The sequence below is a fragment of the Streptomyces sp. NPDC043685 genome (assembly GCF_056436585.1).
This window is the reverse complement of record NZ_JBWKCH010000008.1, coordinates 1-226,442: the sequence shown is the minus strand read 5'-3', so window position 1 is coordinate 226,442 and position 226,442 is coordinate 1. Positions and strand designations below refer to the sequence as shown.

Below are 226,442 nucleotides of genomic sequence, written 5' to 3'. Positions count from 1 at the left end.
CGCTCCGCAAGAAGATCAACGACATCGTCGCCCAGATCGCCCGCGAGGACATCGACACCGAACAGCTGCTCGGCTCGGGCTACCGCAAGGCCAAGAAGGACGGCGGCGGCACCAAGGCGCCCGTGCCCTCCCTCGGCAAGGCCGGCGGGACGGCCAAGGCCGCCAAGGGCAAGGCGAAGGAGACGGTGCCGACCGATCGCCCCGCGGCCGAACTGGCCGGGCAGATCGAGGAACTGACCGCGCGGATGCGGGCCGCCGCCGCGGAGCTCCAGTTCGAGATCGCGGCCCGGCTGCGCGACGAGGTCTCCGAGATGAAGAAGGAACTGCGCCAGATGAAGGAGGCGGGCCTGTCCTGACAGCGTGCCGCGTACGCGCAGTGTTGCAAGACCGACACAAAGTGCGGACGAGGGTACGTCGCTGTCAGTGCCCCTGCGTAGGGTTCTGGTCAACCGCGAGCACGCGGCAACAGGGGACGTTCGAGAGGGGAATCAGCGCGTGACCGTCAACATGACCAAGGGTCAGGCCATCAGTCTGCAGAAGAACGACGGTGGCAGCCTGACTGCGGTTCGCATGGGTCTCGGCTGGCAGGCGGCTCCCCGGCGGGGCCTGTTCGGCTCGCGCACGCGGGAGATCGACCTCGACGCCTCCGCCGTCCTGTTCGCGGACAAGCAGCCGGTCGACGTCGTCTTCTTCCGCCACCTGGTGAGCGACGACGGCTCGGTGCGCCACACCGGTGACAACCTCGTCGGCGGTGTCGGGCAGGGCGGCGACGACGAGGCGATCCTCGTCGACCTCGCGCGGGTCCCGGTCCACATCGACCAGATCGTCTTCACCGTGAACTCCTTCACGGGCCAGACCTTCCAGGAGGTGCAGAACGCCTTCTGCCGCCTCGTCGACGAGACCAACGGCCAGGAGCTCGCCCGCTACACGCTCGCCGGCGGCGGCCAGTACACGGCTCAGATCATGGCCAAGGTCCACCGGTCGGGCCCGGGCTGGACGATGACGGCCCTCGGCAACCCCGCCAACGGCCGCACCTTCCAGGACCTGATGCCGGCGATCCTGCCGGTGCTCTGACGCACCCCGTGCCCCGGACCGGCGGGCCCGGCGGGCGGCACACGACACCACACAACGACACAGGGGGACGAAGGCGATGACGGCCGAGCTGGTGCGGGGGCAGAACCACCCGCTCTCCCAGTCCCGTCTCGAGATCAGGATCTCGGCCGGTACGCCGATCGTGGCCGTGGCCGCGCTCGGCGATGAGAACGGCCGGATCCACGGCGTGGAGTGGGTGGCCCACCCGGGCGCACCCACCCAGCCGGGTCTCGAGGTCTCCAGGCAGGCCGCCGCCGACCACCGTCTCGCGGTGGACCTGGACGCCGTGCCGGAAGCCGTCCACCGTGTGAGTGTGCTGCTGGCTCTGCCCGCCGGGGGGACGGGGCCGCTCCGTTTCGGCGCGGTGGCGGCCCCCTTCGTCGCCGTCACCGGTCTCGACGGCGACGAGGTCGCCAGCTACACCATCACCGGCCTGGAGGCGGAGTCGGCCGTCGTCGCCCTGGAGCTGTACCGCCGGCAGGGCGCCTGGAAGGTACGTGCCGTCGGCCAGGGCTACGCGGGCGGTCTCGCCGAACTCCTCACTGATCAGGGCCTGCCCCAGGCCCACGAGCTCGCCGGGAGCATCAACGAGGCGGTCGCACAGGGGCTGGCCCGCTCCGTGCAGGCGCCCCCGCCGCGCACGGCGGACGGCGACCGCTCCCGCCAGGCGGCGGCTCCCGCCCTCGGACCCGACCAGGGCGGCGCGGCGTCCCAGCCGGGCCCCGTACCACCGACGTCGCCGTACGGCGGCGGGCAGACGCCCGGCGGCCCTGGGCAACCCGCCCCGCAGCAGCCGTCGTACCCCGGCGGCGCGCCCGACCCGCACGCCGTCACCCAGCCGTCCGCGCCGACGGCCGGCGGCCCGATCGACTACAGCCACCCGCGCCGCCAGAACACCGCTCCGCCCCCGCCCGCGCCGACCGCGCCCCCGGCCGCACCCGGACAGCCCGCACAGCCCGTCGCGGGTGACGCGACCGGCTGGTCCATGGAGGAGCGGCTCTACAACCAGGTGTGGGGCATGTTCGAGGACCTCGCCCGCACCACCGCCGCCTACCGCAGCGCCGTCGATTTCGCCGAGTCGCGCATGGACAAGGAGCTGGAGCAGGTCCTGGCCGACCCGCGCAGCCGGATCGGCGGGCAGGGCGACGCCGCCCGCGAGGAGGCCAGGGCGCGGCACGCCCGGCTCGTCGCGCAGGCCCGGGAGGCCCTCGACCGGGACCTCGCCCAGCTCGCCGCCGAGGCCGACGTCGTGGAACCGGCCCTCCCGCCGGCCTACGCCCGCTGGGACAACCCCGTCTGGCACGCCTACCGGGTGCCGATGGAGATCCCGATGGCCCTGCGCCTGGGCGACCTCCATCTCCCCGAGGCCGACGGGATCCGCATCCCGATGCTGGTCCGGCTGCCGCTGGAGCGCGGCCTGTGGATCGACAGCGGACCGGCCGGGGCGTCCGACGGTTCGTTCACCGACTCCCACGCCATGAGCCGTCTGGCCATGGAGACGGCGGTCGCGCACGCCGCCCGGCTGCTGGCCGTCTACCCGGCGGGCGAGTTCACCGTCCACGTCATCGACCCGGCCGGCTCCGGAGCGCAGCCGCTGGCGCCGCTGGTGCGGGCCGGCGTGCTCGCGGCCCCTCCCGCGCTCGGCGCCGCCGGGGTGGCGGACGTGCTGGGCCGGCTCACCCAGCGGGTCGACCTGGTGCAGATGGCGCTCCGGGGCGGCGTCGCCGACTCCCTGCCGCCCGGCTTCGACACCTCCCAGCAGCTCCTGATCGTCAACGACTTCCCGCACGGTTTCGACGACCGGGCCGTCAATCAGCTGCGCTACCTCGCCGACGAGGGTCCCGACGTCGGCGTCCATCTGATGATGGTGGCCGACCGGGAGGAGTCGTCCGGGTACGGGCCTTTGCTCGATCCGCTGTGGCGTTCACTGCTGCGACTGACGCCGGTGGCCGACGATCACCTCGCCGACCCGTGGGTCGGGCACGCGTGGACCTACGAGCCGTCGCTCCTGCCGCCCGGCAGCCAGGTCCTCCAGCAGGTGCTGGCGCAGGTCGCGGCCGCCCGCACCAAGTTCATGTAAAGCCCTTCGACCAGCGGATTTGGCCTTTCTTTTGCCAAGTGCTTTACCTGTTCTTGGCAATTGGGGTACTGTTGACGGCACGGAGGGGAGTACTCCCTGACTGCTGCGGCGTACCCGTCAATACGGATCAGGCCAGATCCCGGGGCGTCGGCCCATCTTGGGTGGAAGAGACCTCCGGCAGCGACGACGCTGACATTTGCCGTTACGACTGCCGGAGGCGCAGTGGATGTTTCCATGACCCTATGGGTCCTGACGATCGTGGGCCTTGCCGCCCTCATCGCGGTCGACTTCTTCATCGGCCGCAAGCCGCACGACGTGTCGATCAAGGAAGCCGGGATCTGGACAATCGTCTGGATCGTGCTGGCCGCCCTCTTCGGGTTCGGCCTGCTCCTGTTCGCCGGTGGGCAGCCCGCAGGTGAGTTCTTCGCCGGCTTCATCACCGAGAAATCGCTCAGCGTAGACAACCTCTTCGTCTTCGTCCTGATCATGGCGAAGTTCGCGGTGCCGTCGCAGTACCAGCAGCGGGTGCTGCTGATCGGTGTCCTCATCGCCCTGGTCCTGCGAGCGATCTTCATCGCCGCCGGCGCGGCGATCCTCGCCAGCTTCTCCTGGGTCTTCTACATCTTCGGCGCCTTCCTCATCTGGACCGCCTGGAAGCTCATCCAGGAGGCCCGAGCCGACGAGGAGGACGAGGACTGGGAGGAGAACAAGCTGCTCAAGGCCGCCGAGCGCCGCTTCGGCGTGGCGGACCGCTACCACGGCACCAAGCTGTGGATCCAGGAGAACGGCAAGCGGGTCATGACCCCGATGCTGGTCGTGATGCTCGCGATCGGCACCACCGACGTCCTGTTCGCCCTGGACTCCATCCCCGCGATCTTCGGCCTGACGCAGGACCCGTACATCGTCTTCACGGCCAACGCGTTCGCCCTGATGGGTCTGCGCCAGCTGTACTTCCTCATCGGCGGTCTGCTGAAGAAGCTGGTCCACCTCAGCTACGGCCTGTCGATCATCCTCGGCTTCATCGGCGTCAAGCTGGTGCTGCACGCGCTGCACGAGTCGGGCGTCCACGTCCCCGAGATCAGCATTCCGGTCTCTCTCGGCGTGATCTGTGCCGTCCTGATCATCACCACGATCACCAGCCTGCGCGCGTCCAAGAAGCAGGCGGCGGCCGAGGCGGCGCAGGGCAAGAGCGGAGGCACCGCGAAGGACAGCATCGACGTCTGACCGCGTCGGGCGGAGGAACGACCCGCACCGGGACCGGTGGCCGGCGAATTGCCGACCGCCGGTCCCGGTGCTTGCTTGTTTCCTGAGCGCGCTCCCCGGCCCGGGGGCGCCGAGGCCGGCTGGAGGTGCCATGAAGTTCGTGCAAATCATCGAGTTCGAGACCGAGCGCCTGGACGAGATGCGGCAGATTCTCGAAGAGGCGGGGCAGCGCAACGCCGACCGCGAGGGCGGCCCCACCCACAGCACGCTGCTGCAGGACCGGGACAAGCCCAACCGCTATCTCGCGCTGATCGAGTTCGAGTCGTTCGAAGAGGCCATGCGCAACAGCGACAACCCCGAGACGACCAGGCTGGCGGAGCGGCTGAACGAGCTGAGCCTCGGCGAGCGGGTGTACACCAACTGCGACGTCCTGGACGCACGTGTTCTCAAGTAACCCAACCGGCGGCCCCGCGGGGTTCGGCACGACCGGAGTGCGGGGCCCCTTCACCTCTGCGACGATCGCTGCATGATCGCTCGGCACATGCGGTTCGCGGCTCAGTGGACGACCCTCGTGCCCCTGCTGGCGGTCGTACTGCTGGCCCTGACCTGGGGACGGGATCTGCCCGTCTGGGTCGTCGCGCTGGTGACCCTGGTCCTCGCCGGGGCCGTGCTGGCCGCCGTGCACCACGCGGAAGTGGTGGCCCATCGCGTGGGGGAGCCGTTCGGCTCGCTCGTGCTCGCCGTCGCCGTCACGATCATCGAGGTCGCCCTCATCGTCACCCTGATGGCCGACGGCGGGGACAAAAGCTCGACCCTGGCCCGGGACACGGTCTTCGCGGCCGTGATGATCACCTGCAACGGCATCGTCGGCCTGTGTCTTCTGGTCGCCTCGCTGCGGCACCGCACAGCCGTCTTCAACCCGGAGGGCACCGGCGCCGCGCTCGCCACCGTCGCGACGCTGGCCACGCTCAGCCTGGTCCTGCCGACGTTCACCACGAGCAAGCCCGGACCAGAGTTCTCGACCGTCCAGTTGACCTTCGCGGCGCTGTCCTCGCTGATCCTGTACGGCCTGTTCGTCACCACACAGACCGTGCGGCACCGGGACTACTTCCTGCCGATCACCCGGCACGGCGACGTGATCACCACCGAGGAGCACGCCGAGGCGCCGACCGTCCTCACCGCCCGGGTCAGCCTGGCCCTGCTGGGCCTCGCCCTGGTCGGCGTGGTCGGTCTGGCCAAAGGCGTCTCGCCGACCATCGAGTCCGGAGTGGAGGCGGCGGGGCTCCACCACGCGGTCGTCGGTGTGATCATCGCGCTGCTGGTGCTGCTGCCGGAGACCATCGCCGCGCTGCGCTCCGCCCGCCGCGACCGTGTGCAGACCAGTCTGAACCTCGCCCTCGGCTCGGCCATGGCCAGCATCGGCCTGACCATCCCCGCCGTCGCGCTCGCCTCCCTCTGGCTCTCCGGCCCGCTCGTCCTCGGCCTCGGCGCCACGCACATGGTGCTGCTCGCCCTGACCGTGGTGGTGGCCTCGCTGACAGTGGTGCCCGGCCGGGCCACACCGCTTCAGGGCGGCGTCCACCTGGTGCTGTTCGCGGCCTACCTGGAGCTGGCGATCAACCCGTAGTCGCGCAAACGCTCACGCAAGCGTTTACGCGCATCCACCACGCACCACCGGCACCACCGACCGGTGACGAGACCGGGCCCTTGACCCGCTACCCACCACGAGGCCCGCCCCCGGCTCACCCCGCGGCCGCCTCCGCCGTCGCCCCCGCCCGTGCCGGACGCGTCTCCGGCAGCATCGCGAAGCAGCCGAGGCTGAACAGGGCGATCACCGTCAGATACGCGGCCACACCCCACGGCACCCGCCCGCCCTGCTCGGCCAGGGCCGTCGCCACGATCGGGGTGAGCGCGCCTCCCACGACCCCGCCGAGGTTGTAGCCGACGGCGGCGCCGGTGCAGCGCACCCGCGGCTCGTACAGCTCCGGCAGATACGCGGCGATCACGGCGAACATCGTGATGAACGCCAGCATCGCCCCGAGGAAACCCAGGAACATCGGCAGCGGCGCCCCGGTGGCCAGGAGCGCGACCATCGGGAACATCCACAGGGCGGCGGCAGCGCACCCGATCAGGCACAGCGGACGACGGCCGTACCGGTCCCCGAGCAGGGCCATCAGGGGGGTGAGCGCGCCCTTCACCAGCACCGCGCCCATGATGCAGGTCAGCATGACGGAGCGGCTCACACCGAGCCGCTCCGTGCCGTAGGCGAGGGACCAGGTCGTCACGGCGTAGAAGATCGCGTAGCCGATCGCGAGCCCTCCGCCGGTCAGCAGGAGGAGCCGCCAGTGGTGGCGGACGACCTCGGCGAGGGGCACGCGCGCGTGGTCGTCGATCTTCAGGAAGCTGGGGCTCTCGGCGAGCGAGGACCGCAGCCACAACCCCGCGACGGCAAGGACCCCCGCCGCCCAGAACGGCACCCGCCACCCCCACGCGGCGAACTGCGCCTCCGTCAGCGCCGAGGACAGCCCCAGGACGACACCGTTGGCGAGCAGGAACCCCAGCGCGGGCCCCACCTGCGGGAAGCTTGACCACAGGACGCGCCGTTCGGCGGGCGCGTGCTCCACGGCCAGCAGCACCGCTCCGCCCCACTCCCCGCCCAGCCCCAGCCCCTGGAGGAAGCGCAGCACCAGGAGCAGCAGGGGAGCGGCCACACCGATCGTCTCGTACGTCGGCACGCAGCCGACCGCGACCGTGGAGGCCCCGGTCAGCAGCAGGGAGGCGACCAGGACGGGACGCCGCCCGCGCCGGTCCCCGATGTGCCCGAACAGCACCGATCCGAGCGGCCGGGCCACGAAGCCCACCCCGAAGGTGGCGAAGGCGGCCAGCGTCCCGGCCACCGGGGAGAAGGTCGGGAAGAACAGCGGCCCCAGGATCAGGGCCGCCGCGGTCCCGTAGACGAAGAAGTCGTAGAACTCGATGGCGGTGCCGGCGAGGGAGGCGGCCGCGAGGCGCGGCATGGAGGGTGCCCTTACGGTGCGTACGTCGTGCATGCCGCGTCAACTACCCACCGTGATCGCCGGTTACGGGGGCGCGTGGAGGGCTTCGGGGCCCTCAGTACGTGACCGTGATGCGCCGGGCCGGCCCGTCCACGCGCACGGTTCCCCCGTACGGGATCACCAGTTGCGGATCGGTGTGGCCGAAGTCCACGTCGAAGACGATCGTGGTGCCGGGCGCGTAGGTCCGCATGGCGCGCAGGACGGCCTCGCGCTGCTCGGAGGCGTAACGGACGCCTTCCTCCGGGCTGGTTCGGCGCTCCAGGGACCAGGTCTTCGCACGGCCCATCAGCAGGGCCGGGAAGCGCTGGAGCAGCCCGCGCTCACCCATGTTCCGGAGGGTGCGGTGCACTTCCGTGGCGCTCGGCATGCCCTCGGAGGTCTCCAGCAGCAGGACACCGCCGTCGTACACGGAGAGGTCGTGCGAGACCTCCCGGTCGGCCACCAGCAGCCGGCCGACGATCTCCAGACAGCCGCCCCAACTGCGGCCCTCCACCACCCGGTCGGGGTTCACCCAGGTCCAGCCGGTGCCGGGACGGGTCTCCGGCTCGGCGAGGAAGGTCGCCGGGTCGGCCCAGTCCCGGTCGAAGTTCCGCCACCGCTCGGCGGGCCTCAGCTCGAACGGGCCCGACGTGAACAGGGCCGCTCTGAGGGACTCGGCGGTCTGCGGGTGCATGGCGCCGGGGCGGCCCAGCTCGCACATGACGCTGCCGCCGTGGTAGGCGACGATCCCGCTGTTGCGCAGGAACGCGAGCAGGTTGGTGTTGTCGCTCATCCCGAAGAACGGCTTCGGGTTCGCCCGTATCAACTCCCGGTCCAGGTACGGCAGGACGGTGATCTGGTCGTCGCCGCCGATCGACGCGATGATCGCCTTGACGTCCGGATCGGCGAAGGCGGCGTGGAGGTCGGCGGCCCGCTCCTGGGGCGTGGCTCCCATCCGGCGGGTCGTCGGGTACTCGACCGGCTCCAGCCCGAACTCCTCGCGCAACCGCTTGAGGCCCAGTTCGTAGGGGAGCGGGAAGAGCGCAGGCAGGCCGGACGAGGGCGAGAGCACGGCGATGCGGTCGCCGGGCGACGGCTTGGGCGGACAGGCAGGGCTCGTCATGCCGGGATGCTAGGCACCGGCGGGCTGCCGTCGCACCGTGATAAACCGGCTGGGAGCGGCGGTCCGTCACGGGCCGTCCGACCCCGAACGGACCGGAGGAACCGTGCCCCGCACCCTGGCCAACGCCCCGATCATGATCCTCAACGGGCCCAACCTGAACCTGCTCGGCCAGCGCCAGCCGGAGATCTACGGCTCCGACACCCTCGCCGACGTGGAGGCCCTGTGCGCCAAGGCGGCGGCCGCGCACGGCGGCACGGTGGACTTCCGCCAGTCCAACCACGAGGGCGAGCTGGTCGACTGGATCCACGAGGCGCGGCTCCACCACTGCGGCATCGTGATCAATCCGGGGGCGTACTCGCACACCTCCGTCGCCATCCTGGACGCCCTCAACACCTGTGACGGCCTGCCCGTGCTGGAGGTCCACATCTCCAACATCCACCAGCGCGAGTCCTTCCGGCACCACTCCTACGTCTCGCTGCGCGCCGACGGGGTCATCGCGGGCTGCGGAGTGCAGGGGTACGTCTTCGGCGTGGAGCGCGTGGTGGCGCTGACCGGGGCGGCACAGGCGGACGCCTAGGTGTGCTGTCCTGGGACGTCGCTGACAGGCCACACCGGCAGCCCGGCGAAGTAAGCCCCGCCGAGCGTGGTGAGCGCCCCTTACCGCCGCCGGGCTGCTCAGAGCCGCCCCGCCTCCACGATCCGCCGCAGGAACCGCCGCGTGCGCTCCTGCCGCGGATCCTCGAAGACCTGCGCGGCGGTGCCGCGCTCCAGCACCACGCCCCCCTCCAGGAAGCAGACCTGGTCGGCGACCTCCCGCGCGAAGCTCATCTCGTGGGTGGCCAGCACCATGGTCATGCCCTCGTCCTTGAGGCCGCGGACGACGGTGAGCACCTCGCCCACCAGTTCGGGATCGAGGGCGGCGGTGATCTCGTCGAGCAGGAGCAGCCGCGGGCGCACGGCCAGGGCGCGGACGATCGCGACGCGCTGCTGCTGGCCGCCGCTCAGCCGGTCCGGGTACGCGTCCGCCTTCCCGCCGAGCCCCAGCCGCTCCAGCAGCTCACGCGCGCGTGCCTCGGCCTCGGCACGGGGCACCCCGTGCACCCTGCGCGGGGCGAGCGTGATGTTCTCCAGGACGGTCATGTGCGGGAACAGGTTGTAGGCCTGGAAGACCACGCCGATCCGGCGGCGCACGGCGTCATGGTCGGCGCGCGGGTCGGTGATCTCCTCGTCGTCCAGCCAGATCGCCCCGTCGTCGATCTCCTCCAGCAGGTTCGCGCACCGCAGCAGCGTGGACTTGCCGGAGCCGGAGGCACCGATCAGCGCGGTGACGGTGTGCGGGGCGACCTCCAGGTCGACGTCCCGCAGGACGACCGCGTCACCGAAGGTCTTGCGCACGGACTCCATGCGCAGCACGGGCGTCTGGCTCATATGGCTCCTCCCTGGGCCTGCCGGCGGTCCATCCGGGCCGTCACCCAGTCCGTGAAGCGGGTCATGGGGATGGTCAGCGCGACGAAGACCAGACCCGCGACGATGTACGGGGTGTAGTTGAGGCTGCGGCCCACGATGATGTCCGCGGCCCGCACGGCGTCCACCGCACCGCCGATCGAGACGAGCCCGGTGTCCTTCTGCAGGGACACCAGGTCGTTCAGCAGCGGCGGCACCTGGCGGCGCACCGCCTGGGGCAGCACCACGTACCGCAGCGCCTGCCGGTTGCTCAGCCCCAGCGAACGGGCCGCCGCGCGCTGCGAGGGGTGCACGGACTCGATCCCGGCGCGGAACACCTCGGCGACATAGGCCGAGTACGTCAGGGTGAGCGCGGTGCCGCCGAGCAGTACCGGGTCCACGCTCACCCCCTGGAGCCGCAGCGCCGGGACGCCGAAGACCACGATCATCAGGTTGATGATGAGCGGCAGCCCCCGGAAGAAGTCCGTGTACGCGGCGGCCAGGAAGCGCAGCGGGAAGAACACCGGGCCGCGCAGCGTACGCGCGACGGCGATCAGCATGCCGAGGACGAGCACCGCGGCCCCGCACACCAGCAGCAGCCGGACGTTCAGCCACAGCCCTTCGAGGACCTTCGGCAACGCCTCGCGCGCGTACGCCCCGTCGAAGAAGGTCTCCTTGGTGCGCGGCCAGCCCGGGGCGTTGACGACGACCAGGTAGAGGACGACGGCGGTGACGAGGGTCGAGAGCGCGCCGAGCGCCGTCGCGCGCCGGGCCCGGGTGCGTTTGTGGCGCTCCCGCTCCAGGCGCCGCCGCGACGGGACGTAGCCGTCCGCGGCCTGGTGCCCGCCGGAGCCGGTCTCCGCCTTGTCGACCGTCACTTGAGCACCGGCGCGTCGACGGCGTCCGACAGCCACCGCTGCTCGATCTGCGCGAGCGTGCCGTCCTCGCGCAGCGCGTCCACGGCCCGCGAGACGCAGGAGGTGAGCGCGCTGCCCTTGTCGAGTACGAGACCGAACTGCTCCGGCGTGCCGCCCTGGTTCTCGAACTGCCCGACGATCGTCGCGTCGGTGACCTCGGCCCCGGTGATGTAGAACGCGGTCGGCAGGTCCACGATGATGGCGTCGATCTGGCCGTTCTTCAGGGCGGACTTGGCCTGGTCGTTCTTGCCGTACGCGGCGGGGGCCCGCGTCGGCCGGACCACGTCGTCGATGTAGTCGAGGCTGGTGGTGCCGACCTGCGCGCCCAGCCGCACGCCCTTGAGATCCGCGACGCTCTTCGCCTTCGCCGCCTTGGAGCCCTTCAGCGCCACGACGGCCTGGCGCACGTCGTAGTAGCCGGAGGAGAAGTCCACGGCCTTCTTGCGTTCCTCGCTGACGGACACCTGGTTGATGTCGAAGTCGAAGGTCTTCTCACCGGGCGCGAAGGCCTTGTTGAAGGGGACGGTCTGCCAGGTGACCTTGTCCTTGCCGTAGCCGAGCCGTTCGGCGACGGCGTAGGCGACCGCCGACTCGAAGCCCTTGCCGTTGGCGGGGTCGTCGTCCTTGAACCAGGGCTCGTAGGCGGGCTGGTCCGTGGCGATGGTCAGCTTGCCGGAGGTCCGGGTCGCCAACGCGCCCTTGGCGCAGGCGCTTCCGGTCGACGCCGGGGAGCCGCCCGACGCCTCCGGCTGCGGGGCGCAGCCCACGGCGGCGGCGAGGAGAACGACGGCGGCGGCAGCGTGGCGCAGGGCGCGCGGGGCAGGGTGCATGGCGGGAGATTGACAGCCGACGGTCTCGTTTGTCGAGGTCACGGCAACACTTGTCCGGATAGTGGGAACGGGTGTTGCGATCATGTGAACGGACTGCGGCAGCCGCCGTCTTTCGCCGTGTGCCGAGCCGCCGTCTTCGGCTGCGTGTGCCGGGCCGCCGCCTTCGCCGTGGTGCCGGGGCCGCCGGCCGAGGGCGGGGATCGACAGGCCGGCGGCCCATCCGCTCAGGAGCCGTCATCCTGCGCGGGGCTGAGACCAGTTGACTGCGCAACCAAGCAGGAGGGGAGCGCACGAGCGACACCGGTGTGTGCGAACGATTCACACGGGGCGCGTGCGCGACTCACCACCCCACGCGTGCGCGGCTCACCACCCCACGCGTGCGCGGCTCACCACCCCACGCGTGCACGCCCGCGACCCCACGCGTGCACGCCCGCGCGAGAACTCGCCCACCATGGCGCGGATTTCACCACCCGCGCGCGTGCCACTCCGGAAGGTGCGGGCGCTCCGCGCCGAGGGACGTGTCGTTGCCGTGCCCCGGGTAGACCCAGGTCTCGTCCGGGAGGGCGTCGAAGATCTTGGTCTCGACGTCGTGGATGAGACTGGCGAACGCCTTGGGGTCCTTGTGGGTGTTGCCCACACCGCCGGGGAACAGGCAGTCCCCGGTGAACACATGGGGATGCCCGTGCGGGTCGTCGTAGACGAGGGCGATGGAGCCGGGCGTGTGCCCGACCAGGTGGCGCGCGGTGAGTTCCACGCGCCCCACCCGGATGGTGTCGCCGTCGTCGACCAGCACGTCGGTCCGTACGGGGATGCCGTCGGCGTCGTGCCGGCCGGCGTGGGTGCGGGCGCCGGTGGCCGCCACGACCTCGGCGAGTGCCTGCCAGTGGTCGCCGTGGCGGTGGGTCGTGACGACGGACGCGATGCCGTCGCCGCCGATCATGCCGAGCAGCGTCTCCGCCTCGTTCGCGGCGTCGATGAGCAGCTGCTCGTCGGTGGCCCGGCAGCGCAGCAGATAGGCGTTGTTGTTCATCGGACCCACCGCGATCTTGGTGATCATCAGGTCCTTGAGCTCGTGCACATCGGCCGGCCCGCCGACCTTCACCTCTCCGCTGTACGTCATGTCCGCCAGCCTATAGCGGGGCGGCGGCCCCGGTCCCGCGGCCGGGGAGCGGCCCTACAGCGGGGGCAGGGCCGGAAGCGGGCCGCCGTCCGCTCTCAGCGCGGACCCGGTACGGCGGCCGGCGAGCCAGCCCAGCAGATCCGCGGGGGAGCCCGTGACCGTCACCTCCGGACCGTCCTGGGCGTCGCCTCCCGTGCTCCACGCGCGCGTGCCGTCCGTGAGGCGCGTGGGCGGTACGTCCGGGTGCCCGGCGAACCGGTCGGCGAGGAAGGCGATCTCCCGCTGCGTGAACTCCGCCGGAAGATCCTCCAGCTCGTACCCGATCCCCAGGTCCACGTGGTGCAGCTCCACCTCGACCCACCGCCGGAACGGCACCCGGGACGCTGAGTCGGTGACCCCGTTGCGCAGCTCCACCGTGCGCGACCAGTCCGCCGGTGCGTCCCCGGCGGACTGGAAGCGGGCCGCGCTCTCGCGCAGGTCGGCGAGCTGGACGTCGAGCCCGCGCGGGGCGTCCCGCTCGATGTCGGCGTCCCGGGCCTCCCCGGAGACATACATGGGGCGGCCCTGGAGGACGTTCACGAGGGCGTCCGCGTTGCGGGCGAGATGGGCCAGGACATGGCCGCGGCTCCAGCCGGGCAGCCGTGACGGGTGGGTCACAGCGGCGTTGTCCAGTTTGCCGACTGCGGTCAGCAGCCGGTCCGTCGCGTCACGTACAGACGCCAGGTCATGAGCGTGATCAATCATGGTCCTGACCCTAGCTCCGCCACTCCTTCGGGTGAAGGCGGCGAAGCGGTGCCGTAAATCGAAAGCACGTGCTATATGGTCGGACGTGGCGTCGGGCATGCTGGTAGAGCCGGGGTTTGTTGGCAACCCGTGAATCCGACCGGCGTTGTCAGTGGCTCCCCCTAGTCTGGGAAAGACGGGGGCCTCGCCCCTGTCACTTCTCTCAAGAAAGGTGCGGACCGGCGTGGCCGACCGTCTCATCGTCCGTGGAGCGCGCGAGCACAACCTCAAGAACGTCTCGCTCGACCTCCCGCGCGACTCGCTCATCGTCTTCACGGGCCTGTCGGGGTCGGGCAAGTCCTCGCTGGCCTTCGACACCATCTTCGCGGAGGGACAGCGGCGCTACGTCGAATCCCTCTCCTCCTACGCCCGGCAGTTCCTCGGCCAGATGGACAAGCCGGACGTCGACTTCATCGAGGGCCTGTCCCCGGCCGTCTCCATCGACCAGAAGTCGACCTCGCGCAACCCGCGCTCCACGGTCGGCACCATCACCGAGGTCTACGACTACCTGCGGCTGCTCTTCGCCCGCATCGGCAAGCCGCACTGCCCCCAGTGCCACCGCCCGATCTCGCGCCAGTCGCCGCAGGCCATCGTCGACCGGGTCCTGGAGCTGCCCGAGGGCAGCCGCTTCCAGGTGCTGTCGCCGCTGGTGCGCGAGCGCAAGGGCGAGTTCGTCGACCTCTTCGCCGACCTCCAGACCAAGGGCTACTCCCGCGCGCGGGTGGACGGCGAGACGGTGCAGCTGTCGAACCCGCCCACGCTGAAGAAGCAGGAGAAGCACACCATCGAGGTGGTCGTCGACCGCCTCACGGTCAAGGACGGCGCCAAGCGCCGCCTCACCGACTCCGTCGAGACCGCTCTCGGCCTGTCCGGCGGCATGGTCGTGCTCGACTTCGTCGACCTCCCCGAGGACGACCCCGAGCGCGAGCGCATGTTCTCGGAGCACCTGTACTGCCCGTACGACGACCTGTCCTTCGAGGAGCTGGAGCCCCGCTCCTTCTCCTTCAACTCGCCCTTCGGCGCCTGCCCGGACTGCACCGGCATCGGCACCCGCATGGAGGTCGACCCGGAGCTGATCGTCCCGGACCCCGACAAGAGCCTCGACGAAGGCGCCATCCACCCCTGGTCGCACGGTCACACCAAGGACTACTTCGCCCGTCTCATCGGAGCCCTCGCCGACGCGCTGGGCTTCCGCACGGACATCCCCTTCGCGGGTCTGCCGCAGCGCGCCAAGAAGGCCCTGCTGCACGGCCACAAGACCCAGGTCGAGGTGCGCTACCGCAACCGCTACGGCCGTGAGCGCCGCTACACCACGGCCTTCGAGGGCGCCGTCCCCTTCGTCAAGCGCCGGCACAGCGAGGCCGAGAGCGACTCCAGCCGCGAGCGCTTCGAGGGCTACATGCGCGAGGTGCCCTGCCCGACCTGTGAGGGCACGCGCCTGAAGCCGATCGTCCTCGCGGTCACGATCATGGGCAAGTCCATCGCCGAGGTCTCCGCGATGTCGATCAGCGACTGCGCGGACTTCCTGGGCGAGCTGAAGCTCACCGCCCGCGACAAGAAGATCGCCGAGCGGGTGCTGAAGGAGGTCAACGAGCGGCTGCGGTTCCTGGTCGACGTCGGCCTGGACTACCTCTCGCTCAACCGCGCGGCCGGCACCCTGTCCGGAGGCGAGGCCCAGCGCATCCGGCTGGCCACCCAGATCGGCTCCGGCCTCGTCGGCGTCCTGTACGTCCTCGACGAGCCGTCCATCGGCCTGCACCAGCGCGACAACCACCGGCTGATCGAGACCCTGGTCCGGCTGCGCGACATGGGCAACACGCTCATCGTGGTCGAGCACGACGAGGACACCATCAAGGTCGCCGACTGGGTCGTCGACATCGGCCCCGGCGCCGGCGAGCACGGCGGCAACGTCGTGCACAGCGGCTCCCTCAAGGAGCTGCTCGCCAACACCGAGTCGCAGACCGGCCAGTACCTGTCCGGCAGGAAGGCCATTCCGCTGCCCGACATCCGGCGCCCGCTGGACCCGTCCCGGCAGCTCACGGTGCACGGCGCCCGGGAGAACAACCTCCAGGACATCGACGTCTCGTTCCCCCTGGGCGTCTTCACCGCCGTCACCGGTGTGTCCGGCTCCGGCAAGTCGACCCTGGTCAACGACATCCTGTACACGCACCTGGCCCGCGAGCTGAACGGCGCGAGGAGCGTGCCCGGGCGGCACACGCGCGTGGAGGGCGACGACCTCGTCGACAAGGTCGTCCACGTCGACCAGTCGCCCATCGGCCGCACCCCGCGCTCCAACCCGGCCACGTACACCGGCGTCTTCGACCACATCCGCAAGCTGTTCGCCGAGACCACCGAGGCGAAGGTCCGCGGCTACCTGCCCGGCCGCTTCTCCTTCAACGTCAAGGGCGGCCGCTGCGAGAACTGCGCGGGCGACGGCACCATCAAGATCGAGATGAACTTCCTCCCGGACGTCTACGTCCCGTGCGAGGTCTGCCACGGAGCCCGGTACAACCGGGAGACCCTGGAGGTCCACTACAAGGGCAAGTCCATCGCCGACGTCCTGAACATGCCGATCGAGGAGGCCACGGAGTTCTTCGAGGCGGTCCCCGCGATCTCCCGCCACATGAAGACCCTGAAGGACGTCGGTCTCGGTTACGTCCGGCTCGGTCAGGCCGCGACCACCCTGTCCGGCGGCGAAGCGCAGCGCGTCAAGCTCGCCAGCGAGCTGCAGAAGCGCTCCACCGGCCGCACGGTCTACGTCCTCGACGAGCCGACCACCGGTCTGCACTTCGAGGACATCAGCAAGCTGCTGACGGTCCTGTCCGGACTGGTCGACAAGGGCAACACGGTCATCGTCATCGAGCACAACCTCGACGTGATCAAGACCGCCGACTGGATCGTCGACATGGGCCCCGAAGGCGGCGCCGGCGGCGGCCTGGTCGTGGCCGAGGGCACACCCGAGCAGGTGGCGGGCGTCCCGGCCAGCCACACCGGCAAGTTCCTGCGGGAGATCCTCGGCGCCGACCGCGTCAGCGACGCGTCCTCGGTGAAGGCGCCCCGCAAGACGGCGGCCCGCAAGACGGTCGCGGCCAAGACGGCCTCGGCCCGCAAGACCGCCACCAGGACGGTCGACGGCACGACCGCCAAGAAGACGGCCGCCAAGACCACCAAGGCAGCCGCGAAGAAGACGACCCGGGCCACGAAGGGCTGAGGTCCCTCCCGCCGAACGCGCCGTGCCCCACAGGCATCGTCCTGTGGGGCACGGCGCGTTCTCCGTGTGCGGTCAGGAGCTGTTCGGCTCCACGAACTGCATGTCGAGCTGGATCTTGACCACTTCGCCGAGCAGACCAGGGGCGAAGTCCAGCCCGAACTCGCTGCGGCGGATCTCGCCCGTCGCCTCGAACCCGGCGTGCCGGCTGCCGTCCATCGGCACGTCGACCAGCCCGCCGAACTCCACGGCGAGCGTGACCGGGCGGGTCACCCCACCGATCGTCAGCTCGCCCTCCATGGTCCAGTCCTCAGCCGCGCCCGACACCCGCGTCGAGCGGTACGTCATCGTCGGCCGCTTCTCCACGTCGAGCAGGTCGGAGGCGCGCACGTGCGCGTCCCGGTCGGCGTTGCCGGTGTTGATCGAGGCCAGGTCGACCGTCGCGGAGACCCGTACGTCCTCCACCCGCTCCCCGACGACCAGGTCGGCCTCCAACCGCTCGAAGCGCCCCCGCACCTTGGCGATGCCCAGGTGCCGGACGGTGAAGTTCACGGAGGAGTGGAACGGGTCGAGGGCCCACTGTCCGGGGGCCAGCGGCAGGGCGGTGGTGGCGGTGTCATTCGTCATGCCCTCCACCCTGGCGGCGGCGCGGCCCGGAAGGGAGACCGGCCGGAGCCTGGTAGTGACGGGGCCACCCTCCGCGCCCGCCCGCCCTGTACGTTCGCCGGGTGAGTGACAACGAGTTGGGCACGTTCCTGCGCACCTGGCGTGAAGCCGTCACGCCGGCCGAGGCGGGTCTGCCCGCGGGCCCCCGGCGCCGCACCCCGGGCCTGCGGCGCGCCGAGCTGGCCACCCTGGCCGGCGTCAGCGTCGAGTACCTCACCCGGCTGGAACAGGGCCGCGACCGCAACCCGTCCGCTCAGGTGCTCGGCGCCCTGGCCGACGCCCTGAACCTCTCCCTGCGTGACCGGATGCTGCTGCGCCGCCTGACCAAGGAGGCGGACGGCGGCGATCCGCTGGTGTGCGCCGCGGCCCCGTCGCTCAGCCGCACGGCGCGCCCCACCGTACGAGCCGTACTGGACCGCCTGGAGCCGGCTCCCGCGCTGGTCGTCAACTGGATCGGCGACGTCCTCGCGCACACCGCCGGCTACGGGCGGCTGGTCGGCCCCCTCGGCCTGCTCGACGACGAGCGGCCCAACCTGCTTCGGTACCTGTTCACCGACGAGCGGGCGCGCAGCGCCTACCGCGACTGGGACCGGGTGGCCGACGACCTCGTGGCCCGGCTCCGGCACGGCGCCCCCCTGCGGGACCCGTACCTCGCCGAGCTGGCCGACGAGCTGACGGTGACCGCGGGCGCGGACTTCGCCGACCGGTTCGCCGACCTGGCCATGACACCGCGGCGGACCGGCTCCCACGACATCGAGCACCCCGAGGCCGGTCCCCTGCGGCTGCTCCAGGAGACGCTCGCGCTGCTTGACGAGGGCCAGCAGGTCATCGTCCACCTGCCCGCGGACGAGGCCACGGCCGCGGCTCTCGACCGCCTCGACGGCCGCCGCCCCGGCGCGCTGCGGGCCGTGGCGATGGGGGAGACCGGCTGAGACCTCCGCGTCCCGCGAGGGCCTCCGGCCCGGCTCAGCCCTTCAGCTCGTGCGCGTACGGCGGTTCCGCCCCGGCCCGTGAGCAGGTGATGGCCGCCGCGCGGGCCGCGAAGCGCAGCAGTTCCGTCCAGCCGCCGGGGCCCAGGGCGGCCGGCGCGCGGGTGCCGAGGGCGTCGCGTTCGGCGAGCCCGTGCAGCAGGGCCGCGTTGACCGTGTCGCCGGCCCCGATCGTGTCCACGACCTCCACGCGTTCGCCCGGCACGGTGTACTCGCCGCCGTCGGCGGTGTAAGCGGTCAGTCCGTCGCCGCCCCGGGTGATCACGACCGCCGCCGGGCCGGCGGCCAGCCACTCCCGGGGAGTTCCGCCCAGCCACTCGGCGTCCTCCTCGGACAGCTTCAGCAAGGACACCGACGGCAGCCAGCTCTTGAACCGCGCCCGGTAGGCGTCCGCGTCGGGGATGAGACCGGCCCGGATGTTCGGGTCCAGCGCGGTGAACACGCCCTGTTCGGCCGCCCGGCGCATCAGCTCCTCGTAGGCGCTCGCCCCCGGCTCCAGCACCAGCGAGCAGGTGCCGAAGGAGACCGCACGGGTGCCGGACGGCAGGGCGGCGGGCGCCGCGAACAGCCGGTCCGCCGTCCCGTCGACGTAGAAGGAGTACGCCGCCGAGCCGTCCGCGCCGACCGTGGCGACGGCCAGCGTCGTCGGTTCGGCACCCCGCTGCACCGCGGACACCTCGACCCCGGTCTCGCGCAGCCGGTCCACCAGGGCCTCCCCGAAGGCGTCGGACGACACCCGGGAACAGAAGGCGACAGGGGAGCCGAGACGGCCCAGCGCCACGGCCGTGTTGAACGGGCCGCCGCCGAGCGCCGGCCGCAGCGGGGCCAGGGCACCCGTGCCCTGCGGTACCAGGTCGATCAGTGCCTCACCGGCGACGACGATCACGACGGGGTTCCTTCCTCGGACGAGCTGGGACAGCCGCACGACGTGCGGTGGACGAAGGTGCAGGGCAGCCGCAGGGCCCGCGCGGGACGCTCCGGCTCGGCGAGCCGCTCCAGGAGCACGCGCACGGCCCGGGCGCCGATGTCCTTGCCGGGCTGGGCGATCGCGGTGAGGCGGGGCGAGAACAGGTCCGCCCAGGCGAAGTCGTCGAAGCAGCACAGCGCGATGTCGTCCGGCACGGACAGGCCGTGTGCGCTCAGGGCGCGCAGCGCCCCGATGGTCATGGCGTTGTTGCCGGTGACCAGGGCCGTGGGCGGCACCCCCAGGGACAGCAGGGCCTCGGTCGCCTGCTCGGCACCGGCCGACTCGGAGTCTCCGTGCACCAGCAGCCGCTCGTCGTACGCCAGTCCCGCGAAGGCGAGCCCGCTGCGGTAGCCGGTGATGCGCTCGCTCGTGGTGCTGAGCCCCGGCCGCCCCGCCACCAGCCCGATCCGCCGGTGCCCCAGCCCGGCGAGATGCGTGACCAGCCGGGACATCGGTTCGGCGTTGTCGGCGCACACCTGGTCGAACCGCGGGACGCCATCGGCCCCCGGCGCGTCCACCAGCCGGTCCAGGAACACCGCCGGCACCGCATGCCGCCCCAGGTAGGCGAGCAGCCCGCGCGGATCCGCGGAGGGCGCGACGATCATGCCGTCCACGCGGCGCTCGTGCAGCAGCCGGACGACCTTGCGCTCGTGCTCGGGGTCGTCGTGCGGATCGGCGATCAGCAGGCTGTAGCCGGCCTCCAGCGCGGCGGCCTCCACCCCTTGGAGGATCTCCGTGAAGTACGGGTTGCTGATCGCCGACACCGCCAGCCCGATGGACCGGGTGCGGGACGTCACCAGCGAGCGGGCGAGTGTGTTGGTCGTGTAGCCGAGCTCCTCCACGGCGTCCAGGACGGCCTGCCGGGTGTGCGGCAGCACCGGCCGGGTGCCGTTCAGCACATGCGAGACGGTCGCCACGGAGACGCCGGCACTCCGCGCCACATCGGCCATGGTCGCCATGCCGCTCCCGCCTCCTCCGTCAGGTCACGTCAGGTCAGACGGGGAACGTATCGCATCCGGAGGCGGACGTAAACGATTGCGCAAGCGTTTACGTCCGGCCGTGGGCGGGACCCCCGCCGCGACGAGCCGTCCCGTCCGCCCCTACTCCCAGTCCCAGCCGATCCCCAGGAATCCCGCCCGCACCCGCGGCTCGACCACGTGCACCGACCGGTGCCGGCCGCTCAGCGCCAGCTCCTGGAATCCGCTGCGCGGCGCCGCCGCCGAGTGCTGGGTGAAGCGGTGGCAGCGCACCGGGAGGGCCGCCGCGTCGAAGGACACCTGGAGGGCGTACTGGCCGCCGGGGGAGTCGAAGCCGCGGACGTACTCGCGGGACACCTCCGCCGTGCCGTCCTCGACGCCGTAGCGGAACAGGAAGGTGTCCCCGGCGCGCAGCCGGGTGTCGAAGAGCAGCTCGGCGGCGAGCACTCCGGTGTCGTGGTGCCAGCGGACGCGTCCGGTGCGGCAGTTCTCCAAGGCGTGCACCCTCATGCGCTCCGGTGCGGCGCCCCGGTCGCCGTGGTGGACGGCCACGAAGCGGTCGACGCCGTCCCGGTGGGCGCGCACGATGTGGTGCGACTCGCGCTCGGCCAGTTCGCGCCGCGCCCCGATCCGGAGCCGTTCGTGGTGGCCGAGGGTGTGCAGGCCCCCGTCCGGCGGGCAGCCCAGCTCGGCCAGCAACCGGTCCAGGACCCCGGAGGCCTCGACGAGGGAGCGGTAGGAGTGGGTGGCCGGCCGCAGCCGGGACGGACTCTGCCCGGACTCGGCGAGCAGCCGGATCAAGGACTCCTCGGGAAGCCCCAGGATCTCCTCCAGCGCGCGCACGGCCCGCAGCGACTCCGGGCGCTGCGGGCGCCGGGCCCCCTGCTGCCAGTAACTCAGGCTCGTGACGCCGACTTTCACACCGTGGCGGGACAGGTGGTGCTGCACGCGCTGCAGCGGCAGTCCGCGGGCGGCGATCGCGGCCCGCAGGGCGACGTGGAAGGGGCCGCCTCGCAGGGCCGAGTCCAGTTCCACGGTGGCGACGTCCGCGTGCTGTGTGGCGTGCGGCATGCAGGGGCCTCTCTGTGAGTCGGCGACGGCTGGTCAGACCGTCGGCGCTGGCCGCCCGGGCCGCCCGCCGGCGCGGAGGAGGTCTTCACATCCGTACGCCGTCGTTCAGGTCCCGAGTTCCCCCGCATTGAAGCGTGTTGACCTGGTCCCGACAACACCTGATGCCGGACAGTGACGTCCCGCTCCGGCCGGCTCCCTCCGGACACGCGAACGCCCGGGGCGTGCGCCCCGGGCGTTCGCAGTGGACGTGCGCTTCTAGGAGCGGTCGTTCCCGCCCTGTTCCCGCAGGGCCAGGCGCTTGGCCCGCGCGATGTCGGGATCGCGCGGGTCCAGGGCGTCGCGCAGCGCCAACGGTTCGTCCGTGTACGTGCGGGCACGGACCGCCCGCCGGGTCTTCTCGATCCGCATCCGCTTCATGTGCGCAGCCCTCCGACCCGTGGCCCGCCCGTCCCGCACCGGGAACGACGGTCCGCACCGACAACCTGTGCCTGCACCGGGACGGACTCCGTCCGCCGGACGTCGCCGTGTCCCGTGGGTGAGCCCCATTCCCGCTCCTGGGGGGCCGTAACCCCTGAGCGGCACATGCCGTTGAAAACCGCCCTGCCGCCGGGACCGTGATCGTGCCCGTGGCCGCGCCGGACTGTCGGTGCTCGCCAGTAGGGTGTGAGACATGGCCGACCCCTCCAGCTACCGCCCCAAACCGGGTGAGATCCCCGACACGCCGGGGGTCTACAGGTTCCGTGACGAGCACCGCCGGGTGATCTACGTAGGAAAGGCGAAGAGCCTGCGCCAGCGCCTGGCGAACTACTTCCAGGACCTGGCGGGCCTGCACCCGCGCACGCGCTCCATGGTCACCACGGCCGCGTCGGTGGAGTGGACGGTGGTGTCCACGGAGGTCGAGGCGCTCCAGCTGGAGTACTCGTGGATCAAGGAGTACGACCCCCGGTTCAACGTCAAGTACCGCGACGACAAGAGCTACCCCTACCTCGCGGTGACGATGAACGAGGAGTACCCGCGCGTGCAGGTGATGCGCGGTCACAAGAAGAAGGGCGTGCGCTACTTCGGGCCGTACGCGCACGCGTGGGCGATCCGTGACACGGTCGACCTGCTGCTGCGCGTCTTCCCCGTGCGTACGTGCTCGGCGGGCGTGTTCAAGAACGCCGCCCGCACCGGCCGCCCCTGCCTCCTCGGCTACATCGGCAAGTGTTCGGCCCCCTGCGTCGAGCGCGTCTCCGCCGAGGAGCACCGCGAACTGGCCGACGAGTTCTGCGACTTCATGACCGGCCGCACGAACACCTACATCCGCCGCCTGGAGAAGCGGATGGGCGAGGCGGCCGAGGACATGGAGTACGAGCGGGCGGCCCGGCTGCGCGACGACATCGAGGCCCTCAAGAAGGCCATGGAGAAGAACGCGGTCGTGCTCGCCGACGCGACCGACGCCGACCTGATCGCGGTCGCCGAGGACGAGCTGGAGGCGGCCGTCCAGATCTTCCACGTGCGCGGCGGGCGGGTGCGCGGCCAGCGCGGCTGGGTCACCGACAAGGTGGAGGAGATCACCACCGGCGCCCTCGTCGAGCACGCCCTGCAGCAGCTGTACGGCGAGGAGACCGGCGACGCCGTCCCCAAGGAGGTCCTGGTCCCCGCCCTGCCCGACCCCGTCGAGCCGGTCCAGGAGTGGCTCACCACGCGGCGCGGCTCGGGCGTCTCCCTGCGCATCCCGCAGCGCGGCGACAAGAAGGCCCTCATGGAGACCGTGCAGCGCAACGCCCAGCAGGCGCTCGTGCTGCACAAGACCAAGCGCGCCTCGGACCTGACCACGCGCTCGCGCGCCCTGGAGGAGATCGCCGACGCCCTCGACCTGGACAGCGCCCCGCTCAGGATCGAGTGCTACGACATCTCCCACCTCCAGGGCGACGACGTCGTGGCGTCCATGGTCGTCTTCGAGGACGGGCTCGCCCGCAAGAGCGAGTACCGCCGCTTCCAGATCAAGGGTTTCGCCGGGCAGGACGACGTCCGCTCGATGCACGAGGTGATCACCCGCCGCTTCCGGCGCTATCTCGCCGAGAAGGAGAAGACGGGGGAGTGGACGGACACCGAGGGCGGCCGAGAGGGCCAGGACGGCCGGGGAGGCCAGGACCCCGACGGCGCGGAGGCGCCCCTCACCGGCACCGGCGTCCCGGCCGCCACGAACACCCTCACCGAGGACGACGGCCGCCCGAAGAAGTTCGCCTACCCGCCCCAGCTCGTGGTCGTGGACGGCGGCGCCCCCCAGGTGGCCGCAGCCCGGCGCGCCCTGGACGAGCTCGGCATCGACGACATCGCCGTGTGCGGCCTCGCCAAGCGCCTGGAGGAGGTCTGGCTGCCCGGTGACGACGACCCGGTGGTCCTGCCCCGCACCAGCGAGGGCCTGTACCTGCTCCAGCGCGTGCGTGACGAGGCCCACAGGTTCGCCATCAGCTACCAGCGCACGAAGCGGTCCAAGCGCTTCCGCTCCAGCCCCCTGGACGACGTCCCCGGGCTCGGGGACACGCGCAAGCAGGCACTTCTGAGGCACTTCGGTTCGTTGAAGAAACTGCGATCCGCCACCATCGACCAGATCTGCGAGGTCCCCGGCATAGGCCGCAAGACGGCCGAGACGATCGCCGTGGCTCTTGCCCGGTCCGCCCCGGCCGCACCCGCCGTCAACACGGCGACGGGAGAGATCATGGAGGAGGAACCCGGCACCATGGGTTCCAGTGGGGAACCCGTGACGACGGGCGCCCCGGACGAACGACGGGGGCAGGAGACATGAATGTGAACGAGCACCACGCGCAACACGAGCAAGCCGGAGACGGAGCACAGGTGAGTACGGGCACGCCCAACGACAAGGCCCAGGTCCCGGACGCGGCCATCCCCGAGTTGGTGATCATCTCCGGCATGTCCGGAGCCGGGCGCTCCACGGCGGCGAAGTGCCTGGAGGACCTCGGCTGGTTCGTCGTCGACAACCTGCCGCCCGCGCTGATCCCCACCATGGTGGAGCTCGGCGCCCGCTCGCAGGGCAACGTGGCGCGGATCGCCGTCGTCGTCGACGTGCGCGGCCGCCGCTTCTTCGACAACCTCCGCGAGTCCCTCGCCGACCTGGAGGCGAAGAACGTCACCCGGAGGATCGTCTTCCTGGAGTCCTCCGACGAGGCCCTGGTCCGCCGCTTCGAGTCGGTGCGCCGCCCGCACCCCCTCCAGGGCGACGGCCGCATCGTCGACGGCATCGCCGCCGAGCGCGAGCTGCTGCGCGAGCTGCGCGGCGACGCCGACCTGGTGATCGACACCTCCAGCCTGAACGTGCACGAGCTGCGCGCCAAGATGGACGCCCAGTTCGCCGGCGAGGAGGAGCCGGAGCTGCGGGCCACGGTGATGTCATTCGGCTACAAGTACGGCCTGCCCGTCGACGCCGACCTCGTCGTCGACTGCCGTTTCCTGCCGAACCCGCACTGGGTCCCCGAGCTGCGCCCGTACACCGGCCTCAACGAGGAGGTGTCGGGCTACGTCTTCAACCAGCCCGGCGCCAAGGAGTTCCTCGACCGCTACACGGAGCTCCTCCAGCTCATCGCCACCGGCTACCGCCGGGAGGGCAAGCGCTATGTGACCATCGCCGTGGGCTGCACGGGCGGAAAGCACCGCTCGGTCGCCATGTCGGAGAGGCTCGCCGCCCGGCTCGCCGCCGAGAGCGTGGAGACGGTGGTCGTACACCGGGACATGGGACGCGAATGACACGACGTACTCCTCGGCTGAGCCGGCTGCGCCGGGTGGTGCCCGAGGGCAACACGAGCGGCAAGGGCGGGCGGCCCGCCGAGGCCCGGGGCGGCAGGCCGCGCCGCCGCGGCACCCAGCCCAAGGTCGTCGCCCTCGGCGGCGGCATGGGCCTGTCCGCCTCGCTCGCCGCGCTGCGCCGGATCACCGGCGACCTCACCGCCGTCGTCACCGTGGCCGACGACGGCGGTTCCAGCGGCCGGCTCCGCGACGAGCTGGGCGTGCTGCCGCCCGGCGACCTGCGCAAGGCGCTGGCCGCGCTGTGCGGTGACGACGACTGGGGGCAGACCTGGGCGCGGGTCATCCAGCACCGCTTCCAGTCCAAGGGCGACCTGCACGAACACGCGGTCGGCAATCTGCTGATCGTCGCCCTGTGGGAGCAGCTCGGTGACCACGTCCAGGCCCTCGACCTGGTCGGACGCCTGCTGGGCGCCGAGGGCCGGGTGCTGCCGATGTCGGCCGTGCCGCTGGAGCTCCAGGCCCTGGTCAAAGGCCATGATCCGGAGCGTCCGGAGGAGGTCGACACGGTCCGCGGCCAGGCGACGGTCGCCCTCACCCCGGGCGAGGTGCAGTCCGTGCACCTGGTGCCGTGCGACCCCCCGGCTGTCCCCGAGGCGGTCGAGGCCGTCCTGGACGCGGACTGGGTGGTGCTCGGTCCCGGCTCCTGGTTCTCCTCGGTCATCCCGCACCTGCTCGTGCCCCAGCTGCTGGACGCGCTCTCGCAGACGAAGGCCCGCCGGGTACTCTCGCTGAACCTCGCGCCGCAGCCCGGAGAAACCGAGGGCTTCTCCCCGCAGCGTCATTTGGAGGTTTTGGGACGACACGCCCCTAAACTCGCCCTGGACGTGGTGCTGGCCGACGAGGCCGCCGTGCCCGACCGCGACTTGCTGACCGATGCCGCCAAGCGGTTCGGGGCCGCGGTCGAGCTGGCGCCGGTGGCCCGGCCCGACGGCACCCCGAGGCACGACCCGGAGCTGTTGGCCGCCGCGTACGACCGTATTTTTCGGATGCATGGAAGGATCGGCCCATGGCGATGACGGCAGCGGTGAAGGACGAGATCTCCCGGCTCCCCGTCACCCGGACCTGCTGCAGGAAGGCGGAGGTCTCCGCCATTCTGCGGTTCGCCGGCGGCCTTCACCTGGTGAGCGGTCGGATCGTGATCGAGGCGGAGCTGGACACGGCGATGGCGGCCCGCCGGCTCAAACGGGACATCCTTGAGATCTTCGGGCACAGCTCCGAGCTGATCGTGATGGCCCCGGGCGGCCTGCGCCGCGGCTCGCGCTACGTGGTGCGGGTGGTGGCGGGCGGCGATCAGCTCGCTCGCCAGACCGGCCTGGTCGACGGGCGGGGCCGCCCGATCCGCGGCCTGCCCCCGCAGGTGGTCTCGGGGGCCACCTGCGACGCCGAGGCCGCCTGGCGCGGCGCCTTCCTGGCGCACGGCTCGCTCACCGAGCCCGGCCGCTCCTCCTCCCTGGAGGTGACCTGCCCCGGACCCGAGGCCGCGCTTGCCCTGGTCGGCGCCGCCCGGCGGCTGTCGATCGCCGCGAAGGCCCGTGAGGTGCGCGGCGTGGACCGGGTCGTCGTCCGGGACGGTGACGCGATCGGCGCCCTGCTGACCCGCCTCGGCGCCCACGAGTCGGTGCTGGCCTGGGAGGAGCGCCGGATGCGCCGCGAGGTGCGTGCCACGGCGAACCGGCTCGCCAACTTCGACGACGCCAACCTGCGCCGCTCGGCCCGCGCGGCGGTCGCCGCCGGAGCCCGGGTGCAGCGCGCCCTGGAGATCCTCGCCGACGACGTGCCCGAGCACCTCGCCGCCGCCGGCCGGCTGCGCATGGAGCACAAGCAGGCCTCCCTGGAGGAGCTGGGCGCGCTCGCCGATCCGCCGCTGACCAAGGACGCCGTCGCCGGCCGGATCCGGCGCCTGCTGGCCATGGCCGACAAGCGCGCCTCCGACCTCGGCATCCCGGGCACGGAGGCCAACCTCAGCGAGGAACTGGCCGACAACCTCGTGGGCTGATCCCACAGATCGTCAGAACACCGGTGCCGACGCCCACTTGGGTGGTCGGCACCGGTGTGTGCGTGTCGCTGAGGCACCCTTGACTCGATCATGGTCTGTCATGAGCCTGGCATCTGTTCGCTGCTGTGGCGAACCCACGCTAGGGGGGTTCATGAGACGAAGAGCGAGATCGATCCTCGCTGTCGGCGCGCTCCTGATCGGCGGAGCGAGCTTCGCGCCCATCGCCCAGGCACAACCCGGGAGTTCGACCCCGTCCGACCCGGACGAGGTCAAGGTCTTCCGCGCCGACGTCAACCGCAAGCAGGTGCCCCTGCTGCTGGCGGCCGGCCAGGACGGCCACGAGCTGAGCGAGCGGGTGCCCGAGAAGGGCACCGCGACCGTCGAGGTCTACCTGACGGAGAAGCAGGCGAAGAAGCTGGAGAAGCAGGGCGTCGGCCTCACCGAGCACAAGGTCTCCGCCCGGGCCGAGGCCCGCGTCGAGGACGCCGCGGAGGGCGTGTTCCGCCCGTACAGCGGCAAGGGCGGACTGCGCGAGGAACTCCTGCGCACCGCCCAGGAGCACCCCGACCTCACCAAGGTCGTCTCCATCGGCAAGACGATCAAGGGCCAGGACATCCTCGCGCTGAAGCTCACCAAGGGCGCGAAGAGGACCAAGGACGGCTCCAAGCCCTCCGTGCTCTACATGTCCAACCAGCACGCGCGCGAGTGGATCACGCCGGAGATGACCCGGCGTCTGATGCACCACTACCTGGACCGGTACAAAAAGGACCGGCGGATCAAGAAGATCGTCGACTCCACCGAACTGTGGTTCCTGCTCTCGGCCAACCCCGACGGATACGACTTCACCTTCGCGGACCCGGCGAACCGCCAGTGGCGCAAGAACCTGCGCGACGTCAACGGCGACGGCGCCATCACCACCGGCGACGGCGTCGACCTCAACCGCAACTTCGCCTACAAGTGGGGCTACGACGACGAGGGCTCGTCCCCGAACCCCACCAGCCAGACCTACCGGGGCGCCGGACCGAACTCCGAGCCGGAGACCAAGGCGCTGGACGCCTTCCAGAAGCGGGTCGGCTTCACGTACGGCATCAACTACCACTCCGCCGCCGAACTCCTCCTCTACGGCGTCGGCTGGCAGGTCGCCACGCACACCCCGGACGACGTGCTGTACGAGGCGCTCGCCGGCACGCCCGACAACTCCGCGATCCCCGGCTACCACCCGCAGCTCTCCTCCGAGCTGTACACCACCAACGGTGAGGCCGACGGCCACGCGGCGAACGTCAACGGGCTGGCCATGTTCACCCCCGAGATGTCGACCTGCCAGACGGCCTCGGATCTGGACCCGAACGACGAGTGGAAGGCGGCCGACTGCCAGTCGGTCTTCACCTTCCCGGACGACGAGAAGCTGATCCAGCAGGAGTTCGCCAAGAACGTCCCGTTCGCGCTCTCCGTCGCCGAGTCCGCCGCCCACCCCGACCGGCCGTCCTCATCGGTCGGCCTGAACGCCGCCGACTTCACGCCGACCGCGTTCACCACCTCGTACTCCCGCGGCGCCGACCAGGAGGTCTCCGTCGTCGTCCGCAAGTCGGTGCGCGACAAGGAGCTCAAGTACCGCGTCAACGGCGGCCGCACCCTGGACATGGCGCTCAAGCCCTGGAAGGGCGGCGAGACCTACGGCGGCGAGGACAACCTCTACTTCGACGAGTACCGGGCCAAGGTGAAGGACGGCGAGCCGGGCGACAAGGTCGAGGTCTGGTTCACCGGCGAGGCGAAGAACGGCAAGAAGCTCTCCAGCGAGCGCTTCACCTACACCGTCGCCGAGCGGCCCCGGGCGAACACCCTCGTCGTCGCCGAGGAGGGCGCGACCGCCACGCAGGCGCAGACGTACGTGGACGCGCTCAAGGCGAGCGGCCGCAAGGCGATCGTCTGGGACGTCGCCAAGCAGGGCGCGCCGGACGCGCTCGGCGTGCTGAAGCACTTCGACACCGTCGTCCACCACACCGGCGCGAGCACCCCGGGGGTCGCCACCCAGCTCCAGCTGCGGGCCTTCCTCAACGAGGGCGGCCGGCTCATCGAGGCCGGTGAGCAGGCCGGCGGCAACGTCGACCTCGGCGGCGCGCTGTCGAACGACTTCAGCCAGTACTACCTGGGCGCCTACACCCGCACCACCACCCCCGGCGCCACCGGCTTCACCGGCTCCGGCGAGCTGGGCGGCGTCTCCGCCCCGCTGGGCGCGGCCCCCGGCAACCCGCTGGACAAGGCGGGCACCTACAGCGTGACCTCCGACGAACTGGCGCCCGACCGGTTCCCGCAGTTCGCGAGCAAGGGCGCCGGGCAGTTCGCCGGCACGGTCAACCCGTACGGTCCGTTCGCGGGCTCCTCGATGGCCGCCGCCGTCCACACCGACGACTCCTACAAGCGCCTCACCCGCACCGTGGACCTCACCGGCATCACCGCCGCCGACCGGCCCACCCTGAGCACCCGGCTGCTGTGGGACACGGAGTCCGGCTACGACCACGCCCTCGTCGAGGCACACACCACCGGCGCCGACGACTGGACGACCCTCCCCGAGGCGGGCGGCGCCACCAGGAACACCGTGCCGTCGGAGTGCCAGGGCGGGTTCTACGTCGACGAGCACCCCTGGCTGAAGCACTACCTGACCGTGGCGGCCGACGGCTGTGCCGCGACCGGCACCACCGGCACGTGGAACAGCCTCACCGGCGCCTCCAACGGCTGGCGGCAGGTGAACTTCGACCTGAGCGCCTACGCCGGCAAGACGATCGAGCTCTCGATCAGCTACGTCACCGACCCGGGCAGCGGCGGGCGCGGCGTCCTCGCCGACGACGCCTCGCTCGTCGTCGGCGGCACGGCCAGGGAGACCGAGGGCTTCGAGACCTCGCTCGGCGCCTGGAAGGTGGCCGGACCGCCCCCGGGCAGCCCGGCCGTCCTCAAGGACTGGGCCCGCACCGGCGCCCTGTTCCAAACGTACGGCGCGGTCACCACGGACGACACCGTGCTGCTGGGCTTCGGCCTGGAACACGTCACCACCGCCGCCGACCGGGCGGCGCTGATGAGGAAGGCACTCGCTTCCCTGGACGGGTGACATCCCTGGTCAACGGGGAACCCGTCCGATGGCGAGAACGATTGATCCTGCTTTCGGCGGTGGGCGGTCCGTACCCCTACTGGCGGGTACGGACCGCCCTGCCGTGTATGAGGCATCTGGATGTCACTACCAGGGCTTCAGGGAGGTAGGGTCGTAGGCGGTCGGGGACATCCCAAACAGAGCTCGCCGGCACTTCATGGCCGGCGTACCAACGAGGAGATCGGTTCGTGACGATCCGCGTAGGCATCAACGGCTTCGGCCGCATCGGTCGTAACTACTTCCGCGCGCTGCTGGAGCAGGGTGCAGACATCGAGATCGTGGCTGTCAACGACCTGGGCGACACCGCGACCACGGCTCACCTGCTGAAGTACGACACGATCCTGGGCCGCCTCAAGCAGGAGGTCACCCACACCGCCGACACGATCACGGTCGACGGCAAGACCATCAAGGTGCTGGCCGAGCGCAACCCCGCCGACATCCCGTGGGGCGAGCTTGGCGTCGACATCGTCATCGAGTCGACCGGCATCTTCACCAAGAAGGCCGACGCCGAGAAGCACCTCGCCGGTGGCGCGAAGAAGGTCCTCATCTCGGCTCCGGCCAAGGACGAGGACGTCACCATCGTGATGGGCGTCAACCAGGACACGTACGACCCGGCGAACCACCACGTCATCTCCAACGCCTCCTGCACCACCAACTGTGTGGCGCCGATGGCCAAGGTCCTCGACGAGAACTTCGGCATCGTCAAGGGCCTGATGACGACGGTGCACGCGTACACCAACGACCAGCGCATCCTGGACTTCCCGCACAAGGACCTGCGCCGCGCGCGTGCCGCCGCCGAGAACATCATTCCGACCACCACCGGTGCCGCCAAGGCCACCGCGCTGGTCCTGCCGCAGCTCAAGGGCAAGCTGGACGGCATGGCCATGCGCGTCCCGGTCCCGACCGGCTCGGTCACCGACCTGGTCATCGAGCTGTCCCGCGAGGTCACCAAGGAAGAGGTCAACGCCGCCTTCCAGAAGGCCGCGGAGGGCGAGCTCAAGGGCATCCTCGAGTACACCGAGGACGAGATCGTCTCGTCCGACATCGTGAACGCCCCGGCGTCCTGCACCTTCGACTCCTCCCTGACCATGGTCCAGGAGGGCAAGAGCGTGAAGGTCATCGGCTGGTACGACAACGAGTGGGGCTACTCCAACCGTCTCGTCGACCTCACGGTCTTCGTCGGTAACCAGCTCTGATCGAATAGACCAGGCACCACGGTGTGAGAGCAGGGCTCGGGCAGCGCGCGGTCGCGCTGCCCGAGCCCTGACTCACGTACAGATCAGAGCTGTTCGATCAAGAGCGCTTACGAGCGATCACGAGCTCTTTCAGGAGTCCCCTTCATGAAGACGATCGACGAACTCCTCTCCGAGGGAGTGGTGGGCAAGCGGGTCTTCGTCCGCGCCGACCTGAACGTCCCGCTGGACGGCACGACCATCACCGACGACGGCCGCATCCGCGCGGTGCTGCCCACGGTCAAGGCCCTCGCCGAGGCGGGCGCCCGCGTGGTCGTCGCCTCCCACCTGGGCCGTCCCAAGGGCGCCCCGGACCCGGCCTTCTCCCTGGCCCCGGCCGCCGCGCGGCTCGGTGAACTCCTCGGCGCCGACGTGGCCTTCGCGACCGACACGGTCGGCGAGTCCGCCCGGGGCGTCGTCGCCGCTCTCGCCGACGGCCGGGTCGCCGTGGTGGAGAACCTGCGCTTCAACGCCGGCGAGACCAGCAAGGACGACGCCGAACGCGGCGCCTTCGCCGACCAGCTCGCCGCCCTCGCGGACGTCTACGTCGGCGACGGGTTCGGCGCGGTGCACCGCAAACACGCGTCGGTCTTCGACCTGCCCGCCCGGCTGCCGCACTACGCCGGCCACCTCATCGCCACCGAGGTCGGCGTCCTGCGCAAGCTCACCGACGACGTCAAGCGGCCCTACGCGGTCGTCCTGGGCGGCGCCAAGGTGTCCGACAAACTGGCCGTCATCGACCAGCTGCTCGGCAAGGCCGACCGCCTGCTCATCGGCGGCGGCATGGTCTTCACCTTCCTCAAGGCCAAGGGCCACGAGATCGGCACGTCCCTGGTCCAGGAGGACCAGCTCCCGGCCGTCCGGGAGTACATCGAGCGCGCCGAGAAGAACGGCGTGGAGCTGGTCCTGCCCCTGGACGTCGTGGTCGCTCCGCAGTTCCCGGACCTCAAGACCAAGGCACCGGCGCAGGCCGGCACCGTGGCCGCGGACGCCATGCCGGGTGACCAGATGGGGCTGGACATCGGCCCCGAGTCCCGCAAGCTGTACGCATCGAAGATCGCCGACGCCGCCACCGTCTTCTGGAACGGCCCCATGGGCGTCTTCGAGCACCCCGATTTCGCCGAGGGCACCAAGGCGGTCGCCCAGGCTCTCCTCGACTCCCAGGCCTTCACGGTGGTCGGCGGTGGCGACTCCGCCGCGGCCGTCCGCATCCTGGGCTTCGACGAGAACGCATTCGGCCACATCTCGACCGGTGGCGGCGCCTCCCTCGAATACCTCGAGGGCAAGACGCTCCCCGGACTCGCCGCACTGGAGGACTGACCTCAATGAGCACGCGCACGCCGCTGATGGCGGGCAACTGGAAGATGAACCTCAACCACCTCGAGGCCATCGCGCACGTCCAGAAGCTCGCCTTCGCCCTGGCCGACAAGGACTACGAGGCCGTCGAGGTCGCCGTCCTGCCCCCCTTCACCGACCTGCGCTCCGTGCAGACCCTGGTCGACGGGGACAAGCTCAAGATCAAGTACGGCGCCCAGGACATCTCGGCGCACGACGGCGGCGCCTTCACCGGCGAGATCTCCGGCCCCATGCTGGCCAAGCTGAAGTGCACGTACGTCGCCATCGGCCACAGCGAGCGGCGCCAGTACCACGCCGAGACCGACGAGCTGGTGAACGCCAAGGTCAAGGCCGCCTACAAGCACGGTCTCACCCCGATCCTGTGCGTCGGCGAGGAGCTGGAGGTCCGCGAGGCGGGCAACCACGTCTCTCACACCCTCGCCCAGGTCGAGGGCGGTCTGAAGGACCTCCCGGCCGAGCACGCCGAGACCGTCGTGATCGCCTACGAGCCCGTCTGGGCCATCGGCACCGGCAAGGTCTGCGGCGCCGAGGACGCCCAGGAGGTCTGCGCGGCGATCCGCGGCAAGCTCGCCGAGCTGTACTCCCAGGAGCTGGCCGACAAGGTCCGCATCCAGTACGGCGGCTCGGTCAAGTCGGGCAACGTCGCCGAGATCATGGCCCAGGCCGACATCGACGGCGCCCTGGTCGGCGGTGCCTCGCTGGACGCCGACGAGTTCGTCAAGATCGTGCGCTTCCGCGACCAGTGAGTATGTCTTAGCGGCGATCCGTCGTACCCTTGCGGGGTCCAGCACTGTGCTGGGCCCCGCGTCGTCCGTCCGAATCCGAGGAAGTTGGTCCAGCCGTGGTTTTGGGGTTCTCGATCGCCCTGATCGTCTTCAGCCTGCTGCTGATGCTGCTGGTGCTGATGCACAAGGGGAAGGGCGGCGGCCTCTCCGACATGTTCGGTGGCGGCATGCAGTCCTCCGTCGGCGGCTCCTCCGTCGCCGAGCGCAACCTCGACCGGATCACCGTCGTGGTCGGTCTGCTGTGGTTCGCCTGCATCGTCGTGCTCGGCATCCTCATGAAGGTGAACAACTGACCGAGCCGCCATCCGCACGGAACTCGTACGTAAGGCCCCATGTTCGGTACGCGCAGCTGAGCGCGGCCTATCATGGGGCTTGCGTCTAGGTGTGAGGGTTGTAACTCCAATCACTGGACGCGCGTTGGGCCTTACGTAGACTGAGGCGCTCGCAGCGAAGCGGAACGCCGACTCGCTTCGCGGCACCATCACGCAGGGAGTTACGACCGTGGCAAGTGGCAACGCGATCCGGGGAAGCCGGGTCGGGGCGGGGCCGATGGGCGAGGCCGAGCGCGGCGAGTCCGCGCCGCGGCTGCGCATCTCCTTCTGGTGCTCCAACGGACACGAAACCCAGCCGAGCTTCGCCAGCGACGCGCAGGTGCCCGATACCTGGGACTGCCCCCGCTGCGGCTTCCCGGCAGGCCAGGACCGCGACAACCCGCCGGCCCCGCCGCGCACCGAGCCCTACAAGACGCACCTGGCGTACGTGCGGGAGCGGCGCAGCGACGCGGACGGCGAGGCGATCCTCGCCGAGGCGCTCGCCAAACTGCGGGGCGAGATCTAGATCTGAGAACCGGCCGGACACCCGTGGGTGCCCGGCCGAAGTCGCCTCCCGGCTCTTTCACCGACCGATTGTCAGTGGGGCCCTCTACGGTTTGTGCATCCAACGAACCATGAGGGGGAGCGGTGGTCGCGGTCGAGGTGGGGAGCGTCCGGGCGCCCGCGTGGCGCGGGGGCTTCGGACGGCTGTGGAGCGCCGCTGTGCTGTCCAGCTTCGGCGACGCGCTGCGCACGGCCGCCCTGCCCCTGCTGGCCGTGACCCTGACCGACGATCCGCTGCTCATCGCCTCGGTCACGGCCTGCGGCTATCTGCCCTGGATCGTCTTCGGCCTGCTCGGCGGGGCCGTCGCCGACCGGGTGGACCAGCGGCGGGCCATGTGGACGGTGGACGCCTTGCGCGGCCTGCTGGTCGCCGCCTTCGCGCTGGCCGTCGCCCTCGGGCACACCTCGATCGGTCTGCTCATCGCGCTGGCCGTCGCGCTCACCACCCTCCAGACCCTCTTCGACAACGCCGCCACGGCCCTGCTGCCCGCCCTGGTCGACCGGGACGCGCTCGGCAGTGCCAACGCCCGGCTGATGACCGGTCAGCGCATCGCGGGCGGTCTGCTCGGCGGCCCCGTCGTGCCCCTGCTGCTGGCCGCCGGGACGGCCGTGCCCTTCGCGGCCGACGCCGTGACCTTCCTCGCGGCCTCTGCCCTGATCGCCGCCCTGCCGGCCGCCGGACCCGCCCCGAAGCCCAGACCGGCGGGCAGCACACTGCGCCGGGAGATCGCGCAGGGGCTGCACACCCTGTGGCGCGACCGCGCCCTGCGCGCCCTGTGCGCCGCCACCGCCCTGTGCAACATCGGCATGGGCACCCTGCTCGCCCTGCTGGTCGTCCTCGTCACCGACTGGCTCCGGGCGGGCCCGGCCGGCTACGCGGCGGCGGGCACCGCCTTCACCCTGGGCAGCCTGGCCGGGGGAGTGGTGAACGGCCGGCTGGTGGCGCGGCTCGGCCGGCCGCGCTCGGTGCTGCTCGCCGGCTCGGTGCAGACCGCGCTCCTCGTGGTCATGGGCACCGTCCGGAGCCTGACCGTCCTGGTGGGCGCGCTGGCCCTGTTCGGGCTCCTGGGCATGGTGTGGAACGTCAACACCACGACGCTCATGCAGGAGCGCAGCCCCGCCGGGATGCTGGGCCGGGTCAGTGCGGCCTTCCGGACCCTGGCCTACGCCGGAGTGCCCCTCGGCGCCCTGCTGGGCGGAGCCGTCGCCGCCGCCCGGGGACCGAACACCCCGCCCCTGCTCACGGCCGCCTTCTTCGTCCTCGCCGTCATCGCGTTGATACCCGTGCTCCGGATGAACGTATCCGTTGTCGAGCCGGAGGACGGCGCCACGACGGCCGATGTCCCGCCCCGCTCCATTAGGTTGGGACCGGCAGCGGGGCAAGGTACGCAGGCAGGACAGGAAAGAAGGCTGAAGTCCCAGATGAACGCAGACGGCCGTACGAGGCTCAACCAGACGCCCGAGTGGACGGCACTGGCCAAGCACCGTGAGGAACTGGCCGAGGTCGGGTTGCGCGAGCTGTTCGCCGCCGACTCCGGCCGCGGCACCGCGTACACCCTGCGGGTCGGTGACCTGTACGTCGACTACTCCAAGCACCTGGTCACCGACGACACCCTGCGGCTGCTGCGCGAACTGGCCGCCGCCACCGATGTCTTCGGGCTCCGGGACGCCATGTTCCGCGGCGAGAGGATCAACACGACCGAGGACCGGGCCGTGCTGCACACCGCGCTGCGCGCCCCCCGGGACGCGGTGATCGAGGTCGACGGCCAGAACGTGGTGCCCGAGGTGCACGCCGTGCTCGACAAGATGGCGGACTTCGCCGACCGGGTCCGGTCGGGCGAGTGGACCGGCCACACCGGCAAGCGGATCCGGAACATCGTCAACGTCGGCATCGGCGGCTCCGACCTCGGCCCCGCGATGGCGTACGAGGTGCTGCGCGCCTTCACCGACCGGTCGCTGACGGTGCGTTTCGTGTCGAACGTGGACGGCGCCGACCTGCACGAGGCGATCCGCGACCTGGACCCGGCACAGACCCTGTTCGTCATCGCCTCGAAGACCTTCACCACCATCGAGACGGTCACCAACGCCACCTCCGCCCGCTCCTGGCTGCTGGACGCCCTCGGCGACGAGGCCGCCGTCGCCAAGCACTTCGTCGCGCTGTCCACGAACGCCGAGAAGGTCGCCGAGTTCGGCATCGACACGGCCAACATGTTCGAGTTCTGGGACTGGGTCGGCGGCCGCTACTCCTACGACTCCGCGATCGGGCTGGCCCTGATGATCGCGATCGGCCCGGACCGTTTCCGGGAGATGCTCGACGGCTTCCGCATCGTCGACGAGCACTTCCGGACCGCGCCCGCCGAGTCCAACGTGCCGCTGCTGCTGGGCCTGCTGGGCATCTGGTACGGCAACTTCCACGACGCCCAGTCCCACGCGGTGCTGCCCTACAGCCACTACCTGTCCAAGTTCACCGCCTACCTCCAGCAGCTCGACATGGAGTCCAACGGCAAGTACGTCGGCCGGGACGGGCGGGCGGTGGACTGGCAGACCGGACCGGTGGTGTGGGGCACGCCCGGCACCAACGGGCAGCACGCCTACTACCAGCTCATCCACCAGGGCACGAAGCTCATCCCGGCGGACTTCATCGGCTTCGCGAGGCCGGTGGGCGAGCTGAGCGATCAGCTCAAGGCCCAGCACGACCTGCTGATGGCCAACTTCTTCGCCCAGACGCAGGCGCTCGCCTTCGGCAAGACCCCGGACGAGGTGCGGGCCGAGGGCGTGCCGGAGGAACTGGTGCCGCACAAGACCTTCCGGGGTGACCATCCGACGACCACGATCCTCGCGCCCGAGCTGACGCCGTCCGTGCTCGGGCAGTTGGTCGCCCTCTACGAGCACAAGGTGTTCGTGCAGGGCGCCGTGTGGAACATCGACTCCTTCGACCAGTGGGGCGTGGAGCTGGGCAAGGTCCTGGCCAAACGCGTCGAGCCCGCCCTGACCGAGGGCGCCGAGGTCGAGGGCCTGGACGCCTCCACCAAGGCGCTGGTCGCCACGTACCGGGAGCTGCGCGGCCGGCAGTGACACGGCCCGACGGACAGCGGGCGGCAGTGAAACGGCCGCCCGGCGGAAGCGGGCGGCAGCGCGCCGTCCGCTTCCCGTAGAATCCCGGGCGATCATCACGGCGAGTGCTCGGGGGAGCGCGAAGTGGCACGCACACGCGGTAGTTGGACCGGCGGCACCCTGACGGCCCGGTCCCTGCTGAGACCCCAGGACGTGGCGCGGGCGGTGTTCCACCCCGCGTGGATACCGCAGCCCCTCGATCCGTCGGTGGAACGCCTCAAGCGGTTCCGCGTCATCGCCGGAGCGGTCACCTCCCTCGGGGTCTTCACCTTCGTCGAGGGCGGCTTCGACTTCACGGAGCTGTTGGAGAACGCGATGACGGCCTCCGTCGTCCTGCTCTTCCTCACCCCGCTGACGGTCGGGGCGATGCTGTGGGTCTGGCGGCGCGGCGGCACGGTGCGGCAGCTGCGGGTGCCCCTGGTCAACTCCCTGCTGCTGCTTGTGCTGTTCGTCGGTTGCGTGGCCGCTCTGCTGGGCCTGGTGCAGACCGTGAACGGGTCGGCGAACCCCGCCGTCATCATCGGGGTCGGGCTGACGATGATGTGGATGCTGATCTTCACGGCCTACGGGGCGCTGCGGGTCTCCGGCAACTTCTTCGGCACGGCCGCCGTGCACCGCGCTCTGCCGCCGCTGCTCGCCATCGTGACCAGCTGGCTGGTGGCCGTCCCGGACCTCGTCACCGGTGATCTGCACGGGCTCAGCCTCACCCTCGGGATCGTCTTCATCCTGGGCGCTCCGGTGACCGTGACCGCCATCGCGCTGCTGGAGATGGGGCGGCTCAAGCGGCGGTACGGGATCCGGCTGAAGGCCCATCCGGCGACTCTCGCACCGGCCCCCGGACTGGTCCCGCCGACGGCTTTCGGCATGCCCCCGGCGGGAGCGCCGCACCTGCCCCCACAGGGGAACCCGTACGCCCATCCCCACACGCCGGGCGGGCAGCAGCACCCCTACGCCCCGCCCCCTCGGCCGCCGTACACCCCGCAGCCGCCGTACACCCCGCAGCCGCCGTACACCCCGCAGCCGCCGTACACCCCGCAGCCGCCGTACACCCCGCAGCGCCCCTACGGCGGCTGACCTGCGGCGAGGTCAGGCCACCGCGCTGAGGGTGTCCGCGAGCCGGCGCCGTGCCGCCCGGGCGGCGGGGACGGCCGCCAGGGCCGCCGCGCAGAGCACCGCCGCCGCGCCGAGCAGCAGCACCAGCGGGGCGGACGGGCCCTGGGCGATCCCGGCGCCGATGCCGCTGGATCTGCCCTGGGCGTCGATCAGCCAGTGGGCGAGCGGCAGTCCCAGGGCGGTGGCGGCCAGGACGGCCGCCAGAGCCGTGAGGCCGGTGGCGGTGACCGTGATCGCGGTGATTTGCCGGGGGGACAGGCCGATGGCCTTCAGGGCCAGCAGGTCCCGTTCGCTCTCGCGGACGGTGCCGCCGATCGCGGTCAGCAGCTCGATGAGTCCGATGAGGGCGAGCACGGCGATCAGCCCGGCCACGACCGCCCGCAGCGGGGACAGCCCGTCCGCCGGGTTGGCCACCGTGTGCACGTCGAGATGGCCGCGCCCGGCCGCGGCGAGCCGGCCGGCGACCTCCCCGGGGTCGGCGCCGGGGTCCAGCCGGAGCTCGTAGAGCGTCGGGCGCAGGCCCGGATCGTTCGCGCGCAGGGTGTCGAGCGATGTGGAGATGACCCGGCCGGCGTTCTCCGGCTCGATGCTGCGGCCCACGATGTGCAGGATCTGCGGCTGGTCGCCGACGGTCATCCGGACCCAGTCACCGACCCGCACGTCCAGCAGGTCGAGCAGCCCCTGCCCGGCCACGGCCTCGTCGGCGCCACGGGCGGCGCGGCCCTCGGCCAGGGTGTACGGATAGGGGTCCCGGTGGGTGCCGAGGCCCCGCAGTGCGATGGTCGCCGTCTGGCCCGGGACCAGGGCGGCCGTCTCGACGCCCGGGTAGGCGGCGGCCACCTGCGGGTCCCGTTCCAGCAGCGTGCGGGTCTGCTCCTCGCTCCGGCCGGCGTCGGCGCGGACGCTGAGCGTGGTGGGCAGACCGATCCGCTCGGGCTCGCTGTGGAAGCGGTCCAGAGTGGTCCAGGCGCTCATCGCCACGACGATCAGCAGCAGCGGCAGCGCCAGGCGGGCGACGGTGGCCAGGGAACGGGGGCGGCGGGTGAACGCCTTGTGCCAGCCCAGCACCAGCGCGGGCGGGATCCGCACACCGAGCGCCCCGCGGGCCACGCCGGACAGCCGTCCGCCCGAGGGCGCGGCGGGTCGCGGCACGGGCACCGGCGGTACGCGCCCGGCCCGCCAGGCGGCCAGCCCGGTGGTCGCGCCGATGAACAGCACGGCGCCCGCGGGGACCACGAGCAGCGCCACGGTGTGCCCGGGCAGCCCCTGCCACACCCCGACCGCGTCCCCGAGCCGCCCCGGGATCCGGCTCCCCAGGACCTCGGCGAGGCCGGCGGCGGCCACGGCGCCCAGCAGGGCGTAGGCCAGGTGCTGGAGGAGGAAGATCCGGACCACCTGGCCGGGTGTGAAGCCGATGGCCTTCAGCACGGACAGGTCGCGCAGGTGGCCGCGGATACGGGTGCCGATCGCCCCGTGCACCGCGAATCCGGCCGCGACCAGCGCGCCCAGCCCGAACAGGCCCAGCACCTGACCGAGCAGCCGGTTGTCGCCCTGGGCCTCGGACCTGGCCTGCTGCCAGGTGGAGACCTCGCCGATCGTCCCGGCTCCCAGCACGGTCACGGCGCGCTGGACGAGGTACGAGGTGTCGCCCGGGTCCGTCAGGCGCAGTCCGATCACCTGGCCGCCCGGGTCCGGCACGGCCGACGGCAGCGCCCAGACCAGGCCCGGCTGCTCACCGGGCCGGTAGCGCGGCTCGGCACTGTCGGCGAGGCCCACGACGGTCAGCTCCCGGGCGGTGCCCGGCACGGTGAGGGTGTCGCCGGGCCCGGCCAGCAGGGCACGCGCCAGGCGGCTCTCCAGCACCACGCCGTTCGGGGTCGAGGGGTCCAGCCAGTGTCCTGAGACGAGCGGCGGGCGGCCCACGGAGGGCCGCTCGGGGGTGGCTCGCAGTTCGACGGAGGCGCGGCTGCCACGGGAGGAGACCGTGGTGGCGGCGGTGGGGTAGGGACCGGCGACGGCGTCGACACCGTCCAGCGCGGCCAGCTTCCCGGTGTCGGCCGCCGCGTCGGTGTGCAGCCACACATGCGCGCCGTGCGACTGCGTGAACACCCGCTGCCAGGGGTTGGTGGCGTACCCGAACAGGGCCGTGGCCAGCAGCAGGGAGGCGACGATGCCCGCGGTGGCGAGGACGAGGAACAGCGCCTCGCCGCGGTGCGTGCGCAGATCGGAGTGGGCCCAGCGCAGGGTGGCTCGCATCCGGGTCAGCCCCTTCGGGGGTCGTCGTACACCCGCATGTCAGTCCTTCAGCTCCAGCACGCCGGATATCCCGGAGCGGCGCGGTGGGGTGGTGCCGCCGTCGAGTTCCGCGTCGTCGGCGATCCGGCCGTCGAAGAAGCTGATCACCCGGTCCGCGGCGCTCGCCAGCCGGGCGTCATGTGTGACCAGCACGATCGTCTGGCCGCGCTGGTGGAAGCGGGACAACAGCCGCATCACCTCGCGGGTGCCCTTGGAGTCGAGGCTGCCCGCGGGCTCGTCGGCCAGCAGCAGCGGCGGGTGGTTGACCAGGGCCCGGGCCAGGGCGACGCGCTGCTGCTCACCGCCGGACAGCTCACCCGGCATGCTGCGCTCCTTGCCCGTCAGGCCCAGCTCGGCCAGCAGCGCCTCCCGCTCGGCGCGCGCCCGCTTCGGCGGGGTCCCGGCGAGCAGGGCGGGCAGCTCCACGTTGTCGGCCACGGACAGGTTCGACACGAGGTTGAAGAACTGGAAGACGATCCCGATCCGCTTCCTGCGCTCCACCGCCCAGCGGGCCTCGCCGTAGGTGTCGGTGGACTCGCCGTCCAGCCAGAGGTGACCGGCGTCCGGCCGCTGGAGCCCGCCGAGCAGATGCAGCAGCGTCGACTTGCCCGCGCCAGACGGGCCGGTGATCGCCACGAACTCGCCGTGCCTCACGCACAGGTCGACCCCGCGCACGGCGTGCGCCGGGGCGCCCTCGCCGTGGTGCGTCTTGACCAGCCCCTCGGCGCGCAGCACAGGAGCGGGACGGTCGTCGCTCACTCCAGCTCCTCCAGCTCTTCCTGGCACCGCTCCAGCCAGTCGAGGTCGGCCTGCAGGTGCAGCATCGCGCCCTCGATCAGCAGATGGGCGATGCGGTTGTCGCGGTCTTCGGCGGCGGTCAGCTTCGACAGCTGCCGCATGGTGTTCAGGTACTGGCGTCGCTGCTGGTTGATCAGGGTGATCTGCTCGGCGAGACCGGTCCGCGGAGCGAGCGCCAGCTTCATGAAGAACTCGTCCCGCACGCGCGGCTCGTCCTCGGGCGCCTCGAACCAGGCGCGCACCGCCTCCCGCCCGGCCTCGGTGAGGTGGTAGACCTTCTTGTTGGGCCGGCTGGACTGTGCCACGTCCTCGCCCTCGATCAGTCCCGACTTCTCGAGGCGGCCGAGGGTCACATAGATCTGGCCGACGTTCGGCTGAGGGTACGCGGAGCCCAGCAGTTGCTCAAGGTCCTGCTTGAGCTCGTAGCCGTGGGCGGGTCCGCGGGCGAGGAGTGCCAGGAGGGGCAGGCGCACGCGTGCAGTCCTCCTGTCCGGGCCAATGTGCTCCAGGCCCTAGTATCGCCCATACCTAACAGGTATACATGGCCTCTGTCCGGGCGAGGGTGCCCAGCGCCGGTGTACAGGGAGGAACCTATGCGGTGGATCCATGCCGCGGGTAGGGGCCTTCTCGTTCTCGTCGTGGTCCTGACCGGCTACGTCTCGGCAGGAGCACAGGCCGGAGAGCCCGCCGAGGGCGCCCGCGGGCCGCTCACCCTGGCCACCGCCGGAGACCTCACCGGCTACCTCGGCCCCCTGCTGGAGGGCTGGAACCGTACGCACCCCGGCGAGAAGGTCACCCTCGTCGAGCTGCCGGACTCCGCCGACGAGACCCGGGCCCAGATGGCCACCGACCTGCGCGACGGCGACCGCAGCCGGTTCGACGTGCTCAACATCGACGTCAACTGGACCTCGGAGTTCGCCGCAGCGGGCTGGATCAGACCCCTGCCCCGGGACCGCTTCCCGCTGAAGACCTTCCTCCAGCCGGTCGTGGACACGGCGACCTACGACCGGCAGCTCTACGCCGTCCCGTACGTCACCAACGCCGGCCTGCTGCTGTACCGCAAGGACGTCCTCGCGAAGGAGGGCGTCGCGCCGCCGCGCACCTGGGCGGAGCTGGAGCGGTACGCGAAGACCATCGCCCCGGAGTACGGCCTCGACGGCTACGCCGGACAGTTCCTGCCCTACGAGGGGCTCACCGTGAACGCGGCCGAGGCCGTTTACTCGGCGGGCGGCTCGATCCTCGGCGACGAGGGCGAGCGCGTCACCGTCGACTCGGCGGCGGCCCGCGAGGGCATCGGATTCCTGGCGCGCGGAGTGCGCGAGGGCTGGATCCCCAGGGAAGCGCTGACGTACAAGGAGGAGGAGTCCAAGCAGGCCTTCCAGGACGGCCGGCTGCTCTTCCTGCGGAACTGGCCGTACGCCTACGTGGGCGCCTCCGCCCCCGGTTCGAAGGTGGCGGGGAAGGTCGGCGCCGTACCCCTGCCGGGTCCCGACGGGCCGGGGACGAGCGTCCTGGGCGGCTCCAACCTGGCCGTCAGCGCGCACACGCGGCACCCCGACTCGGCGGCCCGCCTGATCGCGTACCTCACCGGTGAGCGCGTCCAGCGCCAGGTCCTCACCCGGGGGGCGCTGCCGCCCGTGCGGGCCGATCTCTACCAGGACCCCGCGCTCATCCGCAGGTTCCCCTACCTGCCGACCCTGCGCACGAGTGTGCTCGCGGCCGCGCCGCGTCCCAAGAGCGCGCACTACGACCAGGTCAGCCTGGTGGTGCAGGCGGTCGTGCACGACGCGATGGCCGGGCGGCAGACGTCCGGTGCGGCGGTGCGCCGGCTGGCGCGGGAACTGGCAGCCGTCTCCAGCCGCTAGTTACACGTTAGGTAACGAGGCCATTTCAACTGGCTTCGTTGTGTCCGGATAAGTCCCAGGTTGTCAGGCCGACCGGCCGGTTACTTCTGTTCTTTTCGTTGACACCCTTCTGACCCCGCTACCTAACATGCATGCATGCTCAGTAAGTACCACCACTGGTGGCGGGACGCGGTCATCTACCAGGTGTACGTCCGCAGCTTCCTCGACAGCACCGGCGACGGCATCGGCGATCTCGCCGGAGTCCGGGCCGGACTGCCGTACCTCAAGAAGCTCGGCGTCGACGGGATCTGGCTGAGCCCCTTCTACCCCTCGCCGCAGCACGACCACGGCTACGACGTGGCCGACTACTGCGACGTCGACCCGCTCTTCGGGGACCTCGGCGAGTTCGACCAGCTGGTCGGCTCCGCGCACCGGCTCGGCGTCAAGGTGCTGCTCGACATCGTTCCGAACCACTGCTCCAGCGAGCACCCCTGGTTCCGCGAGGCGCTGGCGGCGTCCCCCGGCAGCCCCGCCCGGGCCCGCTTCCACTTCGCCGACGGCCGCGGCCCCGGCGGATCCGAGCCGCCCAACAACTGGCACTCGATGTTCGGCGGCCCCGCCTGGACCCGGGTGACCGAACCGGACGGCCGGCCCGGCCAGTGGTACCTGCACATGTTCGCGCCCGAGCAGCCCGACTGGAACTGGCGCAACCCCGAGATCGCCGCCGAGTTCGACCGCATCCTGCGCTTCTGGCTGGACCGGGGCATCGACGGCTTCCGCATCGACGTCGCCGCCGGACTCTTCAAGCACCCCCGGCTGCCCGACTCCGACGACCCGGAGGCCGACGCCCGCACCCGTGACTCGGTCAACCCGCTCGCCTGGAACCAGCCCGAGGTGCACGACGTGTGGCGCCGCTGGCGCTCCATATGCGAGGAGTACACCGAGCGCGACGGCTGCGAACGCCTCCTCGTCGGCGAGGTCTCCGTACCCACCGCCCGCGAGCACGCCCGGTACGTGCGGCCCGACGAACTGCACCAGGCCTTCTTCTTCGACCTGCTGAGCGCCCCCTGGGACCCCGACGCCTTCCGCAAGGTCATCTCGGAGGCCATGCAGGACATCGCCGGCACCGGCTCGACCGTCACCTGGGTCCTCAACAACCACGACCAGGTCCGCACCGTCACCCGCTACGGCGAACCCGCCACCGAGCGCAGCGGCCTCGGCGCCGCCCGCGCCCGCGCCGCAGCGCTGCTGATGCTGGCCCTGCCGGGCGCCGCCTACATCTACCAGGGCGAGGAACTCGGCCTGCCCGAGGTCGTCGATCTGCCCGACGACGTGCTCACCGACCCGATCTTCCGCCGCACCGGCAGCCGGGCCCGCATCCGCGACGGCTGCCGCGTGCCGCTGCCCTGGTCGGGCCAGGCCTCGCCGTTCGGCTTCACCCCGGGCGTCGAGAGCGCCAAGCCCTGGCTGCCGCAGCCGGAGTACTTCGCCGAGTACGCCACCGACCGCGCCCTCGCCGACACCCGCTCCTTCTGGCACCTGTACCGCGACGGTCTGCAACTGCGCTCCGCGCTGCCCCAGTTGGGCGAGGGCACACTGCGCTGGCTGGACGCCCCGCCCGGCGTCCTGGCCTTCGAGCGCGGCGACCTGGTGTGCGCCGTCAACTTCGGTACCGCTCCCACACCGGCGCCGGTCCCCGGCTCCCCCCTGCTCGCCAGCGGCCCCTGCCCGCCCGGAGTGCTCTCCGGGTCGACGGCCGCCTGGTGGATCCGTTCCTGATCGCCCCGCGAGCGAACGCTTCGCAGGTCAACTCCCCGAAGGGACATCAACGATGATGCGACGACGTACCACCCTGCTCACCGGCTGCACCGCTCTCGCCCTCGCGCTCGGCGCGACCGCCTGCGGCGGCGGACCCGTCTCGGCCGGCGGCGGTGACAAGGCGCTCAGCGGCCAGTCGATCACCGTGGCCGGCGTCTGGTCCGGCACCGAGCAGAAGAACTTCCAGAAGGTGCTGGACGCCTTCACCGAGAAGACCGGCGCCAAGACGCAGTTCGTCTCCACCGGCGACAACGTCTCCACCGTCGTCGGCAGCAAGATCGAGGGCGGCAACGCCCCCGACGTCGTGATGGTCCCGCAGGTCGGCGTGCTCAAGCAGTTCGCGCAGAAGGGCTGGCTCAAGCCGCTGTCGAAGAAGACCGAGCAGGCCGTCGACGCGGGCTACGCCCCCGTGTGGAAGAAGTACGGCAGCGTCGACGGCACCCTCTACGGCCTCTACTTCAAGGCCGCCCACAAGTCGACCGTCTGGTACAGCCCCGACGCCCTTGAGCAGGCCGGCGTGAAGCCCCCGAAGTCCTACGACGAGATGCTGAAGGCCGGGCGGACCGTCTCCGACTCCGGGCTCGCCGCGTTCTCCGTCGCCGGGCAGGACGGCTGGACCCTCACCGACTGGTTCGAGAACGTCTACCTCTCCCAGGCCGGACCCGAGAAGTACGACGCCCTCGCCGCGCACCGGCTGAAGTGGACCGACGCCTCCGTCGTCGACGCCCTCACCACCCTCGGCAAGCTCTTCAAGGACAAGCAGCTCATCGCGGGCGGCCAGAAGGGCGCCCTGAACACCGACTTCCCCGGCTCCGTGGAGAAGGTGTTCGGCCCCGAGCCCGAGGCCGGCATGGTCTACGAGGGCGACTTCGTCGCCGGTGTCGCCAAGGACCAGTTCGGCAAGAAGGTCGGCCAGGACGCGAACTTCTTCCCCTTCCCGGCGGTCGGCGGCGGCGAGGCACCGGTCGTCAGCGGCGGTGACGCGGCCGTCGTCCTCAAGGACGGCAAGAACCAGAAGGCCGCCCAGGCCCTCCTGGAGTACCTGGCCACCCCCGAGGCGTCCGCGGTGTGGGCCGAGGCCGGCGGCTTCCTCTCCCCGAACAAGAAGCTCGACCCCGCCGCCTACGGCGACGACGTCACCCGCGCCACCGCCAAGTCCCTCGTCCAGGCCGGGGACTCGGTCCGCTTCGACATGTCCGACCAGGCCCCGGCCGCCTTCGGCGGTACCAAGGGCACCGGCGAGTGGAAGCTCCTCCAGGACTTCCTGCGCGACCCGTCCGACCCCAAGGGCACCGCGGCGAAGCTGGAGGCCGCGGCGGCCAAGGCGTACCAGGACTGATACGCCATGACAGCCACCCTCGTGAAGGACACGAGCCCCCCACCGCCGGGCCCGGTCGCCGACCGCACCCTGCGACTGCGCCGGCGCGGGAAGATCATCGCCCTGCTGTTCGTGCTGCCCGCGCTGCTCCTGCTCGGGGCGCTCGTCGTCTACCCCGTGCTGTTCAGCATCGGCCGCAGCTTCTTCGACGCCTCCGGGACGAACTTCGTCGGCGGCGACAACTACGCCGAGATGTTCCGCGACCCGGCGACCCTCAAAGCCGTACGCAACACGGCCATCTGGGTCGTCATCGCCCCGGCCCTGCTCACCGGACTCGGACTGATCCTCGCCGTGCTGGTGGAGAAGGTCCGCTGGGCGACGGCCTTCAAGCTGCTCCTCTTCATGCCGATGGCGGTCTCCTTCCTCGCCGCCGGCATCATCTTCCGGCTCGCCTACGACGAGGACCCCGACAAGGGCGTGCTCAACGCCGCGGTCGTCTCCGTCCACGACGCCTTCAAGGCGCAGTCCACCTATCCGACGGCCCGGGCGCGCGACGGTCAGGGCCTGACGAAGGACAAGGACGGCTCTTACCGCACGAGTTCGAGCGTGTCCCCCGGCGACGCGGTGACGCTGGGCCTGGTCGGCGTACAGCCCGGCGACCTGCCCGGCGGAGCCGAGCCGGCGTTCGAGGCGGCGGGGCGGAAAGCCGGCCCCGACGAACTGCGCGGTGTGGTCTACCTGGACTTCGTGCCCGGCGGGGGAGGGAAGCAGGGCGCGGTCGACCGGCGGGAGAGCGGCCTGCCGGAGACCAAGGTCGAGGCGGTCCGCGACGGCGAGACGATCGCCACGACCACCACGGCCGCCGACGGCTCCTTCCGCTTCGAGGGACTGGCGTCGGGCTCCTACCAGGTGAGGCTGCCTGCGTCGAACTTCGCCCAGCCCTACGAGGGCGTCTCCTGGCTCGGACCGGCGCTGGTCACCCCGGCGATCATCGGCGCCTACCTGTGGATCTGGACCGGCTTCGCCATGGTGCTGATCGGCGCCGGCCTGTCCACACTGCCGCGGGACGCCCTGGAGGCGGCGCGGATGGACGGCGCGAACGAGTGGCAGATCTTCCGGCGCATCACGGTGCCGCTGCTGGCACCCGTCCTGTCGGTCGTGTTCATCACCCTCGTCATCAACGTGATGAAGGTCTTCGACCTCGTCTACATCATCGCGCCCGGGCCCGTGCAGGAGGACGCGACCGTGCTCGCGACCCAGATGTGGCTGGTGTCGTTCGGCGGCGGCAACAACCAGGGGCTCGGCAGCGCCCTCGGCGTGCTGCTCCTGCTGCTGGTCGTCCCGGCCATGGTGTTCAACGTCCGCCGCTTCCGAAGGAGTCAGCGATGAACGCGGTCCGGCGCGGGTTGGGCCACGGGGCCGTGCAGGCCTTCCTCGTGGTGATCGGCCTGGTGTGGATGACGCCCCTGGCCGGGCTGTTCCTGTCCTCGCTGCGGTCCGCCGAGGACACGGCGAAGGGCGGCTGGTGGACGGTGTTCTCCAGCCCCGGGCAGCTGTCCTTCGACAACTACTCGTCGCTGCTCGGGAACGCCGGCATCACGCAGGCGTTCTGGAACACGGTGCTGATATCGGTGCCCACGACGGTGCTCGTCGTGGTGGTCGCGGCCCTCGCGGGGTACGCCTTCGCGTGGCTGGACTTCCCCGGGCGGGAGACGATCTTCCTGGTCGTGGTCGCGCTGCTGGTGGTGCCCGTGCAGATCGGCCTGCTGCCGGTCGCCAAACTCTTCGGCCAGCTGGGCTTGTTCGGCACCATCCCCGGCGTCGTCCTCTTCCACGTGGCCTACGGTCTTCCCTTCGCGGTGTTCCTGCTGCGGAACTACTTCGCCGAGATGCCGAAGGAGATGCTGGAGGCCGCGCGCATGGACGGCGGCACCGAGTGGCGCATCTTCACGCGGCTCGTCCTGCCCGTGGGCCGGCCCGCGATCGCGTCCCTGGCCATCTTCCAGTTCCTGTGGGTGTGGAACGACATGCTGGTCGCCCTGCTCTTCGCGGACAGCTCCTCACAGCCGCTGACCGTGGAACTCCAGTCCCAGATACGCCAGTTCGGCAGCAACATCGACGTCCTGGCCCCCGGGGCGTTCGTGTCCCTGGTCGTCCCGGTCGCCGTGTTCTTCGCGTTCCAGAGGCACTTCGTGCAGGGAGTCATGGCGGGGTCGGTCAAGTAACCCACACATACCGGGCCCCCGCTTCGCAGTGAAGCGGGGGCCCGGAAGCGTTCACGCCGAAGCCGGCGGATACAGCGAACGCGGCAGTTGGGAAGCCGCCGCCCCGTCCAGGAGCCACAGGGTCCGGCTCCTGCCGTACGCCCCTGCTGCCGGGGCCTGGATCTCCCCGGCTCCCGAGAGGGCGATCGCCGCCGCCCGGGCCTTGTCCTCCCCGGCGGCCAGCAGCCACACCTCACGAGCCGCTCGGATCGCCGGGAGCGTCAGCGTCACCCGGGTCGGCGGCGGCTTGGGCGCGCCGTGGACGCCGACCACCGTGCGGTCGGTCTCCCGCACCGCCGGCAGCTCCGGGAACAGCGACGCCACATGGGTGTCCGGGCCGACGCCCAGCATCAGCACGTCGAACGTGGGCACGGGCCCGTGGTTCTCCGGGCCCGCCGCCCGCGCCAGCTCCTCCGCGTACGCGGCCGCCGCCGCGTCCACGTCGGCGCCGTGGGGGCCGTCCGACGCGGGCATGGCGTGCACCCGCTTCGGATCGAGCGGCACCGAGTCGAGGAGAGCCTGTCTGGCCTGGGTGACGTTGCGCTCGGGATCGCCCTCGGGCAGGAACCGCTCGTCGCCCCACCACAGGTCGAGCCGGCTCCAGTCGATCGCGTCCCGGGCGGGCGCCGCGGCCAGGGCGGCCAGCAGGCCGTTGCCGTTGCGGCCGCCCGTCAGGACCACGGACGCCGAACCCCGGGAGGCCTGGGCGTCCACGATCCTGGTGATCAGCCGGGCCGCCGCGGCCTGCGCCATCAGCTCCTTGTCGCGGTGCACGACCAGCTGCGGTGCCGTACTCACTTCGTCGCCTTCCGTACCGGTTCCAGCTGGGGCGGTTCCCGCCTCACCGGTGCCTGCGCCGTCGCTTGCGCAGCGGGTGCTTTCGCAGCCGCTTCAACGGGAGCGGGAAGGGCGAGTCCTGCTCGCCCCTCACTTTTGGGCACCGACGACGGCGACGACGGGGACTTCAGCCGGTCCACCCCGTAGCGCAGGGCGGACGCGTACGTGTCGTCCGGGTCCAGCCGGCGCAGCTCCTCCGCCATCAGCTCGGCGGTCTCACGGCGCTTGAGCGCCACCGCCCGGTCCGGCTGGCCCTCGATGGAGAGCGTCGCGAGCGAGCCGTCGGCACGGTCCAGCTTGATCGGGCCGCAGTCGGTGTCCATCCGGACCGCCGTCAGGCCGGGGCCGCTGGACAGCGAGCGCTTCACGGGCACGTCCAGCCGGTCCGCGAGCCACATCGCCAGCAGCTCACAGCTCGGGTTGAACTCCTCGCCCTCCACCTCGACGGCCTTGACCTCACAGGCGACCTGGTCGAGCGCCGCCGCCAGCATGGAGCGCCAGGGCGTGATGCGGGTCCAGGACAGGTCGGTGTCGCCGGGGGTGTAGGTCGTGGAGCGGGTGGCCAGGTCCCGTACCGGCTGCTCGGAGGCGTAGGTGTCGGTCACGCGGCGCTGCGCGAGGGCACCCAGGGGGTCCTTCGCCGGGTCGAGCGGCGCGTTCACCGGCCACCACACCACCACCGGCGCGTCCGGCAGCAGCAGCGGCAGCACCACCGACTGGGCGTGGTCGACGACCTCGCCGTACAGCCGGAGCACCACCGTCTCACCGGAGCCCGCGTCCGCGCCGACCCGCACCTCCGCGTCGAGGCGGGACTGCGTGCGGTCACGGGGCGAACGCGAGACGCGCTTGATGACCACGAGCGTGCGGGCGGGATGCTCGTGCGAGGCGTCGTTCGCGGCCTTCAGCGCGTCGTAGGCGTTCTCCTCGTCCGTCACGATGACCAGCGTGAGCACCATGCCGACCGCCGGGGTGCCGATCGCCCGGCGGCCCTGCACCAGCGCCTTGTTGACCTTGCTGGCCGTGGTGTCCGTCAGGTCTATCTTCATGGCCGGCGCCAGCTCCGTCCGTGTCGCTCGAGCATTTCGTCCGCCTCGACGGGCCCCCAGGTACCGGCCTGGTACTGGGCGGGCTTGCCGTTCTTGTCCCAGTACTCCTCGATCGGGTCGAGGATCTTCCAGGAGAGCTCGACCTCCTCGGTACGCGGGAAGAGGTTCGAGTCACCGAGCAGGACGTCCAGGATGAGACGCTCGTACGCCTCCGGGCTGGACTCCGTGAAGGACTCGCCGTAGGCGAAGTCCATCGACACGTCCCGGATCTCCATCGAGGTGCCCGGCACCTTCGAGCCGAAGCGGACCGTCACGCCCTCGTCCGGCTGGACGCGGATGACGATCGCGTTGGAGCCGAGCTCCTCGGTGGCCGTGGAGTCGAACGGGGAGTGCGGGGCCCGCTGGAAGACGACCGCGATCTCCGTCACCCGGCGGCCCAGCCGCTTGCCGGTGCGCAGGTAGAAGGGGACGCCCGCCCAGCGGCGGTTGTCGATCTCCAGCTTCACCGCGGCGTACGTGTCGGTCTTCGACGAGGCGTCGATGCCGTCCTCGTCGAGGTAGCCGATCACCTTCGCGCCGCCCTGCCAGCCCGCGGAGTACTGCCCGCGCACGGTGTCGCGGCCCATGTCCTTCGGAAGCCGCACGGCACCGAGCACCTTGGTCTTCTCGGCGGCCAGCGCGTCCGCGTCGAAGGAGGCGGGCTCCTCCATGGCCGTCAGGGCCATCAGCTGGAGCAGATGGTTCTGGATGACGTCACGGGCGGCGCCGATGCCGTCGTAGTAGCCGGCCCGGCCGCCGATGCCGATGTCCTCGGCCATGGTGATCTGCACGTGGTCCACGAAGGACCGGTTCCAGATCGGCTCGAACATGGTGTTGGCGAAGCGCAGCGCCAGGATGTTCTGGACGGTCTCCTTGCCCAGGTAGTGGTCGATGCGGAAGACCTGCTCCGGGGCGAAGACCTCGTGGACGACCTTGTTGAGCTCCTCGGCCGAGGCGAGGTTGTGGCCGAACGGCTTCTCGATCACCGCGCGCCGCCAGGAGCCGCCCGTCTGGTCGGCCAGCTGGTGCTTCTTCAGCTGCTGGATGACCACGGGGAAGGCCGACGGCGGCACCGACAGGTAGAAGGCGAAGTTGCCGCCCGTGCCCTGTGCCTTGTCGAGCTCCTCGATCGTGGAACGCAGCCGCTCGAACGCGTCGTCGTCGTCGAAGGTGCCCTGCACGAAGCGCATGCCCTGGATGAGCTGCTGCCAGACCTCCTCGCGGAAGGGCGTGCGGGCGTGCTCCTTGACCGCGTCGTGGACCTCCTGCGCGAAGTCCTCGTGCGCCCATTCACGGCGGGCGAAGCCCACCAGCGAGAAGCCCGGCGGCAGCAGACCCCGGTTGGCGAGGTCGTACACGGCGGGCATGAGCTTCTTGCGGGACAGGTCGCCCGTGACGCCGAAGATGACCAGGCCCGACGGCCCCGCGATACGCGGGAGCCGTCGGTCCGCGGGGTCACGCAGCGGGTTGCTGCTCGACACCTGTTCAGCCCTCCGAGGGGGCGAGGCGCTTCAGCTCGGCCTCGGTCGACTTCAGCAGGTCGTTCCAGGACGCCTCGAACTTCTCGACGCCCTCCTCCTCCAGAAGCCGGACCACGTCGTCGTACTTGATCCCGAGCTTCTCGACCGCGTCCAGGTCGGCGCGGGCCTGCTCGTAGGTGCCGGCGACGGTGTTGCCGGTGATCTCGCCGTGGTCCTCGGTGGCGAACAGGGTCGCCTCCGGCATGGTGTTCACCGTGTTCGGAGCGACCAGGTCGGTGACGTACATGGTGTCGCTGTACGCCTTGTCCTTCACGCCGGTCGACGCCCACAGCGGACGCTGCTTGTTGGCGCCGGCCTTCTCCAGGGCGTTCCAGCGGTCCGAGGAGAAGACCTCCTCGTACGCCTGGTAGGCGAGGCGGGCGTTGGCGACGGCGGCCTTGCCGCGCAGCGCCTTGGCCTCGTCGGTGCCCAGGGCGTCGATCCGCTTGTCGATCTCGGTGTCCACGCGGGACACGAAGAACGACGCCACGGAGTGGATCTGCGACAGGTCCAGGCCGCGCTCCCTGGCCTTCTCCAGGCCCTCCAGGAACGCGTTCATGACCAGGCGGTAGCGCTCCAGCGAGAAGATCAGCGTGACGTTGACGCTGATGCCCAGACCGATGGTCTCGGCGATGGCCGGGATGCCCGCCTCGGTCGCGGGGATCTTGATGAGCGTGTTGGGCCGGTCCACCAGCCAGGCGAGCTGCTTGGCCTCGGCGACCGTCGCCCGCGTGTTGTGCGCCAGGCGGGGGTCGACCTCGATCGAGACCCGGCCGTCCTTGCCGCCACTGGCGTCGAAGACCGGACGCAGGACGTCGGCGGCGTCACGGACGTCGGCCGTCGTGATCATGCGGATGGCCTCTTCGACCGTGACCTCGCGGGCGGCGAGGTCGGTCAGCTGGGTGTCGTAGCCGTCACCCTGCGAGATCGCCTTCTGGAAGATCGACGGGTTGGTGGTGACGCCCACGACGTGCTGCTGGTCGATCAGCTCGGCGAGGTTGCCGGACGTGATCCGCTTGCGCGACAGGTCGTCCAGCCAGATCGCCACGCCTTCCTCGGAGAGGCGCTTGAGTGCGTCTGTCATGGAAATTCCATCTCCTACGTGTCGTATATGAGCGTCAGCGCTGGGCTGCGGCGATCGATTCCCGCGCGGCGGCGGCCACGTTCTCGGCAGTGAAGCCGAACTCGCGGAAGAGCACCTTGCCGTCGGCCGAAGCACCGAAGTGCTCCAGGGAAACGATGCGGCCGGCGTCCCCCACGTACTTGTGCCAGGTGAGGCCGATGCCGGCCTCCACCGCGACACGGGCCCGGACGGACAGCGGCAGGACGCTGTCCCGGTACCCCTGGTCCTGCTGCTCGAACCACTCCACCGACGGCATGGACACCACGCGCGTGGGCACGCCGGCGCCCTGGAGCTGCTCGCGCGCCTCGACGGCGACGTGCACCTCCGAGCCGGTGGCGATCAGGATGACCTCGGGCTCGCCGCCTTCGGCCTCGAACAGGACGTAACCGCCCTTGGCGGCGTCCTCGTTGGGCTCGTAGGTGGGCACGCCCTGCCGGGTCAGCGCCAGACCGTGCGGCTGGCCCTTGCCGAACTCCTTCGTCCAGCGCTTGAGGATCTCGCGCCAGGCGATCGCGGTCTCGTTGGCGTCCGCCGGGCGCACGACGTTCAGGCCCGGGATCGCGCGCAGCGCGGCCAGGTGCTCGACCGGCTGGTGGGTCGGGCCGTCCTCGCCGAGGCCGATGGAGTCGTGCGTCCACACGTACGTCACCGGCAGGTGCATCAGCGCCGACAGCCGCACCGCGTTGCGCATGTAGTCGGAGAAGACCAGGAAGGTGCCGCCGTAGATCCGGGTGTTGCCGTGCAGCGCGATGCCGTTCATCTCGGCGGCCATCGCGTGCTCGCGGATGCCGAAGTGGATCGTGCGGCCGTACGGGTCCGCCTCCGGCAGCGGGTTGTCCGCCGGGAGGAAGGAGCTGGTCTTGTCGATCGTGGTGTTGTTGGAGCCGGCCAGGTCGGCCGAACCGCCCCACAGCTCGGGGATGACCGCGCCGAGCGCCTGGAGGACCTTGCCGGAGGCGGCACGCGTGGCCACGCCCTTGCCGGTCTCGAAGACCGGGATCTTCTCCTCCCAGCCCTTGGGCAGCTCACCCTTGGCGACGCGGTCGTACTCGGCGGCGCGCTCGGGGTTGTTGTCCCGCCACTGCTGGTACGCCTTGTCCCACACCGCGCGGGCCGCCTTGCCCCGCTCCAGCGCCTTGCGGGTGTGCTCGATGACCTCGTCGGAGACCTCGAACGACTGCTCCGGGTCGAAGCCCAGGACGCGCTTGGTGGCCGCGACCTCGTCGTCGCCGAGTGCCGAGCCGTGCGCGGCCTCGGTGTTCTGCGCGTTCGGGGCGGGCCAGGCGATGATCGAGCGCATCGCGATGAACGAGGGCCGGTCCGTGACGGCCTGGGCCTTCTGGATCGCCTCGTAGATCGCGGCCGGGTCCAGGTCGCCGTCGGCCTTCGGCTCCACACGCTGCACGTGCCAGCCGTAGGCCTCGTACCGCTTCACGGTGTCCTCGGAGACGGCCGTCTCGGTGTCGCCCTCGATCGAGATGTGGTTGTCGTCCCACAGCAGGATCAGGTTGCCGAGCTTCTGGTGGCCCGCGAGGGAGGACGCCTCGGCGGAGATGCCCTCCTGGAGGCAGCCGTCACCGGCGATGCAGTAGACGAAGTGGTCGAACGGCGACTCGCCCTCGGCGGCCTCCGGGTCGAACAGGCCGCGCTCGTAGCGGGCGGCCATCGCCATGCCCACCGCGTTGGCGACACCCTGCCCCAGCGGGCCGGTCGTCGTCTCCACGCCGGTCGTGTGCCCGTACTCGGGGTGACCGGGGGTCTTCGAGCCCCAGGTGCGGAAGGACTTCAGGTCGTCCAGCTCCAGGCCGAAGCCGGCCAGGTACAGCTGGGTGTAGAGGGTCAGGGACGAGTGGCCGGCGGACAGCACGAAGCGGTCCCGCCCGACCCAGTCGGCGTCCGCCGGGTCGTGCCGCATCACCTTCTGGAAGAGGGTGTAGGCGGCAGGCGCCAGGCTCATCGCCGTACCCGGATGGCCGTTACCGACCTTCTGTACGGCATCGGCGGCCAGGACACGCGCGGTGTCGACGGACCGCTGGTCCAACTCGGTCCACTCGAGGTCTGTGGTGGTCGGCTTGGTGCTCACCCTGAGTCAGGGCTCCTCTCCACATGTCGGATGCCGGTGTATCGGGGCGCCCACCGGCCGCAGCCGAGCCTACCCCCGTGGGACGTGCGTTTTTTCGAGTCACTCCAGAGTGCCGGGGCGGATCGCGATCCGCCTCCTGACTGGGCCGTACCGCATTCGACAGGTGAATACGGAGCCGCTCATCCGGGTGCTCAATCGAGCTTCGGGGCGCCCGTCGGAAGGTGTCCGCCAACACGAGCCGACCCCCGCGAATGTCCGAGTCTGGGCAACGTCTAAAGTGGCGTGGTACGCGCGAGCCTTTACCGGGACTTCACAGGGTGAGGCTTGCTGGGATGTCTCTGTAGGGGTGTGCGTGACGGCCGTTGAATCCCGTCCAGCGGGGATGACCGGGACGGACCAGAGCCCGGCTCACCGGCCGCTCGGGGCCCGTGTCATGGCATTCGTGGCTCTCACCAAGCCGCGGATCATCGAACTGCTGCTGATCACGACGGTGCCGGTGATGTTCCTGGCGCAGCAGGGCGTGCCCGACCTGACGCTGGTGCTGCTGACGTGCCTGGGCGGTTACATGTCCGCGGGCGGCGCCAACGCGCTCAACATGTACATCGACCGCGACATCGACGCGCTGATGGACCGCACCTCGCAGCGCCCGCTGGTCACCGGCATGGTCAGCCCGCGCGAGTGCCTCGTCTTCGGCATCACGCTGGCGATCGCCTCGACGCTGCTGTTCGGCCTCACCGTGAACTGGCTGAGCGCCTGGCTCGCCCTCGGCGCGCTCCTGTTCTACGTGGTCGTCTACACGATGATCCTCAAGCGCCGTACCTCGCAGAACATCGTGTGGGGCGGCATCGCCGGCTGCCTGCCGGTGCTGATCGGCTGGTCCTCGGTCACGAACTCGATGTCGTGGGCGCCCGTCATCCTCTTCATGGTCATGTTCTTCTGGACGCCGCCGCACTACTGGCCGCTGTCCATGAAGGTCAAGGAGGACTACGCGCGCGTGGGCGTGCCCATGCTGCCGGTGGTCGCCTCCAACAAGGTGGTCGCCAAGCAGATCGTGATCTACAGCTGGGTCATGGTCGCCGTCTCGCTGCTGCTGACCCCGCTCGGCTACACCGGCTGGTTCTACACGTCGGTCGCGCTGCTGGCGGGCGGCTTCTGGCTCTGGGAGGCGCACGGTCTCCAGAACCGCGCGAAGGCGGAGGTGACGGGCGCGAAGCTGAAGGAGATGCGCCTGTTCCACTGGTCGATCACCTACGTCTCGCTGCTCTTCGTGGCGGTCGCGGTCGACCCGTTCCTGCGCTGACACCTCGACGTACGTCACACCGCCCCGCCCTCGCGAGTCGATCTACTCGTGAGTAGCATCCTGGTCATGGCAGAGACGCAGCAGGCAGACCCCAAGGCCGAGCGCAAGGCGGCCCGGCTGGCCCAGCAGATCAGCTCCTTCTCCAAGGCCCACGGCGGCGCCGAGGGCCAGGTCGCCTACCTCGGCGAGCGCGGCGCCCGCATCGTCCTGGTCGGCGAGGACGGCAACTGGGGGGACCTGGTCGCCCCCTCCTACGAGATCGCCGAGAAGGCCGTGGAGAAGTCGGGCATCACCCGCCACGAGTCCTTCGACGGCGAATTCGCCGCGAAGGTGAAGACGGGCCCCTACGAGTGGAGCCGGATGGCCGGGATCCAGGTAGGCGGACCCAAGAACGGTTGAGCAGTCGGCCCGGGGGCGCGGGGAACTGCGCGAGCGACCACATCCGGTCCGCAGCCGCCCGCTGACCCGCACCCCCCTCCGGTACCGCGACCTTCACCCCGGTTCACCCGTTAGGACCCTTGAGAGCAACAGGGTCCACACCGGGAGGCCCGGATGATCGAAACGCCGTCCTTAGTGGACCAGTACTGCCACGGAGTGCTGCGCACGGAGCTGGGCCTCGGCACCTTCGAGGCCCACCTCAGCCACACCGAGGGCCCGCCCGCTCCCGGCACCACCCTCTTCGACACCCAGACCGGCTTCGCCGTCAGGCGCTGGTGCCCGCCCCTGCTCGGCCTCGAACCGCACTGCACGCCCGCCCACTACCTGGCCCGACGGCGGGAACTGGGCGTCTGGGAGGCCGGCCGCCGGCTGCTGCGCGGCAGCGGCATCACCACGTACCTGGTCGACACGGGCCTGCCCGGAGATCTGACGGAGCCCGGCGAGCTGGCCTCCGCAGGAGCCGCCGAGGCCCGCGAGATCGTACGCCTGGAGCTCCTCGCCGAGCAGGTCGCCGACACCTCCGGAACCGTCGAGTCCTTCCTCGCCAACCTCGCCGAATCGGTGCACGCGGCCGCCGCGCACGCCGTCGCCTTCACCTCGGTCGCGGGCGTACGGCACGGCCTCGCGCTCGCGCCGGAGCCGCCCGGGCCGGGCGAGGTGCGCGGGGCGGCCGGCCGCTGGCTCGCCGGGCGCGGCGTCGGCGGGGAGCTGAGCGATCCGGTGCTGCTGCGGCATCTGCTGTGGAGTGCGGTCGCCTCGGGGCTGCCGCTCCAGCTGCACGCGGGGCTGGGCGGCCCGGGCCTGCGGATCGACCGTACGGACCCGGTGCTGCTGACGGACTTCGTACGGGCCACGGCCGGTCTGGGCACGGACCTCGTCCTGCTGCACGGCTACCCGTACCACCGGCACGCCGCCCATCTCGCCGGTGTCTTCCCGCACGTCCACGTCGACTGCGGCGCCGCCCTGGTCCGCACGGGCGCCCGGGCCGCGACCGTCCTCGCGGAGATCCTGGAGCTGGCGCCCTTCGGCAAGATCCTGTTCTCCACCGGCGCGCAGGGGCTGCCCGAACTGCACGTGGTGGGCGCCCGGCTCTTCCGCGAGGCCCTGGGACGGGTGCTCGGCACCTGGGTCGCAGAGGGAGCGTGGTCCCTGACCGACGCCCAGCGGGTGGCGACCATGCTCGCGTCGGGAAACGCGCGCCGGGTCTACGGACTCGGCTAGGCCTTGGTCAGGCTCGCCTCGGCGGCCGGGCCGGGCACGTCCGCGGCCGGCTCCGAGCGTTCGCGCAGGGACAGCACCACCCGCAGCACCCAGATCCACATCGCGGCCGAGCCCAGCATGTGCAGGCCGACCAGCACCTCGGGCAGGTCCGTGAAGTACTGCACGTACCCGATGACGCCCTGGGCGAGCAGGATCAGGAACAGCTCGCGGGTGCGGTTCAGCGGGCTCCTGGGCGCGTCGACCGCCTTGAGGACGAACCACAGGGCGAACGTCAGCGTCACCACGATCCACGCCAGCACGGCGTGCAGCTTGCTCACCGTCTCCCAGTCGACCGGCATCCGCTCGACCTCGCTGGAGTCGCCCGCGTGCGGGCCCGCGCCGGTGACGACCGTGCCGACCAGGATGAGCAGGACGGCCGCCGCGACCAGGAACCACACCAGCTGCTGCACGGCCTTGCCGACCAGCGGTCGCGCCGCCCCGTCGCCCTCCCGGGTGCGCTGCCACATCACCGTGGCCACCGCGATGAGCGCGGACGTCGCCACGAAGTGGGCCGCGACCGTGTACGGGTTCAGACCGACCAGCACCACGATGCCGCCGAGGATCGCGTTGCTCATCACGATCCAGAACTGCGCCCAGCCCAGCCGGACCAGGCCCCGCCGGTACGGCTTCTGCGAGCGCGCGGCGATGATCGCCCAGCCGACGGCCGCGCACAGCACGTACGTCAGCATGCGGTTGCCGAACTCGATGGCGCCGTGGAAGCCCATCGCGCTGGTGGCGGTGAGCGAGTCGTCGGTGCACTTGGGCCAGGTCGGGCAGCCCAGGCCCGAGCCGGTCAGCCGGACGGCGCCGCCGGTGACGACGATGATCACCGACATCAGGAGCGCGGAGAGAGCCGCGCGCCGGACCGTCCGGGGGTGTGGGGTCCAGCGCTCGGCGATGAAGGCGAGCGGGTTGCGCAGGGCGGCCTGGGCGTCGGCGCGGGTCAGGTGTGGCACGCCCACCATCGTAGGCCGCCGCTTGTGCACACTTTCACGAGGGTCCGTCACAGGACACCGTCCCTACTCCCAGCGGAAGAACGTCCCGGCCGCCGCCAGCCCCGCGACCGCCCAGACGGCCAGGATCCCCAGGTCCCCCCAGGGCATCCCGGCGCCGTGCTGGAGCACGTCCCGCAGCCCGTCGGACAGGGCCGCGATGGGCAGCAGGCCCAGCACGTCCTGCGCGGCGGCGGGGAACTTGCCGAGCGGCACGACGACCCCGCCGCCGACGAGCAGCAGCAGGAACACCAGGTTGGCCGCGGCCAGGGTCGCCTCGGCCTTCAGCGTCCCGGCCATCAGCAGGCCAAGGCCCGAGAAGGCCGCCGTGCCGAGGACCAGGAGCAGCAGCACGGCGAACGGGTTGCCGTGCGGCGACCAGCCCAGCGCGAAGGCGATCGCCGTCAGCAGGATCACCTGGAGCACCTCGGTGACCAGCACGGACAGGGTCTTCGCCGTCATCAGGCCCCAGCGGGGCAGGGGCGAGACGGCCAGCCGCTTCAGCACGCCGTAGCGGCGCTCGAAGCCGGTCGCGATGGCCTGGCCCGTGAACGCCGTCGACATCACGGCGAGCGCGAGGACGCCCGGCGCGAGGAAGTCGACCGCTTCGCCGGAGCCGGTGTCCACGATGTCCACGGTGCTGAACAGGGCCAGCAGCAGGGCCGGGATCACGACCGTCAGCAGCAGCTGCTCGCCGTTGCGCAGCAGCATCTTCGTCTCGAGCGCGGCCTGGGCCGCGATCATGCGGGGGAGGGGCGCCGCGCCGGGCTTCGGCGTGTACATCCCCGTGCCGGTGGCGGTCACGAGCGCAGCTCCTTGCCGGTCAGCTCCAGGAAGACGTCTTCGAGGGTGTGCCGCTCCACGGAGATCCTCTCCGGCATCACACCGTGCTGGGCACACCAGGAGGTGACCGTCGCGAGCAGCTGGGGGTCGACCTTGCCGGTGACCCGGTAGGAACCCGGGGTCAGCTCGGCGGCCGAGCAGTCGGCGGGCAGGGCCTTCAGCAGTGAGCCCACGTCCAGGCCCGGCCGGCCCGAGAAGCGCAGCGTGTTCTCGGCGCCGCCCCGGCACAGCTCCTCCGGGGAGCCCTGGGCGATGACCCGGCCCGCGTCGATGATCGCCACGTCGTCGGCGAGCTGCTCGGCCTCGTCCATGTAGTGGGTGGTGAGGATCACCGAGACGCCGTCGGCGCGCAGGTCCCGCACCAGGTCCCAGGTGGCGTGCCGGGCCTGCGGGTCGAGCCCGGCGGTCGGCTCGTCGAGAAAGACCAGTTCGGGACGCCCGACCACGGCCATGGCCAGCGCGAGGCGCTGCTGCTGCCCGCCGGACAGCCGCCGGTACGTCGTACGGCCGCAGGAGCCGAGCCCCAGCCGTTCGATCAGCGCGTCCACGTCCAGCGGATGCGCGTGCAGCCTGGCCACGTGCCGCAGCATCTCGTCGGCACGGGAGCCCGAATAGACGCCGCCGGACTGGAGCATCACGCCGATGCGGGGCCGCAGGGCGGAGGCGTCCCCGACCGGGTCGAGGCCCAGGACGCGCACCGTGCCGGAGTCCGGCTCGCGGTACCCCTCGCAGGTCTCGACCGTGGTCGTCTTGCCCGCCCCGTTGGGGCCGAGCACGGCGGTCACACCCGCCCGGGCCACCAGGTCGAGCCCGTCCACCGCGGTCTTCGGGCCGTACCGCTTCACCAGGGCCTGGACCTGGACCAGGGGCTCACTTCGCATGGGTCCAGAGTCTAGGTACGCGCGCGGCGGCCCGGACCGGGGGGTGCGGCTACTCCTCCTCGCGCGGCCGGTGGACCGCGAGCCACCGCTCGGCGTAGGCCACCGCGTCCGCCACCGGGAACAGCCGCGCCTGGGCCGCGCCGACCTTGCCGCGGACGACGGGACGGTCCCGCTCGAAGTCGTAGCCCAGCTCGTCGAAACGGTCCGAGTCGATCGACACCTCGGTCACGGTCTCCCAGCCGTCGGGACCGGGCCGGCCCACCACGACCCGCGGGGACGGGATGCGGTACTCGGCCAGGTGGAAGCTCGTGCAGGAGGCGTAGCCGGCCCCGAGCAGCAGGACGCGGGCACCCATCGCCTCCAGTTTCGCCAGCGGGCTGCGCTCGCCGAGGCGGCAGTCGGTCGCGTGCCCGTCGAGCACCTCCGCCGCGCGCGGGCCGAGCGCCGCGAACGAGGTCTGCGGATGCGCGCTGCGCAGGGCGCCGGGCCAGGTGCGCACGGTCTCCGGGACGACACCGACCCCGCGGGACGGCGTGATCCGCGGGTCGTAGCCCGGCATGGTGGCGCGGATGTCCGGCCACCACTGAGGGGGCACGGGCGGATTGCTCCACAGGGCCGGGTCGGAGAGCTCGCCGGTCTGGGTGGGGACCACGAGGGTGCCCTGCGGGCCGAGCGCGTCGAGCAGGCCCCGCACCACCGTGACGGCGCCGCCGTTGACCCAGCCGAGGGAACTGAGCGAGGAGTGCACGAGCAGCGTCTCGCCGGGGCGTACCCCGAGCTTGCCGAGCTGGGTCCGGAGCGTCTCGCGGGTGACAAGAGGGCCGGTCGGAGGGGGTGTGGGCATGGTTGTGGAGTGTCCCCGAAGCGGCTGCCGCATGCCAGCGGTTCGATCAAGCGGAGATCGTTTCCGCAGGTCAGATTAGGTATGCCTAAGTGACGCAGGGCACCTCGGGCGGAGACCGGGCGGCTTGCCCGGTCCGGAGGAATTACGCAACAATGGCGTTGTGAAAAACGTCGGCGAGGCACCCCACGAGGAGCTGGCGACCGGGGAGCGGTCCACCCGCAACCGGGTCGCGCGGTCCATCCTGGACCACGGCCCCTCGACCGTCGCCGAACTCGCCGAGCGGCTGGGTCTCACCCAGGCCGCCGTGCGCCGGCACCTCGACGCCCTCACGGGCGACGGTGTCGTGGAGGCACGCGAGCAGCGGGTGTACGGCGCGCGGACCCGCGGCCGGCCCGCCAAGGTGTTCGCCCTGACGGACTGCGGGCGGGACGCCTTCGACCAGTCCTACGACAAGCTCGCCGCGGACGCCCTGCGCTGGATCGCCGACCGCGAGGGCGGCAGCGAGGCGATCGCCGCCTTCGCCCGCGCCAGGATCGCCGCGCAGGCCGGTGCCTACCGCGCAGCGGTCGCCTCCGCCTCCCCCGAGGAGCGGACGGAAGCCCTCGCCAAGGCGCTGAGCGCCGACGGGTACGCTGCTACGGCGCGCAGCGCGCCCCACCCCCAGCAGGGTGAGCAGCTCTGCCAGCACCACTGCCCGGTCGCCCACGTCGCCGAGCAGTTCCCGCAACTGTGCGAGGCGGAGACGGAATTTTTCGCCGAGCTGCTCGGTACGCATGTCCAGCGGCTCGCCACCATCGCGCACGGCGACGGCGTCTGCACGACGTTCATCCCCAAGATTTCCCACAACGCATCTGCAAGCACGGCCGGGAGGAACCCCGCATGACTCTCCCCACGGAGACTGCCCACCCCGAGCTCGAGGGCCTGGGCAAGTACGAGTACGGCTGGGCCGACTCCGACACGGCCGGCGCCTCCGCCAAGCGCGGCATCAACGAGGACGTCGTCCGGGACATCTCCTCCAAGAAGAACGAGCCGGAGTGGATGACCAAGCTCCGCCTCAAGGGCCTGCGCCTGTTCGAGAAGAAGCCCATGCCGAACTGGGGCTCGGACCTCTCCGGCATCGACTTCGACAACATCAAGTACTTCGTGCGCTCCACGGAGAAGCAGGCGGAGTCCTGGGAGGACCTGCCCGAGGACATCAAGAACACCTACGACAAGCTCGGCATCCCCGAGGCGGAGAAGCAGCGCCTCGTCGCCGGTGTCGCCGCGCAGTACGAGTCGGAGGTCGTCTACCACCAGATTCGCGAGGACCTGGAGGAGCAGGGCGTCATCTTCCTCGACACCGACACCGCGCTGAAGGAGCACCCGGAGCTCTTCAAGGAGTACTTCGGGACCGTCATCCCCGTCGGCGACAACAAGTTCGCGTCGCTGAACTCCGCCGTGTGGTCGGGCGGCTCCTTCATCTACGTGCCGCCGGGCGTCCACGTGGAGATTCCGCTCCAGGCCTACTTCCGGATCAACACCGAGAACATGGGCCAGTTCGAGCGGACCCTGATCATCGTCGACGAGGGTGCCTACGTGCACTACGTCGAGGGCTGCACCGCCCCGATCTACAAGTCGGACTCGCTGCACTCCGCGGTCGTCGAGATCATCGTCAAGAAGAACGCCCGCTGCCGCTACACGACCATCCAGAACTGGTCGAACAACGTCTACAACCTGGTCACCAAGCGCGCCGTGGCGTACGAGGGCGCGACCATGGAGTGGATCGACGGCAACATCGGCTCCAAGGTGACGATGAAGTACCCGGCCGTCTACCTCATGGGCGAGCACGCCAAGGGCGAGACCCTGTCCATCGCCTTCGCGGGCGAGGGCCAGCACCAGGACGCCGGCTCCAAGATGGTCCACATGGCGCCGAACACGTCGTCGAACATCGTGTCGAAGTCCGTGGCGCGCGGCGGCGGCCGCACCTCCTACCGCGGTCTCGTCGAGATCGGCGAGGGTGCCCACGGCTCGAAGTCCAACGTGCTGTGCGACGCGCTGCTGGTGGACACCATCTCCCGCTCGGACACCTACCCCTACGTGGACGTCCGCGAGGACGACGTGTCCATGGGCCACGAGGCGACCGTCTCCAAGGTCTCCGAGGACCAGCTCTTCTACCTGATGAGCCGCGGCCTGAGCGAGTTCGAGGCGATGGCGATGATCGTGCGCGGCTTCGTCGAGCCCATCGCCAAGGAGCTCCCCATGGAGTACGCGCTGGAGCTCAACCGGCTGATCGAGCTGCAGATGGAGGGCGCGGTCGGTTGATCCGCCGCCGTCCATCAAGCCCTTACGTAACGGAAAGAGAGCACTACGACAGCCATGGCTGAGGCTCAGAACATCCCCGTGGGATCCACCACCGCGGGCTCGATCGCGGTCGCCGCGGAGTCGACCGTCGCCACCCGCATGAGCGCGCCCCCCTCCTTCGACGTGGCGGACTTCCCCGTCCCGCACGGCCGTGAGGAGGAGTGGCGGTTCACCCCGCTGGAGCGCCTGCGCGGCCTGCACGACGGCACCGCCCTCGCCACCGGCAACGGCCTGAGGGTCGACGTCCAGGCCCCCGAGGGCGTCACCGTCGAGGCCGTGGGCCGTGACGACGCGCGGCTCGGCAAGGCGGGCACCCCGGCGGACCGCGTCGCCGCCCAGGCCTACTCGGCGTTCGAGAAGGCCTCGGTCGTGAGCGTCCCCAAGGAGACCGTCCTCACCGAGCCCATCCGCATCACGGTGCACGGCGAGGGCGGCACCGCCTTCGGCCACCAGGTGATCGAGCTGGGCGCCTTCGCCGAGGCCGTCGTGGTCATCGACCACACCGGTGACGCGGTGCTCGCCGCCAACGTCGACTACCTCCTGGGCGACGGCGCCAAGCTGACCGTCGTCTCCGTGCAGGACTGGGACGAGAAGGCCGTCCACGTCGCCCAGCACAACGCGCTCGTCGGCCGCGACGCCTCCTTCAAGTCCGTCGTCGTCACCTTCGGCGGCGACCTCGTCCGGCTGCACCCGCGCGTGCGGTACGCCGGGCCCGGCGGCGAGGCCGAGCTGTTCGGCCTGTACTTCACCGACCAGGGCCAGCACCAGGAGCACCGCCTCCTGGTCGACCACAACGTCCCGCACTGCAAGTCCAACGTCGTCTACAAGGGCGCCCTCCAGGGTGACGCCGCGCACGCGGTGTGGATCGGCGACGTGCTCATCGAGGCCGCGGCCGAGGGCACGGACACGTACGAGATGAACCGCAACCTGGTCCTCACGGACGGGGCGCGCGTGGACTCCGTACCGAACCTCGAGATCGAGACGGGCGAGATCGTCGGCGCAGGACACGCCTCGGCGACCGGCCGCTTCGACGACGAGCAGCTGTTCTACCTCATGGCCCGCGGCATCCCGGAGCACGAGGCCCGCCGTCTGGTGGTCCGCGGCTTCTTCGCCGAGCTGGTCCAGCAGATCGGCCTCCCCGACATCGAGGAGCGCCTGATCGCCCGGATCGAGGAGGAGCTGGAGGCGGCCGTCGCATGACCTTCGTACGCGCCTGTGGACTGGGCGAGCTGGAGGAGGACACCCCCAAGCGGGTGGAACTCGACGGCACGCCCGTGTCCATCGTGCAGACCGAGGGCGAGGTGTTCGCGATCCACGACATCTGCTCGCACGCCAACGTCTCGCTGGCCGAGGGCGAGGTCGACGACTGCCACATCGAGTGCTGGCTGCACGGCTCGCGCTTCGACCTCCGCTCCGGAAAGCCCGACAGCCTTCCCGCGACGCGCCCCGTCCCCGTATACCCCGTAAAGATCGAAGGGGACGACGTGCTCGTCTCCCTCACCCAGGAGTCCTGAGGCACCCATGGCAACGCTTGAAATCCGAGACCTGCACGTCACCGTCGAGGCCGACAACGCCACGAAGGAGATCCTCAAGGGCGTCGACCTCACCGTGAAGCAGGGCGAGACGCACGCCATCATGGGCCCCAACGGCTCGGGCAAGTCGACCCTCGCCTACTCCCTCGCGGGTCACCCGAAGTACACGATCACCGGCGGCACCGTCACCCTCGACGGCGAGGACGTCCTGGAGATGTCCGTCGACGAGCGCGCCCGCGCCGGCCTGTTCCTCGCGATGCAGTACCCGGTCGAGGTTCCGGGCGTCTCCGTGTCGAACTTCCTGCGCACCTCCGCCACCGCCGTGCGCGGCGAGGCCCCCAAGCTGCGCACCTGGGTGAAGGAGGTCAAGGAGGCCATGCAGCGCCTCAACATGGACCCCTCCTTCGCCGAGCGCAACGTCAACGAGGGCTTCTCCGGCGGTGAGAAGAAGCGCCACGAGATCCTCCAGCTGGAGCTCCTCAAGCCGAAGATGGCGATCCTCGACGAGACCGACTCCGGCCTGGACGTCGACGCCCTGCGCGTCGTGTCCGAGGGCGTGAACCGCGTCCGCGAGACGGGCGAGGTCGGCACCCTGCTGATCACCCACTACACGCGCATCCTGCGCTACATCAAGCCCGACCACGTGCACGTCTTCTCCGGCGGCCGGATCGTCGAGTCCGGCGGCGCCGAGCTCGCCGACAAGCTGGAGAACGAGGGCTACGAGGTTTACACGAAGGGTGGCGCATCCGCGTGACACTGCTGCCGGGCCTCCTCGACACCGAGGCGATCCGCAAGGACTTCCCCATCCTGGACCGTCAGGTCCACGATGGGCGGAAGCTCGTGTACCTGGACAACGCGGCGACCAGCCAGAAGCCGCGTCAGGTGCTGGACGCACTCAATGAGTACTACGAGCGCTACAACGCCAACGTCCACCGCGGTGTGCATGTGCTCGCCGAGGAGGCCACGGCGCTGTACGAGGGCGCGCGCGACAAGGTCGCGGAGTTCATCAACGCGCCCTCGCGCGACGAGGTGATCTTCACCAAGAACGCCTCGGAGTCGCTCAACCTCGTGGCGAACATGCTGGGCTGGGCCGACGAGCCCTACCGCGTGGACTCCGAGACCGAGATCGTCATCACGGAGATGGAGCACCACTCCAACATCGTGCCGTGGCAGCTGCTCGCGCAGCGCACGGGCGCGAAGCTGAAGTGGTTCGGCCTCACCGACGACGGCCGCCTGGACCTGTCGAACATCGACGAGATCATCACCGAGAAGACGAAGATCGTCTCCTTCGTGCTGGTCTCCAACATCCTCGGCACCCAGAACCCGGTCGAGGCGATCGTGCGCCGCGCCCAGGAGGTCGGCGCCCTGGTCTGCGTCGACGCCTCCCAGGCCGCACCGCACATGCCGCTGGACGTGCAGGCCCTCCAGGCCGACTTCGTGGCCTTCACCGGCCACAAGATGTGCGCCCCGACCGGCATCGGCGTCCTCTGGGGCCGTCAGGAGCTGCTGGAGGACCTGCCTCCGTTCCTCGGCGGCGGCGAGATGATCGAGACGGTGTCGATGCACTCGTCGACGTACGCCCCGGCGCCCCACAAGTTCGAGGCGGGCACGCCCCCGATCGCCCAGGCGGTCGGACTCGGCGCGGCGATCGATTACCTCAACTCGATCGGCATGGACAAGATCCTCGCCCACGAGCACGCGCTCACCGAGTACGCGGTCAAGCGGCTGCTGGAGGTCCCCGGCCTGCGCATCATCGGCCCCACCACGGCCGAGGAGCGCGGCGCGGCGATCTCCTTCACGCTCGGCGACATCCACCCCCACGACGTGGGCCAGGTCCTCGACGAGCAGGGCATCGCGGTCCGGGTCGGCCACCACTGCGCGCGGCCGGTCTGCCTGCGGTACGGAATTCCTGCGACCACGCGAGCGTCGTTCTATCTGTACTCCACGCCGGCCGAGATCGACGCACTGGTCGACGGCCTGGAGCACGTACGGAACTTCTTCGGCTGAGGGGCGTGCTGAACGGTGAAACTGGACTCCATGTACCAGGAAGTCATCCTGGACCACTACAAGAACCCGCACGGGCGGGGCTTGCGGGATGGCGACGCCGAGGTGCACCACGTCAACCCGACGTGCGGTGACGAGATCACCCTGCGCGTGAAGTACGACGGCACCACGATCGAGGACGTCTCGTACGAGGGCCAGGGCTGTTCGATCAGCCAGGCGAGCGCGTCCGTACTGAACGACCTCCTCGTCGGCAAGGACCTCTCCGACGCGCGGAAGATCCAGGAGACCTTCCTGGAGCTGATGCAGTCCAAGGGGAAGCTCGAACCCGACGACGCGATGGAGGACATCCTGGAGGACGCGGTCGCGTTCGCCGGGGTGTCCAAGTACCCGGCCCGGGTGAAGTGCGCCCTGCTGAGCTGGATGGCCTGGAAGGACGCTACGGCCCAGGTGCTGGGCGGAGCCGACGCCGAGAAGGAGACGACGGCATGAGCGAGACCGTTGAGATGAAGCCCGCCTCGGAGGAAGAGGTCCGTGAGGCGCTGTACGACGTCGTCGACCCCGAGCTGGGCATCGACGTCGTCAACCTCGGCCTGATCTACGGCATCCACATCGACGACGCGAACATCGCGACGCTCGACATGACCTTGACCTCGGCGGCCTGCCCGCTGACGGACGTCATCGAGGACCAGGCGAAGTCCGCCACGGACGGCCTTGTGAGCGAGCTGCGCATCAACTGGGTCTGGATGCCGCCGTGGGGCCCCGACAAGATCACGGACGACGGGCGCGAGCAGCTGCGGGCTCTCGGGTTCAACGTCTGAGATCCACTGACGCACGTGAGGGCGGCACCCATTGCGGGTGCCGCCCTCACGCGTGCTCAGCCCAGCCCGTCCACCAGCTGGAACGCTGAGTCCGAGTGGAACAGGTGACTGTTCTCGTAGGGGTCCAGGCGGAGCTGGAAGTTGCGGTGGCGCAGGAAGCGGCCCGGGTAGTTGACCGACTCCAGCGTGATCGTGCCCGACGGGGACCAGACGTGCGGGCAGAACGTGGCGTCCTTGCCGAAGAGCGACGAGCCGTCGTGCGCGTCGGCGACCAGCACGAAGCTGCGGTGGCGCAGATAGCGGCCGTCGGCGGTGGCGAAGGAGTAGCAGGAGGAGTCGGCGAGGCCGGCGACGCGCCGGAAGGTGGCGTCCTCGCGCTGCTCGGAGCCCGAGCCGACCTGGTCCAGGCGCACGGAGCCGTCGCGCACCCGCCAGTAGCGGTCGGGGTAGTTGACCGAGCGTATGGAGATGCCGTGCGAGGCGGGCGCCTTCGGGGGCTTGGACGGTTCCGGGGACGCCTTGGGCGGCTTCGGGGCCTTCGTGGCGGGCTTCGGGCTCGCCGAGGCGCTCGGGGCGCTGGTGGTGGGAGTGGGGGACGGATCCGCGCGGCCCGCGCCGGGCTTCCCGGCCGCGGCGGCGGACGGTGTCGCGAAGGAGATCAGGCCACCCGGGGCCGAACTGCTGAGGGTGCTCGGCTCCGCCGCCGCCCGGCGTTCCGGCTCGCCCGACTCTCTGTTCATCACGGTGATGGCGGTGGCGCACGCGGTGACCGTCGCCAGCGCCAGCGCGCCCGCGAGCCAGAGCCGTCGCGTTCCCGGTGCCCGGGTGGTGTCCGGGGCCCAGTCGCTCTCCCAGGGGCGGTCCTGCGGCGGCCGGGACTTCTGTTCTGCCATGCGCTGTTCCTCCGGCGGGGCACCCTTGACGGCGGCGCAGTTGTGGTGACCCGGTGTGTGATCGGTGACACCGTAGTGGACGTGTGGGGCGGCTGTGACGCGTTTATGAGAGCGGTTTCTCTCCGATCTCACTTCGAGATCAAGGGTTCGCCGCCTCCTTCGCGCTGCTCGCGCAGACCCTGAAGACGGTCTCGGCCGGCACGGCCCCAAGCCGCCGGCATCGCGCTGATCATCGTCGGGGTCGTGGTGCTGAACCTGGGCGGGGCCCACTGATGCCCCGGCGTCACGACCCCGGGTGACGGCAGCGGATCATCGGCGCGGCGATCCGGGTCGTCGGGCGAAGGGGATCGCCGGACCGAGCCACCGCAGTGCCGCCGCCGAGACCGATGTGCCGCTCGGCTCGACGACCTACCACTTCAAGACCCTCGACGAACTGCTGGTCGCAGCGCAGCGGGAGGCCAACGAGGCTTCGCCAAGGTGGTCGCCTCGTGCGGCGGCCTGGAGGATCCCCGCACCGACCTGGCCGCCGAACTCGCCGGGTGGACGGGGGAGTGGCTCGCGGGCGACCGGACGGGGGTGGACCGGCCGGTGACCGGGGTGTCCGTGCTGCTGAGGGGCGTCTGGCGGGGTGGGTACGGGGTGGATACCGCCCGTCCCGTGAGACGCCCCCGCACCGGTTCGCATCCACCGGTGTCCGCCGGTTAGGTTGCCCTCATGACCGACACGACTGCTCCTCGCACCACCGGCGCCGTGGCCGCCGGCCTCGCCACGATCGCCGCCGACGGCACCGTTCTCGACACCTGGTTCCCCGCGCCCGAGCTGGCCGAGGCGCCCGGCCCGTCCGGCACCGAGCGGCTGTCCGCCGAGCGTGCCGCGGAACTGCTCGGCGGTGGCGCCACCGCGGCGATCGGCCCGGACGCCCGCCGGGGCGTCGAGGTGGTCGCGGTCCGCACGGTCATCGCCTCGCTCGACGAGAAGCCGATCGACGCGCACGACGCCTACCTGCGTCTGCACCTGCTCTCCCACCGCCTGGTCAAGCCGCACGGCCAGAGCCTGGACGGCATCTTCGGCTTCCTGGCCAACGTCGCCTGGACCTCGCTCGGCCCGGTCGCCGTCGACGACCTGGAGAAGGTCCGCCTGAACGCCCGCGCCGAGGGCCTGCACCTGCAGGTGACCTCCGTCGACAAGTTCCCGCGGATGACGGACTACGTGGCCCCCAAGGGCGTCCGGATCGCCGACGCCGACCGGGTCCGCCTCGGCGCCCACCTCGCCGAGGGCACCACCGTCATGCACGAGGGCTTCGTCAACTTCAACGCCGGCACGCTCGGCACGTCGATGGTCGAGGGCCGCATCTCCGCCGGTGTCGTCATCGGCGACGGCTCGGACATCGGCGGCGGCGCCTCGACGATGGGCACCCTCTCCGGCGGCGGCAACGTCATCATCTCCATCGGCGAGCGCTGCCTGATCGGCGCCGAGGCGGGCGTGGGCATCGCGCTCGGCGACGAGTGCGTCGTGGAGGCGGGCCTCTACGTCACCGCCGGCACCCGCGTCACCATGCCCGACGGGCAGATCATCAAGGCCCGCGAGCTGTCCGGCGCGTCCAACATCCTCTTCCGCCGCAACTCCGTCACCGGCACGGTGGAGGCGCGTCCGAACAACGCGGTGTGGGGCGGTCTGAACGAGATCCTGCACAGCCACAACTGATCATGGGCGGCCGTGACCTGCGGCCGCGTCATGGATCAACGCCCTGACCCGCTGCTGAGCTGTCGGCAGTTGTCGACGTTGGTCACCATGGAGCGCCCTTCCACGGCCCGAGGACGGCCCGGGAGGGCGCTCGTGTGGGGCACTCACTGCCGTGGCTCACGTCGGGGTGCCGGACCGGCGTGGTGCAGAGCGGCGAGTTCCTTCAGGTCGTTCGCGACCATGACCTGAGCGAGACGACCCGCGACCGCTACGACCGTCGGCCATGAGGGTGCCCGTAGATACTCCGCGTCGGTGTCGTTGGGTGCCTCGGCCGCCGCGGCGTTGAGAGCGGTGCCCAGCTCACGCATGAGAGCGACCTCTGCCTCACTTCTCAGGCTGACTCCGAGGTATCGCTCGGGCTCGTCGGCGTCGCAGAAGTCATCGAAGAGCGTGTGGAAGACATGGTCCAGGTTCTCGAACACCGAAGGATCGAGCCAGACGTCCTGCTGCCATGGCGGGTTGGACAGGGCCAGTACAGCGGGTACGACGTGGACTCGGTGGTGCGCTATGTGACGGGCGTCTTCGCTCACGGGGCCGAGCCTAGCGACGAGACGAGAACCTGAGCGTGCGCCGGCATCTCCCGGGAGCCGAGCGGAGCTCGCCTGACCGCCACCCCTGGGAGGATTCCCGTACGGATGACCCGGCGTGACCTCCTGGTGGGCTTGGCAGATGAACGGGTGGGCGCAGTGTCCGATCAGACGCCGAAACGACGAAACGAGGACCGGGGCATGAAGAACGAGCGGGGTCGGGCCGTGGTACACCGGCTGGCCGGGGTGGTCGCGGCGCTGGCGGTCTGCTGGCTGCCGGCGGGGGCCGCGCACGCCGACGAGACCAACACAGGCTCGCACAACGGGCATCGGGTGGGTCTGATCAACGTCAACGTGGGGCAGATCGACGACCCGGCGGAGGACGTGCTGGAGCACACGCTGCTGTTCGGGGACGGGTACGCCTGGAACTGAACAGAGGGAGCAGACGGGGACGGTCCGTATCGCAGCCTGGCTGCGGTACGGGCCGTCCTCGTCTTTTCTCCCGGCCGGTGGCATAGCGCGGCACGTCCGTACGCGTCACAGGAAGTACGGGGGGCGGGCACAGGGTTCGCCCCGGGGGAGAGCGAAGGTGACGATGGATGCCGAAGCGCAGGAGAGTTTCCGGGAGTTCGTGGCGAACCGGTCGTCCGCGCTGCTGAAGACCGCCGTCCTGCTGAGCGGCGGCGACCGGCACGCGGGCGAGGACCTGCTCCAGAACGCGCTGATCAAGGCGGCGGGCCGCTGGCACCGCATCGACGAACCCGAGGCCTACGTCCGGCAGATCCTCTACCGCCAGCAGGTCAGCCGCTGGCGGCTGAAGTGGCCGCGGCGCGAACTGAGCGTCGCCGAACTGCCGGAGACCGGCACCGACCCGGACGCCTCCGGCGCCGCCGAGCTGCGTCTGGTGATGCGCGGCGCGCTCGCCCGGCTGACCGCACGGCAGCGCACCGTGCTCGTGCTGCGCTATTTCGAGGACCTGCCGGAGGGCGAGGTGGCCCGCATCCTGGGCTGCTCCGTCGGCACCGTACGGTCCGCCACCCATCGTTCCCTCGCCCGGCTGCGCGCCCTCGCACCCGAGCTGGCCGCCCTCGGCCCGGCCGCCGCCGAACAGCGGCGCTCCCCTGACTACTCGCCCGTGGAGGTGCGGCAGTGAACGTCGACGAGCTCGTGCGTGACGCGCTGCGCGACCAGGCCGAAGGGCAGCCGCCCGCGGCCCCCGGCTTCGCCGAGCGGGTGCTGGCCGTCCGCCGGCGCCGCCGCAGCCGGCGGATCGCGTCCGTGGCGGCCGCGGCCGCCGCCGTGATCGCCGTGGCCGTGGCCGTGCCCGGCCTGGACTCCGGCGAGCGGGACGCACGCCCCTCGGGCGGTATCGAACAGACCGCCATCACCCCCCGCCCGGATCAGTCGCCGCCGCGCGACATCATCGCGGCGGGGCGGGTCGCGCTCGCCGCCTACTACACCACCAGGACGGTCGAGCAGTCCGCCGACCGTGCCGTTTCGGAACGTACGTACTGGCTGCTCGACCCCGGCACGAAGAAGTACGCGAAGGACGACCGCTGGTCCTACGTCGCGATCGCCCCCGGACTGAGGACCGCCGCCGTCCTGGAGCGGAACCTGCCGGTCCCGCGCATCGGACTGCTCGACCTGGCGAGCGGCCAGGTCAAGCGGTGGATCCCGGTCGACCGGCCGGTGGCGGGGGTGGAATTCTCCACCGACGGCAGGAAGCTCATCGCGACGTCGTACAGCAAGAATCCCGACCGCCGGGTGAAGATCGAGGGGTCGGAGGGCTGGAACGCCCCGTTCACGGAGTCGGACCGGACCGGTTTCCACGTCATCGACGTGGCCTCCGGGAGCAGTTCCTGGGCGGGGGTGAAGGTCGGCGGGGACGCGAACGACCCCACCGCGTTCCTCAACTCCCGTCAGGACTTCGCCTTCACCCACGACGGCCGCCTCGTCTGGTCCGGGATGCCCACCGATCCCGGTGAGATGTTCTACGACCTCGGCGGCAAGGAGGTCCCCGCTCCGGCGGCGGAGCGGTACCGGGACTGGTTCGTCGACGCGGGGATCTCACCGGACGGGCGGCTCGTCGCCGGTCAGTTCGCGGGGCGCAAGTGGAAGACGTCGTCCTACGTCCTCGACGGCCGCACGGGCGAGAAGCGCGAGGTGCGCGGTCAGCAGCTGCTGGCGTGGGCGGACGGGAACTCGCTCGTCGCCTGGGACATCGGGCCGGACGGGAACGAGTACCACCAGCGGCTGGTCCTGGTGACGCTCGGCGGGGCGAAGACCATCCCGCTCAGTGACTTCCGGTCGCCCAAGGACGGCACCGAGGGGCGGTGGGAGCCGGTGTTCGCGGTGCGGTGATCAGGACTCGGCAAGGGCCGCGTGGAGCGACAGCAGGGTGTCGGTCGTGGCCGCGTCGGCGGCCCGCAGCGGGGCGCGGACCGGGCCGGCGGGCAGGGCCAGGGCGTTCAGGAGTGCCTTGGCCGTGACGGTGCCCGGCAGGCCCGCCGACATGATCGCCTCGATGAGGGGTGTCGCCTGGTGCTGGAGGCGGGCCGCCCGGGTTGTCTCGCCCGCGTCGAACGCGTCCAGGACGGCGCGCAGGCGGGCCGGGACGACGTTGGCGACGGTGCTGACGTATCCCGCGCCGCCCACGGCGTACAGCGCGAGGTTGTGTTCGTCGCAGCCCGCGTAGTACGCCAGGTCCGTGCGGGCCATCACCTTCTGGGCGCCCAGGAAGTCGTAGGAGCAGTCCTTGACCGCGACGATCCGGGGGTGCCCGGCTAGGCGGAGGATCGTCTCAGGCTCGATGCGGGTGCCGGTGCGCGCCGGGATGTCGTAGAGCATGATCGGGAGTTCCGAGGTGTCCGCGATCTCCCGGAAGTGGGCCTCGATCGCGTCCTGCGGGGGCCTGCTGTAGTAGGGCGAGACCACCAGCAGGCCGTCCGCGCCCGCCTTGTGCGCTTCCCGGGCCAGTTCGGCGGTGTGCCGGGTGTCGGGGGTGCCGATGCCCGTGACGACCTTCGCGCGGTCGCCCACCGCCTCTCGGACGGCGGTGACGAGAGCCGACTTCTCGGCGTCCGTGGTGGTGGGGGACTCGCCCGTCGTGCCGGAGAGGACCAGGCCGTCGCAGCCGTTCGCCACCAGGTGGGCGGCGAGGTGCCGGGCGCCGTCGAGGTCCAGGGTGCCGGACGGGGTGAAGGGGGTGATCATGGCGCAGAGGGCGCGGCCGAAGAAGGGTGCGGGCGGTGTGGTCATGGGGGTAGTGTCGGCCCGTTCACCGTGTAGCTCCACTTAATTCCGCTTCGCTGTATTGTTAAGTGTTGCTTTATTGTGTGTGGCCCGGCCGTCCGGGTACCCGGGTGTTCCTGACTTCGAGAGGAGGCGGAACACGTGACCGGGATCATGGATCATCGGGCCGTGCACGAGGAGCGCCACTCCGTGGGCGAGCTCGTCGGGCAGGCCGCGGAGCAGCTCTCCACGCTCGTACGGCAGGAAGTGGCTCTGGCCAAGCAGGAGCTGGCCGAGAAGGGGCGGCGGGCCGGGCGCGGTGGCGGGCTGCTCGGGGCGGCCGGCGCCGTCGCGTACGCCGGGCTGCTCGTGCTGGCCGGTGCGGGTGTCGCCGCGCTCTCGCTGGTGCTGCCCGTCTGGGCCGCGGCGCTGATCGTGACGGGCGTGCTGTTCGTGATCGCGGCCGTGCTGGCGGCGACCGGGCGGGGCCAGCTGCGCAAGGCCGCGCCGCCCACGCCTGAGCGGACCCTGGGCAGCGTCAGGGCGGACGTGGAGGAGATCAAGGAGAGGGCGCATCGATGACGGACGCGATGGGTGGGGCGAAGGGGCCCGATGAGCTGCGGCGGCAGATCGAGCGGACCCGCAGTGAACTCGGCAACACGGTGCAGGAGCTGGCCGGCAAGGCGGATGTGAAGGGGCGTGCGCTGGCGCGGGCGGCCGATCTGCGGGACAAGGCCGGGGCGATGACCGTGCAGTTGCGCAGCACCGCCGCGCAGGCGGGGCACACGGTGCACGACAAGGCGACCCATGCCGGGCCTCGTCCGGTGCGGAACGTGGTCCAGGCGGGCATGCGGCATCCCGGGCCGGTGCTGGTGGCCTCGGCGGCGGGGGCCGTGGTGGCGGTCGGGGTGATGCGGTGGAGGCACGCGCACGGGCACAGGTGAGGGCCGGGTCGCGGTCCGAGTCCGTGTCCGCGCGCGGGTGGTCTCGCTCACCGCTCAGGCGGGAGCGGCTTCGGCCCGCCCGCCTCTCTCCCGCTGCCGCTTGACCTCAAGTTCGGTCGAGGTTGAAAGGTGGGGTTGTTCGCGACCGGCGCTACGACTGGAGTGTTCATGAGCCGTCGAACCGACCAGCACCCCGACCCCACCGACCCCCGTGCCGCTGCTCCGTTCTTCAGCACCTGGCGGGTCGGCACCCCAGAGCGGCAGCGGCAGACCGTGGAGGCCGTCGGGCGCACCTGGGAGCGGCGGCCCTGGCCCGCCGTGGATCTGCTGGCGTATCACGTGTACGCGGGGGACGACGGGTCCACGCTGATGCACTACTCGCAGTGGACCGGCGAGCAGGCCTATGAGTCGTTCGTGAAGGCTCACCGGCAGGAACGGGTCGACGAGATCGACACCGCCGTGCCGGGGATCGAGCGGGTCGGGCTCGGCCGGTACCGGCGGTACCGGAGCCGGGAACGCGCCGTGGGAGACGCGAGGGTGCCGGGGCTGATCGTCACCGTGCGGGTCGACTTCGAGGCCGGGGCGCAGCAGCGGCGCGAGGAGTGGGTCGATCTCGTGGTGAAGGCCCTGGACGACGACCCGGAGGGGCATGCCGGGCTGGTCTCCGCGCATTTCCACCTGAGTACCGACGGCGGGCACGTCCTGAACTACGCGGAGTGGGAGAGCGCCGACGCCTACGACCGGGCGCTGGCCGCCCCGACGAGCGAGCAGTGGGAGCGGGTGCGCGCGTACCCGGGACTGAAGGGGAGCACCGGCAGCCGGTACCGGCACGCTCTGGGGCTGGTGCCGGACTGATCAGGCGGGTGCGGGGCCGGCCGGGCGCAAGGCCCGGCCGGCCCCCGCCGATGTCACGGGCGGAAGCGCAGGACCTGCGGGTCGTGGTCGCTGATCTGGTCGTTGAACTCCGCGTTGACGTGCACGCTGTCGTACTCGAAGTCGCAGCCGCGCCGGATCGACGGGCTGATCAGGATCTGGTCGAGGACCTGGCTGTTGCCCTGGTAGACGTACGAGTAACGCTCGCTGCGCGGAAGCGATTTGATCGCCGACCAGAGTTCGCCGCTGCCCTCCAGGAGCTGCGCGGTCTTCGAGAACTCGAAGTCGTTGATGTCGCCCAGCGTGATGACGTCCGCGTTCTTCTGCGTGTCGAGGATGTCCTTGACGAAGGCGTTCACCACGGTGGCCTGCTGGTGGCGCTGGGTCTCGGAGCTGCGCGCCGGGGGCTGGTACTGGGAGGTGAAGCCCTGGTCGCCGCCCTTGGAGTTGAAGTGGTTGGCGATCACGAAGACGGTGCGGCCGCGGAAGACGAACTCGCCGGCCAGCGGCTTGCGGCTGTTCTTCCAGGCCTCGTCGGCGGGTGCGATGCGGCCGGGGCTGAGGGTGAGGTGGGCCTTGCCGCGGATCCTCTGCACGCCGGTGGCCGTCGTGGCGTCGCCGCCCGCGCGGTCCGCGAAGGACACCCGCTCCGGGTTGAACAGGAACGCCTGGCGGATGTTGCCGCCGGGCTCGCCGCCGTCGGTGCCGTCGGCCGGGTCGATCGAGCGCCAGTCGTACGCCGGGCCGCCGGCCGCGACGATCGCGTCGATCAGCTTCGTCAGGGTCTGGTCGGCCGCGACGGTGCCGTCGTTCTTCGCGCCGTTGTTGTCCTGGATCTCCTCCAGGGACACGATGTCGGGCGACTTCAGGTTGTTCACGATCGCGGATGCGTGCGCGGCGAACGTGTCGTCGGTCGGGTCGAGGTTCTCGACGTTGTACGTGGCGACCGCGAGTTCGGACGAGCGCTGCTCGCGGGTCGTCTCGCGCTCCAGGCCCGCGCTCTTCAGCGTGCCCAGCTCGCTCGCGACCAGGGTGTAGCCGCCGAACTGGTTGTAGTCCAGGGGGCCCGCGGTGCTGCCCGCGAGGGTGTCGCCCACGTTCGCCTTGGGGAAGTCCGCCGTCGCACCGAGGGACTGGATCTGGAGGCGGCCGGTGTTCTGCTCGTCGTAGGAGCCGTAGACCGTGCCGCCGTGGCGGTTGCGGTTCTCGTGCGGCTTCACCGTCACCCAGAGCTCGGTGTGCGGGTCGGTGGCGCCGACGACACGGGTGTCGGTGACCCGGACGGACATGCCCTCCAGCGCCTCGTAGTAGTCCAGGGCGTACTGCGCGGGCCGCAGGGGGAGCGCGTTGACCGAGCCGCCGGCGGCGGTGTCGCCGGCCGGGGCGTAGGCGGCCGGGACCTCGCGCGAGGTGATCGCCGTGGCGGCGGGCAGCGCGTTGCCGCCGGAGACGACGGTGGTCGCCGGCTTGGTGATCTCCGTCACCGACTGGTTGCCGGAGGCCGCACCGCCCGGGACGAATTCCGACACCGTGCCGCTGACCGTGACGGCGTCACCGACGGCGACACCCTTCGGCGCCGAGCTGGTGAAGACGAAGACGCCCTCACTGGTGGCCGGGTCGGCGTCCGGGTTCGGGTCCTGGATCCAGAAGCCGCGGGAGGAGCCGTAGGTCCGGATGCCGGTGACGATTCCGGCCACGTCCGTGACCTGCTTGCCGGCGTACGGGGATATCCGGGTGCTGCCCTGGATGTCGTGGATGCGGACCGATTCCGCGTGCGCGGGGCCGGTGAGGACGATCGTGGATGCCGCGGAGCACGCGGCGGCGACGGTGAGCGCGGCGAGACGCGCGGACGACTTGCTCGGCAACGGGATTCCCTCCGGGGACGTGACAGGGCGCCGGGACGAGGGCGGACACGTGTGGAACGGCTGGCTGCGCTACCTGTGGGGCGGCGTGTGACGCGCATGCGGGAAGAGGGCGGTGGGCCGGGTGGGCCGGCCCGGTGAACAACTGTCCGCCCACTTCTACGCGCGTCAATCTCCAGCCTGTGCATGTCACTTGTCAAGGTTTCGGCCATGTACGGCGGCCGACGGGGAGATGAAGTGGGCGGCATGGGTGGAAATCCGTCTAGGCTGAGCGGTTGAGTCACATGAGGCGCGCTAGGAGAACCAGCCGATGTCAGACAGCTCCCCCCTGCCGCCGGTGCGGCTGCACCCCGAAGCGGAGCTGGCGCGCGACGCGCTGTCCACGCCGTTGCTGTCCCGGGCCGCCCGGCTCGCCCGCTGGGCCGGAGAGGACACCCGCGTCGACGCCGGGGGAGGGCTCGTCGACGAGCAGCTGCCCGCGGCCGCCGAGGTGCTCGGGCTGAGCGGGGACGACGCCGCCGCCGACGCCAGCGAGGCGTGGCGGGTCGCCGTGGACGCGGGGCTCGTCGAGGTCGTCGACGAGGAAGAGGGCACCGTGACGGCCGGGGAGGACCTGGCCCTGCTCACCGGAGGCTCGCCGCAGGACGTGCTGGCCGTGTGGCTCGCCGCACTGGAGACCGTGCTCGCCGACGCGAGCGTGCCCGATCTGGACGGGCTCGTGGCCGGGGACGGCGAGGTCGACCTCTCCGCCCTCGACTGGGACCCCGAGGCCGAGGCCGAGTTCCTCGACGGCGTGCTCGGCAACCTCTATCTGCTGACCGCCGGCGAGGACGCCACCGGCGGCGCCCCCGTACCGCTGCCGGCACTGGCCGCCTCGGTGATCGTGCCCAGCGACATGGGCGAGCCCACCAACGACGTCCTGGAGCAGGTGTCCGACGCGATGATGCGGCTGGACGACCAGTTCCGGATGCTGGAGCCGGTCGGATTCGTCGAGTACCAGCCGGTCGACGAGGCGCTCCTGGTCGACGCCGACGAGGAGCCCGCGCCCCCCGTCGACGACACCGACGTCTCCCGCTACGGCATGGTCCGGCTCACCCCGCTCGGTGTGTACGGCATGCGCGCCCGGCTGCTGGAGGCCGGGTTCGCCGCGCCGGCCGTCGGGGACCTCGCCGACAAGGGGGCCGACGCGCTGCTCGACGGCACGGCCGAGTTCCCGCCCAGGGCCGCGCAGGCCGAGACCGAGCAGTGGCTGGAGCGCCGGGAATCGCTCGCCGCCGCGCGGGAGTTGCTGGCGGCGGCCCGCGGTTCGGACGCCGGGGCGCCGTTGCGGCGGCTGCGTTGTCAGCAGGCTCTGTCGCTGGTGGGGGCCTCGGCCGAGCCCGCGCTGCGAGAGGTGCTCGACGACGCCGAACTGGGCGGGCTCGCGCGGGTGTGGCTGACCGAGCACGGCGCGGCGGACGTGCCCGCGCCGTCCGAGGCGATGGTGTACTGGCTGACCATCGACACGGTGGCCGCGCAGCTGGCCGCGGAGGGGAACTCCGAGGAGCTGCGGGCGCTGGTGGAGGGGCTCGCGCGGCAGCACGGCGGGTTCTTCGACGCCGTGTGGCGGGTTGATCATCCGGCCACGGCCGATGTGCTGGAGGCCATGGGGCGGCTGCATCCCGACAAGAAGGTGGCGAAGGAAGCACGGAAGGCGGCGTTCAAGGCGCGATCGCAACAGGGGGGCTGATCCCGGTTCGCGGGTGCGGCGTCGTCTCGGCTTGTCGCGCAGTTCCCCGCGCCCCTGAGGTGTTGTTCAACCGGCGTTCATGGATGAGCGGGACGGTTTCGCCGAACGAGGTCCGCCACCTCCCACGGCATCCTCACCGTCTCAGGAGACTCCATGTCGCTCACCCGCAGGGACTTCGCCAGGAACACCGCGATCACCGGCGCCGGTGTCGCGCTGGCGGGCAGCGTCGGCGCCCTCGCCACCGCGCCGAACGCCCTCGCGTCCACCGACACCGACAGCGCGGCGGACGGGGCGGCGGACGCCCGGCACGGTGTCGGCTACGGGCCGCTCGTCCCCGACCCGCGGGGCATCCTCGCCCTGCCCGCCGGCTTCTCGTACCGGGTCATCACCTACAGCGGCAGGACCAAGCTGGAGTCCGGTGAGTCCACGCCGTCCCACCACGACGGCACCGCCGCCTTCGACGGCCCCCGCGGCACCACCCTGCTCGTCAACAACCACGAGCTGAAGGGCCCGCGCGCCAAGTGGGAACACCCGGTGCCGCTCGCGGAGGGCCTCGTCTACGACCCGGCGGCCGCCGGCGGCTGCACCGTCGTCGAGGTACGCCCCGACGGACGCGTCGCCGAGTGGGTCGGCATCGCCGGCACCTCCACCAACTGCGCGGGCGGCGTCACCCCGTGGGGCACCTGGCTCACCTGCGAGGAGAACTCCGACAAGGCCGGCGTCAACGGCATGACCAAGGACCACGGCTACGTCTTCGAGGTCGACCCCTGCGACCGGCGCGCCAACCGCGCCCCCAAGCCGCTGAAGTTCTTCGGCCGTTACGACCACGAGGCCGTCGTCATCGACCCCAAGCGCGGCCACGCCTACCTCACCGAGGACGCGGCAGGCCCCAACGGCCTCTTCTTCCGCTGGACTCCGCCCCGCGGCTTCGAGTACGGCCCCGGCAAGTTCCGGGAGCTCGCCGACGACGCCGGTGTCCTCCAGGCGCCCAAGTGCTTCGACTCCGGCGGCCAGTTCGTCGACGACCTGTCCCGCGCCACGAAGATCGGCACCGTCTACGGCGTCGACTGGGTGGACGTCCCGGACCGCGACGCCCGCACCACCCCCGTGCGCAAGCAGTTCCCGGACGACCAGGTCACCCGCGCCCGCAAGCTGGAGGGCATGTGGTGGGGCGACGGCGGCGCCTACATCGTCTCCTCCTACGCCCGGGAGGAGAGCCCCGTCCAGCACGACGGCCAGGTCTGGTTCTACGACCCCAAGCGCCGCACGCTGACCCTGAAGGTCCTGCTCGGAGTGAACCCCGACCCGTCGAAGGACGGCGCGTTCGACGGCCCCGACAACATCACCGTCTCCCCGTACGGCGGCCTGGTCATCGCCGAGGACGGCGAGGGCGTGCAGCACCTGTTCGGCGCCACCGACAGCGGGCGCACCTACCCGATCGCCCGCAACGAGCTGAACATCGGCACCGAAGAGGAGCCGGAGTACAGCGAGTTCACCGGCGTCACCTTCTCGCCCGACGGCCGGACCCTCTACGCCAACATCCAGACGCCCGGCATCATGCTGGCCATCACCGGCCCCTGGAAGCGCCAGAAGCGCTCATAAATTCGGTCGCCCTTCCCGAATCGCGCCTCCTACAGTGAGATCACAACGTCACGCACTTCCCGGTGCGATGGCAGCGGCTACTTCTCTTCCAAAGAATCCGACGCCGCCGCCGACTTGATCTCGGGAGGCGCGGCATGTGGTGGGTGCCCGGTGCGAAGGCAACGGTTACTTCCTGGATCGGACGGTTGCGGGTTCGAGTCCCGTCGGCGACTTCGGGTCGCCGTAGCTCAATGGGTAGAGCATCTGAATTGGTCCGTCGCCGGCTTCTGTCCTCGGGCACCCACCTCTTTTCCCGCATGCAGCGTCCCCCTCGGAACACGAATGAATTCGGGGGAATTCACCATGGCGCGATTCAATTCCAGAGCGGCCCGCGCGCGTCCCGTCTCGCGCGTGACGTCCACCGGGCGGGTGCTGCGCACCTACGAGGGCGGCCTGGGCCGTGAGCGGGACGCCCGCTCCGAACTCTTCCTGCTCGCCGTCTCCACCTTCGTCTCCCAGCAGACCTTCTACGAGACCGGCGCCGACCGCGACGACCGGTTCCAGCGGCTCGTGCGCGAACTCGCCGTCACCGACCCGGAGTGGACGGCCGGCCTGCTCGGCTGGCTGCGCGGCCCGGGCCATCTGCGCACGGCCTCCGTCGTCGGCGCCGCCGAGTACGTCAAGGCCCGCCTGGACGCCGGTGCGACCGACGGCCCGTCCAACCGGCAGGTCGTCGCCTCCGTGCTGCAGCGGCCCGACGAGCCCGGCGAACTGCTCGCGTACTGGACCGCGCTGTACGGCCGGAACGTGCCCAAGCCGGTCAAGCGCGGCATCGCCGACGCCGTGCGCCGGCTCTACCACGGCAAGGCGCTGCTGAAGTACGACACCGCCTCCAAGGGCTACCGCTTCGGTGACATCCTCAACCTCGTGCACGCGGCCCCGGACCCGGACAAGCCGTGGCAGGGCGAGCTGTTCCGCTACGCCCTGGACCGCCGTCACCACCCGGACACCGCCGTACCGCCCGCGTCGGACCGCGTCCTCACCGCGCACCGCGCGCTGATGGCGCTGCCCGTCGAGGAGCGGCGTGCGGTCGTGACCGCCGAGGGCGGTGCCGAGCGGCTGGCCGCGGCCGGGATGACGTGGGAGGCCCTGGCGGGCTGGCTCCAGGGCCCCATGGACAGGGCGGCCTGGGAGGCCGTGATCCCCTCCATGGGCACCATGGCGCTGGTGCGCAACCTGCGCAACTTCGACGAGGCCGGTGTCTCGGACGAGGTGGCCGAGCGGGTCGCCGCGCGGATCAGCGACCCGGCGGAGGTCGCGCGCTCGCGGCAGTTCCCCTTCCGGTACCTCGCCGCGTACCGGAACGCGCCGTCGCTGCGCTGGTCGTACGCCCTGGAGCGGGCGCTCGGCCACTCGCTGGCCAACGTGCCCGCGCTGCCCGGCCGGACGCTGGTGCTCGTCGACCGCTCGGGCTCGATGTTCTGGTCGCGGATGTCCGACCGCTCGGAGCTCAACCGAGCCGACGCGGCGGCGATCTTCGGTACGGCGCTGGCGCTGCGGGCGGAGCACGCGGACCTGGTCCAGTTCGGCTCGACGAGCGACCGCGTGACGTTCCGCGCGGGCGAGTCGGTGCTGAAGATCCTCGACCGCTTCGGCGACCTGGGCGGCACCGACACCACGGAGGCGGTGCGCCGGCACTACAGGAAGCACGACCGGGTGCTGATCGTCACCGACGAGCAGTACACGCACCACCACCGGGGCGACCCGACCGAGCAGGTCCCGGCCGACGTGCCGGTCTACACCTGGAACCTCGCCGGGTACCGGGCGGGCCACGGCCCGTCGGGGAAGGGGCACCGGCACACGTTCGGAGGGCTCTCGGACGCCGCCTTCCGGATGGTCCCGCTGATCGAGGCCTCCCGGAACGCCGACTGGCCCTGGGCGGCCTGAGGACCGTGGCCCGCACCGCGTGGGGAGTGCGGGCCACGGTTCGATGCGCGACCCTTGTCGGGCACTGAACTGACATCTAACATTTCAGTGCATGGAGGCCATCCGGCCCGTACCCCGCACCCTGCTCAGGGACCGGGCGTACGCGGCGATCAGGGACGCCATCGTGGCCGGGGAAATCGAACCGGGAGCGGTCGTGCGGGACGCCGAGCTGGCGCAGCGGCTCGGGCTGTCCCGGGCACCTGTGCGGGAGGCGTTCTCCCGGCTGGTGGACGACGGGCTGCTGGAGAGCAAGCCGCAGAGCTACACCCGGGTGACCCCTCTGGTGACCGCCGACGTGCGGGACGCCGCCGCCGTCGTCGGGGCCATGCACGAACTCGTCACACGGGCCGCCGTGCCCCGGCTGGACGCCGCCGGCATCGCCGCGATGCGCGCCGCCAACGAGCGGTTCGCCGCGGCCGTGGACACCGGGGACGTGGACACGGCCCTGCGCGCCGACGACGCCCTGCACGACGTCCTCGTCCGGGCGAGCGGCAACCGCGCGGCCGGTGCGACCGTCGCCCGCTACACCCCGCTCATCCGGCGCCTGGAGCGACGGCGCTTCGGCGAGGGCGGCAGCTGCCGCTCGGCCGGGCTGCACGAGCGGCTGATCGACGCCTGCGCGGCCGGTGACGTGACCACGGCGGTCCACGTCACGGCGGAGATCTGGCGGGGGCTCGAAGAGCTCGCCGACTGAGACCGACCCCCACCCAGGGAGGACCCATGTCCCTGTCCGCGTACGCGCGTTACCCGCTGCTCTTCGGCCCCTCGCCCGTCCACCGCCTGGAGCGGCTGACCGCACACCTCGGGGGCGCCGCGCTCTGGGCCAAGCGCGAGGACTGCAACTCCGGTGTCGCCTACGGCGGGAACAAGACCCGCAAGCTGGAGTACCTCGTCGCCGACGCCCTCGCCCAGGGCTGCGACACCCTGGTGTCGATCGGCGGGGTGCAGTCCAACCACACCCGCCAGGTCGCGGCCGTGGCCGCCCGGGCCGGGCTCGGGTGCGTGCTGGTGCAGGAGAGCTGGGTGGACTGGCCCGACGCCGTGTACGACAAGGTCGGCAACATCCTGATCAGCCGGCTCGCCGGGGCCGATGTGCGCCTGGTGAAGGCCGGGTTCGGCATCGGCTTCAAGGAGAGCTGGGAGCAGGCGCTGCGCGAGGTCGAGGAGTCGGGCGGCAAGCCGTACGCCATCCCCGCCGGTGCCTCCGACCATCCGCTCGGCGGCCTCGGCTTCGCCGGGTGGGCCTACGAGGTCGCCGAGCAGGAGCGCGAGCTGGGGGTCTTCTTCGACACCGTCGTGGTGTGCTCGGTGACCGGGTCGACCCAGGCCGGCATGGTGGCCGGGTTCGCCGAGCTGGAGGCTGCGGGCGGGCGGCCCCGGCGGGTGCTCGGCATCGACGCCTCGGCGAAACCCGCCGAGACCCGGCGGCAGATCGCCCGCATCGCCCATCGCACCGGGCGGCTCATCGGTGTGGAGCGCGAGCTGACCGAGTCCGACATCGAACTCGACGAGCGCTACCACGCGGGCGTCTACGGCGTCCCCGACGAGACGACGCTGGCGGCGATGCGGCTCGCGGCCCGGACGGAGGGGATGGTCACCGACCCCGTCTACGAGGGCAAGTCCATGGCGGGGATGATCGACCTGGTGTCGCGGGGCGAGATCGGCCGGGACTCCACGGTTCTCTACGCCCATCTGGGCGGGCAGCCGGCGCTGAACGCGTACAGCGCGCTGTTCTGACCGCCCGCCGAACGGGCGCACAGGGGAATCATCCGGCGGGGTGTCGGGTTGTGCCGGTCAAACGACGCCTCCCGGAGGAGCAGTGATGTCCGACGAACCCGCCGTCCGCCAACTCCGCCTGGTCGTGACCGCCGACGACTACGACGCCGCGCTGCACTTCTACCGGGACGTGCTCGGTCTGACCGAGCAGGCCGCGTTCGCCTCGGAGGACGGGCGGGTGACGATCCTCGACGCCGGGCGGGCCACCCTGGAGCTGACCGACCCGAACCACGCCGCGTTCATCGACGAGGTGGAGGTGGGGCGGCGGGTGGCCGGGCACATCCGGGTCGCCTTCCAGGTGGACGACTCCGCCGCCACGACGGCGAAACTGGCCGCCGCGGGAGCGGAGGTCGTGGCCGAGCCGACACGCACCCCCTGGAACTCCCTGAACTCCCGCCTCGAAGCGCCGGGCGCCCTCCAGCTGACCCTGTTCACCGAGCTCGGCGACTGAAGGGCTGACGTCGGTACCGGGCCCCGGGGTGTCCGCTGGCGCGGAGCCCAGTGGGGGCGGGTGTGCCGGAGGGAGGTCGTCCGGCCGCCCCTGCCGGGGTGGTCGCGGCGCCGGATACAGTGCTGACCGTGTGGACGGACGATCAGCGTGCGGAGCCGAGCGCGGAGCGGCCCGACGGCGCCCGGCGCCGGGCCACCATCCACGACGTCGCACGCCTGGCCGGAGTGTCGCGCCAGACGGTCTCCCGGGCGGTCAACGACAAGGGCGAGATCGACCCCGGCACCAAGGAGCGGGTCCTTCAGGCGGCCCGGCTCCTGGACTACCGGCCGAGCCGGTTCGCCCGTGGGCTGGTCCAAAAGGGCGCCGTGACGGCGGGCCTGGTCATCCCTGACCTGCGCAACCCGTTCTTCCCCGAGGTGGCCGCCGGGGTGCTGGAGGCGGCCGAGCAGCGTGGCTGGCAGGTCGTCGTGTGGGACTCCCGCATCGACCAGGCCCGGGAACGGGAGGCGCTCGACGTGCTGTCCCACCAGGCCGACGCGGTCGTGGGCTACTTCAAGGACCCGGACGACGTGCTCGCCCGGCACCTGGGGGGCGTGCCGCTGGTGCTGCTGGAGCGCGGCCCCCGGCAGACCCGGTTCGCGGCCGTGGGCATCGACGCCGCCACCGGCGTCGAGCGGGGCATGCACCATCTGTTCCGGGCCGGGCACCGCAGGATCGGCATGCTGGACGGCGTGCAGGGCCCCGGCCCTCGCCGGCAGGCCTTCCTCGAGCAGGCGCGGCGGCTCGGTCTGTCCGTCGACGAGCACTGGGTCGTGGTGTGTCCCGAACACAGCGTGGCGGGCGGCGAGGTCGGCATGGAACGACTGCTGGCCCAGCGGCCCGAGGTCACCGCGGTCTTCGGGTTCAACGACCTGATCGCGATCGGGGCGATGCGAAGCGCCCGACGCCGTGGCCGGAGGGTTCCGGACGACCTGGCCGTGCTCGGCTTCGACGGCCTGTCCCTGGGCGAGCTGGTCGAACCCGCCCTGACCACCCTGCACATCGACAAGCGGCAGCTGGGGCGGCTGGCCGTGGAGCAGGTGGCCCGGCTGCGCGCGGGCGAGGAGCCGCTGCGGGGCGCGGACGCGTGGGTGACACCCGAACTGGTGGTCCGCGACTCCGCCTGACGGTCCGACCGCCGGCCCGGCGTCACCGGCCTGCCACGCCACGCAGGGCCCGCGGGGGCCGCCGGACCGCAGACGCGGCGCCTTTGATCGGTTCCGGCGAGCGGGTCCCCAGGGGGCTGACGGCCTTCGGCACCACCCGGGCCAGGAGGCCGGTCCCGGTAAGGTGCGAAGGGAGTCCCCGGTGCGTGAGGAGTGGTCGCGTGGTGCAGGTCAGGCCCATGCGGGCGGACGCCCGGCGCAACCACGAGCGGTTGCTGAGGGTGGCCGTGGAGGCGTTCGCCGAGCACGGGGAGGGCGCCTCGCTCGACGACATCGCCAAACGGGCCGGGGTCGGATCCGGCACGCTGTACCGGCACTTCCCGACCCGGCAGGCGCTGCTGGAGGCCGCGTATCTCGACCGGGTGGAGGCGCTCGCGGCCCGGGCCGATGCGCTCGCGGCCGAACTGCCGCCGCACGAGGCGCTGGTGGAGTGGCTGTACGAACTGGGCGCCGGAATGATCCGGATGCGGGGGCTGAAGGCGCTGCTGGGCCCGGCGGTCACGGACTCCGGCTCCCTGGTGAGCACGGGCTGCGGCGACTCGGTCAGGACGGCGGCGGGGCGACTGGTCCGGGCGGCGCAGCAGGAGGGCGCGCTGCGGCGGGACGTCGAGCCGATCGATGTGCTGCGGCTGGCGCACGGCGTGGCGACGGCGTCGGAACTGGCGGACGGGCAGGACCGGCACCTCCGGCGCTATCTGACGCTGCTGGCGGAGGGGCTGGGGGCGGAGGGCCGCTGAGCCGGTGAGCCCGGACGCCCCCTGGTGAGGGGGGCGTCCCGGGAGGCCGGCCGGTGGGTCACAGGGCCTGGGCCGCCGGCTTCACCATCCCCCGCACCGTGCGGGACTTCACGAAGTCGCCCATCGCCGTCATCTCCCACTCGCCGGAGAACTGGCGGATCAGCTTGGCCATCAGGACGCCGGTCTGCGGCTCGGCACCGGTGAGGTCGAAGCGGACCAGCTCCTCGCCCGTCGCGCCGTCCAACAGGCGGCAGTACGCCTTGGCGACCTCGGTGAACTTCTGGCCGGAGAAGGAGTTGACCGTGAAGACCAGGCCGGTGACCTCCTGGGGCAGACGGCCCAGGTCGACCATGATGGTCTCGTCGTCCCCGCCGCCCTCCCCCGTGAGGTTGTCGCCGGAGTGCTGGATCGCACCGCCCACGATCTGGAGCTTGCCGAAGTAGCAGCTGTCGATGTGGTTGCGCTGCGGCCCGTAGGCGATGACCGACGCGTCCAGGTCGATGTCCTTGCCGCGGTACGCCGGCTCCCAGCCGAGGCCCATCCTGACCTGCGAGAGCAGGGGACGGCCGCCCTTGATCAGGGAGACCGTCTGGTTCTTCTGGAGGCTGACGCGGCCCTTGTCGAGGTTGATCTTCCCGGCGCCGGGCGCGGGCGGGGGCGGTGTCGCCGGGGCGGCCGGGGGCGCGGCGGGGGTGGAGACGGGCGGAGCGGGCGGCTGCACGGGGGCGGGCGGCGGGGTCACCGGCTGGGGCGCGGCGGCGGCCGGTTCCTCCACCGTGACTCCGAAGTCCGTGGCGATGCCCGCGAGGCCGTTGGCGTATCCCTGGCCGACGGCTCGGGCCTTCCACTGCCCGTTGCGCCGGTAGACCTCCACGATGACCAGGGCCGTCTCGCTGCCGAGCTGCGGGGGCGTGAAGGAGGCCAGGACGGAGCCGTCGTCGGCGTTGCGGATCGTGGCCGTCGGCTCGATGCCCTGGAAGGTCTGGCCCGCGGCGTCGGGGCTCGCGGTGACGACGATCTTCTCGATGCCCGGGGGGAGGGCCGAGGTGTCGACCACGATCGCGTCGGGCGCGCTGCCGCCGCCCGAGCGGTACGTCACGCCCGGGCCCGACGGCTGGTTGTAGAAGATGAAGTCGTCGTCGGAGCGCACCTTGCCGTCGGCGGTGAGCAGCAGGCCCGATACGTCGAGCCGCACCGGAGCGGCGACGTCCACCGTCACGCGGGCGGCGGACAGGGGGATGTTCGAGCCGGGGGTCATAGCTGTCATGCCGGGTGAACGAGCGAGGCGGTTTTGCCGTTCCCTTACCAAGCGGCCAATCGGGTCACCGGCGATTGCGGGGGTGGTCGCGGGCGGCGCGTTCGTTGCCCCGCTTGTAGTTGCCGGTCCAGCGGGCCATGACGAGCTGGGGGTCGGAGGCCTCGACCTCGGTGAGGAACCGCGCCGCGCGCGGTCCGTTCAGGGTGGTGGCGGGGCGGCCGTGGTGGCTGATGCGGACGGTTCCGCCCGCGTGCTGCTCGTAGGTGAATCCGTGGGGTCTCGGCATGCAGCGAGGGTAGGGGCCGGGGGAGCGGGCGCCCACCGGATTTCCCCCGCCCCGCCGGCACCGGCCCCGCGCTACGGCACGACCACGATCTTCCTGCCGACTCCCGCCGCGAACTGCTCCAGCGCCTGCGGGTAGCGCTCCAGCGGGACGCGGTCGCTGATGAAGACCTCCGGGTCGAGGACCCCGTTCGCGAACAGCTCCGCCGCGCGCTCGAAGCTGTGCAGCACCGCCATCGAGCCGGTGATGGTGATCTCCTGGTTGTAGACGCGGTACGGGTCGATCGTCACGCGGGTCGCGTAGTCGGCCACGCCGAACTGCAGGAACGTGCCCGCCTTCGCCACCCGGTCCAGGCCGTCCTGGATCGCCGCCGCGTTGCCGGTGGCGTCGATGACCAGGTCCCAGCCCTGCGGACGGTCCAGCTCGTCCGGGCTGGCGGCGGCTGCCGAGACGCCGAGACCGCGGGCGGTCTCCAGGCGGGCCGGGTTCACGTCGACGACGTCCACGCTCGCCGCGCCGGTGCGCTTGGCCAGTTCCAGCATCATCAGGCCCATGGTGCCGGAGCCGTAGATCAGCACATGCGCGCCGAGGCGGGACCGCAGGACGTCGTAGCCGCGCACCGCGCAGGACAGCGGCTCCACGAGGGCCGCGTCCTCGGTGCGGACGTGCTCGGGGAGCTTCACGCAGTTCGCCACCGGGGCGAGGGCGTACTGCGCGGCGCCGCCGGCCGTCGTCACGCCGATCGCCGCCCAGCGTTCGCACAGGTTGTTGTGGCCGGTACGGCAGTAGCGGCACTCGTGGCAGTACAGGGACGGGTCGACGGCGACCCGGTCGCCCACCGCCACCTCGGTGACCTGCGAGCCGACGCCGGCCACCTCGCCCGCGAACTCGTGCCCGGGCACGATCGGCAGCTTCGGGGCGAACTCGCCCTGGAGGATGTGCAGATCCGTGCCGCACAGCCCGCAGGCCGCGACCTCCACGACGACCTCGCGCGGCCCCGGCGTCGGGTCCGGGACCTCGGTGACGACGGCCCTGCCCACGGACTCGATGACGGCGGCCTTCATTTCACGGCTCCCAACGACAGGCCCTGGACCAGCTTGTCCTGGGCGGCGAACCCCGCGGCGAGCACCGGCAGGGAGATGACGAGCGACGCGGCGCACACCTTCGCCAGGAACAGGCCCTGGCTGGTGATGAAGCCGGTCAGGAAGACAGGGGCGGTCTCGGCGACCACACCCGTGAGCACCCGGGCGAACAGCAGCTCGTTCCAGCTGAAGATGAAGCAGATCAGGGCGGTGGCGGCGATACCGGGGAGGGAGATCGGGGCGACCACGCGCGCGAGGAGGGTGGGGAGTCGCGCCCCGTCCACCCGCGCCGCCTCGATCACCGCGACCGGGATCTCGGCGAGGAACGACTGCATCATCCACACCGCGATCGGCAGGTTCATGGAGGTGTAGAGGACGACCAGCAGCCAGATGTTGTCGAGCAGACCGGCGTTCTTGGCGAACAGGTAGATCGGCAGCAGGCCCGCCACGGCCGGCAGCATCTTCGTGGACAGGAAGAAGAACAGCACATCGGTCCACTTGCGGACGCGGTTGATCGACAGGGCGTAGGCCGCCGGGAAGGCCAGCAGCAGGACCAGCAGGGTCGACGCCACGGACGCGACGGTGGAGTTGATCAGGGCCGGCCAGGGGCTCGCGCCACCGCCCGCGCCGAAGAACTCGCGGTAGCCGTCCAGGGTCAAGGAGGCCGCGAGGGACGGCGGGTTGGTCGCCGCGTCCGTCTCCGAGTGGAAGGACGTCAGCGCCATCCACGCGATGGGCAGGAAGAACACGATCCCGGCCAGCCAGGCCAGCAGGCCCGTGCCGTTGCGGCGTACGAGGTTCACGCCCGGGACACCTCCTCGCGGAACAGGGACGACACCACGCGCAGGGCGAAGGTCGCGATGACGAGGGAACCGATGACCACCAGCACGCCCGCGGCCGAGGCGAGGCCGTTCTCGTGGGCCTGGTAGAAGCTCTGGTAGACGGTGTAGGGGAGGTTGGCGGTGCCCAGGCCGCCGGACGTGATCGTGAAGACCGCGTCGAAGTTCTGGACGATGTGGATCGAGCCCAGCAGGGCGCCGAGTTCGAGGTAGCGGCGCAGGTGCGGGAGCGTCAGATGGACGAAGATCTGCCAGTCGCTCGCGCCGTCCACCCGGGCCGCCTCGATCTGCTCGTGGTCGCGGCTCTGCAGCCCGGCGAGCAGGATCAGCATCATGAACGGGGTCCACTGCCAGATCAGCGCCGCCTCCACGGCGAGCAGCGGGGTGCTGGAGATCCAGTCGGGCTGTGGGCCGCCCACATAGTGCAACAGCCCGTTGAGCAGGCCGTATTCAGGGTTGTAGAGCACATGTTTCCAGAGCAGGGCGGCCGCGACCGGCACCACCAGGAAGGGCGCGATCAGCAGGGTGCGCACGATGCCCCGGCCCCGGAACCTCCGGTCCAGCAGCAGGGCGAGGGCCAGTCCCAGCACCAGGCCGGCCAGCACCACCGCCACCGTCAGCAGCACGGTCGTCCACACCGAGTGGCGCAGGTCCGGGTCGGTGAGGACCTCCTGGTAGTTGTCGACGCCGGTGAAACGACGGGCGTCGGGATACAGGGAGTTCCAGTCGAAGAACGAGATCACCAGCGTGGCCACGAAGGGCAGCTGGGTGACGACGATCATGAAGATCAGGGCGGGCAGCAGCGGGGCCCGGGTGGCCCAGACGCGCAGCCGGGCGGAGGGGCGCCGGAGCGGGGCGCGGGTGCCGGGCTCGGCCAGGGGGGCCGTCGTCGTGGCGGTCATCGTCCCTCGTACTCCTCGGAGATCTTCTCGGCGAGCGCCTGGGACTTCTTCAGGGCCGACTCGACGGACTGGCGTCCGGCGATGGCCGCGCTGATCTCCTGGGAGACCTTGGTGCCGAGGTCGGTGAACTCGGGGATGCCGACGAACTGGATGCCGGGCGCGGGCCGCGGCTGTACGCCGGGGTCGGTCGGCCGGGCCTGTTCGATGGCCTTCCTGGTCATCTCCTGGAAGGCGCCGGCCTCCTCGCGGTAGTCGGGGTTGGCGTACGTCGACGCCCGCTTGCCGGCCGGGACGTCGGACCAGCCCACCCGGTCGCCGACCAGTTGCTCATAGCCCTTGCCGGACGCCCAGGAGACGAACTTCCAGGCGTTGTCGGGGTTGCGGGAGGCCTTCTGGATGCCCCAGGCCCAGGTGTAGAGCCAGCCGGAGGACTCCGTCTTCTCGACGGGGGCGGGGGCGTAGCCGACCTTGCCCTTGACCGGGGAGTTCGCCGCCTCCAGGGACCCGGCCGCGGAGGTGGCGTCGTACCACATGGCGACCTTGCCCTGGGTCATGTTGTTCAGGCACTCGGCGAAGCCGGCCTGGGCGGCGCCGGACTCGCCGTGCTCGCGCACCAGGCCGACGTAGAACTTCGTCGCCTTCTCGAAGGCGGGGGAGTCCAGCCGTGCTTTCCAGTCCTTGTCGAACCAGGTGCCGCCGAAGGTGTTGACGACGGTGGTGAGCGGGGCCATCACCTCGCCCCAGCCGGGCAGTCCGCGCAGGCAGATGCCCTTCATACCGGGTTCGGCGCCGTCCGCCTTCGCGGCGAGGTCCGCCACCTGCTGCCAGGTGGGGCGGGCCGGCATCGTCAGGCCCCGCTGGTCGAACACGTCCTTGCGGTACATCAGGAACGACGACTCGCCGTAGAAGGGCTGGCCGTAGAGCTTGCCGTCGTCGGCGGTGAGGGACTGGCGCATCGGTTTCAGGACGTCCCGCTCGTCGTAGGCCGGGTCCTCGGCGAGGTAGCCGTTCATCTCGCGCAGCCAGCCGTTGCGGGCGTAGATCGGTATCTCGTAGTTGGACAGCGTGGCGACGTCGTACTGGCCGGCCTGGTTGGCGAAGTCCTGGCTGATCTTGTCGCGGACGTCGTTCTCGGGCAGGACCGTGAAGTTGACCTTGATGCCCGTCTCTTCGGTGAAGTGGGCGCGGGTCAGTTTGCGCAGCTGGACCATCTGCGGGTTGTTGACCATCAGGACGTTGATGGCGTCGCCGCCGGATCCGGCCCCGCCCGCGCCGGCCCAGCAGCCGGAGAGCAGCGGGGCGAGCAGCGTCCCTGCGGCGGCCAGGGCGAGCGGGGCTCGCGGTGGCCGTCGTCGGCTCTGGGTTCGCATGGATCGCTCCTGGAGGTATGGGGAGACAAGGGGCGCAACAGGGCACAGGGGTGCCCCGGGAAGGGGAGCCGGGTGTGCTCAGACGCGGATGACCTGCGGTCCGAGCAGGGAGTGGCGGTGGGCCTCGGAGGCCGGCAGCAGGGTGCTCGTCACGATCGTCTCCAGCACGCCGACCTCGGCGAAGCGGCAGAAGCTGACGGCTCCGAACTTGGTGTGCACGCCCGCGAAGACCACGCGCCGGGCGGCCCGGATCGCCTGGGCCTTGACCTCGCCGACGGCCGGGTCGGGGGTGGTGAGGCCGTGTTCCCGGGAGATGCCGTTGGCGCCGATGTACGCCAGGTCGACGACGAAGCCGGCCAGCATCTTCGTCGTCCAGTGGTCGACGGTGGCGAGGGTGCCGCGCCGCACCCGGCCGCCGAGCAGCAGCACGCTGATGTGCTCGGCCTCGGCGAGGGCGCCCGCGACCGGCAGGGACGCGGTGACCACGGTCAGCGGCCGGTCCCGGGGGAGTGCCTCGGCGATGAGCTGGGGGGTGTAGCCCTCGTCGACGAAGACGGTCTCGGCGTCGCCGAGCAGTTCGGCCGCCGCGGACGCGATCCGGCGCTTCTCGGGGACGTGACTGGTGGCCCGGAAGGCGAGTGTCGTCTCGAAGCCGGCGCTCTCCACGGGGTAGGCGCCGCCGTGGGTGCGGCGGAGCAGACCGTGGTCCTCCAGGAGGCGCAGATCTCGCCGGACGGTCTCCTTGGCCACGTTCAGCTCGGCGGCGAGGACGGTGACGTCGACCGAGCCGTCACGCCGTGCGGCCAGCACGATCTCGCGCCGGCGTTCTTCCCCGGTCCTGGTCATGGCCGTCACCCGCCTTCCTTCCTGCCGCACTGCCCGTTCGGGCCCCCGGCCGGGCCATGGGGAAGTTCTACAGGGGGCGTTCCGCGGTGGCCAGGTCTGTCGCGGGCGTGATCCTGCCCGGGTGTGCCCGTTCGGTCGTGCGGAGGCGCGGAGCGCCACGGGGCGGCTGTGGCCGTCTGCGGGTGCGTGGTGGCTGGTCGCGCGGTTGCCCACGCACTTGGCGGCGCGGCCCGACTGCTTCCGGGCAGTGCCCGGATGCCCGAGCGGGCAAGCCCGTTTGCCGCCCGCCTGCCCTGGTGACGGCTGTGTCCGTTCAGTACGGCCAGATCGGCGGGTCCGTCACGAACTGGCCGCCCAGGTAGGCGTGCGCCTCGTTGCCCTCCTGGAGCTCGCCCTGCTCGGCGATGAGCTTCCCGGCGAACGGCTCGGAGTCGTCCTGCGGCTCGTAGCCGAGCGCCCGGGCGCTGGTGAGGTCCCACCACAGCCGGGTGTTGGCGGAGGAGCCGTGGACGACGGTGTGGCCGACCCGCTCGGCGGTCAGCGCCGCGTGGAAGAGGCGGGCGCCGTCGGCGGGGCTCATCCACACCGAGAGCATGCGCACGCTGGTCGGCTCGGGGAAGCAGGAGCCGATGCGCACCGAGACCGTCTCCAGGCCGTACTTGTCCCAGTAGAGCTGCGCGAGGTCCTCGCCGAAGCACTTGGACAGGCCGTAGAAGGTGTCCGGGCGGCGCGGGGTGTCGACCGGGATGAGGGGGTCGTCGCCCCGGGGGCGCGGGGTGTAGCCGACGGCGTGGTTGGAGGAGGCGAAGACGATCCGGCCCACGCCCTCCTCGCGGGCGGCCTCGTACAGGTGGTAGGTGCCCTCGATGTTCGCCTTGAGGATCTTCTCGAAAGGGGCTTCCAGGGAGATGCCCGCGAGGTGGATGATCGCGTCGACGCCCCGGACCGCCTCCCGCACGGCGTCCCGGTCGGCGAGGTCGGCGGTGATCGCCTCGGGCGCGCCCTCGATCGGGCGCAGGTCCATCAGGCGCAGGTCGTAGCCGTAGTCGGGGAGCAGGTCCCGCATCAGGGTGCCGAGGCCGCCGGCGGCGCCGGTGAGCAGGACGGTGCGGGGAGCGGACATCCCGGGGTCTCCTTGATCGCCGACCGCGTGCACATGAGCGCACGGCATTCATAAGCGTGGACACGCTAAGGATCAGGGCCGGACCCCGTCAAGTGGGGCGCGGAAGGGGTGAATCCGCAGGTGCGTCGCGAGTGGGCGCGCTTGACCGGCCCCGAGGCGGCACCTTAGCGTGGCACTGTTCAGAAATATAGACGCCAATCATGAATATGGAACCGGGAGAGCTTGTGACGTCAGCCCCTCTCGCCGCTCGACTCACCGTCCCCAGCGGGCCGCTGTTCTTCCCGGTCACCGCCTACGGACCCGACGGCTCCGTCGACCTCGACACCTACCGCACCCACGTCCGCCGCGGGGTGGAGGCCGGAGCCGCCGCCGTGTTCGCCTGCTGCGGCACCGGCGAGTTCCACGCGCTGACGCCCGAGGAGTTCGAGGCCTGCGTAGGGGCCGCCGTCGAGGCGACGGAAGGGCGCGTGCCGGTCGTCGCGGGCGCCGGGTACGGCACCGCGCTCGCCGTGCGCTACGCCCGCCTCGCCGAGGCCGCCGGGGCGGACGGCCTGCTGGCCATGCCGCCGTACCTCGTCGTCGCCGGGCAGGAGGGGCTGCTGCGGCATTACCGGGAGGTGGCCGCCGCGACGGCGCTGCCGGTCATCGTCTACCAGCGTGACAACGCCGTGTTCACCCCGGAGACGGTCGTCGCGCTGGCCCGCACGGAAGGCATCATCGGCCTCAAGGACGGGCTCGGCGACCTCGACCTCATGCAGCGCGTCATCAGCGCCGTCCGCACCGAGACCGCGGGCGACTTCCTCTACTTCAACGGCCTGCCGACCGCCGAGCAGACCCAGCTCGCCTACCGCGCCCTCGGCGTCACGCTCTACTCGTCCGCCGTGTTCTGCTTCGCGCCGGAGATCGCCCTCGCCTTCCACGAGGCCCTGCGCACCGGCGACGACGCCACGGCCGACAAACTGCTGGACGGCTTCTACCGCCCGTTCGTCGACCTGCGCGCGCAGGGCCGCGGGTACGCCGTCGCGCTGGTCAAGGCCGGGGTGAGGCTGCGCGGCCTCGACGTCGGGGAGGTGCGGCCCCCGCTGCACGAGCCGGCCGGGGATCATGTCAAGCAGCTCGCCGAAGTGATCGAGCGGGGCTACGCGCTGCTGGAGGAGGCCAAGTGAAGGCATCGGCCTTCGTCTACCCCTGGGACGTCAACGGGGACCCCCGGGCACCCGAGCGGATCGCGGCGCTCGGCGTGGAACAGGTGACACTCGCCGCCGCCTACCACTCCACGCGCGCCCTCACGCCCCGCCACCCGCGGCACCGCGTCGTCACCGCCGAACACGCCGCCGTGCTGTACCCGACGGACGACCGCTGGGCCGGCCGCGAGCTGCGCCCCTACGCGGCCGGCGCATGGGCCCCCGGCGACGCCTTCGGCGAGGCCGCCGGCGCACTCGGCGAGGCCGGTCTCGAGGTGCACACCTGGGTCGTCCTGGCGCACAACTCCCGCCTCGGCGCCGAGCACCCGGACACCTCCGTCGTCAACGCCTACGGCGACCGTTACCCCTGGGCGCCGTGCATCGCGCAGCCCGCCACGCGCACGTACCTGACCGACCTGGCGGCCGAGGCGGCCGTCAGGCCCGGGGCGCGCGGCACCGAGCTGGAGTCCCTCGGCTGGTACGGCCTGCAGCATCTGCACGCCCACGACAAGACCGGCGGTGTCGGCCTCGGGGACGCCGGGCAGTACCTGATGGCGCTGTGCTTCTGCCCGTCCTGCCGGGACGGCTACGGGCGGCACGGCCTGGACGCCGACGAGCTGGCGGTCGCCGTACGGGCCGCGCTGGAGCCGGTGTGGCAGGGCGCCCCCTCCGACGGGGGCTGGCCCGGCATCGAGAAGCTCCTCGGCGAGACCCTCGCGCACACCACGCGCGCCTACCGCGACGAAACCGCCCGCACCCTCCAGGAGCGGGCCGTCGCCGCGGTCCGGGCGGCGGCGCCGGAGGGCTTCCAGGTGCTGCTGCACGCCGACCCGGTCTCGTACCACGTCGGCGCCAACCCCGGAGTCGACCCGGCGCACATCCTGTCCGTCGTGGACGGTGTGGTCGTGCCCTGCGCGGGCGGCACCGGCACGCTGACGCCGTTCGCACGGCAGGGCCGCCGGGACGCCGTCATCGCGGCCAACTTCACCGTCGTCGCCGGGATGGGCGGCAGCCCCGGCACCCTCGCCGCCGACGCGACCCGGGCACGGGAGCTCGGCGCCACGGAACTGCGGCTCTATCACGCCGGTCTGGCGTCCGACGAGGACCTGACGGTCGCGGCACAGGCGCTGCGCACGCTGAAGGCCTGACGGCCGGGCTCCGAAACGGCCGGGGCCGGGCGGTCCGGGGTCAGGGCGTGCGCGTGACGCGTCGCCCGTCCCGCCCCGGCTCGGACGTTCCGTGTACCCGGTCTGCCGAGGCGGTGCTGGAGGCTTTCGTCGGCCTGTGCGGGGGGCCGTGGCGGGTGGCGGTCCGGTCAGTGCGTGCGCGGCGGCGCGCCGTTCGTCGCGCCCCGGCTCGGACCGGTTCCCTGTACCCGGTCCGCCGAGGTGGTGCTGGCGGTACCGGAGGTCGTCGGCCCGCGCTCGGCTCCAACGCCGGTGCGGGTCCAGGTGGCCGCGCACACGCCGGTGCGTCCGCCGCGCAGCCACATCCGGGTGTCCTGCTCCCCGGGCGGTCCAGGTGGCGTCCAGTCCGTCAACAGGCCCTGCTGTGTGGGGAGTTCACCGGCCGTAAAATGCAACAGGGCCTTTTTCAACGTCTGTTGGGATCGGTCAACGTCACGGACGAACCCTCCGTGACGAAAATGGGTGACGTCAGCGAACGGAGCCATCCGTTCGCGGTGCTCGATAGCTGAAAGGGCATTCTCGCGATCTTTCCCCGGTCGTGGCAACTTCAACCGGATCGGCGAGCCATGTCTTCTTTTTTGGTCACCGGCAGTGGGAGAATCGGCCATTCCGTCGCCATGGTATTGGTGTCGCAGACATGGAATCCAGTCGTCGTCTAAGTTCCTTCACACCGGGGTCTGGTACTGACCCGGCGTCCAGTGACATTCGTGCGACGAGAAATGGGGAACCCATGGAGAAGACGCGGAAGGTCGAAAGCGCCAAGAATGCCGAACTGACCCCGAAGCCGGTTCAGGAGCAGGACCGGGTGAGCGCGCGGGAGAGCATCGAGCTGCGCATCACCGACCTGAGCAGCCCGGCGATGGTGGCGGGTCTCGCCCGCCGCTGCTGATTTCGGGACCGTGCGTCCGCTGCGGGGAGTTCCACTTCCCGCAGCGGATGTGCGGACGTCGCCCGGTAACCGGTTCAGCTATCCGAGGAGCGTCGCGCGTGGCACCCATTACGCCCACACCCCTGCGTGTGCTGGACGGTTCGGCCGTCACCACGCTGGAGGACATCGACGGGCCGGTGGTCATCCGCGGCCTCCAGGACGAATGGCCGGCGCGCAAACTCTGGACCGCGGACCATTTCCGCCGCCAGTACGGCAAAATTCGGGTCCCGGTACGCGAGTACCCGGCCGGATCCGAATACGAATACACCGTTTCCGACGACGGGCTGGCCGAATTCCTGGAGTATTGGGAGAAAATCCCGGCGGACGGCTCTCTCGCTCGAGACCGGCGGTATCTGGCCGAATGGAACTTCGTTCGCGACTGCCCCGGACTCCTCGACGACTTCAGCATTCCCGAACTCTTCTCCGACGACTGGATCGACCGGCTCCCGGAACAGGTCCGCTTCGGAAGAATGTGGATCTTCTTCGGTGAGCCCGGCTGCTCGACCGGACTGCACTGCGACACCTTCTCCACCAGTGCCTGGCTGGCCGTCCTCGACGGCAGCAAGGAACTGCGCCTGGTGACCCCCGAGGCGGGACGGGCCCTGCGCGCCGACGACAGCCTGTGGTCCGAGCGCACCCATGACGAGGTGCTGCGCAAAACCGCCGACCCGCTGTACGAGGTGACCCTGCGCGCAGGCGACACGCTCTACATCCCCGGTGACTGGTACCACGAGGTCCGCAACCCCGAACGCAACCTCATGCTCACCGCCAACTTCGTCGAGGAGCGCAAACTCCTGTCGTTCCTGGCACAGTTCGAGACGCGCCTCACCGAGCCGCTCTCCGTCCTGAGGCAGGCGCGCAACGCCCAGGTCCGCGCCTGGGCCGACGGCGCGGGCCGCCACGACGAACTGGCGCAGGCGGAGTTCCGTGCCCGACAGCTGGAATGGGTGCGCGGCATGACCGGTGAACTGCGCGAGTACGAGCGGGCCCTGCTGGACTGGGACACCAAGGACACCGGTGCGACGGAGGCGCCGAGCGGTGAGCGCTGAACCCGCCACGTGCGTGGCGGCGTTCGACTCCATGCCGGGCACGCTGGACCAGCCCGGCTGGTGCGACCACAGCGGGCTGCAAGTCGCCGCCCTGACCACGCGCCCCCTCGTCGCCCCCGGGCCGCACGGGCCCGAGCCCATGGGAGCCCGGTCCTACGACAGCTCCGCGGACGGACGCCGCCACGACTTCGCCCTGCGCCCCGGTGCCCACTGGGCCGACGGAAGCCCGGTCACGGCCGACGATTACGTGCGGGCTCTGGACCGCGCGGCCGCCTCGGCCACCGTCACCGGCTACTGGCTGCGCCACGTCGAACAGGTCGGCGGCAGAGGGGACCACCTGCACGTACGGCTGAGGGAACCCGACCACGGCTTCCCCCAGCTGACCTCACTGCCGGCACTCGCCCCCTACCGGGGGCGGAACGATGGAGTCGGCCGGTACCGGATCGTGCGCACCGCGCCGCGCACGATCGTCCTCGACAGGACCCCGCACACCGACAGCGGTCCCTCCCGGGTGGTGCTGCGCCGGGTGAAGAGCCCTGAGCGCAACCTGGAGGGTTTCACGGCCGGGCGCCTCGACGTCACCTCCGACACCGCCTTCCCGCTGCACCGGGTCGCCGAGTTCGCCGGTCATCCGTCGCTGCGGGTGCGCCGGACCGGCATCGTCGTGGCGCTGTGCTTCGAGGGCGAACTGCTGCGACCGGAGGCCGAGCAGGACCGCCACGCCATCCGCGACGCGCTCACCGCCCCCGGCACCGGCGCCCTGCTGCCCGCCCCGCTGCTCCCGCGGCAGGGGTTCCTGCCCGTAGGGGACTTCGACCGGGCGCTCCGCGATGCCGTGCGAGGCCAGGCCCCCGCAACCGCACCCCCACCCCCTTCACGAACCCCGGCCCGCGCCCGCTACCGGCTGGCCTACGACACGTACTACCCCAACCGCGAACTCGCCCGCGCCGCAGCGCGGATGCTGGCGGCCGCGGGCATCCGGGCCGAACTCGTACCCGACCGGTACGAGAACCGTTCCCGTCCCGCCGACCTGCGCCTCAACCTCTTCCGGGGCCTGCGCTCCGACCCGCTCGGCGTCCACCGGGGCCTGGTCTTCCTCGAAGCGCTGCGGACCCATGACGCGCTCCAGACCTATCTGGACGTGCTGCGGGCCTACGACAGCGCCCCGCAGACACCCGGCTCCCTGGACGCGGCCGTGGCGGAACTGGACGGCATCCTCGCCCGCCACAGTCTCTGCGTTCCCCTCGCCGAAGTCCCGGGCATCTTCCTCGCCCGGCAGCCGAAGGCCCCCTGGGAGTGGTCATGACGAACCAGCCTGTGACCGGCGGGCCGCCGGCCGGCGGACCCGGGACCGGCCGGACACCGGCCCCCTCACCGCGGCACACCACGCCGTCCGCGCTGCGCCTGCGGTTCCCCGCCGGTGTCATGCTGCGCGCGGGCACGAACCTCGCCGCCGGAGACGCCGGCCGGCTGCTGGTGCTCGGCGAGCGGGGCTTCAGCGTCGAAGGGGCGGACCGCACGCTGCGCGAGTGGGCCGCACAGCTCACCGAGGGGCTGCGCTGGCCCGTGTCCGGCGCGGCGCTCACCCCGGGGCAGGAGACCCTGCTGGCGGCGTTCGCCGCCCGCGACCTGCTCGTGCCGCTCCCGCGTGCCGACACCGTCGACGCGCACACCAAACAGCGCCGCTGGCTCGCGCACACCGGTACCGACCCCGACGCGGCCCAGGAACGGATCGGCCGGCACCAGGCCGTCGTCGTGGGCTGCGGCGGCACCGGGGCGATCGTCGCCACCCACCTGTGCGCCATGGGGGTGCGCAGGCTGCTGCTGGTCGATCACGACGTGGTCGAAGTGACCAACTTCAACCGGCAGTTCACCTACCGGCAGGCCGACCTCGGCCGGCCCAAGGCACAGGCCCTGCGGGACTTCCTGCTGGAGCGCCACCCGCAGGCGGACATCACCACCGCGCCGGTCTTCGTCGACCGGGACACGATCGACGGCCTCGCGCCGTCCGGCCCCGGCGAGTGGACCCTGTTCTGCTGCGCGGACCGGCCGGTCGGCACCCTGGCCGCCCTTCTCGCCGCATTCGCCCGGGACAGGGGCGGCTCGGTGCTCTTCGCGGCGGCGGGGCTCGACGAGGCCGCCGTGGGACCGCTGCTGAGGCCGCAGGACACCGCCGCGCACCGTGCCTTCGCCCAGGAGATGGAAGCCGTGGCCGCTGTCGCCCGCAGCGCGATCGCCGATCCGATCATGAGCGCCTCGGTCGCCCCGGTGAACACCGTCACCGCGGCCTGGATGGCCGGCGAGTGGCTGAACGGCGTGATCCTGGAACGGCCCACGCGCTCCCTGAACGCCCGGTTCGTCGTGGACCTGGGGAACTCGTCGACGTATGAGGAGACAACGTGGCGTTGAACAGCTCCCCGCCCGCGCAGGGCCTGACCCTTCACGTCCGGCACCGGCGGGAGGACGGCCCGCTGTCCGAACGGGCATGGCACCTGCGTGAGGTCTTCGGCGTGGAGACCGCCGAGGAGACGGTGGCCCTCGAGCCCGTCACCGTCGCGCCCCGCGGCATCACCCTGATCACCGGGTTCAGCGGCACCGGCAAATCGAGCCTGCTGCGCGAACTGTGCCGCCACACCGAGGTGCGCACCGTCGCGGACCTCCCGCCGATCGGTCCCACGGACCGGGTCGTCGATCTCTTCGACAGCGACGTCGAGGAGACGGTCTCCTGGCTCGGCAGGTTCGGCCTCGGCGAACCCCGCCTGATGATGTCCCGGCCCGAGCACCTGTCCGACGGGCAGTTCCACCGGCTCACCCTGGCCCGCCTCGCCCACGGCGGACGAGGACTCATCGCGGTGGACGAGTTCTGCTCCAACCTCGACCGCACCACGGCCAAGGTCATCGCCCACAACTTCCAGCGGGCCTGCCGCTTCCTGGACATCGACGCCGTGGTCGCCACCGCCCACGAGGATCTGCACGACTTCCTCTGCCCGGACGACCACATCCGCCTCGACTTCGACGGCACGGTCGGCCGCACCACAGGCGCCCACGAGCCCGGCGAGCGCGTCGAGCGGTGGATCGAGGAGGAGTTCACCGAAAGCGCGGGAGAGCGCGCCGACTACGAACGGCTGGCCGACTACCACTACCGCGCCGAGGACGAACGGTGGATCGACTGGGAGAACCTCGTCACCGAGGTGCGCACCGTCCGCGTGCGCGGCCTGCTCGTCGCCGTGAAGGTCTTCTGCCGGCCCTTCCCCCGCGAGTTCGAGGCCCTGCCCACGCTGCGCCGGATCAACGAGTCCGTCCTGTGCCAGGAACGTGTCATCGTCCACCCCGCCTTCCGCGGGCTCTCCCTGAACGGGCGCATGTGGCCGGGGACGGAACCGGGCTCCGTACCGCGACAGCGCATCCTGTTCGCACAGTCGGCGCTGGGCCGGCTCTTCCCGTTCCACCTCCGCGCCGGCTACCGGCGGGTCGGGCACCCCTCCGAGACACCGGCCCCGGAACAGCTCGACCTCGCCGACGTGCTGCGCCGCCACGACCCCGGCATCAACCCCAACTCCACGAAGGCCATCGCCGCCCTGCTGCGCACCGTCCCGGCCGGCACGCTGGCGGAGATCCGGGCCGCGGCCGCCGCTGCCTTCGACCTCGCCACCCGGCGGCAGATCGTCTTCCTGGCGGAGCTGGCCGGCGCCGACGTACGCCAGGAGGACCTCGCCTTCGTGAGCCGGGCCTCCGCCGACGCGGCGCATGCGGCGGATCCGGAATCCCTGGCAGTGATGGTGGAAACGGCGACCCCCTACCGGATGGCGGGCTTCGTCCGCGCATGGTCCCCCGAGCACGGATGGCGCGTGGCAGCCCATGGAAGCGATGATCACACCGGTGCCCTCGCGACCGCCCACCGCTGATCGAGGCGGTGCCGGTGCGCCCGGCGCCCCTCCCGGCCTGGCGGAGCTGGCCGAGCGGCTGCGGGAGACGGAGGACAGGGCCGGGGTCCGGATCGACCTCTTCGCCGAGCGGGTGCGCGGCGCCGAGTGCTTCGTCCCGGACGGCGGGACCGTCACCGGTGAGCCGTACGAGCAGGTCGGCTTCGCCGTGCGGGTACGCCACCGTGACGGCGAGGGATACGTCGGCCTGAACAGCCTGTCCGGCGAAGCGCTCCGGCTCGGGCTGCGCACCGCCGCCGACCGTGCCGGGGCCACATGGTCCGGCACCGACGACCTGGCCGCCACGGTGCTGCGGGCCACCGGCCTGCTTCGGTCACACGGCACCGGGGCGGCCCCCGCGCCGTCGGCTCAGCTGCTGCGCGCCGCCCGCTCGGCGGCTGTACGCGCCGCACACGGCACCGCCTCGGTGTCCGTCTCGTACGCGGGAGCCGACCGGGCCTTCCTCCGGCTCGGACCGGGGCTCGCCCACCTGGAGCCGGCGCAGCGACGGCACCTGGTGTCCTGCCGGGCCGTCACCGACGGCACGGGCGGCCCGGTGGTCGGATACCGCAAGGCCGGAGTCCGCGACCTCGCCGTCTGGGAAACCGGTCTCGACATCGTCCGCGTCGGGCGGGACGCGGGCCGCGCCGCCGCGGCCAAGACGACGGCCCGGCCCGTCGCCGAGCGGAACGTCACGCTCGTCATCGCCGCCGGGGCCAGCGGCGTCCTCGTCCACGAACTCCTCGGGCACCCGCTGGAGGGCGACGTCGCCGCCGGCCGGCTGGCCGGGGTGGCCTGGCGCGAGGGCGAGCGGATCGGCCCGGACGGGCTGCACCTGACCGACGACCCGGGGCTGTCCGGCGGCTGGGGCGGTTTCACCCACGACGACGAAGGCACCTCCGCCCGGTCGCAACACCTGGTCCGGGACGGCACGGTGACGGCCTTCCTCGACGCCGCCGGACGCCGGCGCAGGCAGTCGTTCCGGCACCCGCCCGCGACCCGCATGAGCAATGTGTACGTGGCGCCGGGCCCGGACGACCCGGCCGCTCTGACGGCGTCCGTCGACCACGGCTTCCACGTCGCCCGGCTGGGCGGCGGACGCGTGCACGCGGACGGCACGTTCGCGTTCGGCGCGGTGGACGTCCGCCGTATCCGGCACGGTGTGGTCGCCGAGCCGGTGTCCGACGCCGTCGTCACCGGACACGTCACGGCCGCGCTGGCCGCGATCCGCGGTATCGGCGACGACTTCGCCATGGGGAGCCCGGCCGCCTGCGTCAAGTACGGCCAGGAGGTCCCCGTGGGAGACGGCGGACCCACGCTGCTCGTGACCGGCGTCGACATCGAGCCCGCCGGACCCGCGTCCTGACGACCCCGCACGGCTTCGGCCGTCGAACGCCCACCCACCGCACCACCCAGTCGAGGAGACGACCAGGCACATGACCACGCCAGACACAGCCATCGTGGGCAACGGGGTCCTCGCCCTTTCCACCGCCTTGGAGCTGACGCGCAGGGACGCCTCCCTCTCGGTCACCGTCATCGGGCCGCGGGACCGGGAGGGCGCGGCCACCCCGGCATCCGGCGCGATGCTCAACTGCTTCGCCGAGATCACCAAGTACACGCTGGCCTCGGACGCCTCGCGGGCCAAGTTCGAGATGTGCCGGGACTCCCTGGCACTCTGGCCCGGCTGGCTCGACCTGATCCGCGAGGTGTCGGGACACGACCGGCCGCACACCGTTTCCGGCACCGTCGTCATCGAGAACGCGGTCTCCGGTGACCTGGACTCCGAGAACTTCGACGCGATGCTGGACGCGGCCGCCAAGTACGGGGAGGCGCACGAGCTCATCAGCCCGCGCGGTATCGCGGGCCTGGACCCCACACCGACCGCCCGGCCCCTGAGAGCCCTGTTCCTCCCCGCGGAGAACGCGGTCGACAGCGGCGCGGTCTACGACGCACTCCGGGCGGCCCTGGTCGCGCGGGGTGTGCGCTTCGTGGACCAGCCCGTCGCCGCGCTCACCCGCGACGGCGACCGGGTGACCGGCGCGACCCTGCAGGACGGCACACACATCCCGGCGGGCACGATCATGGTGGCCGCCGGAGCGTTCACGACCCCCCTGCTCGACACCGTGCTCGGCCCGCACGACGTCCAGCCCGTCTTCTCCGGCACCGGCATCGCCACCGTCACCCAGCGGCTCGGTGCCGGGCAGTTCGGCCATGTCGTGCGCACCGTCAACCGGGCCGGTTCCTGCGGACTGCACGCCGTCCCGTTCCCCGGTGGACGTGACTACGTCGGTGCGACCAACGTGGTCTTCGCGACCCCGCGCACCCGCCCCTCCGCCGGCCTCAGCCACTTCCTCCTGCAGTGCGCCATCGACCAGTTGAACAACGACTTCGCCTTCGCGCAGATCGAGCAGTGGCGCGTCGGCAACCGCCCGGTCGCCCTCGACACCTTCCCCCTGATCGGCCCGGGGCCCCTGGACGGGCTGCACATCGCGACCGGCACCTATCGCGACGGATTCCACAACAGCCCGCTGATCGCCCGCATCATGGCCGACGGCATACTCGGCGGCACCTCGTCCTACGACCACCCCTTCCGCCCCGGACGCCGCCCCATCAGCGTGCTCACGGCGGCCGAGAGCGCGGGGGAGACGGCGTACCAGGGAGCGTGCACCGGGTTCGAGGCCTCCCTCGTCCTGCCCCGGCTCTGGCGGCACGACGCGGTTCCCGCGCTGTTCGCCGCCGGCGCCGTCCGCATGTACGAGGATCTCGGCTCGTCTGACGGACTGTCTCCCGATATCGTTCCGTTCCTGGTCGCGGGCGCGTTCAGCGAGGACGGCCCGGACCGGGACGCGTATCTGCGGGTGAAGTCGCTGCTCGCCGATCGGGGGGCCTCATCGGGACTGGAGACGGTGCGTTGACGACGGATTCGGCCGAGCTCGCGCAGGACCACACCGGGGAGCCGGGCGACCCCCCGTCGTCCCTGCGCGTGGCGAGGAGCGTGTCGCGCCCCTTCTACCTGTACGCGGTGCTCGCGAACTCCCTCTTCCAGCGCGGGGTGTTCGTCCTCTACCTGGTCCACCAGGGTTTCTCCGCAGCGCAGATCGCCGTGCTCCAGACGCTGCTGTACATCGTCAGCGCACTGGCCGAGGTGCCGACCGGGTTCATCGCGGACCGGGTGGGCCGCAGGGCGAGCATCGTCATCGGACAGGCGCTGATCGGCGCCTGCCTCATCGGCCAGGTGACGCTCTCGGGGTACGCCGCGTTCGTGGTGCTCTTCGCGCTTCAGGGCATCGGCATGGCCTGTGTCTCCGGCGCGGAGACCGCCCTGCTCTACGACCTCCTCAGGCGCCGCGGGGCCGAGACGCACTACGTGAAGGTCAAGTCCCGGTACGCCACGTTCGGCGCCACCACCATGGCCCTGGCCATCGCGCTGGGAGGCAGCCTGCAGCAGCTCTCCTGGGAACTCGTCTACCTGGCCTCGGCGGGCGCCCTGCTGCTCGCGGCGGCGGTGCTGCTGACCCGGGTCCCCGAGGTCCGCGGACAGGACGCCGCGGATCTCGACGAAGCCGACGAGCCGGTGGACGACACGGCGGAACAGCCCTCCGCGGACCCCGCCGCTTCGTCCGCACGGCCGGACGCCAAGCTGGGCAAGGCGGCCGTGATCCGCCGGCTGACCCCCCGGCTGGCCTCGCTGGTCGTGGTGTCCGCTCTGATGCACGCCACCACGACCCCGTATTTCATCTTCACCCAGGAGACCCTCAGCCATCAGGGCGTCGCCACCTCCCTGGTCAGTGTCGTGATGTCGGCCGGCTACCTGATCGGCGGCTTCGCCCCGCTGCTGGCGGACCGGGCGGACAAACGGCTGGGCGTGCACCTGCTCGTGCCGCTGACCCTGCTGGTGCTCGTGGCCGCACTCGGATTCACCAGCCTCGGCCTGGCCTGGCTCACGGTCGCTGTGTTCCTGCTCGCCGTCGGCGCCCCGGACATCACCGCGGTGGTCGTGGACAACGTCTTCAACGAGGGGGTCCCCTCCCGCTACCGGGCGAGTCTGCTGTCCATCATCACGTTCGTGGAGTCCCTGATGATCGGCTGCGGGTACCTCGCCCTGGGATGGCTGGTCGACCGGGCGGGGCCGAACCACGGCCTCGCCTGGTACGCGCTCGTCCCCGCGCTGGCCCTCGCGCTGAGTGTCCCGGCCCTGCGGAAGGGGACGTGGGTCAAGGGCGAGAAGACGGGCTGACACCCGCCCCAGCCGACGACCCGCCGGCGGACGGCGACCGCAGCACGGCCGCCGTCACCAGCAGGACGACGCCCAGGGCCACCAGCACCGGCCGGTGGCCCACCGGTGTGACCAGGGCCGCCCCGGCGGCCAGTCCGACCACGTTCGGCGCGTACACCAGCGTGTGCGCGGTGGCCGTGACACGGCCCAGCAGCGCACTCGGCGTCTCGCGCTGCACGGACGTCAGCGCGGCGATCAGCACCGCGGGCAGCCCCATGCCGATCGCCGCGCCGCACACCAGCGCCACCGCGTCCGACGGCACCGCCCGCAGGGCCACCGCCACGGCCAGCAGGGCGATGCCGGACGCCGCGAAGCGCCGTGCGCCCAGGCGGCGCAGGGCGGCGCCGGAGAGCAGGCCGACCGCGACGGAACCGGCGCCCTGCACGGCGTACAGCACACCGGCGTACGCGGGGGAGTGCCCGAGGTCTTCGACGACGGCGTACACCATCGCCCCGTTCACACCGGCGCACAGCATGGTCGCGCCGCCCGCCAGGACCAGGGGACGCAGCACCGGGTGCGCCCACAGGTGCCGGACGCCCTCGGCGGTCCGCGGGCGACCGGTTCCGGTGGGCGGCCCGGGCGGGTCCTCCCGTACGCGCAGCGCCGCGTACAGGCCCGTGGCCAGCACGAACGTGACCGCGTCCAGGACGACGACACCGGCGCCGCCGTACGCCGCGTACAGGCCAGCGCCCGCCAGGGGGGCCAGGAGCTTCATGCCCTCGGCGGCGGTCGTGCGCAGGCCGTTGAAGTCGCCCAGCAGGGACGGGTCGACCGCGCCGGCCACGAGCGCCGACTCGGCCGCGTCGTGGACGACGCCCGCCACGCCGTACACGACCAGTACCGCGTACAGCAGCCACAGGTCGCCCGGGGTGTCGACGCTCACGAGGGCGAGCAGCAGCGTGGCCAGGAGCAGGTTCACGCCGATCAGCAGGGGCTTGCGGCGCACCCGGTCGGCGAGCGTGCCCAGCAGCGGTCCGGCCAGGGCCGGCAGCCACAGGGCGAGCATGCACAGCGCGGCCATCCCGTCCGAGCCGGTCAGGTCCTTCACCCACACGCCGGACGCCAGCCACAGCGCCGAGGTGCCGAAGCCGGACACCACCACGCCGGAGAGGCAGAGCCCGCAGTCGCGGTCGCGCAGGACGCGCGACAGGGGCCGGGTCGTCTTGGTCGTCATGCCCGGCCATCGTGCGGCTGAGGCCCCGGGCGGCGGATCGGGCAGGTTCCTCGGTCCGGGCCCGGGCGGGGGATGAGTTCCGGGGCCGGTGTCGGTCTACCTCCCGAGACGACACTCCCAAGGAGCAGCCCCATGACGGACCCCACCAAGACGGCCGGTGCGCCCCTCGACCTCCGGCCCCAGACGCAGGCCCTGGCGCGGCTCGTCGCCGGCGTCACCGACGCGCAGCTCGCCGATCCGACGCCCTGCCCCAAGTACGAGGTGCGCCATCTCCTCGGCCATCTGGCGGGGCTGGCCGCCGCCTTCCGGGACGCGGCCCGCAAGGACCTCGGTGCCACGACCGACACCAGCCCGGACTCCGCGCTCCCCGACCTCGCGCCCGGCTGGCGCGAGGAGCTGCCCGAGGTCCTCGCCGGCCTGGGCGAAGCCTGGCGCGACCCGGCCGCCTGGACCGGTATGACCAGGGCCGGGGGCGTCGACCTGCCCGGCGAGGTCGCGGGCCTCGTCGCCGTCGACGAACTGGTCGTCCACGGGTGGGATGTGGCCCGCGCGACCGGCCAGGCACGCTCCGTCCGCTGCGCTCCCGGAGCTGCGGAGCGGAAGCCGCCCTCACGGGGCCGTAGGCCTTGGCCGCGTAGCGGCCCGGGTGGCTAGGAGCGCCTATGCCCCGGACCCGGCCGCGCTCCGGGTCTGCCACGACTTCCTCGCCGCCTCCGCCGACGACCCCCAGCGCGGGGCCGTCTTCGGCCCCGTGGTCGCCGTCGACGCGGACGCCTCCCTGCTCGACCGCGCGATCGGGCTGAGCGGGCGGGACCCGGGCTGGACGCGCGCCCTGTAGGACACACCCGAGCCGGGAGCACCGAACGGGGAGCACCAAGCCGGGACGCACCACGCCAGAAGGCGGCACCTCCGAACGCATCACCCCAGAAGGCACTTCGTAGAAAGCGATTTCACCTTCCTCTGTCGAAAGCATTGACGAACCCCACGCGCCCTCCTACCGTCATCGCGTCGTACTTCGTACGTCATATATGAGACGCGATACGCGAGATCCGATACGCGATCCCCCGGGACGCGAGATCCGAGAGGCGCGCATGACCTCTGTGCCCACGCCGATCCCCTCCCGCACGCAGTACGTGCTGGAAGGGATCAAACACCGCATCCTCACCGGGCAGTTGACCCCCGGACAGGCGCTGGTCGAGACCGAGCTCGCCGCGCAGTTCGGGGTGTCCAAGACCCCGGTGCGCGAGGCGCTCAAGACCCTCGCCGGCACCGGCCTGGTCGTGATGAGCCAGTACAAGGGCGTCACCGTGCGCCTGGTGGACGCGGACATGGCGCGCGAGGTCTACGACGTACGGCTGCTGCTGGAGCCCGAGGCGCTGCGCCGGGCCGTGCAGCGCGGGGCGTCCCTGGACGCCGCCCGTGACGCGCTGACCCGCGCCGACGTCGCCACCGACACCGCCGAACGCTCCCTCGCCAACCGGGAGTTCCACCGCTCCCTGTACCTGCCATGCGGCAATCCGCTGCTCGGCCGGATGCTCGACGAGGTCCGCGACCAGGCCGCTCTCGTCTCCGCCGTCGCCTGGGCCGCCTCGCCCTCCTGGGAGCGGGAGGCCGGCGAGCACCGGGAGATCCTGCGGCTCGCCCTCGACGGCGACGCCGATGGCGCGGCGCGTGCCCTGCACGCCCACATCGCGTCCTTCGTGCGGCGCGCCTTTCCCGAGGCAGGACTGGAACAGGAAGGTCAGCAATGAGCAGCGTGGCGTTCGAGACCCAGCGGGCGGCCCTGGCCGACGTGGTGGCGATCCCGGTGACCCCGTTCGCCGAGGACGGCTCCGTCGCCCAGGACACCCACCGAGCCCTGCTGCGCCGCCTGCTCGACGGGGGCATCACCACCCTCACCCCCAACGGCAACACCGGCGAGTTCTACGCCCTGACCCCCGAAGAGCGCCGTCTGGTCACGGAACTGACGATCGACGAGGCCGGGGAGCGGGCCGTGATCCTGGTCGGCGTGGGACACGACATCCCGACCGCCGTCGCCTCCGCCCGGCACGCCCGGGAACTCGGCGCGCAGATGGTGATGGTCCACCAGCCGGTCCACCCGTACGTCTCCCAGGCCGGCTGGGTCGACTACCACCGCGCCGTCGCCGAGGCCGTGCCCGAGCTGGGCGTCGTGCCGTACATCCGCAACGCGCAGCTCACCGGGGCCCGGCTCGCCGAACTCGCCGACAGCTGCCCGAACGTCATCGGCGTGAAGTACGCCGTCCCGGACGCGGCCAGGTTCGCCGCGTTCGCCCGGGACGCCGGCCTGGAACGGTTCGTGTGGGTCGCGGGACTCGCCGAGCCCTACGCCCCCTCCTACTTCTCGGCGGGCGCCACCGGCTTCACCTCGGGGCTGGTGAACGTCGCCCCGGCGGTCTCCCTGAACATGATCGAGGCGCTGCGTTCCGGCGACTACCCGGCCGCGATGAAGGTCTGGGAGCAGATCCGCCGCTTCGAGGAGCTGCGTGCCGCGGGCGGCTCCGCCGACAACGTCACCGTCGTCAAGGAGGCCCTCGCCTCCCTCGGGCTGTGCCGCCGCGAGGTCCGTCCGCCGAGCCGGATCCTCCGGGAGGAGCAGCGCGCCGAGGTCGCCGCGATCGCCGCGGGGTGGTCGATATGACCGGCCGGCTCGCCCCCGAGGACCTCAGGAGCCACCAGTGGTACGGCGTCGAGGGCCAGTTGCGCACCTGGTCGCACAACGCCCGGATGCGCCAGCTCGGTTACGAGGCGGAGGAGTACCGGGGCCGCCCGGTGATCGCCGTCCTGAACACCTGGTCCGACATCAACCCCTGCCACGTGCATCTGCGCGAGCGGGCCGAGGCGGTCAAGCGGGGGGTCTGGCAGGCCGGCGGCTTCCCGCTGGAGTTCCCCGTCGCGACGCTCTCCGAGACGTACCAGAAGCCGACCCCGATGCTCTACCGCAACCTCCTGTCCATGGAGACGGAGGAGCTGCTGCGGTCGTACCCGGTCGACGCGGCGGTGCTGCTCGGCGGCTGCGACAAGTCGACGCCCGCGCTGCTCATGGGCGCGGCCTCGGCCGACGTGCCGGCGCTCTTCGTGCCCGCGGGGCCGATGCTGCCGGGCCACTGGCGCGGTGAGACCCTCGGCTCCGGCACCGACATGTGGAAGTACTGGGACGAGCACCGCGCGGGCAACCTGACCGACTGCGAACTGCGAGAACTCCAGGGCGGACTGGCGCGTTCCCCCGGTCACTGCATGACCATGGGGACCGCGTCGACCATGACCGCGGCGGCGGAAGCCCTCGGCATGACGCTGCCGGGCGCCTCCTCGATCCCGGCCGTCGACTCCGGGCACGAGCGGATGGCCGCCGCCTCCGGGCGCCGTGCCGTGGAGCTCGCCTGGACCGCGCTGCGGCCGTCCCGGATCCTCACCCGCGAGGCCTTCGAGGACGCCGTCACCACCGTGCTCGGACTCGGCGGCTCCACCAACGCCGTCATCCACCTGATCGCGATGGCGGGACGCTGCCGGGTCGAGCTCACCCTCGACGACTTCGACCGCATCGCCCGAACGGTGCCGGTCCTCGCCAATGTCAGGCCCGGCGGCCGGACGTACCTCATGGAGGACTTCCACTTCGCCGGCGGCCTGCCCGCGTTCCTCTCCCGCGTCACCGACCTGCTGCACCTGGACCGGCCGACCGTCAACGGCACGCTGCGGGAGCAGCTCGCGGGCGCCGTCGTCCACAACGACGACGTGATCCGCACCCGCGAGAACCCGGTGGCCGCCGAGGGCGGGGTGGCCGTCCTGCGCGGCAACCTCTGCCCGGACGGCGCGGTCATCAAGCACATCGCCGCCGAGCCGCACCTGCTCAAGCACACCGGCCCCGCCGTCGTCTTCGACGACTACAAGAGCATGCAGCGCACGATCGACGACCCCGGGCTGGACATCACCGCCGACAGCGTGCTGGTGCTGCGCAACGCCGGGCCCAAGGGCGGACCGGGCATGCCCGAGTACGGCATGCTGCCGATTCCCGACCGCCTGCTCAAGCAGGGCGTACGGGACATGGTCCGGATCTCCGACGCCCGCATGAGCGGCACGAGTTACGGCGCGTGCGTGCTGCACGTCGCGCCCGAGTCGTACGTCGGCGGACCGCTCGCCCTCGTACGGACCGGCGACGGCATCACCCTCGACGTCGAGGCGCGCACCCTCCACCTCCACGTCGACGACGCGGAACTGGAGCGGCGCAGGGCCCGGTGGACCCCGCCGCCCACCCGCTACGAGCGCGGCTACGGCGCGCTCTACAACGAGCAGATCACGCAGGCCGACACCGGCTGCGACTTCGAGTTCCTGGCCCGGCCCGGCACGGTGCAGGACCCGTACGCGAGCTGACAGCACGCCCCACGCCCCACCGCACCGCCTTCGCTCCGCAGCACGACCCGGCACGACCCTGCCCGGGGAGAAAGCGCTTCCTGGGCACGCACCGACGTACCACGACGTACTGAGATCGGAGAACAGTCATGGCCCAAGCCGCAGCCGTGGCGAAACCGCCCGCGCCACCCCGGCGGCGCCGGGCCTCCGCCACGCCGCGCAGGCTCCCGTACCTGCTGATCGCGCCGGCCGCCCTGCTGATGCTGGGCTTCATCGCCTACCCCGTCATCAGCGTCTTCTACTACAGCCTGCAGCACTACAACCCCACCAAGCCGTGGCGCAACGGCTACGCGGGCTTCGACAACTTCGTCCACGCCTTCACCGAGGACCCCGTCTTCTGGGACACGCTGGTCTTCAGCGCCAAGTGGGTCGTCGTCGAGGTCGGCCTCCAGCTGCTGTTCGGCCTCGCGCTCGCCCTGATCGTCAACCAGACCTTCGTGGGGCGGGGTCTGGGACGCGCCCTGGTCTTCTCCCCGTGGGCCGTCTCCGGCGTCCTGACCTCCGCGATCTGGGTACTGCTCTACAACTCCCAGACCGGCATCACCCGTTACCTCGCCGACATGGGCATCGGCTCCTACGGCACGAGCTGGCTGTCCGACACCTCGACGGTGTTCCCGGCGGCGATCGTGGCCGACCTGTGGCGCGGGGTGCCCTTCTTCGCGATCCTCATCCTCGCCGACCTGCAGTCCGTCTCCAAGGACCTCTACGAGGCCGCCGAGGTCGACGGCGCCAGCCGCCTCAAGCAGTTCTGGCACATCACGCTGCCCCACCTGAAGGACGCCATCATCCTGTCCACGCTGCTGCGCGCGGTGTGGGAGTTCAACAACGTCGACCTGCTCTACACCCTGACCGGCGGCGGGCCCGCGGGCGAGACGACCACCCTGCCGCTGTACATCGCCAACACATCCGTCGACGCCCACAATTTCGGCTACGCGTCGGCCCTGACCACGGTGGCGTTCGTGATCCTGCTGTTCTGCTCGATGGTCTACCTGCGGCTGAGCAAGTTCGGAGGGGAGGGCAAGTGAGCGTCAAGGAAGCCACCAAGACCGCCCCCGCCCCGGTGCGCGACACCCCCGAACCGCCGCGCCCCGCCAAGGGCCACCGCACCTGGGACGAGGCACCCCGCTGGCAGATCTACCTGCCCCTGGGCATCTACCTGCTCTTCACCCTGGTCCCCTTCTACTGGATCCTGCTGTTCTCGCTGCGCCCGGCGGGCTCGACCTCGCTCGTGCCCTGGCCGATGACCTTCGACCACTTCGAGAAGGTCTGGACGGAGCGCAGCTTCGGCACCTACTTCACCAACAGCGTGCTCGTCGGCGTCGCCACCCTGATCATGACGACGCTCGTCGCGCTGGCCGGCGGTTACGCCCTCGCCCGGTTCGACTTCAAGGTCAAGCGGCTGTTCATGCTGGGCATGCTGTGCTCCCAGTTCGTGCCGGGCGCGCTGCTGCTGGTCCCGCTGTTCGAGATCTTCGCCGAGCTGAAGATGATCAACTCGCTCGGCAGCGTCATCCTCGCCGAGACGGTCTTCCAGCTGCCGCTGTCGATGATCCTCATCAGCAACTTCATCAAGAACGTGCCGCCTTCCCTGGAGGAGGCGGCCTGGGTCGACGGATGCAACCGCCTGACGGCCTTTCGCATCGTCGTGCTGCCGCTGCTGCGGCCCGGTCTGATCGCCGTCGGCTCGTTCGCCTTCGTCCACTCCTGGAACCACTTCCTGTTCGCCCTGATGTTCCTGAACAACCCGGACAAGCAGACGATCCCCGTCGGCCTCAACTCCCTGATGAGCGCCGACAGCGTCGACCTGGGCGCGCTCGCAGCGGGCGGCATCATCGCGGCCGTCCCGGTGGTGATCGTGTTCGCCTTCATCCAGAAGTGGCTGATCACCGGGTTCAGCGCGGGGGCGGTGAAGGGATGAGGGGCAGACACCTGGCCGTCGCCGCGGGGCTGCTGGGCGTGCTGTGCCTGCCCGCGCACGCCGAGGCCCGGGACATCGGCCGCGACACCCTTCCCGCACACGACGGCTGGGCCGCCGAGGGAGCGGGCACCACCGGAGGCGCGGCCGCCGACACCGACCACGTGTACACGGTCACCGACCGGGCCGAACTCGTCCGCGCCCTCGACGGCGGCAGCGACACCCCGAAGATCATCAGAATCGCCGGGACGATCGACGCCAACACCGACGACGACGGCGACCGGCTGGACTGCGCCGACTACGCCACCGGCGGCTACGCCCTGAAGAAGTACCTCGCCGCCTACGACCCCCGCACCTGGGGCTCCGCCAAGCCCAGTGGCCCCCAGGAGGAGGCCCGCCAGGCCTCCGCCGCCCGGCAGGCCGAGCGGATCGTGCTGCCCGTCGGCTCGAACACCACCCTCGTCGGCCTCGGCGACTCGGCCGTCCTGAAGGGCGCGAGCCTCCAGGTGAGGAACGCGGACAACGTGATCATCCGCAATCTCGACGTGCGCGACGCCTACGACTGCTTCCCCGTCTGGCAGCCCAACACCGGCGGCCTCGGCGACTGGAAGACGGCCTACGACAACATCTGGCTCACCGGCGCCACCCATGTGTGGGTGGACCACGTGACCCTGAGCGACAAGGGCCACCCGGACGCGAAGGAACCCACCCACTTCGCCCGCAACTACCTGCGCCACGACGGCCTGCTGGACATCACGAACGGCTCCGACCTGGTCACGGTGTCCTGGAGCCGCTTCGCCGGCCACGACAAGGCGATGCTCATCGGCAGCGGCGACACCGCCACCGGCGACCGCGGCAAGCTCCGCGTCACCCTGCACCACAACGCCTTCGCATCCGTCGTCCAGCGCGCCCCACGCGTCCGCTTCGGCCAGGTCCACGTGTACAACAACCGCTACGACATCACCGGCGACGACTACCGCTACTCCCTCGGCGTCTCCACCGAGTCGAGGATGTACGTGGAGAACAACGCCTTCCACGCGCCCGGCCACGTGGAGGTCGCCGACCTGGTCAAGAGCTGGAACGGCAGCGCCCTGCACCAGAGCGGCACGCTCTTCAACGGCTTCCCCGTCGACCTGCTCGCGATCCACAACGCCTACAACTCGGGCAGCGAGCGCGATCTGACGGCCGACGTCGGCTGGACGCCCACCCTGCACGGGCCGATCGACAGCGCCCGGGAGGCCGACCGGGCGGTGGCCCGCGGCGCGGGGGCCGGGAGGATCCCGTGACCGGACGCATGATCGACGCCATGAACGCATCCCCGACCACGCCCCTGCCCGTCGTCCTCGCCGGCGCCCGCGGCCACGGCCGCTGGCACCTGGAGAACATCCGCCGTCTCCAGAAGGACGGCCTCGTCCGGCTCGCCGGTATCTGCGAGCTGACGCCGCTGACCGAGGAGGAACTGGGCGACCTGGGCGCTCCCGAGCAGTCCGCCGACTTCGGCGCCCTGCTGGACGCCACCGACGCCCGGGTCGCGGTGATCTGCACACCGATCCCCACCCACACCGACCTGGCGCTCACCGCGGCCGAACGCGGCGTGCACCTCCTGCTGGAGAAGCCGCCCGCCCCCTCCTACGCCGAGTTCCGCCGGATGGCCGACGGGGTCGCCGCGGCCGGTGTGGTCTGCCAGATCGGCTTCCAGTCACTGGGCTCGCACGCCCTGCCCGCCATCCGCGAACTGCTGCGGGAAGGAGCGATCGGGCACCTGGTCGGACTCGGCGGCGCCGGTGCCTGGGTACGCGACGAGGACTACTTCCGCCGGGCACCCTGGGCGGGCAAGCGGCGGCTGAACGGCGTCGACGTGATCGACGGGGCGCTGACCAACCCCCTCGCCCACGCCGTCGCCACCGCCCTCGCCCTGGGCGGCACGACCCGCGCCGAGGACGTCACCGGCATCGAGACCGAGCTGCTGCGCGCCAACGCCATCGAGTCCGACGACACCTCCTGCGTCCGTGTCACCACCGCGCAGGGTCACCCGGTCACCGTCGCCGCGACCCTGTGCGCCGAGCAGGCGGACGAGCCGTACGTGCTGGTGCACGGCAGCAGCGGCCGGATCACCTTCTGGTACAAGCAGGACCGCGTGCTGCTCCAGCGCGCGGGACACGGCCCGCGGGAGTCCGAGCACGGCCGCACCGACCTGCTCGAGAACCTCGTCGACCACCTCACCACCGGGGCGGACCTGCTGGTCCCGCCGGACGAGACCGGCGCCTTCATGAAGGTCGTCGAGGCCGTCCGCACCGCTCCCGACCCGGCACCGCTGCCGGACACCGCCTGGCACCGCATCCCCGGCGAGAACCGCCGGGTCGTGCCCGGCATCGACGGACTCGTCGCCGCGTCCGCCGACACCCTCTCCCTCTACTCCGAGCTCGGCGCCCCCTGGGCGCACCTGTCGAACGAGGTGAGCACCCGATGACCAGCAACGACACCGCGGTCCTGCGCGTCGCGGGCCGGCCGGTCGGCCGGTACGTCACCCGGCCCGAGCTGCCGGCCCGGCTCTCCCCGCGCCCCTACCTGCACCCCGTCACCACCCTGGCCGGCACGGCCGTGACCGAGCTCGCCCCGGCCGACCACGCACACCACCTCGGCGTCGGTGTCGCCGTTCCCGACGTCGAGGGGTTCAACTTCTGGGGCGGGCGCACCTACGTCCGCGACCAGGGCCCGACCGAGCTCGACAACCACGGCTCGCAGCGGCACGTCGCCTTCCAGCTGCGCGACCCGGACGGCTTCGTCCAGGAACTGCGCTGGGTGGCCGCGGGCGGCGAGCTGCTGCGCGAGCGCCGTACGGTCGCGGCCGGCGAACTCACCGACCAGGCCTGGGCGCTGGACCTGACCTTCTCCCTCACCAACGTCACCGGGGACCCGCTGTCGATCGGCAGCCCCGCGACCAACGGGCGCCCGGGCGCGGCCTACGGCGGGTTCTTCTGGCGGGCCCGCAAGGAGTCCGCCGCGCCGGAGGTCTTCACGGCCCGGGCCGACGGCGAGGAGAAGGTCCACGGCCGCCCCGCCGACTGGCTCGCGCTGCGGGGCGGCACCTGGACGCTGGTCTTCGCCGGCGCCACCGAACAGACCCGGCGCGACCCGTGGTTCGTGCGCACGCGGGAGTACCCGGGCGTCGGGTCCTGTCTGGCGTACGACGAGCGGTTGCCGGTCCCGCCGGGCGGGACCGTGGTGCGCCGGGTGGTCACCGTCGTCGCCGACGGCCGTCTCGACCGGGACGCCGCGGCGGCCCTCGTCCGCAAGGCGGTGAGCCCGTGACCCCCGAGTCCGGTGAGACCTACCGCAACCCGGTCCTCGACGCCGACTGGTCCGACCCGGACGTCGTCCGCGTCGGCGACGACTTCTACCTGACCGCCTCCAGCTTCGGCCGCGTCCCCGGCCTGCCGCTCCTGCACTCCCGGGACCTGGTCAACTGGACCCTGGTCGGACACGCCCTCGAACGCCTCGAACCGGCCGCCGAGTTCGACAGGCCGCGGCACGACTGCGGGGTCTGGGCTCCCTCGCTGCGGTATCACGACGAACGCTTCTGGATCTTCTGGGGCGATCCCGACCAGGGCCTCTTCCAGGTCAACGCCCCGCGGATCCGCGGCCCCTGGACCCGTCCGCACCTGCTGAAGGCGGGCAAGGGCCTGATCGACCCCTGCCCCCTGTGGGACGAGGAGACCGGGGAGGCCTACCTGGTCCACGCGTGGGCCAAGTCCCGCTCCGGCGTCAAGAACCGCCTCACCGGCCACCGGATGAGCCCCGACGGCACCGAGCTCCTCGACGAGGGCAAGGTGATCGTCGACGCCGACCGCATACCCGGCTGGTTCACCCTGGAGGGCCCCAAGCTCTACCGGCACGACGGCTGGTTCTGGATCTTCGCCCCGGCCGGGGGCGTGGAGACCGGCTGGCAGGGCGCCTTCCGCTCGCGCGGCTTCTTCGGGCCGTACGAGGAGCGGATCGTCCTGGAGCAGAAGGACACCGACGTCAACGGCCCCCACCAGGGCGGCTGGGTGCGCACTCCGTCCGGCGAGGACTGGTTCCTGCACTTCCAGCAGCGCGGCCCCTACGGCCGGGTCGTGCACCTCCAGCCGATGCGCTGGGAGCCCGGGGGAGGCTGGCCGGTGCTCGGGGACGACGGCGCCCCCGTCGCCGAACACCGCCGCCCCGCCCTGCCGCCGCAGCCGCCCGCCGCGCCCGCCACCGACGACGACTTCCCCGGCGGACGGTACGGCCGCCAGTGGCAGTGGACGGCCAACCCGCGGCCCGGCTGGGCCACCCAGCACTCCGGGGACGGACTGCGGCTGACCTGCGTCCGCTCGGCCGACACGCACGACCTGCGCAAACTCCCGAACCTCCTCACCCAGCGGCTGCCCGGTGTCCCGTCCGCCGTCGAGGTGGAGCTGCGCCTGCACAGTGAGGAGCCGGGGGCGCGGGCCGGACTCGCGGTGCTCGGGGACGCGTTCGGCTGGATCGGCCTCCAGCGCGGGGCCGACGGCACGGTCCACCTCGTGCACCGGTTCGCCGAGGGGGTCGCCGAGCGGGAGCGTGACGCGGCGCACCCGCGCCCCGCGCCCGAGGGGCGGGTCAGGCTCCGCATCGAGCTGGGCGCCGGGGCCCGCTGCCGCTTCTCCTACGACCTCGGCGACGGACCGTGCCCCTCGGGCCCCGTGTTCGCCGCCACCCCCTGGCGCTGGGTCGGTGCCCTGCTCGGCCTGTTCGCCCTCGCGCCCGTCGGGTCGGGACACGCGGGTGCCGCCACGTTCACGCACTTCCGGATCACCGACCTGTAACCACCGCATCCGTACGCCCATCACGCCTGTTGGGAGCCGCAATGACGCACTTCCGTAGCAAGCGCTTGCCCAGACCGGGTGCCGCCCTGGCCGCCGTAGCGGGCCTGGTCGCCGCCCTGGGACTGGGCGCGACCGGGGAGGCGGGGGCAGCCGAACCCGCCCGTGCCGCACCCTCCGCGGCGGCCGCCCGCTGGACCGACCAGGCCCACGGCTTCGCCTCGCTGGCCGGAGGCACCACGGGCGGTGCCGGCGGCAAGGTCGTCACGGTCACCGACCAGGCCTCGCTGGCGAAGTACGCGGCCGCCGAGGAGCCGTACGTCATCCGGGTGGCGGGGTCGGTCGCCGTCGAGCCCTTCGGCTCGGACATCGTCGTCGCCTCCGACAAGACGATCATCGGCGTCGGCGACACCGGCGAGATCGTCCACGGCGAACTGCACCTCGCCCCCGGCACGCACAACGTCATCATCCGCAACCTGACGATCCGCGACTCCTACGTCGAAGGCGACTGGGACGGCAAGACCTCCGACTTCGACGCCATCCAGATGGACGCCGTCCACCACGTCTGGATCGACCACAACCGCTTCACCCACATGGGCGACGGCCTGCTCGACATCCGCAAGGACAGTCAGTACGTGACCGTCTCCTACAACCAGTTCAGCAACCACAACAAGGCGTTCGGGATCGGCTGGACGTCCAACGTCCAGACGCAGATCACCATCGACCACAACTGGTTCACCGGCACGAAGCAGCGCAATCCCTCGGCGGACAACTGCGCCTACGCGCACCTCTACAACAACTACGTCTCGGCGCAGGTGGCCGACGGCGACCCCGTGTGGACCTACGGGAACTGGTCCCGGGGCCGCACCAGAATGGTCATCGAGAACGGTTACTACGACCGGGTCCAGCACCCCTACCAGGCCGACGCCACCGCCGAGCTGGTGGAGCGGGGATCGATCCTGAGGCGGACGAGCGGGCGGACCGACGAGTGGGGTGCCGCCTTCGACCCGCGGGACTTCTACGACTACCGGCTCGACCCCGCCCGGGCCGTGCCCGCCCTGGTGAAGAAGTACTCCGGTCCGCAGCGCCGGATCGGCGTGACCCTCGACGTCCCGGGCGCCTACCCGACCGTGCAGGCCGCCGTGGACGCAGTGCCCGACGGCAACGACGTGCCGGTGACGATCGCGGTCGCGCCGGGCACCTACCGGGAGAAGGTGTTCATCCCCGCGGCCAAGCCGAAGATCGTGCTCCAGGGAACCGGACGCGACCGCTCCGACACCGTCGTCGTCCACAACACCCCGGCCGAGTACGGCGGTTCGACGGGCAGCGCCACCGTGCGGATCGCCGCGAACGACGTCACCGCACGCAACCTCACCTTCAGCAACGACTTCGACGAGGCCGCGGTCGAGCTGAAGGGCGAGCAGGCCCTCGCCATGAAGACGACCGGCGACCGGATCGTCTTCGAGAACACCGCCTTCCTGGGAAACCAGGACACCCTGATGACCGACAGCCCCAAGCTGAACGTGATCAGCCGGGTGTACGTCCGCGACTCCTACATCGAGGGCGACGTCGACTTCATCTACGGGCGGGCGACGACCGTGATCGAGCGGTCCGTGATCAAGGCACTGAACCGCGGGTCGACGACCAACAACGGGTGGATCACCGCCCCTTCGACATGGACGGGCAACCCTTACGGGTTCCTGATCACCCGCTCGAAGATCGTGAGCGACGCGCCGGAGGCGAGCTTCCACCTCGGCAGGCCCTGGCACCCGGGCGGCGAACCGAACGCGGTGGGCCAGGTGCTGATCCGCGACACCCGGCTGCCCGCCGCGATCAAGGCCACGCCGTGGACCGACATGAGCGGCTTCTCGTGGAAGGACGCGCGCTTCACGGAGTACCGGAACTACGGCCCGGGATCCGCTGTCACCCCGGACCGGCCGCAGATGAGCGACGAGGACGCGAAGACGCACACCGTCACCGCCTACCTCAAGGGCAGCGACAACTGGGCGCCCCACGCACGCCACTGACCCCCCACGACTTCATATCTCCGTCTGATCCAGAAGAGAGAACCGACCCATGAAGAGCAGCATCCGCAGAAGCAGGCGTGCGGCCACGGCCGTCGCCCTGGGCTCCGTCCTCGCCCTGACCGCGACCGCCTGTGGCGACGACGGCAGCGGCGCCGGGGGCGACAAGGGCGCCGAGGGCAGCGGCAAGGGCAAGATCGTCTTCTGGGACAACAACGGCGGTGTCCGCACGGACATCTGGAAGCAGATCATCGCCGACTTCGAGAAGGCGAACCCGTCCGTCAAGGTCGAGTACGTCGGAATCTCCGCCACCGAGTACCAGTCCAAGGTCGACACCGCGATCCAGGGCGGCGGCCTGCCGGACGTCGGCGGTGTCGGCGCGGCGATGGCCGCCGGGTTCGCCGCCCAGAACGCGCTGGACCCGCTGGACGGCCGGCTCGGCAAGTCCGTGCTCAAGGACAAGCTCAACAAGGGCATGGTCGAGTCGCTGAAGTCCGCCGGCGGCGGCGACGCGCTGTACTCGATCCCGACCTCCGCGAACAACGGCACCCTCTACTACCGCACCGACCTGTTCCAGAAGGCCGGCCTGGACGCGCCCACCACCTGGGACAAGTTCTACGCCGCCGCCGAGAAGCTCACCGACGCCAAGAAGAACGAGTTCGGCTACACCATCCGCGGCGGCGCCGGCTCCATCGCACAGGCACTGGACGCGATGTACGGGCAGTCCGGCATCACGTCCTTCTGGGACGCCGGCGGCAAGAAGACCACGCTCAACAACCCGAAGAACGTCGAGGCGCTGGAGAAGTACGCCGCCCTGTACAAGAAGTACACGCCGGCCGCCGACCTCAACAACGACTTCACCAAGATGGTCGCGCAGTGGGACTCCGGCACCATCGGGATGCTCAACCACAACCTGGGCTCCTACCAGGACCACGTGAAGGCGCTCGGCCCCGACAAGTTCCGCGGCATACCGCAGCCCACCGGCCCCCGCGGCAAGCGCGTGCAGGTCTCCAACCCGGTCGACGGCCTCGGCCTGTTCAAGAGCTCCAAGAACAAGGAGGCCGCCTGGAAGTTCATCGAGTTCGCCGCCTCGCACCAGTCCAACTCCAAGTGGAACGAGTCGGCCGGCGCCATCCCGTCCAACACCGACGCGGCCAAGGACGCCTGGATCTCCGAGGCCGAGCCGACCAAGCTCGCCGCCGAGGCCCTCAACGACGGCTCCACCACCATCGTCCAGCTCCCGTACTACCTGCCGGACTGGAACACCATCTCCAAGGCCGACAACGAGCCCGCCTTCCAGAAGGTCCTGCTCGGTGACATGAGCGCCAAGGACTTCCTGGACAAGATGGCCGACCAGCTGAACGAGGCCCAGGCGGAGTGGGACCAGCAGAAGGGCTGAGCCGGCCGGTCACGTCCGGGACGGCCTGTGGGCCGCAGGCCGTCCCGGACGGGCCGCCCCCCCCGGCGGCACCCCGTCACCGCAGGCCGCGCACCTGCGGGACACACCCCCGCGCCCCTGAAAGCCCCTGGACAGAAGGGTTTGTCGTGACACTGAGCCGTAGACAAGTCACCGCGGCCGCTGCCGCCGCCGTTCCTCTCGCCTTCGCCACGACCGGTACCGCCCGGGCCACCGGCCGCCGCACCCGGACCCTGTACATCGCCGGTGACTCCACCGCCGCCCAGAAGTACGCCGACGCGGCGCCCGAGACCGGGTGGGGAATGGCGCTTGCGTTCTTCCTCCACAAGGACCGGCCGGTCGCCAACCACGCCGTCAACGGCCGCAGTTCCAAGAGCTTCATCGACGAGGGACGACTCGGTGTCGTCCTGCGGCAGATCCAGCCGGGTGACGTCCTGCTCATCCAGTTCGGTCACAACGACGAGAAGACGGAGGACCCCACGCGGTACACCGAGCCCTGGTCGACGTACCAGGACCACCTGCGGCAGTACATCGACGGGGCCCGGGCACGCGGGGCGCGGCCCGTGCTCGCCACGTCCGTCGAGCGGCGCAAGTTCGACGCAGCGGGCAAGGCGTTGCCGACGCACCGCGACTACCCGGCGGCGATGCGGGCGCTCGCCAAGGAGGAGCAGGTGACGCTGCTCGACATCCAGGCGCTGTCGATCGCGCTGTGGCAGCGGCTGGGGGTCGAGGAGACGAAGAAGTACTTCAACTGGACCGCGACCGAGCAGGACAACACGCACTTCAACCCGCCCGGCGCGATCGCCGTCGCGCGGCTCGTCGCGCGGGAGCTGCTGCGCACCCGGGTGCTCGCGCCGGGCGAGGTGCGCCGGCTGGACGACACGATTCCCGAGTCCTGGATCACCTGGCCGAAGGCCACCGCGTAGCACCCCCGTCCTCGAAAAGGAGATCCGCATCATGAACGCAACTCGATGGCATGAGCATGCCATGCTGAAAAGAGCCGCCGCCCTCGCCGGCTGCACCGCGCTGGTGCTGTCCCTCACCGCGACCGCCACCGCCGTCGGGGCCGGGGCCGGGGCCGACTCCCGTGATCCCGCCCGGCAGACACTCGGCGCCGCAGACGGCTGGGGGGCCCACGGCACCGGGACCACCGGCGGTGCCGCCGCCGACGCCGCGCGCGTGTACACCGTGACCACCTGGGCCCAGTTCAAGGCCGCCCTCGCCGCGCAGGGCAGCGCGCCGAGGATCATCAAGGTGAAGGGGACCATCGACGCGGTCTCCGAAGGGTGCGACGCCTTCGCCGTTCCCGGCTACGACTTCGACGCCTACCTCGAGAAGTACGCGCCCGAGACGTGGGGGCTCGACAAGGACCTGAGCCAGGAGCCCGCCGACAGCCCCGAGGGACTGCGCCGCGCCTCCGCCGACAACCAGGACCGGGCCATCAAGGCCGCCGTGCCCGCCGACACCACCATCATCGGAGTCGGGAAGAACGCGGGCTTCAAGGGCGCCAGCCTCCAGATCAAGGGCGTCGACAACGTCATCGTCCGCAACCTCACCTTCGAGAGCCCCCTCGACTGCTTCCCGCAGTGGGACCCGACCGACACCTCCACCGGAGCCTGGAACTCCGAGTACGACACCGCCGTCGTCTACGGCTCCACCCACGTCTGGATGGACCACAACACCTTCACCGACGGCAGCCACCCCGACAGCGAGGCGCCGACGTACTTCGGCGCGCTGTACCAGCAGCACGACGGTGAGCTGGACATCGTCCGGGGATCCGACTACGTCACCGCCTCGTGGAACGTGTTCGCCGACCACGACAAGACGCTCATGATCGGCAACAGCGACAGCGAGTCGACGGCCGCGGGCGACCGAGGCAAGCTCAAGGTGACGCTCCACCACAACCTGTTCCGGAAGGTGGTCGAGCGCGCCCCGCGTGTCCGCTTCGGGCAGGTCGACGCGTACAACAACCACTTCGTGGCCGGCCAGGACTACGTCTACAGCTTCGGCATCGGCAAGGAGTCCCGGCTCGTCGCCGAGCACAACGCCTTCACGCTGCCGAAGGGGATCAGCCCGGCGAAGATCCTCAAGAAGTGGATGGAGGCCCCGGTCACCGCCACCGACAACTACGTCAACGGCAAGAAGACCGACCTGATCGCCGTGCACAACGCGCAGATCCCCGAGGAGACCCTCCAGTCGGGCGCCGGCTGGACGCCGGCCCTGCGCACCAAGGTCGACCCGGGGAAGGCCGTCCCCGCGATCGTCGACCACCGCGCGGGTGCCGGCCGTATCCGCTGACGCCCCCGAGACGGGCCGGGACGGGCGCCCGCCACGAGGTGCGCCTGTCCCGGTCTCCCGACCGGACCACCCCTGCCCGCACGAGCCGCACCGTGAAGCGAAGGGACAGCCGCATGCCGGAGCGGTGGGCGGGGCGGAGGCGGCCGTGGTGGACGGACCACTGCCCGGCTTCCACCCGGCCCTGAAGGACGCCCTCACCTTCCCGCTCGCCTGGGGCCGGTCCCCGGTCTGCGACGTCCGTGCCTGGCGGCGGGCCGCCCGGGCAGCCGTCGAGGAGCACCTCCTCGTCGAACGGCAGGACGGGACGCCGTACGCGCCGGAGTTCACCGGCCGATGCCGTACGCGCGACTACACGCGAGAGCTCGTCACCGTCTCCCACACCCGCTACGAACGGGTCCGCGGCGCCCTGCTCACCCCGCACGGCCGCGGGCCCTTCCCGGCGGTGCTGCTCCTGCACGACCACGGCGCCAGGTTCGACATCGGCAAGGAGAAACTCGTCCGGCCCTGGTACGACGACACGCGGCTCGCGTCCGCCCGGTCATGGGCGGACACGTACTTCAGCGGACGGTTCGTCGGGGACGAGCTGGCCCGGCGCGGCCATGTGGTGCTGTGCCTGGACGCCCTGGGCTGGGGCGACCGGGGCCCGCTCGCCTACGACCAGCAGCAGGCCCTGGCGTCCAACCTCTTCCACCTGGGCTCCTCGCTCGCCGGGCTCATGGCGAGGGAGGACCAGCGGGCCGCCGCCTTCCTGGCCGGACTGGACCGGGTGGACGCCCGGCGGGTCGCGGCCGTCGGCTTCTCCATGGGCGCCTACCGGGCCTGGCAGACCGCCGCCCTCAGCGACCACGTCGCGGCCGCCGCGAGCGTCTGCTGGATGACCGGGCTGAAGGAGATGATGGTGCCCGGGAACAACACGCTGCGCGGGCAGTCGGCGTACTACATGCTCCACCCCGGGCTCGCCCGGCACCTCGACATCCCCGATGTGGCGAGCATCGCCGCACCCAAGCCGATGCTGTTCTTCCACGGCGGCCTCGACACGCTGTTCCCGGCCGAGGGTGTGCGGGTCGCGTACGACAGGCTGCGTGCCGTCTGGCGCGCGCACCACGCGGAGGAGCGGATCACGACGAAGACGTGGCCGGAGCTCGGCCACGTCTTCACCGACACGATGCAGGACGAGATCGTCAGCTGGCTCGACGACGTCCTGTGAGACTCACCGCCGCACCGGCTTGATGCCCTCCAGGGTCGGTACCACCGGCTTGATCGTTCCGTCGGCCGCGAACTCCATGCGGTCGATGGTCGTTTCGCGGTGCATGCCGTCACCGCCGGGCAGGCCGGGCCCGTTGAGGGCGAACCGGTGGTAGACCATGTACCAGTCGTCGGTGCCGGGGGTGTTGACCACCGAGTGGTGGCCGGTGCCGAGGATGCCGTACTCGGGCCGCTTCTGAAGGATCGTCCCGCGTTTGGTCCACGGGCCGAGCGGGGACGGTCCCGTCGCGTAGGCCACGTGGTAGTTCTCGCTGCGGGTGTCGTCCTCCGACCACATGAAGTAGTACGTGCCCTTCCGCTTGATCACGAAGGAGCCCTCGCGGAAGTTCGCCGGGGTGATGTCCCGCACCTTCGAGGCGTCGTACGACACCATGTCGTCGTTGAGCGGCACCACGTACCCGCGGCCGTTGCCCCAGTACAGGTAGGCCTGGCCGTCGTCGTCCGTGAAGACCGCCGGGTCGATCATCTGGCCCGGCAGCGATCCGCCCTTGGCGACCAGCGGCTTGCCGAGCGCGTCCTTGAAGGGGCCGGCGGGGGAGTCGGCCACCGCCACGCCGATCTGCTGCTCGGCGCAGAAGTAGAAGTAGTACCTGCCGTTCCGCTCGGCGATCGCGGGCGCCCAGGCGTACTTGTCCGCCCAGGCCACGTCCGGCCCGAGGTCGAGGATGACGCCGTGGTCCTTCCAGTGGACCAGGTCCTTCGACGAGTACGCCTTGAACTTCGTGCCGCTCCAGCCCTGGAAGCCGTCCGTCGTCGGGTAGATCCAGTAACGGCCGTTCAGGTAGTGCACGTCGGGGTCGGCGTTCAGGCCCGGCAGGAGCGGGCTGCGGGTGCGGACCGCCTCGACCGTCCAGGTGCGCTTCGTGCCGTCGGCGGCCGTCACGGTGTACGTCCGCGGCGTGCGGAAGTCGCGGCGGGTGCCGGACTTCGGGCTCAGCGTGGCGCCCTCACCCACCCACAGCTTCGGGGCGAGGCCCCGCAGATCGGCGTCCGGCCTCATCGGCAGGACGACCTTCGAGGCGCTGTCCGTGACGATCGCGTAGCCCTTCTGGTGCTTCGCCGTCGCGTCCACGACCGAGGTGGGCGTCGACGGGTAGGCGGCCAGCAGGCGGTCGTACTCCTTCTGCGTCACCGGAAGCACGGTGCCGTGCCGGGGGCTCGCCGGGAGCTGGTAGTCCGTGGAGGGGGTCCACTTGCCGGAGGCGAGGTCGGTGGTCTCGAACGGGACGTAGCCCCGGCCGCCGTACTCGTCGATGAACAGGTACCACTTCTTCTCGGTGTTCGACTTGAACACCGTCGGGCCCTCACCGCGGTCCATGGCGCCCTTGCCGATGCAGTCGGCCACGAAGTCGTACTTCGCCGAGGTCAGGGAGGTGGACTTCTCCCCGGTGATGAACTTGGAGCACGGGCTGGAGGAACTGGGGTCCCGCTCGTCCTTGGTGTAGCGGTAGTACTCGTCCTTGTACTTCACGACCGTGGAGTCGATCACCGAGTAACCCGGGTCGTTCCAGACCTTCGGCTCGCTGAAGGTGCGGAAGTCCTTCGTCGTGGCGTACAGCATCTTGTTGTACGTGTTGCCCTTGTGGTCCGGATCGTCGTCGGCGTACAGCTTCGACGCCCAGAAGACGACGTAGGCGTCGAGCTCGTCGTCCCAGTAGGCCTCCGGGGCCCAGGTGTTGCCGGCGCTGTCCGGGGAGACCTTCACCAGGCGCTGGTCGGTCCAGTGGACCAGGTCGGTGGACTCCCAGACCATGATCGACTTGCTGCCGTGCCGCTGCACCTGGTCCCAGCTGCCGCTGGAGTTCTGGTACATCCGCAGGTCGGTGGCGATCAGGTAGAACTTGTCGCCCTCGGGGGAGCGGATGACGAACGGGTCGCGCAGGCCCTTCTCGCCGGTCGTGGACGTCAGCACGGGCTTGCCGGCGTTCAGCTCCCGCCAGTGCAGCGGGTCGTTGCCGCGGCTGAGGGCATAGCGGATCTGCTCGCCGTCGGCGGTGCCCTCGCCCGTGAAGTAGGCGAAGAGATAGCCGGCGTACTTGCTGTGCTTCACGGGTGGGGCTCCGGGGTCTGCGGTGCTGGGCGGTGCCGTGAGGAGGGTCAGGAAAAGGCCGGTCAGGGCCAGGAGGGGAAGCAGGAGCGTGCGGGCGATGCGGGGGCGCATGACACTTCCTGTCGGAGTGTGGGGGATTCTGTTGGATGGCAGCCCTCGGAGTTTCACCGGAGGGACGCGAGGCGTCAACGGGTGCGCGTGAGGCCGGTGTTACCGAAACTTTCGGAACCCTGGGGCGCTCACACCCGGTGGCGGCAACCCGTCCCGGTGCGGCGGCGACTGGTGGACGGGAACGGGCCGGAGCGGGCCCCTTCGAACCGTTTCCGTCCCCGATCCCCCAGGAAGGGAACGCTCCGTGCTGCCGAGCACCGGACGCCGCCGCAGGACCCGCACGTTCTCCGTCGCCGCCGTGGTCTGTGCCGCGGGGGCCGGCGGCGTCTACCTCGGGCTGTCGACCGGCGGCGCGCAGGCCGCCTCGACGACGGTCACCGTCTCCACCACGGCCCAGCCCACCGAGGCCGTGAGGAACGCCGGCGCCGGTACGGTGATCGAGGTCCGCGGCGGCACGACAACGGCGGCTCCGGCTTCACCCTGCGCGGCGACGGCACCACCGGCAACTCCTGGGACAGGGGCGTCGTCACCCCGCCCTTCAGGTCGACGGACGCGGCCGGCGCGTACGCGGCGCGCCGGGCGGACGGGTCCCTGCCCGCGACGACGTTCCTGACGACCGGATCCACAACCCTCGGCACGACGATGGACTGAGGGCGCGCCGCGGGGAACCGCAGACACGGCGACGCCCCCGCCGGTGCGAAACGGCGGGGGCGTCCTGCCGACCGGCCGAGGGGGGCTCGACCGGTACCGTCCGGCCGACCGGAGGGGGGCTCCGGAAGGCCGAGGTGCCGGGACGTCCGACTGGGGGGCCGGACACCCGGCATCCGGCCGGGCCCAAGGGGGGACGAGGGCCGGCCGGAGTCACTGGGGGCCTACTGGTAACTGATGTCCGAGGCCTGGAACTTGCAGGTCTTGCCGTCCGGACCGGGCGGCGTCAGCTCCTTGGGCTCCTTGCCCGTGTTGTTGCCCTCGAAGCGCACACACGTCTTGATCTTCTTCTTGCTGTCGCCGTGGATGCGGATCTTCGACAGCGTCGCCGTGTCGCCGTAATTGGCGTTCACACCGACGATCGAGTTCATCGGTGCCGTCACGTCGATGTCGCTGAGCACGATCGTGCGCTTGTACTGCGTCTTGCAGTTGCCGCAGGAGCGGACCAGCTTGCCGGCGTTCTGCACCTGGAAGCCCGACACGTTCAGCGTGCCGGCGCCGTTGAACTGGAGCACCTTGTCGTCGGCGTTCTTCGCGCCGCCGCCGATCACCTTGTACACGGCGGACGAGGACTTGCCCTTGAAGCTGGCCGCGTCCTCGCCGACGTCCGTCCACCACACGTTCTGGAGTGTGCAACTGCCCTTGCAGTGCACGCCGTCCGCGGCCGGGGTGCCGATGATGACGTTCTTGAGGACCGCGCCGTCGGCCAGCTCGAAGAGCGGGGCCTGGCCCTCGTCCTGGCTGCCGCCGCCGAGCGCGCCGGTGCCGTAGAACATCTTCATGCCGCCGTCGCGCACACCGGAGACCGGGATGGTCTTCGAGACGGGGGTCTTGCCCGTGTCCGCGGGCCAGGAGGACGCGGCGCCCGCCGTCGACAGCATCGACGTGGTGACGAACGCCGCACCGGTGATCCCGAACGCGGACACCCCGGCGATCATCGCCCGCCGCAGGGTGACCCGGCGGCGGTGGCGGACGCGCTGTTGCGCTGGTGCAGTCATGTACGGATTCCTCAGCTGGGGGGTGACTCTTGCGCCTGGTGGTCGTCACCGGTCAGGAAAGGGTTGCCGCCGGTTCGGAAATCTTCGCGCGCCCCCGTCATTCGTCGTCCACGGCGGCGAAACCACCGCCCACCGACAGCTGCCGCGCACCGGCGGCGGCCGTCACCGCGTAGGTGTCCTCACCCGCGTCACGGCCGCCGCGCGCGTGACCGAACTGACCCGCGAACACCCACTCGCCCACCGGGACCGTACGGCCTTCCCTGAGGGTCCAGGTGTAGACGAGGAAGCCGTCCCGCTCGGCGACCGAGAGGGTGAAGTCCCCCTCGGGCAGGGAACGCCAGGCGCCGGCGTCGGAGACCCCGCCGGTCTGCGCGACCTTCAGCCGCACCGTCAGCGCGGTCAGTGGCTCACGGGTCTTGAGGGTGATGTTGCTCTGCGCCCAGAAGTCGTTGCTGTGCGGGTCGACCGACCCGTCCGACCACAGCGGACCGTCCTCGGCGCGGGCGGCGGGCGGCCGCTCGGGGGGCGGGGCGCTCGGCGTCCCGGACGGAGGCTGGCCGGTCTCGCGGCGCTCCCGCGGGCTGCTCGGCACCGGCTCCTCGGGAGCCGGAGACGCGGGCGCCCGGCTCGTCGCCTCCGGGGACGGGGTGGGCGTCGCGGAGGTCGCCACCTCCCGCTGCCGCGGGGCGGTCTCCTCCTTCACCGCGGACGCCACCGCGTAACCGCCCACCGCGAGGACACCGGCGACCGCGGCCGTCGCACCGGCCACCCGCATCCAGCCGACCACCGGCGGACGCGTCGCCCGATGGCCGGAACCGGACGGAGCGGCCATGCCGCGCTCGATCCGGGCCAGCATGCGCTCCCGGTCGGGCTCATGCGTCCCGGCCGCCTCGTGCAGCCGGGTACGCAGCTCCTCGTGCACGTCGCGCCGCATGGTCATCGGTCCCTCCCTCCGCCCTCACCGGTGCGCACGCCCTCCACGGCGGGGGAGCAGCGGGGCGCCCCCACCGCCACCTGCATCCGCTGCGGCACGCCCCGTGTCCCCAGCAACCGCTGAAGTTCGGCCATTCCCTTCGAGGTCTGGCTCTTCACGGTACCCACCGACACCCCGAGCGCCAGCGCGGTGTCCTTCTCCGACAGGTCGAACGCGTGCCGCAGGACGACACACGCGCGCTTGCGGAACGGCAGCCTGCGCAACGCCTCCTGCACGTCGACCACGCCCGCGACGTCCGGGTTCTCGGTGTTCTCCTCGCGCTGCGACCAGAACAGGGCGATGCGCCGCCGCTCGCGCACCGCACTGCGGATGCGGCTCCGGGCCAGGTTGGCCACCACCCCGCGCGCGTACGCCACCGGATGGTCGGCCGCGCGCACCCGGTCCCAGCGGTGCCACAGCGCCAGCAACGCGTCCGCCGCCAGATCGTCGGCGGTGTCCGACTCGCCCGTCAGCAGATGGGCCAGACGCGACAGTTCGGCGTAATGGCGCTCGAAGAAGGCGTGGAACTCCACGGAGGCGGCGTCGTCGACGACTGTGCCCACGGGCGACCTCTCCTCGCAGCGGCTGCGGGCGCTCCCGGCCGGGGCACCCTGTGACTGTCATGCAGATGACATGTGATCATCCGGGGGAGACCCGGACGAGATCGGGAAGCGTAGCAGCGATCGTTGAACGGTTCGTACGGAGCTTCGAACGGTGTATGGCGGGCCGGACCTCGATTCCGTAACACGGAGAAAACCTGAACGGGGTTCACGACGGGCACAATCCGGCCAGCATCCGCACACCGATCACCCAGGCACCGAGGAGCACGCGACATGTCCGAACCGCAGCAGGTCACCGACCGGCCACCCGTCAAGGAAGCCGGGGCGAACAGCGTCGACCGGTTCTTCCGGATCTCCGAGCGAGGTTCCACCTTCGGCCGGGAGATCCGCGGCGGCTTCGCCACCTTCTTCACGATGGCCTACATCCTTGTCCTGAATCCCATCATCCTGGGCAGCGCGAAGGACAAGTTCGGGCACCAGCTGGACGCCGTCCAGCTCACCACCGCCACCGCCCTGGTGGCCGCGGTCATGACGATCATCATGGGCGTCGGCGGCAACCTGCCCCTGGCGCTGGCCGCCGGACTCGGCCTGAACGCCGTGGTCGCCTTCCAGATCGCCCCGCTGATGAGCTGGGACGACGCGATGGGCCTGATCGTCCTCGAAGGCCTGCTGATCTGCGTGCTGGTGGTGACCGGCCTGCGCGAGGCCGTCATGCACGCGATACCCCAGCCGCTCAAGCAGGCGATCAGCGTCGGCATCGGCCTGTTCATCGCCTTCATCGGCTTCGTCGACGCCGGGTTCGTCAGCCGCATCCCCGACGCCGCGAACACCACCGTGCCCGTTCAGCTGGGCGGCACCGGCACCCTGGCCGGCTGGCCGATGCTCGTCTTCTGCCTCGGCGTGCTGCTGACCATCGGACTGCTCGCCCGCAAGGTCAAGGGCGCCATCCTCATCAGCATCGTCACCATGACCGCGCTGGCGATCGTGATCAACTCCCTCGCCGACATCAAGTCCTGGGGCCTGACCACACCGTCCTGGCCGGACAAGCTCGTCGACGCCCCCGACTTCGGACTCATCGGCCACTTCGACCTGTTCGGCGCCTTCGGCGCCCCCGGCGTCGGTGTCGTCACCGTCGTCCTGCTGATCTTCACGCTGATCCTGTCCGACTTCTTCGACACCATGGGCACGGTCGTCGGCATCAGCGCCGAGGCGGGCCTGCTCGACGAGGACGGCAAGGTCCCGAACCTCGGCCGGGTGCTGCTCATCGACGGTGCCGCGGCGGTCGCCGGCGGCGCGGCCTCCGCCTCCTCCGCGACCTCCTACATCGAGTCGGCGGCCGGCGTCGGCGAGGGCTCGCGCACCGGCTTCTCCAACCTCGTCACGGGCGGCCTGTTCGGCCTGGCGCTGTTCCTGACCCCACTGCTCACCATCGTCCCGCTCCAGGCCGCGGCCCCGGCCCTGGTCGCCGTCGGCTTCCTGATGATGACCCAGGTCAAGCACATCGACTGGGACCGCTACGACATCGCCATCCCGGCGTTCCTCACCATCGCCGTGATGCCGTTCACCTACTCCATCACCAACGGCATCGGCGCCGGTTTCCTCGCCTACGTCGTCATCAAGACCGTGCTCGGCAGGGCCAAGGAGGTCCACTGGCTGCTGTGGGGGACCTCGGCGCTGTTCCTGGTGTACTTCGCGATCGACCCGATCGAGCAGCTCCTCGGAGCGAAGTGACGCCGGACGGACGGTGACACGAGGACGGGCCGCCCCCGGGGGGAAGGGGGCGGCCCGTCTCGTCTGTACAGACGGCTTATCGGCGCCGGGGGTTCAGTCCTTGAGCGCCGCTTGCATCATCGCCTTGGCCACCGGCGCCGCCAGGCCGTTGCCGCTGACCTCCGAGCGGGCCGCGTCCGACTGCTCTACGACGACCGCCACGGCGACCTCCTTGCCCGAGGAGTCGGACTTGCCGTACGAGGTGAACCAGGCGTACGGCACCTGGCTGTTGTTCTCGCCGTGCTGGGCCGTACCCGTCTTGCCGCCCACGGTCGCGCCCGGGACCCGGGCGTTCGTACCCGTGCCCTTGTTCACGACCGTCTGCATCGCCGACTGCAACTGCTCGGCGGTCGAGGAGCTGACGATCTCCTTCGTGCCCGCGTCGTCGTCGTAGTCCTGGAGCACATCACCGCCGCTGTCGGTGATCTGGGAAACCATGTGCGGCGAGACCAGCTTGCCGCCGTTGGCGATGGCCGCCGACACCATGGCCATCTGCAACGGGGTCGCGGTGACGTCGAACTGGCCGATGCCCGTCAGGGCCGTCTGCGAGGGGTCCATGTCCGACGGGTACACGCTCGTGTAGGCCCGGACCGGCACGTCCTGCTTGTCGTCGTCGAAGCCGAACCTGTCGGCCATCGCCTTCACCTTGTCCTGGCCCAGCTTCACGGCCATCTTGGCGAAGACGTTGTTGCACGAGTACCTCAGCGCCGTACGTATCGAGGCGTTCGTGCAGGGCGCGTTCGGGTTCTCGTTGGACAGCTCACGGCTGGTGCCCGGCAGCGTGTACGGGTCGGGGCTGTCCGTCCTCTCGTCCACCGACGAGTACAGCCCGTCCTCCAGCGCGGCCGCCGCCACGACCAGCTTGAACGTCGAGCCCGGGGGCAGCGGCTGGCGCAGCGCACGGTTGGTCAGAGGCTTGTCCGGGTCCGTGGTGAGCTTCTTCCAGGCCGATCCCGCCGTGTTGGCGTCGGTCAGCGACGACGGATCGTACGACGGCGTCGACACCACCGCGAGGATCTTCCCGGTCTTCGGGTCGATGGCGACGGCGCCGCCCTTCTTGTCGCCGAGCGCCTCGTAGGCCGCCTTCTGCACATCCGGGTCGATGGTCGTGACCACGTTGCCCGGCTCCGCGCGCTGGTTGGTGAGCGTGTCCATCACGGACTTCAGCCGACTGTCCGTGCCGTTGAGCAGATCGGTGTAGATGCCCTCCAGTTGGGTCGGGGCGTACGCCTGCGACGCGTAGCCGGTCACCGCCGCGTACAGCGGGCCGTCCGTGTACGTCCGCTTGTACTTCAGGTCGCCCGTCTTCGTCGGCGCCGAGCCGGTGATCGACCGGCCGCCCACGATGATGTTGCCGAGCGGCGCCGAGTACGTCTCGATCGCGTTCCGCCGGTTGTCCTTGTCGTCTGCCAGCGCCCGGCCCTCGTAGAACTGCACCCAGGTCGCCCTGACCAGCAGAGCCAGAACCAGGAGCAGCGCGAAGACCGACGCGCGCCTGATCGTCTTGTTCATTCCGAACAGGAGGACGAGCCACACCGGGCGGAACGTTCCCGTCCGTCCTGGTTTCTCATCCGGAGGGGCCGATTTCTCATCCGCCGTTCAGAAAGCCCGCCTCGTACGCCGCGATCACCGCCTGGGTGCGGTCGCGGGTGCCGGTCTTGGCCAGCACCGCCGCGACGTGCGACTTCACCGTGGCCGGGCCGACCTCCATCCTGCGGGCGATCTCCGCGTTGGTCAGCCCCTGCGCCAGGTGCCCCAGCACCTCCCGCTCGCGTCCGGTGAGCTTCGCCACCCAGGTGGGCGGTGCCGGGTGCGTACGGGCGTGCTCGCTCGCCAGGGCGCGCACGGCCGCCGGGAACAGCAGGCTGTCGGTGCGCGCGACGAGCCGGACCGCCTGCACGAGCGTGTCGGCGTCCGCCCGTTTCAGCAGGAACCCGGCGGCCCCGGCACGCAGCGCGTCGTACACGTAGGAGTCGTTCTCGAAGGTCGTCACGACGACGATCCGGGGCGGCTCGTCCAGGGTGGCGAGGATCTGCTCGGTGGCGCGGATCCCGTCGGTCTCCGGCATCCGGACGTCCATGAGGACGACGTCCGGCCGCAGTGCCCGGACGACCGACACCGCCTCGGCGCCGGTGGCCGCCTCGCCCACCACCTCCAGGTCCGGCTCGGCGGAGAGGATGGCGCGCAGCGCGGTGCGCACCATGCGCTCGTCGTCGGCGAGGACGACACGGACGGTGGCCGGGCGGGTCATACGGGTCCCTTCATCGGCAGGCGTGCGTGCAGCCGCCAGGTGTGTGCCGTGGTCGGCCCGGCCGTCGCGGTGCCGCCCAGCAGCCTGGCCCGGTCCGCGATACCGCGCAGCCCGTGGCCGCCACCGGTGCGGGAGGGGGCCGGGCCGGTCACCGGGTTCTCCACGGTGATCTCCAGCTCCCCGCCCGTCAGCGCGACGCGCACCTCCACCGCGGCCTGCTCACCGGCGTGCTTGAGGGCGTTGCTCAGCCCCTCCTGCACGATGCGGTAGGCCTCGCGGGACAGCAGCGGGGGCAGCGCCCGCGGGTCGGTGTCCACGGCCGCGGTCACGCGCCGGCCACCCGCCCGGGTACGGCGCAGCAGCCCGTCGAGGTCCGCGGCGAGGGTGGGCGCGGGGGCCGTCCCGGGGGCGTCGCCGTCGCGCAACACGCCCAGGACGGCGTCGAGTTCGCCGACCGTACGGCGGGTCGTGTCCTCGATCGCGGCGAGGGCCTCGCGGACGAAGGCCGGGTCGGAGTCGAGGACCCGGCGGGCCGCGCTCGCCTGGAGGGTGACCGCGCTCAGGGCGTGGCCCACACTGTCGTGCAGTTCCCGCGCCAGCCGGTTGCGCACCGCGAGGTCGGCGGCGCGGGCCTCCGCGGCGGCGAGCCGCTCCCGGGGCGTGGGGCCGAGCAGCGGGACGGCCCAGCGGGCCAACAGGGCGCCGCAGCCCGCCGCGCAGCCGGCGAGGGCGACCAGCGAGGCCACGCCCGCGGCCGGGGCGAGCGCCAGGACCCAACCGTGGTCGAGGACTTCGGGCAGGTCGAGCAGGTCGCGGTCGAGTCCGGCGAGCACCGGCAGCACGATCAGGGCGGTGGCGAACGGCGGCAGCGCCAGCGACATCCCCGCGACGATCCCGCCGAACCCGAGATGCAGCGTGAACCAGGCCGCCGTACGGCCCTTCTCGCCCCGCGTCGCGGCGGGCCCGAAGGCGAGCCGGTCCGGGTCCACCCCGCACAGCCAGCGCACGGCGGCGGACTCCAGCGGCCGGGTGAGCGGGAACAGCGAGGTGACGGCCGCGAGCGGCAGACCCAGGCCGAACGAGGCGAGTTGGAGGGGAAACGAGCTGAAGACGTCCGCGGAGCCCACGGCCGGGCTGATGACCACCGAGCCGACCAGGACGTACGGCATGGCCAGCGCACCACCGAGGATCAGGTGGATCCAGCGAAGGCGGGCCCGCCGGCCGAACAGCGACCGGGCGGCCGCCTTCACGCCGCCCGCCGCGCGGCCCCGGCCGAGCGCTCCGCGAAGTGGTAGGCGCCGGCGGCGGCGACGAGGAGGCCCACGAGCATCTGGCCAGCGTAGGCGAGGTTCATCAGCGGCGTGGGGCGGTCGGCGAGGTCCGCCACGCCCCCGGCGGAGGCCAGCGACAGCCATCCGCCCCAGCAGGCCACGGCACTCGAGCCCACCCAGGCGAGACCGAGCGGCACCGACACGGGCAGCGCCCGGCCGCGCCGGAAGGCCGTCAGCCCGGCGCCGGCGACCGCCGCGAGGAGGAACACGACGTACAGCGCCTCCAGGACGCGGAAGTCACCGCCCCGGCCCCCGCTGAGCCCGAAGGAGACACCGCAGGCCCAGAGGGCGTGGAGCGTGATCGGCGGCAGGGCGAGCACGGCGGCGGTCGCGGCGAGGGCGCGGTGGGCCGGGCCGAGGGCACCGACGGGCAGGTCCCCCACCCGCCCGCGCCACAGATGTCCCCAGCGGTCCCGCGCGTAGAGGACGAACAGGCCGCCCAGCGCGAGCCCTTGCGCGATGAACCCCGTGTACACGACGGCGAACACCCACGCGTCCAGGAAGGCCTCCCGGCCCGCGGACGGGGCGCCGCCCGCACCGAACGCCCGCGCCACCAGCTGCGCCGGGAACCCGGCCATGATCGGCGCCAGCAGCCCGGTGGCGACCCACACCGGGAACGCGAGCAGCCAGGCGGGCACCCGCAGCCCCCAGGGCCGGGTCAGCACCAGCGCGAGCACGATCACCGCGCTGTCCAGCAGCATCGACAGCCCGTTGACGACGGCCATGGTCACTCGGTCGTCCAGCAGCGGGCTGCCCTCGGGAATCCCGAGGTGACTCCCCGCGATCCAGGCGGCCTTGAGAGCGAGGTAGGGCACGCAGGAGACGACGGCCACGGCACGGAGGATCCGCCGGGGGCGGCCGGCACGGCCGGCGGAGCCGGGAACGGCGGGGGGAGCGATCGACTGCGTCATGCGATCAGGCTCCCGCGGGGAAGGTGCCCGGCACCTCCTGCCCGGCGACGATCCGCCTCCGCCGGACGGGGGAGAACCCCGGGGCCGCTCAGCCCTCCAGGATCAGCACCGTCTCGTCGATCTCGGCACCCCGGGCCGGGGCGTACCCCCGTGCCGTCGCCACCGCACGGAACCCGCACTTGTCCAGCACGCGCAGCGACCCGGCGTTGTCCGACGCCGCCCGCGCGTACAGCGGGCGCTCGGGCACCTCGGCGAGCAGCGCCCGCAGGGCCCGGGTGGCGATGCCCTTGCCCCAGTACGCGCGGTCGATCCAGTACGTCACCTCGCGCTCGCCCGGCACCCCGTACACCCCCGCGCTGCCGACCACGTCCCCGTCGGCCAGGACCGTACGGACGACGACATCGGGCGAGGAGCGCATCCGGGACCAGCGGGTGTCGAAGGCGGCCCGGTCCGCCGGATCCTGCGGGGTGAAGGCCGCCAAGCGCAGGGACTCGGGGTCGTTCATCTGCCGGAAGAAGACCGGCAGATCGCTGTCGTGGACCGCGCGCAGCTCGACAATCATGCTCAGAGCCTACGGGTGGCCAGTGTCAGCCGGTCCCGGGCGTCGAAGAGCGCGTCCTTGACCAGCTGTTCGTGCGCCGGGGTCAGCCGGGCCACCGGAACCGAGCAGCTGATCGCGTCCCGCGCCGGGGTGCGGTAGGGGATCGCCACGCCGAAGCAGCGCAGCCCCAGGGTGTTCTCCTCGCGGTCCACGGCGAAGCCCTGCTCCCGCACCTGGCGCAGCTCCTCGATGAGCTTCTCCCGGTCGGTGATCGTGTGCTCGGTCAGCGCGGGCAGCGTCTCCGGCAGCATCTTGCGGACCTGCTCGTCCGAGTACGTGCTGAGCAGCGCCTTGCCGAGGGAGGTGGAGTGCGCGGGCAGCCGGCGGCCGACCCGGGTGAAGGGGCGCAGGTAGTGCTGGGACTGGCGGGTGGCGAGGTAGACGACGTTGGTGCCGTCGAGGCGGGCGAGGTGGATCGTCTCGGTCGTGTCGTCCGAGAGCCGGTCCAGCGTCGGGCGGGCCGCCGCGACGACCTCGTCGCCGTCGATGTACGAGGTGCCGACCAGCAGGGCGCGCACCCCGATGCCGTACCGCGTGCCCGTCGCGTCCGTCTCCACCCAGCCCAGTTCGACCAGGGTGCGCAGCAGCATGTAAAGGCTGGACTTGGGGTACCCGACGGCCTCCTGGACCGCCGCGAGGGAATGCATGCCGGGGCGTCCGGCGAAGTATTCGAGCAGTTCAACCGTTCGTACCGCGGACTTGACCTGCGCCCCGCCGCCCGTCTCGCCAGCCGACATCGCCCTTGACCCCTTCGTTGGACGGGAAATAGTCTCCACAGCATATTCATCATCGGAGACAGCGTTCAGTATATCGAACGCCCCTGGTGGATGACCCAGTACTGCGGCAATACATGTGTGGAGGGACCCGCGGTGGCAGCAGCACCAGTCTGGAGTGTCGACCCCCGAACCGGGAAGCAGCGTGAACAGGTTGCGGTGGAGGCCACAGCCCAGGAGGTGGACACCGCCGTCCGCGCCGCGCACGAGGCACGCGGCGCCCTCGCCGACCGCACGGTCCGCGCGGCCTTCCTGCGCACCGCCGCCGAGGAGCTTCAGGCGGCCAAGGACAGTCTCGTGGAGACCGCCGACGCCGAGACCGCGCTCGGCCCGGTCCGGCTGACCGGCGAGCTCGCCCGCACCTGCTACCAGCTGCGGGCCTTCGCGGACATCGTCGACGAGGGCGCCTTCCTCGACGTCGTCATCAACCACCCCGACGACACCGCGACCCCGCCCATCCCGGACCTGCGCCGTTACAAGGTGCCGCTGGGGGTCGTCGCCGTCTACTCGGCGTCGAACTTCCCCTTCGCCTTCTCGGTCGCGGGCGGCGACACCGCGAGCGCCCTCGCGGCCGGCTGCCCGGTCGTCGTCAAGTCCCACCCGGACCACCCGGCCCTGTCCGAGTACGTCGCCAAGGTGCTGCGCCGCGCCGCCGCCCGGCACGACATCCCCGACGGTGTCGTCGGCCTGGTCCACGGCTTCGAGGCGGGCGTCGAGCTGATCAAGCACCCGCTGGTCGCGGCGGCCGGCTTCACCGGTTCCGTACGCGGTGGCCGGGCGCTCTTCGACGCCGCCGCGGCCCGCCCGGTCCCGATCCCCTTCCACGGCGAGCTGGGCTCCCTGAACCCGGTCGTCGTCACCGAGGCCGCGGCCGCCGAGCGGGCCGAGGCGATCGGCGCCGGTCTCGCCGGTTCGATGACGATGGGCGTCGGCCAGTTCTGTGTGAAGCCGGGCCTCGTCCTCGCGCCGTCCGGCGCCGCCGGTGACGCCCTGCTGAAGTCCCTGACCGACGCCGTCAGCGACACCGACGCCGGGGTGCTGCTCGACCACCGCATGCGCGACAACTTCGTCGCGGGCGTCGCCGAGCGGGCCGGGCTGCCGGACGTCGAGTCCCCGGTCACCCCGGGCGCGGGCGGCGAGCACACCGTCAGCGCGGGCTTCCTCACCGTCCCGGCGAGCCGGCTGGCCGCCGAGGGCGAGCACGACCTGCTGCTGGAGGAGTGCTTCGGGCCGGTCACCGTGGTGGCCCGCTACGAGGACGAGACCGAGGTGAAGGCGGTGCTGTCGCGGCTGCCGGGCAACCTCACGGCGACGGTGCAGCTGTCCGAGGAGGAGGCCGCCGGGCAGGGCCGCGGTGCCGAGATCCTCGCGGAACTGACGCCGCTGGCCGGGCGCGTGCTGGTGAACGGCTGGCCGACGGGTGTCGCCGTCGCACCGGCCCAGCACCACGGTGGTCCGTACCCGGCGACGACGTCGACCTCCACGTCGGTGGGCGGGACGGCGATCGAGCGGTGGATGCGGCCGGTTGCGTATCAGAACGCCCCCGAGGCGCTGCTGCCGCAGGAGCTGCGGGACGAGAACCCGTTGGGGCTGCCTCGTAGGTTCAACGGGCGTTTGGAGCGGTAAGCGCCGTAGGGGCGCGGTGGGTTGCCGGCTTGCGGTTCGCTGTGGCTTGTCGCGCAGTTCCCCGCGCCCCTGAGGGGCGGAGCTGAAAGACTTGGTCGAATGGATCTGATACTTCCCGAACTCCCCTTCGGCCTGCGCAGCTACGGGCCCGAAGCCCATTGGTCCTACGAGGACGGCGTGCTCACCGGGTGGGCCGGGGCGCGGCAGGACCGGTTCGTGCCGCCCACCGGTGAGGGGCTGGACCCCGCCTCCGACGCGCCCCGGCTGCTCGGGGCGCCCGAAGGGGACTTCCAGCTGATCGCGAAGGTCACCGTCGGTTTCGGCGCGGCCTTCGACGCCGGGGTGCTCTACGTCCACGTGGGGGAGCGGGCCTGGGCCAAGCTCTGCCTGGAGTACTCCCCGGACGTCCCCACCGTCTGCACGGTGGTGACCCGGGGCCACTCCGATGACGCCAACTCCTTCACGGTGGACGGCAGTTCCGCATGGCTCCGGGTGAGCCGCACCGGCCGCGCCTTCGCCTTCCACGCCTCACGCGACGGACGGCACTGGACCTTCGTCCGCCTCTTCACCCTCGGCGACGAGAAGGAGACGGGCGCGGCGCTGGTGGGCTTCATGGCCCAGTCCCCGATGGGTGAGGGCTGTGTGGTGACGTACGACCACATCGAGTTCAGGCCGGCGTGGCCGGACGATCTGCGCGACGGCAGCTGAGGCCGCGCCGGGGAACCGCGTCCCGGCGCCCGTACGTCGTCGCGCTGCACGCGCGGGCCCGGGCGACGTACTACCCCGGCGGGCTCCCGCAGGACGGCATTGACTGGACCGCCGCCTGGCGCGGCGCTCTCACCCGGCCGGACGGCCGTGTGCTGTGCGTCGTGGAGGCGGGCCGCATCGTCGGCCTGGCCTCCTTCCGCGTCCCCGAGGGCGCACCGGCGGACACGGTGACGCTGTTCCAGTTCCACGTCGACCCCGGTCACTGGCGTCGCGGCCTCGGCGCCGCGCTGCACGCGGCCTGCGTCGAGGAGTGGCGGGCCGACGGCCGTCGGGAGGCCCTTCTCGAGGTGCACGTGGACAACCTGCGGGCCCAGGGGTTCTACCGGCGCCTGGGATGGCTCCCGGAACCGGCCGGGCCGGGGAACCACCACCTGCGGATGCGACTCGCCCTGCCCGGGGAATGAACCACGCTGCTTGAACGTTCATCCATCCGGCGGAGGGAGTCTCCGTACCGTACGACCTGGAGAGAGCCGAGACATGCGCGTCGAGATCTGGAGCGACATCGCCTGCCCCTGGTGCTACGTGGGCAAAGCCCGCTTCGAGAAGGCGCTGCGGGACTTTCCGTACCGCGACGAGGTCGAGGTGGTGCACCGCTCCTTCGAGCTGGACCCCGGCCGCGCCAAGGGCGACATCCAGCCCGTGATCACGATGCTCACCAAGAAGTACGGGATGAGCCCCGCGCAGGCCGAGGCCGGGGAGGACAACCTGGGCGCCCAGGCCGCCGCCGAGGGCCTCGACTACCGCACCCGGGGCCGCGACCACGGCAGCACCTTCGACATGCACCGGCTGCTGCACTTCGCCAAGGAGCACGGCCGCCAGGAGCAGCTCCTCGACCTGCTGTACCGGGCCAACTTCGCCGAGGAGCGCTCCGTCTTCGACGACGACGAGCGGCTCGTGGAGCTCGCCACCGCCGCCGGGCTGGACGCCGAAGCCGTGCGCGCGGTGCTCGCCGACCCGGACGCGTACGCCGACGAGGTCCGCGCCGACGAGCGCGAGGCCGCGCAGCTCGGCGCGAACGGTGTGCCCTTCTTCGTCCTCGACCGCAAATACGGCGTCTCCGGCGCCCAGCCCGCCGAGGTCTTCGCCCAGGCCCTGGCCCAGGCGTACGGCGAGCCCTCGCCGCTGAAGGTCGTCGGGAGCGGCGACGCCGACGCGGACGCCTGCGGCCCGGACGGCTGTGCCGTGCCCCAGGCCTGAAACGCCCAGCTCGGAGCGCATGCATAAGCGCTCCTTCGCGGCATCACGCAGAAATCGGCAATGGACGGGGCGATCCCGGGGACGCAGAGTGGTCCCATGGAGACCTTCGAGAACCTCGTCCGTGCCGAGTTCACCCCGAAGCAGACCTACCTCAACACCGCGAGCAACGGGCTCCTGCCCGTGCGCACCGTGGAAGCCGTGCAGCAGGCGGTGCGGATGCGCGCCGAGGGCACGCCCCTGGGTCCCCTGTACGAAGACGTGGAGGCCGCCCGCGCGTCCTTCGCGCGGCTGGCCGGCGTCCCGGCCGAGCGGGTCGCGACCGGGGCCTCGGTCGCCGAGTACGGCGGGCTGATCGCCGCGTCGCTGGCCGCCGGTGCCGAAGTCCTCACGGCGGAGGGTGACTTCTCCTCGCTGGTGAACCCCTTCCACGCGCGCGGCGACCTCAAGGTGCGTGCCGTGCCGCTGGAGCGGCTCGCCGAGTCCGTGCGCCCCGGAACCGCGCTCGTCGCGGTCAGCGCCGCCCAGTCCGCCGACGGCCGCCTCGCCGACCTGCCCGCCGTGCGGGAGGCGGCCCGGGCACACGGCGCCCGCACCTACGTCGACGCCTCCCAGTCGGCCGGCTGGCTGCCGATGGAGGCCGACGCCGACGACTTCCTCGCCGCCGTCGGCTTCAAGTGGCTCCTGGGCCCGCACGGCGCCTCGTTCTTCGTCGCCCCGCGGGACTTCGGCGGGCTCACACCGCTGCTCGCCGGCTGGGTCGCCGGGGAACGCCCCTGGGACAGCTGCTACGGCCCGGTCGAGGAACTCGCCCGCTCCGCACGGCGGTTCGACGTCAGCCCGGCCCTGTTCACCTACGCCGGTCTGCGCGCCTCACTGGAACTGCTCGAAGAGATCGGTGTCGACACCGTCCACGCCCACGACGTCGGCCTCGCGGACCGCTTCCGCGCCGGGCTCGCCGGCCTGGGACACCGGCCGGTGCCCGCGCCGGGCTCGGCGATCGTGTCGGTGCCGGGGCTCGGCCACCGGCAGGGCGAACTGAGCCGGGCGGGCATCGAGGTCTCCGACCGGGCCGGAAACCTGCGGGCCGCGTTCCACCTGTACAACACGCCCGCCGACGTGGACCGGCTGCTGGAGGTCCTCGCGGCATGACAAAACCGGGCGGGGCCTCCCGTCCCACACGAGGAGGCCCCGCCCGGCAGCTCTGTCACGCGGTCACTTCACCGCTGACGCGCTCACTTCACCGGCGTGAAGTCCCGCGCCCCGATGCAGTGTCTTCCGGGGGCAACCCCCGGACCCCCGGCCGGGGGGCGCTCACTTCACCGGCGTGAAGTCCCGCGCCCCGATGAACTCCGGCCGCCGCACCGGCGCCGCGAACGGTTCGACCGCCGTGTTCTCCACGCTGTTGAACACGATGAACACGTTGCTGCGCGGGAACGGCGTGATGTTGTCGCCGGAGCCGTGCATGCAGTTGCAGTCGAACCAGGTCGCCGAACCGGCCTTGCCCGTGAACAGCTTGATGCCGTGCTCGGCGGCGAACCGGGTCAGCGCCTCGTCCGAGGGCGTGCCCGCGTCCTGCATCTGCAGCGACTTCTTGTAGTTGTCCTTCGGCGTCTCGCCCGCGCACCCGAGGAACGTCTTGTGCGACCCCGGCATGATCATGAGCCCGCCGTTGGTGTCGTAGTTCTCGGTCAGGGCGATCGAGACCGACACCGTGCGCATCCGCGGCAGGCCGTCCTCGGCGTGCCACGTCTCGAAGTCCGAGTGCCAGTAGAAGCCACTGGCGCCGAACCCCGGCTTGACGTTGATCCGCGACTGGTGGACGTACACGTCCGAGCCGAGGATCTGCCGTGCCCGTCCGACGACCCGCTCGTCGCGGACCAGCCGGGCGAACACCTCGCTGATCTTGTGCACCTCGAAGACCGAGCGGATCTCCTGGGACTTCGGCTCCACGATGGACCGCTCGTCCGCGCGGATGTCCGGGTCGTTCACCAGGCGGTTCAGCTCGTCGCGGTAGACGGCGACCTCGTCCGCGCCGATGAGCTCGTCGATGGCGAGGAAGCCGTCACGCTCGAAGGACAGCAGGTCGGCCGGCGCGACCGGGCCCGGGGCGTCGGGGGCGCCCCAGACGACCGGGTCCTGGCGCGGCGTGAGCACCTCGGTGGCGCCACGACTGGGGTAGAGGTCGGTGATGCCGGTGGTGGTGGTCTCGGTGATGGCGGTCATGGAAACGTCACACCTCCTCGGTGAGCAGCGGGTAGACGCCGTTCTCGTCGTGGTCCTCCCGTCCGGTCACGGGCGGGTTGAACACGCAGAGGCAGCGGAAGTCCTGCTTGACCCGCAGCGTGTGCCTCTCGTGCCCGTCCAGGAGGTACATGGTGCCGGGCGTGATGGTGTGCGTCTGCCCGGTCTCGTGGTCGGTCAGCTCGGCCTCGCCCTCCACGCAGACGACGGCCTCGATGTGGTTCGCGTACCACATCGACGTCTCCGTACCCGCGTACAGGATCGTCTCGTGCAGGGAGAAGCCGACCTTCTCCTTGGCGAGAACGATGCGCTTGCTCTCCCACGTACCGGACGCGGCCTTCACGTGCCGGTCGGTGCCTTCGATCTCCTTGAACGAACGGACAATCACGGTGCTGCGATGCCTCCTAGATGGGTGATGCTCGGTTGGTCAGGCGGTCTCTCGGACGGCGCGGGCCAGCATGCTCAGGCCCTCGTCCAGCTCCTCCGGCGTGATGGTGAGGGCCGGGAGCAGCTTCACGACCTCGCTCTCCGGGCCGGACGTCTCGATGAGCAGTCCCAGCTCGAAGGCGCGCTTGGCGACCTTGCCCGCGCGGGCCTTGTCGTGGAACTCCATGCCCCACACCAGACCGCGGCCGCGGTACTCCTTCACGTCGGCCAGGTTCTCCTCGGTGATGGAGATCAGCGCCTGCTCGACCTGCTCGCCGCGCTTGCGGGTCTGCTTCTCCATCGCCGAACCGTCGGTCCAGTACGTCTCCAGGGCGGCGGTGGCCGTGACGAACGCGGGGTTGTTGCCGCGGAAGGTGCCGTTGTGCTCGCCGGGCTCCCAGACGTCGAGCTCGGGCTTGAACAGGCACAGCGACATGGGCAGGCCGTAGCCGCTGATCGACTTGGAGACGGTGACGATGTCCGGCGTGATGCCCGCCTCCTCGAAGGAGAAGAACGCGCCGGTGCGGCCGCAGCCCATCTGGATGTCGTCGACGATGAGCAGCATGTCCTGCCGCTCGCACAGCTCCGACAGGGCGCGCAGCCACTCGGGCCGGGCCACGTTGATGCCGCCCTCGCCCTGCACGGTCTCGACGATCACGGCGGCGGGCTTGTTCAGACCGGAGCCCTGGTCCTCCAGGAGCCGCTCGAACCACAGGAAGTCCGGGACCTGGCCGTCGAAGTAGTTGTCGAACGGCATCGGGGTGCCGTGCACCAGCGGGATGCCGGCGCCGGCCCGCTTGAAGGCGTTGCCGGTGACGGCCAGCGAGCCCAGCGACATGCCGTGGAAGGCGTTGGTGAACGACACGATCGACTCGCGCCCCTTCACCTTGCGCGCCAGCTTCAGCGCGGCCTCGACGGCGTTGGTGCCGGTGGGGCCGGGGAACATGACCTTGTACGGCAGGTCGCGCGGGCGCAGCAGCAGGTTCTGGAAGGCCTCCAGGAACGTGCGCTTGGCGGAGGTCGACATGTCGAGCCCGTGCGTGACGCCGTCCCGCTCCAGGTAGTCGATCAGCGCGCGTTTCAGGACCGGGTTGTTGTGCCCGTAGTTCAGCGACCCCGCTCCGGCGAAGAAGTCGAGGTACTCATGGCCGTCCTCGTCGTACATGCGGCTGCCCACCGCACGGTCGAAGACGGTGGGCCAGCCGCGGCAGTAGCTGCGTACCTCGGACTCGACGGTCTCGAAGACGCTCAGGTCGGGCTGGGTGATGGTCACGACGAATCGCTCCTCGGTGCGTGGGGGAAGTCTGCGGGGTGGGGGCGGGAAGAAGTCAGTGGGGCAGGGGGCCGATGCGGTACAGCACCTCTGCGTCGTGCGGCCCGTCGGGGAACAGGCCGGTGTCGAACAGCACCTCGCGCTCCAGCCGCGCGCCGTGGCGCTCGGCGAACGACGTGAACAGGCGCTCCGAGGCGGTGTTGCCGGGAGTGATGGTGGTCTCCATCGTGGTCACCCCTCGCTCGGTCACGGTCCGCGCGACCAGACCGTCGAGCAGCGCGGCGGCCAGTCCCCGCCCGCGGTGGGCCTCGTCCACCGCCACCTGCCACACCAGCAGGGTGTGCGGGGTGTCCGGCCGCACGTACCCGGTGATGAAACCCATCGGCTCGCCGTGCTCGTCACGGGCCACGGCCGAGGTGGCGGCGAAGTCACGGCACCACAGCAGATAGCTGTAGGACGAGTTCACGTCGAGAACCTTGGAGTCCTTCGCCATCCGCCAGAGTGCGGCTCCGTCAGCCACCGTGGGGCGGTCGATTTGCAGGTCTGCTTGTACGGCGGTCATGCAAATTGAACTTACCCAGCGAAATGCAAAATTGCATCGCCGATCGGGGTTACGTATGGATCCCGTCTGTGTTATCACGCGAGCGCGAGACCGCGCGCCATCGGGTGGCGAGATGCTCGATTTTGCCCGGGAATTACCGGGCAAAATGGTCACGGTGTGTAACGCGTCACAGACGTGTAAGCCCTGTGGAAGTGGCCAGAATTTCCCCGCCGAGTGTCCTCAGAATCTGCGCGTTTAGGAACGAGAAAAGCGGGCAGAAGAATACGGGAAGCTATTCTTGAAAGAATTCTTAATTGTGTGCCAGCTTACACGCGGGATGTCTCGGATAACACGTGGAATTCAAGCCCCGGTCACTCCGTCGATGCGTTCCCGCAGGAGATCGGCGTGACCGTTGTGCCGCGCGTACTCCTCGATCATGTGGATGAGCACCCAGCGCAGACTCACCTCCATGCCGGGCACCGGCCCCTCGGTGACCCGCCCGATGTGGTCCAGCGGCAGTGCGGCGCACAGCTCCCGCCCCCGCGCGATCTCCCGCCGCCAGATCCCGAGCGCCTCGTCGAGCCCCCGCGCCGGATCCAGCGCGTAGCCGGTCCCGTCCTCGAACAGGGGCGGTACGGCGAGACCGCCGGCCACCCGCTGGAACCAGTTCCGCTCGACCTCGGCGAGGTGCTGCACCAGCCCGAGCAGCGTCAGCGACGACGGCTCGGCCGCCGCCGTCCGTACCTGGGCGTCGTCCAGCCCGGTGCACTTCAGCGCCAGCGTGGCCCGGTGGAAGTCCAGCCAGCTCTCCAGCATGGCCCGCTCGTCACCGGTGAGACGGGGCACGGGGCGGCCGTCGGGGAGGGCCGGGCCGTCGGTGGATGTGTCGGTGGTCATGCCGGGAGCATGGCACGGGGCACCGACAACGGTGCCCCGGTACGGCTCGGGCGAGGACTACCGCCACGCCTCCTCGGCGGCCCGCAGCGCGGCCTCCACGTCCACCGGCAGCCCCTGCTCGGACAGCGCCGCCCCCAGAGCCGCCAGGCTCGCGCGCACGGCCCCGGGTGTCGCCTCCGGGCCGTAGTGGTTGACCCGGATCATCTCCTTGGCCAGCGCGCCCCCGCCCGCGGCCAGCGGCGCCGCAGGATCGGCCGCCAGCGCCCGCCGCACCAGCTCCGACGCCACCAGCCCGGACGGCGCCCGCAGCGTCGTGGCGACGGGCGCCGCGTCCCGGGCCTCGTGCACGTACGGCTCCAGCCCGCCGCCGAGCGCGGTCGCACCGGCCCGGGTCGCCGCCGCGGCGGACGCGTGCCGGGCCATCACGGCCTCCAGACCCGCCGCCTCGATCCGCTCCACGCACGCCTCGAGCGCCAGCATCTCCAGCTGCGCCGGCGCGTGCAGCAGCGCCCTGCGGCCGCCGTCGATCCACCGCTCCTTCCAGTCGAGCAGCGACAGGTACGACCGACGGGGCGCGTTCGGGTTGGCCGCCATCCGCGCCCACGCCCGCTCGCTCACCGACACCGCCGACACCCCGGCCGGACCGCCCATCGCCTTCTGCGCGCCGATCACGCACAGGTCCACGCCCCACGCGTCCGGCAGCACCGGCTCGGCGCCGATCGACGCCACGGCGTCCAGGTAGAACAGCGCCCCGTGCGCCCGCACGACCTCGCCGATCCGTGCGACCGGGTTGGTGTTGCCGGTCGCCGCCTCCGCGTGCACCAGCGACACGAAGTCGATCTCCGGATGCTCGGCGAAGGCCTGCCGGACCTCCTCGGCCGTCACCGCCGTGTGGAAGGGCACCGCCAGGTCGATCACCGTGGCACCGCAGTCCCGCAGCCAGTCGCCGAAGGTCTGCCCGTAGGGCCCCGTGATGACGTTCAGCGCCGTCGTGCCCGGCCCGGCCGCGGCGCGGATCGCGCCCTCCAGCGGCAGCAGCGCCTCGCCCTGCATGATCACGACGTCCTGCCGGGTGTCCATCAGCCGCGCGACACGGTCCTCGATCGCGGCGAAGCGGTCCGCGCCGAGCGGGGCCAGGTCCAGAAACGGATGCGTCACGGCAAAGCTCTCTTCACTCACAGCAGGTTCGATCGCAACGAGGGTAACCGGCGGCCCGTACGCCCCCACGCGCCGAGTCCCGCGGCCACCGGCCCCCGTCGAGACCCGGCGGCGGGCTCACTAAGGTGCGGTGCATGAGCGATCGCGCGGTGCTGCACGTGAAGGGTCGGGTGCTCGTCGGGCCCGAGGACGTCCGGGACGAGCTGTGGGTGGTCGACGGCCGCGTCTCCTACGACCGTCCCGCCGGTGCCCGCGACGTGCGCACCGCCGTGGGCTGGGCCCTGCCCGGCCTCGTCGACGCGCACTGCCACGTGGGACTCGACCGGCACGGACCGGTCCCCGAGGACGTCGCCGAGAAGCAGGCCCTGACCGACCGGGACGCGGGCACGCTGCTGATCCGCGACGCCGGGTCCCCCTCCGACACCCGCTGGATCGACGACCGCGAGGACCTGCCGAAGATCATCCGCGCCGGGCGGCACATCGCCCGCACGCGCCGCTACATCCGCAACTACGCCTGGGAGATCGAGCCGGAGGACCTGGTCGCCTACGTCGCCCAGGAGGCCCGGCGCGGTGACGGCTGGGTCAAGCTGGTCGGCGACTGGATCGACCGCGACCTCGGCGACCTGTCGGCGTGCTGGCCCCGTGAGGCGGTCCAGGCGGCGATCGCCGAGGCCCACCGTCTGGGCGCCCGTGTGACCGCGCACTGCTTCGCCGAGGACTCCCTGCGGGACCTCGTCGAGGCGGGCATCGACTGCATCGAGCACGCCACGGGCCTGACCGAGGACCTCGTCCCGCTGTTCGCCGAGCGGGGTGTCGCCATCGTGCCGACCCTGGTCAACATCGCGACGTTCCCGCAGCTCGCGGACGGCGGCGAGAGCAAGTTCCCCCGCTGGTCGGCCCATATGCGCCGGCTCCACGAACGCCGTTACGACACCGTCCGGAACGCCTACGACGCCGGGATCCCGGTCTTCGTCGGCACCGACGCCGGCGGCGGCCTCGCCCACGGTCTGGCCGCGGCGGAGGTCGCCGAACTGGTCACCGCCGGCATCCCGCCCGTCGAGGCCCTCGCCGCGGGCACCTGGACGGCCCGCCGCTGGCTCGGCCGCCCCGGCCTGGACGAGGGCGCACCCGCCGACCTCGTCGTCTACGACGAGGACCCGCGCGCGGACGTCCGGGTGCTGGCGTCACCGCGCCGGGTGGTGCTGAACGGGCGCGTGGTCGGGTAGCCGACCGGGTGAGGGCGGGGAACGCCTGTGCCGGGGGATTCGAAAGGATCCACGGTCCCACCACGATGGAGTGAAGCGGCGTCGGTTCGCTGACGCCGTACGCGCGGTGCGGCGATTCTTTCCGGGTCCCGAGCCTGTCTCCCCTGGAGTCCCCACGTGAACAGCCCTTCCTTCCGCCTGCCCGCACGCCGTCTGGCGACCGTCGCGACCGCCACGGCCCTCGCCGCCGGGCCTGTGGCCCTGACCGGTGCGAGCCCGGCGCACGCCACCGGCGGCCACGGCCGCGCGAGCGCCGTCGTGCTGCGCACCGGCCTGGACGTGTCCCTGCTCAACAAGTCGGTGAACGTCCCCCTCACCGTCTCCCTCAACGACGTGAGGGCCCCGCGAAGCGCCGGGAAGACCACGCTGACGGCGACCCTCGACGCCGTGGGCGGCGGCCGGCCCTTCACCGTGCTGCGGGCGGAGGCGGCCGCGGCGAGAGCCACCGCGACCGCCACGAAGGCCGAGGGGACCACCACCGTGGCCCACGCCCGCCTCCACGTCCCCGGCCTGCCGCTGCTGTCCCTGATCGAACTCGATCACGCCACCGCCAGGGCCACCTGCGAGGCCGGCGAGAAGCCGGTCGCCACGACGTCCCTGCCCGGCTCGGTGACCGTGCTCGGCAAGCGCGTGACCCTGACGGCCGGCGGCCCGGTCGACGTCGCCGTGCCGGGCGTCGGCGACGTGCGCCTGGACCTCTCCAGCACCCGCACCACGGCCCGTACGGCCGCCGCCACCGCCCTCGAACTGAAGGTGTCCGTCAACCCGGGGAAGCTGAACGTCGCCGAGGTCGGCGGCACCGTCACCCTGGCCGAGGCGACCTGCCGGACCCCCCGCCCCGGGACCGCCGCACAGCCCCCGGCCGAGCCCTCCGCCCCGCCCGCCGCCTTCGAGCCGCAGGGAGAACCGGAGGAGGACCTCGCCGAAACGGGCGGCGGCTCCACCACGCCGTACCTCGTGGTCGGCGCGATCGCCCTCCTGACGGCGGGCGGGGGAGCGGTGGCCCTGGCCCGCCGCCGGGGCTGATCGGGGTGCGTGGCCGGGCCGTGAGGGCGCGGGAGGCCGGCTCAGAGCCGCAGCGCCTGCTCCAGTGCCCTGAGGAAGCCGTCGGTCGTCCTGCGGTCGCGCACCGCCAGGCGGAGCCACTCCTCGTCCAGGCCGGGGAACGTGTCCCCGCGGCGCACGGCGTAGCCGAGGTCGCGCAGGTGCCGGCGGACGGTGGCCGCCCGGGGCAGGCGGAGCAGGACGAACGGGCCCTGCGCGGGGCCGGCCACCCGCAGCCCGGCCGGGGCGAAGCGGGCGAGGCCGGCGAGCAGATGGGCCCGGTCCGCGGCGACGCGGTGGGCCGCGTGGGCCGCCTCCGCCACCGCCCGGGGCCCCACACACGCCTCGGCCGCGGCCAGCGCCGGGGTCGACACCGGCCACAGCGGCTGCGCCCGCTCCAGCTCCTCGACGGTCTCCGGCGCCGCCAGCACATAGCCGATCCGCAGCCCGGCCAGCCCCCACGTCTTGGTCAGACTGCGCAGCACCACCAGGCCCGGCACGTCGGCACGGCCCGCCAGGGCCTCGCGCTCGCCCGGCACCGCGTCCATGAACGCCTCGTCCACCACCAGCGTCCGCCCGGGCCGGGCCAAGGAGGCGATCGCGCCCGCCGGGTGCAGCACCGACGTGGGGTTCGTCGGGTTGCCGATGACCACCAGATCCGCGTCCTCGGGGACGGCCGCCGGGTCCAGCAGGAAACCGTCCTCCTCCCGCAGCAGCACCCGCCCGACCGTGTGCCCCGCGTCCCGCAGCGCCGCCTCCGGCTCCGTGAACTGGGGGTGGACCACGACCGGCCGACGCACCTTCAGCGCCCGGGCCAGCAGCACGAACGCCTCCGCCGCGCCCGCCGTCAGCAGCACCCGCTCCACCGGTAGCCCGTGCCGCGCGGCCACCGCAGCCCGCGCGGCACGCCCGTCCGGGTAGGCCGCGAGCCCGCCGAGCGACGCGGCGATGTGCTCCCGCAGCCAGAGCGGTGGCGTGTCCGCGCGGACGTTCACGGCCAGGTCGACGAGCGAGCCGCCGTCGTCGCGGACCTCCGCGTCCCCGTGGTGCCGCAGATCGTGCCCGTCGTCAGTGCGCATGCGAGTGCGCGCCGTGGTGGTGCCCGTGACCGTGCCCGTGGTGGTGGTCGTCGTCGTCCGGGTGGAAGTGCGGCTGCTGCGGCATGCCCACCTTGTCCTCGAAACCGGGCAGCGCGATCCGGTAGACGCAGGAGTCGCAGTTCATCCGCAGGTCACCCTTGACGGCCTCCTCGTACCGCTCCCACACGAGGTCCAGCAGCTCCGGCTCCGGCCCGATGACGTCGGCCGAGAGCACCTCGACCTCCGGGTGGGCGGCCGCCCAGTCCTCCGTCTGGTGCCGCACCCGGTCCGGCAGGATGCCCGTGAACAGGAAGTAGGGCAGGACGACGATCGTGCGGGCGCCCAGCCGCGCACAGCGGTCAAGGCCGCTCGGCACGTCCGGCGCCGCCAGCGAAACGAACGCCGTCTCGACCCCCGCGTACCCGCGCCCCTCCCACAGCAGCCGCGCGGCCTTGTGCACCTCGGCGTTGGCGTCCGGGTCCGTGGACCCGCGCCCGACCAGCAGCACCGTCACGTCGGCCCGGCCCTCGGGCGTGCGGCCCGCCGACCCCAGCGCCTCGTCCAGCCGCCGCTCCAGCACGTTCAGCAGCGCCGGGTGCGGTCCGAGCGGACGGCCGTAGGTGTACGAGATGCCCGGGTGCCGCTCCTTCTCGCGGGCCAGGGCCGCCGGGATGTCGCCCTTGGCGTGCCCGGCGGACACCAGCATCAGCGGGACGGCGGCGAACCGGCGCACGCCCTGCTCCACCAGCTCGGTGACGGCCTCGCCCAGCGGCGGCGGGGACAGCTCGATGAAACCGCCGGCGACGGGCAGCTCGGGGTGCCGGGCTCCCAGCCGCCGTACGAAGTCGCGGAACGCCTCGGCTCCGGCGTCGTCCCGGGTGCCGTGGCCGGCGATGAGCAGGGCGGGCGGGGTGGTCACAGTTTCTCCTCGGCGGAAGTGGGGTGGTACAGCAGGGCGTTGAGCGCGGCGGCGGCGACCGCCGACCCGCCCTTCTCGGACACGTTGCTCACGGCGGGCAGCCCGCTCTCGCGCAGCGCGGCCTTCGATTCGACGGCTCCGACGAAGCCGACCGGCAGGCCGATGACGAGCGCGGGGTCGGCGTCGAGCGTCAGCAGCTCCTCCAGAGCGGTCGGCGCGTTGCCGATCACCCAGAGGGCGCCGGGGCCGACCTGCTCGTGGGCGAGCCGGATCGCGTGCGCGGACCGGGTCAGTCCCGGCCCGGACACGGCGTCCTTCAGACGGCAGACGGTCTCCCGCCGGGTGATGCCGGCGCCGACCATCTCCACGTCCACGACCACGGGCGCCCCCGCGTGCAGCGCCGCGTGCGCCTTCTCCAGGGCGGCCTCGTCCATGACGAGGTCGGTGGCGTAGTCGAGGTCGGCGGCGGAGTGGATGACCCGCTCCACGACCGCCCGGGTCAGCGGCGGGAAGTGCGAGGTGTCCAGCCGAGCACGCAGCCGCCGGTAGGACTCCACCTCGATCGGATGAACCACACGGTTCATTCGGCGCCCTCCTGTGCCGACTGCCAGCGGTAGCCGCGCGGGGTCACCATGCGCCCGGCGATGTCCCGGGTCGCGGTGTTGCCCACGGTCACGACCGTCATCATGTCGACCGTCGCCGGGTCGAGGGCGCCCAGCGTGGTGAGCCGGCTGGACTCGTCCGGACGCGAGGCGTTGCGCACCACACCGACCGGCGTGAGCGGCGTCCGGTGTTCGGCGAGGATGCCCAGCGCCTTGGGAAGCTGCCAGTCGCGGCCCCGTGAACGCGGGTTGTAGAAGGTGACCACGAGGTCCGCCTCGGCCGCAGCCCGCACCCGCCGCTCGATGACCTCCCACGGCGTGTGCAGGTCGGACAGGCTGATCGACACATGGTCGTGGCCCAGCGGCGCACCCAGGATCGCACCGGCCGCGAGCGCCGCCGTCACCCCGGGCACCCCGACCACGTCGATGTCGTCGGAGGCCTCGGCCAGCGCGGGGGAGGCCATGGCGTAGACGCCCGCGTCCCCGCTGCCGATCAGCGCGACGGCCTGCCCCTTGCGGGCCTCCTCGACCGCCGTGCGGGCTCGCTCCTCCTCGGCGCCGAGCCCCGACTCCAGGATCAGGGTGCCCGGCCGCAGCAGGTCGCGGATCTGGTCGACGTACTGGTCGAGGCCCACGAGCACGCGGGCGCGCCGCAGCTCGGCCTTCGCACGGGGCGTCAGCAGGTCCCGGGCGCCCGGCCCGAGCCCGACCACCGCGAGCCGCCCGCGCCCCGGCCGCCGTACGACGGCACAGGTCGCCATCGCCGGGCTCGCGGCCGACTTCCGCTTGGGGACGAGGAGTTCACCCCCGCCGACGAGCGCGGCGGCCTCCGCCACGGACGGGGTCCCGACGGCGGCGAGCGGCGCGTCGGACGGATTGGGCACCTCCACCCCGGCCAGCTCCCCGGCGGAGTGCGTCACCAGCGGCACGCCGAGCCGCCGCGCGGCCTCCACGATGCCGGCCTCCTCCGCCTTGGCGTCCACGGTGGCGAGCTCGGCGACGGACGCCGCCGACAGCCCGGCCTCCCGCAGAGCGTCCTCGACCAGTCCGAGCACCTCCTCGACCGGCGCGCCCTTCGACGCCCCGACCCCGACGACCAGCGTCGGCGGACGCAGCACCACCTCGCGCCCGGCCGCCTCCACGAGCCGGTCGGTGAGCCGGATCGTGTACGACCCCTGGTCCGTCACCGGCAGCGGCGGCAGCGGCCAGGCCACCTCGGCCCGCAGCGCCACCGCCTCACCGTCCAGCAGCGCCCGCGACACCCCGGCGACATCGCCCTCCACGGGCAGGCCGAGGGTGTCCAGGCCCGGCAGGTCCACGGCGTCCGTGGCCGTCGTCACGACCGGCTCGGCACCCAGCACCTCGGCCACCTCGCGGGCCACTTCGTTGGCGCCGCCCGCGTGCCCGCCCAGCAGGGACACGGCGAACCGCCCGCCCTCGTCGACGCACACCACGCCCGGGTCCTCGGTCTTGCCGGACAGCAGCGGTGCCACCAGCCGCACCACCGCCCCCGTCGCCAGGAAGCACACGAGCTGCTCGCACTGCGCGAACGCGGTCCGTACGGCGTCCCCGACGGGACCTTCGTACACACGCGTGCGGTCCGGCCACGCCGCGGCCAGCCGGTCCCGCGCAGCCGCTCCCGCCGCGGTGGCGGAAATGAGGCCGATCACTGAGCGACTCCTTCTTCGACAGCTGCCGGGGGCCGGACGCCCCACAGCAGGAAAACGGGGTTGGTCGCCGCCAGCCGGGACACGTCCCCGGGCAGCGGCGCGAGCCGCGACGACTGCAGGAGCACGCCGTCGCAGCGGAAACCGGCACCGGTCAGGGCCTCGCGCGCGGCCGGCACGCGGTCGAGCGCGGCCATGGCGACGACGACCGTGCGCCGGGCACGCCGCGCACACGCGGCGACGATGGCGGGCAGTTCGCTCCCGCCGCCGCCCACGAACACGGCGTCGGGCGTCTCGGCGAGCTCCGCCAGCGCGTCCGGCGCCGCGCCCCGCACCACCCGGACGTCCACACCGTGCGCGGCGGCGTTGGCGTGCACCCGCTCCACGCCGTCCGCGGTCTTCTCCACGGCGGTCACGGCCGCACCGAGCCGGGCGCACTCCACGGCCACCGAGCCCGAGCCCGCGCCCACGTCCCACACCAGGTCGCCCGGGCGCGGCCCCAGCCGGGCCAGGGCCAGTGCCCGCACCTCGAACTTGGTGATCATCGAGTCCCGGTGGGCGAACTCCGCCTCCTCCAGGGCCCATCCGGCGGGCCGCTGCCCCAGGCCGGCGACGGTCCGCACGGGTCCGAGGGCCCGCGTCTCGTCCAGGCACAGCACCACGTTCACCGCGGTGCCCCAGTCCCGGCCGGCGGCCTCGGCGGGTGTCACCCGCTCCACGCGCTCCGCCCGCGACCCGAGACCGGACGCGACGACCAGCACCCGCGGCGCATCCCGCAGCGCGGCGCCCAGTTCCGCGGGGCCCGCGCCCGGCCCCGTCAGCACGGCCGTCTTCGGCTGCGCCCGGCACACGTTGACGGCCGTCCGAAGGTCTCGCCCATGGGCGCTGACCACCACGGCGTCGTCCCAGGGCAGCCCGATCCGCGCGAACGCGGCGGCCACGGAGGACACCCCGGGCCGCACGTCCAGCCGCTCCGGCCCGAACCGCTCGGCCAGCACCCGCACGATCCCGAAGAACCCGGGGTCGCCGGAGGCCAGCACCACCACGGGACGGTCCTTCGCGACGTACTCGCCGATCGTGTCGAGGGCCGGCGCGAGAGGCCCGAGCACGACCCGCTCCGTCGCCCCGGGCAGCGGTACGGCATCGAGGTGCCGCCGCCCGCCCACCACCAGCTCGGCACCGTCGAGGACGTCGCCGGACGGCGCCGCCCCCGTCCCTGTGCCGACCACCGTGATCACGTACTCGCCCCCCGCTCGCGCAGCGCCCGGCGGGCCTGCGGGTCGGCCTTGCGGTAGCCGTGGAAGTGCCCCGGGTGGTACAGGTGCGAGCGCGTGCCGTGCGCGTCGAGCGCCGGGCCGACCAGGAACAGGGTGTGCTTCCAGAGCTTGTGCTCCTTGACCGTCTCCTCCAGCGTGCCGATCGTGCACCTCACGATCAGCTCCTCCGGCCAGGTCGCCTGGTACGCCACCACGACCGGGGTCGTCGTCGGGTAGCCGCCCTCCAGCAGCTCCCGCACCAGCTGACCGCTGCGGGCCGCGGAGAGGAACACCGCCATGGTGGTGCCGTGCTTGGCGAACTCGCGGACCTCCTCCCCGGGCGGCATGGGCGTCTTGCCGCCGCCGAGCCGGGTCAGCACGACCGACTGGGCGACCTCCGGGATGGTCAACTCGCGCTGGGCGAGCGCCGCGACGGCCGAGAAGGAGGACACCCCGGGCACGATCTCGGTCGTGATGCCGATCTCGGCACAGCGGTCGACCTGCTCCTGCGTGCCGCCCCACAGGGCCGGGTCGCCGGAGTGGATGCGGGCGACCTTCAGCCCCTCGGCGCGGGCCCGCTCGTACACCGCGACGACGTCCTCCAGGGACATGGTCGCCGAGTCCAGGATCTCCGCGTCCTCGCGGGCGTGCTCCAGGACCTCCTCCTGGACCAGGCTGGCCGCCCAGATCACGACGTCGGCCTCGGCGATGGCGCGCGCGGCGCGGAACGTCAGCAGGTCGGCGGCGCCGGGGCCGGCGCCGACGAAGGTCACTTTGCCGGTGGGGGCGTCGGCCATGGGTCGGGTCCTCTCGTGGTTCACGGGTGTCACAACTTGCCGCCGCGTCCGCCGTCGCGCGGCGCGGGCGCGATGAGCGTCGACAGGTACGGCAGGGGAGCGCCGTCCAGCTCGGCCGCCGGGTGGATGGACTCCTCGGGCAGCCCGAGCGCCGAGCCCCACACGGCGTCGCCGAGCCGCCCGGTCTCCCGCAGCGCCTCGGCCACCTCGGGCGCCTGCCGCCCGAACTTGTAGGCGACGACGGTCCCGGGTCCGGCCAGGGCGTCCTTCAGCACGGCGGCCCCGGCCGTGACGGGCACGAGCGTCAGCGGCTCGGTGCCCTCGGTCAGTACGGCGCCCGACCGGGCGGCGAGGTCCTGCATGGCGGTGATCCCGGGCACCGTCTCCACGGCCACGCCCGGCACCAGGTCGGCGATGGTCTGCGCGAGGTAGGTGAACGTCGAGTACACGTTGGGGTCCCCGATGGTCGCGAAGGCCACGACGGCATGACGGCGCAGCAACTCGGCGACCCGGTCCCCGGCCGCGTCCCACGCCGCCTCGCGCCGCCCCCGGTCGCTGCGCTCGTTCAGCGCGAACACGACCCGGACGACCTTCTCCTCGGGCACGTAGTGCAGCACCGTCGCCTCGGCCCGGCCGCGCTCCCCGCTGTCCATCACGGGGACCACCGCCACATCGGCCTCCCGCAGGGCGTTCACGCCCTTGACGGTGACCAGCTCCGGGTCCCCGGGTCCCACCCCGACTCCGATCAGCCTGCTGCTCATGACGTCCGGCACCTCTCGACGAACCGACGGGCGACACCGGGCTCGGACGCCCAGTGCGTGTGCAGATAGCTCGCGTGCACACCGCGCTGTACGAAACCTTCGACCCGCGGCCGGGGGGCGCGGACCCCCCAGGCGGGCGCCGTCCCCGAGCCGGGCTCCACGACGGTCCGGTGGAACTCGTGCCCCCGCATCCGGGTCCCGGCCGCCGCGAGCACACTGTCACCCACGGCCACGGCGTCCCGGTAGCCCAGAGTGAGCCGCTCGGTCATCCGCGCCCCGGCGTCCAGCACCCCGCACATCGGCAGCCCGTCCAGCTCCCGGCACAGGTACAGCAGCCCGGCGCACTCGGCGGCGACGGGAGCGCCACTGTCCGCGAGCGCGGCGACGGCCCCCCGCAGGGGTTCGTTGGCGGACAGCTCCGAGGCGTACACCTCGGGGAACCCGCCCCCGATCACCAACCCGGCGGTCCCCTCGGGCAGTTCCTCGTCCCGCAGCGGATCGAAGGCCACGACCTCGGCACCGGCGGCGGTGAGCAGCTCGGTGTGTTCGGCGTAGGAGAAGGTGAAGGCGGGCCCGCCGGCGACGGCGACGACGGGCGCGCGCTGCCCGCCCGGCCCCGTCGGGTCGGCGGGGGTCCAGGGGGCGGAGCCTCCTGGTACGGCACCGGCCGTACGCGCCAGCGCCTCCAGCGCCTCGAGATCACACCCGCCGGCCACCTGCGCGGCCATGGCAGCGACAGCCTCGACCGCGGCACCCTGCCGTTCGGCAACGGGAACCAGCCCGAGGTGCCGAGACGGCGTGGACACCTGCGCAGCCCGCCGCAAGACACCCAGCACCGGCACCCCGGCCTGCTCCAACGCCTCCCGCAACAGCTCCTCGTGCCGGTCCGAGGCGACCTTGTTCAGGATCACGCCCCCGACCCGCACCTCCGGGTCCCAGGAGGCGAACCCGTGCACCAGCGCGGCCACCGACCGGGACTGCGACGACGCGTCCACGACCAGCACCACCGGCGCCCCGAGCAGCTTCGCGACATGGGCCGTGGACGCGAGCTCACCCTCGCCCGCGGCCCCGTCGTACAGCCCCATCACGCCCTCGACGACGGCGATGTCACACCCCTGGGCCCCGTGCAGGAACAGCGGCCCGACCAGCTCGGGCCCGCACAGGTACGCGTCGAGGTTCCGTCCCACCCGCCCGGTCGCGAGCGCGTGGTACCCGGGGTCGATGTAGTCCGGCCCGATCTTGTGCGGGGACACGGCGAGCCCCCGCGCGGCGAACGCGGCCATCAGCCCCGTGGCGACGGTGGTCTTGCCGCTGCCCGAGGAGGGCGCGGCGATGACCAGCCGAGGGACGGAAGCACTCACCACTCGATGCCCCTCTGGCCCTTCTGGCCCGCGTCCATGGGGTGCTTGACCTTGGACATGTCGGTCACGAGGTCGGCGAAGTCGACGAGCTTCTCCGGCGCGTTCCGCCCGGTGATCACCACATGCTGGGTGCCGGGCCGGTTCCGCAGCACGTCGATCACCTCGTCGGTGTCGACCCACCCCCAGTGCATCGGGTACGCGAACTCGTCGAGCACGTACAGCTTGTACGTCTCGGCCGCCAGGTCCCGCTTGACCTGCTCCCAGCCCTCCCGGGCCTTCTCCTCGTTGTCCATCTGGGCATCGCGCTGCACCCAGGACCAGCCCTCGCCCATCTTGTGCCAGTCGACGGAGCCGCCCTCGCCACTGGCGCCGAGCACCCGCAGCGCGTTCTCCTCGCCGACCTTCCACTTCGCCGACTTGACGAACTGGAACACCCCGATCGGCCACCCCTGGTTCCAGGCCCGCAGCGCGAGCCCGAAGGCGGCGGTGGACTTGCCCTTGCCGACGCCCGTGTGCACGACCACCAGCGGCCGGTTCCGGCGCTGCCGGGTCGTCAGTCCGTCGTCCGGCACCACACTCGGCTGTCCCTGCGGCATTACGCGGCCCTCCTCTGCACGTCCTTCACGAGCCCGGCGATGCTGTCCGCCCGCAGCTCGTCCAATGTCACGGCCGTACCGCCCAGGTCACCCGCGAGCTGCCCGGCGAGCCCCAGCCGCACCGGTCCCGACTCGCAGTCCACGACCACCGACGCGACCCCGTCGGCCGCGAACAGCCGCGCCGCCCGCCCGGCCAGGGCGACCGGTTCCGGACCACCGGTGGCCCGTCCGTCCGTCACGACCACGACCAGCGGCCGCCGCGCGGGATCGCGCAGCCGCTCCACGCGCAGCACGTCGTGCGCGCGCAGCAGCCCGGCGGCCAGCGGGGTGCGCCCGCCGGTCGGCAGGGTCTCCAGCCGGGCCGCCGCCGCGTCCACCGACGAGGTCGGCGGCAGCGCCACGTCCGCGCCCGTGCCGCGGAAGGTCACCAGGCCCACCTTGTCGCGCCGCTGGTAGGCGTCCAGCAGCAGCGACAGCACGGCGCCCTTGACGGCGCTCATCCGCTGCCGCGCCGCCATCGAACCGGAGGCGTCCACGACGAACAGCACGAGATTGCCCTCGCGCCCCTCGCGGGTGGCCTGCCGCAGATCGTCCCGGCGCACCACCAGGCCCGGCCCGGACCGTCCGCGCGCCCGCTGGTGCGGCGCCGCGGCCTGCACGGTCGCCGCCAGGTGCAGCTTGGTGAGCGCGCCCCGGGGCCGTCGGGCCCCGGTCGTGCGCCCCTGCTCGGTCCGCGCCCGCGAACGCCGCCCGGCGGCACCCTCGCCGACCCCGGGCACGCTCAGCACCTTCGTCCGGAACGGCTCGGAGGCCCGTACGGCCGACTGCTCGCCGGCCCCCGACGGCTGCGGCTGCCCGTCCTCCCCGGCCTCGGGCCGGGCCGCCGTCTCGCCGTCGCCCTGCGGCGCGTCGTCGGGCTCCGGCTGTCCGCCGCCCCCGCCGGGCCCGTCAGGACCGGGGTCCGGGTCCGGGTCGTCGTCGTCCGAGCCGCCGAACTCCTCCAGCGTCTCGTCCAGCTTGTCCTCGTCGAGCCCCGGCGCGTCGAAGGGGTTGCGCCGCCGCCGGTGCGGCAGCGCGAGCAGCGCCGCCTGCCGGACGTCCTCGGCGAGCACCTCCGTGCGCCCGGCCCAGGCCGCCAGCGCCGTGGCGGTCCGCGCCATCACGATGTCCGCGCGCATGCCGTCGACCTCGAAGGCCGCGCAGGTCGCCGCGATCTGGCGCAGCGCCCCGTCGCCCAGCCGCACGGACGGCAGCAGCTCCCGCGCGGCGACGATCCGCGCCCGTACGGCGGCCTCCTCCTCGGCCCAGCGCGCGGCGAAGGCGGCCGGGTTGTCGTCGTAGGCCAGCCGTCGCCGCACGACCTCCACCCGCTGGTCCGGCTCCCGCGAGGCCGCGACCTCGACGGTCAGCCCGAACCGGTCGAGCAACTGCGGCCGCAGTTCGCCCTCCTCGGGGTTCATCGTGCCGACGAGCAGGAAGCGGGCGGCGTGCCGCACGGAGACGCCCTCGCGCTCCACGTACGAGGCGCCCATCGCGGCCGCGTCCAGCAGCAGGTCGACCAGGTGGTCGTGGAGCAGGTTGACCTCGTCCACGTAGAGGATGCCGCGGTGCGCGTCGGCCAGCAGGCCCGGCTCGAAGGCCTTCACGCCCTCCGACAGGGCCCGTTCGATGTCCAGCGCGCCGACGAGGCGGTCCTCGGAGGCGCCGACGGGCAGTTCGACCATGCGGGCGGGCCGCTCGGCGCCGGTGCCGGGCTCGTGCGGCCCGTCCGGGCACGCCGGGTCGGGGGAGGCCGGGTCGCAGGAGAAACGGCAGCCCGGGACGACCGCCACCTCCGGCAGCAGCGCCGACAGGGCGCGTACCGCCGTCGACTTGGCGGTGCCCTTCTCACCGCGCACCAGCACACCGCCGACCGCCGGTGACACCGCGTTCAGCAGCAGCGCGAGCCGCAGGTCGTCCTGGCCCACGACGGCCGTGAACGGAAAGGGGGTGCTCACTTCTCGTCGCCCTCCAGGTCGCCTTCGAGTTCCAGATAGGTGGCCCGCAGCCGTTCCAGCGTCTCGGCGTCCGGCTCGGCCCACAGTCCGCGCTCGGCTGCCTCCAGCAGCCGCTCGGTGATGCCGCGCAGCGCCCACGGGTTGGACTTCTTCATGAAGTCCCGGTTCTCCGGGTCGAAGACGTACTCGGCGCTGAGCTTCTCGTACATCCAGTCGTCCACGACCCCGGCCGTGGCGTCGTACCCGAACAGGTAGTCCACGGTCGCCGCCATCTCGAAGGCGCCCTTGTAGCCGTGCCGCCGCATGGCCGCCATCCAGCGCGGGTTGACCACGCGGGCCCGGAAGACGCGGTGCGTCTCCTCGCCGAGCGTGCGGGTCTTCACCTGGTCCGGGGTGGCCGAGTCACCGACGTACGCCTCGGGGCTCGCGCCCGTCAGGTGCCGCACCATGGCGACCATGCCGCCGTGGTACTGGAAGTAGTCGTCGGCGTCGACCAGGTCGTGCTCACGGGTGTCGACGTTCTTCGCGGCGACGGCGATCCGCTTGAACGCCGTCTCCATGTCCCCGCGCGCCGCCCGCCCGTCGAGCCCCCGGCCGTAGGCGTAGCCGCCCCACACCGCGTACACCTCGGCGAGGTCCGCGTCCGAGCGCCAGTTGCGGGCGTCGATCAGCGGCAGCAGACCGGCCCCGTACGCCCCCGGCTTCGAGCCGAAGATGCGGGCGGTGGCCCGGCGCCGGTCGCCGTGCTCGGCGGTGTCCTCGTCGGCGTGCGCCCGGACGTAGTTGGACTCCGCCGGCTCGTCCAGGTCGGCGACCGTGCGCACCGCGTCGTCGATCAGGCCCACCACGTGCGGGAAGGCGTCCCGGAAGAAGCCCGAGATACGGACGGTGACGTCGATGCGCGGCCGGCCGAGCTCCGCGAGGGGAATCACCTCGAACCCGGTCACGCGCCGCGAGGCGTCGTCCCACACCGGCCGGCAGCCCAGCAGCGCCAGGATCTCGGCGATGTCGTCGCCCTGGGTGCGCATGGCGGAGGTGCCCCACACCGTCAGGCCGACGGACGTGGGGTAGGCGCCGGTGTCCTGGAGGTACCGCTGCACCAGCGAGTCCGCCAGCGACTGCCCGACCTCCCAGCTCAGCCGGGAGGGAATGGCCTTGGGGTCGACGGAGTAGAAGTTGCGGCCCGTCGGCAGGACGTTGACGAGCCCGCGGGTCGGGGAACCGGAGGGACCGGCCGGGACGTAACCGCCGTCCAGGGCCCGCAGGATGTGCCCGATCTCGTCGGTGGTCCTCTCCAGCCGGGGCACGACCTCGGCGCAGGCGAACTCCAGCACCGCGACGGCCTCGGGCAGTTCGGTGCCGAGGACCTCCCGGAGCAGCGGCGCGCTCTCGGCGACCGCCCAGCCGCGCTCCTCCATGCCCTCCGCGAGCCGCCGGCACAGCTGCTCCAGCAGGTCGATCGCGTCGGCGGCGCTGCGGGCCGGGCCGTCCACCAGGTCGGTCAGTTCGACGGGCACCTTCACCGGAGCGCCCGGCTCGGCCAGCAGCTCCTTCTCCACCAGCCCGAAGTGCTGAGCCAGCGACGCCCTGAGGCCCGGCAGTGCGTTGGCCTGCCCGCCCCACACCTGCGAGGCGCGCAGCACGGCCAGCACGAGGTTGACGCGCGGCTCGCCGACCGGGCCGCCGCCCAGGATGTGCAGTCCGTCGCGGATCTGCACGTCCTTGATCTCGCACAGATAGCCGTCGATGTGCATGACGAACTCGTCGAACGCCTCGTCGTCCGGCTGCTCGTCGACGTGCAGGTCGTGGTGGAGCTCGGCGGCCTTGACCAGCGTCCAGATCTGGGCACGCACGGTCGGGGCCTTCGTCGGGTCCAGGTCCGAGACGAGCGCGTACTCGTCGAGGAGCTGCTCCAGCTTGGCCAGGTCGCCGTAGGTGTCGGCGCGGGCCATCGGCGGCACCAGGTGGTCGACGACGGTGGCGTGGCCGCGCCGCTTGGCCTGGGTGCCCTCGCCCGGGTCGTTGACGATGAACGGGTAGACCAGCGGCAGGTCCCCGAGGACGGCGTCCGGCGCGCAGCCGCCGCTCAGCCCCAGCCCCTTGCCCGGCAGCCACTCCATCGTGCCGTGCTTGCCCATGTGCACGATCGCGTCGGCGCCGAAGCTGTTCTCCAGCCACCGGTAGGCCGCCATGTAGTGGTGGGACGGCGGCATGTCCGGGTCGTGGTAGATCGCGATGGGGTTCTCGCCGAAACCGCGCGGCGGCTGGATCATCACGACGACGTTCCCGAACTGGAGCGAGGCCAGCACGATGTCGTCGCCGTCGACGTAGAGGCTGCCGGGCGGCTCGCCCCACGCCTCGGTCATGGCGTCCCTCAGCTCCGGGTCGAGTGTCTCGAACCAGGCCCGGTAGTCGGCCAGCGGCACCCGCGCGGGGGCGGCGGCCAGCTGCTCCTCCGTCAGCCACTCCACGTCGTGGCCGCCGGCGTTGATGAGCCGGTGGATCAGCTCGTCGCCGTTGTCGGGGTGCCCCTCGACGACGTACCCGGCGTCCCGCAGCGCGTCCAGCACCCGCACCGCCGAGGCCGGGGTGTCGAGCCCGACCGCGTTGCCGACCCGGGAGTGCTTGGTCGGGTACGCGGTGAAGACCAGCGCGAGCTTCTTCTCGGCGTTCTCCTTGTGCCGCAACTGCGCGTGGCGCACGGCGATCCCCGCGACTCGCGCGGCCCGCTCCGGGTCGGCGACGTACACGGGCACGTCGTCGGGGCCCTGTTCCTTGAAGGAGAACGGCACGGTGATCAGTCGCCCGTCGAACTCCGGGATCGCCACCTGCATCGCGGCGTCCATGGGGGAGAGGGCGGCGTCCGAGTCCGCCCAGGCCTGCCGCGAGGACGTGAGGCAGAGGCCCTGAAGCACCGGGATGTTCAGCTCGGCGAGGGCGCCGATGTCCCAGGCCTCCTCGTCGCCGCCCGCCGAGGCCTGCGAGGCGTGGGTGCCGCCGGCGGCGAGCACGGTGGCGACCAGGGCGTCCGCCCGGCCGAGGATCTCGTACAGGCCCGCGTCCGCCCCGCGCAGCGAACCGCAGTACACGGGCAGCGCGTTGGCGCCCCGCGCCTCGATCGCGTCGCACAGGGTGTCGACGAAGGCGGTGTTGCCGCTCAGGTGGTGGGCCCGGTAGAAGAGCACGCCGACGGTCGGCCGGCCCTCGGTGTGCGCACGCTCGCCGTGGACGCCGTACTCCGGCATCTTGCGCGGCTCGACGAACCCCTCGCCGGTCAGCAGCACCGTGTCGGACAGGAACCGGGCCAGTTCGGTGAGGTTGTCCGGACCGCCCTCCACGAGGTACTTCAGCGCCTCGGCGACGACACCGGCCGGGACGGACGACTCGGCCATCAGCTCCGCGTCCGGCACGGCCTCGCCGCCCAGCAGGACGGTGGGGACGCCGGAGGCCTTCAGCGCGGCGAGCCCGTCCTCCCAGGCCCGCTTGCCGCCGAGCAGCCGGACGACGGCGACGGACGCCCCGTCCAGCAGGGCCGGGAGCTCCTCCCGGACGTCCACGCGGGTGGGGTTGCCGATCCGGTAGTCGGCCCCGGTGGCGGCCCGGGCCGCCAGCAGGTCCGTGTCGGCGGTCGACAACAACAACACAGTGCTCATGCGGGTGCTCCCGGTGGAATGAAGGGCAGTCCTTGCGGCGCGCCGGACTCGATGAGCCGCCACAGCGCGTCGGTGTCCGCGTGCTGTTCGATCAGGTCGCCGAGCCGGTCGAGCTGCTCCTCGCGCAGCGCGGCGAACGAGGTGTCCGGCGCGGGCACGAAGCGGCGGCCCGCGGCGGCCGCCACCTCGCGCAGGAACGCCCGCCGGAAGCCGTCCGACTCCAACGAGCCGTGCCAGTGGGTGCCCCAGGTCTGGCCGACCCGGCAGCCGTCCAGGAAGGGGGTGCCGCCCGTGACGTCGGCGACCCCGTGGTGGATCTCGTAGCCCTCGACGTGTTCCCCGAGGGCATCGCCGGACGGCCGGGTGAGGGTCTTCTCGCGGGCGAACCGCACCCGCACGGGCAGGACGCCGAGCCCGTCGACGTGGCCCCGGCGGCTTTCGACGTCGTCCTCGATGTGCTCGCCGAGGATCTGGAAGCCGCCGCAGACGCCGAGCACGGGCCGCTCCTCGGCGGCCCTGCGGACCAGGGCGTCGGCGAGGCCGCGCTCGCGCAGCCACTCCAGCGCCCGGACCGTTCCCCGGGTGCCGGGCACGATGACGAGGTCGGCGTCGGCCAGCTCCTCCGGCCGGTCCACGAACCGCACCACCACACCCGGTTCGGCGGCCAGCGCGTCCACGTCGGTGAAGTTGGACATGAGCGGCACGGCGCACACCGCGACCCGCAGCACGTCCTCGCCGACGGGCGGGGCGACGACGGACTCCCGGACGGCCCCGCGCATCGACACCCGCAGCCCGTCCTCCTCGTCGATCCCGAGCCCGTGCCGGTAGGGCAGCACGCCGTACGTGCGCCGCCCCGTGAGGCCCTGGAGCATCTCAAGACCCGGCTCCAGCAGGGAGACGTCCCCGCGGAACTTGTTGACGAGGAACCCGGCGACACAGGCCTGGTCCTCGGGCGACAGCAGCGCCACCGTCCCGAAGAACGAGGCGAAAACCCCGCCCCGGTCGATGTCGCCGACGACGAGCACGGGCAGCCCGGCGTTCCGGGCGATCCCCATGTTCACGATGTCCGTCCGCCGCAGGTTGATCTCGGCGGGAGAGCCGGCCCCCTCACAGATCACCGCGTCATACGTGCCCCGCAACTGCTCCAGACAGTCCAGCACCGTCCCGAGCAGCCTCTGCTGCCGGCCGCCGTGGTACCCGCGCGCACTCATCTCCCCGACCGGCTTGCCCAGCAGCACGACCTGACTGCTCTGCTCGCCACCGGGCTTGAGCAGCACGGGGTTCATCAGCGCGGTGGGCTCGACACGGCAGGCCTGCGCCTGCATGGCCTGCGCCCGCCCGATCTCGGCCCCCTCCTTCGTCACGAAGGAGTTCAGGGACATGTTCTGCGCCTTGAAGGGCGCGACCTTGACGCCCTGTCGCACCAGCCACCGGCAGATCCCGGCGGTCACGACGCTCTTGCCCGCGTCGGAGGTGGTACCGGCGACGAGAAGTCCACCGCTCATCTCATGTCCCCCTCTTCAACGACCGCGCACGCGTCAGCAACCGCGCGCCCGCGCACACTCCGAGCGCGAGCCACGTGACGCGCTTCGACAGCCGCACGGCCCGTTCGACGTCGCGCGTGCCGACGGCACGCCCTTCGGTGTTCAGCACGGGCCGGTGCTCCACCCGCCCGCCGTACGACAGCGTCCCGCCCAGCCGCACCCCGAGCGCCCCCGCGAAGGAGGCCTCCACGGGACCGGCGTTGGGGCTCGGATGCTTCGCCGCGTCGGCCCGCCAGGCCCGCACGGCCCCCCGCGGATCCGGCCCGGACACGGTCGCGAGGACCGCGGTCAGCCGTGCTCCCGGCCACCCCGCGAGGTCGTCGAGTCGCGCGGACGCCCATCCGTAGCGCCGGTACCGGGCCGACTTGTGCCCGACCATGGCGTCCAGGGTGTTGACGGCCCGGAACCCGAGCAGCCCCGGCACCCCGCCGACGGCGCCCCACACCAGGGCCCCCACCACGGCGTCGGAGGTGTTCTCGGCGACGGACTCGACCACGGCCCGGGCGATCCCGTCGGCGTCGAGGGACTGCGGGTCCCGTCCGCACAGATGCGGCAGCCGGGCCCGGGCCGCCTCGACGTCCCCGGCCTCCAGGGCACGCCCGATGGTCCGCGCCTCCCGGGCGAGCGACGTCCCCCCGACGACGGCCCAGGTGGCGGCGCCGGTCAGCGCGACGGAGGCGACGGTGGACGTCCGCACGGCACGCGCGGCGACGGACCCGAGGGCGACGGCCCCTCCGGCACACACGGCGGTGTGCAGCGCGCCCCACCCGCGGTGGTCCCGCCACAACACCCGTTCCACGGCGCCCGCGGCCCGTCCGAACGCGGCGACCGGATGCCCCCGGCGAGGATCGCCGAGCAGCAGGTCGCCGATCAGACCGGCGGCGGCGCCGTACGCGAAGACGCGATCGGCACCCATGGGCTCAGCCGGCCGGGAAAGCGGGCAGGGGTGGGGTGGTGAACCTCGATCGGCAGCCGCGCATGGCGATATGTGTCCTCACTCAGGGTGTCCACGCCCTGGTTCGACGAGACCGGCGGTGAGAGTTCCTGGCTCCCGGGGATCACTACCCCGGTGACAGTGGCGGGACCGCGCCGGACTCGCACCGGCTTCCTCTCCTGCCGCCGTAATGGCCCCGGCAGTCCACCACGGCCGGGAAGCGCCGTCAACTTGCCGCTGACCTGCGAGGGGAGAGTGTGCAGAACCCCACACCGGCCCCTCCCCGCACACGACGACCGGGCGGCGCGGGACCGGGGTCCCGCACCGCCCGGCGGCACGGCGTGCGATCGGGGCCCTCAGGCCACGATCAGATAGATCCCGTAACCCACGGCCGCCGCGCACGCTGCGAAGCAGGCGTACGCTCCGGTGACCGCGAGCCCGGCGGACCCGCCCTGCGCCACCGCGCGCTCGCGGCGCGACAGACCGGTGATGCCGAGGGTGAACAGGCCGACGAGGGCCACGGTGACCACGAGGCTGACACCGAAGACGGAGCCGAGGGCCGCCCAGTCGATCTTCATATCGGAGACTCTTCCTTGTAACCGGTGGACGGGGTCAGACCGTGGTGGTCGTGGTCGGCGTCCGTTCGGCCGTGGCCTGCGCCGGGAACGCGGGGACCGGCTCCTCGGACGCGGTGGCACCCGCCGGCGGCGGCGTCACCGCGGCCATCGCGGTGGTCACCACACCGGCCGGCTCCGCCTCCACGGTGTCCTCGGTGTCGTTGACGTTGGTGTGGTCGACGACCTCACGCCGCGAGAGCTTCCAGATCGCCGCGCTGGAGGCGATGAGGAAGACGGCCACCACGGCGGTGCCCCAGCTGCCGAAGCCGGTGACGTACTCGGCGAGCGCGCCCACCAGAGCGGCCGCCGGCAGCGTCAGGCCCCACGCGACGAACATCCGCGTGGCGGTGGACCAGCGGACCACGCCGCCCTTGCGGCCGAGCCCCGCGCCCATCACCGAGCCGGACACGGAGTGCGTGGTGGAGAGGGAGAAGCCCAGGTGCGAGGAGGCCAGGATGACCGTGGCAGCGGAGGTCTGGGCGGCGAAGCCCTGCTGCGGCTGGAGGTCGGTCAGTCCCTTGCCCATGGTGCGGATGATGCGCCAGCCGCCCAGGTACGTGCCGAGCGCGATGGCGAGACCCGCCGAGAGGATGACCCACATGGGCGGGTCCGAGTCGGGCGCGACGGCGCCGCCGGCGACCAGGGCGAGGGTGATGACACCCATCGTCTTCTGGGCGTCGTTGGTGCCGTGGGCCAGGGAGACCAGGCCCGCGGAGGCGATCTGACCGGCCCGGTAGCCCTTCTTGGACGCCTGGCTGTCGGCCTTGCTGCCGAGGGAGTAGGTCAGCCGGGTGGCGATCATGGCCGCGATGCCCGCGACCAGCGGGGCGGCGATGGCCGGGATCAGCACCTTGGTGACCAGCACGTCACCGTGCACCGCGCCGACGCCCGCCGAGGCGATCGTGGCGCCGATCAGACCGCCCATGAGGGCGTGCGAGGAGCTGGACGGCAGTCCGACCAGCCAGGTCAGCAGGTTCCAGAGGATCGCGCCGACCAGGGCGGCGAAGATGACCTCGGGACGGATGCCGGCCTCGTCGACGAGGCCTTTGGAGATCGTGTTGGCGACTTCGACGGACAGGAAGGCGCCGACCAGGTTGAGGACCGCGGACATGGCCACCGCAACCTTGGGCTTCATGGCGCCCGTGGAAATGGTCGTGGCCATCGCGTTCGCGGTGTCGTGGAAACCGTTCGTGAAATCGAACGCGAGTGCGGTTACCACCACAATCGCGAGGATCAGCGAGAAGCTTTCCATTTACCCAGGCAATCGTTCGAGGTCATTGGCGATACGAACGTAGGCAACCTGAGTGAACGGAAGATGAACTGAGAGGGGCGCAGGGGTGACCGCGAAGGACGGTTGCCGTTCCGCCCGTTCCGCTCGCCCGGCCGGGCGCCGCCGTCGCCGCCGCGGGGGCCCGCCCGCCGGGTCCGCGGAGCGTCCGGAAGTCGCCCCGCCGGGCACCGCGCCGCGCCCCCGGATGGCAGGATCGCGGCATGGCTGAGCAGCGGAGCGGCGGACAGGCCGGGGGCGAGCGGGACGGCGGAGCGGGCGCGGGGGAGCCGCGGCGCAGGAGCGCGCGCCCCGAGGAGGCGCGGGCCTGGGAGGACCTCGTCGCGACGGCCCGCCGGACGGTCGCGGACGGCCTCGTCGTCGGCACCTCCGGCAACGTATCGGTGCGCGTCGGCGACACGGTCCTGGTCACGCCCTCGGGCGTGCCCTACGACCGGCTGGCGCCGGGCGACGTGACCGGCGTCGACCTCGAGGGCCGGCAGGTCCTCGGCACGCTCGTCCCGACCAGCGAACTGCCCATGCATCTGGCGGTCTACCGCACCACCACCGCTTCGGCCGTCGTCCACACCCACGCCGTGCACGCGACGGCCGTCTCGACCCTCGTCGACGAGCTTCCGCTGATCCACTACATGGCCGCCGCGCTCGGCGGCCCCGTCCGGGTCGCCCCGTACGCCACCTACGGCACCGACGAGCTGGCCGAGCACATGCTCCGCGCCCTCGCCGGCCGCTCCGGCTGCCTGCTGCGCAACCACGGCACCGTCACCCACGGCACCACCCTCGCCCAGGCCTACGACCGCACCGCCCAGCTGGAGTGGATGTGCCGCCTGTGGCTGACCGCCTCCTCGGTGCCGGGCCTGACCCCGAGCCTGCTGTCCCGGGGCCGGCTCGCCGAGGTGGAGGAGCGCCTGCGCGGCTACGGCCAGCGCGGCTGAGCCCTCCGCACGCCCCCCGACGGAGTCACCCCGCCGCCGCCCCCCACTGGTCGGCCGCGGCCCGGGCCGGGACACTGGAGCCGTGCGCACTGTCAAAGCGACGGCCGCTGCCGTCACCGCCCTGCTCGGAGCCGGTGCCGCCGCGGTGGCCGCCGGCCGGCTCGCCAGCGACGCCGCGCTCAAGGCGCCCCCGGGCAGGCCCCTGCCCACCGAACCCCGGCTCACCGTGCACGGCACCGCCGCCGGGCACATCACACTCACCCGGGACCTCGCCGCCCTGCGCCCCGGCCGCTACGGCCTCTCCGGCGACGGCTGCCACGCGGTCGTCGGACCGGTCCTGGCCGACGCCCCGCACACCGCCGACACCGTCGTGCGCCGCCTGGAGAGCGTCACGCACGGCACCCTGAACCGCGGCGACAAGGTCTGGCTCACGCCGAACGTGCACGTCGGCGACCCCGGCGCCGCGCTCGGCCTCGAACACGCCGACGTCGACGTCCCGGGCGAACTCGGCGCCCTGCCCGCGTGGTTCGTGCCGGGCAGGCGGGACACCTGGGTGATCGCCGTGCACGGCCTGGGCACCACCCGCGAACTGGCCATGAACGTCATGGGGTTCCTGCACCGCAGCCAGTTCCCGGTGCTGGCCCTGGCCTACCGCGGGGACCTGGGCGCGCCCCGCCCGCCCGACGGCCTGAACCACCTCGGCGAGACCGAGTGGCGCGACCTCGACGCGGCCATCCGCCACGCCGTGCGCCACGGCGCCCGCCAGGTCGTCCTGCACGGCTGGTCCACCGGTGCCACCATGGCCCTGCGCGCCGCCGCGCGGTCCGGGTTGCGCGAGCGGATCTCCGGGCTCGTCCTGGACTCCCCGGTGCTCGGCTGGGAGACCACCCTGCGCGCCCTCGCCTCGGCCCGCCACACCCCGGGCGCGCTGCTGCCCCTGGCCGTCCGCGCCGCCCAGGGCCGTACCGGCCTGTCCGCCGACCGCGTCCCGCGGGCCGTCCCGGGCGACGGCCTGCGCGTCCCGGCCCTCCTCCTCCACGGGCCGGACGACACCGTGGCCCCCTGGGCACTCTCCCGCCGGCTGGCCGGCGCCCGCCCCGACATGGTCACCCTGCACACGGTCCGCGCCGCCCCCCACGGAGCGATGTGGAACGCCGACCCCGAGGCCTACGAGGAAGCTCTCCGGCGTTTCCTGACGCCCCTGATGTGACCCCGTCCACAGCCGCCCGCGGACCGGCCCCCTCGGGGTGATCTCCCGCACACCCCCCGTTCACGCCCCCTTCGCCCCGTCGCAACCGGCTCTCGTACCGTCCTCCGCCGACCGGTCGCGACGATTCCGTTTAGCGTCGTACCACTGGCCGGTTCCCGGCCTTCGACCACTCCCGGCACCCGGTGCGTTGGCCATCCTCGTCGCCCGCCGTGACATTCCGTTTGGGTTTTCGGACCGTCAACCGGAAGACTGCACCCGTGACGTCCCGTATCCCGCGCGACTCCAGGCTCCGACTCGTCCGCCCGCGACCCCTGGCCGCCGCCCCTCCAGCGATGAACCAGCGGCGCTCGCGCCGACCCGCCCCGCGCCCCCCGGAGGGCACCCCGGCCCCGGCGGAGCTGGCCAGAATGGCACGCTCAGGTCTCGCCGCCGCGGCCCGTGTCGCCCGCTGGGCCGACGCCGCCCTCGGCCCCGGCCGGGACAGCGCCACCGACGACGGCAAGGCCACCCTCTCCGACCCGACCGCGGAACGCGCCGCACGAGAGCTGGGCCTGACCCCCGCTCAGGTCCGGGCCGACTGGGACACCGCCCGCCTCGCCGGTCTCGTCGAGGTGCACGGCGACAGCGCCCGCCCCGGATGGCGGCTGCGCGCCTGGGACCGTGACGACAGCGCCGTGCTGCGCGGCTGGGTCGCGCTCTTCGACGCCTGGTCCCTCGCCCACCCGGAGCCCGCCGACCACGAGCCCGCGGCCGTCGCCGAGGTCGTCTCGGCCATGCCTCAGGTGCTCTCCTTCCTCCAGCTGTCCGCCGGGCCCGTCCCCGTGGAACAGCTCCTCGACCTCCTGGAGCAGCGCGTCACCGAGCTGCGCACCGCCCGCTGCGAGATCCCCTACGGACCGCAGCCCGAGCCGCCGGCCGCACCGGAGCCCACCGACGCCTCGCTCGCCCCCCTGCTCGACTGGGCCCTGCGCGCCCTCGCCTCCGTCGGTGCCCTCACCTACGGCGACGGCCAGGCCACGCTCACCCCGCTCGGCAACTGGGCCGTCTGGGTCAAGCTGGAGCAGATCTGCGTCGCCGCGCAGAGCCCCGCCGGGAACATCGAGCAGGCCGCCGACGACATGCTCCGCGGCTGCGCCCAGCTGCGCCCGAACGCGGCCCGGGCCGAGTACCGCGCCTGGCTCGCCGCCCGCCCCGTCGGCAGCGCCGTCACCGAGCTCCTCGACGCCGCCCGCGGCGAGGACGCCCTGCTGCGCGGCCTCGCCTTCGAGGCCCTGCGCGTGGTCGGCGCCCCGGCCGAGCCGGACGTCCGCGCGGTGCTGAGCGAGCCGACGCTCAGACCGTACGCGCTGCTGTGGCTGGCCGAGCACGACGGGGCCGACCCGGAGGACGCCCACGAGGTCCTCACCCGCCAGGAGGCGACCTGGCTGTGGGTGGACACCGCCGCCGCCGTCGCCGACCACGGTGAGGCACCACTGCTGGTGCGCCACTTGGAGTCCGCGGTGCAGCCGACCGTGCCGATGCTCCTGGACGAGGTACGCGCCGTGGGGCACCCGCGCACCGTGCAGGTCCTGGTCGCCCTGGCCGCCGCACATCCCGACCCGGCCCTGGCCAAGGCGGTGCGCCGGGCCGCCTTCCAGGTGCACACCGGGGGCAGCTGACACCCGGGGCGACGCGCGGCCCGTCCGGCGGGCCGTCAGCCCGGCAGGTCCGGCGCGTACGTCCCGAAGCTCCACACGTTGCCCTCGAGGTCCCGGGCCATGTAGTCCCGCGAGCCGTAGTCCTGGTCCGTCGGGGGCATCAGGATCTCCACGCCGTGGTCCACGGCGTGGCGGTGATGCCCGTCCACGTCGTCCACGACGACGTAGACGCCGGTGGTGCCCGCGTTCTTCATGGCCGTGTCGAACAGGCCGCCCCGGCCCTTGCTGCCGACCATCACCGCCCCGTTGCCCTGCGTCAGCTCGGCGTGCATCACCGCGCCGTCCTCGCCCTCGTACACCGACAGCTCCGTGAAGCCGAAGGCCTCCGTGAGCTGCCGGATCGCCGCCTTCGCGTCGGCGTACAGCAGCGTCGGGTAGATGCTCGGACGCCCGCCGGACGTGCCTGTCATGGCGATCACTTCCCCGTGTCTCGCGGCGCTGTCCCCCTCAGTGTTCCACCGGCCACCGGCGACGGCCCCGCCTCCGGCCGCCGGTGATCGAACACCCGCACACAGAAAAAGTGGTTGCACGCCCCCGTTAGACTGTCCCTCATGGCCATTCTCCTCGCGCATTAGACGGCGGGAACGCCCGCCCGTCGCCCGCCGCCGCCCTTCTGACGGCGCGCTACGCGCGGCACCCTCTGATTCGTCCATCCCGCCCCCGTATCCGCCCTGGAGTCTGTCCGTGATCTCCGCCTCCGGTATCGAGCTGCGCGCCGGTGCCCGCGTCCTCATCGAAAACGCCTCGTTCCGCATCGCCAAGGGCGACCGCATCGGACTGGTCGGCCGCAACGGCGCCGGGAAGACCACCCTCACCAAATGCCTGGCGGGCGAGGGCATCCCGGCCGGCGGCACCATCACCCGGTCCGGCGAGGTCGGCTACCTCCCGCAGGACCCCCGCACCGGCGACCTCGACGTCCTGGCCCGCGACCGCATCCTGTCCGCCCGCGGCCTGGACGTCCTGATCCGCAAGATGCGCGACAACGAACAGCGCATCGCCAACGGCAAGGGCTCCACCCGCGAGAAGGCGCTCAAGCAGTACGAGCGCCAGGAGACGGAGTTCCTCACCAAGGGCGGGTACGCCGCCGAGGCCGAGGCCGCCACCATCGCCGCCGCGCTCAACCTGCCCGACCGGGTGCTCGGCCAGCCGCTGCACACCCTCTCCGGCGGTCAGCGCCGCCGTATCGAGCTGGCGCGGATCCTCTTCTCCGACGCGGACACCCTGCTGCTCGACGAGCCCACCAACCACCTCGACGCCGACTCGATCGTCTGGCTGCGCGACTACCTCAAGACCTACCGCGGCGGCTTCATCGTGATCTCCCACGACGTCGACCTGGTCGAGACGGTCGTCAACAAGGTGTTCTACCTGGACGCCAACCGCGCCCAGATCGACGTCTACAACATGGGCTGGAAGCTCTACCAGCAGCAGCGCGAGGCCGACGAGAAGCGCCGCAAGCGCGAGCGGCAGAACGCCGAGAAGAAGGCGTCCGCGCTGCATTCGCAGGCCGACAAGATGCGGGCCAAGGCCACCAAGACCGTCGCCGCGCAGAACATGGCCCGCCGTGCGGACAAGCTGCTGGCCGGCCTGGAGGCCGAGCGCAAGTCCGACAAGGTCGCCAAGCTCCGCTTCCCCGAGCCCTCCCCGTGCGGCAAGACCCCGCTCATGGCCGAGGGCCTGTCGAAGTCCTACGGCTCGCTGGAGATCTTCACCGACGTCGACCTGGCCATCGACAAGGGCTCGCGCGTGGTCATCCTCGGCCTCAACGGCGCGGGCAAGACCACCCTGCTGCGCCTGCTCGGCGGAGCCGAGAAGCCCGACACCGGCAGGGTCATCGAGGGCCACGGCCTCAAGCTCGGCTACTACGCGCAGGAGCACGAGACCCTCGACCCGGAGCGCACGGTCCTGGAGAACATGCGCTCGGCCGCTCCCGACCTGGACCTGGTCGAGGTCCGCAAGGTGCTCGGCTCGTTCCTGTTCTCCGGCGACGACGTCGACAAGCCGGCCGGAGTCCTCTCCGGCGGCGAGAAGACCCGCCTCGCCCTGGCCACCCTGGTGGTGTCCTCGGCGAACGTGCTGCTGCTGGACGAGCCGACCAACAACCTCGACCCGGCCAGCCGCGAGGAGATCCTCGGCGCGCTGCGCACCTACAAGGGCGCGGTCGTCCTCGTCACCCACGACGAGGGAGCGGTCGAGGCGCTCCAGCCGGAGCGGATCATCCTGCTGCCGGACGGCGTGGAGGACCTGTGGGGCGCCGACTACGCGGATCTCGTCGCCCTCGCCTGACCGCCCGTCGCCTTCGCTTGATCGAATGCGTGATCAACGGCGTATGGATCATTCGGCCTAGCGGTGATCCATCATCTGTGTGAGATCTCCTCGTACCGAGGTGTGTCCTACATCGATTTCGCGGCCGAGCCCCCGATTCTGCGGGGCTCGGCCGCGCCGCCTTTCTGACCTGGCCTTTTCCCGCGCCGTCCGTTCGGCCGAACCGCCGTCACCCTTCGGAATTCCAGATTCCGGATGTGGGGACGCGCTCCCGTCGTCACAACCTTGTCTCACGGACCTTGCCGAATGGGTGGCCATGACGGCCCGGAGGGGTGATCATGAGGAGACCAGAGCGCACTTCCCATGAGGAGGCACGGGTGGCCGAGACTCTGAAGAAGGGCAGCCGGGTGACCGGCGCCGCGCGCGACAAGCTCGCGGCAGACCTGAAGAAGAAGTACGACGCCGGTGCGAGCATCCGGGCGTTGGCCGAGGAGACCGGCCGCTCGTATGGCTTTGTGCACCGCATGCTCAGTGAGTCGGGTGTCACGCTGCGAGGGCGTGGCGGGGCGACCCGGGGCAAGAAGGCCACGGCCTGACCCCGGGTGGCCCCTCGGCTTCGATGGTGGCCACCCGGTCGGTCGACTGATCGGCCGGGTGGTTACTGTGCAGTCACTTAGGCGTGTCCTGCCACGGCGGTGAAGCCGTCGTGCGGCACGCAGACGACCGCACACATCGGAGGCGTCCCATGGCTTCGCCCGACCAGGACCTCGTTCCCGTACTCGACAAGGACGGCGTACGGCTCACCGTCGACGACGCGATCGCCACGGTGACGCTGACCAACCCCGCCAAGCGCAACGCGCAGAGCCCCGCTCTGTGGCGGGCGCTGACCGAGGCCGGCCGGCAGCTGCCGGGCACCGTCCGTGTCGTCGTGCTGCGGGCCGAGGGCAAGTCCTTCTCGGCCGGGCTCGACCGGCAGGCGTTCACGCCCGAGGGCTTCGACGGCGAACCGTCGTTCATCGACCTCGCGCGCGGCGCCGACACCGAGCTGGACGCGACCATCGCCGAATACCAGGAGGCGTTCACCTGGTGGCGGCGCAGCGACATCGTCTCCGTCGCCGCCGTCCAGGGGCATGCCATCGGGGCGGGCTTTCAGCTCGCCCTCGCCTGCGACCTGCGCGTCGTCGCCGACGACGTGCAGTTCGCCATGCGCGAGACCAGCCTCGGACTCGTGCCCGACCTGACGGGCACGCATCCGCTGGTGGGACTCGTCGGCTACGCCCGCGCGCTGGAGATCTGCGTGACCGGGCGCTTCGTCACGGCCGAGGAGGCCGTCAACACCGGTCTCGCGAACCTCGCCGTGCCCGCCGGCCAGCTCGACGACACCGTGCGCGACCTCGCCTCGGCCGTGCTCGCCGCGCCCCGTGACGCGGTCGTCGAGACCAAGGCCCTGCTGCGCGGCGCCCAGGACCGCACGTACGAGGAGCAGCGCGCGGCGGAGCGCCAGGCCCAGGCCCGCCGCCTGCGGGACCTCGCGGGCATCGGGGACTGAGGGCCGCCGGTCCGGCCGGGAGCGCGGTCAGCCGATCGCGCTCACCACGACCGCCACCGTCGGGTGATCCGGCAGCACCCTCCTGACCGCCGCCCGGACCTCCCGGGCCACGTCCCGGGCCCGCCGGTCCGCGCCCACCGCCACCTCCAGCCGGACATGGCGGTGCGACAGCGCGGCGTCCTCGCCCGGGAGTTCCTCGATGTGCACCGGGTGGCCCAGCGTGCCGGTCAGACGCAGCACGCCCGGGACCCCCAGCGCGGCGGCGCCCACCCGGGCCTCGTCGCCCTCCTCGGCCCGCGCGGCGCCCGGCGGTTCGGGAAGGGGCGCGGCGACCCCGGCGTCGGCCCGCTCCTGATCGTCCAGCAGCCCCGTCACCCGCAGATCCACCTCCGTCACCGTCAGACCCAGCCGCTGAGTGGCCGCGGTCGCCAGCGTCGCCCGCAGCAGGGACGCCGTCGCCGGCAAGGGCTGCGAGGCCGTCGCCGCGAACTCCGCCGTCACCTTCAGCGGCCCCGGCGGCAGGGCACTCGGCGGAGCCGGTACGGCCGGCTCCGCGGTGTCCTCCGTCTCGCACAGCGCGACCCGCAGCGTCGCGAGGCGTACGCCCGGCGCGTCTCCCGCCGCGCCGCGCAGCACCGCCTCGACTGCCCGCTCCGCGATCCACGCGCCGTCCCGCGCGTCACCCAGCGGCAGGAGCCTGCCGATTCCCAGTTGATGTCTCACTGCCTGCGTCAATCGATCGGCCGTCATTCCTCCAGCCTGCCGCATCAGAGGCGCGCTCCCACGTAACCGTGCTTACGGTGGTGCAAGGACGACAACCGAGAAGGACGTGCGGCGATGACTGACATGACCGAGAACCGGGGCGGGGAGTCCGAGACGGCGGCGGCGCGCAGGAGCCCGCTGGTCAAGCGCAGTGGCGGAGACCCCGGTTCCCGGGGCCGGACGACCATCGCGGACGGCGTCGTGGAGAAGATCGCCGGACTCGCCGCACGCGACGTCGACGGCGTGCACGCGATGGGCAGCGGGCTGTCCCGCACCTTCGGCGCCGTGCGCGACCGCGTGCCCGGCGGCCAGAAGTCGGTGTCACGCGGGGTGAAGGCCGAGGTCGGCGAAGTGCAGGCGGCCCTCGACCTGGAGATCGTCGTCGAGTACGGCGTGTCGATCGCCGATGTGGCCCGCGGCGTACGGGAGAACGTCATCACCGCCGTCGAGCGGATGACCGGCCTCGAGGTCGTCGAGGTCAACATCGCGGTGAGCGACGTGAAGCTGCCGGACGAGGAGGAAGAGGAACCGGAGCGCCGGATCCAGTGAGGCAGGGGCATCGGACACCACAGCGGCTGAGGAGCTGAGACGCGCATGAGCATGGCCGTGGTCGGCATGATCGCCGGCATGGCGCTGGCCTTCGCTGGATATTTCGGCGGATTCGGCGCCTTCCTGCTGGTGGCGGCACTGGGCGCCGTCGGCTTCGTCGTCGGGTGGTTCCTGGACGGGGACATGGAACTCGGCGACTTCTTCCGTCCCCGTGAACGGCGGCGGTGACGCCTGTGAGTACAGCGGCCGGTGAGCTCGACCGACCACGGACCGTCGTCCCGGCGGGTGAGCGCGGCGCGACCCGGATCGCCGACCGGGTCGTCGCGAAGATCGCCTCGCAGGCGGCCCGGGAGGCCGTCGGCACGCTGCCGCCCGACGCCGACCGGCCGTCCGCGTCGGTCGTCGTCCACCACGAGGTCGCCCACGTCCGGGTGCACGTCGAACTCGACTATCCGTGTGACATCGGCGCCCGCTGCCGCGAGGTGCGTCACCGCGTGGTCGAGCGGGTGCGCACCCTGGCCGGCATGCAGGTGCCGGAGGTCGTCGTCCAGGTGGAGCGGCTGCACCTGGTCGCGGCGCCCGGCGCCGGACAGGGGAGGACACGATGAGCGAACCCCGCGGCACGGAGCCCCCCGAGGGCACCACACAGCGGCTGCCCGTGCTCGAGCAGCGGGACACCGGGCACGGCGACGGCCTCGACCGGTCCGGGACACCGGCCGGCGACGCACCGCAGCCCGCGTCCGAGGCCGGGGGCGGCGGCCGTGCGGGCCGCTTCTGGTCGGCGCGCCGCGTCCCCGCGGGCATCGTCGCCCTGCTGCTCCTGGGCCTCACCGGACTGTTCCTCTACGACATCGTGTCCGTGCGGGCGGGCCGGCCCGGCATGTACTGGCGCCGGGAACTGGCCCGGCAGCTCGCCGAACGCCCCCTCGACGACACCTGGGTGCTCGTCGGCGCCGCGGTCACCGCGGTGCTGGGCCTGTGGCTGCTGAGTCTGGCTCTCACACCCGGGCTGCGGGACGTCCTCCCGATGCGGCGCACGCACGGCGACGTGCGCGCCGGACTGCACCGGGACGCCGCCGCGACCGCGCTGCGGGACCGGGCCATGGAGGTGGCCGGCGTGCAGTCGGCACGGGTCCGGGTGCGCCGGAGGCGGGCGGACGTCCGCGCCGCGGCGCACTTCCGGGACCTGGACGAGGTACGAACCGATCTGGACGCCGTGCTCGCCGACGCGGTCCACGGGCTGGGGCTGGCCAAGCCGCCCTCGCTGTCGGTGCGCGTGCGGCGGCCCGGCCGGAAGGGGTGAGAGCGGTGCTCAGGACCGTCAACCGCGTGTTCCTCGGCCTGGTGGGCCTGGTGCTGCTGGTGCTGGGCGGCTCCGTCCTCGCCGTCGGCCTGGGCGCCCCGGTGCCCTCGTGGTGGATCCACGACAGCGAGCACGACGTGCTGCTGAGCGAAGCCGAGCGCACCCGCTGGCGCGACGAAGGCTGGTGGTGGCCGGTCGTCATCGCGGCCCTCGCGGTCCTGCTGCTGCTCGCCCTGTGGTGGCTCGTCGCCGTACTGCGCCGGCGCCGCCTCGCCGAGGTGCTGGTCGACACCGGTGACGGCGAGGGCGCGATGCTGCGGGGCAGGGCCCTGGAGGAGGTTCTCACCGAGGAGGCGGGCCACATCGACGGCGTGGACGGGGCCCGCGCCCATCTGAGAGGCCGCCGCAGCACCCCCGAGGCCCACGTACGCCTCGCGCTGGAGCCGCACGTGGACCCGGGGACGGCCCTGCACGAGTTCACCACCGGCGCCCTGACCCATGCCAGGGCATCGGCGGGCTTGGCCTCGCTGCCGGCGGAGGTACGGCTGAGGGGCGTCAAGCACGGCGCGGAACGGGTGAGTTGAGCCCCCGCTCCACCCCGGCCCGACGGCCTGCGGCCGCTCAGAACCCGTGCCGTGCTCCGCCGTCGACCGGCACCATGACCCCGGTCAGATAGGAAGCCGCCGGCGACATCAGGAACGCCGCCACCCGCCCGAACTCCTCCGGCTTCCCGTACCGCCGCAGCGGGATCCGTGACTCCGAGGCCGCCCGGGTCGCCTCGGGGTCCGCCGACAGCGCGTCCAGCTGCCGCACCCGGTCGGTGTCGATGCGCCCGGGCAGCACACCGACGACCCGGATGCCGCGCGGCCCCAGCTCGTCGGAGAGCGACTTGGCGAAGCCCGCGAGCCCCGGCCGCAGCCCGTTGGAGATGGTCAGCCCCGGAATCGGCTCGTACACCGACCCGGACAGCACGAACCCGATGACACCCCCGGCCTCCATCTCGGCCGCGGCGGCACGGGCCAGCCGCACCGCGCCGAGGAACACCGACTCGAACGCCGCCTGCCACTGCTCGTCGGTGTTGTCCGCGACGAACCCGGCCGGCGGCCCGCCCACGCTGACGAGGACACCGTTGAAACGGCCGAAGTGCTCCCGCGCGGCCCCGATCAGCCGGGCCGCCGCATCCGGGTCGGCGTTGTCGACGGCGACCCCGACCGCGTTCGGTCCCAGCTCGGCCGCCGCCTCGGCCACGCTCTTGTCGTCCCGCCCCGAGACGACCACCTTCGCCCCGTCCGCCACGAGCTCGCGCGCGGTGGCGTTGCCGAGGCCGCGGGTGGCCCCGGTGACGACGTACACCCGGTCCTTCAGTCCAAGATCCATGGTCCCTATCCTGCCCCGTCCTCACCGAACAGGGCGAGGGCGGTGTTCACCAGACCGATGTGGCTGAACGCCTGCGGGAAGTTGCCCAGCTGCCGGCCGGTCACCGGGTCGAACTCCTCGGACAGCAGCCCCACGTCGTTGGCGTGTCCCACCAGCCGCTCGAACAGCTCGCGGGCCTCCTTCGTGCGGCCCGTCATGTGCAGGGCGTCCGCGAGCCAGAACGAGCACACCAGGAAGGCGCCCTCGTCGCCGGGCAGCCCGTCGACCTGCGCGTCGTCCGTGCTGTAGCGGCGCAGGAAGCCCTTGTGGGAGAGCTCCTCGCGGACCGCGTCGATGGTGCCGATCACCCGCGGATCGTCCGGCGGCAGGAATCCGACACGCGGGATGAGCAGCAGCGCGGCGTCCAGTTCGCGTGAGCCGTAGGACTGCGTGAAGGTGTTGCGGTCCCTGTCGTAGCCCTTCTCGCACACCTCCCGGTGCACCTCGTCGCGCAGCTCCCGCCAGCCGTCCAGGTCGCCGTCCAGCTCCGGATGGCGTTCCAGGGTGCGTACGGCACGGTCGGCGGCCACCCACACCATCACCTTCGAGTGCACGAACTGGCGCCGGCCGCCGCGCACCTCCCACAGCCCCTCGTCCGGCTGCTGCCAGTGGGTCCGCAGGAAGTCCAGCAGGGCCGTCTGCAGCGCCCACACGTCCGGCTGGGGGGACAGGCCCGACTCGCGGGCCAGGGACAGGGAGTCCATGACCTCGCCGTAGACGTCGAGCTGAAGCTGTTTCACGGCGTCGTTGCCGATGCGCACGGGGGCGGACTCGTCAAAACCGGAGAGCCACGGCAGCTCGAACTCGGGCAGCCGTCGCTCACCCGCCAGGCCGTACATGATCTGCAGATCGGCAGGATCGCCGGCGACCGCGCGCAGCAGCCAGTTCCGCCAGGCCTCGGCCTCCTCCTGGTAACCCGCCGCGAGCAGCGCGTTCAGGGTGAGGGTGGAGTCGCGCAGCCAGCAGTAGCGGTAGTCCCAGTTGCGCACCCCGCCCGGCTCCTCCGGCAGCGAGGTGGTGGGAGCGGCGACGATGCCGCCGGTCGGGGCGTAGGTGAGCGCCTTGAGCGTGATCAGGGAGCGGACGACGGCGTCCCGGTAGGGGCCGTCGTAGCGGCAGCGCGACACCCAGGCCCGCCAGTCCTCCACGCTGTGGCGCAGCGCGTCGTACGGGTCGACGAGCGGGGGGCGCTCCTCGTGGGAGGGGTGCCAGGTCAGGACGAACGCGACCTTTTCCCCCTTCTTGACGGTGAACTCGGCGTGCGTGCCGAAGTCCTCGCCCCAGCTGTGCACCTCCGGCTCACTGCGCAGCCAGGTGGAGTCCGGGCCGGCCACGGCGACGCGGTGCCCGTCGGAGCGGCGCATCCAGGGAACGATCGAGCCGTAGTCGAAGCGCAGCTTGAGGACGCTGTGCAGGGTCACCTCGCCGTCGAGGCCCTCGACGACGCGGACGAGGTCGGGGGCGCGGTCACGCTGCGGCATCAGGTCGGTGACCCGGACCGCTCCGTGTTCGGTCTCCCACTCGGTGTCCAGGACGAGGGTGTCGCGGCGATAGGCGCGCCGGGTGCAGCGGTCCGCCCCCACGGGGGCGATGCGCCAGTGGCCGTTGTCCTCGTCGCCGAGCATTCTGGCGAAGCAGGCGGCCGAGTCGAAACGCGGCAGACACAACCAGTCGACGGACCCGTCCGTGCCGACCAGGGCCGCGGTCTGTTCGTCGCCGATGAGCGCGTAGTCCTCGATGCGGGGGTGCACGGAGTGCGGGTTCCCGGCAACTCGCCGCGGCAATCAGGGCGGGGGCCGGGGGAGTGACGTGTCCGTGCCGGCAAGGGCGCGGTACCGAGCGCCCCCCCCCCGCGCGCGCCTGGACGGCCTCCGCGCCCGGCCCTCGCCGGTGGCTAGACCGCCGCCGGTTCGTTCTCCGTCGCGCCGGCCGCGGCCGCCGCCTCCTCGGCCCGCTCCCTGGCCTCGCGGCGGGCGAGGACCACCCAGCCGACCGGAACGGCCGCGGAGAACAGCCACCACTGGACGGCGTACGCGTAGTTCAGCGCGGCGTCCTCCTTGCCCGGGTCGCCCAGCAGCTCGGGGACGTCGCCCTTGGGCTCGGGAGACGTCTGGGCGATGTAGCCGCCGAGCACCCTGGCGTCCAGGCGACGGGCCTGCTGCTCGCTGTTGATCAGCATGATCTGCCGGTCCGGAAGGCCCTGGAGGTTCTTGATGCCGCTGCTGGCGGTCGTCTCGTCGGGCATCAGCCGCCCCTCGACGGTGACCTCGCCGCCGGGCGGCGCGGGGACCTTCGGGAACGTGGTCTGACTCGGGCCGTCGGAGGGGATCCAGCCCCGGTTGACCAGCAGCACCTTGCCGTCGTCGAGGACGAACGGGGTCAGGACGTGGTAGCCGACCTCGTCGTCGGAGTTGGTGCGGCGCCGGACGACGACCTCGTCCCGGGCGTCGAAGCGGCCCTTCGCCGTGACGGTGCGGTAGCGCTCGGCGCTGGTGACGGTGTGCCCGGGCGCGGTCAACTTCTCCACGGGCACCGGCTCGGCCGCCAGGGCGTCGGTGACCAGCTGGTTCCGGGCGGTGCGCTCCTCGTAGCGGTGCATCTGCCAGATGCCCAGCCTGATCATCGTGGGGATGAGGAGCAGGGCGATCAGCGTGAGGATCACCCACTGCCGGGACATCAGGAAGCGGTACACCCCACGACCGTACAACTCGGTCGTGGGGTGCATTCAGGCGGGTACGGGTTCACACCTTGTCGACAATTCCCACCTTTCCCTCCGCGCGGGCGCAGTGGGCGCCGCAGTACCAGTGGCCCTCGACCTCGACGCCCTGGCCGATGATCTGCACCCGGCAGTGCTCGCAGATGGGGGCCATGCGGTGGATCGCGCAGGCGAAGCAGTCGAAGACGTGCACCGCGCCCTGCGCGTGCACCTCGAAGGTCATGCCGTACTGATTGCCACATACCTCACAGGTCGCCATGCGCCACAGGGTGAGCCGTCGCACCCGCGCGGGCGAGCGGCCACCGGGCGAGTCGTCCGGCAATCACCCGTCCGTACGGTCACCCCCCGGACGCCGGCTCCACATCCGCGAGGAGTTGCCCGAACGCCGCCTCGTCCACGACCGGCGTCCCGAACTGCCGCGCCTTGACCACCTTCGAGGTGCCCGAGTCCGGGTCGTTCGTGACGAGCAGGCTGGTCAGCCGGGACAGGCTCGTGGCCACATGCAGCCCCGCCTCGGTCGCGCGGTCCTCCAGCAGGTCCCGCTCGGTCGAGGTGTCGCCCGAGAAGGCGACCCGCATGCCCTGCTTCAGCCGCCCGCCCACCTCGTAGCGCCCGGGGTTGGGGTAGGGGCAGGCGGGGCGCTTGCGGGACGGCCGCCAGGTGCTGGGCCGGTAAGCGCCGTAGCCCCCGGGGCCCGCCTGCTGCCCGATGCGGGGAGTGGCGGGGCGGTCGCTCCACTCGGTGAGCGGCCGGCACTCGTGCAGCGGCAGCCGTACGTTGTTCGCCGCCGCGGCCCGCAGGCTCGGCCGGAACGCCTCCGCCAGCACGCGCGCGTCGTCCAGCGCGTGGTGCGCCCGCTGCTGGACGACGCCGAAGTGCGCGGCGAGGGACTCCAGCTTGTGGTTGGGCAGCGGCAGCCCGAGCTCCTTGGAGAGCGCGATGGTGCACAGCCGCTGCCGCACCGGCGCCTCGCGCTCGGCGCGCGCGTACTCCCGGGCGATCATCTGCCAGTCGAAGACGGCGTTGTGCGCCACGAGCACGCGTCCCGCCAGCCGGGCCGTGAACTCCTCGGCGATGTCCGGGAAGAGGGGCGCGCCCTCGAGCGCCTCGCTCGTCAGCCCGTGGATCCACACCGGGCCCGGGTCACGCTCGGGGTTGACCGTCGTGTACCAGTGGTCCTCGACCTCGCCGCGCTCGTCCAGCCGGTAGACCGCCGCGGAGATGATGCGGTCGTCCCGGGCCAGGCCCGTGGTCTCCACGTCGACGACCGCGTACCCCTTGGGATACGCGGCCGGCCACGGCGTGGCAGAGAACACTGCGGTCGTCAGGTCTTCCAGCATGGTTCCTGAGGATACGGGCCACGACTGACACCACCGCCCGCCAGGGGCGCCCGGCCGGTCTTCCGACATCCCCTCAGGCGGGTTGTCCGGTCTGTCCGTTCGTGGGTCGTACGTCTGATCGGTACTCAGTCGATCAGCCGGCGTCCTGTCGGCCGGCGTCACCAGCGGATGGGCACCGGAACCACCGTCAGCAGCCCGGACGCCGCTACCACCAGGCCCAGGGCGACGACCTCCGCACGGGCCGGGGCGCAGGCGGTCAGCGGGTCGGCCGCCCGGCGCAGCCGGTGCCGGGCCCACAGGGCGAGGACGGCGACGGCGGCCACGAGGAGCACCTTGGCGAGCAGCACCCGCCCGTACGCCGTCCCCGTCAGCTGGTCCAGGATCGTCTCCGGCGGCATCCGGCGCAGCGAACTGCACACGCCCGTCGCGGTGATGGCGGCGAGCAGCACGGCCGCCACGCGCGCGTAGAGCCCCAGCAGAGCCACGCCCGCCGCCGTGCCGCTGCGGCCGTGCCACAGCCGCAGCAGGCGCAGCGCGTGCAGCAGGCCGCCCGTCCACAGCGCCGCGCAGAGCAGGTGGACGAGCGTCAGCCCGGAGCCGGCGAGGGGGCTGTGCTCGGTCGTGGGGTGGGCGCGCAGGGCCTCCGCCACGACCACGGCGGCCAGCGGCCACACCTGCGTGACCGGCCGGCGGGAGACCGCGCACAGCCACGCGACCAGGAACGCGTTGACCTCCAGCAGGGCGAGCTTGCCGTCCCGGGACGCGTAGAGCCCGCCGATGTCGACGTCCGCCACCTCACCCGGGATCAGATTGCCGTTGGCCACGATCGAGGCGAGTCCCAGGGCGGCGAGGAAACCGGCGACGGCCGCGGGCGGGGACCAGCTGCGGGGCGTGCCCCGGGGGAGGGACGTCGAGCCGGGCAGCGAACGCGCCAGCCGGTTCACGAACAGTTCGCCGACGGGTATGCACAGCGCCGCGAACAGCACCGTGCGCAGCAGGCCCACGCCACCCGCGCCGGGCGCCTCGGCCTCCCCGGTGCCGTGCAGCGCGGCGGCCGGACCGAGCAGCGGGATCAGCGCGGCCGGCGCCACCAGCGCCAGGACGGCGAGGGCCCGGCCCGCACCGGTGCGCCGTCCGGCCGCCCCCGGGGTGGGTCTTGTCGAGGTCACCCCAGGATCTTCACCAACCTCCACACGCCGGGCAAGTCAGCGCAACGCGCTCACTCCTCGCCGTCCAGGTCGCCGGATCCGCGTACACGTCCATCGGCTTGTTCGCGGGGGATCCCGCCGCGGACACGAAGCGGGCCGGACGGGTGTCCCCGTCCGGCCCGGATCGCCGTCACACGAGCTCTACTTGGTCACCGCGTCCAGCGCGTCCGCGATGCCCCAGCCGTAGAAACCGTTGCGGTTCTTCGAGCCTTCGCACACCGCGTCGATCTTGCCGTCGGCGTTGATGTCGTACGGGTCCGTGCACGGCGTGGCGTCGGCCTCGGCGTACAGCAGGGCCTTCACCAGGGCCGGAGAGGCGTACGGGTGCGTCGACTTGATGAGGGCGGCGACGCCCGCGACGTGCGGGGACGCCATCGACGTACCGGCCATGTAGCCCCACTTGCCGCCCGGCAGCGTGCCCAGGATGAGGCCGCTCGTGGCCGGGGCGTCCGGCTTCTGGTAGGCGGTCGAGTCACCACCCGGAGCGGCTATGTCGATGACGCCCAGACCGTGGTTGGAGAAGGACGACTTGATGCCCTTCGCGCCCGTCGAGGCGACCGTGACGACACCCGGCAGCTGGGTCGGGATGTCGAGGCACTCCGAGGGGTCGACGACCCGCTCGCCCGGGGTGGTGTCGTTCGGGGACGACGGGTCGGTGATCTCGTCGGAGGCGAGGTCGTAGTTCTCGTTGCCGGCCGCGGCGACGTTGACCGCGCCCTTCTTCTCCGCGTACCGCGAGGCCCGGGTGACGGCCTCGACGAGGGCCTTCTGGTCCGGGTCGTTCTTGCAGTTGAAGTACCAGGGGTCGGTGTAATAGCTGTTGTTCGTCACGTCGACCCCGTGCTCGGCCGCCCACACGAAGCCGCACACCACGGCCTCGGTGTAGAAGAAGCCCGCCGTGGTGGACACCTTGATGCCGGAGACCTTCACCCCGGGCGCCACACCGGTCATGCCGACGCCGTTCTTGGCGGCGGCGATCTCACCGGCGACATGGGTGCCGTGCGGGCTCTCCTCGGCGCTCGGCCGCCAGGCCCCGTCGGTCGTGTCCGGCTTGCCCGACACGCAGTTGACCGACGCGCCGCGGTCGAAGTTGGGCGCGATGTCGGGGTGGGTGTCGTCGACACCGGTGTCGATCACGGCGACCGTGACCTTCTTGCTGCCCAGCGTCTTCTCGTGCGCCTTGTCCGCCTTGATGGCCGGCAGGTCCCACTGCTGGGGCTCCAGCGGGTCCTGCCCGGCGGGGGCCTCGGCCGCGGCGACCTCCGCCGCGCTCAGCACCTTCGGCGCGCCCAGGTCGCCCGTGGAGGCCGAGGGCAGCGGCGCGGTGCGGGTGGCACCGGCGGACTGCACGCCCCGCACGGTGCGGATCTTCTTGGCGAAGTCGGCGTCCGAGGAGTGGACGACGATGACGCCGATCTGGTCGTACGACGTCACGATCGTGCCGCCGGCCTTCGCGACGGCCTTCTTCACATACGCCGAAGTGCCGTGCCCCGGCTTGACGTTGACGACGTAGCTGAGCGCACTCGCGTCGGCCCGGGCCGCCGCCGCGGGGGCGTCCTCGGCGGCCGTGGCCGCGGTGTTCGGAAGGAACGCCAGGGCCGTGGCCATGGCCATCCCGGCCGGTATCGCTGCGGCGCGGCGATAGCGCGCGTACGGCGCAGTCATGGTGTCTCCAGTTCGTTCACGGTACGAGCTGATCTCGCGGAAGGTCTCGAAGGCGGGCCGGATCACTTGACCGCGCGCAGCGCGTTGACGATGCCGTGGCCGTAGAAGCCGTTGAGGCGCTTGCCGCCCTCGCAGACCGCGTCCTGGTTGCCGTCGCCGTCCTGGTCGTAGGAGGCCGGGCAGGCGGTCTCGTCGGCCTGAGCCTTCAGCAGCGCCTGGAGCCGGGCCGGGGACGCCGAGGGGTGCTCGGACTTCAGCAGCGCGGCGACGCCCGAGGCGTGCGGCGAGGCCATCGAGGTGCCCTGGAGGAAGCCCCACGCGCCGTTCGGCAGGGTGGACAGGATACGGCCGTCCTTCGAGGGGGTGTCCGGGATCTGGTAGCGGCGGTCACCACCCGGCGCCGCGACGTCGACGACGCCCTTGCCGTAGGTCGAGAAGTACGACTTGGCCTTGTCGACGCCCGTCGAGCTCACCGTGACGACACCCGGGAGCATGTTCGGCACGTCGAAGCACTCGTGCGGGTCGATGGTGCGCTCGACCGGGGTGGAGTCGTCCGGGCTGGAGTCGTCGACGATCGCGTCCGAGGCCAGGTCGTGGTTGGAGTTGCCGGCCGCGGCGATGTTGAGCGTGCCCTTCTTCTGCGCGTACAGCTGCGCCCGGTTCACCGCGTCGACGATGGCCCGCTGGTCCGGGTCGTCCATGCAGTTGTACAGCCACGGGTCGACGTAGTAGCTGTTGTTCGTGATCTCGACGCCGTGGTCGGCGGCGAAGACGAACGCGCACACGACGCTCTCCGGGTAGAAGAGGCCGTTCGCCCGGTCGGTCACGTTGATGCTGGAGACCTTCACACCGGGAGCGACGCCCGCCACGCCTATGCCGTTGCGGGCGGCGGCTATCTCACCGGCGACATGCGTGCCGTGGTAGTCCTCGGGCGTGTACGGCCGCCAGGCGCCCTCGCTGGTGTCGGGCTTGCCGCCCGCGCAGTTCGCGGACTGGGAGGCGGAGAAGTTCGGGGCGATGTCGGGGTGGGTGTCGTCCACGCCGGTGTCGATGACGGCGACGGTCACCTTGCGGCTGCCCGGGTTGATCTGTGCCGCCTTGTCGGCGCCGATCGCGCGCAGGTCCCACTGGTCCGCCTCGAGGGGCTCGCTCTCGGGCGTCTTCGCCGAGGCGGCCTCGACGCGCTTGGCCTGGGCGCCCGTCAGGTACTCGACCGCGCCCTCCTGCTTCGTCCCGGCGGCCGTCAGCGGCGTCGTGCGCGTCGCGCCCGCCGACCGGACCCCGCGGACCTTGCGGATTGTCTTGGCGAAGTCGGGGTTCGAGGAGTGGACGACGAGCACGCCGATCCGCTCGTACGTGGCGACGACCGATCCGTCGGCCTTGCCGATCGCCTTCTTCACCGAGGCGATCGTGTGGCGGTCCAGCTTGGTGTTGACGACGTACGCCAGCTTCGGCGCATCCGCCGTCCGGGTGGCCGACTCCGCGTGCGGGGCCGCCGACGCGGCGGCCGGCAGGAAGCCCAGCGAGGCCGTCAGGGACAGCACGACGGGCACGGCGAGGGCGAGCCGGCGTCTGGAACGCAAGTGAGACATGGGGTCTCCACATCCTCCGGAAACGAAACCGGCCCGAGGCACAGGTGGTGCTCGGGCAGGTACATGACGTGGTGGTGCAGGGTGAAGCTATCCCGGCCTCTCGCTGGCCAGCAACGCTTTGCCGAAACGACTTCGGAAAGAACGCGGGGCCGTTGAACCGGTTCTCGTGCGCCGCCGTGACGTTGAACAGGGAGCGCGAGGACACACTCGCCCCCCGTCCCCGTTCACAACCGCTTCCGTCATTGCGAGGAGACTCCGTGGCCACCGACGCACCGCCCCCGTCGAAAGAGCAACACAAGCTCCCCTCACCCGAGGAGTTCGCCGAGGTGCAGGAGAGCGCGGAGTTCGGTGAACTGCGCCGCTCCTACCGCTCCTTCGCCTTTCCGCTGACCGTCGGCTTCATCGCCTGGTACCTGCTGTACGTGCTGCTCTCGAACTACGCGGGCGGCTTCATGGGCGCCAAGCTGTTCGGCAACATCAACGTCGCCTTCGTCTTCGGCGTCGCCCAGTTCCTCACCACGTTCCTCATCGCCTGGTGGTACTCCAAGCACGCCGCCGCGAAGCTCGACCCCAAGGCCGAGGCCATCAAGACCCGGATGGAGAGCGGCGCATGAGCCCCGTACAGCACACCTTCCTCGCCGCGAACGAGGCCAGCGAGCACCGCCCGCTGATCATCACCCTGTTCGCGCTGTTCGTCCTCGCGACCCTCGGCATCACCATCTGGGCGGGCCGCCAGACCAAGGACGCCGCCGACTTCTACGCCGGCGGCCGCCAGTTCAGCGCCTTCCAGAACGGCCTCGCCGTCTCCGGCGACTACATGTCCGCCGCGTCGTTCCTCGGCATCGCCGGCGCCATCGCCATCTTCGGCTACGACGGCTTCCTGTACTCCATCGGCTTCCTGGTCGCCTGGCTGGTCGCCCTGCTCCTGGTCGCCGAGCCGCTGCGCAACTCCGGCCGCTACACCATGGGCGACGTCCTGGCCTACCGCATGCGCCAGCGCCCGGTCCGCACCGCCGCCGGCACCTCGACGATCGTGGTGTCCATCTTCTACCTGCTGGCCCAGATGGCCGGCGCGGGCGTCCTGGTCTCCCTGCTGCTCGGCATCACCTCCGACGCCGGCAAGATCCTCATCGTGGCCCTCGTCGGCCTCCTGATGATCGTCTACGTCTCCATCGGCGGCATGAAGGGCACCACCTGGGTCCAGATGGTCAAGGCAGTGCTGCTCATCGGCGGCACCATCCTGATCACCTTCCTCGTGCTGCTGAAGTTCAACTTCAACATCTCCGACCTGCTCGGCAAGGCCGCCGAGAACAGCGGCAAGGGCGCCGCCTTCCTGGAGCCCGGTCTCCAGTACGGCGCCACCGGCACCTCCAAGCTGGACTTCATCTCCCTCGGCATCGCCCTGGTCCTCGGCACCGCCGGCCTGCCGCACATCCTGATCCGCTTCTACACGGTGCCCGACGCCAAGGCCGCCCGGAAGTCCGTGAACTGGGCCATCGGCATCATCGGCGGCTTCTACCTGATGACGATCGCGCTCGGCTTCGGCGCCGCCGCGCTCATCTCGCAGGAGGAGATCCTCGCCTCCAACCCGTCCGGCAACACGGCCGCGCCGCTGCTCGCCCTGCACCTGGGCGGTGTCGACTCCACCTGGGGCGCGATCCTGCTCGCCACGATCTCGGCGGTGGCCTTCGCGACGATCCTCGCCGTCGTCGCCGGACTCACCCTCGCCTCGTCGTCCTCCTTCGCGCACGACATCTACGCCAACGTCATCCGCAAGGGGAAGGCCTCCGGCGCCGAGGAGGTCCGCGCGGCCCGCTGGGCGACCGTCTTCATCGGCGTCGTCTCCATCGGCCTGGGCGCCCTGGCCCGCGACCTGAACGTGGCCGGTCTGGTCGCCCTCGCCTTCGCGGTCGCCGCCTCCGCCAACCTCCCGACGATCCTCTACAGCCTGTTCTGGAAGCGTTTCACCACCCAGGGCGCGCTGTGGTCGATCTACGGCGGCCTGATCGTCGCCGTCGGCCTGGTGCTGTTCTCGCCCGTCGTCTCCGGCGACGCCAAGGCGATGTTCCCCGAGGTCGACTTCGCCTGGTTCCCGCTGAAGAACCCGGGCATCATCTCCATCCCGTTCGGCTTCCTGATGGGCTGGCTCGGCACGATCCTGTCCAAGGAGGAGCCCGACGCCAAGAAGTACGCCGAGCTGGAGGTCCGGTCCCTGACCGGCACCGGAGCGCACTGAGCACGACCCCTCCCGCGCGGCCGGCTCGTAGGAACCTCCAGGTCCCTGCGGCCCGGCCGCGCCGTGCGTCGTGGGATCGGGCCTGTGGTGTTGTCGGTGAGGTCGCGTAGGCTCGCAGGTGTCGGGCAACAGTGCCGCACGCACGATCCGCGACGAGGGAGGGGGCCCACGTGCTCATCGACACCTACGGCCGGGTGGCCACCGACCTGAGGGTCTCGCTGACCGACCGGTGCAACCTGCGCTGTACGTACTGCATGCCGGAAGAGGGCCTGCAGTGGCTGGCGAAGCCGGATCTGCTCACGGACGACGAGATCGTCCGCCTCATCGACATCGCGGTCACCTCCCTCGGCATCGAGGAGGTCCGCTTCACCGGCGGCGAGCCCCTGCTGCGTCCGGGCCTGGTCGGCATCGTCGAGCGCGTCGCGGCGCTGGAGCCGCGCCCCCAGATGTCATTGACCACCAACGGCATCGGCCTCAAGCGCACGGCGGCGGCCCTGAAGGAGGCGGGCCTGGACCGGGTCAACGTCTCCCTGGACACGCTCCGGCCGGACGTCTTCAAGACCCTGACCCGCCGCGACCGCCACAAGGACGTCATCGAGGGCCTGCACGCCGCCCGCGACGCCGGCCTGACCCCGGTCAAGGTCAACTCGGTCCTGATGCCGGGGCTCAACGACGACGAGGCCCCCGACCTGCTCGCCTGGGCCGTGGAACACGACTACGAGCTGCGCTTCATCGAGCAGATGCCCCTGGACGCCCAGCACGGCTGGAAGCGCGACGGCATGATCACGGCCGGCGACATCCTGGCCTCCCTGCGCACCCGCTTCGAGCTGACCGCCGAGGGCGAGGAGAAGCGCGGCTCGGCCCCGGCGGAGCGCTGGCTCGTCGACGGCGGCCCGCACGTGGTCGGTGTCATCGCCTCCGTCACGCGCCCCTTCTGCTCGGCGTGCGACCGCACCCGCCTCACCGCCGACGGCCAGGTCCGCACCTGCCTGTTTGCGCAGGAGGAGACGGACCTGCGCGCCGCGCTGCGCTCGGGCGCCCCGGACGAGGAGATCGCCCGCATCTGGCGCCTTGCGATGTGGGGCAAGAAGGCCGGAGCGGGCCTGGACGACCCGTCGTTCGTGCAGCCCGACCGGCCGATGTCGGCCATCGGAGGCTAGGGCCTGTCGTTTGGATCATGCCGGCGTCGCGGGGCGTGGCACGCACATCTGCGGCGTTGTCGTCGGTTGTCAACGCTCCGCGTTGACGCCCTCCTCCGCCTTGCATCTGCACGCACCACGCCCCGCTCGGGTCGGCCGAAAGGCGCAGTCACTCTCGGCCGACCTGATCCAAACGACAGACCCTAGGAGCTCGGACGCGCGGAGTCCTCGGACTCCCACTCCTCCAGCACCACCACGTCCTTCAGGAAGCCCCGCACCCCGAGGAACTGCGAGAGGTGCTCGCGGTGCTCCTCGCAGGCCAGCCAGGTCTTGCGCCTCTCCGGCGTGTGGATCTTCGGGTTGTTCCACGCCAGCACCCACACGGCGTCGGCACGGCAGCCCTTCGCGGAACAGATGGGCGTCTCGTCACTCACGGTTTCGTCTCGCAGAAAAAGGCGACGCCGAGCAGCCACGGGGGGAGCTGCCCGGCGTCGGTCCGTCGCTCCGACGGGGGATGCGGAGCGCGTACGAAGTATGTCATGGGTAACCCCGGGCCCGGCACCGGAACAACATGATTGATCTGAGCTTTTCTTGAGCTTGGCGGGAAGGTGACTTCCCTTCCCTCCCGGTCGTGATCTCGCCCCGGGAGGCCTATCGCTCGTGCGACTCGCTCCGCGCGCCCGCACCCGGCCCGGACACGGCATCTTCCGCAACGGGTTCCGCCGGGCCGTCGCCCAGCTTTGACGGCGCGATCATCGGGCGCACCGGCGCCGCCACGAACGTCGACGGCAGAGACGGCGCGTTCTCGCGCCCGGCGTTCGCGATCACCACCGCGATGTACGGCAGCACCAGCCCGAGCACCAACGCCACGACGGCCACGTGCCGTTCGACGTTCCACAGCGTGGCCGCGAGGATCACCGAGATCGTGCGGACCGTCATCGAGATCACGTAGCGGCGCTGCCGCCCGCGTACGTCTTCCTGGAGTCCCGTCCGGGCGCCGGTGATCCGGAAAACCTGGACGTTGCCACCGCCGTGCTGCTTCCGCATCGCGTTCCACCATCCGCCCGTATCGGACTCTCCCCGCCCCGTAGCCGCCCACGGCCGGTCGGGGAGTCCGACCGGGACAGCTCCCACGGTACGCCGCGGCCGCACCGGCCACGAGACCGGGTGGGGCACCTCCCGGGCGGACGGCCTGCGCCGTAGCGCGTACGGCCCGCGTCGGCATGCGGCGTAGGGCACGTGGGCCGACACTGGCCGTAGTGCTCACGGAGAGCCGTACGAGGAGGCAGCGATGGGCTGGTTGTGGGCGATCATCGTAGGACTGGTGCTCGGCCTGCTCGCCAAGGCGATCATTCCGGGCAAGCAGCATATTCCGCTGTGGCTGACCGTCATCCTGGGCATGATCGGCGGCGTCGCCGGAAATGCCATCGCCCGGGCGGCCGGTGTCGAGGCCACGGCGGGCATCGACTGGTGGCGGCACATCTTCCAACTGGTGGCCGCGCTCATCCTCGTCGGTCTCGGCGACCGGGCCTGGACGGCGGCCAGGGGAGACAGACGCAGGGCATGACAGGACACACGCCCGAAGGGGGCGGCCTCCGGCACCGCCGGAGACCGCCCCCTTCGCCGCGTACTCAGCCGCCCGTGACCTCGACGGCCGCCAGGTTCTTCTTGCCCCGGCGCAGCACCAGCCAGCGGCCGTGCAGCAGATCCTCCTGGGCGGGGACGGCGTCCTCACCGGCCACCTTGACGTTGTTCACGTAGGCGCCGCCCTCCTTGACCGTGCGGCGCGCGGCCGACTTGCTGGCCACCAGACCGACCTCGGCGAACAGGTCCACGGCCGGGCCGAGCTCGGCCACCCGGACGTGCGGCACCTCCGAGAGGGCCGCGGCCAGCGTCCTCTCGTCGAGGTCCGCCAGCTCGCCCTGCCCGAAGAGGGCCTTCGACGCGGCGATCACGGCGGCCGTCTGGTCGGCGCCGTGCACCAGCGTCGTCAGCTCCTCGGCGAGGGCCCGCTGAGCGGCCCGGGCCTGCGGACGCTCCTGAGTCTGCCGCTCCAGCTCCTCCAGCTCCTCGCGGGAGCGGAAGGACAGGATGCGCATGTACTTCGAGACGTCCCGGTCGTCCACGTTCAGCCAGAACTGGTAGAACGCGTACGGCGTCGTCATCTCCGGGTCGAGCCAGACGGCGCCGCCCTCGGTCTTGCCGAACTTGGTGCCGTCCGCCTTGGTCATCAGCGGCGTCGCCATCGCGTGCACGGTCGCGTCGGGCTCCAGGCGGTGGATCAGGTCCAGGCCCGCGGTGAGGTTGCCCCACTGGTCGCTGCCGCCCTGCTGGAGGGTGCAGCCGTAGCGGCGGTAGAGCTGGAGGAAGTCCATGCCCTGCAGGAGCTGGTAGCTGAACTCCGTGTAGCTGATGCCCTCGGAGGACTCCAGGCGGCGGGCCACGGACTCCTTGGTCAGCATCTTGTTGACGCGGAAGTGCTTGCCGATGTCGCGCAGGAACTCGATCGCGGAGAGGTTCTCCGTCCAGTCGAGGTTGTTGACCATGACGGCCGCGTTCTCGCCCTGGAAGTCCAGGAACGGCTCGATCTGGGCGCGCAGCCTGTCGACCCAGCCGCCGACCGTCTCCGGGTCGTTCAGCGTGCGCTCCGCGGTCGGGCGCGGGTCGCCGATCAGACCCGTGGCCCCGCCGACCAGCGCCAGCGGCCGGTGACCGGCCTGCTGGAGCCTGCGCACGGTGAGCACCTGCACCAGGTGCCCCACGTGCAGCGACGGCGCCGTCGGGTCGAAACCGCAATAGAACGTGACGGGACCGTCCGCGAGCGCCTTGCGCAAAGCGTCCTCGTCGGTGGACAGGGCGAACAGCCCGCGCCACTTCAGCTCGTCGACGATGTCCGTCACGGTTCTCGTGTCTCCTCGATGTTCTCCGGGCAGTCGGGTGACAGCCGGGTACGAGGTTATACGCCCTGGCTGACAGAGCTCATATTGAAATCGGGGACGCGCAGCGCCGGCATCGCGGCCCTGGTGAACCAGTCGCTCCACTCGCGCGGCAGCGTCTTCTCGGTCCGGCCCGCCTCCGTCGCACGGCCGAGCACGCCGACCGGGGACTCGTTGAACCGGAAGTTGTTCACCTCGCCCGTCACCTCGCCGTTCTCGACGAGGTAGACGCCGTCCCGGGTCAGACCGGTGAGCAGCAGCGTCGCCGGGTCGACCTCGCGGATGTACCACAGGCAGGTCAGCAGCAGCCCGCGCTCGGTGTTGGCGACCATCTCGTCCAGGGAGCGGTCCTCGCCGCCGTCCAGCACGATGTTGTCGATGCCCGGCGCGACGGGCAGGCCGGTCAGGCCGGCGCTGTGCCTGCTGGTCGTCAGGTGCCGCAGCACGCCCTCGCGCATCCACTCGGTGGCCCCGAGCGGCAGCCCGTTGTCGAACACCGACTGATCGCCCCCCGAGGAGTGCGCGATCACGAAGGGCGCCGACTCGAGGCCCGGCTCGTCCGGGTCGCTGCGCAGGGTCAGCGGCAGATCGGTCAGCCTCTCGCCGACCCGCGTGCCCCCGCCCGGCTTGGAGAACACCGTGCGGCCCTCGACCGCGTCCCGGCCCGAGGCCGACCACATCTGGTAGATCAGCAGGTCCGCCACGGCCGTCGGCGGCAGCAGCGTCTCGTAGCGCCCGGCGGGCAGCTCCACACGCCGCTCGGCCCACCCCAGACGCACGGCCAGCTCCGCGTCCAGCGCCGCAGGGTCGACGTCCTCGAAGTCCCGGGTGGAGCGCCCGGCCCACGCCGACCGGGTCCGGTCCGGGGACTTGGCGTTCATCTCCAGCGTCCCGTTCGGCTGGTCGTGCCGCAGCCGCAGACCCGTGGACGTGCCGACGTACGAGGACACCAGCTCGTGGTTGGCGAAGCCGTACAGCTCGCGGCCGCCCGCACGCGCGCGGGCGAAGGCCTCGCCGAGCGCCGGGGCGAAGTCGGCGAACACGGCCGAGGAGGTCTCGGCGGGTGCCTCCGTGAATCCGGGCGACCGCTCCACACCGGTGACCAGCGGCTGCGCGTCCTCGGCGGGCGCGGCGCCGCGCGCGGCGGCCTCGGCGGCCCGCACCAGCGGCTCCAGCTCGTCGGCGGTCACGGCGGACCGTGACACCACGCCGGAGGCCGTGCCCTCCTTGCCGTCGACCGTGGCGATCACGGTCAGCGTGCGCCCGCGCGTCACGCCGTTGGTGGTCAGTGCGTTGCCCGCCCAGCGCAGGTTGGCGGTGGACTGCTCGTCGGCGATGACGACACAGCCGTCCGCCCGGGACAGTTCGAGGGCGCGCTCGACGACCTCGTGGGGCTTGGTGGTGCGCGCGCTCATCGACCGGCCTCCTGGGTCGTGTTGAGGATGTTGACGCCCTTGAACAGGGCCGAGGGGCAGCCGTGCGACACGGCCGCGACCTGCCCCGGCTGCGCCTTGCCGCAGTTGAAGGCACCGCCGAGCACATAGGTCTGCGGTCCGCCCACGGCCGACATCGAGCCCCAGAAGTCGGTGGTCGTGGCCTGGTAGGCGACGTCGCGCAGCTGCCCGGCGAGCCGCCCGTTCTCGATGCGGTAGAACCGCTGACCGGTGAACTGGAAGTTGTAGCGCTGCATGTCGATCGACCAGGACCGGTCGCCGACGACGTAGATGCCGCGCTCCACGCCCCCGATGAGGTCCTCGGTGGACATCCCGGCCGGGTCCGGCCGCAGGGAGACGTTGGCCATGCGCTGCACCGGGACGTGGCCGGGGGAGTCGGCGTAGGCGCAGCCGTTGGACCGCTCGAAGCCGGTCAGCTTCGCGATCCGCCGGTCCAGCTGGTAGCCGACGAGGGTGCCGTCCTTGACCAGGTCCCAGGACTGGGCCGCGACGCCCTCGTCGTCGTAGCCGATGGTGGCCAGGCCGTGCTCGGCGGTGCGGTCGCCGGTGACGTTCATCAGCTCCGAGCCGTAGCGCAGCCTGCCCAGCTGGTCGAACGTGGCGAAGGAGGTGCCGGCGTAGGCGGCCTCGTAGCCGAGCGCCCGGTCGAGCTCGGTGGCGTGCCCGATGGACTCGTGGATGGTCAGCCACAGGTTGGACGGGTCGACGACCAGGTCGTACAGGCCCGGCTCCACGCTCGGCGCCCGCATCTTCTCGGCGAGCAGCTCCGGGATCCGCTCCAGCTCGCCCTCCCAGTCCCAGCCGGTGCCCTTCAGGTACTCCCAGCCGCGTCCCGCGGGCGGGGCGAGGGTGCGCATCGAGTCGAACTCGCCGCTGGACTCGTCCACCGCCACGGCGTTGAACACCGGGTGCAGCCGCACGCGCTGCTGGGTGGTCACGGTCCCGGACGTGTCGGCGTAGAACTTGTTCTCGTGGACCGTGAGCAGCGAGGAATCGACGTGGTCGACCCCGTCGGCCGCCAGCAGCCGTGCGCTCCACTCCGCGATGAGCCCGGCCTTCTCCTCGTCGGGCACCGAGAACGGGTCGATCTCGTACGACGAGATCCACGTCTTGTCCGCGTGCACCGGCTCGTCGGCCAGCTCCACACGCTCGTCGGAGCCCGCCGCCTTGATCACCTGGGCGGACAGCCTGGCCATCGCCACCGCCTGCCCGGCGACCCGGGCGGCGGCGTCCATGGTGAGGTCCACGCCGGACGCGAAGCCCCACGTCCCGCCGTGCACCACCCGCACCGCGTACCCGAGGTCGGTGGTGTCCGACGACCCGGCGGGCTTGGCGTCCCGGAACCGCCAGGAGGCGCCCCGCACCCGCTCGAACCGGAAGTCCGCGTGCTCGGCGCCCAGCGCACGCGCGCGTGCGAGGGCCGCGTCGGCGAGGGCGCGTAGGGGGAGGGCCGTGAAGGCCTCGTCGATGGTATGAGGCACCGCCGTCTCTTTCTGTCGAGGTGACCGTGGTCGTCGTGCGTCTGGCTGCTCCGATCATGTCGCCCATCCCGCGCGCGGGCCATGAGTTTGATGCTCCTCACCCGCGGCTTTCTGTAGGGATCCGACAGTGAGTCCCGTACGCCACTGTGGGTGCCCGATTGTCCGAGGGGCTGTCCGGACCGATAGGTTTTCGAGGAAGCCGCCTGTCATCGCCGCCTGTCGTCCGGGCGCGGGGCGGAGTATTCAGACCGCTATCGAAAGGGTGATCCGTTGAGCCGCTCGGTTCTCGTCACCGGAGGCAACCGGGGCATCGGCCTCGCCATCGCCCGCGCCTTCGCCGATGCCGGCGACAAGGTCGCCATCACGTACCGCTCGGGCGAGCCGCCGGCCGCCCTGACGGAACTGGGCTGCCTGGCCGTCAAGTGCGACATCACCGACGCCGAGCAGGTGGAGCAGGCCTACAAGGAGATCGAGGAGGCCCACGGCCCCGTCGAGGTCCTCGTCGCCAACGCCGGCATCACCAAGGACCAGCTCCTGATGCGCATGTCCGAGGAGGACTTCACCTCGGTCATCGACACCAACCTCACCGGCACCTTCCGCGTGGTCAAGCGCTCCAACCGCGGCATGCTGCGCGCCAAGAAGGGCCGCGTCGTGCTCATCTCGTCGGTCGTCGGGCTGTACGGCGGCCCCGGTCAGTCCAACTACGCCGCCTCCAAGGCCGCCCTGGTCGGCTTCGCGCGCTCCCTCGCCCGTGAGCTGGGCTCGCGCAACATCACCTTCAACGTCGTCGCGCCCGGCTTCGTCGACACCGACATGACCAAGGTCCTCACCGACGAGCAGCGCTCGGCCATCGTGTCGCAGGTGCCGCTCGGCCGGTACGCGCAGCCGGAGGAGATCGCCGCGACGGTGCGGTTCCTCGCTTCGGACGACGCCTCGTACATCACTGGAGCCGTCATTCCCGTTGACGGCGGACTGGGAATGGGTCACTGATCACCATGAGCGGAATTCTCGAGGGCAAGCGCGTCCTGATCACCGGTGTGCTGACGGAGTCCTCCATCGCCTTCCACACCGCCAAGCTGGCCCAGGAGCAGGGCGCCGAGATCATCCTCACGGCGTTCCCGCGGCCCACGCTGACCGAGCGCATCGCCAGGAAGCTCCCGAAGCCCACCAAGGTCGTCGAGCTCGACGTCACGAACGACGAGCACCTGGCCCGCCTGGCCGACGTCGTCGGCGAGGAGCTGGGCGGCCTGGACGGTGTCGTGCACTCCATCGGCTTCGCCCCGCAGGACGCCCTCGGCGGCAACTTCCTCAACGCGCCGTTCGAGTCCGTCGCCACCGCCATGCACGTCTCGGCGTACTCCCTGAAGTCGCTGACCATGGCCTGCCTGCCGCTGATGCAGAACGGCGGCTCGGTCGTCGGTCTGACCTTCGACGCGCAGTACGCCTGGCCGCAGTACGACTGGATGGGCCCGGCCAAGGCCGCGCTGGAGGCCACCAGCCGCTACATGGCCCGTGACCTGGGCAAGCAGAACATCCGCTGCAACCTGATCTCTGCGGGCCCGATCGGTTCCATGGCCGCCAAGTCCATCCCGGGCTTCGAGGAGCTGGCCTCGGTGTGGGACAGCCGCTCCCCGCTGGAGTGGGACCTGAAGGACCCCGAGCCGGCCGGCCGCGGCATCGTCGCCCTGCTGAGCGACTGGTTCCCGAAGACCACGGGCGAGATCGTCCACGTCGACGGCGGTCTGCACGCCATCGGAGCCTGATCTCCCGGTACCTCGCCGACGCCCCGTTCCCCGCAGCGCGCGGGGAGCGGGGCGTCACCCGTTCGGCTCAGCAGGCCGGGCGGGGAGGGCCGGCAACCGGGCACTGTGGAGTACGCGTTCACCACGCGAGCCCCTCCCCAGCACGGTCGAGGAGGTCCCCTTGTGCGCTTGTCCCGCCGAACGGCCTCACTGTCCGTCGCCGCGCTCGTGCTGACCCTGGCGTACGAGGCGGTTCCCCACACGCACGCGCCGGCCGCCGGGCACGAGTCCGCCGAGCCCTTCGGCGCCGCGTGCCGCATCCGCGTGACCGGCTCCCGGGTGACCGCGTACTGCCACAACCCCTACCCGGAGACGGACCGGGTGAGCCTGCACGTGGAGTGCGCCCGCTGGTGGGACATCGACACCGACAGCTCACCCGTGGAGGCCGGGCCCGCGCAGACGGTGCGGCTGACGGGGCGGTGCTGGAAAGAGGTCGGCGACGTGTGGATCAGTCACCGGCGGGAGAGCTGATCCCGCCCGGCCGGCACAGGAAGGGATAACGGGCGGCCTCCGCCGCGGCCGTGTCCGCCTCCCCCGCGCGGATGGCGTCGAGCAGCCGCCCGTGGTCCATGTACGTCTCCGGCGTCAGCTCCTCGCCGACGTCCTCGCGCAGCCAGTCCCGCAGCACCTCGCCCAGGTCCGCGTACATGGCCGTCATCACGTCGTTGTGGGAAGCGGACACGACGGCCAGGTGGAAGGTCGCGTCCGCGGTCACGAACGCCTCCTTGTCGCCCGACTCCCAGGCCTCCTCGCGCCGCAGCAGCAGCGCGTCCAGCTGTTTGAGGTCCTTCTCGGTACGGCGCCCGGCGGCCAGCCGGGCGGCGGCCGACTCCAGCGTGGAGCGCAGTTCGGCGATGTGCCGGGGATCGGCCTCGGCGAACCGCCGCTGCATCACGCCCGCCAGCTCGCTGGTGGCCACGACGTACGTGCCGGAACCCTGGCGGATGTCCAGCAGGCCGTTGTGCGACAGGGCGCGCACGGCCTCGCGGACCGTGTTGCGGGCGACACCCAGCTGTTCGACCAGTTCCGGCTCGGTCGGGATCCGGGAGCCGACCGGCCACTCGCCCGAGGTGATCTGGGCCCGCAGCGCGGCGATGACCTGCTCGGACAGGGCCGAACGACGGGGATGGCTCAGAGGCATGGCACACCTTCCCACGACCGGGGCACCGGAGGGCAGCCGCCCACTGGACAGTCAATCATCCCATGATTCTATGATGGGGTTCATGCCCCATGAGGAAACCCGGACGATGACACCCCCGCCCGTACGCGACCCGGCCGCACCCGGCGCCGCGCGAGAGGGCGGCGCGGCCACGCGCGCGTGGACCGTACGGCTGCTCGTCCTCGGCATCGTGCTGTCCGCGCTGAACCTCCGTCCCGCCATCACCAGCCTCGGCGCCCTCCTGGAAGAGGTCCGCGACGGCCTGGGCATGAGCGGCAGCGTGGCCGGGCTGCTCACCTCCGTGCCACCGCTGTGCTTCGCCGTCTTCGGCGTCATGGCCCCGCGGCTCGCCCGCCGCTTCGGAGCGGGCGCCGTGGTGTGCGCCGGCATGGCCGCCATCGCCACCGGCCTGATCGTGCGGCCCTACGCCGGCGGCACGGCCGGTTTCCTGGCCGGCAGCGCCCTGGCCCTCATGGGCATCGCGGTCAGCAACGTCCTCATGCCGGTCATCGTCAAGCACTGGTTCCCCGACCGGGTGGGTTCCATGACCGGCCTGTACTCGATGGCCCTCGCCCTCGGCACGGCCCTCGCCGCCGCCGTGACGGTGCCCCTGACCGACACCCTCGGCGGCAGCTGGCAGACGGGTCTGGCCCTGTGGGCGGGGCTCGCCGTGGCGGCGGTCCTGCCGTGGCTGCCCTTCGTCCGCGGACGCCGGACGCCCCCCGGGACGGGGGAGCGGACCGCGGCAGCGGCGGCCGGCGGCGACGCACCCGGGCCGGACCGGGACCCGGCGACCCTGGCACAGCCCCCCGCCGCGACGCCGCACGCGCGCGTGGAGGCGCCCCGGCTGCGGATGGCCCGCAGCCGCACCGCCTGGGCCCTGGCCGTCTTCTTCGGGCTCCAGGCCACCGCCGCCTACATCACCATGGGCTGGATGGCGCAGATCTTCCGGGACGCCGGTGTGCCCGCCGGTACCGCGGGCCTGCTGCTCGCGGTCACCATGGTCATGGGCGTACCGCTGGCCTTCGTCATACCCCGCCTGGCCACCCGGCTGCCCCACCAGGGCCCGATCGTGCTCGCCCTGGGCCTCTGCGGCCTCGCCGGCTACGCCGGGCTGTACCTCGCGCCCGCCGCCGGCGCCTGGGCCTGGGCCCTGCTCCTCGGCATCGCCAACTGCGCCTTCCCGCTCGCCCTGACCATGGTCGGCATGCGGGCCAGGACGGGCCCCGGCGTAGCTCAGCTGTCGGCCTTCGCGCAGAGCACCGGCTACCTGATCTCCATCCCCGGACCGCTCCTGGTGGGCGTCCTCTACCAGCACAGCGGCGGCTGGGGCCTGCCGATCGCGCTGATGAGCGCCCTGATGATCCCGCAGATGGCCGTCGGCTTCCTCGCCGGCCGCGACCGCACGGTGGAGGACGAGGCCGCCCGCTGAGCCGCCCCCCAGGGGGCCGCGCCTCACCCCGGGGCGTGCGGCGCGCACCGGGAGTGGGACACTTGCCCCATGCCAGTGCTCGACCCGAATCCCCAGCACGGTCAGAAGAAGATGCTGCTCGTCTTCGGCGCCTTCTTCGCGATCTTCCTCGTCATCGCCGTCATCGCGACCCTCGCCTCGCCATGACCCGCGGACGCGCGACCCGGGGTGGGGCCAGCCCCCCTGTCCCCTAGGGGGCCAGGGTCAGGGTCAAGTGGGTGGATCACCGGATGGGTCGGCAGCCGCGGATTCCGTAGCGTCGAGTGTGTGGCCGCGAGACGGTCACCGACCACTCGGAGAGCGGAGGCACCCATGTCGGCCCCTACGCACACCCGGCTCCACCCGGCCACCCAAGCCGGTGCCGCCGGCCGGCTGCCCTGGTGGGCTCTCGCCCTGCCCGTGCTCGCCTTCACCGCGCTGCTCGCCCTGATCCTGAACCCGTCCGGCGCCCACGCGGCCACCGGCGACCCCGCGATCACCCAGCTCTTCGAGCGTCTTCAGCAGCTGACAGCCCGCTGACCACGGCCGAAGCCGACGGTCAACTCCCTGCGCCCGATGGCGTGTTTCATGCGAAGCTGGATCTCATGAGCGTCGCAGAACCCCACAGGATTGTCCTCTTCCGCCATGCGAAAGCCGACTGGCCGCAGGTGAACGATCACGAGCGTCCGCTCGCCGACCGGGGCCGCATGGACGCGGCGGAGGCCGGACGCAGGCTGGCCGATACCGGCATCGCCTTCGACCTGGCCCTGTGCTCCACCGCGGTGCGCACCCGGGAGACCTGGAAGCTCGCCGTCCAGGAGTTCCCGCAGCGGCCGAAAACCGTCTACGAGGAGCGGATCTACGAGGCCTCTCCGGGCGAGCTGATCGCCCTGCTCAACGAGACCTCCGACGACGCCCGGAACATCCTCGTGATCGGGCACAACCCGGGCATCCAGGGTCTCGCCGAGGTCCTGGCGGGCTCCGGCGAGGACGAGGCCCGGGAGCGGATGGTCCGCCGGGGTTTCCCGGCCGCCGCCTTCGCCGTGCTGTCGTTCACCGGCGCGTGGAAGGGCCTGGAGCCGGGCGTGGCCACGCTGCGGGACTACTGGGCGCCTGCCGAGTGACGGCCCCCGTCTGACAAGGGGCCCGGCGCCGGTATGGCGCCGGGCCCCTTCCGCACGCTTCAGCCGATGTCGAGGATGTCCGCCGCCTCGACCTCTTCGCGCGTGATGCCCAGCAGGTACAGGACGGTGTCCAGGAAGGGGAAGTTCACCGCGGCGTGCGCGGCCTCGCGCACCACCGGCTTGGCGTTGAAGGCGACCCCCAGCCCGGCCGCGTTCAGCATGTCCAGGTCGTTCGCGCCGTCACCGATCGCCACGGTCTGCGACAGCGGCACACCCGCCTCCGCGGCGAACCGGCGCAGCAGCCGGGCCTTGCCCGCCCGGTCGACGATCTCGCCGGTGACCCTGCCCGTCAGCCGGCCGTCGACGATCTCCAGGGTGTTGGCATGGGCGAAGTCCAGCCCGAGCCGCTCCTTCAGATCGTCGGTGACCTGGGTGAAACCGCCCGAGACGACACCGACCTGGTAGCCGAGCCGCTTCAGCGTACGGATCAGGGTGCGGGCGCCGGGCGTCAGCCGCACCTCGCTGCGCACCTTGTCCACGACCGAGGCGTCCAGCCCCTCCAGCAGTGCCACGCGCGCGTGCAGGGACTGCTCGAAGTCCAGCTCCCCGCGCATCGCGGCGGCCGTCACCTCGGCGACCTTGTCCTCGCAGCCGGCGTGCGCGGCGAACAGCTCGATGACCTCGTCCTGGATCAGCGTCGAGTCGACGTCCATGACGACCAGGCGCTGCGCGCGCCGGTACAGACCGGCGGCGACGACCGCCACGTCGATGCCGAGTCTGGCCGCGTCCGTCACCAGGGCGGTGCGCAGCGGCTCGGTCTCCACGCCGGAGACGGCGAACTCGACGGCGGTCACGGGGTACTTGGCGAGCCGGAAGATACGGTCGATGTTGCCACCGGTCTGCGTGATCCGCGCGGCGATCGCGGCCGTCGCCTCGGCGGTGAGCGGGTGCCCGAGCACGGTGACCAGGGAGCGGCCCAGCCCGCGCGGGCGGTTGTCGCCGCGGCCGGAGATGATCTCCGCCTGCATCTTCATCGACTCCGCCCAGCTGTGGACGGTCGCCCGCAGGTCGCCTTCGAGCCCGGGCGGCGGCTCGGTCACGAGCGCGCACAGCACCATCCGGCCACGGGTGACGACCTGCTCGATGTCGACGACGTCGACCGAGTAGGCGGCGAGGGTGTCGAAGAGACCGGCGGTGATGCCGGGCCTGTCCTTGCCGAAGATCTTCACCAGGAGGGTGGGGACGTCGGCAGGGAGGTCGGATGGCGAGGTCTGCGAAGCGCTCATGGTGGTTCCACCGTATCCGGCGGGCAGGGCGCACCGCCCTCCAGGTCCGTCTGGCGGACAGCGAACTCTGGAGGTCCTGCCGGTGACGCGAACCTGACGCACCGGTACTGCGTCCCGGCCCCGTAGGCGGTCACCTCCCACCCCGCGGTTTCCGCGGCGGCGGGGGAGGGGGCGGCGGAGGCGGCGGCCCGTCGTCCGGCCGCGCGGGCGGCCCGTTGCCGTCCCTGGACCCGGCCCCCTGGCGCGGACCGCGTGGCGGCGGCGGCTTGACCGGCCGCACGACGGTGGGAGCGGCGTAGAGGTCGCGAGGGGCGGGGGGCCCGTCGTCCGGCGGTGCGGCGGGCTGGGGCTCGGCCGCCGTGCCTGCGTCCTCCGGCACCCTGAGGTAGGGGTTGGTGCCCGGGTCGGGCGGCCGGTACGGGGTGCCCGGCGTGTACGGCCCGGCCTCCGCACGGCGCGCAGCCTGCCCGGCCCCGGCGTCAGACCCACCCCCCACCGCCTCGCCCTGCCCTGGCCGCGTCGACCCGGCTCCCTGTCCGTGTCCTGCGGGTCCGGAGCCGTCGCTCCAGGCTTGGGTCTGCCCGGAGGGGGCGTTCTCTGCGGGTTGCTGCATGGCGTCGCGGGGTCCAGGCCGTCCCTGCCCGGCCCCGTGGCCGTGTCCGGCGGGTCCGGAGCCGTCGTTCCAGGTCTGGGGTTGCCCGGAGGAGGCGTTGTCTGCGGGCGGCTGCATGGCATTGCCAGGTCCAGGCCGTCCCTGCCCGGCTCCCTGGCCGTGTCCTGCGGGTCCGGAGCCGCCGCCCCAGGCCTGGGCCTGTCCTGAGGCGGCGTTGTCTCCGGGCCGCTGCATGGCGTCGCCGGGGCCGGGCCAGCTCCGCCCGGCGCCCTCACCCTGCCCGGCCCCCTCGGTGGCCTCGCCTCCGTGCGGCTGCCCGGGGCCACCCCTCCACGCCCCCGTGCCGAGCCCGGCACCGCCCGCACCGCCCGCACCCCCGCCGGCCCCCCGAGCCATCGCCGTGGCGTGGCGGCCCGCCGCTCCGCAGGCCCATGCGAGGCCCGCCCCCGCGGCTCCGGCCCCCGCGCCCCACACCGCGCCCAGCAGGAAGGCCATGGCGAGGTGGCCGTGCAGGGCGAGGCCCGCGCCGAACGCGTCGAAGCCGAGGACGGACAGGGAGGCGGTCACCGAGACGTCCGTCAGCCAGGCCAGCAACGGCAGGGTGAGCGCGGTCGCGGTCCCCAGCCGCAGCGCACACCGCCCCGCGAAGCGAACCCCGCCCGGCTCTTCCCCGACCGGCGTCCGGACCCCGGTCAGCACCCCCGCGAGCAGCATCATCGAGGCCGCCGCCACCCCCAGCAGCCACACCCGGCCGTCCAGCTCGGCCAGCCGGCCCAGGGTCACCGGCCGGTCGCCCCCGGCACCGAGCAGGTCGTCCAGCGGGTCCGGCAGGAAGCGGGTGAGTTCGCCCGTCGCATGCCCGTCCCACGGCACGAGAAGGCCGATCGGGATGCCGAGCCACACCCCGTTCGGCGCCCCGAGCAGTGCCGCGCCGGCGATGCGCCGGGGATGGTCGTCGCCGACCGCCGCGTACGCCGCCGCGGCGAACCCCGCCGCCACCGCGACCGACAGCACGGTCACCACCGCCGACACGGCCGGCCGCACGACCCGGTGCACGGCCTCCCAGCCCGGCGGCAGCGGCGTACGGCGCGAGGCCAGCAGGGCGATGACGAGGACGCCGGTCGACCAGCCGAGCCCGCCGAGCAGCGTGGGGGCGGTGTCGACCGTGAAGCCGACCGCGGCCCGCGCGTCGACCAGGCCGCCGAGCCGGCCCGGCAGCAGCCCCCCGATGTCCCCGAGCCCCGGTACCTCGACGCCCCCGCTGCCGCTGGTCACGTCGTCCAGCCCCAGCGACCCCCCGTCGATCGTGATGACATCGTGTCCCGCCCACGCCAGCCCGCCCAGCATCGCCACGAACAGCGCCACCACCACCCCGGCCCGCGCGGCGAGTTCGGCCGGTGAGATCACAACTCCCGCCGCCCGCAAGGACCGTAGGAAGAAGAACGCCAGCAGCACCGCCCCGACCAGGCTCACTCCCAATGGCGTGATCTCGATGGCCGTGTCCGCCTCCGCACCCGTCAGGCCGAACGCCGACACATCACCGGACGGCGTCACCGACCCACCCGCCCCCAGAGCCACCACCGCCGCCGTCATCGGCCCCAGCGAGCCGGCCGCATCGGCCTCCAGCAGCCGCAGGCCCAGCGCCGCCGTCCCCGCCATCCCGATCAACGCCCAGCTCACGGCGGCCACGGCGGACATCAGCACGTCCCCCCACGGCACCCGCGTGCCGTCCCTCACCGTCTCGGCCCCTGCGGCAGCACTCATGGCAGACCCCCCGATCCGCTGCGCGGCGGGAACACCGGGCATGTCCCCCTCGAGTCGAAATACCACTCTCCGGCCCGATTTCAACCCCGTCAACGGAATCGGCCGAAGCGTCCGAACGCGGTCCGCACAAGGCCCGACTTTCGGTCAGAGGCCAGCTCCTGAAATAGTTCCCCCCGATGTTCGACATCCCTAGACTCCCCATGCCGGGGGTAAATCGGGGGACAACTCAGTGGGGCATGGAGTGCCGGAACTCGTACTGGAATCAAACGGACGTACCTGGACGCTCGATCCGTCCAGGGCATACACCCTCGGACGTGATCCGCAGGGCGACGTCGTCTTCGACGACGCCAGGGTCTCCTGGCGTCACGCCACCATCAGCTTCAACGGCCGCAGTTGGGTCATCGAGGACCACGGAAGCACCAACGGCACGTTCGTGCAGGGGCAGCGCATCCATCACCTGGAGCTCGGTCCCGGCTCGGCCGTCAACCTGGGCAACGCGACCGACGGCCCGCGCCTGAACCTGTCCGGGGCCGACGCCGCGGCCTCCGTCGCCACGCCGCAGGCCCAGCCCCAGCAGCAGCCGTACGCGGCGCAGGGGGCGAACCCCGGCTGGGCCCAGCAGGCCCCGGCCCAGCAGCCGCCGCAGCAACAGCCGCAGCAGCAGGCCCCGCAGGCCGGCTGGCAGCAGCCGCAGCAGGCCGCGGCGCACATCCCGCAGCAGCAGGGTCCCGGTGGTGTCGCGGGGGCGCCGCCGGTCTACGGTGACCGCAGCCCGACCACGTTCCACCAGTTCTCCCTCGGCCGCGTGATGCGCATCGGCCGTGCCCTGGAGAACGAGCTGGTCGTCTCCGACCTCCAGGTCTCCCGGCACCACGCCGAGTTCCACGCCACGCCCGACGGCCGCATGGAGATCCGCGACCTCGGCTCCCACAACGGCACGTACGTCAACGGCCAGCCGATCGCCAAGGGCGGCTCGCAGCTGCTCGGCCCGGCCGACGTCGTCGGCGTCGGTCACTCGACGTTCCGCATCGTCGGCGACCGGCTCGAGGAGTTCGTCGACACCGGTGAGGTGTCCTTCTCCGCCCGCCACCTGACCGTCACGGTCGACGGCGGCAAGCAGATCCTCAAGGACGTCTCCTTCGGCGTCCCGGAGAAGTCGCTGATCGCGGTCATCGGCCCGTCCGGCTCCGGCAAGTCGACCCTGCTCAAGGCGCTCACGGGCTACCGCCCGGCCAACCAGGGCGAGGTGCTCTACGACAACCGGAACCTCTACAAGCAGTTCGCCGAGCTGCGCCAGCGCATCGGTCTGGTCCCGCAGGACGACATCCTGCACAAGGAGCTGACCGTCAAGAAGGCCCTCAAGTACGCGGCCAAGCTGCGCTTCCCGGCCGACACCACGGGCGCCGAGCGCGAGGCCCGCATCGACGAGGTGCTGCGCGAGCTCAAGCTCGACATCCACAAGGACAAGAAGGTCACGTCCCTGTCCGGCGGCCAGCGCAAGCGCGTCTCGGTCGCCCTGGAGCTGCTGACCAAGCCGTCGCTGATCTTCCTGGACGAGCCGACCTCCGGCCTCGACCCGGGCATGGACCGTGACGTCATGCAGCTGCTGCGCGGCCTGGCCGACGACGGCCGTACGGTCCTCGTCGTGACCCACTCGGTGGCCGAGCTGGCGATCTGCGACAAGCTGCTGGTGATGGCGCCGGGCGGCTCGGTCGCCTACTTCGGGCCGCCCGAGGAGGCGCTGAACTTCTTCGGCTACGACACCTGGGCCGATGTCTTCTCCGCCTTCGAGAACTACCGCGACTACGACTGGGCGGGCCGCTGGAAGGGTTCGCAGCACTACCAGATGTACGCCGCGGACATCGACGCGGTCGCGCCGCAGTCCGTACAGGTTCCGCCCATGCAGGCGATGAAGCCGCCGAAGCCGCAGGGCTGGATGTCCCAGTTCGTCACGCTGGTCCGGCGCTACGTCTCGGTGATCGCGTCCGACAAGGGCTTCCTGGCGCTGATGGTGATCCTGCCGGCCGTGCTCGGCGCGGTCAGCCTGCTCATCGACGCGGACAAGGGGCTGCTGCCCAACCCCGTCAACCCGCAGACCGGCCGGATCATCCCGAACGGCACCGCGACGACGGTCCTGCTGATCCTCGCGGTCGGCGCCTGCTTCGCCGGCGCCGCGAACTCGGTCCGCGAGCTGATCAAGGAACGGGTCATCTACGAGCGGGAGCGCGCCACCGGCCTGTCCCGCTCGGCGTACCTGATGTCGAAGGTGTTCGTGCTCGGCATGATCACCGTGCTCCAGGGCCTGCTGGTCGGCGTCATCGGCTTCTCCAGCCGCGAGATCCCCGAGGAGGGGCTCGTCTTCGGCAGCGCCACGCTGCTGGAACTGTCGGTGCCGATCATGGCGCTCGGCTTCACCTCGATGATGTTCGGCCTGATCATCTCCTCGCTGGTGAAGACCGCCGAGAAGACCATGCCGCTGCTGGTGATGTTCGCCATCATCCAGGTCGTCTTCACCGGCTGCCTGTTCACGCTGCACGGCTCGATCGGCGTCAACCAGTTCTCGTTCCTGATGCCTTCGCGCTGGGCGGTCGCCGCCTCCGGCGCCACGCTGGACTTCAACAAGATCAGCCCGCCCGAGACGGCCGGCGACACCGACCCGCTGTGGGAGCACACGGCCGGGGCCTGGGCCATGGACATGGGCGCGCTCCTCGTCCTCGGCGTGATCTGCGGCTTCTTCGTGGCCCGCTTCCTGCGCCGCCACGAGCCCGAGGTCATGCGCAAGTAGTCGCGGCCCCTCGTCACCACGCCCGAAGGGCGGCACCCCGTCAGGAGGGTGCCGCCCTTCGGCGTTCGTCCAGCTGTCAGAGAGGTCCGCGCCGACCTCAGTACGCGCTGTTGACGTTGTCCATCGAGCCGTACTTGTCGGCCGCGTAGTTGCAGGCGGCGGTGATGTTGGCTACCGGGTCGTAGATGTCCCAGGAGGTACCGGGGACGTGCCAGTGCGCGAAGGTCGGCGGGATGACCTGGAGCAGGCCCTTGGACGGGATGCCGTTGATGGCGTTGATGTCCCAGTTGTTGATCGCCTTCGGGTTGCCCGAGGACTCCCGCATGATGTTGCGGTGGATGCCGTCGTAGGACGCAGGGATGTCGTGCTTCTTCAGGATGGCGAGGGACTCGCGGATCCAGCCGTCCAGGTTGTTCGGGTAGCTCTTGACGGCGGCCTTCTTGACCTCGGCGCGCTTGGCGGCGCGGCTCGCGGCCTCCTTGGCCTTGCGCGCGGCCTCGGCCTTCTTCTTCGCCGCCTCGGCGGCGGCCCTCTTCTTGGCGGCGGCCGCGGCGTCGGCCTTCTTCTTCGCCGCGATCTGCTCGGCCTTCAGGCTGGCGCCGGCCATCTGGTCCGTGACGCTCGCCTTGACGTCCTTGATCTGCTGGTTGCTGAACGCCACCGCAGCCGGCTGAGCGGCCTCGGTCGTGGTCGTCGTCGAGGCGCCGCTCGGCACCGCGGAGAACCCGATGGCGGCGGCGCCGAGAGTGGCGACACCGGCCATGGCGATCTTGTGGTGACGGGTCAGGCTACGACTCTGAACACGGCTGAAGATGTTCTTGGGCATGCTGCGTGGACCTCTTCGAATAGCGCGGGAGTCGCTCGGCGTCCGGCGTTGGACTCGGTGTGTTTCCGACACGAACGCCGCGGAGGTGAACCCACGGCGCTGAGCGACGTCAGCAATTCTTAGCGGCCGCAAAATGGCGTGGCAAAGGTGTGACGTACGAAAGAAGATAGTGGTCAGGGAGGGGCAAAACGGGGCAGTTTGGACTGTCTGGGCCGCTCAAGAGGTGCGGCTTTGTCTCCTATGCACTTTCGTACGTGACGTGCGCCCTATGCGCGGGCTCACATCGCACCCCCTGCGTTTTCACTGCCCGTTGCACAAGCGATGCTCTATGTGAGGGGCCTTCAGCGCAGGACGAGGTGCACGTCCCCGAACTCGTGCCACAGGTACCGGCCCTGGAGCGCGGCCTCGTATCCCCGCTCGATCGCCACCTGCCCCGCGACCGCCTCCAGCATCAGCAGATGCGAGGCCTCCGGCTCGTGCAGCCCGGTCAGCAGCCCGTCCACCACCCGCACCCCGCGCTCCGGCGTGACGACGAGATCCGTCCACCCCGCACACGCGCGCACGGCCCCGTCGGCTCCCGCCGCCGACTCCACCGCCCGCACCGCCGTCGTCCCGACCGCCACGACCCGGCCCCCGCCGGCCCGCGCGGCGTTGATCAGCCGCGCGGACGCCCCGGGCACCGCGAAACGCTCCGGGTACGGCGGCTCGTGCGCCTCCGCCGAGGCCACCCCCGTGTGCAGCGTGACCGGCGCGAACTGCACCCCGCGGCTCACCAGCTCCGCCACCAGCCGCGCCGTGAAGGGCCGCGCCGCGCTCGGCATCTCCGCACTGCCCGTCCCGTCCGCCGACGGCAGCGCGAACACCGTCTGATAGGCGGACAGCGGCTGGTCCCGCTCCGTATAGGCGTAGCGGATGGGCCGCCCGTGCTCTCGCAGCAGTTCCGGGATCCCCGGCCCCGACACCCGCGCCCACCACAGCCGCTCGCCCCGCTCGCTCAGCGGCTCCTCCAGAACCAGCCGTACGCCGCCCGGCAGGCACACCTGACTGCCCGCGGGCCCGCCCGCACGCGCGCGCGTGGTGCCCCGCCCGTCGGGCTCCCGCAGCTCCACCGCCCAGCGGCCGTCGTCCCCGCGCGTGGAGAAGTGCACCACCACGCGCGCGTGCCCGGTCCGTCCGTCCACGGCCGCCGCCAGCGTGGACGAGGTGTTGACCACGAGCAGGTCCCCGGCCCGCAGCAGCAGCGGCAGCTCCGTGAACATGTGATGCGCCACCTCGGCGCCCCGCGACACCAGCATCCGCACGGCGTCCCGCTCCAGCCCCGGGCCCCGCTGCTCGACCGGCACCCGCGCCGACAGCTCCTCCGGCACCCGCACCGCCAGGCTCATCGGGCCCCGTCCAGCAGGGCCGCGGCCCCGTACCGCCCGCTCACCGGACGCTCGTCCAGCAGCCGCAGGAACGCCGGCACCACCGTGGCCGGCCCGGGCCGCGGCTCCCGGTCGTCCGGCACGGCCGCCGCGTACAGGTCCGTCGCCATGTCCCCGGGATCCACCGCCCACACCCGCAGCCCGGGCTCCTCCACGGCGAGCACCGCCGCCAGCTGGTCCAGCGCCGCCTTGGACGCCCCGTACCCGCCCCACGTCTCGTACGCCTCGGCGGCCGCGTCCGAGCTGACCGTGACGACGCTGCCCGCCCGCGCGGCCCGCAACAGCGGCAACGCCTCCTGGACCAGACCCAGCCCCGCCACCAGGTTCACCTCCAGCGCCCGGCGCAGCCCCTCCAGAGGCAACTCCGCCAGCCGCACCAGCGGCTCGGCGCCCAGCGCGCTCGCGTTGTGCACCAGCAGGTCCACACCGCCCAGCCGCCAGGCCGCCGCCACCAGCTCCGCCCGGTGCGAGGCGTCCGTGACGTCCCCCGGCAGGGCACTCACGCGCGTGCCGTGCGCCGAGACCGCCTCGGCCGTCTGTGCCAGGGCCTTGGCACCCCTGGCGTCGAGCACAAGGTCCCAGCCCCGCCCGGCCAGGGCCTCGGCCAGCGCCCGGCCCAGGCCCTTCGAGGCCCCCGTGATGATCGCAACCGGCATGATCGGCTCCCTCCACCTGATCGAATTGCCCTCACCGTAGGAACGGGGCCTCCCGCGACGCCTCCGACCCGGGCCGCGATCCGCCCGTCCCTTCGCCCTACGCCGGGGGCCCGGCGCCCGCGGACCTACACCCCGCCGTCCGGCGGCCTCGGCCTCGGGACCTAGGCCCACCGACCGGGTGCCGGGCGGCCACCGGCCCGATCCGCCCCGTCACAGCCCGCCGGTACCGTGAGGACATGAGTCACGGTCCCCGGTCCGGCCTCGCCGCGGTGAGTTCCGCGCTGCTGGCCATGAGCAGACATCTCGAAGTGCGCGACGTCCTCAAGACGATCGTCGCCTCGGCCCGCGAGCTGCTCGACGCGCAGTACGCCGCGCTCGGTGTCCCGGACGACCACGGCGGCTTCGCCCAGTTCGTCGTCGACGGCGTCAGCGAGGAGCAGTGGAAGGCCATCGGCCCCCTCCCGCGCCAGCACGGCATCCTCGCCGCGATGCTGCACGAGGCCAGGGCCGAGCGCCTCGCGGACGTCCGCAAGGACCCCCGCTTCGAGGGCTGGCCGAAGGCCCACCCGGACCTGGTCGACTTCCTCGGGCTGCCCATCCGCGACGGCGACGAGGTCATCGGCGCCCTGTTCCTCGCCAACAAGAACTGCCCGAAACCGGACGGCGGTTGCGGCTTCACGGCGGACGACGAGGAACTGCTCGGCATCCTCGCCCAGCACGCCGCGATCGCCCTCACCAACGCCCGCCTCTACGAGCGCAGCCGAGAACTGACCATCGCCGAGGAGCGCTCCCGGCTCGCCCACGAACTGCACGACGCGGTCAGCCAGAAGCTGTTCTCGCTGCGCCTGACCGCCCAGGCCGCGGCCCGCCTGGTGGACCGCGACCCCTCCCGCGCCAAGGGCGAACTCCAGCAGGTGGCGGTCCTCGCCGCCGAAGCCGCCGACGAACTGCGCGCCGCGGTCGTCGAGTTGCGCCCCGCCGCCCTCGACGAGGACGGCCTCGTGGCGACCCTCCGGACACAGATCCAGGTCCTCGACCGCGCCCACAGCGCCCGCGTCACCTTCGCGGGCCACGGCGTGAAGGCCCTGCCCGCCTCCCAGGAGGAGGCCGTCCTGCGCGTCGCCCAGGAAGCCCTGCACAACGCCCTGCGGCACTCCGGCGCCGACCACGTCGACGTGACCCTGGAGCGCCGCGGCGGTGGAGCCGTCCTGCGGGTCACCGACGACGGCGGCGGCTTCGACCCGAGTGCGGTCCGCCGCGCCGGCCGCCACCTCGGCCTGGTCTCGATGCGGGACCGGGCGAGCGGCGCCGGCGGCACGCTGAGCGTGGAATCGGCGCCCGGCAAGGGCACCGTGATCGAGATGGAGGTCCCCGGTGGCTGACGCAATCAAGGTACTGCTCGTCGACGACCACCAGGTCGTCCGCCGGGGCCTGCGCACCTTCCTCGAAGTGCAGGACGACATCGAGGTCGTCGGCGAGGCGGCGGACGGCGCCGAAGGCGTCGACCGGGCCGAGGAGCTGCGGCCCGACGTCATCCTCATGGACGTCAAGATGCCGGGCATGGACGGCGTCGACGCCCTGCGCAGACTCCGCGAGCTCGACAACCCCGCGCGCGTGCTGGTCGTCACCAGCTTCACCGAACAGCGCACGGTGGTCCCGGCCCTGCGCGCCGGTGCCGCCGGATACGTCTACAAGGACGTCGACCCCGACGCCCTCGCCGGAGCCATCCGCTCGGTCCACGCCGGGCACATCCTCCTCCAGCCGGAGGTCGCCGGCGCCCTGCTCGCGCAGGAGGAGACCAACTCGGGCACCGGGCGGGCCGGTTCACTCACCGAGCGGGAGCGCGAGGTCCTCGGCCTCATAGCGGACGGACGCTCCAACCGGGAGATCGCCCGGGCGCTCGTCCTCTCCGAGAAGACGGTCAAGACCCACGTCTCGAACATCCTCATGAAACTCGACCTGGCCGACCGCACCCAGGCCGCCCTGTGGGCCGTCCGCCATGGCGTGACCGGCTGACACGCTCACCCCGGGGCAACCCGGAAGGTTGCGTTCCGGACCGAGATTCATACTGTCGTGGGAACGTCCCCCGGATGGCGCAACCTCAGTGGATCTCCGCCGTTCTCCAGTGCGTGCCGCGGCGCCTGCCGCGGTAATCGCTAGGAGGGCTCAGAAGTGAAGAACCTGAAGAAGGCAGCGGCCGTGACGATGGTGACGGGTGGCCTGCTGGCCGCCGGCGCGGGCATGGCCTCCGCCACCAGCGCGCACGCCGACGGCCAGGCCGTGGGCTCCCCGGGTGTCGGCTCGGGCAACGTCGTCCAGGCCCCGGTGCACGTCCCGGTCAACGTGTCCGGCAACAGCGTGAACGTCGTGGGCATCCTGAACCCGGCCTTCGGCAACCTCGCCGTCAACCACTGACGCACCACCTCCGTCTCCGAGCCGGAGGTGAAACCGGCCTCCCGGTCCTGCCCGGGAGGCCGGTCCGCTCAGCTGCGGGCAGTCGTGCCACCCGCGTTACCCGGGCACCCCGAGAAGCCGGTCACCGCACCCCCCGCTCCCGTTCCTCCACAACGGAGTTGTACGCCGCGACCTGCGCCCGCCGAGCCGTCCGCTCCACCGGCCGCAACGCCTCCCGCCGTGCGGAGATCTCGGACGCACTCACCGCGCCCCCGTGCCCGCTCTCCGTCGCCACGGCGATCAGCGCCCCCACCCGCTGCGCCAGCTCCAGCACCCGTACCGCCCGCGGCGGATACCCCGGTGCCAGCACCTCGCGCCCCCGCTCGGCCCGCGCCCGGTACGCGTCGACCGCCGCCTCCGCCACCGGCCCCGACCCGGCCACGTCCAGCCGCGTCAGCACCTCCGCGGCATCCCGCAGGGCCTCCGCCAGCTCCCGCTCCGCCTCGCCCAGCGACGGCACATCCGCGGGCGGCGCCTCGCGTACGGGGAGCACGTGCCACACCACCTCGACCCGCACCCCCACAGGTCCGGCCTCGTACACGTCGGGCACCAGCCCGTAGGCGGCCCCGTGACAGACCACCGCCTCCTCGGCCTCCAGCGCCCGGGCGTTGAACTCCGGCGGCCCGCTCAGCCCCAGCGGATGCCCCGGCGCGGGCAGCGCCACCCTCAGTCCGGACACCCCGAGCGTCCGCAGCCGCCCCAGCGCGAGGGTCAGCCCGACCTGCCCCGGCTCACCCGGCAGCCCCTCCACCCGGTGCACCGCGTCCTCGCCGACAACGGCCTGCACCGCGTCATCCGGAGAGACATGTCCGGCCAAAAGGGCATTTCCCCAAGCTGCGAGACGTCCAGCACGTGGTTCCGAGAGCATGCCCCCAGCCTAGGACCCTCCAAGGACCGGACCGAGGGAATGTCCGGACCGACCGGTGGCGTAGATTTCATGGAGGGCTGCGCCCACCGGCGCGGCGGACCGAGCCACAGGCTTACGCGACAGCCGAGACCGGCCACACTGCAAGGGGAGACAACGCGCTCATGAGCGATGTTCTGGAGCTTCAGGACGTATCCGTGGTCCGTGAGGGCCGGGCTCTGGTGGACCAGGTCTCCTGGTCGGTCAAGGAGGGCGAGCGCTGGGTCATCCTCGGCCCGAACGGCGCCGGCAAGACCACCCTCCTGAACCTCGCTTCCACCTACCTCTACCCCAGCTCGGGCACCGCCACCATCCTCGGCGAGCCCCTCGGCAGGCCCGGCACCGACGTCTTCGAACTGCGTCCCCGCATCGGCATGGCCGGCATCGCCATGACCGAGAAGCTCCCCAAGCGCCAGACGGTCCTGCAGACGGTCCTCACCGCCGCCTACGGCATGACGGCCACCTGGCACGAGGACTACGAGGACATCGACGAGCAGCGCGCCCGCGCCTTCCTCGACCGCCTCGGCATGAGCGAGTACCTGGACCGCAGGTTCGGCACGCTCTCCGAGGGCGAGCGCAAGCGCACCCTGATCGCCCGCGCCCTGATGACCGACCCCGAACTGCTCCTGCTCGACGAGCCCGCCGCCGGCCTCGACCTCGGCGGCCGCGAGGACCTCGTCCGCCGCCTCGGCCGCCTCGCCCTCGACCCGATCGCCCCCTCGATGCTCATGGTCACCCACCATGTCGAGGAGATCCCCCCGGGCTTCACCCACGTCCTCATGATCCGCCAGGGCAAGGTCCTGGCCGCCGGCCCGCTGGAGCTCGAACTCACCTCCCGCAACCTCTCCCTCTGCTTCGGCCTCCCGCTCGTCGTCGAACAGTCGGGCGACCGCTGGACCGCGCAGGGCCTCCCGCTCTCCTGAACCCGCCGCCACCGAGCAAAGCCCGGCACGAGGACGGGATTTCGCACCACGGGCGCCCTGTCGGCGACGGGGCCCGCGGACCTACCATGACCATGTGGAAATCGACGCATGGCTGTGGTGGCTGATCGGCGCGGCGGCGCTCGGCATCGCGCTCGTGGTCACCGCGATGCCCGAACTCGCGATGCTGGCGGTGGGCGCCGTCGCCGCGGCGGTGGTCACCGGCGTCTTCGGCGGCGGAGCGGTCGCCCAGGTCGTGGTCTTCGCCGCCATCTCCACCGCGGGCATCGCGGTGGTACGGCCCATCGCGAACCGGCACCGCGCCCAACGGCCCCAACTCGCCACCGGCGTGGACGCGTTGAAAGGCAGACAAGCCGTCGTCCTGGAACGCGTCGACGCCGGCGGCGGCCGCATCAAACTGGCCGGAGAGGTCTGGTCGGCCCGCGCCCTCGACACCGGCCGCGCCTACGAAGTGGGCCAGGAAGTCGACGTCGTGGACATCGAAGGAGCCACCGCGATCGTGATGTGACCTCGCAGGACGTAACTGGAGTGAACTCCTCGCCAGCTACGCGACGGTCTGTCAGACTCGACCAGCAAGATCTTCGACAACCATAAGATCTGCCGAAGACGCCGCAGCGGAGAAGGGACACGGGGAACGACGATGGAACCGGTCATCATCGTCCTGATCATTCTGGTGGTGTTGGTCTTCATCGCCCTGATCAAGACGATCCAAGTCATCCCACAGGCCAGTGCGGCCATCGTCGAGCGCTTCGGGCGCTACACGCGGACACTCAACGCGGGCCTCAACATCGTCGTCCCGTTCATCGACACCATCCGCAACCGCATCGACCTGCGCGAACAGGTCGTGCCGTTCCCGCCGCAGCCGGTGATCACCCAGGACAACCTGGTCGTCAACATCGACACCGTCATCTACTACCAGGTGACCGACGCCCGCGCCGCGACCTACGAGGTCGCCAGCTACATCCAGGCGATCGAGCAGCTCACCGTCACCACGCTCCGCAACATCATCGGCGGCATGGACCTGGAGCGGACCCTGACCTCCCGCGAGGAGATCAACGCGGCCCTGCGCGGCGTCCTCGACGAGGCCACCGGCAAGTGGGGCATCCGCGTCAACCGCGTCGAACTCAAGGCGATCGAGCCGCCCACCTCCATCCAGGACTCGATGGAGAAGCAGATGCGCGCCGACCGTGACAAGCGCGCCGCGATCCTCCAGGCCGAAGGTGTGCGGCAGTCCGAGATCCTGCGCGCCGAAGGTGAGAAGCAGTCCCAGATCCTGCGCGCCGAGGGTGAGGCCAAGGCCGCCGCCCTGCGCGCCGAGGGCGAGGCCCAGGCCGTCCGCACGGTCTTCGAGGCCATCCACGCCGGAGACCCGGACCAGAAGCTCCTCTCCTACCAGTACCTCCAGATGCTCCCGAAGATCGCCGAGGGAGACGCCAACAAGCTCTGGATCGTCCCCAGCGAGATCGGCGACGCCCTCAAGGGCCTGTCCGGCGCCATGGGCAACTTCGGCGGCATGGGCGGCGGTGGCGGCAACGGCGGCGCGTCCTCCGGCGGCGTCCCCGCCCAGGAACGCCGCGAGAAGCCGTCCATCGACTGACGCGCCCCCACCACGCGACGTTCCCCGCGCCCCTGCTTCACAGGGATCGCGGGGAACCGCGTTTCAGGGGCGCGGGCAACCGCGCGGACCGCGGACCGGCACATCAACCGTCAGCCGAGGACGACCAGGTCCCACCGGCGACGGGTCACGCGGCGTCCAGTGCCAGCCAGTCCGGCAGCGCCGCGAAGTCCTCACGGCCCAGCGCCAGCAGCATCGCATCAGCCGGAGTCGGCTCGAACGGCTGCCGCAGCAACGGCATCCCCGCCTCCTCCGGAGTCCGGTTCGCCTTGCGGTGATTGTCCTGCGCACACGAGGCCACCGTGTTCAGCCACGTGTCCTGACCACCCTGCGACCGCGGCACCACGTGGTCCACGGTCGTCGCCCGCCTCCCGCAGTACGCGCACCGGTGCCGGTCCCGGACCAGCACACCCCGCCGCGACCACGGAGCTCGTCTTCGGAACGGCACCCGCACGTATTGGCAGAGCCTGATCACGCGCGGCGCCGGTATGTCGACCGCGGCCCCCCTCATCCGCAGTTCGGGGTGGGACTGCTCGACGACGGCCTTGTCCTGAAGCACCAGAACGACGGCTCGGTTCAGCGTCACCGTCGACAGCGGCTCGAAGCTCGCGTTCAGTACCAGCGTGTCCCGCATACCAGCCCACCTCCCGTGTGCACCGGCCCACCCCCTGGCGGGCTGGGATCAACTCTGGCCGGGCACGCCGAGATGGACAACGCAATATCTGCTGCTCCCACGGGGGGCAACCCCCGCGACCCCCGGCAACAAAAATGCCCGCTCCTGATCAATTCCAAGACCAGGAGCGGGCAAACGTCCCGTGAACACCGGGATCGTCCGGCGGGTGGTTCAGCCTTCGGCGGGCACCTCGTACTCGCCGATCAGCTGGGCCCGCCCGATCGTGTGGAACCGCAGGTTGAAGCCGACCACGGCCGGCGACGCGTCCGCGTCCGGACCGAGCTTGTCCTGGTCCACGGCGTAGACCGTGAACACATACCGGTGCGGTCCGTCCCCGGGCGGCGGGGCGGCTCCGCCGAACTCCTTGTCGCCGTAGTCGTTACGAGCGTGGATCGCGCCTTCCGGCAGACCCTCGAACGAGCCGCTGCCCGCACCCACCGGCAACTCGGTCACCGACGCCGGGATGTCGAACAGCACCCAGTGCCAGAACCCGCTGCCCGTCGGGGCGTCGGGGTCGTAGCACGTCACGGCGAAGCTCTTGGTCTCGGGCGGGAAGCCCTCCCACCGCAGCTGCGGCGAGGTGTTGCCGGCCGCTTGGACCTGAGCGTCCTTGAGCGTCGCGCCTTCCGTGACGTCCTCGCTCGTCACCGTGAACGACGCGACGGGCGGATGGAAGTCGTGGGGGAGCGGCCGCCGCTTGAGCTCGGTCACCTCGGTACCTCCTGATCGTTTCTTGCAGTCGCCTCCGAGCCTAGAACCAGTTGCGCTTGCTGCCGACCTCCGACAGCCACTGGTTGAGGTACGCGGCCCAGTCGGTGCCCTGGTAGTCGTTCAGACCCACCTGGAAGGACCGGAAGGTGTCACTGCTCTCGCTGAACAGTCCGGGCTTCTTGTCCATCTCCAGCACCACGTCCATGGCGTTCTGGTCGGCCACGAAGCTCAGCTCGACCTGGTTCAGCCCGCGGTACTGCTGCGGCGGGTAGAACTCGATCTCCTGGTAGAACGGCAGCCGCTGCCGCGTACCGCGGATCACACCGCGCTCCATGTCCGCGTTCTTGAACCGGAAGCCCAGCTGGATGAACGCGTCGAGGATCGCCTTCTGCGCCGGCAGCGGATGCACGCTGACCGGGTCCAGGTCGCCGGAGTCCACCGCACGCGCGATCTCCAGCTCGGTCGACACCCCGATGTTCATGCCGCGCAGCGCCTGACCGTCGATCGTCGTGATCGGGGTCTCCCACGGGATCTCGAGCCCGAACTGCACGGCGTGCACCGCGCCCGCCTGAAGCTCGAACGCACCGCCCAGCCGCGACTTCGTGAATTCGATGTCCTGCTTGTACTCCTGGTCGCCGCTCTCCACCTCGACCTTGGCCTGCAGCCCGACCGAGAGCCCCTCGATCTGCTGATTGACGGAGCCGCCCTGGATCCGCACCTCACCCTGGACGACGCCGCCCGGGACGACGTTGACCTCGTGCAGCACCGTCTCTACCGAAGCCCCGCCGGCCCCCAGGCTCGCGAGCAGCTTCTTGAACGCCATGTCTCTCCCTCTCGCCCACTACGGGTGGATCCCTGATCCCTGTAAACGCGATCCGGCCGTGGCCGGTTCCACTTCCCTCACCCTGGCAAGGCGGGTGCCCGCGGGCCACCCCGCCGCACCGCGCGTCTCCAGTACCCTCGGACGGCATGATCGCGACCCCCGACCGTACGCCCCTGCCCAGGAACTTCTTCGACCGGCCCGTCCTCGAGGTCGCCCCCGACCTCCTCGGCCGCATCCTGGTCCGCACCACCCCGGACGGTCCGATCGCCCTCCGCCTCACCGAGGTCGAGGCCTACGACGGTGAGAACGACCCCGGCTCCCACGCGTACCGCGGCCGTACGGCCCGCAACAGCGTGATGTTCGGCCCGCCCGGTCATGTGTACGTCTACTTCACCTATGGCATGTGGTTCTGCATGAACCTGGTCTGCGGCCCCGAGGGAAAGTCGAGCGCGGTCCTGCTCCGTGCCGGCGAGATCATCGAGGGCGCCGAGCTGGCCCGCACCCGTCGGCTCTCGGCCCGCAACGACAAGGAACTGGCCAAAGGACCGGCCCGTCTCGCCACGGCCCTGAACGTGGACCGCTCCCTGGACGGCACGGACGCGTGCACGACCGAGGACACCCCGCTCCGCATGCTGACCGGCACGCCCGTGCCCTCCGACCAGGTACTCAACGGCCCGCGCACGGGGGTCGGCGGTGACGGGGCCGTGCACCCCTGGCGCTTCTGGGTCGCCAACGACCCGACCGTGAGCCCGTATCGAGCCCATGTCCCGAGGCGCCGCCGAAGTTGACGTGCCCTGCGGGGGTGCGTAATGTAGTCCGAGCCGTTGAGCCGGGTATGGCGTTCGCCAGCAACCGGAAGCGGCCAAACCAACTACCTAGCGACTCCCCTCAGCAGGGGCGAATTCGGCGTGCTCGCATGCCTGAATTCGACGCCGACAGACTCGATTATGAGTTGGACGGGGAATCCGCTAACGTAGTGAATGTCGAAAGGCCGACGAGCGAAAGCCCGGGCCGAACGGCAAATCCCGCCGACAGGGAATCGGATCGAAAAGGATCTGATAGAGTCGGAAACGCAAGACCGAAGGGAAGCCCGGAGGAAAGCCCGAGAGGGTGAGTACAAAGGAAGCGACCGTTCCTTGAGAACTCA

At 71.8% G+C, this 226,442-nt stretch carries 211 protein-coding genes, 3 pseudogenes and 1 riboswitch (1 of these 215 running past the window's edge); of the genes and pseudogenes, 119 read left to right on the top strand and 95 right to left on the bottom strand.

Going from position 1 to position 226,442, the window contains the following annotated elements; genetic code table 11:
* The 6 genes from uvrB to AC0665_RS26425 all read left to right on the top strand — a co-directional run.
* On the top strand, positions 1-356 hold the final stretch of the coding sequence (uvrB, locus tag AC0665_RS26450) for an excinuclease ABC subunit UvrB (protein WP_366051152.1). It extends 1,783 nt beyond the left edge of the window; the window shows 356 of its 2,139 coding nt (coding positions 1,784-2,139); the start codon falls outside the window, past its left edge; its stop codon occupies positions 354-356.
* 139 nt (positions 357-495) lie between these two features.
* On the top strand, positions 496-1,074 hold the full coding sequence (locus AC0665_RS26445) for a TerD family protein (protein ID WP_363120203.1): 579 nt from the start codon (positions 496-498) through the stop codon (positions 1,072-1,074).
* Positions 1,075-1,150: 76 nt separating this feature from the next.
* Positions 1,151-3,172 (top strand): TerD family protein, encoded by a 2,022-nt coding sequence (locus AC0665_RS26440; RefSeq protein ID WP_478705912.1) that lies wholly within the window; start codon positions 1,151-1,153, stop codon positions 3,170-3,172.
* A gap of 222 nt (positions 3,173-3,394) precedes the next feature.
* Positions 3,395-4,396, top strand: a complete 1,002-nt coding sequence (locus AC0665_RS26435; protein WP_468637588.1) for a TerC family protein — start codon at positions 3,395-3,397, stop codon at positions 4,394-4,396.
* Between the two features lie 130 nt (positions 4,397-4,526).
* Entirely contained in the window at positions 4,527-4,829 is a 303-nt protein-coding gene (locus AC0665_RS26430; protein WP_478607154.1) for a hypothetical protein, read from the top strand.
* Positions 4,830-4,901: 72 nt separating this feature from the next.
* Entirely contained in the window at positions 4,902-6,002 is a 1,101-nt protein-coding gene (locus tag AC0665_RS26425) for a calcium:cation antiporter (protein ID WP_478705911.1), read from the top strand.
* A 115-nt stretch (positions 6,003-6,117) separates the two neighbouring features.
* Here the strand turns inward: AC0665_RS26425 and AC0665_RS26420 are convergent, their stop codons facing one another.
* Together AC0665_RS26420 and AC0665_RS26415 are read right to left on the bottom strand one after the other, a co-directional pair.
* Positions 6,118-7,392 (bottom strand): MFS transporter, encoded by a 1,275-nt coding sequence (locus AC0665_RS26420; RefSeq protein WP_478705910.1) that lies wholly within the window; start codon positions 7,390-7,392, stop codon positions 6,118-6,120.
* Positions 7,393-7,486: 94 nt separating this feature from the next.
* Positions 7,487-8,533: a S66 family peptidase gene (locus AC0665_RS26415; protein ID WP_478705909.1), complete on the bottom strand. Its 1,047-nt coding sequence runs from the start codon at positions 8,531-8,533 to the stop codon at positions 7,487-7,489.
* 103 nt (positions 8,534-8,636) lie between these two features.
* On the opposite strand from AC0665_RS26415, the gene aroQ reads away from it, so the two are divergent.
* Positions 8,637-9,110 (top strand): type II 3-dehydroquinate dehydratase, encoded by a 474-nt coding sequence (gene aroQ / locus AC0665_RS26410; RefSeq protein WP_366051146.1) that lies wholly within the window; start codon positions 8,637-8,639, stop codon positions 9,108-9,110.
* 98 nt (positions 9,111-9,208) lie between these two features.
* Here aroQ and AC0665_RS26405 read toward each other — a convergent pair whose 3' ends face one another.
* The 5 genes from AC0665_RS26405 to AC0665_RS26385 form a co-directional block, all read right to left on the bottom strand.
* Positions 9,209-9,961 carry an amino acid ABC transporter ATP-binding protein gene (locus AC0665_RS26405; protein ID WP_363120210.1) on the bottom strand — a complete coding sequence of 251 codons (753 nt, stop codon included), beginning with the start codon at positions 9,959-9,961 and terminating at the stop codon, positions 9,209-9,211.
* Positions 9,958-10,854 carry an amino acid ABC transporter permease gene (locus tag AC0665_RS26400; protein ID WP_478705908.1) on the bottom strand — a complete coding sequence of 299 codons (897 nt, stop codon included), beginning with the start codon at positions 10,852-10,854 and terminating at the stop codon, positions 9,958-9,960. Before AC0665_RS26400 ends, AC0665_RS26405 begins: the two co-directional genes overlap by 4 nt.
* Complete coding sequence (locus tag AC0665_RS26395; protein ID WP_478705907.1) at positions 10,851-11,723, bottom strand: ABC transporter substrate-binding protein; 873 nt, start codon at positions 11,721-11,723, stop codon at positions 10,851-10,853. Before AC0665_RS26395 ends, AC0665_RS26400 begins: the two co-directional genes overlap by 4 nt.
* Before the next feature lie 463 nt (positions 11,724-12,186).
* The gene (locus AC0665_RS26390) at positions 12,187-12,843 is read right to left on the bottom strand and encodes an MBL fold metallo-hydrolase (RefSeq protein ID WP_468637604.1); all 657 of its coding nucleotides are present in this window, start codon (positions 12,841-12,843) and stop codon (positions 12,187-12,189) included.
* Positions 12,844-12,897: 54 nt separating this feature from the next.
* Entirely contained in the window at positions 12,898-13,587 is a 690-nt protein-coding gene (locus AC0665_RS26385) for a maleylpyruvate isomerase family mycothiol-dependent enzyme (RefSeq protein ID WP_478705906.1), read from the bottom strand.
* A 223-nt stretch (positions 13,588-13,810) separates the two neighbouring features.
* Here AC0665_RS26385 and uvrA point away from each other — a divergent pair, with 223 nt between their 5' ends.
* Positions 13,811-16,837 carry an excinuclease ABC subunit UvrA gene (uvrA, locus tag AC0665_RS26380; protein ID WP_468411049.1) on the top strand — a complete coding sequence of 1,009 codons (3,027 nt, stop codon included), beginning with the start codon at positions 13,811-13,813 and terminating at the stop codon, positions 16,835-16,837.
* A gap of 72 nt (positions 16,838-16,909) precedes the next feature.
* Here uvrA and AC0665_RS26375 read toward each other — a convergent pair whose 3' ends face one another.
* Positions 16,910-17,461 (bottom strand): YceI family protein, encoded by a 552-nt coding sequence (locus AC0665_RS26375; protein ID WP_478607136.1) that lies wholly within the window; start codon positions 17,459-17,461, stop codon positions 16,910-16,912.
* Positions 17,462-17,562: 101 nt separating this feature from the next.
* Here AC0665_RS26375 and AC0665_RS26370 point away from each other — a divergent pair, with 101 nt between their 5' ends.
* A complete protein-coding gene (locus AC0665_RS26370) occupies positions 17,563-18,432 on the top strand; it encodes a helix-turn-helix domain-containing protein (protein ID WP_478607133.1) in 870 nt (289 codons plus the stop codon).
* 34 nt (positions 18,433-18,466) lie between these two features.
* On the opposite strand, the gene AC0665_RS26365 is transcribed toward AC0665_RS26370, so the two are convergent.
* From AC0665_RS26365 to AC0665_RS26350, 4 genes are all read right to left on the bottom strand, one after another.
* Positions 18,467-19,375, bottom strand: coding sequence for a carbohydrate kinase family protein (locus tag AC0665_RS26365; protein ID WP_478607130.1), 909 nt, complete (start codon positions 19,373-19,375; stop codon positions 18,467-18,469).
* The gene (locus AC0665_RS26360; protein ID WP_478509978.1) at positions 19,372-20,415 is read right to left on the bottom strand and encodes a LacI family DNA-binding transcriptional regulator; all 1,044 of its coding nucleotides are present in this window, start codon (positions 20,413-20,415) and stop codon (positions 19,372-19,374) included. Before AC0665_RS26360 ends, AC0665_RS26365 begins: the two co-directional genes overlap by 4 nt.
* Before the next feature lie 141 nt (positions 20,416-20,556).
* Entirely contained in the window at positions 20,557-21,504 is a 948-nt protein-coding gene (locus AC0665_RS26355; protein ID WP_478705905.1) for a hypothetical protein, read from the bottom strand.
* A 255-nt stretch (positions 21,505-21,759) separates the two neighbouring features.
* Positions 21,760-21,921 carry a hypothetical protein gene (locus tag AC0665_RS26350; RefSeq protein WP_363120221.1) on the bottom strand — a complete coding sequence of 54 codons (162 nt, stop codon included), beginning with the start codon at positions 21,919-21,921 and terminating at the stop codon, positions 21,760-21,762.
* Between the two features lie 253 nt (positions 21,922-22,174).
* Between AC0665_RS26350 and uvrC the strand changes: the two genes are divergently transcribed.
* From uvrC to AC0665_RS26285, 13 genes and pseudogenes are all read left to right on the top strand, one after another.
* A complete protein-coding gene (gene uvrC / locus AC0665_RS26345) occupies positions 22,175-24,295 on the top strand; it encodes an excinuclease ABC subunit UvrC (protein WP_478607124.1) in 2,121 nt (706 codons plus the stop codon).
* Positions 24,292-25,251 (top strand): RNase adapter RapZ, encoded by a 960-nt coding sequence (gene rapZ, locus AC0665_RS26340; RefSeq protein ID WP_478607121.1) that lies wholly within the window; start codon positions 24,292-24,294, stop codon positions 25,249-25,251. Before uvrC ends, rapZ begins: the two co-directional genes overlap by 4 nt.
* Complete coding sequence (locus AC0665_RS26335) at positions 25,248-26,327, top strand: gluconeogenesis factor YvcK family protein (RefSeq protein ID WP_478607118.1); 1,080 nt, start codon at positions 25,248-25,250, stop codon at positions 26,325-26,327. Before rapZ ends, AC0665_RS26335 begins: the two co-directional genes overlap by 4 nt.
* Complete coding sequence (whiA, locus tag AC0665_RS26330) at positions 26,318-27,307, top strand: DNA-binding protein WhiA (protein WP_062926196.1); 990 nt, start codon at positions 26,318-26,320, stop codon at positions 27,305-27,307. The genes AC0665_RS26335 and whiA overlap by 10 nt, the downstream gene beginning before the upstream one ends.
* 151 nt (positions 27,308-27,458) lie before the next feature.
* Positions 27,459-30,410, top strand: a complete 2,952-nt coding sequence (locus tag AC0665_RS26325) for a M14 family metallopeptidase (RefSeq protein ID WP_478705904.1) — start codon at positions 27,459-27,461, stop codon at positions 30,408-30,410.
* A 227-nt stretch (positions 30,411-30,637) separates the two neighbouring features.
* Entirely contained in the window at positions 30,638-31,645 is a 1,008-nt protein-coding gene (gene gap / locus AC0665_RS26320; RefSeq protein WP_468411031.1) for a type I glyceraldehyde-3-phosphate dehydrogenase, read from the top strand.
* 144 nt (positions 31,646-31,789) lie between these two features.
* On the top strand, positions 31,790-33,001 hold the full coding sequence (locus AC0665_RS26315; protein WP_478705903.1) for a phosphoglycerate kinase: 1,212 nt from the start codon (positions 31,790-31,792) through the stop codon (positions 32,999-33,001).
* Positions 33,002-33,006: 5 nt separating this feature from the next.
* Positions 33,007-33,783, top strand: coding sequence for a triose-phosphate isomerase (gene tpiA, locus AC0665_RS26310; RefSeq protein ID WP_468411027.1), 777 nt, complete (start codon positions 33,007-33,009; stop codon positions 33,781-33,783).
* A gap of 95 nt (positions 33,784-33,878) precedes the next feature.
* Entirely contained in the window at positions 33,879-34,115 is a 237-nt protein-coding gene (gene secG / locus AC0665_RS26305) for a preprotein translocase subunit SecG (protein WP_031121198.1), read from the top strand.
* A gap of 208 nt (positions 34,116-34,323) precedes the next feature.
* Positions 34,324-34,659 (top strand): RNA polymerase-binding protein RbpA, encoded by a 336-nt coding sequence (locus AC0665_RS26300; RefSeq protein ID WP_010352468.1) that lies wholly within the window; start codon positions 34,324-34,326, stop codon positions 34,657-34,659.
* A 122-nt stretch (positions 34,660-34,781) separates the two neighbouring features.
* Positions 34,782-35,990, top strand: a pseudogene (locus AC0665_RS26295) (MFS transporter); the annotation flags it as partial.
* Positions 35,991-36,119: 129 nt separating this feature from the next.
* The gene (pgi, locus tag AC0665_RS26290; protein WP_366051285.1) at positions 36,120-37,772 is read left to right on the top strand and encodes a glucose-6-phosphate isomerase; all 1,653 of its coding nucleotides are present in this window, start codon (positions 36,120-36,122) and stop codon (positions 37,770-37,772) included.
* Between the two features lie 123 nt (positions 37,773-37,895).
* Positions 37,896-38,885: a hypothetical protein gene (locus tag AC0665_RS26285; RefSeq protein ID WP_478705902.1), complete on the top strand. Its 990-nt coding sequence runs from the start codon at positions 37,896-37,898 to the stop codon at positions 38,883-38,885.
* Positions 38,886-38,897: 12 nt separating this feature from the next.
* On the opposite strand, the gene AC0665_RS26280 is transcribed toward AC0665_RS26285, so the two are convergent.
* Genes AC0665_RS26280 through AC0665_RS26270 form a run of 3 tightly spaced genes read right to left on the bottom strand, consistent with a single transcriptional unit; the run spans position 38,898 to position 42,490 of the window.
* Positions 38,898-41,180: an FtsX-like permease family protein gene (locus tag AC0665_RS26280; RefSeq protein ID WP_478607109.1), complete on the bottom strand. Its 2,283-nt coding sequence runs from the start codon at positions 41,178-41,180 to the stop codon at positions 38,898-38,900.
* Between the two features lie 39 nt (positions 41,181-41,219).
* A complete protein-coding gene (locus AC0665_RS26275; RefSeq protein WP_468637616.1) occupies positions 41,220-41,978 on the bottom strand; it encodes an ABC transporter ATP-binding protein in 759 nt (252 codons plus the stop codon).
* Entirely contained in the window at positions 41,975-42,490 is a 516-nt protein-coding gene (locus tag AC0665_RS26270; protein WP_478705901.1) for a PadR family transcriptional regulator, read from the bottom strand. Before AC0665_RS26270 ends, AC0665_RS26275 begins: the two co-directional genes overlap by 4 nt.
* A gap of 120 nt (positions 42,491-42,610) precedes the next feature.
* Between AC0665_RS26270 and AC0665_RS26265 the strand changes: the two genes are divergently transcribed.
* The 5 genes from AC0665_RS26265 (at position 42,611) to AC0665_RS26245 (ending at position 49,222) form a co-directional block, all read left to right on the top strand.
* Entirely contained in the window at positions 42,611-43,882 is a 1,272-nt protein-coding gene (locus tag AC0665_RS26265) for an ABC transporter substrate-binding protein (protein WP_468411019.1), read from the top strand.
* 135 nt (positions 43,883-44,017) lie between these two features.
* Entirely contained in the window at positions 44,018-45,640 is a 1,623-nt protein-coding gene (locus AC0665_RS26260; protein WP_478607106.1) for a glycoside hydrolase family 13 protein, read from the top strand.
* A 52-nt stretch (positions 45,641-45,692) separates the two neighbouring features.
* Positions 45,693-47,018: an ABC transporter substrate-binding protein gene (locus tag AC0665_RS26255; RefSeq protein ID WP_468411015.1), complete on the top strand. Its 1,326-nt coding sequence runs from the start codon at positions 45,693-45,695 to the stop codon at positions 47,016-47,018.
* A 6-nt stretch (positions 47,019-47,024) separates the two neighbouring features.
* Positions 47,025-48,386, top strand: coding sequence for a carbohydrate ABC transporter permease (locus AC0665_RS26250; RefSeq protein WP_468411013.1), 1,362 nt, complete (start codon positions 47,025-47,027; stop codon positions 48,384-48,386).
* Positions 48,383-49,222, top strand: a complete 840-nt coding sequence (locus tag AC0665_RS26245) for a carbohydrate ABC transporter permease (protein ID WP_478705900.1) — start codon at positions 48,383-48,385, stop codon at positions 49,220-49,222. Before AC0665_RS26250 ends, AC0665_RS26245 begins: the two co-directional genes overlap by 4 nt.
* A 51-nt stretch (positions 49,223-49,273) precedes the next feature.
* Here the strand turns inward: AC0665_RS26245 and pgl are convergent, their stop codons facing one another.
* Genes pgl through tkt form a run of 5 tightly spaced genes read right to left on the bottom strand, consistent with a single transcriptional unit; the run spans position 49,274 to position 55,909 of the window.
* Positions 49,274-50,059, bottom strand: a complete 786-nt coding sequence (gene pgl, locus AC0665_RS26240; RefSeq protein ID WP_478509988.1) for a 6-phosphogluconolactonase — start codon at positions 50,057-50,059, stop codon at positions 49,274-49,276.
* The gene (opcA, locus tag AC0665_RS26235; protein ID WP_468411007.1) at positions 50,056-51,144 is read right to left on the bottom strand and encodes a glucose-6-phosphate dehydrogenase assembly protein OpcA; all 1,089 of its coding nucleotides are present in this window, start codon (positions 51,142-51,144) and stop codon (positions 50,056-50,058) included. Before opcA ends, pgl begins: the two co-directional genes overlap by 4 nt.
* Complete coding sequence (gene zwf, locus AC0665_RS26230; RefSeq protein ID WP_468411005.1) at positions 51,141-52,664, bottom strand: glucose-6-phosphate dehydrogenase; 1,524 nt, start codon at positions 52,662-52,664, stop codon at positions 51,141-51,143. Before zwf ends, opcA begins: the two co-directional genes overlap by 4 nt.
* A gap of 4 nt (positions 52,665-52,668) precedes the next feature.
* Complete coding sequence (tal, locus tag AC0665_RS26225; protein ID WP_468637624.1) at positions 52,669-53,787, bottom strand: transaldolase; 1,119 nt, start codon at positions 53,785-53,787, stop codon at positions 52,669-52,671.
* A 34-nt stretch (positions 53,788-53,821) separates the two neighbouring features.
* Entirely contained in the window at positions 53,822-55,909 is a 2,088-nt protein-coding gene (tkt, locus tag AC0665_RS26220) for a transketolase (protein WP_478705899.1), read from the bottom strand.
* Positions 55,910-56,291: 382 nt separating this feature from the next.
* Between tkt and AC0665_RS26215 the strand changes: the two genes are divergently transcribed.
* The 3 genes from AC0665_RS26215 (at position 56,292) to AC0665_RS26205 (ending at position 58,868) form a co-directional block, all read left to right on the top strand.
* Positions 56,292-57,209 (top strand): heme o synthase, encoded by a 918-nt coding sequence (locus AC0665_RS26215; RefSeq protein WP_468410999.1) that lies wholly within the window; start codon positions 56,292-56,294, stop codon positions 57,207-57,209.
* 66 nt (positions 57,210-57,275) lie between these two features.
* Entirely contained in the window at positions 57,276-57,608 is a 333-nt protein-coding gene (locus AC0665_RS26210; protein WP_468410997.1) for a hypothetical protein, read from the top strand.
* Between the two features lie 153 nt (positions 57,609-57,761).
* The gene (locus AC0665_RS26205; protein ID WP_468410995.1) at positions 57,762-58,868 is read left to right on the top strand and encodes an amidohydrolase family protein; all 1,107 of its coding nucleotides are present in this window, start codon (positions 57,762-57,764) and stop codon (positions 58,866-58,868) included.
* On the opposite strand, the gene AC0665_RS26200 is transcribed toward AC0665_RS26205, so the two are convergent.
* The 4 genes from AC0665_RS26200 to AC0665_RS26185 are packed head-to-tail and all read right to left on the bottom strand — an operon-like array spanning position 58,865 to position 62,467.
* The gene (locus AC0665_RS26200; protein WP_468410993.1) at positions 58,865-59,872 is read right to left on the bottom strand and encodes a COX15/CtaA family protein; all 1,008 of its coding nucleotides are present in this window, start codon (positions 59,870-59,872) and stop codon (positions 58,865-58,867) included. The two genes, AC0665_RS26205 and AC0665_RS26200, sit on opposite strands and share 4 nt — an antisense overlap.
* Positions 59,873-59,926: 54 nt before the next feature.
* Positions 59,927-60,682: an ABC transporter permease gene (locus AC0665_RS26195; RefSeq protein ID WP_468637728.1), complete on the bottom strand. Its 756-nt coding sequence runs from the start codon at positions 60,680-60,682 to the stop codon at positions 59,927-59,929.
* A 17-nt stretch (positions 60,683-60,699) separates the two neighbouring features.
* Positions 60,700-61,623, bottom strand: coding sequence for an ABC transporter ATP-binding protein (locus tag AC0665_RS26190; RefSeq protein ID WP_478705898.1), 924 nt, complete (start codon positions 61,621-61,623; stop codon positions 60,700-60,702).
* 49 nt (positions 61,624-61,672) lie between these two features.
* A complete protein-coding gene (locus AC0665_RS26185; protein ID WP_478705897.1) occupies positions 61,673-62,467 on the bottom strand; it encodes an AAC(3) family N-acetyltransferase in 795 nt (264 codons plus the stop codon).
* Positions 62,468-62,627: 160 nt separating this feature from the next.
* Between AC0665_RS26185 and AC0665_RS26180 the strand changes: the two genes are divergently transcribed.
* From AC0665_RS26180 to AC0665_RS26145, 8 genes are read left to right on the top strand one after another with little or no spacing between them, the layout of a single operon-like run.
* Positions 62,628-63,350 carry a helix-turn-helix transcriptional regulator gene (locus AC0665_RS26180; protein ID WP_468410987.1) on the top strand — a complete coding sequence of 241 codons (723 nt, stop codon included), beginning with the start codon at positions 62,628-62,630 and terminating at the stop codon, positions 63,348-63,350.
* Positions 63,347-64,768, top strand: a complete 1,422-nt coding sequence (gene sufB / locus AC0665_RS26175) for a Fe-S cluster assembly protein SufB (RefSeq protein ID WP_062926168.1) — start codon at positions 63,347-63,349, stop codon at positions 64,766-64,768. Before AC0665_RS26180 ends, sufB begins: the two co-directional genes overlap by 4 nt.
* 54 nt (positions 64,769-64,822) lie before the next feature.
* Positions 64,823-66,007 carry a Fe-S cluster assembly protein SufD gene (gene sufD / locus AC0665_RS26170; protein ID WP_478705896.1) on the top strand — a complete coding sequence of 395 codons (1,185 nt, stop codon included), beginning with the start codon at positions 64,823-64,825 and terminating at the stop codon, positions 66,005-66,007.
* Positions 66,004-66,321: a non-heme iron oxygenase ferredoxin subunit gene (locus AC0665_RS26165; RefSeq protein ID WP_468410983.1), complete on the top strand. Its 318-nt coding sequence runs from the start codon at positions 66,004-66,006 to the stop codon at positions 66,319-66,321. The genes sufD and AC0665_RS26165 overlap by 4 nt, the downstream gene beginning before the upstream one ends.
* A 7-nt stretch (positions 66,322-66,328) precedes the next feature.
* Complete coding sequence (sufC, locus tag AC0665_RS26160) at positions 66,329-67,093, top strand: Fe-S cluster assembly ATPase SufC (protein ID WP_468410981.1); 765 nt, start codon at positions 66,329-66,331, stop codon at positions 67,091-67,093.
* Positions 67,090-68,346 (top strand): cysteine desulfurase, encoded by a 1,257-nt coding sequence (locus tag AC0665_RS26155; RefSeq protein WP_478607086.1) that lies wholly within the window; start codon positions 67,090-67,092, stop codon positions 68,344-68,346. The genes sufC and AC0665_RS26155 overlap by 4 nt, the downstream gene beginning before the upstream one ends.
* Before the next feature lie 15 nt (positions 68,347-68,361).
* Positions 68,362-68,832 carry a Fe-S cluster assembly sulfur transfer protein SufU gene (gene sufU / locus AC0665_RS26150; RefSeq protein WP_033310795.1) on the top strand — a complete coding sequence of 157 codons (471 nt, stop codon included), beginning with the start codon at positions 68,362-68,364 and terminating at the stop codon, positions 68,830-68,832.
* Complete coding sequence (locus AC0665_RS26145) at positions 68,829-69,161, top strand: metal-sulfur cluster assembly factor (protein ID WP_028809645.1); 333 nt, start codon at positions 68,829-68,831, stop codon at positions 69,159-69,161. Before sufU ends, AC0665_RS26145 begins: the two co-directional genes overlap by 4 nt.
* 56 nt (positions 69,162-69,217) lie before the next feature.
* On the opposite strand, the gene AC0665_RS26140 is transcribed toward AC0665_RS26145, so the two are convergent.
* Positions 69,218-70,054 carry an AbfB domain-containing protein gene (locus AC0665_RS26140; RefSeq protein WP_468410976.1) on the bottom strand — a complete coding sequence of 279 codons (837 nt, stop codon included), beginning with the start codon at positions 70,052-70,054 and terminating at the stop codon, positions 69,218-69,220.
* 104 nt (positions 70,055-70,158) lie between these two features.
* Between AC0665_RS26140 and AC0665_RS26135 the strand changes: the two are divergent.
* The 3 genes and pseudogenes from AC0665_RS26135 to dapD form a co-directional block, all read left to right on the top strand.
* Positions 70,159-70,327 (top strand): annotated as a pseudogene (locus AC0665_RS26135) (QacE family quaternary ammonium compound efflux SMR transporter); the annotation flags it as partial.
* Positions 70,328-70,362: 35 nt separating this feature from the next.
* Positions 70,363-70,636, top strand: a pseudogene (locus AC0665_RS26130) (TetR/AcrR family transcriptional regulator); the annotation flags it as partial.
* 132 nt (positions 70,637-70,768) lie between these two features.
* Positions 70,769-71,758 carry a 2,3,4,5-tetrahydropyridine-2,6-dicarboxylate N-succinyltransferase gene (gene dapD, locus AC0665_RS26125; RefSeq protein WP_363121640.1) on the top strand — a complete coding sequence of 330 codons (990 nt, stop codon included), beginning with the start codon at positions 70,769-70,771 and terminating at the stop codon, positions 71,756-71,758.
* Positions 71,759-71,901: 143 nt separating this feature from the next.
* On the opposite strand, the gene AC0665_RS26120 is transcribed toward dapD, so the two are convergent.
* Positions 71,902-72,327, bottom strand: coding sequence for an SCO4402 family protein (locus AC0665_RS26120; protein WP_478705895.1), 426 nt, complete (start codon positions 72,325-72,327; stop codon positions 71,902-71,904).
* A 198-nt stretch (positions 72,328-72,525) separates the two neighbouring features.
* Between AC0665_RS26120 and AC0665_RS26115 the strand changes: the two genes are divergently transcribed.
* The 3 genes from AC0665_RS26115 (at position 72,526) to AC0665_RS26105 (ending at position 74,685) form a co-directional block, all read left to right on the top strand.
* Positions 72,526-72,756, top strand: coding sequence for a hypothetical protein (locus tag AC0665_RS26115; RefSeq protein ID WP_468410968.1), 231 nt, complete (start codon positions 72,526-72,528; stop codon positions 72,754-72,756).
* Positions 72,757-72,919: 163 nt separating this feature from the next.
* A complete protein-coding gene (locus AC0665_RS26110; RefSeq protein WP_468637631.1) occupies positions 72,920-73,477 on the top strand; it encodes a SigE family RNA polymerase sigma factor in 558 nt (185 codons plus the stop codon).
* A complete protein-coding gene (locus AC0665_RS26105) occupies positions 73,474-74,685 on the top strand; it encodes a WD40 repeat domain-containing protein (RefSeq protein WP_478607074.1) in 1,212 nt (403 codons plus the stop codon). The genes AC0665_RS26110 and AC0665_RS26105 overlap by 4 nt, the downstream gene beginning before the upstream one ends.
* Here the strand turns inward: AC0665_RS26105 and dapA are convergent, their stop codons facing one another.
* Positions 74,686-75,582, bottom strand: coding sequence for a 4-hydroxy-tetrahydrodipicolinate synthase (dapA, locus tag AC0665_RS26100; protein WP_468637633.1), 897 nt, complete (start codon positions 75,580-75,582; stop codon positions 74,686-74,688).
* Between the two features lie 147 nt (positions 75,583-75,729).
* Here dapA and AC0665_RS26095 point away from each other — a divergent pair, with 147 nt between their 5' ends.
* From AC0665_RS26095 to AC0665_RS26085, 3 genes are all read left to right on the top strand, one after another.
* Positions 75,730-76,137 (top strand): phage holin family protein, encoded by a 408-nt coding sequence (locus AC0665_RS26095; RefSeq protein WP_363121660.1) that lies wholly within the window; start codon positions 75,730-75,732, stop codon positions 76,135-76,137.
* Entirely contained in the window at positions 76,134-76,499 is a 366-nt protein-coding gene (locus AC0665_RS26090; protein WP_468410964.1) for a DUF3618 domain-containing protein, read from the top strand. The genes AC0665_RS26095 and AC0665_RS26090 overlap by 4 nt, the downstream gene beginning before the upstream one ends.
* Before the next feature lie 168 nt (positions 76,500-76,667).
* Complete coding sequence (locus tag AC0665_RS26085; RefSeq protein ID WP_478705894.1) at positions 76,668-77,354, top strand: antibiotic biosynthesis monooxygenase; 687 nt, start codon at positions 76,668-76,670, stop codon at positions 77,352-77,354.
* 53 nt (positions 77,355-77,407) lie between these two features.
* Here AC0665_RS26085 and AC0665_RS26080 read toward each other — a convergent pair whose 3' ends face one another.
* Positions 77,408-79,237 carry an endonuclease/exonuclease/phosphatase family protein gene (locus AC0665_RS26080; protein ID WP_478705893.1) on the bottom strand — a complete coding sequence of 610 codons (1,830 nt, stop codon included), beginning with the start codon at positions 79,235-79,237 and terminating at the stop codon, positions 77,408-77,410.
* A gap of 307 nt (positions 79,238-79,544) precedes the next feature.
* Between AC0665_RS26080 and AC0665_RS26075 the strand changes: the two genes are divergently transcribed.
* The 8 genes from AC0665_RS26075 (at position 79,545) to AC0665_RS26040 (ending at position 88,699) form a co-directional block, all read left to right on the top strand.
* Positions 79,545-80,963, top strand: coding sequence for a hypothetical protein (locus AC0665_RS26075; protein WP_478705892.1), 1,419 nt, complete (start codon positions 79,545-79,547; stop codon positions 80,961-80,963).
* A 153-nt stretch (positions 80,964-81,116) separates the two neighbouring features.
* Positions 81,117-82,565 carry an alkaline phosphatase PhoX gene (locus AC0665_RS26070; RefSeq protein ID WP_478607064.1) on the top strand — a complete coding sequence of 483 codons (1,449 nt, stop codon included), beginning with the start codon at positions 81,117-81,119 and terminating at the stop codon, positions 82,563-82,565.
* A gap of 342 nt (positions 82,566-82,907) precedes the next feature.
* Positions 82,908-84,491, top strand: a complete 1,584-nt coding sequence (locus AC0665_RS26065) for a TROVE domain-containing protein (protein WP_478705891.1) — start codon at positions 82,908-82,910, stop codon at positions 84,489-84,491.
* Between the two features lie 91 nt (positions 84,492-84,582).
* Positions 84,583-85,224 (top strand): GntR family transcriptional regulator, encoded by a 642-nt coding sequence (locus AC0665_RS26060; RefSeq protein WP_478607058.1) that lies wholly within the window; start codon positions 84,583-84,585, stop codon positions 85,222-85,224.
* A 26-nt stretch (positions 85,225-85,250) separates the two neighbouring features.
* A complete protein-coding gene (locus tag AC0665_RS26055; RefSeq protein ID WP_478510002.1) occupies positions 85,251-86,267 on the top strand; it encodes a 1-aminocyclopropane-1-carboxylate deaminase in 1,017 nt (338 codons plus the stop codon).
* A gap of 85 nt (positions 86,268-86,352) precedes the next feature.
* Entirely contained in the window at positions 86,353-86,757 is a 405-nt protein-coding gene (locus tag AC0665_RS26050; RefSeq protein WP_468410948.1) for a VOC family protein, read from the top strand.
* Between the two features lie 128 nt (positions 86,758-86,885).
* Positions 86,886-87,923, top strand: a complete 1,038-nt coding sequence (locus tag AC0665_RS26045; RefSeq protein ID WP_478705890.1) for a LacI family DNA-binding transcriptional regulator — start codon at positions 86,886-86,888, stop codon at positions 87,921-87,923.
* A gap of 200 nt (positions 87,924-88,123) precedes the next feature.
* Entirely contained in the window at positions 88,124-88,699 is a 576-nt protein-coding gene (locus tag AC0665_RS26040; protein ID WP_478705889.1) for a TetR/AcrR family transcriptional regulator, read from the top strand.
* A 58-nt stretch (positions 88,700-88,757) separates the two neighbouring features.
* On the opposite strand, the gene AC0665_RS26035 is transcribed toward AC0665_RS26040, so the two are convergent.
* The 8 genes from AC0665_RS26035 to AC0665_RS26000 all read right to left on the bottom strand — a co-directional run bounded on the left by AC0665_RS26035 (position 88,758) and on the right by AC0665_RS26000 (position 96,402).
* Positions 88,758-89,957, bottom strand: a complete 1,200-nt coding sequence (locus AC0665_RS26035; protein WP_478705975.1) for a TerD family protein — start codon at positions 89,955-89,957, stop codon at positions 88,758-88,760.
* A 64-nt stretch (positions 89,958-90,021) separates the two neighbouring features.
* Positions 90,022-90,243 (bottom strand): hypothetical protein, encoded by a 222-nt coding sequence (locus AC0665_RS26030; protein ID WP_468410942.1) that lies wholly within the window; start codon positions 90,241-90,243, stop codon positions 90,022-90,024.
* A 71-nt stretch (positions 90,244-90,314) separates the two neighbouring features.
* Positions 90,315-91,304 (bottom strand): zinc-dependent alcohol dehydrogenase family protein, encoded by a 990-nt coding sequence (locus AC0665_RS26025; RefSeq protein WP_478607048.1) that lies wholly within the window; start codon positions 91,302-91,304, stop codon positions 90,315-90,317.
* Complete coding sequence (locus AC0665_RS26020; protein WP_478510006.1) at positions 91,301-92,125, bottom strand: carbohydrate ABC transporter permease; 825 nt, start codon at positions 92,123-92,125, stop codon at positions 91,301-91,303. Before AC0665_RS26020 ends, AC0665_RS26025 begins: the two co-directional genes overlap by 4 nt.
* Positions 92,122-93,063 carry a carbohydrate ABC transporter permease gene (locus AC0665_RS26015; RefSeq protein ID WP_478705888.1) on the bottom strand — a complete coding sequence of 314 codons (942 nt, stop codon included), beginning with the start codon at positions 93,061-93,063 and terminating at the stop codon, positions 92,122-92,124. Before AC0665_RS26015 ends, AC0665_RS26020 begins: the two co-directional genes overlap by 4 nt.
* Positions 93,060-94,433, bottom strand: coding sequence for an ABC transporter substrate-binding protein (locus tag AC0665_RS26010; protein ID WP_478705887.1), 1,374 nt, complete (start codon positions 94,431-94,433; stop codon positions 93,060-93,062). Before AC0665_RS26010 ends, AC0665_RS26015 begins: the two co-directional genes overlap by 4 nt.
* Positions 94,434-94,511: 78 nt before the next feature.
* The gene (locus AC0665_RS26005; protein ID WP_468410932.1) at positions 94,512-95,279 is read right to left on the bottom strand and encodes a DeoR/GlpR family DNA-binding transcription regulator; all 768 of its coding nucleotides are present in this window, start codon (positions 95,277-95,279) and stop codon (positions 94,512-94,514) included.
* A 313-nt stretch (positions 95,280-95,592) separates the two neighbouring features.
* The gene (locus AC0665_RS26000; protein WP_478705886.1) at positions 95,593-96,402 is read right to left on the bottom strand and encodes an NAD-dependent epimerase/dehydratase family protein; all 810 of its coding nucleotides are present in this window, start codon (positions 96,400-96,402) and stop codon (positions 95,593-95,595) included.
* Between the two features lie 206 nt (positions 96,403-96,608).
* On the opposite strand from AC0665_RS26000, the gene AC0665_RS25995 reads away from it, so the two are divergent.
* Together AC0665_RS25995 and AC0665_RS25990 are read left to right on the top strand one after the other, a co-directional pair.
* Positions 96,609-97,568, top strand: coding sequence for a 5-dehydro-4-deoxyglucarate dehydratase (locus AC0665_RS25995; protein ID WP_478607429.1), 960 nt, complete (start codon positions 96,609-96,611; stop codon positions 97,566-97,568).
* A complete protein-coding gene (locus AC0665_RS25990) occupies positions 97,565-98,734 on the top strand; it encodes a hypothetical protein (protein WP_478705885.1) in 1,170 nt (389 codons plus the stop codon). The genes AC0665_RS25995 and AC0665_RS25990 overlap by 4 nt, the downstream gene beginning before the upstream one ends.
* Before the next feature lie 167 nt (positions 98,735-98,901).
* Here AC0665_RS25990 and AC0665_RS25985 read toward each other — a convergent pair whose 3' ends face one another.
* Positions 98,902-99,381, bottom strand: coding sequence for a hypothetical protein (locus AC0665_RS25985; protein WP_478705884.1), 480 nt, complete (start codon positions 99,379-99,381; stop codon positions 98,902-98,904).
* Between the two features lie 122 nt (positions 99,382-99,503).
* On the opposite strand from AC0665_RS25985, the gene AC0665_RS25980 reads away from it, so the two are divergent.
* From AC0665_RS25980 to AC0665_RS25945, 8 genes are all read left to right on the top strand, one after another.
* The gene (locus AC0665_RS25980; protein WP_351627773.1) at positions 99,504-99,662 is read left to right on the top strand and encodes a hypothetical protein; all 159 of its coding nucleotides are present in this window, start codon (positions 99,504-99,506) and stop codon (positions 99,660-99,662) included.
* Positions 99,663-99,760: 98 nt separating this feature from the next.
* Complete coding sequence (locus tag AC0665_RS25975; protein WP_478607030.1) at positions 99,761-100,750, top strand: cupin-like domain-containing protein; 990 nt, start codon at positions 99,761-99,763, stop codon at positions 100,748-100,750.
* Positions 100,740-102,056, top strand: a complete 1,317-nt coding sequence (locus AC0665_RS25970) for an ABC transporter substrate-binding protein (RefSeq protein WP_478705883.1) — start codon at positions 100,740-100,742, stop codon at positions 102,054-102,056. Before AC0665_RS25975 ends, AC0665_RS25970 begins: the two co-directional genes overlap by 11 nt.
* Entirely contained in the window at positions 102,053-103,159 is a 1,107-nt protein-coding gene (locus AC0665_RS25965; protein ID WP_478705882.1) for a HesA/MoeB/ThiF family protein, read from the top strand. Before AC0665_RS25970 ends, AC0665_RS25965 begins: the two co-directional genes overlap by 4 nt.
* The gene (locus tag AC0665_RS25960) at positions 103,150-104,655 is read left to right on the top strand and encodes a hypothetical protein (RefSeq protein WP_478607021.1); all 1,506 of its coding nucleotides are present in this window, start codon (positions 103,150-103,152) and stop codon (positions 104,653-104,655) included. Before AC0665_RS25965 ends, AC0665_RS25960 begins: the two co-directional genes overlap by 10 nt.
* Positions 104,630-106,039 carry a TldD/PmbA family protein gene (locus AC0665_RS25955; RefSeq protein ID WP_478705881.1) on the top strand — a complete coding sequence of 470 codons (1,410 nt, stop codon included), beginning with the start codon at positions 104,630-104,632 and terminating at the stop codon, positions 106,037-106,039. Before AC0665_RS25960 ends, AC0665_RS25955 begins: the two co-directional genes overlap by 26 nt.
* Before the next feature lie 70 nt (positions 106,040-106,109).
* Positions 106,110-107,588 carry an NAD(P)/FAD-dependent oxidoreductase gene (locus tag AC0665_RS25950; RefSeq protein ID WP_478705880.1) on the top strand — a complete coding sequence of 493 codons (1,479 nt, stop codon included), beginning with the start codon at positions 106,110-106,112 and terminating at the stop codon, positions 107,586-107,588.
* A complete protein-coding gene (locus AC0665_RS25945) occupies positions 107,585-108,910 on the top strand; it encodes an MFS transporter (protein ID WP_478705879.1) in 1,326 nt (441 codons plus the stop codon). The genes AC0665_RS25950 and AC0665_RS25945 overlap by 4 nt, the downstream gene beginning before the upstream one ends.
* Here the strand turns inward: AC0665_RS25945 and AC0665_RS25940 are convergent.
* Entirely contained in the window at positions 108,888-110,123 is a 1,236-nt protein-coding gene (locus tag AC0665_RS25940; protein WP_478607011.1) for an MFS transporter, read from the bottom strand. The two genes, AC0665_RS25945 and AC0665_RS25940, sit on opposite strands and share 23 nt — an antisense overlap.
* Before the next feature lie 132 nt (positions 110,124-110,255).
* Here AC0665_RS25940 and AC0665_RS25935 point away from each other — a divergent pair, with 132 nt between their 5' ends.
* From AC0665_RS25935 to AC0665_RS25860, 16 genes are all read left to right on the top strand, one after another.
* Positions 110,256-110,777 carry a TIGR03086 family metal-binding protein gene (locus AC0665_RS25935; RefSeq protein ID WP_478705878.1) on the top strand — a complete coding sequence of 174 codons (522 nt, stop codon included), beginning with the start codon at positions 110,256-110,258 and terminating at the stop codon, positions 110,775-110,777.
* Positions 110,770-110,961 carry a hypothetical protein gene (locus AC0665_RS25930; protein ID WP_478705877.1) on the top strand — a complete coding sequence of 64 codons (192 nt, stop codon included), beginning with the start codon at positions 110,770-110,772 and terminating at the stop codon, positions 110,959-110,961. Before AC0665_RS25935 ends, AC0665_RS25930 begins: the two co-directional genes overlap by 8 nt.
* Before the next feature lie 253 nt (positions 110,962-111,214).
* The gene (locus AC0665_RS25925; RefSeq protein ID WP_468637661.1) at positions 111,215-111,874 is read left to right on the top strand and encodes a GntR family transcriptional regulator; all 660 of its coding nucleotides are present in this window, start codon (positions 111,215-111,217) and stop codon (positions 111,872-111,874) included.
* Complete coding sequence (locus AC0665_RS25920) at positions 111,871-112,782, top strand: dihydrodipicolinate synthase family protein (RefSeq protein WP_468637662.1); 912 nt, start codon at positions 111,871-111,873, stop codon at positions 112,780-112,782. Before AC0665_RS25925 ends, AC0665_RS25920 begins: the two co-directional genes overlap by 4 nt.
* Positions 112,779-114,509: an L-arabinonate dehydratase gene (araD, locus tag AC0665_RS25915; RefSeq protein WP_468410914.1), complete on the top strand. Its 1,731-nt coding sequence runs from the start codon at positions 112,779-112,781 to the stop codon at positions 114,507-114,509. The genes AC0665_RS25920 and araD overlap by 4 nt, the downstream gene beginning before the upstream one ends.
* Before the next feature lie 128 nt (positions 114,510-114,637).
* Entirely contained in the window at positions 114,638-115,573 is a 936-nt protein-coding gene (locus AC0665_RS25910; RefSeq protein WP_363121603.1) for a carbohydrate ABC transporter permease, read from the top strand.
* Positions 115,570-116,466: a carbohydrate ABC transporter permease gene (locus AC0665_RS25905; protein ID WP_366051086.1), complete on the top strand. Its 897-nt coding sequence runs from the start codon at positions 115,570-115,572 to the stop codon at positions 116,464-116,466. Before AC0665_RS25910 ends, AC0665_RS25905 begins: the two co-directional genes overlap by 4 nt.
* Positions 116,463-117,749, top strand: coding sequence for a pectate lyase family protein (locus AC0665_RS25900; protein ID WP_478705876.1), 1,287 nt, complete (start codon positions 116,463-116,465; stop codon positions 117,747-117,749). The genes AC0665_RS25905 and AC0665_RS25900 overlap by 4 nt, the downstream gene beginning before the upstream one ends.
* Before the next feature lie 20 nt (positions 117,750-117,769).
* Positions 117,770-118,933, top strand: coding sequence for a Gfo/Idh/MocA family protein (locus tag AC0665_RS25895; RefSeq protein ID WP_478705875.1), 1,164 nt, complete (start codon positions 117,770-117,772; stop codon positions 118,931-118,933).
* The gene (locus AC0665_RS25890; RefSeq protein WP_478705874.1) at positions 118,930-119,775 is read left to right on the top strand and encodes a DUF6807 domain-containing protein; all 846 of its coding nucleotides are present in this window, start codon (positions 118,930-118,932) and stop codon (positions 119,773-119,775) included. Before AC0665_RS25895 ends, AC0665_RS25890 begins: the two co-directional genes overlap by 4 nt.
* Positions 119,772-121,292, top strand: a complete 1,521-nt coding sequence (locus AC0665_RS25885; protein WP_478606996.1) for a glycoside hydrolase family 43 protein — start codon at positions 119,772-119,774, stop codon at positions 121,290-121,292. Before AC0665_RS25890 ends, AC0665_RS25885 begins: the two co-directional genes overlap by 4 nt.
* A 41-nt stretch (positions 121,293-121,333) precedes the next feature.
* Entirely contained in the window at positions 121,334-123,316 is a 1,983-nt protein-coding gene (locus tag AC0665_RS25880; protein WP_478705873.1) for a pectinesterase family protein, read from the top strand.
* A 49-nt stretch (positions 123,317-123,365) separates the two neighbouring features.
* Entirely contained in the window at positions 123,366-124,712 is a 1,347-nt protein-coding gene (locus AC0665_RS25875) for an ABC transporter substrate-binding protein (protein ID WP_478705872.1), read from the top strand.
* Positions 124,713-124,858: 146 nt separating this feature from the next.
* The gene (locus AC0665_RS25870; RefSeq protein WP_478705871.1) at positions 124,859-125,656 is read left to right on the top strand and encodes a rhamnogalacturonan acetylesterase; all 798 of its coding nucleotides are present in this window, start codon (positions 124,859-124,861) and stop codon (positions 125,654-125,656) included.
* Positions 125,657-125,687: 31 nt separating this feature from the next.
* Positions 125,688-127,028: a pectate lyase family protein gene (locus tag AC0665_RS25865; protein WP_478606992.1), complete on the top strand. Its 1,341-nt coding sequence runs from the start codon at positions 125,688-125,690 to the stop codon at positions 127,026-127,028.
* Positions 127,009-128,235 (top strand): dienelactone hydrolase family protein, encoded by a 1,227-nt coding sequence (locus tag AC0665_RS25860; RefSeq protein WP_478705870.1) that lies wholly within the window; start codon positions 127,009-127,011, stop codon positions 128,233-128,235. The genes AC0665_RS25865 and AC0665_RS25860 overlap by 20 nt, the downstream gene beginning before the upstream one ends.
* A gap of 3 nt (positions 128,236-128,238) precedes the next feature.
* Here the strand turns inward: AC0665_RS25860 and AC0665_RS25855 are convergent, their stop codons facing one another.
* From AC0665_RS25855 to AC0665_RS25835, 5 genes are all read right to left on the bottom strand, one after another.
* Complete coding sequence (locus AC0665_RS25855) at positions 128,239-130,455, bottom strand: glycoside hydrolase family 43 protein (RefSeq protein ID WP_478705869.1); 2,217 nt, start codon at positions 130,453-130,455, stop codon at positions 128,239-128,241.
* Positions 130,456-130,782: 327 nt separating this feature from the next.
* On the bottom strand, positions 130,783-130,911 hold the full coding sequence (locus AC0665_RS25850) for a hypothetical protein (RefSeq protein ID WP_478606986.1): 129 nt from the start codon (positions 130,909-130,911) through the stop codon (positions 130,783-130,785).
* A 416-nt stretch (positions 130,912-131,327) separates the two neighbouring features.
* Positions 131,328-132,161, bottom strand: a complete 834-nt coding sequence (locus tag AC0665_RS25845) for a pectate lyase (RefSeq protein WP_478705868.1) — start codon at positions 132,159-132,161, stop codon at positions 131,328-131,330.
* A 97-nt stretch (positions 132,162-132,258) separates the two neighbouring features.
* The gene (locus AC0665_RS25840) at positions 132,259-133,101 is read right to left on the bottom strand and encodes a hypothetical protein (protein WP_478705867.1); all 843 of its coding nucleotides are present in this window, start codon (positions 133,099-133,101) and stop codon (positions 132,259-132,261) included.
* Positions 133,098-133,697, bottom strand: coding sequence for a SigE family RNA polymerase sigma factor (locus tag AC0665_RS25835; protein ID WP_468410882.1), 600 nt, complete (start codon positions 133,695-133,697; stop codon positions 133,098-133,100). Before AC0665_RS25835 ends, AC0665_RS25840 begins: the two co-directional genes overlap by 4 nt.
* A 270-nt stretch (positions 133,698-133,967) precedes the next feature.
* On the opposite strand from AC0665_RS25835, the gene AC0665_RS25830 reads away from it, so the two are divergent.
* A complete protein-coding gene (locus tag AC0665_RS25830) occupies positions 133,968-135,425 on the top strand; it encodes an NCS2 family permease (RefSeq protein ID WP_468410880.1) in 1,458 nt (485 codons plus the stop codon).
* A 93-nt stretch (positions 135,426-135,518) separates the two neighbouring features.
* Here AC0665_RS25830 and AC0665_RS25825 read toward each other — a convergent pair whose 3' ends face one another.
* The 6 genes from AC0665_RS25825 to AC0665_RS25800 form a co-directional block, all read right to left on the bottom strand.
* Positions 135,519-136,976, bottom strand: coding sequence for a peptidoglycan D,D-transpeptidase FtsI family protein (locus AC0665_RS25825; RefSeq protein ID WP_478510016.1), 1,458 nt, complete (start codon positions 136,974-136,976; stop codon positions 135,519-135,521).
* A gap of 76 nt (positions 136,977-137,052) precedes the next feature.
* Positions 137,053-137,715, bottom strand: coding sequence for a response regulator transcription factor (locus tag AC0665_RS25820; RefSeq protein WP_468637681.1), 663 nt, complete (start codon positions 137,713-137,715; stop codon positions 137,053-137,055).
* The gene (locus AC0665_RS25815) at positions 137,712-138,965 is read right to left on the bottom strand and encodes a sensor histidine kinase (protein ID WP_478705866.1); all 1,254 of its coding nucleotides are present in this window, start codon (positions 138,963-138,965) and stop codon (positions 137,712-137,714) included. The genes AC0665_RS25820 and AC0665_RS25815 overlap by 4 nt, the downstream gene beginning before the upstream one ends.
* Positions 138,962-139,957, bottom strand: a complete 996-nt coding sequence (locus AC0665_RS25810; RefSeq protein ID WP_478705865.1) for a hypothetical protein — start codon at positions 139,955-139,957, stop codon at positions 138,962-138,964. The genes AC0665_RS25815 and AC0665_RS25810 overlap by 4 nt, the downstream gene beginning before the upstream one ends.
* A gap of 88 nt (positions 139,958-140,045) precedes the next feature.
* Positions 140,046-140,519, bottom strand: a complete 474-nt coding sequence (locus AC0665_RS25805) for a GNAT family N-acetyltransferase (protein WP_468410870.1) — start codon at positions 140,517-140,519, stop codon at positions 140,046-140,048.
* Between the two features lie 2 nt (positions 140,520-140,521).
* Complete coding sequence (locus AC0665_RS25800) at positions 140,522-141,295, bottom strand: IclR family transcriptional regulator (protein ID WP_031109054.1); 774 nt, start codon at positions 141,293-141,295, stop codon at positions 140,522-140,524.
* Positions 141,296-141,427: 132 nt separating this feature from the next.
* On the opposite strand from AC0665_RS25800, the gene AC0665_RS25795 reads away from it, so the two are divergent.
* From AC0665_RS25795 to AC0665_RS25775, 5 genes are all read left to right on the top strand, one after another.
* Positions 141,428-142,957 carry an aldehyde dehydrogenase (NADP(+)) gene (locus AC0665_RS25795; protein ID WP_468410868.1) on the top strand — a complete coding sequence of 510 codons (1,530 nt, stop codon included), beginning with the start codon at positions 141,428-141,430 and terminating at the stop codon, positions 142,955-142,957.
* Positions 142,958-143,056: 99 nt separating this feature from the next.
* Entirely contained in the window at positions 143,057-143,665 is a 609-nt protein-coding gene (locus AC0665_RS25790) for a DUF1349 domain-containing protein (RefSeq protein ID WP_478705864.1), read from the top strand.
* Entirely contained in the window at positions 143,662-144,129 is a 468-nt protein-coding gene (locus AC0665_RS25785) for an N-acetyltransferase family protein (RefSeq protein WP_478705974.1), read from the top strand. The genes AC0665_RS25790 and AC0665_RS25785 overlap by 4 nt, the downstream gene beginning before the upstream one ends.
* Before the next feature lie 73 nt (positions 144,130-144,202).
* Entirely contained in the window at positions 144,203-144,922 is a 720-nt protein-coding gene (locus AC0665_RS25780; protein ID WP_478705863.1) for a DsbA family oxidoreductase, read from the top strand.
* A 96-nt stretch (positions 144,923-145,018) separates the two neighbouring features.
* The gene (locus tag AC0665_RS25775; RefSeq protein ID WP_478705862.1) at positions 145,019-146,071 is read left to right on the top strand and encodes an aminotransferase class V-fold PLP-dependent enzyme; all 1,053 of its coding nucleotides are present in this window, start codon (positions 145,019-145,021) and stop codon (positions 146,069-146,071) included.
* A gap of 162 nt (positions 146,072-146,233) precedes the next feature.
* Here the strand turns inward: AC0665_RS25775 and thpD are convergent, their stop codons facing one another.
* The 6 genes from thpD to AC0665_RS25745 all read right to left on the bottom strand — a co-directional run bounded on the left by thpD (position 146,234) and on the right by AC0665_RS25745 (position 151,458).
* Entirely contained in the window at positions 146,234-147,145 is a 912-nt protein-coding gene (gene thpD / locus AC0665_RS25770) for an ectoine hydroxylase (protein ID WP_468410859.1), read from the bottom strand.
* A gap of 7 nt (positions 147,146-147,152) precedes the next feature.
* Positions 147,153-147,551, bottom strand: a complete 399-nt coding sequence (locus tag AC0665_RS25765; protein WP_363121574.1) for an ectoine synthase — start codon at positions 147,549-147,551, stop codon at positions 147,153-147,155.
* Positions 147,552-147,590: 39 nt separating this feature from the next.
* A complete protein-coding gene (ectB, locus tag AC0665_RS25760) occupies positions 147,591-148,862 on the bottom strand; it encodes a diaminobutyrate--2-oxoglutarate transaminase (protein WP_468410857.1) in 1,272 nt (423 codons plus the stop codon).
* Positions 148,863-148,917: 55 nt separating this feature from the next.
* Positions 148,918-149,424, bottom strand: a complete 507-nt coding sequence (gene ectA, locus AC0665_RS25755; RefSeq protein ID WP_468410855.1) for a diaminobutyrate acetyltransferase — start codon at positions 149,422-149,424, stop codon at positions 148,918-148,920.
* Between the two features lie 339 nt (positions 149,425-149,763).
* A complete protein-coding gene (locus tag AC0665_RS25750) occupies positions 149,764-150,300 on the bottom strand; it encodes a DinB family protein (protein WP_478705861.1) in 537 nt (178 codons plus the stop codon).
* A 57-nt stretch (positions 150,301-150,357) separates the two neighbouring features.
* Positions 150,358-151,458: a pyridoxal-phosphate-dependent aminotransferase family protein gene (locus tag AC0665_RS25745; RefSeq protein ID WP_478705860.1), complete on the bottom strand. Its 1,101-nt coding sequence runs from the start codon at positions 151,456-151,458 to the stop codon at positions 150,358-150,360.
* A 134-nt stretch (positions 151,459-151,592) separates the two neighbouring features.
* Here AC0665_RS25745 and AC0665_RS25740 point away from each other — a divergent pair, with 134 nt between their 5' ends.
* Entirely contained in the window at positions 151,593-152,684 is a 1,092-nt protein-coding gene (locus AC0665_RS25740; RefSeq protein ID WP_468410851.1) for an amidohydrolase family protein, read from the top strand.
* 156 nt (positions 152,685-152,840) lie between these two features.
* A complete protein-coding gene (locus AC0665_RS25735; RefSeq protein WP_478705859.1) occupies positions 152,841-153,749 on the top strand; it encodes an SCO1860 family LAETG-anchored protein in 909 nt (302 codons plus the stop codon).
* A gap of 41 nt (positions 153,750-153,790) precedes the next feature.
* Here AC0665_RS25735 and cobC read toward each other — a convergent pair whose 3' ends face one another.
* From cobC to AC0665_RS25660, 15 genes are all read right to left on the bottom strand, one after another.
* A complete protein-coding gene (gene cobC, locus AC0665_RS25730; protein WP_468410847.1) occupies positions 153,791-154,846 on the bottom strand; it encodes an Rv2231c family histidinol phosphate aminotransferase CobC in 1,056 nt (351 codons plus the stop codon).
* On the bottom strand, positions 154,836-155,765 hold the full coding sequence (locus AC0665_RS25725; RefSeq protein WP_478705858.1) for a sirohydrochlorin chelatase: 930 nt from the start codon (positions 155,763-155,765) through the stop codon (positions 154,836-154,838). The genes cobC and AC0665_RS25725 overlap by 11 nt, the downstream gene beginning before the upstream one ends.
* Complete coding sequence (locus tag AC0665_RS25720) at positions 155,762-156,349, bottom strand: precorrin-8X methylmutase (protein ID WP_468410844.1); 588 nt, start codon at positions 156,347-156,349, stop codon at positions 155,762-155,764. The genes AC0665_RS25725 and AC0665_RS25720 overlap by 4 nt, the downstream gene beginning before the upstream one ends.
* On the bottom strand, positions 156,346-158,037 hold the full coding sequence (gene cobJ / locus AC0665_RS25715; protein WP_478705857.1) for a precorrin-3B C(17)-methyltransferase: 1,692 nt from the start codon (positions 158,035-158,037) through the stop codon (positions 156,346-156,348). Before cobJ ends, AC0665_RS25720 begins: the two co-directional genes overlap by 4 nt.
* Positions 158,034-159,272: a precorrin-6y C5,15-methyltransferase (decarboxylating) subunit CbiE gene (gene cbiE / locus AC0665_RS25710; RefSeq protein WP_478705856.1), complete on the bottom strand. Its 1,239-nt coding sequence runs from the start codon at positions 159,270-159,272 to the stop codon at positions 158,034-158,036. Before cbiE ends, cobJ begins: the two co-directional genes overlap by 4 nt.
* Positions 159,269-160,087: a precorrin-4 C(11)-methyltransferase gene (gene cobM / locus AC0665_RS25705; RefSeq protein ID WP_478705855.1), complete on the bottom strand. Its 819-nt coding sequence runs from the start codon at positions 160,085-160,087 to the stop codon at positions 159,269-159,271. Before cobM ends, cbiE begins: the two co-directional genes overlap by 4 nt.
* Positions 160,088-160,116: 29 nt before the next feature.
* Positions 160,117-160,848: a precorrin-2 C(20)-methyltransferase gene (cobI, locus tag AC0665_RS25700; RefSeq protein ID WP_478705854.1), complete on the bottom strand. Its 732-nt coding sequence runs from the start codon at positions 160,846-160,848 to the stop codon at positions 160,117-160,119.
* The gene (locus AC0665_RS25695) at positions 160,845-162,209 is read right to left on the bottom strand and encodes a cobyrinate a,c-diamide synthase (RefSeq protein ID WP_478705853.1); all 1,365 of its coding nucleotides are present in this window, start codon (positions 162,207-162,209) and stop codon (positions 160,845-160,847) included. Before AC0665_RS25695 ends, cobI begins: the two co-directional genes overlap by 4 nt.
* Complete coding sequence (cobO, locus tag AC0665_RS25690; RefSeq protein WP_355812144.1) at positions 162,206-162,805, bottom strand: cob(I)yrinic acid a,c-diamide adenosyltransferase; 600 nt, start codon at positions 162,803-162,805, stop codon at positions 162,206-162,208. The genes AC0665_RS25695 and cobO overlap by 4 nt, the downstream gene beginning before the upstream one ends.
* Complete coding sequence (locus AC0665_RS25685; RefSeq protein ID WP_478606940.1) at positions 162,805-164,802, bottom strand: putative cobaltochelatase; 1,998 nt, start codon at positions 164,800-164,802, stop codon at positions 162,805-162,807. The genes cobO and AC0665_RS25685 overlap by 1 nt, the downstream gene beginning before the upstream one ends.
* Complete coding sequence (gene cobN / locus AC0665_RS25680; RefSeq protein WP_478606937.1) at positions 164,799-168,455, bottom strand: cobaltochelatase subunit CobN; 3,657 nt, start codon at positions 168,453-168,455, stop codon at positions 164,799-164,801. Before cobN ends, AC0665_RS25685 begins: the two co-directional genes overlap by 4 nt.
* Positions 168,452-169,960, bottom strand: coding sequence for a cobyric acid synthase (locus tag AC0665_RS25675; protein ID WP_478606934.1), 1,509 nt, complete (start codon positions 169,958-169,960; stop codon positions 168,452-168,454). Before AC0665_RS25675 ends, cobN begins: the two co-directional genes overlap by 4 nt.
* 1 nt (position 169,961) lies before the next feature.
* Positions 169,962-170,915, bottom strand: coding sequence for a cobalamin biosynthesis protein (locus AC0665_RS25670; protein ID WP_478705852.1), 954 nt, complete (start codon positions 170,913-170,915; stop codon positions 169,962-169,964).
* Positions 170,916-171,018: 103 nt separating this feature from the next.
* Positions 171,019-171,157, bottom strand: a riboswitch (cobalamin riboswitch).
* A 132-nt stretch (positions 171,158-171,289) separates the two neighbouring features.
* Positions 171,290-171,511: a hypothetical protein gene (locus AC0665_RS25665; RefSeq protein ID WP_059422310.1), complete on the bottom strand. Its 222-nt coding sequence runs from the start codon at positions 171,509-171,511 to the stop codon at positions 171,290-171,292.
* Between the two features lie 34 nt (positions 171,512-171,545).
* Entirely contained in the window at positions 171,546-172,802 is a 1,257-nt protein-coding gene (locus tag AC0665_RS25660) for an inorganic phosphate transporter (RefSeq protein ID WP_468410827.1), read from the bottom strand.
* Positions 172,803-173,041: 239 nt separating this feature from the next.
* On the opposite strand from AC0665_RS25660, the gene AC0665_RS25655 reads away from it, so the two are divergent.
* The 3 genes from AC0665_RS25655 (at position 173,042) to AC0665_RS25645 (ending at position 176,638) form a co-directional block, all read left to right on the top strand.
* A complete protein-coding gene (locus AC0665_RS25655) occupies positions 173,042-173,770 on the top strand; it encodes a class II aldolase/adducin family protein (RefSeq protein WP_478705851.1) in 729 nt (242 codons plus the stop codon).
* Between the two features lie 82 nt (positions 173,771-173,852).
* Positions 173,853-174,980: an alpha/beta hydrolase gene (locus AC0665_RS25650; protein WP_468410823.1), complete on the top strand. Its 1,128-nt coding sequence runs from the start codon at positions 173,853-173,855 to the stop codon at positions 174,978-174,980.
* Positions 174,981-175,387: 407 nt separating this feature from the next.
* Positions 175,388-176,638, top strand: a complete 1,251-nt coding sequence (locus AC0665_RS25645) for a hypothetical protein (protein WP_478705850.1) — start codon at positions 175,388-175,390, stop codon at positions 176,636-176,638.
* Between the two features lie 35 nt (positions 176,639-176,673).
* Here the strand turns inward: AC0665_RS25645 and AC0665_RS25640 are convergent, their stop codons facing one another.
* A complete protein-coding gene (locus AC0665_RS25640; protein WP_363121551.1) occupies positions 176,674-177,087 on the bottom strand; it encodes a VOC family protein in 414 nt (137 codons plus the stop codon).
* Between the two features lie 274 nt (positions 177,088-177,361).
* Here AC0665_RS25640 and AC0665_RS25635 point away from each other — a divergent pair, with 274 nt between their 5' ends.
* From AC0665_RS25635 to AC0665_RS25625, 3 genes are all read left to right on the top strand, one after another.
* Complete coding sequence (locus tag AC0665_RS25635; protein ID WP_468410817.1) at positions 177,362-178,960, top strand: ABC-F family ATP-binding cassette domain-containing protein; 1,599 nt, start codon at positions 177,362-177,364, stop codon at positions 178,958-178,960.
* Between the two features lie 356 nt (positions 178,961-179,316).
* Positions 179,317-179,535 (top strand): helix-turn-helix domain-containing protein, encoded by a 219-nt coding sequence (locus AC0665_RS25630; RefSeq protein WP_010037790.1) that lies wholly within the window; start codon positions 179,317-179,319, stop codon positions 179,533-179,535.
* Positions 179,536-179,684: 149 nt separating this feature from the next.
* Entirely contained in the window at positions 179,685-180,488 is an 804-nt protein-coding gene (locus AC0665_RS25625) for an enoyl-CoA hydratase/isomerase family protein (RefSeq protein ID WP_468410815.1), read from the top strand.
* A gap of 27 nt (positions 180,489-180,515) precedes the next feature.
* Here the strand turns inward: AC0665_RS25625 and AC0665_RS25620 are convergent, their stop codons facing one another.
* A complete protein-coding gene (locus AC0665_RS25620) occupies positions 180,516-181,238 on the bottom strand; it encodes a nucleopolyhedrovirus P10 family protein (RefSeq protein ID WP_478606927.1) in 723 nt (240 codons plus the stop codon).
* An 87-nt stretch (positions 181,239-181,325) separates the two neighbouring features.
* Here AC0665_RS25620 and AC0665_RS25615 point away from each other — a divergent pair, with 87 nt between their 5' ends.
* Genes AC0665_RS25615 through amaP form a run of 5 tightly spaced genes read left to right on the top strand, consistent with a single transcriptional unit; the run spans position 181,326 to position 183,686 of the window.
* Complete coding sequence (locus AC0665_RS25615; protein ID WP_468410811.1) at positions 181,326-181,799, top strand: Asp23/Gls24 family envelope stress response protein; 474 nt, start codon at positions 181,326-181,328, stop codon at positions 181,797-181,799.
* 45 nt (positions 181,800-181,844) lie between these two features.
* Positions 181,845-182,027 (top strand): hypothetical protein, encoded by a 183-nt coding sequence (locus AC0665_RS25610; protein WP_478606925.1) that lies wholly within the window; start codon positions 181,845-181,847, stop codon positions 182,025-182,027.
* Positions 182,024-182,407 carry a hypothetical protein gene (locus tag AC0665_RS25605; RefSeq protein ID WP_478510041.1) on the top strand — a complete coding sequence of 128 codons (384 nt, stop codon included), beginning with the start codon at positions 182,024-182,026 and terminating at the stop codon, positions 182,405-182,407. The genes AC0665_RS25610 and AC0665_RS25605 overlap by 4 nt, the downstream gene beginning before the upstream one ends.
* The gene (locus tag AC0665_RS25600; protein WP_478510042.1) at positions 182,404-183,102 is read left to right on the top strand and encodes a DUF6286 domain-containing protein; all 699 of its coding nucleotides are present in this window, start codon (positions 182,404-182,406) and stop codon (positions 183,100-183,102) included. The genes AC0665_RS25605 and AC0665_RS25600 overlap by 4 nt, the downstream gene beginning before the upstream one ends.
* On the top strand, positions 183,099-183,686 hold the full coding sequence (gene amaP / locus AC0665_RS25595) for an alkaline shock response membrane anchor protein AmaP (protein ID WP_478705849.1): 588 nt from the start codon (positions 183,099-183,101) through the stop codon (positions 183,684-183,686). Before AC0665_RS25600 ends, amaP begins: the two co-directional genes overlap by 4 nt.
* Before the next feature lie 37 nt (positions 183,687-183,723).
* Here amaP and AC0665_RS25590 read toward each other — a convergent pair whose 3' ends face one another.
* The 8 genes from AC0665_RS25590 to AC0665_RS25555 form a co-directional block, all read right to left on the bottom strand.
* Positions 183,724-184,479, bottom strand: coding sequence for an SDR family oxidoreductase (locus tag AC0665_RS25590; RefSeq protein WP_468410803.1), 756 nt, complete (start codon positions 184,477-184,479; stop codon positions 183,724-183,726).
* Positions 184,480-184,484: 5 nt separating this feature from the next.
* On the bottom strand, positions 184,485-186,269 hold the full coding sequence (locus AC0665_RS25585) for a glycoside hydrolase family 15 protein (RefSeq protein WP_478705848.1): 1,785 nt from the start codon (positions 186,267-186,269) through the stop codon (positions 184,485-184,487).
* Between the two features lie 143 nt (positions 186,270-186,412).
* Positions 186,413-187,210, bottom strand: a complete 798-nt coding sequence (locus AC0665_RS25580) for an SURF1 family cytochrome oxidase biogenesis protein (protein ID WP_468410799.1) — start codon at positions 187,208-187,210, stop codon at positions 186,413-186,415.
* Between the two features lie 49 nt (positions 187,211-187,259).
* Positions 187,260-187,493 (bottom strand): hypothetical protein, encoded by a 234-nt coding sequence (locus AC0665_RS25575; RefSeq protein ID WP_114251243.1) that lies wholly within the window; start codon positions 187,491-187,493, stop codon positions 187,260-187,262.
* A gap of 79 nt (positions 187,494-187,572) precedes the next feature.
* Positions 187,573-188,574 carry a DEDDh family exonuclease gene (locus AC0665_RS25570; protein ID WP_478606915.1) on the bottom strand — a complete coding sequence of 334 codons (1,002 nt, stop codon included), beginning with the start codon at positions 188,572-188,574 and terminating at the stop codon, positions 187,573-187,575.
* A 158-nt stretch (positions 188,575-188,732) separates the two neighbouring features.
* Positions 188,733-189,743, bottom strand: coding sequence for a CopD family protein (locus tag AC0665_RS25565; RefSeq protein ID WP_478705847.1), 1,011 nt, complete (start codon positions 189,741-189,743; stop codon positions 188,733-188,735).
* A gap of 180 nt (positions 189,744-189,923) precedes the next feature.
* Positions 189,924-191,447: a S8 family peptidase gene (locus tag AC0665_RS25560; RefSeq protein WP_478705846.1), complete on the bottom strand. Its 1,524-nt coding sequence runs from the start codon at positions 191,445-191,447 to the stop codon at positions 189,924-189,926.
* Positions 191,448-191,509: 62 nt separating this feature from the next.
* A complete protein-coding gene (locus AC0665_RS25555; protein ID WP_478606907.1) occupies positions 191,510-193,039 on the bottom strand; it encodes a S8 family serine peptidase in 1,530 nt (509 codons plus the stop codon).
* A gap of 257 nt (positions 193,040-193,296) precedes the next feature.
* Between AC0665_RS25555 and AC0665_RS25550 the strand changes: the two genes are divergently transcribed.
* The 3 genes from AC0665_RS25550 to moaA all read left to right on the top strand — a co-directional run bounded on the left by AC0665_RS25550 (position 193,297) and on the right by moaA (position 196,435).
* Entirely contained in the window at positions 193,297-193,653 is a 357-nt protein-coding gene (locus tag AC0665_RS25550) for a DUF485 domain-containing protein (protein WP_363121535.1), read from the top strand.
* Positions 193,650-195,275: a solute symporter family protein gene (locus AC0665_RS25545; RefSeq protein ID WP_478705845.1), complete on the top strand. Its 1,626-nt coding sequence runs from the start codon at positions 193,650-193,652 to the stop codon at positions 195,273-195,275. The genes AC0665_RS25550 and AC0665_RS25545 overlap by 4 nt, the downstream gene beginning before the upstream one ends.
* A gap of 170 nt (positions 195,276-195,445) precedes the next feature.
* Entirely contained in the window at positions 195,446-196,435 is a 990-nt protein-coding gene (moaA, locus tag AC0665_RS25540) for a GTP 3',8-cyclase MoaA (RefSeq protein ID WP_363121533.1), read from the top strand.
* Positions 196,436-196,617: 182 nt separating this feature from the next.
* On the opposite strand, the gene AC0665_RS25535 is transcribed toward moaA, so the two are convergent.
* Both AC0665_RS25535 and AC0665_RS25530 read right to left on the bottom strand, forming a co-directional pair.
* Complete coding sequence (locus AC0665_RS25535; RefSeq protein ID WP_468410787.1) at positions 196,618-196,848, bottom strand: hypothetical protein; 231 nt, start codon at positions 196,846-196,848, stop codon at positions 196,618-196,620.
* 217 nt (positions 196,849-197,065) lie between these two features.
* On the bottom strand, positions 197,066-197,461 hold the full coding sequence (locus tag AC0665_RS25530) for a DUF3099 domain-containing protein (RefSeq protein ID WP_478705844.1): 396 nt from the start codon (positions 197,459-197,461) through the stop codon (positions 197,066-197,068).
* 244 nt (positions 197,462-197,705) lie between these two features.
* On the opposite strand from AC0665_RS25530, the gene AC0665_RS25525 reads away from it, so the two are divergent.
* Positions 197,706-197,981, top strand: a complete 276-nt coding sequence (locus AC0665_RS25525) for a GlsB/YeaQ/YmgE family stress response membrane protein (RefSeq protein ID WP_468410783.1) — start codon at positions 197,706-197,708, stop codon at positions 197,979-197,981.
* A gap of 64 nt (positions 197,982-198,045) precedes the next feature.
* Here the strand turns inward: AC0665_RS25525 and tyrS are convergent, their stop codons facing one another.
* The 3 genes from tyrS to AC0665_RS25510 are packed head-to-tail and all read right to left on the bottom strand — an operon-like array spanning position 198,046 to position 202,285.
* Positions 198,046-199,314, bottom strand: coding sequence for a tyrosine--tRNA ligase (gene tyrS / locus AC0665_RS25520; protein WP_468410781.1), 1,269 nt, complete (start codon positions 199,312-199,314; stop codon positions 198,046-198,048).
* Positions 199,315-199,370: 56 nt separating this feature from the next.
* On the bottom strand, positions 199,371-200,765 hold the full coding sequence (locus tag AC0665_RS25515) for a metallopeptidase TldD-related protein (RefSeq protein ID WP_468410779.1): 1,395 nt from the start codon (positions 200,763-200,765) through the stop codon (positions 199,371-199,373).
* On the bottom strand, positions 200,762-202,285 hold the full coding sequence (locus AC0665_RS25510; RefSeq protein ID WP_478705843.1) for a TldD/PmbA family protein: 1,524 nt from the start codon (positions 202,283-202,285) through the stop codon (positions 200,762-200,764). Before AC0665_RS25510 ends, AC0665_RS25515 begins: the two co-directional genes overlap by 4 nt.
* A gap of 270 nt (positions 202,286-202,555) precedes the next feature.
* On the opposite strand from AC0665_RS25510, the gene fabG reads away from it, so the two are divergent.
* From fabG to AC0665_RS25495, 3 genes are all read left to right on the top strand, one after another.
* Entirely contained in the window at positions 202,556-203,275 is a 720-nt protein-coding gene (gene fabG, locus AC0665_RS25505; RefSeq protein WP_363121526.1) for a 3-oxoacyl-[acyl-carrier-protein] reductase, read from the top strand.
* A 5-nt stretch (positions 203,276-203,280) separates the two neighbouring features.
* Positions 203,281-204,048 carry an enoyl-ACP reductase FabI gene (gene fabI, locus AC0665_RS25500; protein WP_468410775.1) on the top strand — a complete coding sequence of 256 codons (768 nt, stop codon included), beginning with the start codon at positions 203,281-203,283 and terminating at the stop codon, positions 204,046-204,048.
* 162 nt (positions 204,049-204,210) lie between these two features.
* A complete protein-coding gene (locus AC0665_RS25495) occupies positions 204,211-204,558 on the top strand; it encodes a hypothetical protein (protein ID WP_468410773.1) in 348 nt (115 codons plus the stop codon).
* On the opposite strand, the gene AC0665_RS25490 is transcribed toward AC0665_RS25495, so the two are convergent.
* Complete coding sequence (locus AC0665_RS25490; RefSeq protein ID WP_363121523.1) at positions 204,536-205,228, bottom strand: FadR/GntR family transcriptional regulator; 693 nt, start codon at positions 205,226-205,228, stop codon at positions 204,536-204,538. The two genes, AC0665_RS25495 and AC0665_RS25490, sit on opposite strands and share 23 nt — an antisense overlap.
* A gap of 70 nt (positions 205,229-205,298) precedes the next feature.
* On the opposite strand from AC0665_RS25490, the gene AC0665_RS25485 reads away from it, so the two are divergent.
* The 4 genes from AC0665_RS25485 (at position 205,299) to AC0665_RS25470 (ending at position 207,820) form a co-directional block, all read left to right on the top strand.
* Entirely contained in the window at positions 205,299-206,678 is a 1,380-nt protein-coding gene (locus AC0665_RS25485; protein WP_478705842.1) for a CynX/NimT family MFS transporter, read from the top strand.
* Positions 206,679-206,747: 69 nt separating this feature from the next.
* Positions 206,748-206,864, top strand: coding sequence for an SGM_5486 family transporter-associated protein (locus AC0665_RS25480; protein WP_468410769.1), 117 nt, complete (start codon positions 206,748-206,750; stop codon positions 206,862-206,864).
* A 165-nt stretch (positions 206,865-207,029) separates the two neighbouring features.
* Complete coding sequence (locus AC0665_RS25475; RefSeq protein WP_468410767.1) at positions 207,030-207,236, top strand: hypothetical protein; 207 nt, start codon at positions 207,030-207,032, stop codon at positions 207,234-207,236.
* A 65-nt stretch (positions 207,237-207,301) separates the two neighbouring features.
* Entirely contained in the window at positions 207,302-207,820 is a 519-nt protein-coding gene (locus AC0665_RS25470) for a SixA phosphatase family protein (protein ID WP_478705841.1), read from the top strand.
* Positions 207,821-207,879: 59 nt separating this feature from the next.
* Here AC0665_RS25470 and serB read toward each other — a convergent pair whose 3' ends face one another.
* Both serB and AC0665_RS25460 read right to left on the bottom strand, forming a co-directional pair.
* A complete protein-coding gene (gene serB / locus AC0665_RS25465; RefSeq protein ID WP_468410765.1) occupies positions 207,880-209,106 on the bottom strand; it encodes a phosphoserine phosphatase SerB in 1,227 nt (408 codons plus the stop codon).
* A gap of 130 nt (positions 209,107-209,236) precedes the next feature.
* Positions 209,237-211,483, bottom strand: a complete 2,247-nt coding sequence (locus AC0665_RS25460) for a streptophobe family protein (protein WP_478705840.1) — start codon at positions 211,481-211,483, stop codon at positions 209,237-209,239.
* 241 nt (positions 211,484-211,724) lie between these two features.
* Here AC0665_RS25460 and AC0665_RS25455 point away from each other — a divergent pair, with 241 nt between their 5' ends.
* Positions 211,725-214,268, top strand: coding sequence for an ABC transporter ATP-binding protein/permease (locus AC0665_RS25455; RefSeq protein ID WP_468410761.1), 2,544 nt, complete (start codon positions 211,725-211,727; stop codon positions 214,266-214,268).
* A gap of 97 nt (positions 214,269-214,365) precedes the next feature.
* Here the strand turns inward: AC0665_RS25455 and AC0665_RS25450 are convergent, their stop codons facing one another.
* From AC0665_RS25450 to AC0665_RS25440, 3 genes are all read right to left on the bottom strand, one after another.
* A complete protein-coding gene (locus AC0665_RS25450; protein ID WP_478606887.1) occupies positions 214,366-215,094 on the bottom strand; it encodes a transglycosylase SLT domain-containing protein in 729 nt (242 codons plus the stop codon).
* 341 nt (positions 215,095-215,435) lie between these two features.
* On the bottom strand, positions 215,436-216,479 hold the full coding sequence (locus AC0665_RS25445) for an S-adenosylmethionine:tRNA ribosyltransferase-isomerase (RefSeq protein ID WP_478705839.1): 1,044 nt from the start codon (positions 216,477-216,479) through the stop codon (positions 215,436-215,438).
* On the bottom strand, positions 216,476-217,174 hold the full coding sequence (locus AC0665_RS25440; protein WP_478705838.1) for an SDR family NAD(P)-dependent oxidoreductase: 699 nt from the start codon (positions 217,172-217,174) through the stop codon (positions 216,476-216,478). Before AC0665_RS25440 ends, AC0665_RS25445 begins: the two co-directional genes overlap by 4 nt.
* Before the next feature lie 236 nt (positions 217,175-217,410).
* On the opposite strand from AC0665_RS25440, the gene AC0665_RS25435 reads away from it, so the two are divergent.
* The 3 genes from AC0665_RS25435 (at position 217,411) to AC0665_RS25425 (ending at position 219,589) form a co-directional block, all read left to right on the top strand.
* Complete coding sequence (locus AC0665_RS25435; protein ID WP_468410754.1) at positions 217,411-218,556, top strand: GAF domain-containing sensor histidine kinase; 1,146 nt, start codon at positions 217,411-217,413, stop codon at positions 218,554-218,556.
* On the top strand, positions 218,549-219,190 hold the full coding sequence (locus tag AC0665_RS25430; protein WP_361309345.1) for a response regulator transcription factor: 642 nt from the start codon (positions 218,549-218,551) through the stop codon (positions 219,188-219,190). The genes AC0665_RS25435 and AC0665_RS25430 overlap by 8 nt, the downstream gene beginning before the upstream one ends.
* Before the next feature lie 156 nt (positions 219,191-219,346).
* Positions 219,347-219,589 carry a chaplin gene (locus AC0665_RS25425; RefSeq protein WP_030852293.1) on the top strand — a complete coding sequence of 81 codons (243 nt, stop codon included), beginning with the start codon at positions 219,347-219,349 and terminating at the stop codon, positions 219,587-219,589.
* A gap of 121 nt (positions 219,590-219,710) precedes the next feature.
* Here the strand turns inward: AC0665_RS25425 and AC0665_RS25420 are convergent, their stop codons facing one another.
* Positions 219,711-220,496 (bottom strand): hypothetical protein, encoded by a 786-nt coding sequence (locus tag AC0665_RS25420; RefSeq protein ID WP_478705837.1) that lies wholly within the window; start codon positions 220,494-220,496, stop codon positions 219,711-219,713.
* Between the two features lie 161 nt (positions 220,497-220,657).
* On the opposite strand from AC0665_RS25420, the gene AC0665_RS25415 reads away from it, so the two are divergent.
* From AC0665_RS25415 to AC0665_RS25405, 3 genes are all read left to right on the top strand, one after another.
* Positions 220,658-221,455, top strand: a complete 798-nt coding sequence (locus AC0665_RS25415; protein ID WP_478606876.1) for an ABC transporter ATP-binding protein — start codon at positions 220,658-220,660, stop codon at positions 221,453-221,455.
* Positions 221,456-221,549: 94 nt separating this feature from the next.
* Positions 221,550-221,981, top strand: a complete 432-nt coding sequence (locus AC0665_RS25410; protein WP_363121510.1) for an NfeD family protein — start codon at positions 221,550-221,552, stop codon at positions 221,979-221,981.
* Positions 221,982-222,113: 132 nt separating this feature from the next.
* Positions 222,114-223,070 carry an SPFH domain-containing protein gene (locus AC0665_RS25405; protein WP_363121509.1) on the top strand — a complete coding sequence of 319 codons (957 nt, stop codon included), beginning with the start codon at positions 222,114-222,116 and terminating at the stop codon, positions 223,068-223,070.
* Positions 223,071-223,215: 145 nt separating this feature from the next.
* Here the strand turns inward: AC0665_RS25405 and AC0665_RS25400 are convergent, their stop codons facing one another.
* The 3 genes from AC0665_RS25400 to AC0665_RS25390 form a co-directional block, all read right to left on the bottom strand.
* Positions 223,216-223,722, bottom strand: a complete 507-nt coding sequence (locus AC0665_RS25400) for an HNH endonuclease (protein ID WP_363121508.1) — start codon at positions 223,720-223,722, stop codon at positions 223,216-223,218.
* A gap of 210 nt (positions 223,723-223,932) precedes the next feature.
* Positions 223,933-224,472, bottom strand: a complete 540-nt coding sequence (locus AC0665_RS25395; protein WP_468410745.1) for a YbhB/YbcL family Raf kinase inhibitor-like protein — start codon at positions 224,470-224,472, stop codon at positions 223,933-223,935.
* A 40-nt stretch (positions 224,473-224,512) separates the two neighbouring features.
* Complete coding sequence (locus tag AC0665_RS25390) at positions 224,513-225,295, bottom strand: sporulation protein (protein WP_468410743.1); 783 nt, start codon at positions 225,293-225,295, stop codon at positions 224,513-224,515.
* A 146-nt stretch (positions 225,296-225,441) separates the two neighbouring features.
* Between AC0665_RS25390 and AC0665_RS25385 the strand changes: the two genes are divergently transcribed.
* Positions 225,442-226,083, top strand: a complete 642-nt coding sequence (locus AC0665_RS25385) for a DNA-3-methyladenine glycosylase (protein ID WP_468410741.1) — start codon at positions 225,442-225,444, stop codon at positions 226,081-226,083.
* Positions 226,084-226,442 lie beyond the last annotated feature (359 nt).

What these genes read in the sequence shown, in the direction of transcription:
- AC0665_RS26085 (WP_478705894.1), top strand. Translation starts at nt 76,668, where the DNA reads ATGAGCCGTCGAACCGACCAGCACCCCGACCCCACCGACCCCCGTGCC.
- AC0665_RS25920 (WP_468637662.1), top strand. Translation starts at nt 111,871, where the DNA reads ATGAGCAGCGTGGCGTTCGAGACCCAGCGGGCGGCCCTGGCCGACGTG.
- AC0665_RS26355 (WP_478705905.1), bottom strand. Translation starts at nt 21,504, where the DNA reads ATGCCGCACGCCACACAGCACGCGGACGTCGCCACCGTGGAACTGGAC.
- sufD (WP_478705896.1), top strand. Translation starts at nt 64,823, where the DNA reads ATGGCTGAGGCTCAGAACATCCCCGTGGGATCCACCACCGCGGGCTCG.
- AC0665_RS26315 (WP_478705903.1), top strand. Translation starts at nt 31,790, where the DNA reads ATGAAGACGATCGACGAACTCCTCTCCGAGGGAGTGGTGGGCAAGCGG.
- AC0665_RS26200 (WP_468410993.1), bottom strand. Translation starts at nt 59,872, where the DNA reads ATGGTGGGCGTGCCACACCTGACCCGCGCCGACGCCCAGGCCGCCCTG.
- AC0665_RS25385 (WP_468410741.1), top strand. Translation starts at nt 225,442, where the DNA reads ATGATCGCGACCCCCGACCGTACGCCCCTGCCCAGGAACTTCTTCGAC.
- AC0665_RS25935 (WP_478705878.1), top strand. Translation starts at nt 110,256, where the DNA reads ATGACGGACCCCACCAAGACGGCCGGTGCGCCCCTCGACCTCCGGCCC.
- AC0665_RS26385 (WP_478705906.1), bottom strand. Translation starts at nt 13,587, where the DNA reads ATGATTGATCACGCTCATGACCTGGCGTCTGTACGTGACGCGACGGAC.
- AC0665_RS26280 (WP_478607109.1), bottom strand. Translation starts at nt 41,180, where the DNA reads ATGCGAGCCACCCTGCGCTGGGCCCACTCCGATCTGCGCACGCACCGC.
- AC0665_RS26205 (WP_468410995.1), top strand. Translation starts at nt 57,762, where the DNA reads ATGATCGAAACGCCGTCCTTAGTGGACCAGTACTGCCACGGAGTGCTG.
- AC0665_RS26405 (WP_363120210.1), bottom strand. Translation starts at nt 9,961, where the DNA reads ATGAGCCAGACGCCCGTGCTGCGCATGGAGTCCGTGCGCAAGACCTTC.
- AC0665_RS25910 (WP_363121603.1), top strand. Translation starts at nt 114,638, where the DNA reads ATGGCCCAAGCCGCAGCCGTGGCGAAACCGCCCGCGCCACCCCGGCGG.
- AC0665_RS25805 (WP_468410870.1), bottom strand. Translation starts at nt 140,519, where the DNA reads ATGATTGTCGAGCTGCGCGCGGTCCACGACAGCGATCTGCCGGTCTTC.
- cobO (WP_355812144.1), bottom strand. Translation starts at nt 162,805, where the DNA reads ATGCCGCAGGGACAGCCGAGTGTGGTGCCGGACGACGGACTGACGACC.
- AC0665_RS26165 (WP_468410983.1), top strand. Translation starts at nt 66,004, where the DNA reads ATGACCTTCGTACGCGCCTGTGGACTGGGCGAGCTGGAGGAGGACACC.
- AC0665_RS25620 (WP_478606927.1), bottom strand. Translation starts at nt 181,238, where the DNA reads ATGACGGCCGATCGATTGACGCAGGCAGTGAGACATCAACTGGGAATC.
- AC0665_RS26360 (WP_478509978.1), bottom strand. Translation starts at nt 20,415, where the DNA reads ATGGCGACCATGGCCGATGTGGCGCGGAGTGCCGGCGTCTCCGTGGCG.
- AC0665_RS25845 (WP_478705868.1), bottom strand. Translation starts at nt 132,161, where the DNA reads ATGACTGCACCAGCGCAACAGCGCGTCCGCCACCGCCGCCGGGTCACC.
- AC0665_RS25470 (WP_478705841.1), top strand. Translation starts at nt 207,302, where the DNA reads ATGAGCGTCGCAGAACCCCACAGGATTGTCCTCTTCCGCCATGCGAAA.
- AC0665_RS25780 (WP_478705863.1), top strand. Translation starts at nt 144,203, where the DNA reads ATGCGCGTCGAGATCTGGAGCGACATCGCCTGCCCCTGGTGCTACGTG.
- AC0665_RS25555 (WP_478606907.1), bottom strand. Translation starts at nt 193,039, where the DNA reads ATGTCTCACTTGCGTTCCAGACGCCGGCTCGCCCTCGCCGTGCCCGTC.
- AC0665_RS26055 (WP_478510002.1), top strand. Translation starts at nt 85,251, where the DNA reads ATGTCCCTGTCCGCGTACGCGCGTTACCCGCTGCTCTTCGGCCCCTCG.
- AC0665_RS26050 (WP_468410948.1), top strand. Translation starts at nt 86,353, where the DNA reads ATGTCCGACGAACCCGCCGTCCGCCAACTCCGCCTGGTCGTGACCGCC.
- AC0665_RS26140 (WP_468410976.1), bottom strand. Translation starts at nt 70,054, where the DNA reads ATGGCAGAACAGAAGTCCCGGCCGCCGCAGGACCGCCCCTGGGAGAGC.
- AC0665_RS25475 (WP_468410767.1), top strand. Translation starts at nt 207,030, where the DNA reads ATGTCGGCCCCTACGCACACCCGGCTCCACCCGGCCACCCAAGCCGGT.
- AC0665_RS25855 (WP_478705869.1), bottom strand. Translation starts at nt 130,455, where the DNA reads ATGCGCCCCCGCATCGCCCGCACGCTCCTGCTTCCCCTCCTGGCCCTG.
- AC0665_RS26250 (WP_468411013.1), top strand. Translation starts at nt 47,025, where the DNA reads ATGACAGCCACCCTCGTGAAGGACACGAGCCCCCCACCGCCGGGCCCG.
- cobN (WP_478606937.1), bottom strand. Translation starts at nt 168,455, where the DNA reads ATGAGCACTGTGTTGTTGTTGTCGACCGCCGACACGGACCTGCTGGCG.
- AC0665_RS25420 (WP_478705837.1), bottom strand. Translation starts at nt 220,496, where the DNA reads ATGCTCTCGGAACCACGTGCTGGACGTCTCGCAGCTTGGGGAAATGCC.
- AC0665_RS26035 (WP_478705975.1), bottom strand. Translation starts at nt 89,957, where the DNA reads ATGACCCCCGGCTCGAACATCCCCCTGTCCGCCGCCCGCGTGACGGTG.
- AC0665_RS26210 (WP_468410997.1), top strand. Translation starts at nt 57,276, where the DNA reads ATGGCAGAGACGCAGCAGGCAGACCCCAAGGCCGAGCGCAAGGCGGCC.
- dapA (WP_468637633.1), bottom strand. Translation starts at nt 75,582, where the DNA reads ATGACCACACCGCCCGCACCCTTCTTCGGCCGCGCCCTCTGCGCCATG.
- AC0665_RS25435 (WP_468410754.1), top strand. Translation starts at nt 217,411, where the DNA reads ATGAGTCACGGTCCCCGGTCCGGCCTCGCCGCGGTGAGTTCCGCGCTG.
- dapD (WP_363121640.1), top strand. Translation starts at nt 70,769, where the DNA reads ATGACCGACACGACTGCTCCTCGCACCACCGGCGCCGTGGCCGCCGGC.
- AC0665_RS25530 (WP_478705844.1), bottom strand. Translation starts at nt 197,461, where the DNA reads ATGCGGAAGCAGCACGGCGGTGGCAACGTCCAGGTTTTCCGGATCACC.
- AC0665_RS26070 (WP_478607064.1), top strand. Translation starts at nt 81,117, where the DNA reads ATGTCGCTCACCCGCAGGGACTTCGCCAGGAACACCGCGATCACCGGC.
- AC0665_RS26420 (WP_478705910.1), bottom strand. Translation starts at nt 7,392, where the DNA reads ATGCCGCGCCTCGCGGCCGCCTCCCTCGCCGGCACCGCCATCGAGTTC.
- AC0665_RS26110 (WP_468637631.1), top strand. Translation starts at nt 72,920, where the DNA reads ATGGATGCCGAAGCGCAGGAGAGTTTCCGGGAGTTCGTGGCGAACCGG.
- AC0665_RS25515 (WP_468410779.1), bottom strand. Translation starts at nt 200,765, where the DNA reads ATGAGCGCGCGCACCACCAAGCCCCACGAGGTCGTCGAGCGCGCCCTC.
- AC0665_RS25925 (WP_468637661.1), top strand. Translation starts at nt 111,215, where the DNA reads ATGACCTCTGTGCCCACGCCGATCCCCTCCCGCACGCAGTACGTGCTG.
- AC0665_RS25600 (WP_478510042.1), top strand. Translation starts at nt 182,404, where the DNA reads ATGAGCGAACCCCGCGGCACGGAGCCCCCCGAGGGCACCACACAGCGG.
- AC0665_RS26350 (WP_363120221.1), bottom strand. Translation starts at nt 21,921, where the DNA reads ATGAAGCGGATGCGGATCGAGAAGACCCGGCGGGCGGTCCGTGCCCGC.
- AC0665_RS26090 (WP_468410964.1), top strand. Translation starts at nt 76,134, where the DNA reads ATGACGGACGCGATGGGTGGGGCGAAGGGGCCCGATGAGCTGCGGCGG.
- rapZ (WP_478607121.1), top strand. Translation starts at nt 24,292, where the DNA reads ATGAATGTGAACGAGCACCACGCGCAACACGAGCAAGCCGGAGACGGA.
- AC0665_RS25575 (WP_114251243.1), bottom strand. Translation starts at nt 187,493, where the DNA reads ATGGCGACCTGTGAGGTATGTGGCAATCAGTACGGCATGACCTTCGAG.
- AC0665_RS25675 (WP_478606934.1), bottom strand. Translation starts at nt 169,960, where the DNA reads ATGAGCGGTGGACTTCTCGTCGCCGGTACCACCTCCGACGCGGGCAAG.
- AC0665_RS25640 (WP_363121551.1), bottom strand. Translation starts at nt 177,087, where the DNA reads ATGACAGGCACGTCCGGCGGGCGTCCGAGCATCTACCCGACGCTGCTG.
- AC0665_RS26395 (WP_478705907.1), bottom strand. Translation starts at nt 11,723, where the DNA reads ATGCACCCTGCCCCGCGCGCCCTGCGCCACGCTGCCGCCGCCGTCGTT.
- AC0665_RS25660 (WP_468410827.1), bottom strand. Translation starts at nt 172,802, where the DNA reads ATGGAAAGCTTCTCGCTGATCCTCGCGATTGTGGTGGTAACCGCACTC.
- AC0665_RS25590 (WP_468410803.1), bottom strand. Translation starts at nt 184,479, where the DNA reads ATGGATCTTGGACTGAAGGACCGGGTGTACGTCGTCACCGGGGCCACC.
- AC0665_RS26325 (WP_478705904.1), top strand. Translation starts at nt 27,459, where the DNA reads ATGAGACGAAGAGCGAGATCGATCCTCGCTGTCGGCGCGCTCCTGATC.
- AC0665_RS25875 (WP_478705872.1), top strand. Translation starts at nt 123,366, where the DNA reads ATGAAGAGCAGCATCCGCAGAAGCAGGCGTGCGGCCACGGCCGTCGCC.
- AC0665_RS25480 (WP_468410769.1), top strand. Translation starts at nt 206,748, where the DNA reads ATGCCAGTGCTCGACCCGAATCCCCAGCACGGTCAGAAGAAGATGCTG.
- AC0665_RS25895 (WP_478705875.1), top strand. Translation starts at nt 117,770, where the DNA reads ATGAACGCATCCCCGACCACGCCCCTGCCCGTCGTCCTCGCCGGCGCC.
- AC0665_RS25825 (WP_478510016.1), bottom strand. Translation starts at nt 136,976, where the DNA reads ATGAACAAGACGATCAGGCGCGCGTCGGTCTTCGCGCTGCTCCTGGTT.
- AC0665_RS25615 (WP_468410811.1), top strand. Translation starts at nt 181,326, where the DNA reads ATGACTGACATGACCGAGAACCGGGGCGGGGAGTCCGAGACGGCGGCG.
- uvrC (WP_478607124.1), top strand. Translation starts at nt 22,175, where the DNA reads ATGGCCGACCCCTCCAGCTACCGCCCCAAACCGGGTGAGATCCCCGAC.
- ectA (WP_468410855.1), bottom strand. Translation starts at nt 149,424, where the DNA reads ATGACCGCCGTACAAGCAGACCTGCAAATCGACCGCCCCACGGTGGCT.
- AC0665_RS26215 (WP_468410999.1), top strand. Translation starts at nt 56,292, where the DNA reads ATGACCGGGACGGACCAGAGCCCGGCTCACCGGCCGCTCGGGGCCCGT.
- AC0665_RS25445 (WP_478705839.1), bottom strand. Translation starts at nt 216,479, where the DNA reads ATGAGCCTGGCGGTGCGGGTGCCGGAGGAGCTGTCGGCGCGGGTGCCG.
- AC0665_RS26430 (WP_478607154.1), top strand. Translation starts at nt 4,527, where the DNA reads ATGAAGTTCGTGCAAATCATCGAGTTCGAGACCGAGCGCCTGGACGAG.
- AC0665_RS25810 (WP_478705865.1), bottom strand. Translation starts at nt 139,957, where the DNA reads ATGACGCAGTCGATCGCTCCCCCCGCCGTTCCCGGCTCCGCCGGCCGT.
- AC0665_RS26185 (WP_478705897.1), bottom strand. Translation starts at nt 62,467, where the DNA reads ATGCCCACACCCCCTCCGACCGGCCCTCTTGTCACCCGCGAGACGCTC.
- tpiA (WP_468411027.1), top strand. Translation starts at nt 33,007, where the DNA reads ATGAGCACGCGCACGCCGCTGATGGCGGGCAACTGGAAGATGAACCTC.
- AC0665_RS25665 (WP_059422310.1), bottom strand. Translation starts at nt 171,511, where the DNA reads ATGAAGATCGACTGGGCGGCCCTCGGCTCCGTCTTCGGTGTCAGCCTC.
- AC0665_RS25440 (WP_478705838.1), bottom strand. Translation starts at nt 217,174, where the DNA reads ATGCCGGTTGCGATCATCACGGGGGCCTCGAAGGGCCTGGGCCGGGCG.
- cobC (WP_468410847.1), bottom strand. Translation starts at nt 154,846, where the DNA reads ATGCGCACTGACGACGGGCACGATCTGCGGCACCACGGGGACGCGGAG.
- AC0665_RS26335 (WP_478607118.1), top strand. Translation starts at nt 25,248, where the DNA reads ATGACACGACGTACTCCTCGGCTGAGCCGGCTGCGCCGGGTGGTGCCC.
- AC0665_RS25570 (WP_478606915.1), bottom strand. Translation starts at nt 188,574, where the DNA reads ATGCTGGAAGACCTGACGACCGCAGTGTTCTCTGCCACGCCGTGGCCG.
- AC0665_RS25740 (WP_468410851.1), top strand. Translation starts at nt 151,593, where the DNA reads ATGAGCGATCGCGCGGTGCTGCACGTGAAGGGTCGGGTGCTCGTCGGG.
- AC0665_RS26000 (WP_478705886.1), bottom strand. Translation starts at nt 96,402, where the DNA reads ATGTCCGCTCCCCGCACCGTCCTGCTCACCGGCGCCGCCGGCGGCCTC.
- sufC (WP_468410981.1), top strand. Translation starts at nt 66,329, where the DNA reads ATGGCAACGCTTGAAATCCGAGACCTGCACGTCACCGTCGAGGCCGAC.
- AC0665_RS26145 (WP_028809645.1), top strand. Translation starts at nt 68,829, where the DNA reads ATGAGCGAGACCGTTGAGATGAAGCCCGCCTCGGAGGAAGAGGTCCGT.
- cobM (WP_478705855.1), bottom strand. Translation starts at nt 160,087, where the DNA reads ATGGCCGACGCCCCCACCGGCAAAGTGACCTTCGTCGGCGCCGGCCCC.
- AC0665_RS25545 (WP_478705845.1), top strand. Translation starts at nt 193,650, where the DNA reads ATGAGCCCCGTACAGCACACCTTCCTCGCCGCGAACGAGGCCAGCGAG.
- AC0665_RS26025 (WP_478607048.1), bottom strand. Translation starts at nt 91,304, where the DNA reads ATGAAGGCCGCCGTCATCGAGTCCGTGGGCAGGGCCGTCGTCACCGAG.
- AC0665_RS25390 (WP_468410743.1), bottom strand. Translation starts at nt 225,295, where the DNA reads ATGGCGTTCAAGAAGCTGCTCGCGAGCCTGGGGGCCGGCGGGGCTTCG.
- araD (WP_468410914.1), top strand. Translation starts at nt 112,779, where the DNA reads ATGACCGGCCGGCTCGCCCCCGAGGACCTCAGGAGCCACCAGTGGTAC.
- AC0665_RS26440 (WP_478705912.1), top strand. Translation starts at nt 1,151, where the DNA reads ATGACGGCCGAGCTGGTGCGGGGGCAGAACCACCCGCTCTCCCAGTCC.
- AC0665_RS25670 (WP_478705852.1), bottom strand. Translation starts at nt 170,915, where the DNA reads ATGGGTGCCGATCGCGTCTTCGCGTACGGCGCCGCCGCCGGTCTGATC.
- AC0665_RS25865 (WP_478606992.1), top strand. Translation starts at nt 125,688, where the DNA reads ATGAACGCAACTCGATGGCATGAGCATGCCATGCTGAAAAGAGCCGCC.
- AC0665_RS25820 (WP_468637681.1), bottom strand. Translation starts at nt 137,715, where the DNA reads ATGACCCGCCCGGCCACCGTCCGTGTCGTCCTCGCCGACGACGAGCGC.
- AC0665_RS26260 (WP_478607106.1), top strand. Translation starts at nt 44,018, where the DNA reads ATGCTCAGTAAGTACCACCACTGGTGGCGGGACGCGGTCATCTACCAG.
- AC0665_RS26415 (WP_478705909.1), bottom strand. Translation starts at nt 8,533, where the DNA reads ATGACGAGCCCTGCCTGTCCGCCCAAGCCGTCGCCCGGCGACCGCATC.
- AC0665_RS25800 (WP_031109054.1), bottom strand. Translation starts at nt 141,295, where the DNA reads ATGTCGGCTGGCGAGACGGGCGGCGGGGCGCAGGTCAAGTCCGCGGTA.
- fabI (WP_468410775.1), top strand. Translation starts at nt 203,281, where the DNA reads ATGAGCGGAATTCTCGAGGGCAAGCGCGTCCTGATCACCGGTGTGCTG.
- AC0665_RS25980 (WP_351627773.1), top strand. Translation starts at nt 99,504, where the DNA reads ATGGAGAAGACGCGGAAGGTCGAAAGCGCCAAGAATGCCGAACTGACC.
- AC0665_RS25415 (WP_478606876.1), top strand. Translation starts at nt 220,658, where the DNA reads ATGAGCGATGTTCTGGAGCTTCAGGACGTATCCGTGGTCCGTGAGGGC.
- AC0665_RS25525 (WP_468410783.1), top strand. Translation starts at nt 197,706, where the DNA reads ATGGGCTGGTTGTGGGCGATCATCGTAGGACTGGTGCTCGGCCTGCTC.
- AC0665_RS25400 (WP_363121508.1), bottom strand. Translation starts at nt 223,722, where the DNA reads ATGCGGGACACGCTGGTACTGAACGCGAGCTTCGAGCCGCTGTCGACG.
- AC0665_RS25985 (WP_478705884.1), bottom strand. Translation starts at nt 99,381, where the DNA reads ATGGCCGATTCTCCCACTGCCGGTGACCAAAAAAGAAGACATGGCTCG.
- sufB (WP_062926168.1), top strand. Translation starts at nt 63,347, where the DNA reads ATGACTCTCCCCACGGAGACTGCCCACCCCGAGCTCGAGGGCCTGGGC.
- AC0665_RS26265 (WP_468411019.1), top strand. Translation starts at nt 42,611, where the DNA reads ATGCGGTGGATCCATGCCGCGGGTAGGGGCCTTCTCGTTCTCGTCGTG.
- AC0665_RS25995 (WP_478607429.1), top strand. Translation starts at nt 96,609, where the DNA reads ATGGAACCGGGAGAGCTTGTGACGTCAGCCCCTCTCGCCGCTCGACTC.
- AC0665_RS25890 (WP_478705874.1), top strand. Translation starts at nt 118,930, where the DNA reads ATGACCAGCAACGACACCGCGGTCCTGCGCGTCGCGGGCCGGCCGGTC.
- pgi (WP_366051285.1), top strand. Translation starts at nt 36,120, where the DNA reads ATGAACGCAGACGGCCGTACGAGGCTCAACCAGACGCCCGAGTGGACG.
- AC0665_RS26245 (WP_478705900.1), top strand. Translation starts at nt 48,383, where the DNA reads ATGAACGCGGTCCGGCGCGGGTTGGGCCACGGGGCCGTGCAGGCCTTC.
- AC0665_RS25950 (WP_478705880.1), top strand. Translation starts at nt 106,110, where the DNA reads ATGACCACGCCAGACACAGCCATCGTGGGCAACGGGGTCCTCGCCCTT.
- AC0665_RS26075 (WP_478705892.1), top strand. Translation starts at nt 79,545, where the DNA reads ATGTCAGACAGCTCCCCCCTGCCGCCGGTGCGGCTGCACCCCGAAGCG.
- AC0665_RS26030 (WP_468410942.1), bottom strand. Translation starts at nt 90,243, where the DNA reads ATGCCGAGACCCCACGGATTCACCTACGAGCAGCACGCGGGCGGAACC.
- AC0665_RS26190 (WP_478705898.1), bottom strand. Translation starts at nt 61,623, where the DNA reads ATGCGAAGTGAGCCCCTGGTCCAGGTCCAGGCCCTGGTGAAGCGGTAC.
- AC0665_RS25840 (WP_478705867.1), bottom strand. Translation starts at nt 133,101, where the DNA reads ATGACCATGCGGCGCGACGTGCACGAGGAGCTGCGTACCCGGCTGCAC.
- AC0665_RS25750 (WP_478705861.1), bottom strand. Translation starts at nt 150,300, where the DNA reads ATGACCACCGACACATCCACCGACGGCCCGGCCCTCCCCGACGGCCGC.
- AC0665_RS25485 (WP_478705842.1), top strand. Translation starts at nt 205,299, where the DNA reads ATGATGGGGTTCATGCCCCATGAGGAAACCCGGACGATGACACCCCCG.
- AC0665_RS25900 (WP_478705876.1), top strand. Translation starts at nt 116,463, where the DNA reads ATGAGGGGCAGACACCTGGCCGTCGCCGCGGGGCTGCTGGGCGTGCTG.
- thpD (WP_468410859.1), bottom strand. Translation starts at nt 147,145, where the DNA reads ATGACCGCCATCACCGAGACCACCACCACCGGCATCACCGACCTCTAC.
- AC0665_RS26010 (WP_478705887.1), bottom strand. Translation starts at nt 94,433, where the DNA reads ATGCGAACCCAGAGCCGACGACGGCCACCGCGAGCCCCGCTCGCCCTG.
- AC0665_RS26425 (WP_478705911.1), top strand. Translation starts at nt 4,902, where the DNA reads ATGATCGCTCGGCACATGCGGTTCGCGGCTCAGTGGACGACCCTCGTG.
- AC0665_RS25450 (WP_478606887.1), bottom strand. Translation starts at nt 215,094, where the DNA reads ATGCCCAAGAACATCTTCAGCCGTGTTCAGAGTCGTAGCCTGACCCGT.
- AC0665_RS25940 (WP_478607011.1), bottom strand. Translation starts at nt 110,123, where the DNA reads ATGACGACCAAGACGACCCGGCCCCTGTCGCGCGTCCTGCGCGACCGC.
- AC0665_RS25775 (WP_478705862.1), top strand. Translation starts at nt 145,019, where the DNA reads ATGGAGACCTTCGAGAACCTCGTCCGTGCCGAGTTCACCCCGAAGCAG.
- AC0665_RS26005 (WP_468410932.1), bottom strand. Translation starts at nt 95,279, where the DNA reads ATGACCAGGACCGGGGAAGAACGCCGGCGCGAGATCGTGCTGGCCGCA.
- AC0665_RS25490 (WP_363121523.1), bottom strand. Translation starts at nt 205,228, where the DNA reads ATGCCTCTGAGCCATCCCCGTCGTTCGGCCCTGTCCGAGCAGGTCATC.
- AC0665_RS25965 (WP_478705882.1), top strand. Translation starts at nt 102,053, where the DNA reads ATGACGAACCAGCCTGTGACCGGCGGGCCGCCGGCCGGCGGACCCGGG.
- tal (WP_468637624.1), bottom strand. Translation starts at nt 53,787, where the DNA reads ATGACAGACGCACTCAAGCGCCTCTCCGAGGAAGGCGTGGCGATCTGG.
- cobI (WP_478705854.1), bottom strand. Translation starts at nt 160,848, where the DNA reads ATGAGCAGCAGGCTGATCGGAGTCGGGGTGGGACCCGGGGACCCGGAG.
- AC0665_RS25790 (WP_478705864.1), top strand. Translation starts at nt 143,057, where the DNA reads ATGGATCTGATACTTCCCGAACTCCCCTTCGGCCTGCGCAGCTACGGG.
- AC0665_RS25655 (WP_478705851.1), top strand. Translation starts at nt 173,042, where the DNA reads ATGGCTGAGCAGCGGAGCGGCGGACAGGCCGGGGGCGAGCGGGACGGC.
- whiA (WP_062926196.1), top strand. Translation starts at nt 26,318, where the DNA reads ATGGCGATGACGGCAGCGGTGAAGGACGAGATCTCCCGGCTCCCCGTC.
- AC0665_RS26375 (WP_478607136.1), bottom strand. Translation starts at nt 17,461, where the DNA reads ATGACGAATGACACCGCCACCACCGCCCTGCCGCTGGCCCCCGGACAG.
- AC0665_RS25460 (WP_478705840.1), bottom strand. Translation starts at nt 211,483, where the DNA reads ATGAGTGCTGCCGCAGGGGCCGAGACGGTGAGGGACGGCACGCGGGTG.
- AC0665_RS26255 (WP_468411015.1), top strand. Translation starts at nt 45,693, where the DNA reads ATGATGCGACGACGTACCACCCTGCTCACCGGCTGCACCGCTCTCGCC.
- AC0665_RS25645 (WP_478705850.1), top strand. Translation starts at nt 175,388, where the DNA reads ATGGCACGCTCAGGTCTCGCCGCCGCGGCCCGTGTCGCCCGCTGGGCC.
- AC0665_RS25610 (WP_478606925.1), top strand. Translation starts at nt 181,845, where the DNA reads ATGAGCATGGCCGTGGTCGGCATGATCGCCGGCATGGCGCTGGCCTTC.
- AC0665_RS26060 (WP_478607058.1), top strand. Translation starts at nt 84,583, where the DNA reads ATGGAGGCCATCCGGCCCGTACCCCGCACCCTGCTCAGGGACCGGGCG.
- AC0665_RS26115 (WP_468410968.1), top strand. Translation starts at nt 72,526, where the DNA reads ATGAAGAACGAGCGGGGTCGGGCCGTGGTACACCGGCTGGCCGGGGTG.
- AC0665_RS25830 (WP_468410880.1), top strand. Translation starts at nt 133,968, where the DNA reads ATGTCCGAACCGCAGCAGGTCACCGACCGGCCACCCGTCAAGGAAGCC.
- AC0665_RS25405 (WP_363121509.1), top strand. Translation starts at nt 222,114, where the DNA reads ATGGAACCGGTCATCATCGTCCTGATCATTCTGGTGGTGTTGGTCTTC.
- AC0665_RS26390 (WP_468637604.1), bottom strand. Translation starts at nt 12,843, where the DNA reads ATGACGTACAGCGGAGAGGTGAAGGTCGGCGGGCCGGCCGATGTGCAC.
- AC0665_RS26195 (WP_468637728.1), bottom strand. Translation starts at nt 60,682, where the DNA reads ATGTACACGCCGAAGCCCGGCGCGGCGCCCCTCCCCCGCATGATCGCG.
- AC0665_RS26065 (WP_478705891.1), top strand. Translation starts at nt 82,908, where the DNA reads ATGGCGCGATTCAATTCCAGAGCGGCCCGCGCGCGTCCCGTCTCGCGC.
- AC0665_RS25880 (WP_478705873.1), top strand. Translation starts at nt 121,334, where the DNA reads ATGACGCACTTCCGTAGCAAGCGCTTGCCCAGACCGGGTGCCGCCCTG.
- AC0665_RS25720 (WP_468410844.1), bottom strand. Translation starts at nt 156,349, where the DNA reads ATGAACCGTGTGGTTCATCCGATCGAGGTGGAGTCCTACCGGCGGCTG.
- opcA (WP_468411007.1), bottom strand. Translation starts at nt 51,144, where the DNA reads ATGAAGATAGACCTGACGGACACCACGGCCAGCAAGGTCAACAAGGCG.
- serB (WP_468410765.1), bottom strand. Translation starts at nt 209,106, where the DNA reads ATGAGCGCTTCGCAGACCTCGCCATCCGACCTCCCTGCCGACGTCCCC.
- AC0665_RS25625 (WP_468410815.1), top strand. Translation starts at nt 179,685, where the DNA reads ATGGCTTCGCCCGACCAGGACCTCGTTCCCGTACTCGACAAGGACGGC.
- AC0665_RS25560 (WP_478705846.1), bottom strand. Translation starts at nt 191,447, where the DNA reads ATGACTGCGCCGTACGCGCGCTATCGCCGCGCCGCAGCGATACCGGCC.
- AC0665_RS26095 (WP_363121660.1), top strand. Translation starts at nt 75,730, where the DNA reads ATGGATCATCGGGCCGTGCACGAGGAGCGCCACTCCGTGGGCGAGCTC.
- AC0665_RS26015 (WP_478705888.1), bottom strand. Translation starts at nt 93,063, where the DNA reads ATGACCGCCACGACGACGGCCCCCCTGGCCGAGCCCGGCACCCGCGCC.